The sequence below is a fragment of the Serratia sp. CY47280 genome, assembly GCF_052168655.1.
GTDB lineage: Bacteria > Pseudomonadota > Gammaproteobacteria > Enterobacterales > Enterobacteriaceae > Serratia > Serratia bockelmannii.
On record NZ_JBJNMG010000006.1, the window covers coordinates 1 to 228,756 of the forward strand.

Here is a 228,756-nt window from a genome sequence, read left to right on the forward strand (position 1 = left end):
CGCCATCGTGGGCATGACCACCTTCGGTGAGTCGGCGCCGGCGGAGCAGCTGTTCGCCGAGTTCGGCTTCACCGTGGACAACGTGGTGGCCAAGGCGCAGGCGCTGCTGAAGTAAGCGGCCGGGCGCAAGCCGATAAAAAAGCCGGTCATTATGACCGGCTTTTTTTATGGGCGGAAACCGCGATTACGACGCGGTCTTGATGCTTTCGGCGCTGCGCAACCGGTCGTAAGCCGCCGCCAGCAACAGCACCAGCAGCGTAGGCTGCAGCCAGACCAGACCCTGTTCGGCCAGCGGCAGCTTATCGAACCAGACGGGCAGCAGGCTGCTGAAGCTGGAGGCTTTCAGGCCGTCGGCGAGGCCAAACACCAGGCTGGTAGCGATCACCGGCGCGAAGACGCGCTTGGCGCTGCGCCAGCGGTTCTGGCTGAAGCTGAGCAATACCAGCGCGATGCAGGGCGGGTAGATCGCCGTCAGCACCGGCAGCGAGACGCGGATCAGATTGGCCAGCCCCATGTTGGAAACCAGCATGGCGAAGAGGGCGAGGATAACCACCAGCGTGCGGTAAGAGAGCGGCAGGTAGCGGGAGAAGAAGTCCGCGCAGGCACAGGTCATGCCGACCGCCGTCACCAGGCAAGCGATGAACATCAGCACCGCCATAAAGACGCTGCCCAGATCGCCGAAGGTGTGCTGCACATAGGCGTGCAGGATTGCCGCGCCATCCTGAGCATCGTTCCCGACCAGGCTGCCGCTGCCGGCGCCGAGCTTGAACATGCAGATATAGACCAGCGTCAGGCCGACGCCGGCGATCAGGCTGGCCCACAGGGTGTAGCGCAGCAGCAGGCCGCTGTCGCTGACGCCGCGCGAGCGGGCGGCGGTGACGATAATCGAGCCGAACATCAACGCCGACAGCGTGTCCATGGTTTGATAACCCTGAACGAAGCCGGTGGAAAACGCCGCGGCCTGATAGCTGCCGACGGCGGAGACCGGCGCACCGGCGGGCCAGACCAGGGCGGCGATGCCGAGCGCGGCCAGCGCCAGAATTTTCAGCGGCGCCAGAATATGGCCGACGTTATCGAGCAAGCGGCCAGGATACAACGACACGATCATCGCCAGGGTAAAGAACAGCAGGCTGTAGATGAACTGCGGCAGGGCGCCGTCGCCGGTGAAGGGCGCGATGCCGAGGGCGAAAGAGACATTGGCGGTTCGCGGCGTGGCGAACAGCGGGCCCAGCGCCAGATAGCAGACGGTCGCCAACAGCAGGCCGGCTGTGCGGCCGATGGGGCCAGTCAGCAGGCTGATGCTGCCGCCGACGCGCGCCAGCGCGATCACGGCAATCACCGGCAGGGCGACGGCGGTCACCATAAAACCGAGGGCGGCCGGCCACAGATGCTCACCGGACTGCAGCCCCACCAGCGGGGGGAAAATGATGTTGCCGGCGCCGACAAATAGGGCGAAGGTCATAAAGCCCAGGGCGATAATGTCTTTCGGGGATAAACTCTTGGTCATAACGGTATGGCACTGCCTGTATTCATGAAATAAACGGCCTGGCTGCGGAATGAAGCACTGCAGGAGGAGGCGCGTGGGGCAGCGTAAGCCCGCAAAAATTTTCGTCCGGCAGGATATAATAATTCGGCGACAAAAACCTGATTAATCCAGCGCTGTTTACCCCGGCGTGAACCGGCCGCACAGAGGGATCCTGGCGGCCGGCCCGGCAGCGCGTTAGCTCGCGCGCGCCACCATGTCTATCGACAGCGGGATTTCGATATGCGGTTTAAAAGAGTCATACGCGAAGGAGACGTGGCCGTCTTCGACCGGTTTACGGGTGAAAAAGATCAGCATATCACGGGTCGAATGCCGGCGTTTGTCCTGCGCTTCCACCGGTGAGAGGCTGTGTTTGCGCTCATGGTCGACAATCAGCAGGGTATCGAGGAAATGCCGATGCTGTATTTCGCCCAAAATCCATTCCGGCCGGGCGCGATCGAATTTGATCCCGCTGGTTTCGCGCATATCGTGAATAAAGGTCTTGGCGCTGTCGTCGGTCATGTTGTCGCAGCCGAGGAAGGTCGTCATGGTGTGGTCGACGCCGTCGCTGTGTACGCCTTCCAGCGCCGGTTCGCCCAACATCTGCGGCGTGGTGACGGTGCGCAGGTTGAACACCGTGCAGACGAATTTGTTGATCTCCTGATTAAGCCGGGGGCGCGGCGTCACGCTCACGCCATCGATCACGTAGGCTTTGAATTTCATCAGTGCCTGAAATGCCGTATTCAACTGCAGATCGTCGTTGATGCCGCGGAAATGGCGCACCTTTCCCGAATCGTAGCGGATGAAGTCTTCCTCGACCGAGAGCACGAAAGGCTGGAACTCCAGCCGCTCAATCTGGGCGCGATCGAAGTCGAAGCAGAAGCGGCCGTTTCTGGACTTGCGGAAAGGCAGTGTGGGATCGTCCGCCAGATTGGCGCTGACCTGCTGCAGCCTGGCGAAATCTTCCGGCCGCGCGCCCAGCGCCAGCAGGATCGCTTGCATGGTGGCGCCGGGGATAAAGGCTGAACGGTGTTCCTGGTACGCCTTCTTAACTTCATCAAGCAGGGATAACTGTCGCATTTCTCGGTGGCCTCACGAATGATGTGGCGATTATAAAATCTTGCTGCCGATCTCCACGTCGACATCGGGTTTCAGCAAGACAGTGCCTTGATCCCGGGTGACCGCGGCAAGTACCAGCACTTCAGATTTAAATCCGGCAACCCGCCTGGCGGGGAAATTAACGACGGAGATGACTTTTTTTCCAAGCAGATCATCTTCCTGATAGTTTTCGCATAATTGCGCCGAGCTGTTTTTAATGCCAATTTCTTCGCCGAAATCAATGCGCAGCTTATAGGCGGGTTTTAATGCCTTGTCGTTATATTCCACGGAAATAATTTCGCCAATACGCATATCCAGTTTCATAAAATCAGTGATTTCGGCCATGAGTCAGTCCAGTTAATTAAGTGGCTTCAGGAAGGCTAGCAAAGGGGAATTATTCCGACAATGCCGCCAGGAGGGGAATAGTTATACCGGATGTAGCAATTAATTTACATTATCGTAACGTGGTGGAATTAATTATAAGCTTGGTGAATTATATAAGATTGAAACTTCATTATTTCCCGCAATTATGTTCACCACGCCTGCTTGGTGCCAGCGTCGATACTGTTAAGCCCGTGTTAAATTGGTTAGTATGCTCTGCATTAATTCATCAACGGCATTTTTTAGGTAGTGATATGGAAATAACCCAGCGCGAAAAACGCGATCGGCGAAAGGCATTGATTGCGCCGTTTTTCCTGATATTAATTTGGTCGACCGGTTTTATTGCCGCGCGGGCGGTGGCGGATCATGCCGATCCCAACCTTTTCCTGACCTTTCGCTTTTTGATCGCCGCGGCAGTATTCGCTCTGCTGGCGCTGCATTGCGCCTGGCCCAAGGGGCGACAGTTCGTAATGCACCTGCTGACCGGCATGTTGATGAACGGTGTTTACCTTGCCGCAAGCTGGTGGGCGGTGGCGAACGGCCTGGCAGCCGGAGTGATGTCGCTGATCGGCGGATTGCAGCCGCTGTTTACCGCGCTGATTTTCGCGCTGGTGCTGCGTAAGCCGATCGGGTTACGTTCCTGGGCCGGGCTGGCGGTCGGTTTTATCGGCGTTGCGCTGGTGCTCTCCCCGCGGCTGACCGGCATCGACGTCGGCAATATGGCGCTGCTGCCGATCCTGATGGGGTTTGGCAGCATCGTTGCGCTGACGATAGGCATCATGGTGCAGAAGTCTTCGCTGGCAGCGGCCGATCTGCGGGCGGCAGGCGCCATTCAGCACCTCGGCGCGGCGATCGTGACCGGCGTACTGGCGGCCGTAATGGGCTCAGGCGCCTGGGACAATTCGCCAACGCTGTGGTTCTCGCTGCTGTGGTCGGCCGGCGTGTTGTCGCTGGGCGGCACCGCGCTGTTCATTTGGATGGTGCGCCACGGCGATTTGACTCGCATTACCGCGCTGATGCTGCTGGTGCCGCCGGCGGCGGCGCTGCAGGCTTACGCGCTGTTTGGTGAGGCGTTGTCGCTGGTGCAGCTGGCGGGATTTGTTCTGACGCTGCTGGGGGTTGCCATCGTACAGCGAATTCGCCTGCGGCGGCGCTCTCACCTGGCCGAATAGTCTGCGATAGGAAGTGCTGTAAAGCCCGTGCTGCCGGGCTTTTTATTGGCTGAAAAACGTCCAACCTCACAAAACCGAAAGATAACAAGCAACGCCGTTGCCTCGTCATAAATATTAACTGTATGTTAATTTTTGGTTTATTAAATGTGATCAGGGGATGGATGATGATGAAAAAAATCAGCGCGACCGTAGCTGCTATCACCTTACTGGGCTCCGTTTCCGCCTATGCGGCCTTCCCGGCGGGCTACCCTGCCGACTATCAGAAACTGGTCGACGGCGCGAAGAAAGAAGGCAAGGTGGTGATTTATTCAACCACCGACACCAAGGCGGCGGCGCCGCTGATCCAGGGGTTCGAGGCGTTGTATCCGGGCATCAAGGTCGAATACAACGACATGAACAGCACCGAACTGTATAACCGCTTTATCAGCGAGCAGGCGGCCGGCGGCACCAGCGGCGACCTGGTGTGGAGTTCGTCGATGGACACCATTTTGAAACTGGCGGGCGATTACGCGCAGGAGTATGCCTCTCCGGAGCGGGCTCAGTTGCCAAAATGGGCGGTATGGCAAGATAAAGTGTATGGCACCACCTATGAGCCGGTGGTGTTTATCTATAACAAACGGCTGATCCCGCAGGGCGATGTGCCGGATTCACACGCGGCGCTGGCTAAACTGATCGCCGGTCAGACGGACAAATTCAAGAAGAAAGTCACCACCTACGACATCGAAAAATCCGGCGTCGGCTTCATGCTGTCGGTGCAGGACTTCAAGGCCGATCCTAACTACTTCAAAACGCTGGCCGACGTGGCCAAGGGCGGGCTGGCGGTGCAATCTTCCACCGGCACCATGATGGAGCGCGTCTCCTCCGGTGAAAACCTGATCGGCTTCAATATCCTCGGTTCATACGCCGAGGCCCGCGCCAAGAGCGATCCGTCGCTCGGCATCGTCTATCCGAAAGACTATACCCTGGTGCTGTCGCGCGTGAGCTTCATCAGCAAAGAGGCCGGCAACCCTAACGCCGCCAAGCTGTGGTTCGACTACGTGCTGTCGGAGAAAGGGCAAAATATTCTCGCCAATCAGGCGGATATCCCCTCGATCCGCAACGACATCGAAGGCAAGAACGACATCGATGGCATGACCAAGCTGCTGGGCAACGCGCTCAAGCCGATCCCGGTCGATGACAGCCTGCTGGAATATCTGCAGCCGGCCAAACGTCTCGACTACATCAAACAATGGCGCGCCGCCGCGGCGAAATAACAGGGACTGCATTCGGACGCGCGCCTGCCGCACGGGCGCGCGCCCTTTGGTCGTCGTTTACAACCATAGGGAGCATTTATGCAAGCATGGCGCAGAAAGTGGCAGAGCCTGCCACGCGGCCTGGTGGTGTTGATAACCGCGCTGGTTATCTATGTCCCCCTGTCGTTTATCATCATTCAAAGCTTCCTCTCGGCACCGTTTTTCTCTCCCTCCAAGGTCTTCAGCCTGGAGGCCTTCGAGTTCATCTTTACCGATCCGGATTTCTACAAGGCGCTGAAAAGCGGCTTTATTCTGGCATTCGGCCTGGTAATTATCGCCATCCCGCTCGGCGGCATTTTGGCCTTTCTGATGGTGCGCACCGATCTGCCGGGGCGGCGGATCATCGAACCGCTGATTCTGGTGCCGATCTTCGTGTCGCCGATGGTGCTGGGTTTCGGTTACGTGGTGGCGGCGGGGCCGGTCGGCTTCTTCTCGCTGTGGGCGGAAGCGTTGCTGGGTTTCGTGCCGTGGAACATCTATTCGATGGCCAGCATCGTGGTGATAGCCGGATTGACGCACGTGCCCCACGCGTATCTGTACATCTCCTCGGCGCTGCGCAGCGTGGGCTCCGACGTTGAAGAAGCGGCGCGCACCGCCGGCGCTACGCCGCTGCAGGTGATGACCGCCGTCAGCCTGCCGATGGTGCGGCCGTCTATCTTGTACGCCGGGGTGCTGCTGTTCTTCCTCGGGCTGGAGGTGTTCGGCCTGATGCTGGTGCTGGGCGATCCGGAAGGCAACCTGGTGCTGGCAACCTACCTGTATCAGTTGACCAACAAGCTGGGCACGCCTTCTTACCACCTGATGGCGGCGGTAGCGGTGGTGCTGATCTGCATCACCATTCCATTGGTGATGCTGCAGCGCAGGCTGATGCGTACCGCCAACCGTTTCGTCACCGTCAAGGGCAAAGCCTCGCAGGCGCGCGCGCTGCCGCTGGGCAAATGGCGCTGGGTGGCCGGCGCGGTGGTGATGTTCTGGCTGACCGTGACCATCGGCGTGCCGCTGATCGGCGTAGTGCTGCGCGCCTTTATCTCCAACTGGGGCGTGGGCGTGTCTGTCTGGGACGAACTGTCGATCAACACCTTCCGCACCATCTGGGCGCAACCCAACCTGCTGCGCGCCATCGTCAACTCGATGGCGATCGGGGTGATCGGCGGGGCGCTGGCGGTGGCGTGCTATCTGTTTATCGGCATTGCCATGCACCGCAAGCCGGATGGCGCCACGCGCTTCCTCGACTACAGCGTGCTGGTGCCGCGCGCGGTGCCGGGGCTGTTGGCCGGCCTGGCGTTCCTGTGGGTGTTTCTGTTCCTGCCGATGTGGCTGGACAAATCGCTTAAGGAAGGCTGGCTGTCAGTGCTGCCGATGGCCGAGTGGCTGCGCGAGAACGTGATCGTCTGGTTGCGTTCGCTGCGCAGCACCATCTTCAGCGTCTGGCTGGCCTACACCGTGGTGTGGATGGCTTACGGCCTGCGGCTGATCTCTTCTACGCTGCTGCAGGTGGGACCGGAGCTGGAGGAGGCGGCGCGCAGCGCCGGCGCCAGCCGCGGTCAGATCACCCGCCACGTCACCATTCCGCTGTCGCGCTACGGCCTGATCGGCTCCTGGTTGCTGATGTTCCTGATCTTTGAACGCGAATATTCCACCGGGGTGTATCTGCTGTCTCCGGGCACGGAAACCATCGGCTCGATGCTGGTTTCCCTGTGGGCCGCGGGCGCTATCGATATCGTCGCCGCGCTGTCGTTCATCAATATCCTGCTGGTGGTGCTGGGGCTGGGGATCGCCTTGCGCTTTGGAGTGAAATTACATGATTGAACTTTCGGTAGAGAATCTGCATTTGACCTATGGCGACAACCCGGTGTTGAAAGGGGTGTCGATGGATCTGAAACGGGGCGAAGTGGTCTCGCTGCTGGGCCCGTCGGGCAGCGGAAAAACCACGCTGCTGCGGGCGGTAGCCGGGCTGGAGAAACCGAGCCAGGGGCGGATCGTCATCGGCAACAGCGCGGTGTACAACGGCAGCGCACGCAGTGAAATTCCCGCCGAAGAGCGCAATCTGGGGCTGGTGTTTCAGTCCTACGCCCTGTGGCCGCATAAAACGGTGTTTGAGAACGTCGCTTACCCGCTGAAACTGCGTAAGACTGCCTCGGCGGAAATCGCCCAGCGGGTGCAGGCGGTGCTGGATCAGCTCGGGCTGGGGCATTTGGCCAAACGCCATCCGCACCAGCTCTCCGGCGGCCAGCAGCAGCGCGTGGCGATCGGGCGCGCGCTGGTCTACAACCCGCCGGTGATCCTGCTGGATGAGCCGCTGTCCAACCTCGACGCCAAGCTGCGCGAAGAGGCGCGGGTATTCCTGCGCGAGTTGATCATCAAGCTCGGTCTGTCGGCACTGATGGTGACTCACGATCAGAACGAGGCGATGGCCATTTCCGATCGCATCCTGCTGCTCAATAACGGCAAAATCGAACAGCAGGGCACGCCGCAGGAGATGTACGGTTCGCCCACCACGCTGTTCACCGCCGAGTTCATGGGCAGCAACAACCGGTTGCCGGGCAAGGTCGTCGCGCTGGAAGGCGATCGGGCGCGCATCGAAGGTAAGGATTGGGCGCTGTGGGGCAAAGCGGGCGAAGGCGTGCAGGTCGGGCAGGAGGGCACGGCGGTGATCCGCGTCGAGCGCGTGCGGTTGGGTGAAGATCCGCAGGGCAACCAGCTTGAGCTGCCGTTGCTGACCAGCATGTATCTCGGCGATCGCTGGGAATACCTGTTCCGCACCGTGGCCGAAGATTTCGTGGTGCGTGCCTATGGCCACGAGGCGCGCGATCAAACGCTGTGCCGGCTCTCCCTGCCGGCCGAGCATTTGTGGATATTCCCGAAAGCTTAACCAGGACGCCCGCCGATGCGGGCGCTCCGTTTACAGAGTTAAACCGCTAGCAGCGATCTTTTCTGGGCGGTGTACGTTTCCCGGCTGGCAACGTCGGCGAAAGTGCGGGTGACGGTCGAATTTTTGCGCGACTATTTTCGTGAGCACTACGGCGAAACGGGGCCGGCGAGCGAAAATTCGTCGCGGTCTTGAGGCCAAAAATGTGCGCCAGATCATCTTATGCTCGTAAAACTCCCCTCCGTTACCTGAGGAACTGTTGCACCTGTTCCTTTTGCCAAAACTTTGGTTTATGCTCAGCTGAAGCGTTTCAGTTGAAGCACTCTTCAACAGAAATGCCGATGTGACGGCGGTGAAAAACCGCTGAAGCGCGGGAATAATGCAAACTCGGCGATTCACAGCGGGCGGTACGATCCACTACTCTATGCGGGTTAGTGAGACAACCAGTCAGCGCCGGGCGGCGCCGGTGAGTCACCCGGCGTGGACGGCCCTTTTTCAGGAGCAGCATGACCATCCGCATAGCGATAAACGGCTTTGGCCGCATCGGCCGCAGCGTATTGCGCGCACTGTACGAATCGGGACGACGGGCGGAAATCTCCGTGGTGGCGATCAACGAGCTGGCGAACGCCGAAGGCATGGCCCATCTGCTGAAGTACGATTCCAGCCACGGCCGCTTTGCGTGGGATGTGCGGCAAGAGTGCGACACGCTGAGCGTCGGAGACGACGCGATTCGCCTGTTGCATCAGCCGGCGGTGGAGCAGTTGCCCTGGGGCGAACTGGGCGTCGACGTGGTGCTGGACTGCAGCGGCGTGTACGGCAGCCGGGCGGATGGCGAAGCCCATCTGGCGGCGGGGGCGAAGAAAGTGCTGTTCGCCCATCCGGGCGGCAACGATCTGGACGCCACCATCGTGTTTGGCGTCAACCATCAGACGCTGCTGGCGGAACACCGCATCGTGTCCAACGCCTCGTGCACCACCAACTGCATTATTCCGGTGATCAAGCTGCTGGACGACGCCTACAGCATCGAGTCCGGCACCGTGACCACCATTCACTCGGCGATGAACGATCAGCCGGTGATCGACGCGTATCACGCGGATTTGCGGCGCACCCGCGCGGCGAGCCAGTCGATCATTCCGGTCGATACCAAGCTGGCCGCGGGCATCACTCGCATCTTCCCGCAGTTTTGCGATCGCTTCGAGGCTATCTCGGTGCGCGTGCCGACCATCAACGTGACGGCTATCGATCTTAGCGTCAGCGTGAGCGCCGCGGTGAAGGTGGCGGAGGTCAACCAGCTGTTGCAAAAGGCCGCACGGGAATCATTTCGTGGTATAGTTGACTACACGGAATTACCATTGGTCTCGATTGATTTTAACCATGACCCGCACAGCGCTATCGTCGACGGTACGCAGACCCGGGTCAGCGGGCAGCACCTGATAAAGACCTTGGTCTGGTGCGACAATGAATGGGGCTTTGCCAATCGGATGTTGGATACAACACGGGCAATGGCCGCCAGCGGTTTCTAGTACGGCGGCGCCGGCGTGATGGGCGCGCTGCTCAGGCAATTTTATAGAGATTCAATAAAGAGGGTTCACCATGTCTGTAATTAAGATGACCGATCTGGATCTGGCGGGTAAACGCGTACTGATCCGCTCCGATCTGAACGTGCCGGTAAAAGACGGTAAAGTGACTTCCGACGCGCGTATCCGCGCTTCCCTGCCGACTATCGAAGCTGCGCTGAAGCAAGGCGCCCGCGTGATGGTAACCTCCCACCTGGGTCGTCCTACCGAAGGCGAGTACAACGAAGAATTCTCCCTGCTGCCTGTGGTCAACTACCTGAAAGATCATCTGAAATCCCCAGTGCGTCTGGCGAAGGATTATCTGGATGGCGTCGACGTCGCCGAAGGCGAACTGGTGGTGCTGGAAAACGTTCGCTTCAACAAGGGCGAGAAGAAAGACGACGAAACCCTGTCCAAGAAATACGCGGCGCTGTGCGACGTGTACGTGATGGACGCGTTCGGCACCGCGCACCGCGCGCAGGCTTCCACCCACGGCGTGGGCAAGTTCGCGCCTGTCGCCTGTGCCGGCCCGCTGCTGTCCGCCGAGCTGGAAGCGCTGGGCAAGGCCCTGGGCAACCCGGCCCGTCCGATGGTCGCCATCGTGGGCGGCTCTAAAGTCTCCACCAAACTGACCGTGCTGGATTCCCTGTCCAAAATCGCCGATCAGCTGATCGTCGGCGGCGGCATCGCCAACACCTTCGTGGCGGCGCAGGGCAACAACGTGGGCCAGTCCCTGTACGAACCGGATCTGATCCCGAACGCGCAGAAACTGCTGGAAACCTGCGACATCCCGGTTCCGACCGACGTGCGCGTGGCGACCGAGTTCTCTGAAACCGCGACCGCGACCGTGAAGCAGGCCAACGAGATCCAGGACAACGAGCAAATTCTGGATATGGGCGACGTCTCTGCCGAGCGTCTGGCCGTTATCCTGAAGAACGCCAAGACCATTCTGTGGAATGGCCCGGTTGGCGTATTCGAGTTCCCTAACTTCCGTAAGGGCACCGAAATTGTCGCCCGCGCGATCGCCGATAGCGACGCTTTCTCTATCGCTGGCGGCGGCGACACTCTGGCAGCCATCGATCTGTTCGGTATCGCTGACAAAATTTCCTACATCTCCACCGGCGGTGGCGCATTCCTGGAATTCGTTGAAGGGAAACCGCTGCCTGCAGTCGTGATGCTGGAAGAGCGCGCTAAGCAGTAATTCAGACAACGGGAGGCGAAAGCCGCCCGTTTGTTTTATACCGCGCGGCTCACGCTGCGCGGCGTGAAAACATCGATTTACATCCATCTACGGCCGACGAAACAGGACAAAGTAACATGTCTAAAATTTTTGATTTCGTAAAACCGGGTGTCATCACGGGTGATGACGTTCAGAAAGTCTTCGCAGTTGCTAAAGAGAACAACTTTGCGCTGCCAGCGGTAAACTGCGTGGGTACCGACTCCATCAACGCAGTGCTGGAAGCCGCGGCTAAAGTGCGCGCGCCGGTTATCGTTCAGTTCTCCAACGGCGGCGCCGCGTTCATCGCCGGCAAAGGCGTGAAGACCGATGTGCCTCAGGGTGCAGCGATTCTGGGCGCTATCTCTGGCGCACACCACGTTCACCAGATGGCTGAACACTACGGCGTGCCGGTGATCCTGCACACCGACCACTGCGCGAAGAAACTGCTGCCATGGCTGGACGGCCTGCTGGACGCCGGCGAGAAGCACTTCGCCGCTACCGGCAAACCGCTGTTCTCTTCCCACATGATCGATCTGTCTGAAGAATCTCTGGAAGAAAACATCGAGATCTGCAGCGCCTACCTGAAGCGCATGGCCAAAATCGGCATGACGTTGGAAATCGAACTGGGCTGCACCGGCGGTGAAGAAGATGGCGTGGACAACAGCCATATGGACGCTTCCGCACTGTACACCCAGCCGGAAGACGTGGCTTACGCGTACGAAAAACTGAACGCCATCAGCCCGCGCTTCACCATCGCAGCCTCCTTCGGTAACGTGCACGGCGTGTACAAGCCAGGCAACGTTAAGCTGACTCCGACCATCCTGCGCGATTCTCAGGACTACGTGTCCAAGAAATTCAACCTGCCGCACAACAGCCTGAACTTCGTGTTCCACGGCGGTTCCGGTTCTACCGATGCAGAGATCAAAGAGTCTGTGGGCTACGGCGTGATCAAGATGAACATCGACACCGACACCCAATGGGCGACCTGGGATGGCATCCTGCAGTACTACAAAGCGAACGAAGCTTACCTGCAAGGCCAGCTGGGCAACCCGAAAGGTGCCGATCAGCCGAACAAGAAATACTACGATCCACGCGTATGGCTGCGCGCAGCGCAGACCAGCATGGTGACGCGTCTGGAGCAGGCTTTCAAAGATCTGAACGCGGTAGACGTTCTGTAATCTTCGGCACCTGTTGCACGTGCATAAGGCTCCCTGCGGGGAGCCTTTTTCGTTTTCAGCCCAGCAGGCCGGCACCGACGTTGATCGACAGGCCCAGGATCAGCATGTTGAACACGAACGAAATAACCGACTGCACGAGCGCGATTTTACGCACCTCCGCGGCGCCGACCGCCACGTCGGCCGTTTGCGACGCGACCGCGATGGTGAAGGAGAAGTAGGCGAAGTCCAGATAGGTCGGCTCGGTGAGATTGCCGGGAAACAGCAGCGGCAAAGGATCCTGCTGTGCGCCCTGACGGTAAAACTGATGGGCATAGTGCATGGTGAAGGCGGTCGGCAGCAGCAGCCAGGAGACTGCCAGCGTTGCGCCGGTTAACGCCAGATGTAGCGTTTTCAGCGAGTCGCTGGCCTGTTTGGCGCTGCTCAATTCGAACAGGATCGCCAGAATGCTCACCAGACAACCGAAACTGACCAGCGCCAACACCGTGCTGGCGCTTTCATCCTGTCGCCGAGCGATCTGGCGAATGTGCTGCGGTGTGCTGACCAGCATCAGCCGCCAAAGAAACAGCAGATAGAGCCAGGCCAGCGTATTCCAGCCGATCATCAGGCGCTGCAGCAACGAGAGCTGGGCGGGCAGCAGCAGAAAGCACAACAGCCCGGCACCGACGGAAAACAGCAGCCTGGGCCGCACTTGCCAATAGTGTTTGAGCGAAGAGCGAATGTGCATGAAGAACGGATCCCTTGTCGTGAAATAGCCAACGCGCTGTTTTCAGCATAGAAGACGCGGCGGGCGGTATCGGCTATTTTTAACGCTGACGGTTGGCATGAGCCTTTAATGTTGGTTACCCTTAGGCGGTGGTTTCCTACTGGCTGCCGAGGCCAGTGTATTTTTGCGAGTTTCTCCCGTTAGGGACTGAGTTAGGACGACACGAATGAAAGATTTGAATGTAGTAGACGGCATCAACGGTGCCGGCAACTGGTTGGTGAAGAACCAGGATCTGTTGATCCAGTACGCGGTGAATATCGTCGCCGCCATCGTTATCCTGATCATCGGTTCGATCGTGGCCCGCGTGGTCGGCAATGCGCTGAACCGCGTGATGAAGCTGCGCGGCATCGACGCCACGGTGGCAGACTTCCTGTCGGCGATCGTACGTTACGGCGTGCTGGCGTTCACCTTCATCGCCGTGCTGGGGCGCGTCGGCGTGCAGACCACCTCGGTGATCGCCGTGCTGGGTGCCGCCGGTTTGGCCGTCGGCCTGGCGCTGCAAGGCTCGCTGTCTAACTTCGCCGCCGGCGTGCTGCTGGTGATCTTCCGCCCGCTGCGCGTGGGTGAATATGTCGATCTGGGCGGCGTGGCCGGTACCGTCGATCAGGTGCAGATTTTCTCCACCACCCTGCGCACCGCAGACAACAAAACCATCGTGGTGCCGAACGGTAAAATCATCGCCGGCAACATCATCAACTACTCCCGCGAGCCGAACCGCCGTGTGGATATCGTGGTGGGCGTGGCCTACAACGCCGATATCGACGTGGTGAAGAAGGTGCTGGGCGATGTGATCGCCGCCGACAAACGCATCATGCACGCTAAAGGCGTGACTGTGCGTCTGAACGAGATGGCGCCATCTTCCCTGAACTTTGTGACCCGTTCCTGGACCACCAATGCGGAATACTGGAACGTGTACTTCGATCTGATGGAAAACTTCAAGCGCGCGCTGGATGCCCACAACATCGGCATTCCGTTCCCGCAAATGGACGTGCACCTGTATCGCACCGAAGACGCTTCCGCCAAGGCGGAATAACACAGAAGGGGGCCTTGGCCCCCTTTTTTACTGCAGGCCGAGACGCTACCGATGGCGTCTCGGCCTTTTCTTTTAGGGCGGTCAGATGTCCGCTGCCGGCTCCGTGAGCGGCACGCGGCGGCGCAGGCTGAGGCGATAAAGCAGGAAGATGGCGGCGGCGCCCAACAGCGCCGGCAGCGCCAGCCAGAGGAAGAACACCTCCGTCGAGCCGGCGGCGGTCATCATCCAGGCGCCGAGCATCGAGCCGACGATCGAACCAAAGCGGCCATTGGCCATGGCCCAACTGACGCCGGTCACGCGGGCTGCGGTCGGGTAAAGGGTGGCGGAGACCAGATTCAGGCCGTTCTGCGCGCCGGCCACGCCGAAGCCGATAAGGAACACGACGGCGGCCAGCGTGTAGACGTCGCCCATCAGATACCCGGTGGCGCCAATCACCAGCGCGGCACCCAGGTAGGAGACGGCCAGCACGCGGTAGGGCCCGACCCGATCCATCAGCAGCGCCATCAGAATGGCGCCCAGGGTGCCGCCGAGCGGCACCATCGCGCCGATGCGCGAGGCGTGGGCGATATCGAAACCGGCGTCTTTGAGGATCGTCGGCAGCCAACTGGTGAGCAGGTAAAACACGAACAGCGAACAGAAGAATGCCGCCCACAGCAGCAGGGTGCGCACGGCGCGCCCTTCGATAAACAGGTGCGAGATCGGCGACCTGGCCTGCGCCGGGCGCTCGTCATCGACGATGGTTACCCCCGTCCAACGCTGGCCGGTGATGCGCTCGACCACCCGGCGCAGCCGATCGGCATGTTTGGCGCTGGCGGCCATAAAGCGTACTGATTCGGGCATCTGCCAGGCCAACAGCGGCAGCAGCGCCAACGGCGCGATGCCACCGACCAGCAGCAGGCCGCGCCAGCCGAACGCCGGGATGATCTGCCCGGCCAGCAGGCCGCCCAGGGCTAACCCAGCGGTAAAGCCGCTCCAGCTCAAGGTGACCATCAGCATGCGGCGGCGCGCCGGTGAGTACTCCGAGCTGAGGGTGATGCAAGTTGGTATTGCGCCCCCGAGGCCAATGCCGGTGATGAAGCGCAGCAGGGTCAGGGATTCGATCGAATGCGTATAGGCCGAAGCCAGGGTGCAGCCGCCAAACACCAGCACCGCGACGAGCAGCACGCGTTTGCGGCCGAAGGCGTCGGCGATCGGCCCGAACAGCAGGCTGCCGATCAGCAGGCCGAACAGCCCCGCACCGAAGGCGGGAGAGAGCTGAGCGGGCAGCAGATCCCACTCTTCGCGCAGCGCCGGGGCGATATAGCCGATGATGGCGGTATCGAAACCGTCCAGCAGGGCAATGAGGAAACACAGAGTGAGGATCAGGATTTGGTAGGGGGAGATCCTGGCGCGATCGATGATTTCGCTGATGCGAGCGGTATTTGGGCTCATGGTTATTCCACTGTTATTCGGCTGGTGTGGGCTGGCTGAGGGCTGTTCAGGCCAGGCCTGAACCAAAACCGCTGTGGCTGGCATCGCGTAGAAATCCGAGTATACACCAGAGCGGGGACGTTGCGGGGAGGGGGAATTGATGATAATCGCCCGCCACAGGAGGTGCCTGTGGCGGGCGCTGGCAAGGTTATTTGGCTAACAGCTCTCGGCGCACGATCTCGGCACCTGCGCTTAACGCATTCAGCTTGCCGCGGGCGACCTGACGGGGCAGGGGGGCCATGCCGCAGTTGGTCGACGGATAGAGCTTGTCGGCATCGACAAACTGCAGCGCTTTGCGCAGCGTAGCGGCCACTTCTTCCGGCGTCTCAACGGCATGATTCGCTACGTCGATGGCGCCGACCATCACCTTTTTGCCGCGGATCAGTTCAAGCAGATCCATCGGCACGTGCGAGTTATGGCACTCCAGGGAGATGATATCGATGTTGGACGTTTGCAGTTTCGGAAACGCCTCTTCATATTGCCGCCATTCCGAGCCCAGCGTCTTTTTCCAGTCGGTATTGGCTTTAATCCCATATCCATAGCAGATATGTACGGCGGTTTCACACTTAAGCCCTTCAATGGCTCTTTCCAGGGCGGCAATGCCCCAGTCATTCACCTCGTCAAAGAACACGTTAAATGCGGGCTCATCAAACTGAATAATGTCGACGCCGGCGGCCTCGAGCTCTTTAGCTTCCTGATTGAGGATCTTGGCGAACTCCCAGGCCAATTTCTCGCGGCTTTTATAGTGGTTGTCATAAAGCGTGTCGATCATGGTCATCGGCCCCGGCAGGGCCCATTTAATCGGCTGCTTGGTCAGCTGGCGTAAAAATTTGGCGTCTTCAACGAAAACGGGTTTTTGGCGCGAGACCGCCCCCACAACGGTTGGCACGCTCGCCTCGTAGCGATTGCGGATTTTAACCACTTCGCGTTTCTCGAAATCGACGCCGCTGAGGTGTTCGATAAACGTCGTGACGAAGTGCTGGCGCGTTTGCTCGCCATCGCTGACGATATCGATGCCGGCCTGTTGTTGCTCTGCCAGCGACAAACGCAAGGCGTCCTGTTTCCCTTCGATTAATTCTTCATTCTGCAATTTCCAAGGCGACCACAGGGTTTCCGGTTGGGCCAGCCAGACAGGTTTGGGCAAGCTGCCGGCGGTCGACGTAGGGAGCAATATTTTCATAATAGATGACCTGTATTTGAGTGAATCAAAGCGCGTAGTGAGCAGACCATTGCTCAAGAAGAGGTTTATAGGGTTTGATAAATTGCTCTTCCGTAAATTTCCCCTGCTCAATCGCTAACTGGCTACGCTCTTCGCGATCGTAAACAATCTTGGTTAATGAATGATCCTGGTTATTCAGGCTTGGCTGATAGCATTGCCCCGCCGCCGAGTTGGCATTGTAAATTTCAGGCCGATAAATTTTCTGGAAGGTCTCCATCGTGCTGATGGTGCCGATCAGTTCCAGATCGGTGTAATCGCTCAGCAAATCCCCGGGGAAATAAAACGCCAGGGGCGCGACGCTATTTTTCGGCATGAAGTAGCGCACCTGCAGGCCCATTTTTTTAAAATACTGGTCGGTCAGCGAAGCGCCGTCTTGCCGATACTCGTCGCCCAACACCGGGTGTTGATTGCCCGTCCGATGGTAGGTGTCTTTGCTGGACACGCTGAGGCAGATCACCGGCGGTTTGCTGAAATTTTCATGGTATTCGTTTGAATTGACGAAGTGCTTAAAGATATTGCCGTGCAAATCGCCGAAATCATCCGGAATGGTAAATTCCGCCGTGTTTTTATTGTGCGCCGGCAGCAAGACGCTAAAGTCGTAGTCGCGCACGTAAGAGGAGAAATTGTTCCCAACGATGCCCTCGATACGCTTTTGCGTTTTTTTATCAATGATGTTGGTTTTCAGGATTTCGATCACCGGGAAGCTGGCACCCTGATCTTCAACGCGCATCTCAACCGAGATGATTTCAAGCTCGACCGAATAGCGATCGGCCTTGGGGTTATCCCAATGCGCCAACGTATTGAAGCGGTTGTTAATCATCACCAGCGTATTGCGCAGGTTCTCCCGGCGGTTTTCCCCTCTGGCCAAATTGGCGAAGTTGGTGGTGATACGCGTACTTTCAGAAGGGTTATAATCTTCATCGAAAGAACTGCTCTTAATCGTAAAGGTAAAGTCTCTATTCATCGTCTTATAGCATCCTGTTATATGGTATGATGGCTGGATTTATCCATTTTTTTCAATGGGTTGTTTTTCTCTTTTTTTCATTCAGCCGATTTCATATTGTCTGTCGTTAATGAGGTCTATTTTTGCCAGAGTCCCGCAGGGAGTGAAAGAGACTTAATTTCATTACCACATGAGCGCTATTCATGATCTGGCGTTCGGGTCGGTTTATCGCCGTTGCCCTGCAGCGCAAACCGCCAACGTACCGGGCCGGCAACCTGGTGCAGCCTGAAAAATTACGGGTATAATCCCCCCATGATCCCACGGCTTCAGACACGAACATGACAAAACTCACCTTACAAGAGCAGATGCTCAAAGCGGGCTTGGTAACCAGCAAGAAAATGGCCAAAGTCCAAAGAACGGCTAAAAAATCACGCGTTCAGGCCCGTGAGGCCAGAGAGGCGGTGGAAGAGAATAAAAAGGCGCAGCTTGAGCGCGATAAGCAGTTGAACGAGCAGCAAAAGCAAGCCGCGCTGTCCAAAGAATACAAGGCGCAGGTGAAGCAACTGATCGAGATGAACCGCATCGTTCTGGCGAAAGGTGATATCGGTTTCAACTTCACCGACGGCAACCTGATCAAGAAAATCCTGGTGGATAAGGCGACGCAGACTCAGCTGATCAATGGCCGCCTCGCCATTGCCCGCTTGGTGGTCGAGAACCGGGAAGAGTGTGAATACGCGATTATCCCCGCGAGCGTCGCCGATAAAATCGCGCAGCGCGATGCGGCCAGCATTGTGCTGCACAGTGCGCTGAGTCAGGAAGAGCAGGATGAAGACGATCCGTACGCCGACTTTAAAGTGCCCGACGATTTGATGTGGTAAGCCGCGTTCAGAACGGCGCGGCGTGACGAGCGGCGATCCGCTCTCCGCTGATGGGGTGCACAAAGTCCAGCTCGCTGGCGTGCAGCATCAGCCGCGGCGTCTGTTCGGTACCCGGCAGCAGGCGCCCGCCGTACAGATCGCAGCCTAAAATAGGGTGGCCCAACTGCCGGCTGTGAATACGCAGCTGGTGGGTGCGCCCGGTCTCCGGGGTGAGCTGCACCCGCGTCAGCGGTAGCGAGATCCCGCCTTCCGTTTCACGATAAAAACGCTCGACGACCCGATAGCGGGAGCGGGCGGGCTTGCCGTGGAGGGCGCAAATCGACATCAGCGGGAACAGCGCCGGATCTTTGGCGATCGCCGCGTCTATGACCCCTTCGTTATTCGCCAGATGGCCGCACAGCAGCGCGCTGTACACTTTGCTGACGGTGCGCTCGCTGAACTGCCGGCAGAGCGCGGCGTTGGCGGCCTTGTTGCGGGCCACCACCATCAACCCGGACGTGCCGAAATCCAGGCGGTGCACCAGGGCGCAGCCGGGGAAGATCTGTACCAGCCGGTGGTGTACCGAATCGAGATTCTGCGGATTCTTGCCCGAGAGGCTGAGCAGCCCGGCCGGCTTATTGATCAGCGCCAGATGATCGTCCTGATAGAGGATCTCTATTGGGTCATGGCATGGCGGGGCGATAAAGGTATCGGTGATCGTAGACATCGGGCGGCCGGCTGGTGGGTGGGGGCGGATGATAGCGAATTTCGCGTCGATGAGCGAATGCGGTTTTCGTTACACTGCGGCTCATGCCCGTTGGCACCCGATGCGGCAAAGCATCGGGTGCCACGGTTAAGTCCCCGGCGCTCTACTGCCCGTAGTAGGCGTTTTGGCCGTGTTTGCGCAGGTAGTGTTTGTCCAACAGCTCGCGCTGCATGCTGTGAATGCCCGGCGTCAGCTGGCGCGAGAAAATGCCCATGTAGGCGATCTCTTCTAGCACCACCGCATTATGTACCGCGTTGTGGGCGTCTTTGCCCCAGGCGAAGGGGCCGTGGGCATTGACCAGTACCGCCGGGATCGCGTTGGGATTGATATCGCGCTGGCGGAAGGTTTCGATAATCACGTTGCCGGTTTCCAGTTCGTAATCGTGCTCAATTTCATCCTGGGTCATCAGGCGAGTGCAGGGGATAGCGCCATAAAAATAGTCGGCGTGGGTGGTTCCCCAGGCGGGGATGTCCAGCCCGGCCTGCGCCCAGATGGTGGCGTGGCGCGAATGGGTGTGGACGATGCCGCCGATATCGGCAAATTCGCGGTACAGCGCCAGATGGGTGGCGGTGTCCGACGACGGTTTTTTTGCCCCCTCGACGGTGCGGCCGCTGGCCAGATCGACCACCACCATATCCTCCGCCGTCATATGCTCGTATTCAACGCCGGAAGGCTTGATCACCACCAGACCGCGTTCGCGATCCACCGCGCTGACGTTGCCCCAGGTAAAGGTCACCAGCTTATGGCGCGGCAGATCGAGATTGGCCTCCAGCACCTGTTGTTTTAACTGAGTCAGCATGTCATGCCCCCTTGTTGCATTTTCTGTTCGATCCAGCGGCGGGCCTGAACGATCTCGGCCACCGGCTCCTCGGCTTTTTCGGTCCACATCTCAATCAGGAATGCGCCGCGGTAATTGAGGCGCTGCAGCGTGCGAAACACCTCGACGAAGTCGACGCAGCCTTCGCCAAACGGCACGTCGCGGAATTGCCCCGGCGAAGTGGCGGTGACCGGGTAGGTGTCTTTCAGGTGAATGGCGGCGATGCGATCGATGCCCAGCTCCAGCTCGCGCGGCACGTCATTGCCCCAGGCGCTGAGGTTGCCGACGTCTGGATACACCGAGAACCACGGCGAGGCCAGCAGGGCGTCCCAGGCTTTCCATTTAGCGATCGAGTTCATAAAGGCGGTGTCCATAATTTCCACCGCCAGCATCACCTGGGCGGCGGCGGCACGGTCTACCGCCCACTGCATGCCTTCGCTAAAGCGCGCCAGCGTCCCCTCGTCCTGCTCTTCGTAATACACGTCGTAGCCGGCCAGCTGGATCGTCCGGATACCGACATCTTTGGCCAGCTGAATGGCCTGTTCCATCACGTCGAAGGCGCGCTGTCGCAGCGCCGGATCGTGGCTGCCAAACGGAAAGCGCCGGTGGCCGGAGAGGCACATCGACGGAATGCGGATGCCGGTTTCCAGCATGGCGTCCACCAGCGCCAGGCGCTGCGCCTTGCTCCAGCTCAGGCGCGCCAGACGTTCATCGCTTTCGTCCACCGACATTTCGACGAAGTCGAAGCCGCAGGCCTTGGCCAGCGCCAGGCGTTCGGGCCAGCTCAGGTGTTTCGGCAGCGCTTTCTCGTAAATTCCCAACGGGTGCTGACGCATATCATGATCTCCAGATGTCATCGATGGCGGTGCGGAACTGCCTGGCGGCGGCCGGCGGATCGCCGGCCTCGGCCAGCGCGCGGCCGGCGATAAAGGCGGTGACGGCGATTTCTTTAAACAGCGGCAGGTCGGCGGGCGTGATGCCGCCGGTCACCGACAGCTCGATGCCCAGATCGGACAGCGCCTTCATCCGATCCAGATCCTGCCGGCCCCAGGTTTGCCCGCTGGCCTGCGCGTCGCGGCCGCGGTGATAGATCGCCTGACGAATGCCGAGGCCGCGCCATTGCCGCGCGTCCTCCAATGTCCAGCGGCCGAACAGTTCGATCTGGATTTCACCGCCGTGACGCTCGGCGACCTCCCGCGCGCTGGCCATGGTGGCCAACGGCGCGGCGCAGATCACCGTCATCCAGTCCGCGCCCTGGCCGAAGGCCTGATCGGCCAGTGTCGCACCGGCGTCGGCCACCTTGAGATCGGCCACCAGCGTGTGCTGCGGACAGCGCTCACGCAGCGCGCTAACCGCCTGAATACCGGCGCTGATGCACAAAATGGTACCGGCCTCGATGATGTCCACATGGGGGCTGAGGGTCTCGGCGGTGCGCAGCGCCGTATCCAAACGGGTTTGATCGAGCGCCAGCTGCAGGCGCGGTTTCGTGCTCATGGGGCCTCCTTGTTGGCGGGCTGCAGATTTTGCAATGCAGCAATCAGCGCCTGATAACGTTGGTGTTTGTGGTCGTAAGCTTCGGCGGCGGCCGCATCAGGCAGCAGCCGCTCGATACGCGGCGCCAGCCGGTGCTGGGCGGCGGTGAAATCGTTGAAGACGCCGCTGCCGACCATGGCCGCCATCGCCGCGCCCATACAGCCGGTTTCTTCCACCTGCGGCAGCTCAACCGGCAGACCGCTGACGTCGGCGAACATTTGCATCCAGGGGCGGGATTTGGCGGGGCCGCCGGTCACGCGCAGCGCCTGCGCCTCAGGGAAACGCCGGCGCATACGGTTAAGGTGCGTCATGTGGCAGAACACCACGCCTTCGTAGATCGCCTGCACCAGGTGCTCGCGCTGGTGGAAGGCCTGCAGGCCGTAGAAGCTGGCGCTCAGCCCCAGGCCGGCGTTGGAGCCATACAGGAAAGGGGCGAACAGCAGATCGCCGGCGGCTTTCGGCAGGGCGGCGACCCAGCGGTTAAGCTGGTCGTAGTCCTGCAGCCCCCATTGGTGACAGAACCATTCCAGGTTGGCGGCGGAAGTGGGGCTGGCTTCGTGCACGATGTATTGGCCGTTTTCGGCGTGGCGGCCATAGACAAAGGGATGATCGAAACCCTCGATGATGGCGTCGGTGATGCCGCTGGTGACCGACCAGGTCCCCATCACCGCGTTGAGCCGGGTTTCGTCCTGCAGGCCGGCGCACAACGCGGTGGACACCACGTCGAACAACCCGCCGACCACCGGGGTGCCGATTTGCAGGCCGGTGATGGCCGCGGCGTTTGCCTCGACGCGGCCGGCGATATCGGCCGAACCGACGATCGTCGGCAGGGCGGGCATGATGTCGCCGATGCCCAGCAGCTGCGCCAGCGCCGGGTCATAGCGTCCGCTGCGCATCTGATACAGGTTGGATTCGGAGATATTGGTTTCTTCGCAGGCCAGCTCGCCGGTCAGGCAATAGCGCAGGTAGTCGTGCGCCATCAGCACGCTGCCGATGCGGGCGTAACGTTCCGGCTGATGCCGCTTCAGCCAGCGCAGCAGCGAGACCGGGTGCCCGGTCCACAGCGTTTGGCGCGTTTGCGGATACAGCGCCTGCGGCACGCCCTGTCGTTGCCATTCCTGCACCAGCGCCAGCGCGCGCTGATCGGAAGAGAGCATGGCGTTGCCCAGCGGCTGCCCCTGCTTATCCAGCAGAAACGCCCCCTTACCCTGCGCCGAGATGCCGATGGCCTGGATGGCGCCGGCAGCGACGCCGCTGGCGGACAGCACTTCACGGATCACGTCGGCGGCGGTGCGCCACAGCGATGCCATATCGCGCTCGGCCCAGCCGGGCTGCGGCGCGACGATCGCCAGATTGCGCCGCGCAACGCCGTGTTCATGGCCCCTGCGGTCGTATAAACCCGCCTTGATGAAGGTACCGCCGCAGTCGAGTCCCAGCCAATATTCCATCATTCGCTCCTCGCGCTGTGGTCGCATTTATTGGGCAGCATCAACGCCAGCACGGAGGCGATCGCCAACGAGGCCGCCAGGCTGTAGACACCGACATCCTTGTTGAACAGGCTGATCAGGACGCCGACCATATACGGGCCGCAAAAGCCGCCGAGGTTGCCCAGCGCATTGATCACGCCACGTGCGCCGCCGGCCACTTCGGCGTTGAACAATTTGGGCGGGATGGTCCAGAACACCCCGGCCGCCGCCTGAATGAATACGCCGCAGCCGACCAGCGCAGCGTAAGACCACCAGATGTGATCCTTCAGCAGCACCGACAGCGCCATGCAGGCGGCAAAGCAGGCCAGCGGCAGGGCGACGAAGACTTTGCGCTTACCGGTGCGATCGGAGAGGGTGGAGATGATCAGCATGCCGAAGATGGCGCCGATATAGGGCAAGATAGCCAGCAGGCCCACTTGCTCCATATCGCCGTGGGTCAGCCCTTTCAAAATGGTCGGCAGCCACAGGGTGTAACCGTAGATACCGGTCTGGTAGAAGAAATTCACCAGGATCAGCTGCCACATGATCCGGTCGCCCAGCACCCGGCGCAGCGAGGCGTTGCGCACCGTTTTTCCTTTGATCAGCAGCTGTTCGTCGTGCAGGGTCTTCACCAGATACTCTTTCTCCGCCTGCGAGATCCATTTGGCTTCCTGCGGCCGGTTGCTGATGGTGAAGTACCACAGCGCCATGACTACCAGCGACAGAGCGCCCTCCACCAGAAACAGCATGCGCCAGTCCCAGGCGGTGATGATCCAACCCGACAGCGGGGCGGTGAGAATGCCGGCGATCGGCACGAACATGATGACGATGGCGTTGGCGCGGCCGCGCTCCTTATCCGGGAACCAGTTGCTGATCATGGTCAGCACCACCGGCAGCATGCCGCCTTCGGAAACGCCGAGGGCGAAGCGCAGGAACAGCAGCTGGTACTGGTTGGTGACCAGCCCGGTCAGCACCGAGATCACCGCCCAGGCCAACAGTGACCAGCCGATGAATTTCTTGCCGTTGCCGTATACCGCCAGCTTGCCGCCGGGCACCTGCAGAAACAGGTAACCGATAAAGAAGATGCCGCCGGCCAGCCCGGCCATCGAGGCGGTGATGCCGAGTTCGTCATCCATGCCGCCGGGCATGGCGAAGGCGATGTTGACCCGATCCATGTAAGAAATGATGCAGGTGATGAGGATCGGCGGCACGATCCTCAGCCAGCGGAGCTTGGGAATAGCCTGGCTTTGGCTGACGGAAACGGAGGCTGTATTCATAAGGACCTCTTTCGATGTTCACTTTTTTGTAGGGTCGGGCGTTATTGTTTTGCTTAATTTGGGCGCAAGGGCGCCCGCACAGGCCTCATGGACCGGTGTTGTTATCGTTACGAGTGCTGCGTCTATCGGGCGCTAAACGACGCCAGCGGTATCTTCACCACCACCTTGCGTATCGCGCAGGGGCGTTGGTTAATGCAGGCCGGGCGATGCACGTCCTGCGGAAAAAATACCGCGAAGTTGCCGGGCCGCATCGTGAGCCAGGATTCGTCGGCCACGTCCTGATAAAACAGGATGTCGCGCTGCGCCAGCAGCTCCTGATGAATGACGTTGTCGCCGTTGTCCGCCGCTACGCCGATAAGCTCGGTACCGCTGACCAGAAACTGCACGTCGACGTTTTGCCGGTGGACTTCCGGGCGTAGCGCATCCGGTGGTTGGGTATGCAGATCCAGCACTTGCACCACGTAGCCGGTGGCGGGATCTTCATAGCGCCCTGCGGGCAAGACGCTGAAATCGGTGCGCTGCAAATAGGCGACGGCGTTGGCGACCGGCGTCGGGTACTGCTCGGGCGCGGTGTTGGCGATGTGGCCGAATATCATGATGATCCTCCCGTTACAGCGCCTGAATGCGCGCCCAGACTCGTTCGTCAACCGGAATGCCGTCGCGCAGGTTTTCTTCCAGAATGCGCGGGAACTTGTGGCCCGGCAGGCGAATGGCGACGTCGGGGTTGTCCCGTTCGGCGCTGGTGACGTAATCCATGATGCGCTGCAGTTTTTGATCGCGGCTGTCGCCGTCGATCAACCGGTCTATCTCAATCGCGATGAACACCTGCGAGACGCCGTATTCGTCGCGGTGATCTTCCGTCACTTCCGCCACCGAGGCGCCGCCGGACAGCAGGGTGGCGATCATGTCCAGCACGATCGACAGCGCCGATCCTTTCCAATACCCCATTGGCAAAATGCGCCGGTTCTCTTCGATGGTGGCCGGATCGCGGGTCAGGCGGCCGTCGTTGTCGAAGCCGCCGTCCACCGGCAGGGTTTTGCCCGCCAGCCGGTTCAGCTCCAGCGCGCCGTAGGAAAACATCGACATCGACATGTCCACCATGGTGATCGGGTTGCCGGGCACGGCGACGATCAGCGGGTTGGTGCCGATACGGCACGTTTTGGCGCCCCACGGTGGCATCACGGCGATCGAGTTGGTCCAGCAAATGCCGATATAGCCTTTCTCCGCCGCCTGCCAGCCGTAACCGCCGCCGCGCATCCAATGGTTGGCGTTGCGCAGCGCCACCAGGCCGATGCCATGCTCGTCGGCTAACTGCATGGCGCGATCCATCATGCGGCGGGCGGTAAGGTTGCCGATGCCCTGGTGCGCATCCCATTGCTCGATCGCCCCCAGAGACAACAGTTTGCTGGGTTCGGCGTCCGGCACGATATCGCCGGCGTCCAGCTGCTGAATAAAGCGCGGAAAGCGGTTAACGCCGTGGGAGTAAACGCCGCTGGCGGTGGTGTCGGCGAACATGCCGGCGCAGTCGTCGGCGAGATGTTCCGCCACGCCGCGCGCCAGCAGCACGCGTTTGAATTGCTGTTTTAACTCGCTGTAACTCACTCTCATGCCGGTTCTCCGCCTGTGCGAATCGTCTGTTTTTGGTTCGCTAAATTTCAATATGCGAAATTGCATTTCAAATAAATGCTATCCCGGTGATTCAGGGAAGTCAAAGCAAGGGGGAGTAAAATTATTCATGAAAAACATGACGTTAAAATTGAGTGGTGATTTTGTGATCGCCGCCACGTTTTGGTGGAGATGGCGTGCTTCAGACGTGACAAAGCAGGGCGGATCAAAACCCACCCTGCGTCTTGCGAGACCCCGGTTAACCGCGGGTGTTCAGCACCATGCGGTAGAGCGAGGTGGTGGCGGTGATATAGAGTTCATCGCCGTTCGGGCCGCCGAAGGTACAATTGGAGACGCGTTCCGGCACGCTGATTTTGTCGATCTGTCGCCCCTCTGGATCGAATACCAGCACGCCGTCGGCGCAGCTGCAAAACAGATTGCCGGCCCGATCGACGCAGAAGCCGTCCGGGAACCCGGGTTCCACGGTTGCAAAACGGCGGCCGGCTTCCAGCTCGCGACCGTTGACCGCATAGACGCGCAGCTCGCGGCGGCCCAGCGTCGGAAAATCCACGATCGACATGTCCGCCACGTACAGCCATTTTTCATCCGGTGAAAACGCCAGGCCGTTCGGGCGCTGCAGGTCGCAGGCGGCGATGGTCAGCGAACCGTCGCGCGGATCGAAGCTGTAGAGATAGCAGCCGATCACCTGGCTTTCCGATTTGTAACCCTCTTCGTCGCCGATGATGCCGTAGGGCGGATCGGTGAACCACAGGGTGCCGTCGGAACACACCGCCACGTCGTTCGGCGAGTTAAAGCGCTTGCCGTCGACGCGGTCGATCAACAGGCGCACTTCGCCATCGCTTTCGGTGCGGCTGATGCCGCGCCGCCCGTGTTCACAGCTGACCACACGCCCCTCGCCGTCGCGCGCATTGCCGTTGGCGTAGTGCGACGGCGAGCGGTATAGGCTTAGCTCACCCCGGCGCGACCAGCGGAACATGCGATTGCCTTTCACGTCGCTGAACACTACCGCATCCTCTTGCGGCAGCCAGACCGGCCCTTCGGCCCAAATCGCCGGTGAGCACAAGCGCTCGAGCTGAGCGTGCGTGCGCAATGAATGCCGAATGCCGCCGTTCACTTCACGCCCCAGATCGCTTTGTAATGGCCCTGGTAATCGTTTTGCGGGTCATACAGGTTATTGGCGCCGCCGTCGGCGGCGATATTGTCGCGGGTGACCAGATGCGCCGGGGTGACGTAGCCGGAAGGCGGCTGCTTGGCGAAGGCGCGGTTGAATTCGTCCAGCAGCTGCCAACCGTGCAGTTTCAAGGGCTCCGGCACCGTCGCCGACTGGCTGTCGCCCGACCGGATACGCTGGTAAGCGGAGATTGAACCGTCGCCGGCCGACACGTTGTAAGGCGCGTTCTTGCCGCCTTTGCCGGCGGTTTTCAGCGCCGGCGCCATAAAGTCGAAATACAGATCGTTGATCGCCAGCGCATATTGGAATTTGTCGCCGTACTTCTGCAGCAGGCTGAAGGTCATTGCCGGCATGCGGTTGGCGGTATCTGCCAGCGGCGTGTCGATGAATTCCAGCAGCGTACAGCCGCTGCATTTGGCGATCTCTTCTTTCATGACGTTGGCCTTGTCCAAGGCGATTTGGTACAGCGAGTCGGTGAAGATCAACACGCTCGCCTTGCCGCCGGACTGCACCACCGCGTATTGCGCGGCGATGCGCGCCACTTCGTTGGAATCCGACGTGACGTTATAGAACACATTGTATTTGGCGATAGGGCCCGGTTCCGGCACCGCATGCCAGGCGGTCAGCACGATGCCCTGCTGTACGGCCTTTTTCAGCGGGATCTTGGCGACGTTAGGGTTCCAGCCGCCGATCACGATACCGTCTGGTTTCTGGGCGATGGCCTGATTGAGCGATGCCAGCTGATCTTTCACCGAGCCGCCGCCGTCGAGCGTTTCCAGCTTCCAGCCGGCGGCTTTCGCCGCTTCGCTCAACCCCTGTTGCACCCCTTGCACGCCGCCGTTCTTCATGTCGGAGGCGATAAAAATGATCTTCTTGTTGGCCTGCAGCTGCGGGCCGCTGGTGGGGCCGTCCCACTGGGTGACGCTGGCGGTAGCCTTCGCCACGGCGGCGGTGGCCTGATCGAGATAGGCGTCGGCCCAGACCGGCGATGCGGCGAGCAAGAATGTGGTGAACCCCGGTAACAGCCAAATGCGTTTCATGGTGTGCTCCTGGTTTAAGGGTGGGTCGCTGTCTGATTGTTGTTGTCAGCCGGCGTCGCCTGGCTGCGTTGTACCGCTTTCTGATTGAGCAGCCGACGGCGTTGGGCATAGCCGGCCAGGGTGATCGACAGCAACAGCGTCGCGCCGTTGAACAGCGGCTCGACCCAGAATTCGCCGCCGAACTGCTGAATGCCGGCGATGCCGATAGCCAGAATGGCGATGCCGACCACGGTGCCCCAGACGTTGACGCGCCCTGGGCGAATGGTGGTGCTGCCGAGGAAGGCGCCGACCAGCGCCGGCAGCAGATAGTCCATGCCGACGCTGGCCTGGCCGACGCCCTGTTCGGCGGCGATCAACACGCCGCTGAAACCGGTGAGCACGCTGGAGGCGATGAAGGCGCCGATGGTAAAGCGGTTGACCGAGATGCCGTTCAGGCGCGCCGCCGCCGGGTTGCCGCCCACCGCATACATGCAGCGGCCGAGCGGGGTGTGTTCGGTGATGAGCCACAGCACCACCGCGACGATCAGCACGTAAAACGCCACGATCGGAATGCCGGCGATCTCGGTGTGGTGCAGCGCGATGAAGGCATCCGGCAAGTCGCCGACGATCTGCCGCCCGCCGGAGTGCCACAGGGCAATGGCGTACAGTACGGTGCCGGAGCCGAGGGTGGCGACGAAGCTGTCGATATCGGCCAGCGCCACCAGAATGCCGTTCAGCAACCCGTACAGCGCCGAGATCGCCAGCACCGTCAGCACCGCCATCTGCCAGGAGAAGCCGTATTCCACCTGCAGCGTGATCGCCAGAATGTGCCACAGCACAATGCCGAAACCGACGTTAAGATCGATCTTGCCCACGATCATCGGGATGGTCGCCGCCAGCGCCAACAGGGCGATTTTGGCCTTGCTCGACAAGATAGCCTGCAGCGTCAGCATCGATGCGAAGGAGGGGGTGAGCAGTGAGAACAGCACGACCAGCGCGATGCACAGCAGCAGCAGGCCATAGCGGGTGAGAACCTGCATCAGCCACGGGCCGGCGCCGTCCTGCGCCAGGCTGACGCGCTGCTCCAGTGCGGTTGATTTAACGGATGTTTTAGACATGGCCTACCTCGGATTCTGACGTGATTGCGACGTTTTCCCCAGTGCTGGCAGAGGCCAGCTCCAATAAATTGGCGAATGACACCTGCTGATTTTTCAGCTCGCCGACCACTTTCCCGCGGTTGAATACCAGTGCGCGGTTGCAAATATGGGCGATCTCCTCGAAATCGTTGGAGATAACCAGCACTGCCACGTCTTCCGCCAGGGATTTATTCAGCAGATGGTAGATTTCCGCGCGCGCGCCGACGTCCACGCCGGCGGTGGGATCTTCCAGGATCAGCAGCGGCGCCCCCAGATGCATCCAGCGCGCCATCACCACCTTTTGCTGGTTGCCGCCGGACAGCGCGCTGATATCGATATTGACGTCCTTGGGGCGTACGTCGAACAGCTGCACCTTCCACCAACTGGCGCCGATCTCCGCTCGCCGCCCGTAGCGGGAGAGCAGCCGGTGGCCGCTGGCGCAGGGGTTGATAAACAGGTTTTCACGCACGCTCATCGACATCACCAGGCTTTCGCCGGTGCGATCGCCCGCCACCAGCGAAACGCCGCAGGCCATCGCCTGCTGCGGGGTGCTCGCCTGATAGGGCCGATCGCGAAATCGAATCGCGCCGCCGTCGGCCTGGCGCAACCCGAACAGCAGCCGGCCAATCTCTTCTTGCCCGGCCCCGCGCAGGCCGGCCAGCGCCAGCATCTCGCCCGGCTGCAAGTCGAAGCTCACCGGGCCGATGTCGCCCACCGTGACGCTATCGAGCTGCAGCACCGGCGGACGATGTTCCGGCAGCGGTTCGCGCTGATCGTCCGCCATCGCTTCGCCGACGATGGTTTGCACCAGATCGCGCAGCGAGTAGTCGGCGGTGCGACCGCCGGCGACATAGCGCCCGTCGCGCATCACGCAGATCCGATCGGCGATTTCGATCACTTCGTCCAGACGGTGGGTGACATAAATCATGCCGACCTTTTTGGCGCGCAGCCGGTTGATCACGGCGAACAGATGACGCACGTCGTTGGCGGGCAGGGAGGCGGTCGGTTCATCCAGCACCAGCAGCTCGGCGTTGACCGCCACCGCGCGAGCGATCGCCAGCAGCGATTTTTCGGTGCGCGACAGTTCGAAGACGCGCGCATCGGGATCGAGCGCGATGCCGACGTCTTGCAGCGCCTGCGCCGCCCGGCGGCGAATGGCGCGCCAGTCGATCAGCCCAAAGCGGCGGGGAAACCCCATCACCAGCGCCATGTTTTCCGCCACCGTCATCCATTCGATCAGGCCGAGATCCTGATGAATAAAGGCGATCGGCTGGCGGCTGGTGCTTTTTATCGCGGCGGCGGAGGCGATGCTTGCGCCCTGAAAGCGAATATCGCCGCCGTCGCGCGGGTAGACGCCCGCCAGCACTTTGATCAGCGTCGATTTGCCGGCGCCATTTTCGCCCAGCAACGCCAGAACTTCGCCCGGCATCACCTGCAGGCTGACGTCGTTGACCGCCACGTTGCCGCCAAATCGTTTGACGATGTGGCTGAGGGTAAGGATGGGTTGTGCCGCATTATCCATAGTCATGTGATGCGCCCCTGGTGTCGTGCCCGTGCGAAGATGTCGGGCAAATTAGCCAAACTACTGGTGAGTATCTGGTCTTTAAATTTCAATATGCGAAATTCAATTTCAAAAATAATATGACGTTCGTTGCGCTAAATCAAAGGCGGTGAGGTTTTAATTATTGTTATTAAACAATGAGTTATTTTTTACTTTGCGGAAGTGTGACCGATGGCTCACTTCAACACGGGGGAAATATTGCGGATTTTTATCCCGCTGCGGACAATGAAACGGCGTTCCGTCTTCACCTGATGCGGGCCTTGGGGTAACATGCCCGGCAAAGAGCCTGCTGACTTTGCCGCAGCGCCGGTTGGCGGTTCGACACTGGAGAGATTTTCGCTATGAGCCTGAAAGCCGTCGACGAGAAAGATGACAAGAAAGACAAACCGCTGGGCAGCCAAAGCCTGTTCCGCGGTTTGCAGTTGATTGAGATCCTGAGTAATTTCCCCAACGGATGTCCGCTGGCGCATTTGTCCGAGCTGGCCGGCATGAACAAGAGCACGGTGCACCGCCTGCTGCAAGGGTTGCACACCAGCGGCTATGTGACCCAGGCGCCGTCGCCGGGCAGCTACCGCCTGACCACCAAGTTCATTTCCATCGGCCAGAAGGCGCTATCGTCACTCAACATCATTCACGTGGCCGCGCCGCATTTGGAACAGCTGAATCTGGAAGTGGGCGAGACGGTCAACTTCTCCAGCCGCGAAGACGACCACGTCATCCTGATCTACAAGCTGGAGCCGACCACCGGCATGATGCGCACCCGCGCCTATATCGGCCAGCATATGCCGCTGTACTGTTCGGCGATGGGTAAAATCTTCATGGCTTACGGCAACGACGATTATCCGGCTCACTACTGGCAGACTCACCAGCAAGAGATTCAGACGCTGACGCGCAATACCATTACCGAGCTGCCGAAGATGTATGAGGAACTGGCCGACATTCGCCAGCGCGGCATGGCGATGGATCGCGAGGAAAACGAGCTGGGGGTCTCCTGCGTGGCGGCACCGGTGTTCGATATTCAACAGCGCGTGCCTTATGCGGTGTCGGTTTCTCTGCCGACCGCCAAGCTGCAGCAGATCGGCGTCAAAAGCTTGATTAAACCGGTGCTGGCCACCGCGCAACGCATCTCTCAGGAGCTGGGGTTCGTCACGCCGATTTAAGTATTAGCATCTCTGATACTGGATTAGAAACATCAATTTCACCTAATGATCGCTTCCTCGTATGATGCGCGTGTTGACCGACACGCGCCCTCGTCCGGCGCCTTTTATCATTCGAGGAATCCCCATGTTAGCCGTCTTCCTGCAGGGCTTTGCCCTGAGCGCCGCCATGATCCTGCCGCTGGGCCCGCAGAACGTATTCGTGATGAACCAGGGCATTCGCCGCCAGTATCATTTGATGATTGCCTCGTTGTGCGCGTTGAGCGATATCGTGCTGATCTGCGCCGGGATTTTCGGCGGCAGCGCATTGCTGACCCGCTCGCCGTTGCTGCTGGCGCTGGTCACCTGGGGCGGGGTGGCGTTTCTGCTGTGGTACGGCTGGGGCGCGTTCCGTTCCGCCTTCAGCCCGCAACCTGCGCAGGCCGCGGCGCAGGAGCTGGCGCAGAGCCGCTGGCGCCTCGTGGTCACCATGCTGGCGGTCACCTGGCTGAACCCGCACGTCTATCTGGATACCTTTGTGGTGCTCGGCAGCCTGGGCGGGCAGCTGACGGCGGACGTGCGTTCCTGGTTCGCGCTTGGCGCGGTCAGCGCGTCGGCGGTGTGGTTCTTCGGGTTGGCGCTGCTGGCCTCCTGGCTGGCGCCGTGGCTGAACACGCAGCGGGCGCAGCGCATCATCAACGCGCTGGTCGGGCTGGTGATGTGGGGCATCGCGCTGCAGCTGGCCTGGCAGGGGGCAAATTTATAAGAATTTGTCACTAATCCGAATTCAAAACGCCGCGCGATATGCTACGTTTGATGCCAGGAAACCGGCGGTTCTCACAGGGAAAAGCCGGCGATCAGAGACAGCCTGTCATTAAGGAGACACTGTGAAGCTAAAAGCATTGGCTATGGCCGCAATGGTCGGATTAGGGACGTTACCGATGGCGCTGCAGGCGGCTGAAGTGCCTGAAGGGCCGCACGTCGTCACCTCCGGCACCGCCAGCGTGGACGCCACGCCGGATATCGCCACCCTGGCGATCGAAGTGAGCGTCTCCTCCAAAGACGCCGCCCAGGCGAAGAAGCAGGTAGACGAGCGCGTGGCGCAGTACTTTGATTTCCTGCAGAAAAACAACATCGAGAAGAAAGACATCAGCGCCGCCAACCTGCGCACCCAGCCGGAATACGATTACCTAAAAACCGGTGAGTCGGTGTTGAAGGGCTACCGGGCGGTGCGCCAGGTGCAGGTGACTCTGCGTCAGTTGGACAAGCTGAACGAGCTGCTGGACGGCGCGCTGAAATCCGGCCTGAACGAGATCCGCGCGGTGGAGCTGGGCGTCGCCAAGCCGGACGTGTATCGCGAGCAGGCGCGGCAAAAAGCGATCGAGAACGCGACTCAGCAGGCCGAATCCCTGGCCAAAGGCTTCCACGCCAAGCTGGGGCCGGTGTACAGCATTCGCTACCGGGTCGCCAACTACCAGCCGATGCCGGTGGCGCGGATGTATAAAGCGGCCGGTGCGGCGGCGGAAAGCGACGCGGCGCAAACCTATGAACAGCAAAGCATTCACTTCGACGATCAGGTGGACGTGGTGTTCGAGCTGCAGCGTAACGCCGCGCAGTAAGGTTATCGTATTGAAGAAAAGGTTCGCTGCGGCGAACCTTTTTTCGTTTTAATCCTGACGCAGCACCAGATGACCGTGTTCCAGCAGCGCGTCGGTCACTTTGCGCATCATGCGGCTTTCCGGCGCGAAACGGTGCCAGTACAGCATGCGGCGCTGGTATAGCCCGGGCGTCAGATCGATCAGTTCACCGGATGCCAGCTCCTTTTCGATCTGCAGATGCGGGATCATACAGCAGGTGGTGCCCTGACGCGCCAGCTGCACGAAGGCTTCCGATGAGTTCACGATGTGGCAGGGCACGCTGCCCGGCGACAGATCGAAGTTCTGCTGCAGGAATGCCTGATGCATGTCGTCGAGATGATCGAAGGCCACCGCCGGCGCTTTCAGCAGCGCGGAGCGGGTGACGCCGTTCGGGAAATAGCGCTCGGCGAAGCCGCGGGAGGCCACGAACAGGTAGTCCAGCGCCCCCAGCCGATCCACCAGGCAGCTCGGCAGCGGCTGCGGCTGAATACTCACCGCGCCCACCACCTCACCGCGGCGCAGCCGCTCCTGGGTGCGGGTTTCATCTTCCACCTGCAGATTCAGGCGAATGGGGGAGTCCGCCAGCACTGGCTTCAGCGCCGGCAGCAGCCAGGTTGCCAGACTGTCGGCGTTGACCGCCAGCGACAGCAGCAGCGGCGTATCGACGCCGGTGTCATTGCCGAGCCACTCTTCCTCCAGCAGCTCCACCTGATGCAGTAGCGCCAGCAGCTTTTGCCCTTGTTCGGTCGGGCGCGGCGGCACGGTACGAACCAGCAGCGGTTGGCCGAACAGGTTTTCCAGCTGTTTGATGCGTTGGGATACCGCCGATTGCGTGATACAGAGTTTTTGCGCGGCGCGCTCGAAGCCGCGCTCACGGATCACCGCGTCCAGCGCTTGCAGAGTACGATAGTCTGGGCGTTTCATCGGAAAGATATCCCTTAAATTAGAATGATACCGGCACTATGCCACATTTTGCGTGCGGCGCAGGTGGAAAAATCACGCCCCCAGCTCGCCGCCAAGCGGGTAAAAATGCGGGCTGCGGTAAATAAGTGTGATCCTGCCGGCGTGAAAAATAGCGTTTTACCCTATAATACGCACACGTTTTCGTACAGAGGCAAGGGACATATTATGACGCAGGATGAACTGAAAAAAGCGGTGGGCTGGGCGGCGCTGGAATACGTGACGCCGGGCACCATCGTCGGGGTCGGCACCGGTTCTACCGCCGCCCACTTTATTGACGCGCTGGGCTCCATCAAGCACCAGATCGAAGGCGCGGTGTCCAGCTCAGACGCCTCCACCGCCAAGCTGAAAAGCCTCGGCATCCACGTGTTCGACAGCAACGAAGTGGACTCGCTCGATATCTACGTGGACGGCGCGGACGAAATCAACGGCCATATGCAGATGATCAAGGGCGGCGGCGCGGCGCTGACGCGCGAGAAGATCATCGCCGCCATCGCCAAGAAATTTATCTGCATTGTCGACGCCAGCAAGCAGGTGGACGTGCTGGGCAAGTTCCCGCTGCCGGTGGAAGTGATCCCGATGGCTCGCTCTTACGTGGCGCGCGAGCTGGTGAAACTCGGCGGCCTGCCGGAGTATCGCCAGAACGTGGTGACCGACAACGGCAACGTGATCCTCGATGTGCATAACCTGAGCATCACCGACGCCATCGCGCTGGAGAACAAGATCAACGGCATCGCCGGCGTGGTGACCGTGGGGCTGTTCGCCAACCGCGGCGCGGACGTGGCGCTGGTCGGCACCCCGGAAGGCGTGAAAGTAGTCAAATAAGCCTCTGCCGTCTGTGGCCCGGTAGCGCCGGGCCGCATAATTCTTCGGTTAAAATATCTTTTCTGAAAAACGGCAAATTTGGTGACTTATGTCACATTGTGAAAGCTGACTCCCCAAAGCTTCTGCTGAAAACTTTCCCTATGGCATTTTCTGCCGTAAACCGCCATCAACGCTGCGCCTTGTCCTGCCGGGCAGGCAATCGTTTGTATTGCCGCCCGCGTTATTTTTGTTATGTTGGATGGGAGCTGTGTCGTCACAGCCGCTTCTGAAGTCTGAACATAGGGTCGGGTAAATGGCAAAAGTATCATTGGAGAAAGACAGGATTAAATTCCTGTTGGTGGAAGGGGTTCATCAGAGCACGGTCGATAATTTACGTGCCGCCGGTTATACCAACATCGAATACCACAAAGGTGCGTTAGACACCGAAGCGCTGAAGGCATCCATCCGCGATGCACACTTCGTCGGCATCCGATCGCGTACGCATCTGACCGAAGAGGTGTTCGCCGCCGCAGAAAAACTGGTGGCGGTGGGCTGCTTCTGCATCGGCACCAACCAGGTTGATCTGAAAGCGGCGACCAAACGCGGTATTCCGGTCTTCAACGCCCCCTTCTCCAATACCCGATCCGTGGCCGAAATGGTGCTGGGCGAGCTGCTGTTGATGCTGCGCGGCATTCCGGCCGCCAACGCCAAGGCGCACCGCGGCGTGTGGCACAAATTGGCCGTGGGCTCTTATGAGGCGCGCGGCAAAAAGCTGGGCATCATCGGCTACGGCCATATCGGCACCCAACTGGGCATTCTGGCCGAAGGGCTGGGCATGAAGGTGTTCTTCTACGATATCGAGAACAAACTGCCGTTAGGCAACGCGCAGCAGGTGCGTCATCTGTCCGATCTGCTCAATATGAGCGACGTGGTGACGCTGCACGTGCCGGAAACGCTGGCCACCAAGAACATGATGGGGGCGGAAGAGCTGGCGCTGATGAAGCCGGGCGCGATTCTGATCAACGCCTCGCGCGGCACTGTGGTGGATATTCCCGCGCTGTGCGACGCGCTGGCCTGCAATCACCTGGCGGGCGCGGCGATCGACGTCTTCCCGGAAGAGCCGGCGACCAACAGCGATCCGTTCAACTCGCCGCTGTGCGAGTTCGATAACGTGCTGCTGACGCCGCACATCGGCGGTTCCACGCAGGAAGCGCAGGAGAACATCGGCGACGAAGTGGCCGGCAAGCTGGCGAAATACTCCGACAACGGTTCGACTCTGTCCGCCGTCAACTTCCCAGAAGTGTCGCTGCCGGCGCATGGTCCGAACGCCAGCCGCCTGCTGCACATCCACGAAAACCGTCCGGGCGTGCTGACGCAGATTAACCAGATCTTCGCCGAAGAGGGAGTTAACATCGCCGCGCAGTATCTGCAAACCGGGCCGGAAATCGGCTACGTGGTGATCGACATCGAAGCGGAAACCGCGCGCGCTGACGCCGCGCTGCAGCGTATGAAGGCCATCGACGGCACCATTCGCGCCCGTCTGCTGTTCTGATTCGGCGGCTCGCCGCAACGAAAAAGGCCGGAGCGATCCGGCCTTTTCTATTTGGGCTCGTGCCACGCCCAGCTGCAGAGTGGGGTGAGGATTTCCGGCAGCGGGATATCCCAGTGCTCGGTCGGCAGGTGCTCCACCTGCTGGCAATCATGGGCCAGGCCGATGGGATAGGGGCCGCCGCTGCGCCAGTTTTGCAGGGTGCGATCGTAAAAGCCGCCGCCCATGCCCAGACGCTGTCCGGTATGATCGAATGCCACCAGCGGCGTCAGCACCACCTCCAGTTCACCCAGCGGCAACACCTGGCGCACATCGAGACGCGGCTCGAGAATATCGAAGCGATTGCGCACCAGCGGCGTTTCCGGCGCATAGCGCAGGAACAACAGGTGTCCTGAACTGAACGGATGCAGCACCGGCAGGTAAACCTGTTTGCCGAGCGTCCACAGTTGCTCGATCAGCGGCCCGGTGTCGAGTTCGCCGTCAAACGACAAAAATACCGCGATGTTGTGCGCGGCCTGAATACGTGTGTGCGCGGCGAGGCGTTCGGTTATCTTGTCTGCGGCAAAGCGTTGCTGGCCCGGCGTAAGCTCACGCCGACGTTGGCGAATGAGTTGACGAATGGCTTGGCGCTGCTGCGCGAATTGGGGTTGAAAAGACATCGTATCAGGCTTGCTCAGTGTGGCGTTCAGCACACATAAACCGCTGAGAAGGGGAATCTCCGAGATGCCGTCGCAGGCTGTAACCCTTGAACCCATGGTTCAAGGTGAACGTGCCGTCGCAATCTTAAGGCTTCTCGGCGCACCGAGCGTGCTCACCGATCGCGGAGCAACACATTCTGTTTGTACTAAATATCGGCTCAGGGGACTGGCCCGCTGGCGAACATCTCAGAGAAATTTTGTACTCGTTGCTGAAACTTTGATTTCAACAACTTAAGTTATTCGAATTGTGCATCCTGACGTTCAGAGATGCGACCTTGTTCAAGCAGCGCTTGTTCAATGGTCTGCTGCAGCATCCGTATGCGTTGTTCCATATTGGACGCATAGTCACGGGTTTTCAACCGTTCTTGAGCAAGTTCGTGACAGACGTTCAATGCCGCGATGAAAACCAGTTGCTCAGTATTGGAGACTCTAGTGCGAACTTTAAGATCTTGCAACCGTTGGTTAAGATCGTCCGCCGCCATATTCAACGCATCTTGTTGTTCTGGCGGGCAATTGACTCTTAACGAGCGGCCAAAAATTTGAATATCTACCGGTTGTGCAGACATGCCACCTTCCTGCCTAAATTTCGCGCCAGCCTTGTCCGCCCTGGCCGGGCCGTCAAAGCGGGCGCCACTATATATACCTCGGTACCAAGATACAACCCCTTTTTCAGTACCTGGTTGTAATCTACTGTGGCGCACATTGCCAGTCAAAAAAGGGTTTCAAAATGCGTATTTACCGCACTTTCGTCACCCGCCGGCGCAGTGTGAAACCTGCCACATCGCGATTATAACTAGCCACTGAGGTGTCGCGCTTATCTGGTATAGCGACGGACCTTGGTGGTAGCATAACACGAACTTATCCTGCCAACGATGACGAATGCGCATGTCTATACAGAATACATTTCCAAGTTACCAATCTTTGACCGTGGCCCTCAACCAGCAGTCGGTGGCGCTGACCGCGGCAGAAATGCACGGCCTGATCAGCGGCCTGCTGTGCGGCGGCAGCCGTGACGCCGGCTGGCAGGCGCTGGTGCACGATCTGACCAACGAAGGCGTCGCCTTCCCGCAGGCGCTTAGCCAACCGCTGCAGCAGCTGTATGAAGTGACGCGTGACACGCTGGAAGATGACGAATTCCTGTTCCAACTGATGCTGCCTGAAGGGGAGATCGTTAGCGTGTTCGATCGCGCCGACGCGCTGGGCGGTTGGGTCAACCACTTCCTGCTCGGGCTGGGCATGATGCAGCCGAAGCTGGCTCAGGTGAAAGACGAGGTCGGTGAAGCGATCGACGATCTGCGCAACATCGCGCAGCTGGGCTACGACGAAGACGAAGATCAGGAAGAATTGGAACAGTCGTTGGAAGAAGTGGCGGAGTATGTGCGGGTTGCCGCCATCATGTGCCACGGCGAATTCACCCGTCAAAAACCGACGGCGCCGGAAAATATCAAACCGACGTTGCACTAAACGTTCTATCGCCCCTCCGCCGGCGGTGCGGATGGCATGATTTCAGGAGAAGGTAATGACTCAGCAGGAATTCAACAACCGCCGCCAGGCGCTGTTGGCGAAAATGGCGCCGGCCAGCGCGGCGGTTATTTTCTCTGCGCCGGAAACGACGCGCAGTGCAGATTCAGACTATCCCTATCGGCAGAACAGCGACTTTTGGTACCTGACCGGCTTCAATGAGCCGGAAGCGGTGCTGGTGCTGATTAAAAGCGACGAAACGCACAACCACAGCGTGTTGTTCAACCGGGTGCGCGATCTGACGGCGGAAATCTGGTTTGGCCGCCGCCTGGGGCAAGACGCCGCGCCGGCGAAGCTGGGCGTGGATCGCGCGCTGCCGTTCGATGAAATCAATGACCAGCTGCACCTGCTGCTCAACGGCCTGGACGTGGTCTACCACGCGCAGGGCGAATACGCCTATGCCGATCAGATCCTGTTCGGCGCGCTGGACAAGCTGCGCAAGGGGTTCCGCCAGAGTCTGCAGGCGCCGGCCACCGTTACCGACTGGCGGCCGTGGCTGCATGACATGCGGCTGTTCAAGTCGCCGGAAGAGCTGGCGGTGATGCGCCGCGCCGGTGAGATCAGCGCGTTGGCGCATACCCGCGCGATGGAAAAATGCCGCCCGGGCATGTTCGAATACCAGCTGGAAGCGGAAATTCATCATGAATTCACCCGCCTCGGCGCCCGTTACCCGTCTTACAACACCATCGTCGGCAGCGGCGAAAACGGCTGTATCCTGCACTACACCGAGAACGAGAGCCAGATGCGCGACGGCGATCTGGTGCTGATCGACGCCGGCTGCGAGTACCAGGGGTACGCCGGCGACATCACCCGCACCTTCCCGGTCAACGGCAAGTTCAGCCGGCCGCAGCGCGCGGTGTACGACATTGTGCTGGCGTCGCTGCAGCGCGCTTTGGAACTGTTCAAACCCGGCACCAGTATTCGCGAAGTCAATGACGAAGTGGTGCGCATCATGGTGGTCGGGCTGGTGGAGCTGGGCGTATTGAAAGGTGAAGTCGACTCGCTGATCGCCGAGCAGGCGCACCGTCAGTTCTTCATGCACGGGCTGAGCCACTGGCTGGGTCTCGATGTGCACGACGTTGGCCACTACGGCACGCCGAGCCGCGATCGGCTGCTGGAGCCGGGCATGGTGCTGACCGTGGAGCCGGGGCTGTACATCGCGCCGGATGCGGACGTGCCGGCGGAGTACCGCGGCATCGGCATCCGCATCGAGGACGATATCGTGATCACCGCCGACGGCAATGAAAACCTGACCGCCACCGTGGTGAAAGACGCCGATGCCATCGAGGCCTTGATGGCGGCGGCAAGGTCGTAGCATGAGCGTTATTATCGTTGGCGGCGGTATGGCGGGCGCGACGTTGGCGCTGGCCATTTCGTCGCTCACTCAGGGAAGAATGGCGGTGGATCTGGTCGAGGCGACCCGGCCGGATGACCGCAGCCACCCAGGTTTTGACGCCCGCGCCATCGCATTGGCGCAGGGTACCTGCCAACAGCTGGCGCGCATCGGCGTTTGGCCGGCGCTGCGCGATTGCGCTACGTCGATCACTCAGGTGCACGTCAGCGATCGCGGGCACGCCGGCTTCGTGAATCTGCAGGCGCAAGATTATCAGGTCGATGCGCTCGGCCAGGTGATCGAACTGCACGACGCCGGGCAGCGGCTGTTCGCGCTGCTGGCCAAGGCGCCGGGTGTCACGCTGCACTGCCCGGCGCGGGTGGTGGACGTGATCCGCACCGCAGAGCGGGCGGAAGTGCTGCTGGACAACGGCCAGCGTCTGCGCGGGCAGTTGCTGGTGGCGGCCGACGGTTCGCGCTCTGCGCTGGCGCAGGCCTGCAACGTGCAGTGGCGGCAGGAGGACTATCCGCAGTTCGCCACCATCGCCAACGTCACCACGGCGGAAGATCCGCAGGGGCGCGCCTTTGAGCGCTTTACCCGCTATGGGCCGCTGGCGCTGTTGCCGATGTCGCAGGGGCGCAGTTCACTGGTGTGGTGCCATCCGCGTGAAGATCGCGCCCAGGTGGATGCCTGGGACGACGAGCGCTTTATCGCCGAGCTGCAACAGGCTTTCGGCTGGCGGCTGGGGCGTATCCTCAAGGCCGGTAAACGGCACAGTTATCCACTCGGGCTGCTGACCGCCGATCGCCATGTCAGCCACCGGCTGGCGCTGGTGGGCAACGCGGCGCAAACGCTGCATCCGATCGCCGGGCAGGGGTTCAACCTTGGCCTGCGCGACGTGATGTCGCTGGCGGAAACGCTGGCGGAAGCGGCAGACAGCGGCGAAGACGCCGGCGGTTACGCACTGCTGAGCCGTTATCAGCAGCGGCGGCAAAACGATCAACAGGCGACGATCGGCGTGACCGACGGGTTGATTCATCTGTTCGCCAACCGTTATGGCCCGCTGGTGATTGGGCGCAATCTGGGGCTGATGGCGATGGCGCGTTTGCCGGCGATACGCGATGCCTTCGCCAAGCGTACGCTGGGCTGGGTGGAACGTTAGAGACATGGTCGGGCGCTTTAACGCGCCCAAAGCGCGGCGCGGCAAGGCGTCGCGCGTTATTTAAGGAAATCGAGCAGCATGCAATCATTTGACGTGATTATCGCCGGTGGCGGTATGGTGGGGCTGGCGTTGGCCTGCGGCCTGCAGGGCAGCGGGCTGCGCGTGGCGGTGCTGGAGCAGCGCCAGCCGGAGATGGCGCCGCCGTCGGAACAGCCGGCCCTGCGCGTCTCCGCCATCAATGCCGCCAGCGAGCGTTTGCTGCAGCACATCGGCGTGTGGGACGACATTCTCCAGCTGCGCGCCAGCGCCTACAATGCGATGGAAGTGTGGGATCGCGACAGCTTCGGCAAGATTGCTTTCCGCGGCGACGAGTGCGGCTTCAGCCATCTCGGCCACATCATCGAAAATTCGGTGATCCAGCAGGCGCTGTGGAAACGCGCCGAAAGCCTGTCGGACATCACGCTGATTACCCCGGCCGCGCTCAAGCAGGTAGCATGGGGCGAAAATGACGCCTTCGTCACGCTGGAGGACGGGCGCATGCTGACCGCCCGGTTGGTGATCGGCGCCGACGGCGCCCAGTCGTGGCTGCGTCAGCACGCCGATATTCCGCTCACCTTCTGGGATTACCGTCACCACGCGCTGGTGGCCACCGTTCGCACCGAAGAACCGCATCAGGCGACGGCGCGGCAAATTTTCCACGGCGACGGCATTCTGGCGTTCCTGCCGTTCAGCGATCCGCATTTGAGCTCTATCGTCTGGTCGGTGACGCCGGAAGAAGCCGAACGGCTCAAACGGCTGGAACCGGAGCAATTCAACCGCGAACTGGCGATGACCTTCGACATGCGCCTGGGGGCTTGCAGCCTGGAAAGCGAACGGCTGGCGTTCCCGTTGACCGGCCGCTATGCGCGCAGCTTCGCCGCGCACCGCCTGGCGCTGGTGGGCGATGCGGCGCATACCGTGCATCCGCTTGCCGGGCAGGGCGTGAACCTGGGCTTTATGGATGCCGCCGAGCTGATTTCCGAACTGCGCCGCCTGCAGCGGCAGGGCAAGGATATCGGCCAGCACCTCTATCTGCGCCGCTATGAGCGCCGCCGCAAACATGGCGCGGCGGTGATGCTGGCCAGCATGCAGGGTTTCCGCGAACTGTTTGACGGCAACCACCCGGCCAAAAAGCTGCTGCGCGACGTGGGCCTGCGGCTGGCGGACAGCCTGCCGGGCGTCAAGCCTAAGCTGGTGCGTCAGGCGATGGGCCTGAACGATCTGCCCGAGTGGCTTGCCTGATCCCTTCCTTCTGCGGGCCCGCACCGGGCTCGCGCTTCTCGCCTTATTCCATCGCTTTTCCTTATATAACCCTTCATTTGAAATAATCTAATTTCAGCCGCTTTTTATCATTACTTTTTCTAATTCCATGTTCGGTTATCAAAAGTCGGGATCCCATGCGCGGCCATCTGTTTGTTATATAACTTCGGCGTTTTACCGCTTTAATTGTTAATTTTGTGCCTTAAGGCGCATTTTTCCAGTGAAAAACTCTGCACACTACCCCGGCATTTTACCGCCCGGGAACGGCGATGAGCCTATTTTAACTTATGGTTAATGTGGTCGTTCGGTGATAAGTTCGAGGGAAAGGTATCGTTTGCGTCACGGCGGTTACACGCAGTTTCCGCCCGTCCCGGCGCAGCATTTGTGTTGAGCAGTCAGTGCGCCATGGCGATCGGGCCGCGAGCCAGGCTCCGCCGCATTGCGTGGCAGCACCCTAACTTCTAGCGACGAGTGGAAAGAGGGAAAAGATGGCAAAGCAAACCCCACTGTACGACCAGCACGTAGCGTGCGGTGCGCGCATGGTAGACTTTCACGGCTGGATGATGCCGCTGCACTACGGCTCGCAGCTCGATGAGCACCACGCGGTGCGTCAGGATGCCGGCATGTTCGACGTGTCTCACATGACCATTGTAGATCTGCACGGCGCCCGCACCCGCGAGTTCCTGCGCTACCTGCTGGCGAACGACGTCGCCAAACTGACCCAACCCGGCAAAGCACTGTACACCGGCATGCTGAATGCCTCCGGCGGCGTGATCGACGACCTGATCGTTTATTTCCTCACTGAAGACTATTTCCGCCTGGTGGTGAACTCCGCCACCCGCGACAAAGACCTGGCCTGGATCGAAGAGCACGCCGCGCCGTATGGCGTCGCGCTGGCGGTGCGCGACGATCTGGCGCTGATCGCAGTGCAGGGCCCGCAGGCCAAAGAGCGTGCCGGCACCCTGTTCACCCCGGAACAAAAAAGCGCGGTCGAGGGCATGAAGCCATTCTTCGGCGTGCAGGCCGGCGAGCTGTTCATCGCCACTACCGGTTACACCGGCGAGGCCGGCTATGAGATCGCGCTGCCGAAAGAGCAGGCGGCGGATTTCTGGCAAAAATTGCTGGCCGCGGGTGTCAAGCCGGCCGGTCTGGGCGCGCGCGACACGCTGCGTCTGGAAGCGGGCATGAACCTCTACGGGCAAGAGATGGATGAAGGCGTTTCGCCGCTGGCCGCCAACATGGGCTGGACCATCGCCTGGCAGCCGGAAGATCGCCGTTTCATCGGCCGCGAAGCGCTGGAGCAACAGCGCGAGCAGGGCACCGAGCAACTGGTCGGCTTGATCATGACGGAAAAAGGCGTATTACGTAATGAGCTGCCGGTGCGTTTCACCGACGCGGCGGGGCAAACCCACGAAGGCGTGATCACCAGCGGCTCGTTCTCTCCGACGCTGGGCTTCAGCATCGCGCTGGCGCGCGTGCCGGCAGGCATCGGCGAGCAGGCTATCGTGCAGATCCGCAACCGTGAAATGCCGGTCAAAGTGACCAAGCCCGGTTTCGTTCGCGCCGGCAAGCCGCTGACAAATTGATTTTTTATTGATTGATTCTTTTATTTCTTCGAAGGAGTAACCGGCGATGAGCAATGTGCCAACAGAATTGAAATACGCATCCTCCCACGAGTGGGTTCGTGCAGAAGGTAACGGCGTTTACACCGTAGGCATCACCGAACACGCGCAGGAACTGCTGGGCGATATGGTGTTTGTCGATCTGCCGGAAGTGGGCCGCAGCGTCGCCGCCGGTGAAGATTGCGCCGTGGCGGAATCCGTCAAGGCGGCGTCGGACATTTACGCGCCAATCAGCGGCGAAATCGTGGCGGTGAACGGCGAGCTGGAAAGCTCCCCGGAGCTGGTGAACAGCGAACCTTACGGTGACGGCTTCCTGTTCCAGATTAAAGCCTCCGACGAAGGCGAGCTGGCGAACCTGCTGGACGCCGCGGCTTATCAGGCCTCGATCGACGAGTAATCGTGACCGCGCCCCAGGCCTCTCGGCCGGGGCGTTTTAGTTACCGTTCAAGCTATATCCCGTATCACGCAAGCATTCAGGAATTTGTAGCAATGACTCAGACACTCAGCCAACTCGAACACAGCGAAGCGTTCATCGAACGCCACATCGGCTCTTCTGCGGAACAACGCCAGGAGTTGCTGGCAGCGGTGGGCGCTCGCTCGCTCAGCGCGCTGATCCAACAGATCGTGCCGGCGGATATTCAGCTGCCGGGGCCGCCGCCGGTCGGCGACGCGGCGACCGAACACCAGGCGCTGGCTGAGCTGAAGGCGATCGCCTCGCAAAATCAGCGCTACAAATCCTATATCGGCATGGGCTACAGCGCCGTGCTGACGCCGCCGGTGATCCTGCGCAACATGCTGGAAAACCCGGGCTGGTACACCGCTTATACCCCTTATCAGCCGGAAGTGTCGCAGGGCCGCCTGGAAGCGCTGCTGAACTTCCAGACCGTGACCCTCGATCTGACCGGCCTGGATCTGGCCTCCGCGTCGCTGTTGGATGAAGCGACCGCCGCCGCCGAAGCGATGGCGTTGGCCAAACGCGCCAGCAAGCTGAAAGACGCCAACCGCTTCTTTGTGGCTGACGACGTACATCCGCAGACGCTGGACGTGGTGCGCACCCGCGCCGAAACCTTCGGCTTCGACGTCATCGTCGATAAAGCGGAAAAAGTGCTGGAGCTGGACGGCGTGTTCGGCGTGTTGCTGCAGCAGGTGGGCACCACCGGCGAGCTGCACGACTACAGCGCGCTGCTGGCCGAACTGAAATCGCGCAAAATCATCACCAGCGTGGCCGCCGACATCATGGCCCTGGTGCTGCTGACCGCGCCGGGCAAGCAGGGCGCCGACGTGGTGTTTGGCTCCGCGCAGCGCTTCGGCGTGCCGATGGGCTACGGCGGCCCGCACGCTGCCTTCTTCGCCTGCCGCGACGAGTTCAAGCGTTCGATGCCGGGCCGCATCATCGGCGTTTCCCGCGATGCCGCCGGCAACACCGCGCTGCGTATGGCGATGCAGACCCGCGAGCAGCATATCCGCCGCGAGAAGGCCAACTCGAATATCTGTACCTCGCAGGTGCTGTTGGCCAACATCGCCAGCCTGTACGCGGTGTACCATGGCCCGCAAGGGCTGCAGCGCATCGCCGGGCGTATCCACCGCCTGACCGACATTCTGGCCGCCGGGCTGCAGAAGGCCGGCCTGACGCTGCGTCATAACACCTGGTTCGACACCCTGACCGTTGAAGTGAAAGACAAGGCTGCCGTGCTGGAACGTGCGCTGAGCTTCGGCATCAACCTGCGTACCGACATTCACGGCGCCGTGGGCATCACGCTGGATGAAGCCACCTCGCGTGAAGACGTGCAAACGCTGTTTGCACTGCTGGCCGGCGACAACCACGGCCAGGACATCGACGCGCTGGACGCGGCGGTGAGCAAGAACAGCGCATCGATCCCGGCCGCCATGTTGCGCCAGGACCCGATCCTGACCCACCCGGTATTCAACCGCTATCACAGCGAAACCGAGATGATGCGCTACATGCATCGCTTGGAGCGTAAGGATCTGGCGCTGAACCAGGCAATGATCCCGCTGGGCTCTTGCACCATGAAATTGAACGCTGCGGCGGAAATGATCCCGATCACCTGGCCTGAATTCTCCGAACTGCACCCGTTCTGCCCGCCGGAGCAGGCTGCCGGCTACCAGCAGATGATCGGCCAACTGTCTCAGTGGCTGGTGCAGCTGACCGGCTATGACGCGGTGTGCATGCAGCCGAACTCCGGCGCGCAGGGCGAATACGCCGGCCTGCTGGCGATCCGTCGCTACCACGAAAGCCGCAACGAAGCGGGCCGCCACGTCTGCCTGATCCCGAGCTCGGCGCACGGCACCAACCCGGCCTCCGCCCAAATGGCGGGCATGAGCGTGGTCGTGGTCGCCTGCGACAAGAACGGCAACATCGATCTGCACGATCTGCGCGTCAAGGCGGAGCAGGCAGGTGAAGAACTCTCTTGCATCATGGTGACCTACCCGTCGACCCACGGCGTGTATGAAGAAACCATCCGTGAAGTGTGCCAGATCGTGCATCAGTTCGGCGGTCAGGTATATCTGGACGGCGCCAACATGAACGCCCAGGTGGGCATCACCACGCCAGGCTACATCGGTGCCGACGTTTCGCACCTCAACCTGCATAAAACCTTCTGCATCCCGCACGGCGGCGGCGGCCCGGGCATGGGCCCTATCGGCGTGAAAGCGCACCTGGCGCCGTTCGTACCAGGCCACAGTGTCGTGCAGATCGACGGCGTAACCACCCAGCAGGGCGCGGTCTCCGCGGCGCCGTTCGGCAGCGCCTCCATCCTGCCGATCAGCTGGATGTACATCCGCATGATGGGCGCGGAAGGCCTGAAGCAGGCCAGCCAGATGGCAATCCTGAATGCCAACTACATCGCAACCCGTCTGAAAGACGCGTATCCGATTCTGTATACCGGCCGCGATCACCGCGTGGCGCACGAATGTATCCTCGATATTCGTCCGCTGAAGGAAGAGACCGGCATCAGCGAAATGGATATCGCCAAGCGCCTGATCGACTTCGGCTTCCACGCGCCGACCATGTCGTTCCCGGTAGCGGGCACGCTGATGGTCGAGCCGACCGAGTCGGAAAGCAAAGTGGAGCTGGATCGCTTTATCGATGCGATGCTGGCGATCCGCAGCGAGATCGACCGCGTCGCCAAAGGCGAATGGCCGCTGGAAGACAACCCGCTGGTGAATGCGCCGCACGTGCAGGCGGAGCTGGTCAACGACTGGCAGCACCCGTACAGCCGCGAGCTGGCGGTGTTCCCGGTGGCCGGCGTGCGCGAGAACAAGTACTGGCCGAGCGTTAAGCGTCTGGACGACGTGTACGGCGACCGTAACCTGTTCTGCTCTTGCGTGCCGATGAGCGATTACGAATAACACGTTCGGCAAAGTTTGTGTTTGGGGGACACCGCATCATGCGGTGTCCCTTTTTATTTTATAGCGGCCTATTCTTTCCTGTACGTTCCCACGATTTAAGGAGTCACCATGCAAGCGGCAATCGTAACAGCGCTGGGGCAAGCCCCGGTTTTCGGCACTTTTGAGGAGCCCCAGGCGCAGGCGAATGAAGTGCCGATCGACGTTCTGGCGGCCGGCATCAAACAGCTGGATCGCGCCACCGTCGCCGGCACCCACTATTCCAGCCCGAAGCAATTGCCAATTGTGCCCGGTACCGACGGCGTGGGCCGTACGGCGGACGGAAAACGGGTGTACTTTGCCTCCTTCCGCCGTCCTTACGGTGCGATGGCTGAGCGCAGCGTCGCGTCATGGACGGTGCCGGTACCGGAGGCGGTGGATGACGCCACGGCGGCAGCGCTGATCAATCCGGCCTTCGCCGCCTGGCTGCCGTTGCGCTGGCGAGCGGATCTGCAGCCCGGTGAAACGGTGCTGATCATCGGCGCCACCGGCACCTCAGGCAAACTGGCGGTTGCCGCGGCGCGTCAGGCAGGGGCTGGGCGTATCGTTGCCGCCGGCCGTCGGCTGAGCGTGCTGGAGGCATTGGGCGTGGATGCCACGGTGGATCTGAGCCTGCACGGCGAGGCGCTGACGCAGGCCTTCGCGGCAGCGGCGGGGCCTGGCGGTTATCAGGTGATCGTCGATTACATCTGGGGGCCGGCGACCGAAGCGCTGCTCGCGACGCTCAATAATCACGATCTCTCGTCTTACGCCGGCGGACGCGGCATTCGCCTGGTCAACGTCGGTTCGATGGCCGCGCCGGACATCCGGCTGCCGGCGGCGGTGCTGCGCAGCAACCAGCTGCAGATCCTCGGCAGCGGCACCGGCAACTTCCCGCCGATCCCGGAGATGCAGCGCTACGCGACCGAGATTTTGGCGCTGGCGGCGACCGGAGCGCTCACTATCGAGACGCAGGAGCACGCGTTGGCGGAGATCGCCGAGGTGTGGGATCTGAACAAGAAAAGCGACGTGCGTTCGGTGATGCGCATCGCCCGTTAACCCCGGCCGCTAGCGGCAAGGGCAGACCAGATGAATGTCTTCCGGCTCACGGGCGAACAATTCGGTATCCGGTTGTTCGATGAGCCGGCAACCCTGCGCCAGATAGAAGTCTACGGTGCTTTTGTTGGGAATGGAGGAGACATACAGCCCGGCGGCGCCGTCTTGCGCCGCCTGACGCAGGCAGAGTTGGAACAGCTGCTTGCCTAACCCCTGGCCGCGTTTGTGCGCGCTGACGTAAAAGAACAGCAGCTGGCGCAGATCCCGCTGTGGGCCGCGCGGTTCGGTGTCCAGCGCCGCCGCTGCCACGATCTCCTCGCCTTCGAACAGCGCGAAGAACGCGCCGCCGCGATCGAAGCAGGCTTCGTGGATCGGCGTATAGGTTTCCCGATCGTGCGGATCCCAGCCGCGCACGTCGTAGTAGTCCGGGTAGGCTTGCAGCTTGCCGTCGTGCAGGCGATACAGAGTGTCGATAATTTCGCTGCGGTCGATATCCCATAGCCGGTCGAGTTGCTGCCGTTGCAGCAGAACAGGGGCGATCATGGTCGTTGTTAACTCTCAGTCTGTGGCCGGTAACTTTCCGGCAAATCGATGATGAAGCCGATGCCGCGATCGTCAAGGCCTTCGGTGACGCGCAGCTGCGCGCCGATTTTGTCGGCCAGGTTTCGGGCGATGGCCAAGCCGAGCCCGCTGCCGGTTTGCTGCGTGCCGGGCACGCGGTAAAAGCGCTCAAACAGGCGGGAACGGTGTTCTTCGCTCACCCCCGGGCCGTTGTCGCGCAACGTAATATAGCAGCCGAGCGGCGCCAGCGAGCGGATATTGGCTTCGATACGGCTGCCGGGGGGCGCGTACTTGAGCGCATTGTCCAGCAGGTTGGTGAAGATGGCGATCAGCGCATGGCGATCGGTACTCACCACCACGTCCTCGCTGCCGTCGAGCGAGAGTTCCACATCCTTTTCCAGCGCATAGGGGACGTGCTGCGCGATGCATTTGCCGATCTCTGCGTAGATGTCCACCGCCTCAATTTTCAGTGGAAAATCTTCCGCCTCCAGCTTGGCCAGGTTGATCAGCTGGCGCGACAGCGATGCCGCGCGATCTAGCCCTTGCTGCATGTCGCCGATGATCTCCCGGCGCTCCTGCTGCTCGCCGACCTGGGTCAGCAGGTGCAGCTGTGCCAGCACGGCGGCGATCGGCGTGCGCAGCTCGTGCGCCGCATCGGCCATAAAGCGCTTCTCGCGCTGATTGGCGGCGTCGATGCGCGCCATCAGCTTGTTGACCTCCACCACCACCGGCCGGATTTCCTGATACTGCTCGCTGACGTTGATCGGCGACAGGTTGCCAGGCTGGCGATCGGAGATGGTGCGGGCGATCTGGCGCAGCGGCCGCAGGCTGAAATAGGCGGTGAACAGCAAGGTAACGATGATGGCTGCCAGAATGCCCAGCAGCGGTACGGCGGTGCTCTCCGCCGGGTTGCCGAACAGCGTGGTGCGATCGTTGAACGATTCGCCGACGATCACCCGGTACTGGTGCTTTTCGCTCCAGCTGCCGGCGAGATGCCAGTTGGCACCGGCGTAATTGACGGAGCCGGACAGCACCGAAGGCGGCAGGCGCAGCGGTTCTCCCTGCGTTTGCGAACTGTAAAGCACCCGGCTGTCCCGATCGTAAACCACAAACAGCGGGTGATAGTCGATTTCATCCTGCATGCCGTTATTGATGGAATCAATGTACATGCCTTCAATGGTCTTGATGATGCCGCGGTAATCGATATTGTCAGTGCCGGTTTCGTCGAGAATATTGGCGATGCCTGCAGCGACGATGCGTTGCTGGTTATCGAAATATTTCTCCATGTCGGGGTAATACCAATATTTCACCCAGGCGACGAGGATCCCCCACAATAATAAAATGGCCAGCACCTGAAAAATAATGGTACGCATAAAGAAGGATTTGAAACCGATCATTCCGCTACTCTTTCTTCAGCAAATAGCCAATGCCGCGTACGGTAATCACTCTTTCTTTACCGATTTTGCGCCGTAAATTATGCATGTGCACTTCCAGCGAGTTACTTTCCACGCTGTCGCCGTGGCCGAACAGCCGCTGTTCCAACACCGCTTTGCGCACCACGGTGCCGGCGCAGCGCATCAGTTCGTGCAGCAGGTGATACTCTTTTTTCGACAGCATCAGCAGTTCGTTATCCAGCATGACCTGATGGTTGACCGGATCGAGATACAGCGCGCCGAGGCTCCAGGTTTGAGAAGCGAAGCCCGCCATGCGCCGGTTAACCGCTTTGACGCGCGAGATGAGTTCGGGCAGCGCAAAGGGTTTGGCCAGAAAGTCGTCCGCGCCGGAGTCGAGGCTGTTCACCAAGCTTTCAATGCGGTCGCGAGCGGTCAGGATGATGATCGGAATATTTTGCCCGGCGGCGCGCCAGGCGATCAGCTTCTGCAAACCGTCGCCGTCCGGCAGCGTGAGATCCAACAGCATCAAATCGAACCCGCCGGGTGAAAGTTTATTTTCCGCGTCGGTGAGCAGGCGCACCCAGCACAAATTAAAGCCGGCCAGCTCCAATGCGCGGCACAGCGCCTTGCCTAATTGCAGGTCGTCTTCCACCAACAGTATGTTCACGTTATTTCCGCTGAGAGCCTTGAGTCGCGCTTATCTAACTATAACGCTGACGGGAAGACAACGGGGAAAACCGCTCTGCCTGCGCGTTCTTAAGCAAACCTTAATCTGGCTTTAATCTCGCGTTAAGGGAGCGGGGGGGAATTTCAGTTATTTTGCTGCCATTCGAAATTATGGCTGGGGGAGCAAAACATGCAGACTGAAGGTTTCCCGAACGCGGGCGCCTCGCGGCGGCTGATGTATGTAGGCGTGGCGACGCTGCTCGTTTTGTTGCTGTTGTCTTTTCGCGGCGATGCGCAGAGCCATAGCCACGGCGGCCATCATGCTTCCGCTTTGCAGCGGGTGCATCAGGCGGCGGCGACGGATGCTTACGGCTGCGCCAAGTCGCGCATTAAAAAGCAGCTGCGCCGCCTGGCTCAGCTTTGAAGCGGTTTTTAGGGAGCCGTTCTATACTCTGACGGGCATACGGGGCGCCTGCGCGCAGGCCGCTGTGTTGATATCGCTAACCAGAGAAAAAACAGTATGACGAAAGTGGCATTGGTGACCGGCGCAAGCCGGGGGATTGGCCGCGCGACCGCCTTGCTGCTGGCCCGGCAGGGCTATGCGGTGGGTGTGAATTACCTGCGTGACGAAAATGCGGCGCGCCAGGTGGTGGCGGAGATCGAGGCGCAGGGCGGTAAGGCGCTGGCGCTGCAGGCCGATGTGGCCGATGAAGCGCAGGTGATGGCGATGTTCAGGGCGCTGGATGCCGGGCTGGGCACGCTCAGCGCGCTGGTCAACAACGCCGGCATTCTGTTCCAGCAGGCGAACATTGAACAGTTGACCGCCGAGCGCATCAATCAGGTGCTCGGCACCAACGTCACCGGTTACTTCCTGTGTTGCCGCGAGGCGGTGAAACGCATGGCGCAGCGTCATGGCGGGCAGGGCGGCGCTATCGTCAATGTGTCTTCCGCGGCGTCCCGGTTGGGGGCCGCGGGGGAATACGTCGATTACGCCGCCTCGAAAGGCGCCGTCGATACCCTGACCATCGGGTTATCGCGCGAGGTGGCGGCGCAGGGCATCCGCGTCAACGGCGTACGGCCCGGATTCATCTATACCGAGATGCACGCCAGCGGCGGCGAGCCCGGCCGGGTGGATCGCGTGAAGGACAGTTTACCGATGCAGCGCGGCGGGCAGCCGCAGGAAGTGGCGGAGGCGATAGCTTGGCTGCTGTCTGACGCTGCGTCTTACGTGACCGGTACTTTTATCGAGGCAGCAGGCGGGCGTTGAATGCATGAGGGGGTTTTGACATCCCGTCGTGCGGAGTGTATTTTGATTAAATAACAATCAAAATGTAGTTACAAAAATGTATTTTTATTTTGAATGGAATCAGGATAAAAATCACAGCAACCAGCGTAAACACCGTGTCAGTTTTGAGATAGCGCAACGGGTTTTTCTGGATCCCAACCATTTGGCTGTGCTGGAAAGGATCGAGGATGGAGAAGAACGTTGGCAAACGATCGGTATGGTCGGATCCTGTTTGCTGTTGCTGGTGGCACATACGACGATCGAAACGGATGTCGAAGGCGATACCGTCGAGATCGTGCGTATCATTTCAGCACGCAAGGCCGATGCCAAAGAGAGGGGAAGATATGAAGCGCAAAAATTCCGCCAAAAATCTGGCCCATAGCGTACTCCCGCCGTTGACGGAGGAGCAGAAAGCGCAAATTGCTTCACTGAATGCGTTGCCGGACGAGGACATCGATTATGCCGATGCGCCGGCGCTGGGGGAAGAAACGTGGCAGACTGCGGTTCAGGGGCGTTTTTATAAGCCGATGAAAGTATCAAAAACCATCCGAATCGATGCGGATGTGTTGGCTTGGCTTCAGCGGCCAGGCAAAGGCTATCAGAAACGCCTGAACGCCGTGTTGCGTGAGGCGATGTTGAAAGAGCATGAGCACGAAGAATAATGTGTGTCAGGCGGCTAACGATCCGGTGAGATTCTCACCGGATTTTTTTGCTGTTTTTTAAGGCAACGCCTACCAACGTCGGCCACCTCTCGATGGAGCTCGATCAAAACTATAAAAACGGTCATTCCGCGGAGCGTGAAATGTGACCGTTTACCGTTTATCTCCTGCTCATCGGCAGAACAGGGTCATCATAACTATTCCCGGTAATATCCTGCGCCGCGGGGTTACCCGTCGTGCAGCAGCGCAGTGCGGAATGACAGGATATGCGCCTGCGCGGCCTCGGCGGCGGCGGCGCTGTCTTGTGCGGCCAGCGCGGCGATAATTGCCCGGTGTTCGTCGATCACTTCGCGCATATGCCCTTCCCGCGACAGGGTGCTGGCCCAAAAACGCTGCGCCCTGGCGTGCAGTACACTCAGGATATCCGCCAGCATGTTATTGCCGGCGATCTGCGCCAGTTCCTGGTGAAACTCATGATCGAGTGTCATCATGCGCACCCTATCTCGCTCCTGGCTCGCGGCTTCGATTTGCCGATTGAGTTCGGTCAGCGTTGCTATCTGCCTCTCGGTAATCTTCTGGCTTGCCAGCCGCATACACAGCATCTCGTTAGCCAGCCTTACTTCGATCAATTCCAACGCATCGTCCATCGACAACGGTGAAACCATCACGCCCTTGCGCGGGATGACCTGCAATAACCCCTCGTTGGCCAAGCGGTGGATTGCCTGATTGATCGGCGTTCTCCCCATATCCAGGTCGTTCATCACCTGCGCGGTATTGAGATATTCGCCCGGCTTGTAGCTGAGTGTGACCAGCGCCTGTTTGAAACGCCGGTAGGCCAGCTCGTTCAGTGACACGCCGGCTTCTTCCGTCATCGGGCGCTGCGGGCTTTCTGCGTCAACAGTCTTCACGTTTTGCTCCTGCAAGAAGAAAGTTTTTAGACATAGTACACAAAAACATGGCATGGAAATCGCTTATTTGGTAACTAAAGATATAGTGAAATTTCACAGTGTTTTAACAAAAGGGGCGAAACTGCCATGAGACTGACCTTCACTTTACCTGAATCCTGCGGCGCGGCGACGTTGAATGTTGAGATTGATCATCTGGTGATCGCCGGTTGGACCGGACGCGATCGCGAGGCGATCTTGCACCATATTCGTGAATTGGCCGAGCTGGGCGTGCCCCAGCCCAGTGCAATCCCCCTGTTTTACCGCGTTGCCGCCAATCAGTTGAGCCAGCAAGAGACCATTGAAGTCATTGGCAACGCGACGTCCGGCGAAGTGGAACCGCTGATTTTTGCCCACCGCGGCGAACTGTTCGTGTCATTGGCGTCCGATCACACCGATCGTCAACTCGAAGCGCACAGCGTGGCGCTGTCGAAACAGATTTGCGTTAAACCGGTGGCGCGAGCCGCCTGGCCGCTCCAGGAGGTGTTGGAACATTGGGACAGTTTGATCTTGCGTTCGTGGATCAGGGAAGAGGGCGAATGGCGATTGTATCAACAGGGCTGCCTTGCCGCGTTGCGTACGCCCGGTGATTTGCTGGAACGTTACTTCACCGGTATGCAGCCGCCGGAGTGCGGGCTGGCGCAGCCGCAAACGCCCGACGGGTTGGCGATGACTTGCGGCACGGTGGCGGCGATCGGCGGCATTCGACCGGCTGGCGAGTTTCGCATGGAACTGGTGGACGACGTGCTCGGGCGAACCATCAGTCATCGCTACCGCAGCATCGAACTGCCGGTGGTGGCGTAATGAAAAAGCTGACTTTGATGCAGGCCACCGCCGGGCTTGCTAGCGGTGAGTTCACCGCAGTGCAACTCACCACCGCCGCTTTGGCGCAGATCGTCGATGAGCGGGGAGAGGGGGGGCGCGCGTTTACGCGAACATACACCGAGTGGGCGCAACGGCAAGCGCAGGCCTCCGATCGGCGACGCGCCGCCGGCTCGCCTCTGTCGGCGCTGGATGGCGTGCCGATCTCGGTCAAGGATCTGTTTGACGTGGCCGGTGAGGTGACCACGGCCGGTTCGCGCGTATTAGCGGACGCGCCAGCCGCTGAAAAACACGCTGCGGTAGTGGAACGGCTGTTGCAAGCCGGCGCGGTGGTGGTTGGCAAAACGACGATGACGGAGTTCGCCTATTCCGGTCTGGGCATCAATCCGCATTACGGGACGCCGGCCAATCCTTGGGAGCGCCAGGCGGCGCGCATTCCCGGCGGCTCCTCTTCCGGTGCGGCGGTGGCGGTGGCCGACGGCATGTGCCTGGGCGCGATTGGCAGCGATACCGGCGGGTCGGTACGCATTCCCGCCGCGCTGTGCGGGTTGACCGGTTATAAACCCACTGCACGGCGCATCAATGACGCTGGCTTACTGCCGCTGTCGCCTTCGCTGGATTCGATCGGCGTGATCGCTCATGACGTCGCCAGCTGTATTGCGCTGGATGCACTGATTGCCGGCTGTCCGCTGCGGGTGCCGCAAAAAACGTTGGCGCAGGCGCATTTTGCCGTGCCGCAAGCGGTGGTGCTGGATGAACTGCAGCCGGAAGTTGCCGGGGCGTTCCAGCGCAGCCTGCAATGCCTGAGTCAGGCAGGCGCACGTATTGAATTGATCCCCGCCACGGCGTTCGCCGAGCTGGCGGCGATCAATGCCGATGGCGGTTTCACCGCGCTGGAGTCCTGGCGCTGGCATCAAGCGTTGATCGCTGAACGGGCCGATGGCTATGACCCAAGGGTGCTGTCGCGCATTCGCCGCGGTGCATCCTTGGGCGATGCTGAGCTGCAGCTGTTGCAGCGACAACGTGCCGACTGGCAGCGGCGAGTTACGGCGGCGCTGCAGAGTTTTGACGCTTTGCTGATGCCGACCGTGCCGCTGATTGCGCCAACTATCGGCGAGCTGGCGGCGGATGATGCCTACTTCCGTTGCAACGGACTGATGCTGCGCAATCCCGCGATCATCAATTTCCTCGACGGTTGCGCGTTGTCCTTGCCTTGCCAACAGCCAGGAGAGGCGCCGGTCGGACTGATGCTGGCTGGGTTGCCGATGCGTGATGAGGTGTTGTTGGGGTGGGCGCTGGCGATCGAACGCTGCCTCGCCGACGCGTGATTTTCCGGTGGGCGCAGGCCTGCCTTTTGAGATGACCAGGAGAATATTCATGAACGATTCCCAGAACGGAATGCTGTTTGTCGCGACGGATGTCGCCACGCAGGATGATGCGGATTTTAATCGCTGGTATGACCGCGAACATGTGGAGGAGCGAGTGCGGGTGCCCGGCTTTTTATCCGGCACACGCTATCGGGCATTGCAGGGGGGGCGTCAATATTTGGGGTTGTATAAAACCGAATCGTTGGCCAGTTTTACCTCCGAAGCCTATCGCGCCGCGTTTCAACACCAAACGCCATGGTCGGTGGCGAGCCTGGAGAAAATGCGAGATCCAATGCGCAGAGTGTGTGCGGTGGAGGCGGTCACTGGCCAAGGGTGCGGCAGTCATCTCTGTATCTTCGTGCTGCCGTCGGCGGCATCGGAAGCGCTGCATGCCCGCATCTTGCAACTGGGCGCGCAGCTGGCTGAACAGCCTGGATTCGTGCGCAGCAGCCTGTTGACGCCGGATGCCGAACTCAGTTCCCCGCTGCCGAAAGAATCGCGAGAAAACCGCCGAATGTTGCCGATGCTATTGATCGAAAGCAGCGACGCCGAAGCCGGCCTGCGTTTAAGCGAGCAGGCCGCTGAAGCGCTGAACATGCCCGCCGCCGATGCCTGGCATTATGCCCTTGGCTGGCAACTGACTGCACAGGAGCTGACATCATGAATGCATACACCACTGAAACGGCACAGGTTGCCGCACCGGCCGCAGAAAGTGCCGCCGCAACGCCCAATACCGGCAAACTTGCGGCGGCCAGCTCGATCGGTACGGCGCTGGAATGGTACGATTTCACCGTCTACAACATCATGGCAGCGTTGATTTTCAACCATGTATTCTTCCCATCGTTCGATCCACTGGTGGGCACGATTCTGGCTTTCTCCACTTACGCGGTGGGCTATGTTTCCCGGCCGATCGGTGGCATCTTATTCGGCCACCTTGGCGATGTGTTGGGGCGGCGCTTTGTACTGGTCACCACGCTGGTGATCATGGGCGTGACCACGGCGTTGATGGGGTTGCTGCCCGGCTACGCCAGCTGGGGGATTTGGAGCCCACTGCTGCTGGTGACGCTGCGCTTTATTCAGGGCATTGCGCTGGGCGGAGAATGGGCGGGTGCGGTACTGTTGTCGATGGAACACGGTAAGCCGCATCAGCGCGGGCGCAACGCGTCCTTTGCTCAGGTAGGGCCGTCCTGCGGTTCGTTGATCGGCACAGGCCTCATTACGCTGGTGACGTTGGCGATGTCGGCGGACGATTTTCAGCAATGGGGCTGGCGGATTCCGTTCCTGCTGAGTCTGGTGCTGGTCATTTTCGGTTTGTGGCTGCGCCGGGGTGTGGGTGAGACGCCGGCATTTTTGCAACTGGAGGCGTCGAAAGATGTTACGCAGTCGCCGGTGCGCGAAGTCTTCACGCAGCACATGCGTCCGCTGCTGATCGCCGGCGGATCGCGTATCGGCTCTGACGTGCTCTATGCGTTGGTGGTCGTGTTCACGTTGACCTACGTCACCACCGTGCTGAATCTGCCGCGCCCGCTGGCGCTGGGTGCCACCATGCTGGGGGCGATAGGCAACGCCGTCGCAGTACCGCTGTTTGGCGCGTTGTCGGATCGCTTCGGCCGTCGTCCGGTGTATATCGGCGGTGCATTGGCGGCGATAGTGTGGGCGTTTGCGTTCTTCGTCCTGCTCGACAGCAGTCAACCGGTGTTGATCTGCATGGCTGTGGTGATTGGGCTGTTGATCCATGCGGCGATGTATGGGCCACAGGCGGCATTCATCACGGAACAGTTCCCGACACGGGTGCGTTATGCCGGCTCTTCGTTAGCCTATACCTTGGCGGGGATTATCGGTGGCGGCTTTGCCCCGCTGATCATCACTTCTCTGTTTAAATCTTACGACAGCACGCTGGCGATTTCCGCCTATGTTGCGTTGGCTCTGCTTATCACACTTTGGGCGGTATGGGCGGCGCGGGAAACGGCGCATAAGCCGCTGTAAATAGAACGCCGGGCTACTTTGGGGCCGGCGCTCGGTCAAAACCACACAAACGGTCATTAACGGTCATGCTGCGGAACGTGGAATTGTGACCGTTTACCGTTTCTCTCCTGTCTGCCTCAGGCGGTCGCGCATCATAACTGTCTGTTACTCCACACTTTCGTAATTATTCATTTCATTTCCTTCCCGATTTTTTTGACAACTATCACAGCGCGATCGTTGACCGACCGCGGGGCGATGCGCTTTGCGTCTGCGCGCAAAACGCGGCGCGGCAAATCGATATCGTAATCATCGTCGTGGAGGAGAAAAGAAACATGCTGCCTGTAGAACGTCATCGCTTTATTACCGAAGTCTTGAGCCAGCGCGGCCGCGTGATGGTGCAGGAGGTGGCGCAGCTGTGCCACATCTCTATCGAGACGGCGCGGCGTGATCTGGCCCTGCTTGAACGGCGCGGCCTGCTGCTGCGCAGCCACGGCGGCGCGGTGTTCGTCGAGCCGCCGGCGGTGGAAAAAACCTATGTGCCCGCCGAGATAGACCAGGGAGAGTCCTTCCGCCAGCGCAGCAATGAGTCGCCGGAGCAGAAGACGCGTATCGCCAAACGCGCGCTGGGGTTTATCGCGCCGGGGGATTGCCTGCTGCTGGACAGCAGCTCCACCAGTTGGTTTTTGGCGCGCCAGCTGCCGGATATTTCGCTGGTGGTGCTGACCAACTCGCTGCACATCATCCAGACGCTGGCCTGCAAGGCCAACGTGCGCACCATCGGGCTGGGGGGCGAGTATTCCGCCAAGTACGAGGATTTTATCGGCGTGCTGGCGGAGCAGATGCTGAAAGAGTTCGTGATCAACAAGCTGTTTTTCTCCTGTCACGGCATTTGCCAGGACGGCGGCATCCGCGAGAGCAATGAGCACCATGCGCGGCTGAAGCAACAGATGCTGCTGGCCTCGGAGCGCAAGTTCCTGCTGGTAGACAGCAACAAGTTCGGCCGCCGCTCGTTCGCTCGCATTTGCCATTACCGGGAAATAGATACGCTGATCACCGACAGGCTTGGCGACGACGAGTTTCGTCAGGAATTGGCCTGGAATAACGTCGACGTGATTGAAGTTTCACCCGCCGCGAAAAGGGCGGCGCGATAACAACAACGAAAACCTTTTATTACAGCCAACACTTGTGGAGAGAGAACAATGAAAAAATCCGTACTGGTCGGTCTGTTTGCCTCGCTGCTGCTGTCGGTCTCCGCGCAGGCGGCGGACAAGCTGAAAATGGGCGTGGTGGTGAAGATCGGCGGTATTCCCTGGTTCAACGCCATGGAGGCCGGTATCAAAAGCGAGAGCGCCAAACGCGGCATCGACGCCTGGATGGTCGGGCCGACGGCGGCGGATCCGGCGCTGCAGGTGCGCGCCATCGAGGATCTGATCGCGCAGAAGGTGGACATTATCGGCGTGGTGCCGAACGACGCCCGGGTGCTGGAGCCGGTGCTCAAGCGCGCGCAGGAAGCGGGCATCAAGGTGATCGTGCACGAATCCCCCGGACAGAAGTACGCCGACTGGGATTTTGAGCTGGTGGACGCCTCGCAGCACGGGGTCAACCACATGAAAGCGCTGGCCGCCTGCATGAAAGAGCAGGGCAAGTATGCGGTGTATGTCGGCAGCCTGACGGTGCCGCTGCACATCACCTGGTCGGACTCGGCCATCAACTACCAGAAGCAGCACTACCCGAACATGCAGCTGGTGGGCGACAAGTTCGGCGTGGGGGAATCGCTGGATGACAGTGTGCGCACCACCAACGATCTGATGGCCAAATATCCCGATCTGAAAGGCGTGCTGGCGTTCGGTTCGCAGGGGCCGATCGGCGCCGGGCGCGCGGTGCTCAACCGCGGCAAAAGCAACGATATCTGCGTCATTGGGCCGTTCAGCCCAGGCCAGGGCGCTTCGCTGGTCAATCGCGGCGCCATCAAGGGCGGTTATATCTGGAATCCGATGGTGGCCGGCGAAGTGTTCGTGCGCATCGCCGACATGATGCACAAAGGAGAAAAAATCACCGATGGCATGACCATCGAGGGCATGGGCAAGGTGCAGGTGGATGCGCAGCAGCACACTATTCTCGGCAACGCCACCGAAAGCCTGGATAAGCAAAACCTGCCGAAGCTGGTGAAAATGGGGCTGTAATCATGGCGATTTCCGGCAATACGGCAACGCAGGGTGCACCGCTGATCGCGTTGCAACAGCTGTCGATGACCTTCGGCGGGCAGCGAGCGCTGAACGATATCTCACTGGCGCTGATGCCGGGGGAGGTGCACTGCCTGGCCGGTACCAACGGCTGCGGCAAGAGCACGCTGATCAAGGCGATCGCCGGCGTGTATCAACCGGATGACGGCAGCCGCATTACCCTCGATGGGCAAACCTTCGGCCGGCTGTCGCCGGATCAGGCGCGCGCCTTCGGCATTCAGGTGATCTATCAGGATCTGTCGCTGTTTCCCAACCTGACGGTGGCGGAAAACATCGCCTTCGAGCACAACCTGCGCGGGCTGTTGGGGTGGCACCGGCCGGCGCGGCTGCGGCGCACCGCCGAGCGCCTGCTGCAGGAGCTGAGTTTTAATCTCGATCTCGACAAACGGGTGGCGGAGCTGCCGATTGCCCAGCGCCAGCAGGTGGCAATCTGCCGCGCGCTGGTGGCGGAAGCGCGGCTGGTGATCATGGATGAACCGACCGCCTCACTGACCCGCACCGAGGTCAATCAGCTGCTGCGCACGGTGGATTACCTGAAAGCGAAAGGCATCTGCGTGGTGTTCGTCAGCCACCGGCTGGACGAGGTGCTGGAGATCTCGGATCGCGTCACGGTGATCCGCGATGGCAACAAGATCGGCACTTGGCCGGCGGCGGAGATCACCGGCGATCGCCTGACCGAGTTGATGACCGGCTTGAAGCTGGATTATCGCCTGAAGTCACCGAGCATGAATAAGGATCGGGTGATGCTGGAGGCGGATCGTCTCAGCCGCGCCGGGCAGTATCAGGACGTGAGCTTCCGCCTGCATCAGGGCGAGGTGCTCGGGCTGTGCGGACTGCTCGGCTCCGGGCGTACCGAGCTGGCGCTGAGCCTGTTCGGCATGACCCGCCCCGACAGCGGCAAGCTTTATCTCGACAGCAAACCGGTACGCTTTCGCGGCCATGAGGACGCCATCAAGGCCGGCATCGGTTACGTCTCGGAGGATCGCCTGACGCTGGGGCTGGTGCAGCAACAGTCGGTGGCGGATAACGCGGTGCTGACCATTCTCGATAAGCTGCGCGGGCGTTTTCGCCTGATCGACGATTACCGCAAGAATCGCATCGTCGCGGAGTGGATTGCCAAACTCGGCGTGCGGGTGGCGGATCCGGATCAGGCGGTTTCGACGCTGTCCGGCGGTAATCAGCAAAAGATCGTGCTGGCCAAGTGGGTGCTGACCCAGCCGCGGATCCTGATCCTCGACTCGCCGACCGTCGGCGTCGACGTTGGCGCCAAGGCCAGCATCTACCAACTGATCCATCTGCTGGCGCAGGAGGGGATCGCGATTCTGCTGATCTCCGACGAGGTGCCCGAGGTGTATTACAACTGCGATCGGGTGCTGCACTTCAGCGGCGGCAGCGTGATCGGCGAGTACCTGCCGGGGCAGGTGAGCCAGCAGCAGCTGGCGGAGGCGGTTAATGCGTAGATTCAGTCTGAAACCGCGCGGCAACGAAGGCTACCTGGCCTGGGTGCTGCTGCTGACGGTCATCGTCTTTTCGCTGCTCAGCGATCAGTTTTTGACGGTGCAAAACCTGCTCGACCTCAGCGAAAGCTACGCGGTGAGCGGCATATTCGCCCTCGGCCTGTTCGTGGTGCTGGTGACCGGCGGCATCGACATTTCCTTCGCCGCAGTCGCCTCGGTGGTGCAGTACCTGATCGCCACGCTGGCGACGCATTACGGCCTGGCCAGCCCGGCGGGCAGTATTTTGCTGGCGTTGGCGATCGGCGCCGCGCTCGGCATGGTCAACGCGCTGTTGATCTACTGCCTGCGCATCGTCTCGATCATCGTCACCATCAGCATGCAGGCGTTGTTGTTCGGCATGTTGATGTGGTTGACCAACGGCCGCAGCCTGTACGCCTTGCCGGACTGGTGGACGCTGCCGCGCAGCGTGCTGCCGTTCCAACTGGGTGAGCAGAGCTATCAGCTCGGTTTGCCGACGCTGGTGATGCTGGCGGTGGCACTGCTGACCTGGCTGCTGCTGAACAAAACGCACCTCGGGCGCCAGCTGTTTGCCGTCGGTGGCGATGCGGAATCGGCGCGGCGCATCGGCATCCGCGTCGGCCTGCTGCATCTGTTCGCCTATGGCTATCTGGGCGCGATGGCGGCGATCGGCGGCCTGGTGCAGGTGTACCGCATGGGGGAAGTGGTGCCCAACGCGCTGGTGGGCGGCGAGCTCGACGTGCTGGCGGCGGCGGTGCTGGGCGGCGCCAGCCTGAACGGCGGCAAGGGCAGCGTTGTCGGCACGCTGATGGGCGTGTTCCTGATCGGCGTGCTGAAAAACGGCCTCAACCTGATCGGCGTGTCCAGCTACTTCATGAACGTGGTGATCGGTCTGGTGATCGTCGCGGCGATCACCGTCACTCACTACAAGAAACGCAAAGAAACCGACGTCGGTTTCGCCTGAGGAGCACCTGATGGGCAACAACCTGAAATTTCGTCCAGACGGGGCCGCCGTCGGTTTGCTGGCCTTGCTGTTGGCGGTGGTGCTGGCCTTCAGCCTGCTGATGCCGGGGCGCTTCTTCAGCGGCGCCACCTTCACCAGCGTGGCCTTCCAGTTGCCGGAGCTGGGCCTGCTGACGCTGGCGATGTTCATCCCGATCCTCAGCGGCGGCCTGAACCTGTGCATTATCGCCAGCGCCAACCTGACCAGCCTGCTGATGGCCTGGCTGTTCATCAGCTATCTGCCGGCGGACGCCGGGCTGGGCTTGCAGGCGCTGTGGCTGGTGTTGGCACTGGCGGCGGCGATGCTGTTGGCCGGGCTTATCGGCGCGGCGACCGGCGCACTGGTGGCGTACGTCGGTGCACATCCGATTCTGGTGACGCTGGCCACCATGACCACGGTCAACGGTATCGGCATCTACCTGACGCGCGGCGCGGCCCTAAGCGGCATGCCGGAGATCGTGCGGTTTATCGGCGCTGAGAGCGTGCTGGGAGTGCCGGTACCGCTGTGGATCTTCCTGGTGGTCGCCGCGTTGCTGGCGCTGTTCTTGCAGAAAACCCGGCTCGGCAAATGCATCTACATGAGCGGCAGCAACATCAACGCTACCCACTTCAGCGGCGTGAATACCCATCGAGTACTGATCGCCATTTACACCCTCTCCAGCCTGCTGTGCGTCATTGCCGGGCTGGTGATGATGGCGCGCTTCAACTCGGCGCGCATGGGCTACGGCGACTCTTACCTGCTGCTGACGGTGCTGGCGATCATTCTGGGTGGCACCGATCCATTCGGCGGTTTTGGTCGGGTCAGCGGCGTGGTATTGGCGCTGATCGTGCTGCAGGTGATCGCGACCGGTTTGAACCTGATGAACGTCAGCCCGCATTTCAGTCTGGCGATGTGGGGCGCGGTGCTGATCGCGGTGCTGGCGATGAAGTTTTTCCGGCATCGCTATCGGCAGCGGCGGGCGATGCGCCGCAGCGCGGCCCAGGCCAGAACCGCGGCGGGCCACTGATCCCTTTTCCCTTTTGCGCAGGATAACGCTAATGAAATACCAGATTTCACCTTCACTGATGTGCATGAACCTGATGGATATCCGCCAGCAATTGGCGGTGCTGAATCGCCGCGCCGATATGCTGCATATCGACATCATGGACGGGCACTACGTTAAAAACATCACGCTGTCGCCGTTCTTTATCGAACAGATCCGCCCGCACACCCCGTTGTTGCTGGATGTGCATCTGATGGTGGAGAACCCGACCGATTTCATCGACCCGATCGCCCGCGCCGGCGCGGACTTTATCTGCCCGCACGCCGAAACCATCAACCGCGACGCGTTTCGGGTGATCAATCAAATCCGCGCGCTGGGCAAAAAAGTGGGGGTGGTGCTGAACCCGGCCACGCCGGTGGAGTTTATCCGCCACTACCTTCACCTGCTGGACAAGGTCACCGTGATGACCGTCGATCCGGGCTATGCCGGGCAGCCGTTCATTCCCGAAATGCTGGAAAAGATCCGTCAGTTGCGCGATCTGAAACGCCAGCAAAATCTGCGCTATCTGATCGAGATCGACGGATCCTGCAATCAGCGGACCTACCGCGATCTGATGGGCGCCGGCGCGGAGGTGTTGATCGTCGGCAGCTCCGGGTTGTTCAACCTCGATCCGGATCTGGAGACGGCATGGGAAAAAATGCTGGATCAAATGCGGCAGGCGGCCTGAGGCGGGGGACATGATGCGGCATTTTCTTGGCGTTGACGTCGGCGGCACCAATACCCGCCTGTTGTTGATGAATGATGACGGCGAGTTCAGCGGGTACCGCAAGATAGCGACCGCCGACTGGGCGCAGCAGGCCGATCCGCTGGCGGCGTTGGGCCGCCTGATCGCCGGGCATTGCGAGGATCGTCAGGTGGCGCAGGTGATGCTGGGGCTGCCGGGGATCCTCAGTCGCGATCGCTCGCGGGTGCTGTCGCTGCCGTTTATCCCGGCGCTGGACGCCCAGCCGGTGGCGGCGCTGTTGGCCGATTTGTTGGCGTTGCCGGTGCGAATGGACAAGGACGTCAACCATCTGCTGTGGTGGGATTTGCAGCAGCTGCCGGCGCTGCCGCAGGTGGCGGTGGGGCTGTATCTGGGCACCGGCATGGGCAACAGCCTGTGGCTGAACGGCGACTTTTATCACGGGGCGCACGGCGCCGCCGGCGAGCTGGGGCACATTCCCTGGCCCGGCCATCAGGGCGAGTGCCCGTGCGGTAAACGGGGCTGCGTCGAGAGTTTGACCTCCGGCCATTGGCTGACCGGCTGGGCGCGCGCCAACGCGGCACAAACGCCGTTCGACCGGCTGTTTGAGCGCCACGGCGATCATCCGGATCTGCGGTGCTTCGTCGAACGATTGGCGCAGACCATCGCCATCGAAATGAACGTGCTCGATCCCCAGCGGCTGATCCTGGGCGGCGGCGTGATCGCCATGAGCGGTTTCCCGTTGGCGCACCTTGAGCAAGAGATCCGCCGCCATTTACGCGGGCCGCAGCCGGCGCAGGGGCTGGCGATCTCCGTCAGCCGCCTGACCGATGAAACCGGCAGCAAAGGCGCCTGCCTGGCCGCCCGGCGCCACCTCCAATTGAGCAGGGAGTACCCGCAATGAAAGGCAAAGTCTGCGTGTTCGGTTCGTTCAACCTAGATATCGTCGCCGGCATGGCGCGCTTTCCGCAGCCCGGTGAATCGCTGATCGCCCGCAACAGCATGATGGGCGCGGGCGGTAAGGGCGCCAACCAGGCCACCGCCGCGCTGCGCGCCGGGGCGCGGGTGCATTATATCGGCAAGGTGGGGCGCGACGACTTCGGCACCTTCGCCCGGCGCCACCTCGCCGCCGCCGGTTTCGATGCGGTGACGCTGTTTTCGACCGGCGATTGCCCGACCGGCAATGCGCTTATCTATGTTGCCGGCGAGGAGGCGGAGAATATGATCGCCGTCGATCCCGGCGCCAACCTGACGGTCAGCGAAGACGAGGTGCGCCAGTGCCGCCCGGCGATCGCCGCGGCGGATATTCTGTTGACCCAGTTGGAGAACAACCTGCCGGCGATTGAGCAGGTGATCGCCATCGCCCGCGAAGCGCAAACGTTCATCATACTCAACCCGGCGCCGTTTCAGCCGGTGCCGGACAGCCTGTTGGCGCAGGTCGATCTGCTGACGCCCAACGCCACCGAGTGCACGTTGCTGACCGGCGTGCCGGTGCGCGATGTGGCTTCGGCGCGCCAGGCGGCGCAGGTGTTGCACGCTAAGGGCATTCGTTTGCTGATCGTGACGTTGGGCACGCAGGGGGCGTTGTTCTCGGACGGGGAAAACAGCGAGCTGATCCCGGCGTTTCCGGCGCAGCCGAAAGACACCACCGGCGCGGGCGATGCGTTTAACGGCGCCCTGGCGGCGCAGCTGGCAAATCAGGTGCCGTTAGCCGATGCGGTGCGCTTTGCCGCCGCCTACGCATCGGTCTGCGTGGAACGGGCCGGGGCGGCGGGATCGATGCCGAGCTATGAGGAGGCGTTGGAACGCCAGCAGGCGTTCGCTTGACGAAGACGGGCTGCGGCCAAGAAGCGGCAGCCCGGTCCCTTACTTCAACCAGCCTTTGCGCTGCGCATCCCGCAGGTGTTGCTCCATATGGTGCCACAGCTCGGGGTGTACGTCGGCGATCGATGCATTGCGCGCCAGCACCTGCTCCAGGCTGATGCCGTTTTCCACCCAGCTCTGGCCTTCATTGTGCAGGTTCATCAGCATCGGCATGGTGCGATCCAGCAGCAGAGCGAAGCGTGCATCGGCGCTTTCGCCATCTTCATACTCCTGCCATAAAGCGGTGAAATACTCGCGCTGAGCCTCCGGCAACATGCCGAACAGACGACGTGCCGCCGCCACTTCCTGATCGTGGATCGCTGCGCGGGCCGCCAGATCGTAGACCAGCACGTCGCCGGCGTCGATTTCTACGATGTCATGCAGCAGCGCCATCTGGATCACGCGCTGAATGTCTACGTCATCACCGGCGTAGGGCGCCAGGCTCATGGCGGCGATGGCGAAGTGCCAACTGTGTTCGGCGGAGTTTTCCTGGCGCTGGGTGCCCAGCACTTTGGTGCGGCGTTGAACACCTTTCAACTTATCGATTTCCATCAGGAATTGGATGACTTGGGTCATTGAGCCGAAATCTAACGCGGGTACAGCGGATGACATGGTGTAAACCTCAAGGTGGGTGGGTTGAAGCCTGACGATTGTAGACCACCGGGCGGGGGATTTCGATGGTTACACGCGTTCACATTTTTATTTTAGCGTACACGTGTACACTGGAATTATTCTCAGTTAAGCTGCTTTGCGTTAATTTCGAACAAAGCAGGGCATTTTGAGGGGTTGCGCGTTATGGGGAAAACGGACGTAGTGAAAGCCGGGAGCAATAAGATTGTCGCAGCGGCTTATCCGTGGGCGGAAGAGATCGCCAACAGCATCAGCCACGGCATCGGGCTGGTGTTCGGCATCGTCGGCCTGGTGTTGCTGTTGGTGCAGGCGGTGAATACCGGCGCCGATGCGACGGCCATCACCAGTTACAGCCTGTACGGCGGTAGCATGATCCTGCTGTTTCTCGCTTCCACGCTCTACCATGCGATCCCGCATCAGAAGGCCAAGCATTGGCTGAAAAAATTTGACCACTGTGCCATTTATCTCCTGATTGCCGGCACTTATACCCCGTTTTTACTCGTGGGGCTGGATTCGCCGCTGGCGAAGGGCCTGATGGCGGTAATCTGGGGATTGGCGCTGCTCGGTGTGCTGTTCAAGCTGGCCTTCGCCCACCGTTTTGAAGCCCTGTCGCTGGTGACCTACCTGACGATGGGCTGGCTGTCGCTGATCGTAATTTATCAGTTGGTTACGCGGCTGGAGGCCGGCGGCGTCACGCTGCTGGCGATCGGCGGGGTGGTCTATACCCTGGGCGTGATTTTCTACGCCTCCAAGCGCATTCGCTTTGGCCACGCCATCTGGCACGCCTTCGTGCTCGGCGGCAGCGCCTGCCATTTCATGGCGATCTACCTCTACGTCTAAGCGTTCCCGCTACGTCTGAATGCGTATTGAACTGGCGCCTCTTTTGTTTTAAAAAAGAGGCGCTTGCTTCTTTCGGGTATCCAGCAAGCCCGTTCCTTCATTTCTGAGCCCGCATACCGTTTCTTTAACCTCTGTTCAGGACTCACCAAGATGATCGTTCGCTTATCCAAAGCGCTGCTGGTCTGCGCTATCGCCTTGTTCGCTTCGCTGGTCGCCTTCGGCAACATCACCGACTACGGTTCCAACTTCGCCTTCGTGCGCCACGTCTTTATGATGGACACGATTTTCCCCGACGCCACCATCGGATACCGCTCGATACAGACGCCGTGGCTGCATCACGCCGGTTATATTTTCATCATCGCGCTGGAAAGCCTGACCGCGCTGCTGTGCTGGATCGGCGGCCTGCGTTTGTTGGGCGGCCTGAAACTGCCTGCGCACGCCTTTAACGGTCGGAAAAAGCTGGCGGTAGTGGGGCTGACGCTGGGCTTTCTCACCTGGCAGGTCGGCTTTATGTCGATTGGGGGCGAGTGGTTTGGCATGTGGATGTCGAAGCAGTGGAACGGCGTGCCGGATGCGTTTCGCTTCTTCGTCACCATCATTCTGGTGCTGATTTATCTGGTGCAGCGCGACGGGGAATTGGACGAGTAATGAAGATGGCCGCAGGCAGGGCGCCTGCGGCCGACGGATTATTTCTCTTCGGCCAGCGAGTAGGGCAACGGTTTGATCGCCAGTTGGCTGGCGGCATCGTCGCGCACCCGCAGCTGGCTGTCGGCATCCAAATCGTTGTTCATCACCACCTGTACCCACAGCGTGCCGTCGGCCAGTTGGCTCGACGCCAATACGGTGCCGGTGCGGCGCCAGTTTTCACCCAGTTGGAGCTCCAGATCTTCCGCCGCCTGCGGGGCGCGGGCCGCTTTACCTTCCAGCCAGTAGAGCGCCCGCTTGTTGGCACCGCGGAATTTGGCGCGCGCCACCATCTCCTGACCGGTATAGCAGCCCTTGCTGAAGCTGATGCCTTCCAGCGCCTGCAGGTTGGTAGCCTGCGGGATCAGCTGTGCGCTGTTGGCAGCGTCGATAACCGGATAACCGGCTTCGATCTCCAGCGCCAGCCATTGGCTGCTGTCATTCAGCTCTGCCTGGTCATGCAGCTTGCCGATCAGCTGTTCGGCCACGGCGGCGCGGGTCACCAGCAGAAAACGTTCCGCCGGCGTAGCGAAGTGCAGAATCGTGGTCTCGCCGTCCTGCACCACCGGGTGCTCAGCGTCCGGCAACGTGGCGAACAGGCCCGTCAGCGCGGCGCGCGCCTGGAAACCGGCGACGCCCAGCAACACCGCGTCATTATCGGCGGCGATAGTGACTTTGGAGAACACCGCGTATTTTTTGATTTCAGCCAGCTGGCTGTCCAGCACGCTGCGGCGTTCCAGATAGGCGAAGCCTTCGCCACGGTGGAACAGACGCAGGTTGCTCCACATTTTGCCCTTGGCGTCACAGTGGGCGCACAGCACGTGCTGATCGGCCGCCAGCGCGTCGATGTCCGCCGTCACCTGGCCCTGAAGATATTTCACTGTGTCCGGCCCGTTCAACGTCACCAGCGCCCAATCTTCCAGCGAGATCAGCGTCAGGGGGAGATGGGTGGAAGCGGAGGGCTGACGGGGTGGGAATGGAATGTTATGCGCCATAGTAAGTTCCTGCTCAACGTTTAGCTTACCTGAAGGGTATTGAACCCATGGTAAAAGAGGCGGCGGGCTTTGCAAACTGTTATTCGCGCCGTGGGACCGGGGGGCGCTTTTTTTGGCATTTTGCGCTTTATTACGTTTTCCGCAGCAAAGCGCCTTCCCGGCGTGTATGTCAAATTGTTACTCTATAGGCTTGCGGCCAGGGCACCCTTGCAGACAGATCCCCGGCTGATGGAATTATATTGCGACGGCGTTGCCATACAGTGTGTCATTTGAACCCTGCGCTGGCGCTGCCGCGCTGAAAAGAGGTGAGTCATAACAACATGGATATTAACAACAAAGCACGTATTCACTGGGCTTGCCGTCGTGGCATGCGCGAGCTGGACATCTCCATCATGCCGTTCTTCGAATACGAATACGACAGCCTGAATGACGCGGACAAGGCGCTGTTTATCCGCCTGCTGGAGTGTGACGATCCCGATCTGTTCAACTGGCTGATGAATCATGGCGCGCCGCAGGACGGCGAGCTGCAGAGAATGGTGACCCTGATCCAAACGCGAAATAAAGACCGTGGCCCAGTGGCGATGTGATATCCGCATTTCCTGGCGCACCCAGCTTTTTTCCCTGTTGACTCATGGCGTTCTGATCTTGCTGATCCTGATTTCGCCCTGGCCGGAAGGTTATGGCCCGCTTTGGCTGGTGCTGCTGACGCTGGTGGTGTTTCAGTGCATTCGTAGCCAGAAGCGCATCGCCGCAGTGCAGGGCGAGCTGCGGCTGCTGGCGGACCGGCGTTTCAGCTGGCACGGCCGAGAATGGCGGCTGGCGAAAAAGCCCTGGATGCCGGGCTACGGCCTGCTGCTGACGCTGCAGCCGATGGAAGGCAAAAAGCGCCGCCGGCTGTGGCTGGCTTCCGACTGCATGAGCAAAGAGGAGTGGCGCCACCTGCGGCAGCTGTTGCTGTATCCGCCGGCGGGTAACGGCGAGGAACCCTGATGAAACCCGTGCTCTGGTTGGTGGAGGATGAACCCAGCATTGCCGATACGCTGGTTTACACGCTGGAGAGCGAAGGCTTCGAAGTACGCTGGTTCGAACGTGCGGAACCGGCGTTGCAGGCGTTGGCGCAAGGCGCGCCCGCGCTTGCTATCCTCGATGTCGGTTTGCCGGATATCAACGGTTTTGAATTGTGTCGCCGCCTGCTGGCTCAGGCGGCTGACCTGCCGATTCTGTTTCTTACCGCCCGCAGTGATGAAGTGGATCGCCTGATCGGGCTGGAGATCGGCGCCGACGACTATGTCGCCAAGCCGTTCTCCCCTCGCGAGGTCAGCGCCCGGGTGCGCACCATTTTGCGCCGCCTGCATAAGCAGCAGCGCCTGCAACAGAGCGCGCGCTACCATTTCGGCGCTTTCACGCTTGACGAAGACGCGGCCACCATCTCCTACCATCAGCGGCCGCTGCCGCTGACCCGTTATGAATACCTGCTGCTGAAGACGCTGTTGTTGGCGCCTGGACGGGTGTTCTCGCGGCAGCAACTGATGGAAAGCGTTTGGGCGCAGGCGGAAGAAAGCCTGGATCGCACCGTCGATACCCACATCAAGACGCTGCGCGCCAAGCTGCGTGCGGTTGAGCCCGGTGAGCCGCCCATCCACACCCACCGCGGATTGGGCTACAGCGTGAGCCGCCAGCCATGAAAATTGGCCTGCGCCTGCTGCTGGGATATTTTCTGATCGTGGCGGTGGCCGGGTACTTCGTGCTGAGCATTTTCGTCCAGGAAGTGAAGCCCGGCGTGCGGCGCGCTACCGAAGGCACGCTGGTGGACACCGCCAACCTGTTGGCGCAAATCGCCCGTCAGGACATGCAGCGCGGCGATGCGGCGCATGGCCAACTGGCGCAGGCGTTCACGCAGCTGAACCAGCGGCCGATCGGCGCCAATATCTCCGGCATCCGCAAGGATCGCAGTGAATACCACGTCTATCTTACCGATGCCCAGGGCCGGGTCATTTTCGATTCTGCCGGCCGCGCGCAGGGGCAAGACTACTCGCGCTGGAATGACGTTTATCGGACGCTGCGCGGCCAGTACGGCGCCCGCAGCACCCGTAGCGATCCTGAAGATGAAAACAGTTCGGTGATGTATGTGGCCGCGCCGGTGATAGAACAAGGGCGTATTATCGGCGTGCTCACCGTGGGCAAACCCAACAGCACCATGGCGCCGGTGATCAAACGCAGCGAACGGCGCATTCTATGGGCCGGCGCGTTGCTGCTGGGGATTGCGTTGCTGATCGGCGCGGTATTCGTCTGGTGGATCAACCGTTCGATAGGCCGGCTGGTGCGTTATGCCGACGGGGTGGCGCAAGGGGAAAACGCGCCGCTGCCCAAAGTGGGCGGGCGGGAATTGACGCAGCTGGCGCAGGCGTTGGAGAGCATGCGACTGAAGCTGGAAGGTAAAGCTTATATCGAACAGTATGCACATACCCTGACGCATGAGCTGAAAAGCCCACTGGCGGCGATCAGGGGCGCGGCGGAGCTGTTGCAGGAGCTGCCACCGCCGGATACCGCCCGGCGTTTTCTCACCAACATCGAGCAGCAAAGCGCACGCATCCAGCAGCTGGTGGACAAACTGCTGGTGCAGGCGCGGCTGGAGAGCCGGCCAGACATGGAGACCGCGCCCATCGCGATCGCGGCGCTGGTCAGCCAGACGATGGCGGGCAAAGAGGCGCAGGCGATGCAGCGCGGCGTCAGATTGCAACTGGAGGCGTTGGCGGAGGTGACGCTGAACGGCGATGCGTTGCTGATCAGCCAGGCGTTGACCAACCTGCTGGACAACGCGATCGACTTTACCCCGTCGGGCGGGTGCGTCAGCGTGCGAGGCGAACGGCGGGAACAGCATTACTGCATCAGCGTCTGTGACGACGGCAGCGGCATTCCTGACTACGCCCTCGATAAAGTGTTCGAACGTTTTTATTCGCTGCCGCGCGCCGAACGGCCGAAAAGCAGCGGGCTGGGCCTGAACTTCGTGCAGGAAGTCGCCCGTCTGCATCATGGCGGCATTCACCTGCGCAACCGCCGGCCGCACGGGGTGGAAGCGACTTTCATGTTATCGCTGTGACTTCACCTTCCCTTCACATAACCACATTCTGATTTCACCTGCGGGTTTTATCGTGGCCTTATTACCTACGAGGAGCGAGCATGATGAAATCGGTACTTTTCTGGAAAATAACCACGCTGCTGGGATTGATGGTGGTGATGTTGATCCCCATCGCCCAGCTGATGAGCGTGATCGACGAACGCAGCGGCTATCGGCAAAGCGTGGTCGGGCAGGTGAGCGAAAGCACCAGCGGGGCGCAGCGCGTGCTCGGTCCGTTGATTGTCATTCCCTATGTCGAACGCGAAGAGAAGAAAGACGAGAAAGGACAAACGGTAGTGCAGCGGGTGCAGCATTACCGCTATTTGCTGCCGGAGTCGCTTCAGGTACAGGGCGCGCCGAATGTGGAGGTGCGCAAGTTGGGCATTTATCAGACGCAGGTTTACCAGGGGCCGCTGAACTTCAAGGTGCGTTTCGGCCAGCCGGAGCTGACGGATTTGCAACGCGCCAACGTGACCGTCGGCCAGCCGTTCCTGCTGGTGGCGCTGAGCGACTCTCGCGGCATCAAGCGCATTTCCCCGCTGGCAATGCCGCAGCCGGTGGCGTTTGAACCGGGCACCGGCGTGGGATCGTTGCGCCAGGGGATCCACGCCCCGCTGACGCTGGCGATGCTGCAACAAAAAGAGGGGCTGAACGCCGACTTCACCCTGACGTTGGCGGGCACCAGCAGCCTGTCGCTGGTGCCGTTGGGGCGCAGCAGCGAGCTGCAACTGCAAAGCAACTGGCCGCATCCGAATTTCCTCGGCAACTTCCTGCCGGACGAACGCAAGGTGACGGAGCAAGGGTTTAGCGCTCGCTGGCGCAGCACCTGGTTTGCCAACAACATCAACAGTGCGTTCTATTACGACGATGCCATTATCGACGAGGACAAGCTGCCGGCCTTCAGCGCCAGCCTGGTCGAACCGGTCGATCACTATCAGCTGACCGAGCGCGCGGTCAAATACGCGCTGCTGTTTATCGGGCTGACGTTTATGGCGTTTTTCCTGTTCGAAACCCTGACCGGGCTGCGGGTGCACCCGATTCAGTACCTGCTGGTCGGCGCGGCGCTGGTGTTGTTCTACCTGATTCTGCTGGCCTTCTCCGAACACCTGGGATTCGCTTTCGCTTACCTGGCGGCCAGCATCGCCTGCAGCGGACTGATCGGCTTCTATCTGAGCGCCGTACTGCGCGGCAAGCTGCGCGGTGCGCTGTTCGCCGCGAGCCTATTGTTGTTGTACGGCGTGCTCTATTTGCTGTTGCAGTCGGAGGACAATGCGTTGGTGCTGGGAGCCGGGCTGCTGTTCGCCATTCTGGCGGGCATTATGCTGTTGACGCGCAAACTGGACTGGTATCAGGTGGCCGATCCGGCGCGTTTGACCAAGGAAACGCCGGCCGGGGAAGATGAGCCACGCTTCCGGCTGTGGAAATAAGCGAGGGGAATCGGGCGCGCTCAGCGCCCGATAGCGGCTACAGCAGCGGCTCCATCTCCAGCAGGATCTGTTCGCACCATTGCTGCAGGCGCTCTTCGCTCAGATCGTATTGGTTGACCTCATCGAGCGCCAGGCCGACGAAGTGTTTGCCGTCGGCGCTCAGCGGTTTGGGGCTGGTGAACTCGAAGCCCTCAGTTGGCCAGAAGCCGATGAACTGCACGCCCAGTGGCGCGATGTGATCGTGCAACATGCCCAGCGCGTCAAGGAACCACTCACCGTAACCGAGCTGATCGCCCATGCCGTACATGGCGACGATCTTGCCTTTCAGATCCAGCTCTGGCAACTGCGGCCAGATCGCTTCCCAGTCTTCCTGCAGTTCGCCGAAATCCCAGGTCGGGATGCCGAGGATCAGAATGGAATAGTCCTCCATCAGCTTGGGCGAGACGTCTTTCAGGTTGTGCAGGTCGACCAGGTCTTCACCCAGAATCTCACGGATTTTTTCTGCCGCCATCTCGGTGTAGCAGGTGCTGGAGCCGTAAAACAGACCAATCTTCATGTGTAAACCGTTACGTTGCTGTTTAGAGAATTGCAGCGAGTATACCTGATTTGCGTCGGCTTAAGGCATAATGGCGCGGGTGGAAATGCAACAAAGAGAGGACCGCGTGCAACAGCAAGACAATGCGCTGATTGAACAATTCCTGGATGCGCTGTGGCTTGAGCGCAATCTGGCGGAAAATACGCTGGCCTCCTACCGGCTGGATTTGCAGGCCCTGGGCGCCTGGCTTGGCCAGCAAAATACCACCTTGCTGCAGGCGCAGGCGTTGGATTTGCAGGCGTTTCTCGCCGAGCGGGTGGACGGCGGCTACAAGGCCACCAGCTCCGCGCGTTTGTTGAGCGCCATGAGGCGCCTGTTTCAATATCTGTACCGCGAGAAGCTGCGCGCCGACGATCCCACCGCGCAGCTGGCGTCTCCCAAGTTGCCGCAGCGTTTGCCGAAGGATCTGAGCGAGGCGCAGGTCGATGCGCTGTTGCAGGCGCCCTGCGTCGATCAACCGCTGGAGCTGCGCGACAAGGCGATGCTCGAAGTGTTGTACGCCACCGGGCTGCGGGTTTCCGAGCTGGTGGGGTTGAGCATCAGCGACGTCAGCCTGCGCCAGGGCGTGGTGCGGGTGATCGGCAAGGGCAACAAGGAGCGGCTGGTGCCGCTGGGCGAAGAGGCGGTCTACTGGATCGAAAATTACCTGGAGCACGGCCGCCCATGGCTGGTCAATGGCCAGACGCTGGATGTGCTGTTCCCCAGCACCCGCTGCCAGCAAATGACCCGACAGACGTTCTGGCATCGCATCAAACACTATGCCATCCTTGCGGGCATCGACAGCGAGCGTCTGTCGCCGCACGTGTTGCGGCACGCGTTCGCCACCCATTTGCTGAACCATGGGGCCGATCTCCGTGTCGTACAGATGTTGTTAGGGCACAGCGATCTCTCGACCACGCAAATTTATACACATGTAGCGACCGAACGACTGAAACAGCTACATCAACAGCATCACCCGCGCGCCTGAGCGGCGGGTTCGAAAGGATTGGAACAATGAAAAAAGGTTTAATGCTGCTCTCTCTGCTGGTGGCTTCGGTGGCCGGCGCCGCCCATGCCGATGACGCGGCGATCAAAAAAGCGCTCGCCAGCCTGGGTATCCAGCAGGCGGACGTGCAGCCTTCACCGGTCAACGGCCTGAAAACCGTGCTGACCGACAGCGGCGTGCTATACGCCTCCGAAGACGGCAAGCACATCCTGCAGGGCCCGCTGTTTGACGTCAGCGGCAAAGAGCCGGTCAACGTGACCAACCAACTGCTGGGCACCAAGATGGACGCGCTGAAAGATCAGATGATCGTTTACAAAGCGCCGAAAGAGAAACACGTGATCACCGTGTTCACCGATATCACCTGCGGTTACTGCCACAAACTGCATCAGCAGATGAAAGAGTACAACGATCTGGGCATTACCGTGCGTTACCTGGCATTCCCGCGCCAGGGGTTGGCTTCCCAGGCTGAAAAAGACATGCAGTCGATCTGGTGCACCGCCGACAAGGCCAAGGCGTTCGACGCCGCCATGAAGGGCGATGCCGTTTCTCCGGCGACCTGCAAAACCGACATCAGCAAGCATTACGAGCTGGGCGTGCAGTTCGGCATTCAGGGCACGCCGGCCATCATCCTGGAAAACGGCATGATGATCCCGGGCTATCAGGGGCCGAAAGAGATGGCCGCCATGCTGGATGCGCACCAGGCCGCCACCAAAGCCGGTGGTTAATCGCCGGTGAGTATCAAAACGCAACTACGCCGCCGCCCGGCGGCGGACGACACGCATCTGCCCGCCAGTTTGCCGCCGCTGCTGCGTCGGCTTTACGCCCTGCGCGGCGTGCAGGCTGAGCAAGAGCTGGAACGCGGCGTCAAGGGCATGCTGCCCTGGCAACAGCTGGACGGCATCGACGACGCCGTCGGCCTGCTGCAACAGGCGCTGGCCGACGGCCGCCGCATCATGGTGGTGGGCGATTTCGACGCCGACGGCGCCACCAGCACCGCGCTGACGGTGCTGGCGCTGCGCAGCATGGGCGGCGCAGCCGTCGATTATCTGGTGCCTAACCGTTTCGAAGACGGTTATGGCCTGAGCCCCGAAGTGGTGGAGCAGGCGGCGGCGCGCGGCGCAGAACTCATTGTCACCGTCGATAACGGCATCTCCTCCCACGCCGGCGTCGACGTGGCGCACGCCAAGGGTATGCAGGTGCTAGTGACCGATCATCACCTGCCGGGCGAGACCCTGCCGGCGGCCGAAGCGATCGTTAACCCCAACCTGCGCGGCTGCGCCTTCCCGTCCAAATCGCTGGCGGGGGTTGGTGTCGCGTTCTACCTGATGCTGGCGCTGCGCGCCCGCCTGCGGGACAGCGGCTGGTTCGAGCAGCGCGCGCTGGCGATGCCCAATCTGGCGGAGCTGCTGGACCTGGTGGCGCTCGGCACCGTGGCCGACGTGGTGCCGCTGGATGCCAACAACCGTATTCTGGTGTATCAGGGGTTAAACCGCATCCGCGCCGGCAAATGCCGACCGGGCATCCGCGCGCTGCTTGAAGTGGCTAATCGCGATGCCCGCCAACTGGCGGCCAACGATCTCGGTTTCGCTCTCGGTCCGCGCCTCAATGCCGCCGGCCGGCTGGACGACATGTCTATCGGCGTGGCGCTGCTGCTGAGCGACGACATTGCGCAGGCGCGTATGCTGGCCAACGATCTCGATGCGCTGAACCAGACGCGACGCGAGATAGAGCAAGGCATGCAGGTGGAAGCCCTGCAGCTGTGCGATCAGCTGGAGCGCACCAGCACCGAGCTGCCTTACGGGCTGGCGATGTATCACCCGGAATGGCACCAGGGCGTGGTGGGCATCCTCGCTTCGCGCATCAAAGAGCGTTTCCACCGCCCGGTGATCGCGTTCGCACCGGCGGGCGACGGCATACTGAAAGGCTCCGGCCGTTCGGTGCCCGGCCTGCACATGCGCGATGCGCTGGAGCGGCTGGATATGCTGAACCCCGGGCTGATGATGAAGTTCGGCGGCCACGCGATGGCGGCCGGATTGTCGCTGGAAGAGGCCAAATTCGACGAGTTCCGCCAGCGTTTCGGCGAGTTGGTGGGTGAATGGCTCGATCCGGCGATGTTGGAAGGGGTGATCTGGTCCGACGGCGAACTGGCGATGCAGGAGCTGTCGCTGACAACGGCGGAGCTGCTGCGCGAGGGCGGCCCGTGGGGCCAGGCGTTCCCGGAACCGACCTTCGACGGCAAGTTCCGCATCCTGCAGCAGCGGCTGGTGGGCGAGAAACACCTGAAGCTGATGGTGGAGCCGCTCGGCGGCGGCCCGTTGCTCGACGGCATCGCGTTCAACGTGGACACCACGCTGTGGCCTGACAGCAGCGTGCGCGAGGTGGAACTGGCCTACAAGCTCGACGTCAACGAGTTTCGCGGCAACCGCAACGTGCAGCTGCTGATCCAGCATCTTTGGCCGCGCTGAGGCGAAATTGACGTTCGTGCATCGGTAAGTGACTGGTGCACGAACGCTCATCAGTTTCGTGGTGAGATGATCAGGCTAGCGACCCCTTTCTGTTCGATAATTTCCAGCATTCTGAGCGCGGCTCCCTGGGGTTTTACCGCGTTACGTTCCCATTTTTGTACGCTGGTGGTCGACATGTTGACCACGGCCGCTAAATCGGCCTGGCTCAGGCCGAGCCGTCTGCGCAGCATTTTGATGCGTGCGCCGTCCATTTGATCATGCTGCTCACGCTGGGCATGTTGTTCCTGCGCCTGTACTCGTGTGGCGATGTTGCGTACGGTATCGTCTGACACCGCACCGATCTCATTAAAACGCTGTGCCATTTTTTGCAGTCTGAGCAGGCGATTATCAGTCATCGCATTTCACCTCTCGCAAGTAGCCGCTATCGATGGCTCGTTTGATAATTTCCGGCGGCATGGCAAGAAAATCTCTGGCGAGCTCGCGATAGGTTGCCAATTCATCATCGTTGATTTCTTTTGCACCGTTCTGTTTTACGGTGTTTTTCAGCCATCCATCAATAAAATACTGATGACGACCGCGTTTAAACGCCACGATGGATCGAGCACCACCCCGTTTACCCCGATTGAGCGAAATACGTTTCTTCTAGACGCCGCCGCCCAGATCGCCGTCATGGTTACCGTGTGCGAGTTCGTGAGCCGCGGTGCAAATCTTTTGATCGACGATGCGATTTTTCTTCATAAATTTGTCGAAATCATCCGTGACGAAAATGTCCATTTTGGCACCGCCTGTCCCTGTGAGTCATCATAGCGACTATAGTCTCAATGACCACATTGCTCAATACTTGAACAGCTTAGCGGCGTGAGGGGCACCGGTAATAAAACGCTGGTGAAATTCCTGCTCTTCCTGCCACCCGCTTTGTCGCCCGATCGCCACAAAAACTGACCAACTCGCTATAAACTGCCGCCCGGATCCGTTAGAATTAGCGGTTCCAATGGCATTCCGCCATCGACGACATCAACGTAAAAGAACGAAACCATGTTTGAAATTAACCCGGTAAAAAACCGAATTCAGGACCTGTCCGAGCGGACTGCGGTTCTTAGGGGGTATCTTTGACTATGATGCCAAGAAGGAACGCCTAGAAGAAGTCAACGCCGAGCTGGAGCAGCCGGACGTTTGGAACGAGCCGGAGCGCGCACAGGCGCTCGGCAAAGAGCGCGCCGCGCTGGAAGCCATCGTTGAAACCATCGATCAGCTGGAGCAGGGCGGCGAAGACGTCGGCGGGCTGCTGGAACTGGCGGTGGAAGCCGACGATGAAGAGACCTTCAACGAAGCGGTCGCCGAGCTGGATCAACTGATGAGCAAGCTGGATCAGTTGGAATTCCGCCGCATGTTCTCCGGCGAATACGACAGCGCCGACTGCTACCTGGATATCCAGGCCGGCTCCGGCGGCACCGAAGCGCAAGACTGGGCCAGCATGCTGCTGCGCATGTACCTGCGCTGGGCCGAAGCCAAGGGCTTCAAGACCGAAGTGATCGAAGAATCCGACGGCGACGTCGCGGGCCTGAAATCGGCCACCATCAAGATCATCGGCGACTACGCGTTCGGCTGGTTACGCACTGAAACCGGCGTGCATCGCCTGGTGCGCAAGAGCCCGTTCGATTCCGGCGGCCGTCGCCACACCTCGTTCAGCTCGGTGTTCATCTACCCGGAAGTGGACGACGATATCGATATCGAAATCAACCCGGCGGATCTGCGTATCGACGTGTACCGCGCCTCCGGTGCGGGCGGTCAGCACGTCAACAAGACCGAATCCGCCGTACGTATTACTCACCTGCCAACCAACATCGTGGTGCAGTGCCAGAACGATCGTTCTCAGCATAAGAACAAGGATCAAGCGTTTAAACAGCTGCGAGCCAAGCTGTACGAGTTTGAGATGCAAAAGAAAAATGCTGATAAGCAGACGATGGAAGACAACAAGTCCGACATCGGCTGGGGCAGCCAAATCCGTTCTTACGTGCTGGATGACTCCCGCATCAAGGATTTGCGCACCAACGTCGAAACGCGTAACACGCAGGCCGTACTGGATGGCGACCTGGATAAATTCATTGAGGCAAGTTTGAAAGCCGGGTTATGAGGAATAGAAATGTCTGAACAACAAGTACAGGGCGCCGATCAGGCGCTGGATCTCAATAACGAACTGCAGTCCCGCCGCGAGAAGCTGGCCGGCCTGCGTGAGAACGGCATTGCGTTCCCGAATGACTTCCGTCGCGATTCCACCTCCGACAAACTGCACGCCGCGTACGGTGATAAAGACAACGAAGAGCTGGAAGCGCTGGGCGTAGAAGTGACCGTCGCCGGCCGTATGATGACCCGCCGCATTATGGGCAAGGCATCCTTCGTTACGCTGCAGGACGTGGGCGGCCGCATTCAGCTGTACGTCGCGCGCGACGATCTGGCTGAAGGCGTGTACAACGAGCAGTTCAAGAAGTGGGACCTGGGCGATATCCTCGGCGCGCGCGGCAAGCTGTTCAAAACCAAGACCGGCGAACTGTCGATCCACTGCACCGAGCTGCGTCTGCTGACCAAAGCGCTGCGCCCGCTGCCGGACAAATTCCACGGCCTGGCAGATCAGGAAACCCGTTACCGCCAGCGTTACCTGGACCTGATCGCCAACGAAGAATCGCGCAACACCTTCAAAGTGCGCTCGCAGGTGATGTCGGCTATCCGCAACTTCATGGTGGAACGCGGCTTCATGGAAGTCGAAACCCCGATGATGCAGGTGATCCCGGGCGGCGCATCCGCGCGTCCGTTCATCACGCACCACAATGCGCTGGATATCGACATGTACCTGCGCATCGCGCCGGAACTGTATCTGAAGCGTCTGGTGGTCGGTGGCTTCGAACGCGTGTTCGAAATCAACCGCAACTTCCGTAACGAAGGCGTTTCTCCGCGTCACAACCCAGAGTTCACCATGATGGAACTCTACATGGCTTACGCGGATTACAAAGACCTGATCGAGCTGACCGAGACCCTGTTCCGCACCCTGACCGAGAAAGTGCTGGGCACCTCTCAGGTGCAGTACGGCGACGAAGTGTTCGACTTCGGCAAGCCGTTCGAGAAGCTGACCATGACCGAGGCGATCAAGAAATACCGTCCGGAAACCGATCTGGCTGACCTGGCCGACATGGGTAAAGCGGTGGCCATCGCCGAATCCATCGGCATCAAGGTTGAGAAGAGCTGGGGTCTGGGCCGCGTCGTGACCGAGATCTTCGAAGAAGTGGCGGAAAGCCATCTGATTCAGCCAACCTTCATCACCGAGTACCCGGCTGAAGTGTCGCCGTTGGCGCGCCGTAACGACGTGAACCCGGAAATCACCGACCGCTTCGAGTTCTTCATCGGCGGCCGTGAAATCGGCAATGGCTTCTCCGAGCTGAACGACGCCGAAGACCAGGCACAGCGTTTCGCCGATCAGGTGAACGCCAAAGACGCCGGCGACGACGAAGCGATGTTCTACGACGAAGACTACGTCACCGCGCTGGAGCACGGCCTGCCGCCGACCGCCGGTCTGGGCATCGGTATCGACCGTATGGTGATGCTGTTCACCAACAGCCACACCATCCGCGACGTGATTCTGTTCCCGGCGATGCGCCCGCAGAAATAATCGCGTTTAGCGTGAAACAACCGGTGCGGGCAACTGCGCCGGTTTTTTTTCGTCTACGGGACTTAACCGCTTAAAACATCGACAGTTACGCGCCATCTCCGCTTGCCCGCCGCCGATAACCGGTTATAATGCCTGTCGCACACCGATGCGGGTGTAGTTCAATGGTAGAACGGCAGCTTCCCAAGCTGCATACGAGGGTTCGATTCCCTTCACCCGCTCCAAAACCTCCGTAAACATCACCCCATTGAGCTATAACCGTTTTCAGAAAAGCTGATTCTCAACGATTGCATCACCGTTTGGTGTGGGTTGACGTGTGAGACGATCAAGCCGCTGGCCTGGCATCTTACCGCGATAACACAACGCGCCATCCAGTCCTGATGCGGGTGTGAGCCACCGTTGCTGCCCACACCGCGTTATTGCCGCTTAACTCCACTTCTGTTTGGCCCCGGAGGGCAGGCGGTTATCCGTTTCTTCGCAGGAGCGATCGCATTCTTTCGGCAGCAGGAAGGTGATACTTCCCGCCAGCAGCAGCGATGCCGCCAGCGCGCAAACCGCGACGTTCTGTCCGTACACATAAATCATGACGCCTACCAGATAGGGGCCGCAGAACCCACCGAGGTTGCCCAGCCCGTTGATCACCCCGCGTGCGCTGCCCGCCACTTCTGCCGTCGCAATGCGTCCGGGAATTGACCAGAAGGGGCTGGTCGCCGCTTTAAGGAAGAAGCCGCACACCACCAACGCGATATAGGCGGCCACCACGTGCTCATGCAGGATCACCGAGGCTATCAGCGCCGCCGCAAAACAGTACAGGGAGATCCTGACCCACAAACGGCGTTTACCGCTGCGATCGCTGAACATCGAAATCACATAAATCCCCGCCAGAGTGGCAACAAACGGCAGGATCGCCAATACTCCAACATTGGCCATGCTGCCACCGGTCAGGTTTTTCAAGATGGTGGGCAGCCACAACGTATATCCATAGTCTCCGGTCTGGTAAAAGAAATTCAGCACGACCAGGCGCATTAATCCCTTGTTGCGAAACACCGCTTTTAACGGTGCTTTTGCCGCCGGCACCATCCCTTCTCGCGCTTTGCGCTCCCGGGCCAGCTCGGTTAATAAATAGTCGCGTTCCTTCGCCGGCAGCCAACGCGCCTCTTCCGGGCGGTCACTGATCACCAGCCACCAAATGGCCAGCACCACGACCGACAACAAGCCTTCGATAATGAACAGCCAGCGCCAGTCGAGAGTGGCAATAATCGCGCCGGAAACTGGGGCGGTCAGCATCCCCCCTAGTGGGGCAAACATCATGACAAAGGCATTGGCCCGGCCCAGTTCTTTTTCCGGGAACCAATTGCTGACCATGGTCAGCACGACGGGCAACATTCCTCCTTCGGAGATCCCGAGAATAAAACGCAGCACGAGCAGCTGATACTGATGGGTGACAAAGCCGGTGGCGATAGAGACAATCGCCCAGGCCACGAGCGACCAGGCGATAAAACGTTTCCCGCTACCGTAAACCGCAAGTCGTCCGCCAGGGATTTGCAGAAATAAATAACCAATAAAAAATATCCCACTGGCCACGCCAGCCATTTGGCTGGTAATACCTAAATCCTGTTCCATGCCGCCCGGCAGAGCAAAGCTGATATTAACGCGATCCATAAATGAAATAATGCAGGTGACAAGGATCGGCGCGATAACCCGCAGCCAGCGAGTTCCTGGTATTTTATCGGTCATAGTAATGCCTCGATGATATCCGCCACGATAAGCGGATATTTTGTTAGGCTGAATAAAAATGATGGTGCGCCATTCAGGCGATCATTTTTATTGAATTAAGCCAGGAATATCCTGATGGGAAAAATAACCTGCGAGATTATCCAAAACGGATTGGCTCATTCCCTGGCGGGTTTCTACGGTAGCGCTGGCCACGTGGGGCTGAAGCAAAACATTCTCGAGCGCAAAGAACGCTGTCGGGACATGGGGCTCGTTTTCAAACACATCCAGAGCGGCCCCGGCGATAACATGATTTTGTAACGCCTTTATCAGCGCCGCCTCATCGACCAGGCTGCCGCGGGCGATATTGATAAGCCAGGCACGATCGGGCATGGCGTTAAATACGCTGGCATCAATAATCCCGCGGTTTTCCGCACTGCCAGATGCCGCGATCACCAGGAAATCACTCTGCGCTGCGAGCGTGTGCAGATCGGCGCACCACGGGTAATCCAGGTCGTCTTTGCGCCGGCGGTCAGTATACAGTATGGTCATATCGAAGCCTTTCGCCCGGCGGGCGATGGCTTGGCCAATATTCCCCATGCCAAAAATACCGATGCGCTTACCGCTCACTTTGGTCGCCAGCGGTGGCGGCGTCGTTTCCCAGCGGCCTTCGCGTACAAAACGGTCTCCTTGGCAGAGGCGGCGGCTGGCGGACAGCATTAGCCCCATCGCCAGATCGGCCACATCATCGGTCAGCACGCCGGCGGTGATCCCGACGCTGATATGGCGTTCCCGGGTGTAGTTGAGGTCGATAGCGTCAGTTCCCACGCCAAAAACAGCAATCATGCCCGCCTGCGGCAGCTGCTCCAGCGTCTCCCGGGTTACCCCCACGTCACCACGGGTGACCACCGCCTGAACGTCTGCGCCATGGCGAGCCAGGAAGGCTGGAATATCTGATTGTTCATAGAGACGGAATACCCGGTAACTGGCGTCCAACGCGGCCTGTAAAGCATCCATCACCGGCGCGATAAGTAAAATGGTAGGTTGAGTGTCAGTGTGCATCGTTGCGATCCTGTCTGAAAACAATAGGGGATATCCTGTATCAGACGTTTTTTTACCGCTTATTATTGCGATCTACATCACGCCAAAGAGTGTTAAAAAAGCATGTTACTGCTGGCGTGATCTCGTGTGCAATTTCGTGGCTTCTGTCGATTATTATCGGGGGCGATAGCCCGTTATGCCCGTAGGCGGAGAGTGTGAAATCGGTCGATTCTGGTGAAAAGGGTGAATAGCCAGTGATTTTCTGCCGTGGATCACAGGATAAGTAACGCTGTTTCGTAACACTTAATTAAGTGACTTTTGTCACAGTTTTAAACGGCTAAAAACCGTGAGATAGGCCATGACTTATTTCACCATACCGAATGGCCTTTCAGGTGGAGTTTACTCACAGTGGTGATAGGTTGTAAATATTAGAAACAAAGCGGTTTGCTTTGTTGTTTATTCATAGTGGCGCCCGTAGAACGATCTAATAGTGATTCTGCCGTAATTACGCCGAGATTGCGTGTTGCCATAACACTATCCAACCATTGTTTTTGTCGGTGAAATACCGAGCCGATTTTGACCAGAGAAAATATTATGATTATTGATGCTTTAACCACTGCCGTAAATAATAGGTTCTATCCGGCGGCCATCCGTAAAATGCTGGCCAGTATTATTGAAAATGAGCCGTACAATTTACCTGTCGGGCACTATCAGGTGCAGGGTAAACAGATGTTCTTTAACGTCGTTGAAGGGGAAACCAAACTATTGGCCGACCAGAAGCCAGAGTTTCATCGCCAGTATCTGGATATCCATCTTGTCCTGGAAGGGAAAGAAGTGATTGGCGCCGGGGTTCTGGGGCTACCTCTGCCCCTGAGTGAGCCGTTTAACGAGGCGCACGATCTTGGGTTTAGCCCGGCGATCCCCGGTGAGACTCTCATCCACCTGCAACCCGGTGAACTGGCTGTTATCTTCCCGGGTGAGTTGCACCGCCCGATGAGTACCTGCACGGCACCGGCAGCTCTGCGTAAAATTGTGGCGAAAATCGACTGCGCCCTGCTGACGTAGCAAGACGTTCAGCGGCGGCTGGTATCGTGACTTCAGGCTGCCCGGCGGAAAGCCTCGCTCATCCGCTGTCTGCAGCGATTCCGAAGAATACGCCTTTCCCGTCAAAGCCATAGCCCCTAATTTTTAAAGATTGAGTTGGGTTGAATAAATTTACGGCAGAGATTACGCCGTATTATTTACAGGGATATTTTCTTCAGGTTCACATTACATCCTTAAAGGCCGTGAGTTTACCTCTGTAGTCGATGTAGCCAATCTCATAACGCCTTGATCTTTTAATGCGGTTCCTCCCCATTGGCACAATTTTTTATTTTGGTTTGCCTGCGTTCTGATAGATATTAAAAAAACTATATAAAAATAAATTATTTCGGAGCTAACAATGTCGTTGCAAATCGTGCTTACCCGCAGGGAGGCGCTGGGAAAAATGGTGGGCGTCATCGTCGCCGCCAGCCTGTTGCCTTATTCAAATATAACCTATGCCGAACGGGCACAAATTGCCGCCTCGCCCGTTGAATACGCGCAATTTTTGCAAATTTCGAGAAAAATTACCGAGTTTGACGATTTGGACGTCACCCTCTCCGCCCGCTATTTTTCCGCACTGCGCGAACATTTTCCGCAGTTGAACTCGCAACTCAACGCCCTGTTCACCCTGAGCCAGCAAGCTACCGATGCGGAAACCTTGAACCGACATGCGATTGAACAGGGGCAGAGGGAGCTTATTCAGGCCATCGTGACCGCGTGGTATACCGGAACCGTAGATCCTTCAAGCGCCGAGCAGGGTCAGTTGATTACCTATAAAGAGGCACTGATGTATCGCACGGTTCAGGATGCCCTGATCGTGCCGACCTGGTGCAATTTTGGCCCGCTGTGGTGGACCGGCCTGCCGCCGGGCGTTACCCGCCAACCTTCCATTCCCGCAACAGATTTGCCTGCCGTAGCCGATAAAAAATATGAGGACCGCGTGTGAAAAGCCCAATAATTAATGCTTCCGGCGATGCAGAGGCCGATGTCGTCATTGTCGGTTCCGGTATTGTGGGCGGTCTGATGGCGGATGCTTTGGTGAGCCAGGGCTACTCGGTGCTGGTACTTGAGGCAGGCCCGCGGATTGAGCGCGCACAGGCTGTGGAAAACTGGCGCAATATGCCACTGCACAATCGTGCGGGGTCGGATTTTCAGGGGCTTTACCCGCAATCGGAGTACGCCACCGCGCCGCTCTATTTCCCGGAGAACGACTATATCAAACTGACCGGCCCCAATGGCTCTGGCTTTAAACAGGGCTATTTGCGTGTGGTGGGGGGAACCACCTGGCACTGGGCCGCTTCTTGCTGGCGCAACCATCCCAATGATTTTCGCATGAAATCTCTCTATGGCGTGGGGAGAGACTGGCCTATTTCTTACGAAGATATCGAACCGTGGTACGCGAAAGCCGAAGAGGAAATAGGCGTTGCCGGCCCGAATAATCCGGAGTGGCAGTCCCCTGCGGAACGCAGCGGGCCTTACCCGATGGACATGGTGCCCTGGGCCTACGGCGACAGACGCATTGCTGAGATTGTTAATCCTCACGGTTTTAAATCGGTGCCCATTCCGCAAGGCCGCAGCACCCGGCCCTGGAATGGACGGCCCACCTGCTGCGGCAATAACAATTGCCAGCCGATTTGCCCGATCGGGGCGATGTACAACGGTATTCACCACGTTGAACGGGCCGAACACAAGGGGGCGAAGGTGATCCCTGAAGCGGTGGTGTACAAAATTGACACCGACGACAATAACCGCGTCACCGCCGTTCACTGGTATGACACGGCGCACAACTCCCATCGGGCGATCGGTAAAACGTTCGTTCTGGCCTGCAATGGGATTGAGAACCCGCGCTTGCTGCTGCTGGCGGCCAACGAAAAGAACCCGAACGGCATCGCGAACAGCTCGGATCAGGTGGGACGCAACATGATGGATCACTCGGGCCTGCACTGCTCCTTCCTGGCGCGAGAGGCCCTGTGGGTTGGCCGCGGCCCGGCGCAGAGCAGCTGCATGGTGGGGTATCGTGACGGCGCGTTCCGCAGCGACCACTCCGCCAACAAGATCATCATCAACAACATCAACCGGGTGATCCCCTCCGCCCTTGAAGTCCTGAAAACGGGCAAGGTCGGCAAGGCGCTGCAGGATGAAGTGCGCGATCGCGCCAGCCGCTCGGTGGATCTCTCCATCAGCCTGGAACCGCTGCCGGACCCGAACAACCGTCTGACCCTGAGCCCCACTCGCAAAGACAAGCATGGCCTGGCCTGCCCGGACATCCACTACGACGTCGGCGATTACGTGCGCAAAGGGCTGGAAGTGGTCAAAACCCAGCTACGGCAGATTGGCGACTTGTTCGATGCGCAAGAGTTTGTGATTAACGACAAGCTGAATGCCAACAACCACATTATGGGCGGCACGATCATGGGCAGCGACCCCACGAACTCGGTGGTGAACGGTAATTGCCGCGCTCACGATCACGACAACCTTTGGATCCCGGGTGGAGGCGCCATGGTTTCAGCCAGCGTTGTCAACACCACGTTGACGATGGCGGCGCTTGGACTCAAGGCGGCCAATGACGTACTTCGAGCCCTGGAGAGCAAATGAATAAAATCACCCACGCGCTGGCAGCGACGCTGCTGCTGGGAAGCGGTTTTGCGGCGCATGCCCAGGACGGCGATCTGATCGCTAAAGGGCAAGCGCTAGCTATCGCCTCGGACTGCATGGCCTGCCATACGAATACGCAGCAGCAGGGTAAACCTTTTGCCGGGGGGTACGGCATCGCTTCCCCCATGGGCACTATCTACGCCACCAATATTACTCCATCGGTAAAATACGGTATCGGCGGCTATTCCGAAGCGGCGTTTGCCGACGTGCTGCGCGCCGGGATCCGGAAAGATGGGGCGTATCTCTATCCGGCCATGCCCTACACCGCCTACACCCGTCTGAGTGATGACGAGATCCACGCTCTGTATACCTATTTCATGCATGGCGTTGCCCCGGTCGATGAGCCGGCCAAGCACCAAACCGATCTGCCGTTTCCGTTCAACATCCGCCTCTCCATGGCGGTGTGGAACAGGCTTTATTTGGACAATCGGCGCTTCACCCCGGATCTGACGAAAGGTGAGGCGTGGAACGAAGGGGCCGCGCTGGTGCAGGGCCCGGCTCACTGCGGAACCTGTCATACGCCGCGTAATGTGCTGATGGCGGAAGACAATTCGCGCTTCCTGATGGGGGCATCGTTGGGCTCTTGGTACGCGCCGAATATCACCGCAGATCGCCAAGAAGGGATCGGTGGCTGGAGCGAGCAGGAGTTAGTGGCCTACCTGAAAACCGGTCGGGCGGAAGGGCGCGCGCAAGCGGCGGGGCCAATGGCTGAAGCCGTTGAGCACAGCTTCCAATACCTGACCGACCGGCAGCTGCAGGCGATAGCGACTTACCTGAAGACCGTGCCGTCACAGGGCGATGAGCGCCAGGGCAATAGCTTTAGTCAAGCGCATTACAACGTTGAGCACCATCTCCGCGGCATCAATTCGCCCAACGCCAACCACACGCTCAATAGCGGCGAGGCGCTCTACAGCGGCTACTGCGCCAGTTGCCATCAGCCGGATGGCAGCGGCAGTTTGAACCAGGCCTACCCTTCGCTGTTCAACAACTCCACCACGGCCGCGAGCAATCCGTCAAACCTGATTGCCGTCATTTTGCAGGGGGTTGATCGCCGGGTTGACGGTAAGCACGTCCTGATGCCGAGCTTTGGCGCCGGTTCCTATGTCGGAGAGCTGACGGATAAGCAGGTTGCCGATATCGCTAACTTCGTGCTGCAGAAATACGGCAACAGCACGCTGAGCGTGACTGAGGCCGACGTGAGTGAGGTGCGCGCCGGGGGCCCGAAACCGCTGTTGGCGCGCGCACAGCCGATGATTCTGCCTGGCATGGCCGTCGCGGCGGTCGTCATTATTCTGCTGGTCCTATTCTGGCTCCGCCGCCGCAAGGCACGTTAAGGGGGCGTTCGGTCAGGTGGGTGGCGCCATCTGGCCGAATCTCTGGCCGGGATAACGAGAGATGGTCTTCTGGCGAAGCGGGCAGTGATGGCCAATGATAAAGTCACTGGCAGGGGCAAGCTATATTGTCTCCCCCATTGACAGGCGGAAGTGGAGATCGACACGTTCAATGGTCGGCAGCCCTTTAATTTTTTTTATTATGATTTCTGTCGCCACTTTCCCCATCTCATACCGTGGCGTCAGTACGCTGGCTAACCGAGGAGTAATGATCTGCCCGATCTCAAGACCGTGAAATCCGGCAATGGCCATTTGCGCTGGCACGCTGATACCGTTTGCCAGACATTCCTGTAACACGCCCACGGCCAGATCGTCGTTGGTACAGAGAATACCGTCCATATCCGGATACATCTGGCTCGCAAGCGTCATCATCCCTGTTCCAATCGAAATGGAAGAGATCTTATTGGGGGAGATACGACCGGTAGGTAAATCATGGTTAGCCATTGCCTGACAGTATCCCGTATAACGCTGTTCATCGCGGATATCAGACATTGAACCAAAATAGATAATGCGTTTTTTACCGCTGGCCAGCAGCATGGTGGTCATATCGTAGCCGGCTTTCACATTATCAAAACCCACGTTAATTCGATCTGTATTGCCTGACAGCCCCATGATTTCAGCAACGGGTATTTTTGCCGTCTTCAGGAATTTTTCCGCCCGCAAACTATGGACCGACTCGGTCAGCAGCAGCCCTTTTATCTTAAAAGCCAGGATCGCGGCAATTTGCTCCTCTTCGCGTTTGCTGTTGTAGTCATAATTGACGACCAGCGTCTGATAACCCTGTATAGACGTCACGGATTCAATGCCGGCGAGGACATCAGCAAATATCAGATTGTTAAAAGAAGGAACCAGAACGCCGATGAGGGGAGGGCTATTGGAATAGAGGGCGGGATTGTCGGGATCGGCCTGATAGCCGACTTCCTCGATAACGGCGGCAATGCGCGCAGCTGTTTCCGGTTTAACCCTGTCCGGCGTGCGCAGATAGCGACTGACCGTCATTTTGGTTACACCCGCCAGTACAGCAATGTCATTTAACGTAATTCGCTGCGACTTCACCATTCATACTCATCTGACCCAGACCGTGTTTGTCATTATGCCCACTGCTGAGTCAAAAGAGAATGCGTGCAATGCGCTACCTCCGGCGTATCCGGTGACAACCGCACGATGCGCCGATCCCAGCTTCTTTTGCCGTTCCAGCATGAGTATGTTCATTATCCCCGCATTTCGTAACGGAGTGAAAGAAAGGCACGCATCAGCGTGCCGTGGACTCTCATGGAAGAAAAGGCGGGCAGTTTGATTCCTTTTCGTCCGCTCAACCCGCTCAATAAGGTGAGCGGGCGATGTGGCCGGGTTAACTGAGAATATCTTCGGCGATCACGTTGAACAGCGTATCGATCTCGCCTTGAGTGTTGTAGTGCATCATGCCGATGCGCAGCACGCCGCCGTCCTGCAACCCCAGCTGTTGCACCAAGCCCAACGCATAGAAATGCCCGCTGCCGGCGCAGATGTTGTGCTGCCCGAGGCGGCGGGCGATTGCGTCAGGCGTATGGCCGCTGAAGGTCAGGGCGAAGGTCGGTGTGCGGCGCGCGCTGTCCGCCTGGGGATTGCCATAAAGCCGCACCCCGTCGAGCTGCTGCAGCCGTTGCAGGAAGTGGCGGCACAGCGCCTCTTCATGCTGGTGGTAGGCGGCGAAGCTCTCCTGCAAACGCTGCCTTAACGGCGCGCCGGGCGAGCCCCACTGCGCCAGATACTCGATAGCGGCCGCGACGCCGGCCAGCGCTTCGAAGCTCTGAGTACCGGTCTCGAAACGGCCGGGGCCGACGTCGGTGGCCGGCTCGACTTTGTACGGACGCAGGCGCTGCAGCCACTGCGGCGCGATGTAGGCCATGCCGACGTGCGGGCCAAAGAACTTGTAGGCGGAGCACACCAGGAAATCACAGCCCAGCGCCTGTACGTCGATCAGGTTATGCGGGGCGTAATGAACGGCGTCGACATACACCTGCGCACCGACCTGATGCGCGGCTTCGACGATGGTTTTGATATCGACAATGCTGCCGGTGACGTTGGAGGCGTAGCTGACCGCCACCAGGCGGGTGTTGGCATTGATGCGCTCACACACTTTCGCGGCATCCAATGCGCAGTCGGCGCTCTCGAGCGGTATCTGATGCACCACGGCCCCTCTGTCGGCAGCGGCCTGCTGCCAGCTGGAGACGTTGGCGTAGTGATCCAGCGCGGTGACGATGACCTCATCGCCGGCCTGCCAGTCGCGGCTGATGATGCGGCTGAGATGAAAAGTCAGCGTGGTCATGTTCATGCCGAAGACGATGGTGTCGGCCGACGGGGCATTTAACAAGGCGCGCACCGATTCCCGCGCCTGGCCCATCACCTCGCCGGTGACTCGGCTGGAGAAGTAGTGGCCGCCCAGGTTGGCGTTGTATGCCCCCAGGTAATCCGTCATTTTTTCCAGCACGCCCCGTGAAACCTGCGCACCGCCGGGGCCGTCGAAAAAGATCGCCGGTTTGCCGTCGATTAGCTGGGACAGGGCGCTGAACTGGCGGCGGGCGAGCTCGGGAGTAAAGGTCATGCTTTCTCTCCCCGCGCGGTGAGGACGAAGAGGTCCAAATGGCCTTCTTCTGTTGGGCTCACGGCGTTGATCGGCGTGGCGTTGTGCCACAGTTTGCTGTCCGCCAGCAGCACGGCTTCGCCGTCCGCCAGCGCTTTTTTAAAGAAGGGATCGTGGTGACTGTCGTCATACAGCATGATTTCACCGCCGACGATGTTGTGCCGGTGAATGGCGATCATCGCGATGTGGTCGAAACCGTCCTGGTGAATGCCTTCCGGCGCCACCTGGGTGTCTTTCTCGATGGCGACCACGCGCATCTGGTGGATCTCTATCTCGGCGCCTTCCGGCAGTTCGTTGCTTTCTGCAAACAGGTTGCACATCTCTGCCATGCCGGCGCTCTGCAACACGGCGCTGTCGATAGGTTCGAAGCGGCGCACCACGTTGCCCTGAAAGTGGTTGATCTGATCCGACTGCATGAAAGTGCGCGGCCCCACTTCGGCGACGTTGGGGTTGAGGTATTTGACGACCGAGTAACGGCGCAGGCGATATTTTCCGTCGGCGTGTTGCGTGTGGGGCAAGGAGGAGAACGATGGCATCAGCTGTTGGGTGGCTTGCGGGCTTAGTACAGTCATACTTATTACGTTTTCGTGTTTCTGTAACATAATCACCTCTAATAATAATAATTTCTGATGTTGTAGGGGGTAATTCGATTGAATTGTAGACGACTCTATAACCAACGCAATTTGGCGGTGGCGAGGTGTGACGGCGGTCGTAAAGTGGGGTGAACGGTAGAGAGGGGCGGTTGCATCAACGCGTTTTTCGGTGGTAATGAGAGGCAAACGTCATTTTTACAAGAGCATCCCAATCAAGCCTGGTTTACACCTGGCTAAGGAGTGGAGGCATGATAGAACACTACCTGTCAGATGAGGGGGTAGGGATAAGAGGACATATTATCGAATGCTGTGCACAATACTATCATATCTATTGGCGATTTTCCGTCAGGGCAGAGGTCTGCTTTATTATATTGAATGTTTTAACTTTAGTGAAAAGGAGCGGTGGTCAAAGATATTCTATCCAAGATTTTTATGCATAGGTAAACCATTGTTAAGAACAAAATATCAGACGATCGTTGATTTCTTAGATTTAAATTTCAAACTAAAAGTCTATAACTAGAAAAGTGGAGGAAAAAAAGTACTGAGCTATTTTTATAAATAAGTGTCTGTGTTGTGAGCTTAGAATATGAATAATCTATTAGCTTCATTATCATTAGCGTGGATGCTTTCTGGCTGTACTAGTCCTTATCCGATCCCGGTAGAAACACCTCGGCCCGCACCGTGGCCGGTCGAGGCAGAAAAAAAACCTAAGATTGATAACATTAAAAAAATCGCTTTGGTTTATCGGAATTTATGGCGAGAAAAATACATAAGTCTTTATCAGCAAACTTATGGATATAATGAAGTGGGTTTTTTTGGTACTCTCGTTGCTGTGATTTCGGCCGCAAGTGGTTCAGTGACCACTGCGATGTACAGTGGCGGCATTGCAGCTGGCGCTAATATCTTTCCCGGTCATTATAATTATGCAACGCAAATCTATAATTACAAGACGGCTGCGGCATCGGCTAATTGCATGTATGAAGCCGTTAACCTTTTAGATCAGGATATTGCGTTAATTATTAATGCTAACAAGGCATACTATACTGATATTGGAAATTATCTCTACCAGAATCTGGAGGATTTGGCCTATGAATTGGAGATCAGGCAGGCGGGTGTTGAATTAATCACGCCTAATCTTGATGCGTTGGCGGAAGCCATTAAAAAAGAACAACAAAATAAAGAAAGATTGCTGAGTGTCACAATGAGTCAAGGGAGTAAATTTTACAGTAAAGAAGACAAAGAGTTGGTGGTCGCATCTGTTAAATCGAAGATAAAACTCTGCCGAATTAATATGGCCGACAAGCCGTCATAATGTATCACGTATATCTTTTTGCTTGTCGGTAATATATATCGGTTGGTGCCATCCTTTCACCGAGGGTAACATTATGTCAAATATCATCTCCCACCCATGGAAAAATAACCGGACTTCCCCAGATGAGCCGGTCATGCCAGATCCTGTAGTTATGATTAAAGATGATGGCCATATTTTAATTATTGCCGATGCGGATACGGATGCCGATGGCAGTCCTGATGCCGAGGAAATCGATCCGACAGGGCAAAAGGAAACCAGCTTAAGAAGAGGGAATGGTTGGCGAGGTGAGGGAGATTATGTTAATGCACGTATTATTCCATATTTTGTTATTCCAGGTAATTGGAAGAAGATCACCGGGGTCGCTGTGAATATGGGAGATATGGCTAAAATAAATTATAAAAATAATCATATCTATGCAATCTGTGCAGACGTCGGTGGAAAAGATTCTATCGGAGAGGCCTCCATTGCCGCAGTCGAAGCGCTTGGCGTTAACCCATGGAGTAAAAATAAGAAAAAAATAATCAGGGGGATCGGATATGGCGTGACCTATGAGGTCATTGCAGGTTCTGCAAGCTTGGGGGCAACGGTGAGTTTTGAAACGATCCAGGCATATGGTAGAGAGTTATTCAAGGAAAACTTGCCTTTTAGTTTGCCGATGAAAATCGAAGATATCTCCGGTGTTATGTTAGGTAGTAATGGAAAGGGAACTCCGACGGTAGTTATCTCGTCGAAATCGGGAGAAAGTCATGTTAAAGAATATAGTGATACTCAGGAGCTCGCTCTGATACTGCAACTACTGCCCAAAACAAAGGTCACGATAGATGCACCGTTTGTTGTGCAACTGGCTGATGCCATGGTGTGGAATGATCAATTTCCCAGTAATGCTGAACGGTTTGTCGGGATGTTTAAAGAAGATTACCGTTCAATCAGGGAAGCAGTAGAAGACTGGTTTGTGCCGGAATACAGCCCTACCGCGACAAGTAATGCCTGTGTTGCACACCAGGTCAGTTGCCTTAAACTTTGTGACCTACCTTATCCGCAACTTGGCAGCATGCAGTCTATCAATGTTGATTATTTCGTTGAATGGGCTCTGGAGCAGGGATGGCAGAAGATAACCCACCGTGCGAGTTTGGCGCCGGGAGATATTTGTGTCTCTGGGCCGATTGGCCACCTCAAGGAATTTGACCATGTTTATTGCTTTGTCTCGTTTTCTGCCGAGCAGGTCGGCTATGCGGCTATTTTTGATAATCAATATTTTGGTATCCACCTACGTTCTCTCGATGGTATAGGTTCAACGATTGGGGAATGGCGTTACGCAATAAGAATGCCCTAGGGTATTTTTATTGGCGTGTTATTCAAAGCCGCCGCTCAAGGGAGTGGCGGCTACCGAGTTAGCTTTTTCTAAACAGACTCGCCGCCTGGAACAGCGCAAAGGAACTGACCAGCATCTCGATGCCGACGATCGCCGTCACCAGCGTGACCGACGCCGCCGGGCCTGAACCGATCAGCATCCAGGCGATGATCAAATCGAGCACGCCGATAACGAACTGCAGCCAGTTGCCCGGCAATCCGCGGCGCATATAGCCAGCCGCCAGGCGGGCGATGCCGCCGAGCGCGAACAGCACGGCGAGGTACACTGCCAGCGCCAGAATGCCCGCCAGCGGGCTGGTGATGAACACATAGCCGATAATCAGGTAGGCCACACCCAGCAGAATGCCGCCGATCATCGGCCAAGTATTCTGCGCTCGGTTGGCGATCATGGCGATAATCAGCCCGGCGCCGCTCAACAGCAGCAGGACGCCGACCACGATGCTCAGCGCCGCGCCGGAGGCGAAAGGATTAACCAGGCACACTATACCGCCCGCCAGCAGCAGGAAGGCGATGATCAGCAGGGTGGTGCGTTGCTTTTTGAGCAGTTCTTCGCTCAGGAGGGGCAGATTATTGCGATCAAGGTTTAGCATGTTACAGCTCCATTCTCTTTGTTGCGATCCTCGGGGGCACTCTATTTTTCCGAGCGCTCTATTATAGTAGTCACTTTTTAATCACTGCGGTAAATCCGGCGTGGCGTTTATGCTTGGTAGCGGCGTGTTATTCGGCCAGTTCATCAACGATGAAATCAATCAGCGCCCTTACCGAAGGGGGGAGTCCTTGTCTGGAAGGGTAAAACGCGACAATCTTGTGTTGTTCCAATGTCCAGTCGTCGAGCAGCGTTTTCAGGCTGCCGTCGAGCAGTTCCTGGCGGGCTAATTTCAGCGGCAGGCAGCCCACACCGACGCCTTTTACGATCGATTCCTTGATCAGGCGAATGTCATCGCACACCATGCGCGACTCGTTGTTTATTTTGACTTCGCGATCGGCTTGTTGAAACGTCCAGGCGGCCTGAAGATGGGTCGATAACCACCCGACCGTTGGCAAACTGGAGAGATCTTCGGGCGTATTGATACTTTGGTACTGAATAGTTGCAGAGGGGGCGACCATAAATGCGGTGGGCACAGCGCAAATTCGACGCATCACCAAGTTGCTGTTTTTGGGCTCATCGGCGATGAGTTTTAATGAGAGGTCATACCCTTCAGAAATAATATCCACGTTGCGATTAAATATTTTTACATGCAAATTGACCTTGGGGTATTGCAGCATGAATTTCGCCAGGACTTCCGTTAGGCCAAGATCCAGGAGAATGTTTGAGCAGGTTAGTTTTATTTTTCCAGTGGGTTTTTCGCTTTTGTTAATAATGAGGCATTCCGCTTTCTCTGCGGTGCTAATCATCTGCAGGCAGTACTGATAATATTCTTTTCCTATATCGGTGACCATGAGGTTTCGCGTTGAACGCTGAATAAGTCTGACATTGAGCCTTTTTTCCAAATTGGATATTCGTCTTGATAGCGTCGATTTGGGTATACCAAACTTCTTACTGGCGGAAAGAAATCCACCGCATTCAACTACTCTGGCAAACATAACCATCTCATTGAAATCTATCATATAAAGTTGACCTTCCCAGTGGTGAGATACTCATTCCCAATAATCGTTCTATTTACCCGGCTGGTTCATTGCTAGCCTGATGTCGGAGCGTTTGAAAGCATGCTACATGCTTGGAATGCATGGGGCGATCGGAATTTGATGATTTTGATGATAAAGGAGAAGGGAATGACTTTTAAATATAACCGATTAGATAAGGCACAGGCCGCCGTGTTATTAGTCGATCATCAGACGGGGCTACTGTCCCTGGTTAGAGATCAGGATCCGGATAAATTCAAAAATAATGTTTTGGCGCTGGCCGATCTGGCTAAATACTTCAATTTACCGACGATACTGACCACGAGTTTTGAAAACGGACCGAACGGCCCTTTGGTGCCAGAGCTAAAGCAAACGTTCCCTGACGCCCCCTATATTGCTCGTCCCGGCAATATCAATGCCTGGGATAATGAAGATTTCGTCAAGGCGGTAAAGGCCACGGGCAAGAAACAACTGATCATCGCCGGCGTGGTGACCGAGGTTTGCGTGGCGTTTCCTGCGCTCTCTGCGTTGGAAGAGGGGTATGAGGTTTTCGTCATCACCGACGCATCCGGCACGTTCAATGCGATTACGCGCGATGCGGCTTGGGATCGCATGTCCCAGGCCGGCGCGCAGCTGATGAGTTGGTTTGGCGCGGCGTGCGAATTGCACCGCGATTGGCGAAATGATATCGAAGGGTTGGGGAACCTGTTCTCTCAACATATCCCTGACTATCGCAATCTGATGACCAGCTTCAGTTTGCTGACCTCAGGTAAACAGTAACCCCGGCATCGCTGCATGATTTGGCGCCTTATGGCGCCATTTTTCCTCCCGCCGATCGTGCCGCAGCGGCCTCCGTGCCAGTTGTTTTCCGATAGTTGCCTCTTTCCCGCTTTTTGACTGACCCGGCGCAAATGTTACACTGTGCGGCTGACGCGTATCAGAACCGAAAAGACGATTGGGGACAGGATTTGAGCACAGGAAGCAAGCTGGCGAGGTGGCGCCGCATCGCGGTGTGTCTGACATTGGGGCTATTGTTGGCCGGGTGTTCGGGTAAAAATACCTACAACCGTGACTACGACAAACTGCCAAAGGGCAGCTACACCGGCAAGTCTTACACCGTCAAACGGGGCGATACGCTGTACTACATCGCCTGGATCACCGACAGCGAAGTCAGCGATCTGGCCAGAATCAACAAGATACGCCCGCCTTATAGCCTGGAAGTGGGGCAAAAGCTGCGGCTGAGCGGCAGCGCGCCGACCAAAACCGCCGCCACGCGCCGTAAAACGTCTTCCTCCGCGATCGCCAAGCAAACGCCGCCGCCGGGCGCCGCACGTTGCTGGCGCTGGCCGACCAGCGGCCGGATCGTGCAGGCGTACTCCAATGCCGATGGCGGCAACAAGGGCATCGACATCGCCGGTAAGCGCGGCCAGCCGATCTATGCTTCCGCCAAGGGCAAAGTGGTGTACGTCGGCAACCAGCTGCGCGGCTACGGCAACCTGATCATGATTAAGCACGGCGAAGACTTTATTACCGCCTACGCGCACAACGACACCACGCTGGTGCGCAACGGCCAGGATGTGAAAGCGGGGCAGAAGATTGGCACCATGGGCAGCACCGGCACCGATTCGGTGTTCCTGCATTTCCAGATCCGCTACCGCGCCACCGCGCTCGATCCACAGCGCTATCTGCCGCCGCAGGGATCGTCGCCGTCCTGTTAACATTAATCCGGCTCCTTACGGGGCCGGATGTCAGCTATTTCAGTGGCAGATAAAGATCGGTCACCAGTTCATATTCCGCCACCTCGTGCACGAAGTTGTGGTAGTGGAAATAGAGCGGAAAGTCACGCAGCTCCTCGCCGCTGGCCGGCAACCACTCGCGGTACAGATAGTGGGCACTTTCCGAGAGCCCATCCAGCGAGCCGTGATGGCGCAGCACCGCGCAGCGTCCGGCCGGCAGCGTGCCGTTCACCACGCCAGAGGCGTTGTCCTCCGGGATCGGTGCAGTGACCTCGCCGCAAATGAAGAAGTGGAAGTCTTGCGCGTCGGTGGTGGCCGGATCGTGCGGTGCAATGCCGTAAGTGCGGCTGCTTCTGACCGGCGACAGGCCGCTGGTTTTGCGCCACTCGATAAAGCGTGCGGCGGTTTCGTTGACCAGCGCGGGCGGGCCGCTATGTTCGATCATCGCCACTGGCGTGGCCGGGAAATCGACAATGTCTACCTTCATGGGTTGTTTCCTTTTGTGTTTCGGCTCGGGAAAGCGCTGCTGCCAATCGATCCAGGCCGGCTGTTTGCGAAACTGGCTCGGCGTTTGGCTGAACGCCTGTTTGAAGGCGCGGCTGAAGGACTCCGGGTTTTGAAAACCGGCGTCCAGCGCGATGTCAATCACCGGCTCCAGCGGGTTATACGCCAGGCGGTAAGAGGCGCGTTTAAGCCTCATCCACTGGATATAACGCCACACCGAGATGCCGCAATACGCGCTAAACTGGCGTTGAAAGTGAAAGCGCGAAAAATGGGCCACTTCGCTCAGCGTGTCGACGGTAAGCGCCTCGTCCAGGTGGCGGTCGATATAGTCAAAGACCTGCGCAAAGCGCTTTGCATACGTCTGGGTCATGTGATTGTCTCCTCCATGCCTGAACTTTGCCCGAGTCGCTGCTGCTTCTCCTGACGGATGATGCTGAGTTGCCACCGCAGGAAAACGGAATGGCTGCGGCGTTCGCCGCCGGCCAGGCCAAACTCATAACCCCCGCGCGGCCATGCGCCGCGAGCCCGACCGAGAAGATGAATATTACATGATGGACCGTTCCCGTTTGCTGAAATTCCTACTGCCCTACCTGTGGCCGAAAGACAACCCGCGGCTGCGGGGGTATCTGGTGGTGGCCTTCGTGTTTATGGTGGCGGCCAAGGTCAGCACCACGCTGGTGCCGCTGGCCTACAAAGCGATGGTCGATGCGCTGAGCGGCGAGACGGCGAAAATGCTGGCGGTGCCGCTGGGGCTGATTATCGCCTACGGCGTGGCGCGGGTGGGCGGTGCGCTGTTTGAGGAGCTGCGCAACGTGATGTTTATCCACGTCAGCCAGAACGCCACGCGCCTGTTGGGCGTGCGGGTGTTTCGCCAGCTGCATGCGCTGAGCCTGCGCTTTCATCTGGAGCGCCAGACCGGCGGGCTGTCGCTGTCTATCGAGCGCGGCACCCAGGCGGTGTCCACGGTGCTGTCGCGGCTGCTGTTCTCCATCGTGCCGATCCTGTTCGAACTCTCGCTGGTCACGGCAATCATGTGGCATATGCTGAACGGCTGGTTTGCGCTGGCGATCCTGACCACGGTCGGCTGCTACATTCTGTTCACCGTGCTGGCGGTGAGCTGGCGCACCCGTTTTCGCCGCGAGCTCAACAAGGCCAACGCCGACGCCAACAGCAAATCCATCGACAGCCTGCTGAACTATGAGACCGTGAAGTACTTCGGCAATGAAGCGTTCGAGGCCGAGCGTTTCGATCTGTCGCGCCGGCTGTACGAATACGCCGCCATCAAGAACCAATTCAGTTTTACCGCGATCAACCTGGGGCAAACCGCCATTATCTCGATCGGGCTGATCGTGATGATGGCCATGGCGGCACAGGGCATTACCCAGGGGACGATGACGGTCGGCGACTTCGTGCTGGTCAACGCCTACCTGCTGCAGCTGTATCAGCCGCTGAACTTCTTCGGCTTTATTTATTCCGAGGTGCGCCAGGCGCTGATCGACATGGAGAATATGTTCGATCTGCTGCAGGAAAAGCGTGAGATCGTCGATAGCCCGGATGCGCAGCCGCTGCGCCTCGATCGCGGCGAAGTGCGGTTCGACGCGGTCAGCTTCGGTTACGACACGCGCCGACCAATCCTCAAGCAGGTGAGTTTTACCATTCCGGCAGGCCACACGGTGGCGGTGGTCGGCGCCTCCGGCGCGGGCAAGTCCACGCTGTCGCGCCTGCTGTTCCGCTTCTACGACGTGCAGGGCGGCGCCATTACCCTCGACGGCCAGGACATTCGCCAACTGACCCAGGCCAGCCTGCGGCAGGCGATCGGCATCGTGCCGCAGGATACGGTGCTGTTTAACGATACGCTGCGCTACAACATCGGTTACGGCAAAACCGGCTCCAGCGATGAAGACATCGAGCGGGCGGCGCGGCTGGCGCATATCCATGATTTTATCGTCGGCCTGCCTGACGGTTACGACACCCGGGTGGGTGAGCGCGGGCTGAAGCTGTCGGGCGGTGAAAAGCAGCGGGTGGCGATCGCGCGCACCATCCTGAAAAATCCGGCCATCCTGGTGTTCGACGAGGCGACCAGCGCGCTGGATACCCAGACCGAGCGCGAAATCCAGGGGCATCTGCGCGAGGTGAGCCGCAACCACACCACGCTGGTGATCGCCCACCGGCTCTCCACCGTGGTGGATGCCGATGAGATCATCGTGCTGGAGGCGGGGGAGATCGTCGAGCGCGGGGGGCATGAGGCGCTGTTGGCGGCGAACGGCCGCTACGCTGCCATGTGGCAAACCCAGTACAGCGAAGAGCAGGAACCGCGCTGACGCTGCCGTTCACTCCGCCGATGGCGCGGCCCTGAGCCGTTGTATCACGTAGTCGCAGGCGATGCGGTAATCCTGCTGCAGATCGGTGTCATCCCCGGCCAGGCTACCGCGCAGCCAAAGCCCATCGATCATCGCCGCCAGCCCGCGCGCCGCGTCGCGCGCCTGCTGCAGCGGCAGCTCGCGGCGGAACTGGCTGCAAATATTGGAATAGAGCCGCCGATCGTTGGCGCGCTGTAGGCGGCGCAGCACCGGCTGGTGCATGCTGGCGGCCCAGAAGTCGAGCCAGGCGCGCATGGAAATAGCGTTGGTTTGGCTGGGGTGGAAGTTGCCCTGAATGATGGCGCACAGCTGCGACTGGCTGTCGCTTGCCGCCTGAGCGCGGCACTCGGCCACCGCGTCGCGCAGATCGCGCAGGATCTTGCGCATGGTCGCGCTCAACAATCCTTCTTTATCGCCAAAATAGTGGCTGACGATGCCGGTCGACAGCCCGGCCTCTTTCGCCACCTGAGAGAGGGTGACTCCGGCCAGCCCCACCACGCTGATGGTTTCGAAGGCGGCATTAATCAGCTGCTCCTTGCGCTGCTCAGGAATGTCTCTGCGGTACATATTTTCCCCAACTGATAGGCAAATCACACTTTGAATTTGATTGATTGAACGGTCAATCAATACTCTATATGCTGCGAAAATGTCAAATAAATGACGATAAGATGTTAACTGAAGGTTGCATTTAAATCGTCTGTCTTTCGCATCATGGAAGCCTGCCAATGACAATGAAAACTCCCCCATCGCTTGACGAAGAACCTGTCAGATTAAATGTCCCGGTATTTTTCGGTTCAGCGGCAGTGATCCTGCTGCTGGGATCGCTGATTGTGCTGTTTCCCGCCGCCAGCAAACAGTGGTTGAATGTCGCGCAAAGCTGGGTGGCCGATGTGTTCGGCTGGTATTACATGCTGCTGATGGTCGCCTGCATGGCGTTCGTGTTCTGGCTGGCGCTGTCGCGCTTTGGCCATATTCGCCTGAGCCAGGATGACGAGCCGCCGCAGTTCAGCTACCCCTCCTGGGTGGCGATGCTGTTCTCGTCGGGCATCGGTATTGCGCTGGTGTATTACGGCGCCTATGAGCCGCTGGATCACTTCCTGTCGCCACCGGAAGGCAGCGGCGGCAGCGTGCCGGCGGCGCGGCAGGCGATGGCGCTGACCTTTTTACACTGGGGGCTGCACGGTTGGGCGCTGTATGCGTTGATCGCCACCGCGCTCGCCTATTTCGCCTATTGTCGCGGTTTGCCGCTGGCGCTGCGTTCGGCGCTGTACCCGATCTTCGGCGAGCGTATCCACGGTGGCGTCGGCCATCTGGTGGACAGCTTCGGCATTCTGGTGACGGTTATCTCGATGGTGACCAACCTGGGGATCGGCGCGCTGCTGGTGAACTCGGGGCTGTTTTACCTGTTCGACATCCCGCAAAGCACCGGCGTACTGCTGGCGCTGATCGTGGTGATGATGGTGGTGGCCACGCTGGCGGCGGTCACCGGCGTCGAGAAGGGCATTGCCATGCTGTCGAACATCAACGTCGGCTTCTTGTGCCTGCTGCTGCTGTTCGTGTTTCTGGCTGGCCCGACGCTGAACCTGCTCAACGGCATGTTGCAGAACCTCGGGGATTATCTGACCTCGCTCGTCAGCCGCAGCTTTGATATGTATCTGTACGGCAAGGCGCGCCAATGGCAGGGTGCCTGGACGCTGTTTTATTGGGCCTGGTGGGTGGCGTGGGCGCCGTTCGTCGGGCTGTTTATCGCACGCATTTCCAAAGGCCGCACCATCCGTGAACTGATCTTCGGCGTGTTGCTGATCCCGCTCGGGTTCACGCTGGCGTGGCTGTCGATCTTCGGCAATACCGCCATCAGCCTGGTGCTGGAAGGCGGGCAGGCGATCCTGGGGCAGGTAGCGCAAAGCGATCCGCCGATGGCGGTGTTCAAGCTGTTCGAATACCTGCCCTATACCCAGCTGACCGCCGGTTTCGTGGTGGTGATAAGCTTTGTGCTGTTCCTGACGCCGGTCGACTCCGGCACGCTGATGATAGCTAACCTCTCCTGCCAGGGCGGTTCCGCGCACGATGACGCGCCGGCCTGGCTGCGAGTGTTCTGGGCGGCGGTCACCACGCTGGTGTGCGCCGGGTTGCTGTACGCCGGCAGTTTCAGCGCGATGCAAACCGCGGTGGTGCTGTGCGGCCTGCCGTTCTCGGCGGTGATCGTGCTGTACATGGTCAGCCTGCGCAAGGATCTGCGCGGTTACGCCATGACGCCGGCGATCCCCTGAGGCGGTTTATTCGTCCGCGCGCGGCCGATGATGCACGTACTCGACAATCGTGCCGTCCGGCAGGCGCGCATTGAAACAGGCGCCGGTGGGCACTTCCACCGGGCCGAAGAAGATCTCGGCTCCGGCCGCCAGCAGCCGCTGGTGGTAAGGGTAAATGTCATCGACCAGCAGCGTGCCGACGGTGCTGCGAAAAGGGCGCAGGTTTTCTTCCGCGCCTTCCAGGATCAGAAACGGTCCTACCGCTGCCAGCACCAACCGATGCTCGGGAAAGTCGAAACGCATATCCGCTTCCACGCCGTGCAGCTGCTCGTAAAACGCGATGGCGCGGTCAATCTCGCCTTCGTCGACGTAGACCCGGATCAGCACGCGCGGCTCGCGCAGCGATGAAGAGTCGGCGGTTTTGCGCCAAAAGCTCGCTTCTGTCAGTTTTGCCGTCATTGCTCATTCCTCATGGTGGCTCGTTTCCCCGTCATCATGCCGCCGTTTTGCCGCAGGGATTAGACTGAGTTGTTATGAACTAGCAGCGGCGGAAATAAAAAAGCCCCGGTAACGGGGCAAAGACCAGCTCAGGTCGGAATAGCGGGCTAAAGCGGGCGTCAGGCGCGATGGAATTCCGGTAACACCAGTTGGCCGATCTCCTGCATCGTCTCTTCCAGCGGCCGCTGGTTGCGGCGGAAATGCAGGCCGATGTGGTTGACCCCGGCGTCACGCATGGCGCTCAGTTCCTGAATCAACCCATTGCGGCCGCTCTTGATGCCGAAGCGATGGCGCTGAATCGGCGCGTCGGCGTTATCTGTGAGGTCGAGATGAATAAAGCTGACGTAGGGTTTGTCACCGGCCACGTTACGCCAGAGTTTGACCCGCGAAACGTGGTCCGCAGGCGTGCCGGGATACGACAGCCAGCCATCCATATTTTTTCCCACCCACTCAGGCGTTTGTTGCGCCAGCCCGGCGACCAGCAGCGGCGGCGGCGGCGTGGCCGGTAGCAGGCGCAATCCAGGCTGGAGCGCGCTGTCGGCTTCCCCTTTGAGAATGCCGACGCTGGTGCGAAAGCGTTCACCGCGCGCGGCGTAATCGGCGCCGAACAGCGGGTATTCCACAGGGCGATCGCCGCTGGCGACGCCGAGCAGCAGACGATCGCCGCTCAGCGTTTGCAGCGTGGAAGCCGCTTTGCGTACCAGCCACGGCTGGCGCAGCGGCAGCACCACGGCCGCGGTGCCCAGCAGAATATTGCGCGTCAGGCTGGACAGGTAGCCGAGGTAGGTAAAGGTCTCAAACACCTGCGCGGCGTCGCCGAAGTCCGGATCGTACAGCGGCACGTCGCGAACCCAGGCGGCGCGAAAGCCGAGCTCATCGGCCAGCTTGATGCGCGCAGCGTGTTCGCTCATGTCCGGCACGCCGAACGGTCGCCCATCCTGCTGGCGTTTCAGCTGCCCGCTGGTGGACCAATCGTTGTCCAGCGGCAACTCGATGCCGATGGAAAGCGGCTCCCGGGTTAGTTTTTCGATGCTCATGTGTCACTCCGTCTCTGGCCTTGCGGCGCGGTGTCGAACGATGGCACGAAGTGTTGCATGGCGCTTAATTGAGATAAACAGCCCTAATCGCAATAGATAATTGCTGTTGCGAGCATAATTACTTTGCAGGATACGGCATGATTGCCGTGATTTACGTCACGCTCTGCGCTTTTGTTATTGTCCAGATTAAATGATGTAACCCTGCCAATAGCCTTTCCCTCGTAAGAGTTATTTTGTTGTGCGGTCATGAAATAAAACGAAATGATTCAATAGATAAAAACGAATCCGAATGCTGCCTATCGTTAACTGAAAGGGGATAACAAATTAATAAACCTGAAGAGTTAATGGTGAGATTATTCACAGATGGCGTGAAAATAGGCATTTTTAACCGCGGGAAAATACCCGTTATTATTTTATTGTCTGTAAAAACAAAGTGATAAAATATCTGATTGTGATAATTCTATTTTAAAATAGTACCGGATAAAAACTTCATTCGTCTCTAAGAAAGCGCCGGTTGACAGACCGCCGGCTTGCGATAATTTTATGTCATTAATATGTTAATGAGTTGTTGTCGTGACGGAGGGCCAATGTCTCTCTTGGCCGAGCGCTTAATACACTTATGCCATGGCGGGTCGCCATTCATAAGTTAACTTATGGACAAATGACGCTATGAATACATCGCCAGGGCCTCGCCGCGCATTAAGTGAAGAGAACCGGTTGCTGATTATTTTATTTTTCGTCTTCGGCTGCGTGTTCGTCGATCGTCTGACCATCTCGTTTCTGTTTCCGATGATTGCCGCCGACCTCAAGCTCAGCAACGTGCATCTCGGCACGCTGTCGGCGGTGCTGGCATTGACTTGGGCGCTGTCTGGCGCGGGGCTGGGGGCGATAGCCGATCGCTTTAATATCCGCAAACCGATGCTGATCCTGTCGATCCTGGTGTTTTCGCTGTTCTCCGCGTTGTCGGGATTGGTCAGCGGGTTTGCCATGCTATTGATCTTCCGGGCGCTCATGGGGATCGCCGAAGGGCCGGTTTTGCCGATCGCGCAATCGTTGATGGTGGAAAAATCGCAGCCGCAGCGCCGCGGTTTCAACATGGGATTGATCCAGGGCGCGGCGCCGGGGCTGCTGGGCGGCATTATCGCGCCGCCGCTGATCATCTATCTGGCGCAGAAGTGGGGCTGGAGCATGGCGTTTCACCTGACCGCCGTGCCGGGCATCATTCTGGCGTGGTTGATCTATCGCCATGTGAACGGCAAAAAAGATCCCGCCTTTATCGCCGCGCCGGCGACCGGTAAGGCGGCGGGCAAAGCCGCTTACGGCGAGCTGTTCAAAATCAAGAACGTGGCGCTGTGCATTCTGATTTCCTGCGTGTTCGTCACCTGGTTCATGATCATCATTACCTTCACCCCTAACTTTTTGGTGACCGACCGTGGCTTCGGTGAAGGCACGATGGGCGGCATCATGAGCGCCATCGGCGCCGCCTGGGTCTTCTGGGGCGTGGCGGTACCGGCGATCTCCGATCGCCTCGGGCGCAAACCGACGTTGATTTTCTTTTCGCTGCTGGCGGTGTGCTGCCCGCTGTTCCTGAGCTACGTCGACAACCCGTGGCTGCTGGGCGTGCTGGTGTTCCTGTCTTATACCGGCCTCGGCTGCTTCACGCTGTTTATGGCCACTATCCCGTCGGAAACGGTGTCGCCGGCACGCATCGCCACCGCGTTGGGGCTGGTGATGGGGATCGGCGAGGTGATTGGCGGCTGCCTGGCGCCGTTTATCGCCGGGCTGATCGCCGATCGCTATGGCCTGGTCAGCGTGATGTGGCTGGCGGCTGCCGGCGCGGTCTGCGCCGGCGTACTGAGCTGTTTTCTCGATGAAACTGCACCCGCGGTGGTGAGCCGCAGAACGGTGAAACCGGCGAGCGTTGCCGACGTGTAAGACGGTTTTATCCCATTCAATCAAGGAGAGCGAAGATGTCAGCAGAACAATCCGTACTGAATCAAAATGCCGAACCGGACTGGAAGAATTACGACGATTTCGCACGCGGCATCGACACCAACCGGTTGCCGGGCACCCAGGACTGGCGCGGCAAAACATTGCAGATCGCCTTTGAAGACGGCGGGGACTTCACGCTGCGTTTCAGCGCCGATCGGCAGCGGGTGCTCTGGGCCTGGGGCGGGGAGAGCGGCGAGGACGCTTACGAAGAGGTGCAAACCTCCGCCGCACGCTATTTCTTCAATATTCCGCTGCAGTCGCCGGGCAACGAATGCCTGACGCTGGTGCTCAACCGCGACAGCGGCCGGGCGCTGCTGGTGCGCAGCACGCTACTGCCTGAACATGCGGTAGAAAAGGGGTCTCGCCTCAAGCAAAGCTTCCACGTTGGGCTGATTGCAGGCGTCACGCCGGGCGGCATCGCACCGCATTTGACCCGCGAGCTGATCGGCTATCGCACGCTGAACGTCTACAGCCCCAACCATTACTACGAGCACTTCTACGTCAACACCGAGCGCTACGCCTGGCAAAACCTGCGCGGCGAACAGTTCGGCCACGGCGACATGGACTACGCCACTTACTACAAGTTTGAGGATGAGATGTTCCTGTTCACCTTCCGGGAAAAGATTATCCCGGTGTGCTCGGTGTTCTTCTTCGACTTTATCTCCGGACGCTGCACCGGCACCTTCCTCGGGCTGGACGCCGCCGGCCGGGTGCTGGTGTCACCGGCCGGGGCATTCATCAGCAAGATGAGCTACAACGCGTACCCGGAGGGCGTGCAGCCGCTGTGAATCAGGCGTTTCTGACCAGCGATCCGGCGTTGATCTCCGTGATGGATTTCGCGCCGGTGAGCGTCATAGCGACGCGCATTTCCTTGTCGATCAGATCCAGCAAGTTGGCCACCCCGGCTTCGCCCGCCGCCGCCAGCGCATAGACGAAGGCGCGCCCCAGCAGCACGCTGTCGGCGCCCAGCGCGATCATGCGCACCACGTCCAGGCCGCTGCGGATGCCGGAGTCGGCCAACAGGGTAATGTCGCCTTTCACTGCGTCGGCGATCGCCGGCATGGCGCGCGCGGTCGACAGCACGCCGTCCAGCTGGCGGCCGCCGTGGTTGGAGACGATGATGCCGTCGGCGCCGAAGCGCACCGCGTCTTTGGCGTCTTCCGGATCCAGAATGCCTTTGATGATCATCGGGCCGTCCCAGAATTCGCGGATCCACTCCAGATCTTTCCAGGAAATCGACGGATCGAAGTTGGCGCCCAGCCAGCCGATGTAGTCTTCCAGGCTGGTCGGTTTGCCGCGGTAGGCCGAGACGTTGCCCAGATCGTGCGGCTTGCCGAACAGGCCGACATCCCAGGCCCACTGCGGATGGGTAAACGCCTGCAGCACGCGGCGCAGGGCGGCGTTAGGGCCGCTCATTCCCGAGTGGGCGTCGCGGTAACGGGCGCCGGGCACCGGCATGTCGACGGTAAACACCAGCGTTTTCACGCCGGCGGCCTTGGCGCGCTCCAGTGCGTTGCGCATAAAGCCGCGATCTTTCAGCACGTAGAGCTGGAACCACATCGGCCGATCGATCGCCGGCGCTACCTCTTCGATCGGGCAGACCGACACGGTGGACAGCGTGAACGGAATGCCTTTTTTGGCCGCGGCACGCGCGGCCTGCACTTCGCCGCGGCGGGCGTACATGCCGGTCAGCCCCACCGGCCCCAGCGCTACCGGCATCGCCAGCTGCTCGCCGAACAGCGTGGTCTCCAGGCTGAGTTCGGACATATTGCGCAGCACGCGCTGGCGCAGGGCAATATCGGCCAGATCTGCGGTATTGCGCTTCAGCGTATGCTCCGCGTAGGCCCCGCCGTCGATGTAGTGAAACAGAAACGGCGGCAGTTTGGCCTGGGCGGCGGCCCGGTAGTCGGTTGACGCGGAGATGATCATAGTGTTTACCTTCTTGTCTTGCTTGCGATAACGAGTGTTCAGTCAGAGCGTGAGGATCGCTGCCATACCGGCCGCAATCCCGCCGTACGCCAGCATCGGCAGCACGGTCTTTCTGATGATTTTGCCTTCGGCGTTACCGATCCCGAGGATCGAACAGACCGCGATAATGTTGTTCAGGCACACCATGTTGCCCATGGCGCCGCCGACGGACTGCAGGGCCAGCGTCAGATTGACGTCAAGGCCGCTGCTCTGGGCGATCGATTGCTGAATGCCGCCGAACGTCAGGTTCGAAACGGTATTGGAACCGGAGAAGAACGAGCCCAGCGCACCGAGGAACGAAGAGAACAGCAGCCAGCTCTCGCCGGTCAGCGCCGCCAACGCTTTCCCGATCAGGATCACCGGCGCGTTGTCGCCGCCCTGCATCATCAGGTTGACCATCACCAGCGCGCCGAAAAGCGCGATAAAGGGCCGCGCGATGCGCCCGCCGGTTTCGCTGAACATTTGCCGCACCTGGCCGCCATTCAGACGGAACAGCGGAATACACAGCACCACCACCAACAGGAACGGGATCAGCGCCGGGACATACAGCGTTTTGTAGCCGGCGGCGGCGGAGGTGCCCAGTACCTGCTGCAGTTCGACGATCAGCGCCTGACTAATGCGCAGCTCCCCGAGCCAGCCGAGGTTTTCCTGCCACAGCAGCGTGGTGTTGTTGAGCAGCGCCTTCAGGCCCAACTGATGCACGCGCGTCACTATCAGAATAGCAATCAGTAGCAGGGTCGGGGTCATGGCCTTGACCACCTGCAAGAACGGCACCGCCTGCCCGGCGTTCTGCAGTTTGTCGCTGCGGGCGAGACCGATGCCGCCGCGTGCCAGCAGCACCGAGAGCGCCAGGCCGATGGCGCCGCCGACCAGCGCCGGGAACTCATAGTTCACCTGGGCCAGCAGCAGATAGGGCAGGGTGCAGCTCAGCACGCTGAGCAGGATAAACGGCAGGTTACGGCGGATATCCTGCCAGGAAACGATAAAGCGCAGCGCCAGCAGAGGAATGACGAAGCCGGCGATGAAGTGGATCAGCGCGGTTTGCCGGCCGATCTCCAGCAGGCTGGCGTCCGACAGGCCGAGATTGGCAAAGCCGAACCAGGTGGGGGTGCCCACGGCGCCGAAGGAGACCGGTACCGAGTTCATTACCAGCGTCAGCAGGGCGACGCGCAGCGGGTTGAAGCCCAGCCCGACCAGAATCGGCGCGGCGATGGCGGCCGGGGTGCCGAAGCCGCTGGCACCCTCGATCATAAAGGCGAATGCCCAGCCGATAATCATCAGCTGAGCCACGGGATTGGGGCTGATGGTTTCCAGCCAGCGCCGCACCACGTTTTCCGCGCCGCTTACCTGCATCAGTTTGTTGAGCAGGATGGCGCCGGCGATGATGGTGATCGGCGTCAGCGTCGACACCAGCGCGGTGATGATATTCGCATGCAGCAGCCGCAGCGAGGCATCGAACCACAGGAGCTGTACGGCATACACCGCGGCGGCCGTCAGCGGCAGGGCGAGATAAGAGGGCACGCCATTCCTTTTGGTCATCATCCAAATCAGTAGGACGATGGGCGCAATACTAAAAAGCAGGGGCATAAGATCCTCAGGGTTATTATTTTTATGGGCAGAGATATGTAGCTGAAAGGTTAATTACCGCAACATTTTCATTCTAATCACAACGTTGGTGACGATGCCATGCGGTAATTTTTTAACATCGGCGAACGGCGTCGGCGGTGAGAAAATCGCCGGTAGAAGGGGTTAAATTAATTGATTTAAAATCAGTGTGATAGGGATCTTTGCTGTGTGATGAGTGCGCGAGCTCACATTAATTAGGCGCTAATGTTCAATAGATTATGTCCAAAAATGCCGTAATCCCCGCGGTCTTTTGCGGCAGCGGGGAAATAATCAGAGAGGACCATTCAGAAGTAGTGGCTGATATTTTGGTAGGAACCGATGATATGTTCGATCAGCAGGCGAGTTTTTAACGGCAGATTGCGGGTGTAAGGATAGACGGCGTAAATGCCCAATACCTTGCCGCAGTGGCCGGCCAGGATCTCCGTCAGTTTGCCGTCCTGCAAATCCTCATACACCATGCAGCGCGGCACCATGGCGATGCCGTGGCCGCCGATCACCGCTTTGCGGATCGCCCGCGCATTGTTGGCCGACAGGTTGCCGTTAACCTGCAGCTCGTAGATTTCGTTGCGCCCCGGCCGTTTTATCAGCCAGTTGGCGGTGCCGCTCTCCTGGTAGGTGTAGGTCAGGCAATTGTGGCCGAGCAGGTCTTCGGCGCTGCGCGGTTCCGGGTGGCTTTTCAAATAGCCCGGCGAGCAGACGATCACCCAGCGGGAATCGAAGATCGGCCGGGCAATCAGGCTCGAATCTGGCATAGTGCCGGTACGGATCGCCAGATCGATGCCTTCTTCCACCAGATCGACGAAGCGGTTTTCCAGCCGCATTTCGACCTTTAGACTGGGATGCAGTGCGCAAAACTCCGCCACGCTCTCGCTCAGCAGCAGCTCGCCCGAAATGGTCGGCACCGACATGCGGATGGTACCGGTTAATTCTTCGCTTTTTTCGCTGACGGCGTACAGTGCCTCCTGCACTTTGGCGCCGATCTCTTTGGCCTGTTGGTAGAGCGCCTGGCCGCTTTCGGTCAGCGTCAGGCTGCGCGTGGTGCGGTACAGCAGCCGGGCGCCCAGGGATTTCTCCAGCCGCCCGATGCGTTTACTGACCACCGAACTGGTGATGCCGGCGCTCTCCGCGGCCTTGCTGAACGAGCCGTAGTCGACAATCAGGGCGAACAGAATCAGGTCGTTGGCGTATTCGTGAGTGGCGAGCATAATCGGCTGTTCCCTTCAGCGGATAGAGGCGTCAGTGTAAGTCTCTCGTTTCAATAAGCAATCATCAAAATGCCCTTGGCGTCGAAATCAGAGGCTGCGCGAGCAATGAGAATTCGTCTTGATCTCATTCTCGTGCCGCTTACAATGCCTGCCAGATCGCGACTTCAGAGGTTTTTTCATGGAACTGCTACGGGTGGTTTATCACCAGTATCGTTGGCCATTTCTGGCGGTTATGGCATTGACCATGACCAGCGCCGGCTTAGGCATCGGTATTATTGCGTTTATCAATCAATACCTGATGGACGCCGGCGGCGATGCGTTGGCCGTACTGCCAATGTTTCTCGCCCTGCTGGCATTGCTGATGGCGGTCACGCTGGGATCGCAATTGGCGCTGACGACATTGGGCCATTACTTCGTCTACCGCCTGCGCGGGCAGTTAGTGAAGCGCATCCTGGATACCGATATTGAACGCCTTGAACAGTTAGGCAGCGCCTCATTGTTGGCGAGCCTGTCCAGCGATGTCCGCAATATCACCGTCGCCTTCGTGCGCTTGCCCGAACTGGTGCAAGGGGTGATTTTAACCTTGGGGTCGGCGGCCTATCTGGGGTGGTTATCGCCGAAAATGTTGGCGGTGACGGCGGTGTGGGTCGCCGTCACCGTGGTGGGCAGCGGCTGCCTGGTCTCGCGGGTTTATCGCCATATGGCCAGTTTGCGCGAGTCGGAAGAGCGTCTCTATCATCATTACGAATCGGTGATTGACGGTCGCAAGGAACTGACGTTAAACCGCAAGCGAGCGCAGGCGCTGTACGAACAGACCTATCAACCCGATGCGCAAGCTTACCGCCACCATATCATTCGCGCCGATACCTTCCATTTGAGTGCGCTCAACTGGTCAAATATCATGATGTTAGGCGCGATTGGGCTGGTGTTCTTTATGGCTAACAGCCTGGGATGGGCGGACTCGGCGGTGGCTGCCACCTATTCCCTGACGCTGCTGTTCTTGCGCACGCCATTACTGCAGGCGGTGGGGGCGTTTCCGACGCTGGTCAGCGCCGAAGTCGCCTTCAACAAGCTGAAGACGCTGCACTTGGCCGAGTACCAACCGGCGTTCCCTGTCGCCGCCTGCCGTTCCTGGCAGACGCTGGAGCTGCGTGACGTGGTTTTTCACTATGCAGATAAGGAACAGCAGCCCGGTTTTGCCGTCGGGCCGCTTAATCTGACGCTGCGGCGTGGCGAGCTGGTCTTTTTGATCGGCGGCAACGGCAGCGGCAAGTCAACGCTGGCGATGCTGTTGACCGGATTGTACCGACCGGTGAGCGGCCACATCGTGCTGGATGGCGTCGCCCAGACCGCGGCGGATATGCCGGACTACCGCCGGCTATTTTCGGCGATTTTCACCGATTTTCATCAGTTCGATCGTTTACAAGGGCCGGAAGGCGGTGAACCCGATGCGAAGCTGGTCGCCGCCTGGCTCGAGCGGTTGAATATGAAAAGCAAACTGCAGTTCGACGGCACCAGGGTGACCAATCCGCAACTGTCGCAGGGGCAGCGCAAGCGTCTGGCTTTGCTGCTGGCGGTGGCGGAACAACGTGATATCTTGCTGTTGGATGAATGGGCCGCGGATCAGGATCCGCAATTCCGGCGCATTTTCTATCGTGAACTATTGCCAGAACTGCGTGCGCTGGGCAAAACGGTGTTTGCCATCAGCCATGACGATCACTATTTCGAATACGCCGATCGGTTGCTTGAGATGCGCTCGGGTCATTTACGTGAGCTGACCGGCAGCGAGCGTGAACATGCCAGCCGGGATTCCGTCAGCAGAATCGGTTAACTCACGCCGGCCCGGGCGAGACCAAAGCGGGCCGGTGCTTCTCTTCGTATGACCCCAGTATGTCGTTTCATTTTATCCCCCGCCTTTAGCGCTGTCTGTTGTCGATTTGGCTTACGGCCAGTCAAATAATTGATAGTTGAATTATTTACCAGTGGTTTAATTTTGACCTTTCAAGGTATGACACACTGCACGTTCGTTCGCCTATCAATTCAAGTTATCGCCTGCCGATAACAGTGATATCCACGGTGCCGTTCTTACCAGGGCGGTAATGCAGATCTATGGCTAGCAGCTGTTTTTTAAATTTCCATAGGAAAAAACGACTTTATCGATCGTTAAAACAGATCGATAATTAATGTTTGAATGGTTTAATCTATTGGTTGAGGGCGCTGTGGTGAGCAAGGATGGATCTGATATCAAACGTAGAGCATGGCTGTGTGTGTTTATCGGTAGCGGGCTATTCTGGCTGTTAACCGCCGCCGTGATTTACTGGTTACTGAGTTAGCAGGTTAAGCAGGAAGGCGATTCGTGAACAAAAAGCAGGCTAAAAACCGTGAGGGCGCTGAGCGTCGCGCACCGTCCAAAATTCCGCCGTCATGGGTGCTGAGCGATGAGCAGCGCGCCTTTATTGAAGATTTATGGCAGGACACCGACTCTGAGGCGGCGCGGCCCCCATCGCGCCGCAGCGTTAGCTGATCACGCGGCTGCGGCCGGCCAACGCGCCGAACAGCATTTGCAAGACGGTCAGGCACAGCAGGGCGATCAACGGCCAGCGCCAGCCTTCCGTCAGATCGTGCAGTAAGCCAAATAGGGTGGGCCCCAGCGCCGCTAACAGATAACCGACGGATTGCGCCATACCCGACAGCAGCGTCGCCTGATGATGATGCTGACTGCGCAATCCAAAGAACGACAGCGCCAGCACCAGCGAACTCCCCGCCCCCAACCCGGCAAACGTCAGCCACACCAGTGAACTGGCGGGTTGCACCAATAATCCCCCGACGCCGATGAAGATCAGCAGCGAGCTGCCCAACGCTATTGCCCGCTGATCGCGCGCACGCGGCAAAATCACCACCATGACAAAGTTGGCGACGATTGCCACCACCTGGTAAACGAACAGTTCGAAACCCGCCTGCTGAGCGGAGGTGCCGTGGCTGGCGGCAAAGGCGCTGAACCAGCCGATGATGGTGTAGAAGGCGATCGATTGCAGCCCCATGAACATCGCTACTTGCCAACCCAGTGCGCTGCCCCAGGGAGAGCGATAGCGTTGCAGCTCTGTTGGCTGCGGCTCTTTGGGGACGGGGGTGGCGGAGCGCCGCAGCTGCGGCAGCCACACCAACAGCGCCAGCAGCGCGGGCAAACCCCAACACAGCAAAGAGAACCGCCAGCCGAGGTTGGCCAGGGAGGCCAGTGGCACGGCCAGGCCGGAAGCGATGGCGGCAACCAGTGACATCACCGCCGCATAGGCAGCGATCATCGCGGCGGCGCGATGTGGGAAATCTCTTTTCACCAGCGTTGGCAGCACCACGTTGGCGAAGGCGATGGCGGCGCCGATCAGGACGCTGCCCGGCCAGAGCATGGCGTCTTGCGGCAGGGAACGTAGCACGATACCGCAGACCAGCAGCGCGAGGGCCAGGCCCAGGGTGCGCTCGATGCCGATGCGTTTCGCCAGCGCTGGGGTCAGCGGCGAGAGAACGGCGAACAGGATCAGCGGCAGTGAGTTGATCAGGCCGGCGGCGGTGGCGGACAACGCCAGCTGTTGCTGGATCTGCTCCAGCAGCGGGCCGACGCTGGTCAGGGCGGCGCGCAGGTTGGCCGCGATCAGCATAATGCCGACGATCAGCAAAATAGGGCGGTGTAACCGGCGACGCGGGGTCGCGGTGGACGCTGGGGATGAAGCGGGTTGCGGCATGGGTTCCTCGCACCAGGGCATGCAGTCAATCAGCGCTGCATGGCGTGATGCGTTGATTGACGTTAACGCTTACGTACCGACAAGGGGCCGATATCTGATCGCAAGTGTAGGGAAGATGGCTCGTACTGACAAGGGGATGGCCCGGCGGGATGGTGGCGGTTAATCCCCACCGGCCGCAGGATAATTATCATTATGTGATCCTGGTCACTGAGTGAACTAAAAGTCATGGCGTGGGGCGCACCATGCGCCGCTTTCGCTTTCCGTGCAGCCCACGTCTCAGCGCTCCGGGGGGTAGCGCTCGTCATGGCATTTCATTTTTCTCCCATTCCACTTTTTGCTTTTCGATTCGTTTCGATTCGAAAGGTTTTTTGGCGGTTTTTTTGCTAAAACGGGGCTGTAAGCCCGATCACAATTTCATTGCTTTCGCTTTGCTGTAATGCCAGCGCAGTAGAGCGAAAGCCATCTTCTCCCCGGCGTTGCCGGAAACCTGAGGACCGCTGCTCATGCCAGTGAATACCGCAAAGCGACGTGAACACATCATCGATCTGTTATGCGAGCACGGTAGCGTGCGCGTGGAGCAGCTCAGTAAGCAGTTTGCGGTATCCACGGTGACGATCCGCAACGATCTGCGCTTTCTGGAACGAAAAGGGTGTGCGCTGCGCGCTTACGGCGGAGCAATGCTCAATCAGCAATTCGCTTTCGATCGGCCGTTACGGGACAAAGGGCGGTTGAATCGCGACGTCAAAACGCTGATCGCCAACGCGGCGGCCGGCTATGTGCGCGATGGCGATGCGTTGATCCTCGATTCCGGTTCCACCACCGCGCAGATCGTGCCGTTCCTGAAGGGGCGGCGCGATCTGGTGGTGATGACCAATGCGCTGAACATTGCCTACGAGCTTTCGGGAAACGACGGGGTGGAAGTCATGGTGCTGGGGGGCAGCGTGCGCCGCAACTCTTACTCGCTCTACGGTCCGGCTGCCGAGCAGCAATTGCGTCAGTACCGCTTCGACAAACTGTTTTTGGGCGTCGACGGGTTCGATCTGAGCGCCGGCATCACCACGCCTCACCCCGGTGAGGCGCACCTCAATCGCGTGATGTGCGAGGTGGCACGCGAGATTATCGCGGTGGCGGATGCCAGCAAATTCGGTCGCAAGAGCTTTTGCATGATTCGCGAAGCCGGACAAATCCATCGGCTGATCACCGACAGCCGTCTTCCGGACGATTACGAGCGGGCGTTAACCGAGCTGGGCGTGGAGGTCATCATCGCCGATCGGTAGCAGGGCGCCTGCATGGGGGCTTCATGCAGCAGTTGTTACAGCTTGTCGAGCAGCACAAGGCCGGTATGCCGGTCGGGATCTTTTCCGTCTGTTCCGCCCATCCCTGGGTTCTGAAGGCCGCGCTGCGGCAGGCCAAAGCGCGCGGCACGCCGGTATTGGTGGAGGCGACGTCCAACCAGGTTAATCAATTCGGCGGCTATACCGGCCAAACGGCGGCCCAGTTCCGCGATGCGCTGTGGCGCCTGGCGGATGAAGTGGGCCTGGCGCGCGAGCGCGTGTGGCTGGGTGGCGATCACCTGGGGCCCAACGCTTGGCAAGATCGCCCGGCTCAGGAGGCGATGGCGCTGGCGGAAACCTTGATCGACGATTACGTTCGCGCCGGATTTCGCAAAATTCACCTCGATTGTTCCATGTCGTGCGCCGGCGATCCCTCGCCCCTGGGGGATGCCACGGTCGCCGAGCGTGCGGCGCGCCTGTGCGCGGTGGCGGAGCGGGCCTGGGCGCAGAGCGGCGGCGAAGCGCCGGTCTATGTAATCGGCACCGAAGTGCCGGTCCCGGGCGGCGCGCAGGAGGCGCTGGCGGGTCTGCAGGTCACCACGCCGCAGGCGGTGGCGCAAACGCTGGAAACGCACCGCATCGCCTGGCAAAAAGCCGAGCTGAACGATGCCTGGCAGCGAACTATCGCGCTGGTGGTACAGCCGGGCGTCGAGTTCGATCACTACAGCGTTGAGCATTACCAACCGCAGCGCGCCGACGCATTGAGCCACTTCATCGAAAGGCAGCCGGGCATGATCTATGAAGCGCACTCTACGGACTACCAACCACCGCAGGCCTACCGCCAACTGGTGCGCGATCACTTCGCCATCCTGAAGGTGGGGCCGGCGCTGACCTTCGCGCTGCGCGAAGCGCTGTTCGCCCTCGATCGCATCGAGCGTGAATGGCTGGGGGAACGCCAGTCGGCGCAGCTGTGCGCCACGCTGGAGCAGGTGATGCGCGAGCAGCCGCAGCAGTGGAGCCGCTATTACCACGGCACGCCGCACCAGCAGTATCTCGATCGCCACTACAGCCTGAGCGATCGGGTGCGTTACTACTGGCCACAGCCGCAGGTGCAGCAGGCCGTCGACGGGTTGCTGGACAACCTGCGCCGCAGCCCGGCACCGCTGGCGCTGCTCAGCCAGTACCTGCCGGATCAGGCGCGGGCGCTGAACGCCGGCGAATTAAGCGCCGATCCGCAGGAGTGGGTGCTGCATAAAGTGACGCAGGTGCTCGACGATTACCACGCCGCCTGTTACCCGGAGGGCCGCTGACATGCCGAACATTTTAATGACCCGCATCGACAATCGCCTGGTGCACGGCCAGGTGGGTGTGACCTGGACCAATACCCTCGGCGCCAACCTGGTGGTGGTGGCCAACGACGAGGCCGCCGCCGATCCGGTGCAGCAGAACCTGATGGACATGGTGGTGGCGGAAGGGGTGCAGACCCGCTACTTCACGCTGCAGAAAACCATCGACGTGATCCACAAGGCGGCGGACAGGCAGAAGATTTTTCTGGTGTGCAAAACACCGCAGGACGTGTTGACGCTGGTGCGCGGCGGGGTGCCGATCCGTTTCGTCAACGTCGGCAATATGCACTTCGCCGAGGGGAAGCGGCAGGTGCACAAAACGGTGTCGCTGGACGACGGCGACGTGGCCGCGTTCCGCGCGCTGGCGGCGCTGGGCGTGGAGTGCGAAGTGCGCCGGGTGCCGGATGAGGCGGGTGAGGCGATCGGCAAATTGCTCTTTTGAGCCTGGGGGGAAACATGTTGACGGATGCGTTATTGATTGCGCTGTTGGCCGGATTGGCGGGGGTTGACCTGTTCGACGGTCTAACCCACTTCCACCGGCCGGTGGTGATGGGGCCGCTGGTGGGGCTGATTTTGGGTGACGTCTACACCGGCTTGCTGGTGGGCGGGACGCTGGAGCTGGTGTGGATGGGGATGGTGCCGCTGGCGGGCGCCCAACCGCCGAACGTGGTGATCGGCGGGGTGATCGGCACCGCGTTCGCCATTCTGACCAAGGCCGATCCTAAAGTGGCGATCGGCGTGGCAGTGCCGTTCTCGATTGCGGTGCAGGGCTGCATCACGCTGCTGTTTACGCTGTTCTCACCGATGATGCACCGCTGCGATCGTATGGTGAAAGAGCTGAACTGGCGCGGCATAGAACGGGTGAACTATCTCGGCATCAGCATTCTGTTCATCTTCTATTTCGTGGTGGCGTTCCTACCGATTTACTTCGGCGCCGACGCGGCCAGCGCCATGGTGCAGAAAGCGCCGGGCTGGCTGCTGGACGGGCTGGCGGTGGCGGGCGGCATGATGCCGGCGATCGGTTTCTCGCTGCTGATGAAGGTGATGATGAAAAAAACCTACGTGGCTTATTTTATCCTCGGTTTCATCTCGGTCACGTTCCTCAAGCTGCCGATCCTGGCAGTGGCGCTGGGCGCCCTGGCGATCGCTTTGATTGATTTCTTCAACACGCAACGCGGCGCGGCAGAGGCGACCGCCCGGCCCGCTCCGCAGGAGGACGCCGAAGATGGCATTTAACGATTCCGACGATCTGCTGGCGCAAAAGGCCGAGCAGCGCATGGCGCAGGCGCTGGCCACCAGCCAGGTGGAGCAGGACGACTATCTGGACAGCCAGCCCGCCGAGGCGCTGACGCGCGGCGACATCAACCGCATGGCCTGGCGTTCGCTGCTGCTGCAGGCGTCGTTCAACTATGAACGCATGCAGGCGGGCGGCTGGCTGTATCAGCTGATCCCTGGGCTGCGCAAGATCCACCGCAACCCGCAGGATCTGGCCAACTCGATGAAGATGCACATGGAATTTATCAACGTGCACCCGTTCGACGTCACCTTCCTGTCCGGCCTGGTGCTGGCGATGGAGCAGAACAAGGAGAAAATCTCCACCATTCGCGCGGTGAAAGTGGCGCTGATGGGGCCGCTCGGCGGTATCGGCGACGCGCTATTTTGGCTGACGCTGCTGCCGATCTGTGCCGGGATAGGCGCTTCGCTGGCGTTGGAAGGGAGCTTGTTCGGGCCTATCGTCTTCCTGCTGCTGTTCAACCTGTTTCATTTCGGCCTGCGTTTTGGGCTGGCGCACTACGGCTATCAGGCCGGCACCAGCGTGCTGGCGCTGCTGAAGACCCACACCCGGCGCATTTCTCACGCCGCGTCGATCGTTGGCATGACGGTGATCGGCGCGTTGGTGGCGTCGTATGTGCACCTGTCCACGCCGCTGGTAATGCATGCCGGCAAGGCCAGTGTGGCCTTGCAGACCGACGTGCTGGACAAGTTGATGCCCAATTTATTGCCGCTGTGTTTCACGCTGCTTATTTTCTTCCTGATGAAGCGCGGATTCTCACCGGTGAAGCTGATAGGCGTCACCGTAGCGATTGGCGTAGTGGGCAAATTTATCGGCATTTTGTGAGGAGCGAGCGATGCCAGGCATTGTGATTACCGGCCACGGCGGTTTTGCCACCGGGCTGTTGCAGGCGGTGGAACAGGTGGTGGGGCCGCAGCGGCACTGCGCGGCGGTTGATTTCCCCGAACAGATGAGTACCGCGCAGCTCAGGGACGCCCTACGCTCGGCGCTGGCTGCGGTGATGCAGCCGGACGGCGTGGTGTTCCTGACCGATATGCTCGGCGGTTCGCCGTTTCGCAGCGCCTGCGAACTGGCGGATGAGCAGGGCGATTGCGAAGTGCTCACCGGCGTCAATATGCAGCTGGCGGCGGAAATGATGCTGGAGCGCGACGGGTTGAGCCTGGATGAGTTTCGCGAGGTGGCGCTGGCGTGCGGCAAACGGGGCCTGACCAGCCTGTGGCATGAGCGCCGCCGAGTGAAGTGCGAAGACGTGCAGACCGACGGCATCTGAACGAACGCCGGGCGCGGTAGCGCCCGGCTCTGCGGGTTATACCGGCAGCGGGCTCAGCGCCAGGCGCGCCGGTTGATCTTCGCTGCGGCTGAAGCGCCAGCAGGTCTGGTGGTACTTCGCCACGCTGTTGCGGTGCGCCACGCTGATCAGCGTCACGTCCGGCAGTTCATCCACCAGCAGGCAGTACATCAGCTGCTCGGTTTCGTCGTCCAGCGCGCTGGTAGCCTCGTCGAGGAACAGGATGTTCGGGCGGATCAACAGGGCGCGGGCGAACGCCAGCCGCTGTTGCTCACCCGGCGACAGGCGATGGCTCCAGTTGGCGGCGGTATCCAGCCAGCGCTGCAGGTGCTTCAGGCGGCAGTTTTCCAGCACCCGCATCAGCTGTTCGTCGCTGTATTCTGACGCCAGGCTCGGGTAGCTCAGCGCCTCGCGCAGCGTGCCGATCGGAATGTAGCTGCGCTGGGGCAGGAACAGCGTGTTGGCGTTGGCCGCCACCCCGATGGCGCCCGCGCCGTAAGGCCAGATACCGGCGATGGCCCGCAGCAGCGTCGACTTGCCGCAGCCGGAAGGGCCGACGATCAGCAGGCGATCGCCGCGTTGCAGCGTCATCTCGGCGCCGGCCAGCAGCGGCTGACCATCGGGCAAGTTCAGGCTGAGGTTATCCAGTGTTAACGGGTGGGCGGTCTCTTTCCGCAGCTGAATGCCGCGCGGCTGATGGTGAACCTGATCGACGGCGGCGTTGAAGCCGGCCAAACGGTTAACGCAGGCTTTCCAAGTCGCCAAATCGTTAAACGCGTCGATAAACCACGACAGCGCCCCCTGTACCTGGCCGAAGGCCGAGGCGATCTGCATCAGGCCGCCCATCTGAATGGCGCCGGAGAAGTAGCGCGGCGCGGCCACCAGCAGGGGAAACACGATGGCGAACTGGCTGTAGAAGTTGGTGGCAATGTTCAGCCGCCGGGTGATGCGCATAATTGCCCACCAGTTGCTGCGAATGGTGTCAAAACGATCGCCTAGCTGCTGTGCCTCGCGCGGTTCGCCGTGGTACAGCGCGATGGCGTCGTTGTTTTCGCGGATGCGGATCAGGCCGAAACGGAAGTTCGCCTCGTACCGTTCCTGGTTGAAGCCCAGCATGACCAGCGGTTTGCCGACCCACCAGATCAGCAGCGATCCCAGCACCGCATACAGCAGCGCGAACCACACCATATAGCCGGACAGCGTGATGGCGTGCTGACCGAGCGCGAAGGTCATCGGCCCGCTGACGTGCCATAAAATGTCGATAAAGGAAAACAGCGTCACCAGGCTGGAGAGCAGCCCGAGTGACAGCGACAGGGTATATTGGGTCAATACGTTGAGATCTTCCGCGATACGCTGATCGGGGTTATCGACGATCTGTTGCTGCTCGGTGTGATAATACGCCTGGTGCGCCAACCACTTCCCCATGAACTTTTCCGTCATCCAGCGCCGCCAGCGCATCTGTAGCCCCTGGGTGAGGTAGATCTTGTAGACCGCCAACACGATAAAAATCAGCGCCAGATAGGTAAAGCGCCACAGCTGCGCCTTGAATACCGGGTAATTTTTGTTCTGCAACGCATCGTAGAACACCTGGTTCCACTGGTTGATCAGCACGCTGATATAGACCAGGCCGAGTGACAGGATGACGATGGCGATCAGCATCATCCAGGCGCGCCATCGTTCCTCCGACACCCAAAAGGGTTTGATCAGCTGCCACACGGCGTGTTTCTGCAAGGGGGTTGCGTTCATAACGGCTCGATAATTGCGGTATTTCGTTCAGCATGGGCTGCGGGCCGGTAACAAACAAACCGCGACTGTAAGCAGTTTTAACTCCGCTAACCGTTTGAAATAAAGCGGCTGAATCGCCGGCAGCGTGCAGCTGGGCGCAATTGCGGCATACACTCCGGCGCCGGGCGGTTATACTGGCGCCGAATTTTTGCAGAAAGGATAAACGATGAAGGCTTGGTTTCCTCTGTTGCTGACCTGCGGCGTCTTCGCCAGCGCCCGGGCCTGGGCGCACATTGACGAGCCGGACATCGCCGCCGACTGCCAAAAGGTGGCGAGCTACGCCGAACTGGGAAAAAAGGCCTATCAGCGGCAGGATTACGCTAAAGCCGCCGACATCTTTCGCGATCAGGCGGCTTGGAGCGAGTTTTGCGGCCTGAGCGAGCAGGCTGTCGCCACGGCTTACAACAACGTGGCGTTGTCGCTGATGCACGCCGGCGAATTGCTCAAGGCGCAGGCCTATCTGGCGCTGGCGCCGCACGATGACAAATCGCAGCACAACATGAGCCTGTTGCGCCAACGCCTGGCGCAGTGGCCACAGCCGCAGGGGCCGGCCGGCGTGTATTGGCAATACGCCGGGCGCGGCGTGTGGAGCGAAGTGACGGTGAAGCCGCAGGGCGAGCGGTGGCTGATTGATTTTTCCGGCTACGCCATGCCGCAGATGGGGTTGTATTACGGGCCGAACATGGGCGATTTCACCGCCGAGCTGCCCATTGAGCACGGCAAGGCCGTCTACCATCAGCATGACTCGGAAAGCGCGCAGGTCTGCGACGTCATGCTGGAGTTTGGCGAGCAAGCGCTGGAGATGCATACGCGGGGGGATTGCGGGTTCGGTCACAACGTGCGGGCGGAAGGGCGGTTCGTGCGGGTCGAATGACCCGCCCCGGCGATCGGGGCGAGAAGGGTTACGCCAGCGCGGCGGCGCCCAGCAGGTTTTTCCAGGCTTCCACATTGCCCAGATAGTTGCCGGCCGGCAGCAGATGCAGGCGGCCTTCGCTATCCTGCAGCGCAAAGGTCGGGAAGCCCTGGCCTTGCACTTTGGCGAGCAGCGCCCGGCTTTCCGCGATGTGTTGCGCGGTCGGCGCGCCGCTGCTAAAGCGCATTTCGGCGATAAACGCCGCCGAAGGCAACCCCAGCTCTTTCGCCAACGCTTCCAGCACCGGCGTGTCGGCGATGCGCCGGCCTTCCTGGTAGTGCGCCCGCTGAATGCGGTGCAGCATGTCCAGCCCGCGTCCCGCCAGTTTCTCCGCCGCCAGGATTGCGGTGATCGGCGGCTCGGAATCCATCACTGCCGTGGTGTCGCGCAGCAGGCCGTTGAAATAGGCTTCGCCAAAAGGCTGGCCCGTCATCTCGGCGATACGTTTGTCGTGCGGAATGACGTAGTTGCGCCATTCGTCGGTGATTTGGCGGCGGTTGTTGCCGGTCATCATGCCGCCGGCGTGCGGCACGACCTTCAGCCCGGGGAGGCTCTGAGCCGCTTTCACCAGCGGCGTGGCGCCGTAGCACCAGCCGCACAGCGGATCGAAAATGTAATGCAGAGTGGTTTCGGTCATTTTTACTCCTCGCTTGGCGCGCGGCAGTTCACCGCGGCGCCAGGGCTGGTTCAATCACGCAGGGGCGCTTATTGCGGCCACTTCATCTCGCCTTTCAGCACTTTTGCGCTCAGTTCCAGGCTCGATTCGTCTTTCAGCGTCGGGTAGTGCTTTTTCATCGCTTCAATCAGCGCGGCGGAATCTTTGGCCTTCGGCAGTTCGGCTTCCAGCGTGGTCAGGTATTTTTGGGTAAAGTGCACCGATGCCAGCGTTTGCGCGGCGCCCGGCAGGAAGTGACCCGGTACGACGACCTGCGGCTTCAGCGCTTCGATATTTTTCAGCGTCTGCTGCCAGTGCTGGCGCGATTCCACGCTCTGGTTGTCGGCGATCCACGGATGGATATTGTCACCGGCGACCGCGACGCCGCCCACGACCGCTTTCAGCGCCGGGATCCACACGAAGGTGCGATCGGGGGTCGGGCCGTTCAAGCCTTTCACTTCCACTTTCTGGCCGTCGATGGTGAAGCTATCGCCTTGCAGCGGCTGCGGCACGATCACGGTTTTTGGCGCGTTGTCTTTCAGGATCGGGCCCCAGTAGGCAACTTTACCGTCTTTGGTCGCATTGATGTCTTTGATGGTGCCAGGCGAAGCGATGATTTTCGCCTCCGGGAAGGCCGCCTTGATCACGTCCAGACCGAAATAGAAATCCGGGTCTGAGTGGCTGATATAAACGGTGGTCAGCTTCTTGCCGGTCGCCTTGATCTTTTTCACCAGCTCTTCAGCATCATTACGCTGGAACTGAGCGTCGATCAGCGCCACTTCGTGTTTGCCGCTGACGATTTCGGAAGACACCGGGAACACGCTTTTTTCGCCCGGGTTATACACTTCCATGGTCAGGGTATCGGCAGCGGTGGCGTAAGTGCTCAGGGTGGCGACGCCGGTGAAGGCCAGAGTTAACAGTGATTTCTTAAACATGGGCAGAGGTCCTTAGGTATCGGTTAATGTTGTAATGATGTTAGGTTGCATAAAGCGATAGAAAAACCGGATAATAAGCAATTATTCGTTGCATAAATCGGACTAATCATGGATCGCATTACCGCCGCTGAGGTTTTTGTCACCATCGTCGATCGCGGCAGCATGATCGCCGCCGCAGAAACGCTGGAGATGTCGCGCGCGATGGTCACGCGCTATCTGGCGCAGATGGAGCAATGGGCCGGGGCGCGTTTACTGCATCGCACTACCCGTAAGCTTAGTCTGACCGACGCCGGGGAGCGTACTTTGGAGCGCTGCCGACAAATGTTGGCGCTGGCGGGGGAAATCGATCTGGTGGAGGAAGGGCAGAGCGACGAACTGCGCGGCCTGCTGCGCATCACCTGTTCGCAATCGCTCGGACAAACGGCGCTGGTGGGGGCCGTCGCTCAGTATCTGAAGCGCCACCCGCAGGTGGCGGTCGATCTGCAGATGAACAACCGGGCGGTGAACCTGGTGGAAGAGCGCATCGATCTGGCGCTGCGCATCACCAACGAGCTGGATCCCAACCTGATCGCCCGGCCGCTGTCCACCTGCGCATCGGTGGTGTGTGCCGCGCCGGCGTATCTGGCGGCGCACGGCACGCCGCGCCAGCCGCAGGATCTGGCGTTGCACAACTGCCTGACTTATTCCTATTTCGGCAAAAGCCTGTGGCACTTTGACGCTCAGGGGGTGAAATCGGCGGTGGCGGTCAGCGGCAACCTGAGCGCCAACGAGTCGGTGGTGCTGATGGCCGGCACGGTGCAGGGCGCGGGCATTTCCATGCAGCCCTACTATTCGGCGGCGCCGCTGCTGGCCAGCGGCGAATTGGTGGAGCTGCTGCCGGGTTATCGGCCGCAGTCGATGGGCATCTACGGCATCTACACCTCGCGCCGCCAGATGCCTGCCACCTTGCGTACCATGCTGGACTTTCTGGTGGAGTGGTTCGCCAGCGATCCGCAGTGGCAGGTGACGCTGCGCTGAGGCTTCGGCAACATTCCCACGCCGTTTTCACCGCTTGACGGCAGCGGCTAGGCGAGCGGTGAACAGTGCGGCCTGTTGATGCAAATGGTCGATAAAGGCCGTCACCAGCGCCGACGAAGGGCGGTGTAGCGGCCGGATCAGGCTGACGGTGAACGGTACGTCGATGCTGAAGGATCGCACGTGCACGCCGTTGCCGGCATAGTCGAGCGCCGTCAGCGGGTTAACGATTGACACCCCCACGCCGGCCCTCACCATGGCGCACACCGACGCCGCGCTGTGCGTTTCCATCACCATGCGGCGCTCGACGCCCTGCTCGGCGAACAGCGCATCGAGCAAGTGGCGATAGCTGTCGGTGCTCGACAGGCTGATAAAGTTCTGCCCGGCGAAATCCTGCGGCGTCAGTGGGTCTTTCGCCAGCAAAGGATGGCCCGCCGGCAGCACGCAGACTTCATTCAACGTCATCAGCGTTACCCGCTCGGTGCCCGCCGGCGTCAGGGTGGTTTCCGTCAGCCCGAGATCGTGGCGCTGGGCCGACAACCACTCTTCCAGCAGCGGCGACTCTTGCGGGATCACGCTGAAGCTGACTTCCGGGTAACGTTCGATAAAGGGCCGGCACACCGCCGGCAGCAGCGATTGGGAAAATACCGGCAGGCACACGATCGACAGCTGCGCCTGCTGAAACTGGCGGATGCCGGCGGCGGCGTTGACGATGCGATCGAGGCCGTAATAGGAGCGTTGCACCTCTTCGAACAGCCGTAGGCCCTGCACCGTGGGGGACAAGCGCCCGCGCACCCGGTCGAACAGCTGCAGCCGGATCAGCTTCTCAAAGCGCGCCAGCTCGCGGCTGACGGTCGGTTGCGAGGTTTGCAGCAGGGCCGCCGCCTCGGTCAGGTTGCCGGTGGTCATCACCGCCCGAAAGATTTCTATCTGCCGCAAAGAGATGCTGTGCATGGCAAGGCCGCTCGACTGTAGAGAAAGCCATATCATAAATGAATAGACTGCGGCTAAATAGATATTTTCCACCCAGTTCAGCGTGCGGCACTATGACTCTATCTGCCGTCATTTTCGAATTGGGAATATCGCCATGCCTCGCTCGTTGCACGACACCTCCACCGCGTTGAATGCCGCTAACCTGCTGGCCTTGCCGCAGCGTTTCGGTTGCCCGGTCTGGGCCTATGATGCGGACATCATCAGCCAGCGCATCGCTCAACTGCGCCACTTCGACACCATTCGTTTCGCACAGAAGGCCTGTTCGAACATTCATATTTTGCGTTTGATGCGCGAGCAGGGCGTGAAGGTGGATTCGGTGTCGCTGGGCGAGATCGAACGGGCGCTGCAGGCTGGTTTTCAGCCGGGCGGCGAACCGAGTGAGATCGTGTTTACCGCGGACGTGTTGGATCATGCCACGCTGGCGCGCGTCAGCGAATTGAAGATCCCGGTTAACGCCGGTTCCATCGACATGCTGGATCAGCTCGGCCAGGTTTCCGCAGGGCATCCGGTGTGGCTGCGCATTAACCCGGGATTTGGCCACGGCCATAGCCAGAAAACCAACACCGGCGGCGAAAACAGCAAGCACGGCATCTGGTATGCCGATCTGCCGCAGGCGGTGGAGAAAATCCGCCGCTACGGCCTGAAACTGATCGGCGTGCATATGCACATCGGTTCCGGCGTCGATTACCAGCATCTGGAGCGCGTCTGCGATGCGATGGTGCAGCAGGTGATCGATCTCGGTCATGACATCAGCGCCATTTCCGCCGGCGGCGGCCTGTCTATCCCGTATCAGTACGGCGAAGAGGCGATCGATACCGAACACTATTTCGGTTTGTGGAACCGGGCGCGTGAGCGCATCGCCGCGCATCTGGGGCACCCGGTGCAGCTGGAGATTGAACCCGGGCGTTTCCTGATGGCGGAAGCGGGCGTCTTGGTGGCCGAGGTGCGGGCGGTGAAAAACATGGGCAGCCGCCACTTTGTGCTGGTGGATGCCGGTTTTAACGATCTGATGCGCCCGGCGATGTACGGCAGCTATCACCATATTTCGCTGTTGCCGGCCGATGGGCGTGACACCTCGGGGCAACCGCTGCGCGACACGGTGATCGCCGGGCCGCTGTGCGAATCCGGCGACGTCTTCACCCAGCAGGCGGGCGGCGGCGTGGAAACCCGTGAGCTGCCGCCGGTGCAGATCGGCGATTATCTGGTGTTCCACGATACCGGCGCCTACGGCGCATCGATGTCCTCCAACTACAACAGCCGTCCGCTGTTGCCTGAAGTGCTGTTCGAAAACGGCGAGCCGCGCTTGATCCGCCGCCGCCAAACCATCGAAGAACTGATCGCGCTGGAGCTTATCTGATCAGCGGGCGGGCGCCTGGCGCCCGCTTTACAGCGTCATGCGGCGGTGCTGGCCATTGGGCAATTGCACATCCAGCGATAGCGTGCCGCCCATCGCCTCGATATAGCGTTTGAGCGACGACAGCTTTATTTCGCTGCCGCGCTTTTCCAAATTGGCGACGGAGGGTTGGCTGATGCCGAGCCGCTTCGCCAATTCAACCTGAGAGACCGCCAGCTCTTCCCTCAGCATTGCCAGCCGCAGTTCGAAAATTTCCTTGTCCGCTTTTTGCCTGGCTGCGGCAACGACGGCGGGATCGAGTTTATCGATCAGTTGGGATAAAGGTTTGGCCATCTGTACTACCTCCGGGTTGCCAGATAATGTGAAAACTCCATGGCGGCGATGGGCAACATGCGCTGGTAAAAGCGTTTGTCGCCAGTTTTATCGCCGCCGCACAGCAATACCGCTTGCCGCTGTGGGTCAAAAGCGAAAAACCCTCTGAAAGGGCGCCCGCGATGTTGAACGCGCAGCTCCTTCAACTGCCGGGCCGCGTCGGAAAAATGCAGCGTATCGGCGTGCGGCCGCGCCAACTGCGGGCCGAACGTCTGTAATTTGAAGATCGCCGCCAGGATGCTGGTTTGCTGGGCGTTGTTCAGCGCTAAAAACCAGTCGTCGAACCGTTCGACGGTCACCACTTGCCACATGACACGCTCAGAATATAGCGTTTAGGCTATATAGCGTAAAGGTTATTGTTCGATCAATATGCACGAACGCAGGGAGCGGAAAAAATCCAAAAGCGGGAAATGCGGCGGGCTACGCAATATGAACGCATGGGTGACTGCTCACCCATGCAGCGATGTCATTACGGCTGTTCGTGCGCGTTGTTGAGGGTGGCGACCGAGTGGCGGCGCACCAGCGTCGGGCTGAACATGTTGGTGATTTCCGGCAGCGGTTGCCGGTTGGCCAGCGCCAGGGCCAGCTCTGCCGCCTGGGTGGCCATCGCGACGATAGGGTAGCGAATGGTGGTCAGGCGTGGGCGCAGGTAGCGCGAAATCAACACGTCGTCGAAACCGATCAGCGAAATTTCCCCCGGTACGTCGACGCTGTTATCGCTCAGCACCGACAGCGCGCCGGCGGCCATCGGATCGTTATAGCAGGTAATGGCGGAGAACGAACGGCCGCGGCCGAGCAACTCGGTCATCGCCTGTTCGCCGCCGATCTCGTCCGGTTCGCCATAGGCGATCAGCTTTTCATCCACCGCGATACCGTGTTCCCGCAGCGCGTCGAGATAGCCCTGCAGCCGGTCGGTAGCGTCGGAAATCTGGTGGGTGGAGCAGATGATGGCAATGCGCTGATGCCCTTGCTGGATCAGATGACGGGTCGCCAGCCAGGCGCCGTAGCGATCGTCGAGCGCCACGCAGCGTGTTTCGAAGCCCGGCAGCGTGCGGTTGATCAGCACCATGCCCGGGATCTGTTGCATCCAGCCGCAAAGTTCCTGATCGCTCAGCCTTTTGGCGTGCACCACCAGCGCTTCGCAGCGGTGCCGCACCAGCTGTTCAATCGCCTGGCGCTCTTTTTCGGCGTCGTGGTAACCGTTGCCAATCAGCAGAAAATTATGGGTGGCGTAGGCCACCTGCTCGACCGCTTTGACCATTGCGCCGAAGAAGGGATCGGAAACGTCGGAGACGATCAGGCCCAGCGTCTCGGTGGATTGCTGCGCCAGCGCTCGTGCGTTGGCGTTAGGGTGATACTGCAGTTGTTCCATGGCGGCCAGCACCGCGGTGCGCGACCCTTCGCTGGCCTTGGGGGAATTGTTTATCACGCGGGATACCGTGGCCACGGAAACACCCGCCAGCCTGGCAACATCCTTTATCGTAGCCATATCAGTCAACACATCCTGGGTAATCGCTTACATCCCCCAGTTTTGCGGAAAAAAACCGGGGCCGCAAGCGGTCTCGTGCGCAACTTGTGGCGGCCGTTGCAGAATCTCTTCGAGTCTGTACGCATAACCATCGACGACCGAACGATAGCGCAATTTGTACGTTGGCACTGGCGCCGGGCTGAGGTAACGTCTGTGCATTCCGATTTGCGCCGAGAATGCCATGTCCATTAAACGCTATCCGCAGCTCGCCCATTGGGGCGCTTATACCGCCGTGGTTGAAGACGGTCGGCTTATCCGTTGTGAACCCTTCGTCGACGATCCCGACCCTTCGCCGCTGCTCGATTCCATCGTCCCGATGGTCTACTCCGACAAACGCATTCGCAAACCGGCGGTGCGCCGCTCGTGGCTGCAAAAGCGCGAGGGCAGCGACCGTAAGCTGCGCGGCAGGGAAGATTTCGTCGAGGTGGGCTGGGAGTTAGCGCTCGATTTGGTGGCGGAAGAGAATCGCCGGGTGCGCGATCGCTACGGCGCCTCCGGGCTGTTCACCGGTTCTTATGGCTGGTCGTCGGCCGGGCGGCTGCACCATGCACGCTCGCTGGTGCGGCGGTTCTACTTCGGCGGCGGCGGCGGGGTCGATCAGCAGGGCAACTACAGCTGGGGCGCGGCGCAGTTCTTTCTGCCGTATGTGATCGGCACTTTCTCGCCCTTGACCGGGCGCGTCACCAGTTGGCCGAGCGTGGTGGAGCATTGTGAGTTGTTTGTGGCGTTTGGCGGGCTGGCGCTGAAAAACGCTCAGGTTTCTTCCGGCGGCGCGGCGGAACATGCGCTCAAACCCTGGCTGCAAAAGCTGGCGCATAAGGGCACGCCGGTGATCAACATTAGCCCGATGCGCGACGACTGCCCCGCGTTCGTCAACGCGGAATGGATCCCGATCCGGCCGAATACCGACGTGGCGCTGATGCTGGCGCTGGCTTATGAAATCCAGCGGCTGGGCGCGCAGGATGAAGCCTTCCTGCACAGCCACTGCGTAGGCTATCAACAGCTGGCGGATTACCTGAACGGCGCCGGTGACGGCGTGGCGAAAACCCCCGACTGGGCCAGCGCCATTACCGGCATTCCGGCGGTGCGTATTGCGCTGCTGGCGCGGCAACTGATCGGCGTGCGCAGTTTCATCACCTGCTCCTACTCCGTGCAACGCGCACATCGGGGGGAACAACCGTACTGGATGATGATCGCGCTGTCGGCGATGCTGGGCCAGGTGGGGCTGCCGGGCGGCGGCTTCTCGTTCGGCCACGGCTCGATGAACGGCGTCGGCAACCCGCGCGTCGATACCCCCGCGCCGACCATGCCGGTAGGCGAAAACCCGGCCGGGCTGGCGATCCCGGTGGCGCGCATCTGCGACATGCTGTTGCACCCCGGCGAAGCCTATCAATTTTGCGGCGAGACGCGGCATTATCCGGATATCCATTTGGTGCACTGGGCCGGCGGCAACCCGTTCCATCATCATCAGCAGTTGAATCGGCTGGTGGAGGGGTGGCAGAAGCCGGACACGGTGATCGTTCAAGATATCTGGTGGACGGCGGCGGCCAAAATGGCGGACATCGTGCTGCCGGTCACCAGTTCGCTGGAGCGTAACGACATCGGCGGCTCGTCGCGCGATCGCTACGTGTTGGCGATGCATCAGGCCATTGCGCCGCAGCATCAGGCGCGCAACGATTTCGATATTTTCGCCGATCTGGCGGAGCGTCTCGGCTATCGTGAGCGCTTTACCGAGAATCGCGACGAGCGGGCTTGGATCGAAGCTATCTACCGGCAATGCGGCGCAGCGCAGCAGCGCGCCGGCGTCGCCTGGCCCGAGTTTGAGGATTTCTGGCGCCGGGGCTATGTCGAACTGCCCGCGCCGGCCAAAGAGTTCGTCTTTTTTGAGGCGTTCCGCGCCGATCCGCAGGCTAACCCGCTGCAAACGTCCAGCGGCAAGATAGAGCTGTTCAGCGAGCGGATCGCCGGCTATCGCTACGAAGATTTCGCGCCGCATCCGCAGTGGCGGCCGCCGGTGGAGTGGCTGGGCGCGCCGCAGGCCAAAAACTGGCCGCTGCACCTGATCTCCATTCAACCGAGCGATCGCCTGCATAGCCAGATGGATCCGGCGCCGCTGGCGCAGGGCAACAAGACTGCCGGGCGCGAAACCTTGTACATGCATCCGGACGATGCGGCGCCGCGCGGCGTGGCGGACGGCGCCGAAGTGCTGGTTAGCAACGCACGCGGCAGCTGTCTGGCGGGGGTATCGCTCACCGATGGCGTGACGCGCGGCGTGGTGCTGATGGCGACCGGTGCCTGGTTCGAGCCGGGTTACGACGCGCAGCGCCGACCGGTCGAGCAGGCGGGCAACCCGAACGTGCTGACGCTCGATATCGGCACCTCGCCGCTGACGCAGGGGCCGAACGCCATGAGCTGTCTGGTGGAGGTCAGCGCGCGATGAGTGAAGATTTCACGTCTGGGTCACCGGCTCATCGTTGTTATATTTATTTTATCGTCGCTGCGGGAAGGTTTAAGTTTCATTGAGTTATTACAGCAGATCGCGGGAAATTTACAGCTGGTTGCACTTGGAGCAGAACTCTTGCGATTCGGCGGTAGTTTCCTGCACGCCATCTCTCTAGAGTAGGTGATCCCAGAGGTATTGATTGGTGAGAAATCAGCATACTCTGTATGTTGAAGCCATTTTCAATTGCACCAACCTACGCGGATGCGTAGGTTTTTTTTTGCCTGCCATATAGTATTCTTTTCCCTACAACGATTTACGCCTCCATGGTCAAGGGAGAAGGGCATGATCTTTTCACTGCTGCGCGCGCTGTTTCGCCTGTTGTTTCGGGTTCGGGTCGAAGGGGACGTCCAGCACTTCGAGCGGCAAAAATTACTGATTACGCCGAACCACGTCTCTTTCCTCGACGGCGTGCTGTTAGCGCTGTTCCTGCCGATAAAACCGGTGTTTGCGGTCTATGCCAGCATCGGCGAGAGCTGGTTTATGTGCTGGCTGCGGCCTTACATCGATTTTGTCTCGCTCGATCCTACCAAGCCGATGGCCATCAAGCAGCTGGTGCGGATGGTCGAACAGGGACGGCCGATCGTGGTGTTCCCTGAAGGGCGCATCACCGTGACCGGCGCACTGATGAAAATTTACGACGGCGCGGCGTTTATTGCCGCCAAATCGGGCGCCACCGTGGTGCCGGTGCGGATCGACGGCCCCGAATTCAGCCCGTTCGGCCGTATGGCTGGGGTGTTCAAGATCCGCTGGTTCCCGCAAATCAACATTCGCATCTTGCCGCCAACCACGCTGCCGATGCCGGAGGCGCCGCGTGCGCGCGATCGCCGGGCGTTGGCGGGCGATCGGCTGATGCAGATTATGATGCGGGCGCGGATGGACACGCGCGAACCGCAGACGCTGTTCCATGCCTTGCTGGCAGCGCAGCACCGCTATGGGCGCCGAAAACCGTGTATCGAAGACATCGCTTTCAAAGAAGACAGCTACCAGACGCTGATCAAAAAATCGCTGGGTGTCAGCCGCATTCTGCAACGCTTTACCGCCGAAGGGGAACTCGTCGGGCTGCTGTTGCCGAACGCCACTATCACCGCGGCGGCGATCTTCGGCGCTTCGCTGCGCAATCGCATTCCGGCGATGCTCAACTACACCGCCGGCGCCAAGGGCCTGAACAGCGCGATGACGGCCGCCGGCATCAAGACCATCGTCACCTCGCGCCAGTTTCTGGAGAAGGGCAAGCTGACCCACCTGCCGGAACAGGTGCCGCAGGCTAACTGGATGTATCTGGAAGATCTGAAAGACACCGTCACGCTGGCGGATAAGCTGTGGATCCTGCGTCACTTGCTGCAGCCGCAACGCGCGGCGTTGCCGCAACGCCCGGAGGACGCGGCGCTGATCCTGTTCACGTCTGGATCTGAAGGCCACCCCAAGGGCGTGGTGCATTCGCACGCCAGTCTGCTGGCCAACGTAGAACAAATCCGCACCATCGCCGATTTCACGCCGCGCGACCGCTTCATGTCGTCGCTGCCGCTGTTCCACTCGTTCGGCCTGACGGTGGGGCTGCTTACGCCGCTGATCACCGGCAGCCGCATTTTCCTCTACCCCAGCCCGCTGCACTATCGCGTGGTGCCGGAGCTGGTGTATGACCGTAACTGCACGGTGCTGTTCGGCACGGCGACCTTCCTTAACAACTATGCGCGCTTCGCGCATCCGTATGATTTTGCCCGCCTGCGCTATGTCGTGGCCGGTGCGGAGAAACTGGCGGACAGCACCAAACAGATCTATCAGGACAAATACGGCATCCGCATTCTGGAAGGCTATGGCGTGACCGAGTGCGCGCCGGTGGTCTCGATCAATGTGCCGCTGGCGACCAAGGTGGGCACCGTCGGCCGCATCATGCCGCAGATGGAGGCGCGCCTGATCGCGGTGCCGGGTATTGATAACGGCGGCCGTCTGCAGCTGAGGGGGCCGAATATCATGAAAGGCTATCTGCGGGTTGAGCGCCCCGGCGAACTGGAGCCGCCGGCGGCGGAAGATGCGAATGGTGTACTGCAGCCGGGCTGGTATGACACCGGTGATATCGTCAGCCTGGATGAGCAGGGTTACTGCACCATTCGCGGCCGCGTGAAACGCTTCGCCAAGCTGGCGGGTGAGATGGTGTCGCTGGAGAGCGTCGAACTGCTGGCGCAACGGCTGTCGCCGGAAAAACTGCATGCCGCCACGGTCAAAGGCGACAGCAGCAAGGGGGAGGCGTTGGTGCTGTTCACCACCGATCCCGCTATTACCCGCGAGGCATTGCTGCGGGTGGCGCGTGAACTGGGTAGCCCGGAGCTGGCGGTGCCGCGCGATATTCGCCTGCTGAAAACGCTGCCGGTGCTCGGCAGCGGCAAACCCGATTTCGTCACCCTGCGTCATATGGCCGAACAGCCGGAGAGTGCCTGATGAATCCTTCGACCGAGTCCCCTTTGTTGTCACGCGGCATGATCGCGGTGATCAGCGCACAGTTCCTCTCGGCGTTCGGCGACAATGCGTTGCTGTTCGCCACGCTGGCGTTGATCAAGCAGCAGCTGTATCCAGACTGGAGCCAGCCGATCCTGCAGATGGCCTTTGTCGCCACCTATATCATTCTGGCTCCATTCGTCGGGCAGATCGCCGACAGCTTTGCCAAAGGGCGGGTGATGATGTTCGCCAACGCCCTAAAATTGGCGGGAGCGTTGGTGATCTGTTTTGGGGGGAACCCGTTCCTGGGTTACAGCCTGGTCGGCGTGGGGGCCGCCGCATATTCACCGGCCAAATACGGCATTCTGGGCGAGATCACCAGCGGCGAGAAACTGGTCAAGGCTAACGGCCTGATCGAGGCCTCGACCATCGCGGCCATTCTGACCGGTTCGGTGGCCGGCGGTATTCTGGCGGACTGGCATGTGGTCGCGGCGCTGGCGGCCTGCGCCTTGGTTTACGCGGGGGCAGTGGTCGCCAACCTGTATATTCCGCGTCTGGCGGCGGCGCGCCCGGGGGCTTCATGGCGGCCGCGGGCCATGACGAACAGTTTCTTTACCGCCTGCGTTACGCTGTGGCGCGATGGGCAGACGCGTTTCTCCCTGATCGGCACCAGCCTGTTTTGGGGGGCCGGCGTGACGCTGCGTTTTCTGCTGGTGCTGTGGGTGCCGGTGGCGCTGGGTATTGCCGATAATGCCACGCCGACGCTGCTGAACGCCATGGTGGCCGTCGGCATCGTGGTGGGCGCCGGCACCGCCGCGCGCTTCGTCACGCTGGAGACGGTGAAACGCTGTATGCCGGCCGGGATCCTGATCGGCGTCGCGGTCGCGGTGTTTGCGCTGCAAACGACCATGCTCAATGCCTACGTCTTGCTGGCGATCATCGGCATGCTGGGAGGCTTCTTCGTCGTACCGCTCAACGCGTTGCTGCAGGAGCGGGGCAAACATTCGGTCGGCGCCGGCAATGCGATCGCGGTGCAAAACCTGGGTGAAAACGCCGCCATGTTGCTGATGCTGGGCCTGTATTCTTTGGTCGTGAAGCTGGGCGTGCCGGTAGTGGGCGTCGGCGTAGGGTTTGGCGTGGTGTTTGCGCTGGCGATTTGCGCGTTGTGGTGGTCGCAGCGGCGGTGAAACGGGGCGCAGCCAGGCTGCGCCCTCAGGGTATTAAGGTGCCGGAATGGTAAACCGGGTGTGGATTTCTTCGAGCGCCTGCAGCACGTCCTCATCCAGAATCACGTCGAGGCTGTCGAGGTTGATTTTCAACTGCTCCACCGAGGTGGCGCCCAACAGGGTGCTGGCGACGAACGGCTGCTGACGCACGAAGGCCAGCGCCATCTGCGAAGGGTCCAGCCCGTGTTTTTTGGCCAGCGCCACGTATTCGGCGATCGCCAGCTGGGTTTGCTGCCCTGAATAACGATTGAAGCGGGTGAACAGCGTATTGCGCGCACCGGCCGGTTTAGCGCCGTTGAGGTATTTACCGCTCAGGGTGCCGAACGCCAGGCTGGAATAGGCCAGCAGTTCTACCCCTTCGTGCTGGCTGATCTCGGCCAGGCCAATCTCAAAGCTGCGGTTCAGCAGGCTGTACGGGTTTTGGATCGACACGATGCGCGGCAGTTCGTGTTTCTCCGCCAGCTGCAGATAGCGCATCACGCCCCAGGGCGTTTCATTGGAGACCCCGATATAGCGGATCTTGCCGGCGCGCACCTGCTCGGTCAGCGCCTCCAGCGTTTCCAACAGCGTGACCGTGGCTTTGTCATCGGTATATTGATAGTTGAGTTTGCCAAAGCAGTTGGTGGCGCGCTGCGGCCAGTGCAATTGGTAAAGATCGAGATAATCGGTATTCAGCCGCTTGAGGCTGGCGTCCAGCGCGGCGCGGATGTTTTTGCGATCCAGCGCCTGCTGCGGACGGATGCTGCTGTCGGTACCGCGCACCGGGCCCGAGACTTTGCTGGCCAGGACGATTTTTTCGCGATTGCCGCGCGCTTTGATCCAACTGCCGATATAGCTCTCGGTCAGGCCCTGGGTTTCCGGGCGGGGCGGTACCGGGTACAGTTCGGCGGTGTCTATCAGGTTCACGCCTGCGGCCAATGCATAGTCCAGTTGCGCATGGGCGTCGGCTTCGCTGTTCTGTTCGCCAAAGGTCATGGTGCCCAGTCCCAGCACGCTCACTTCTAAAGAACTGTGGGGAATACGGTGGTATTGCATTAACGGCCTTCCTTTCTTGTTAGCGCTGACGGGCCGTGCGGCCCGGTGAAACAGGAGCCCAATTCAGAAGACGGCGCAAAGTCCGTCGGGCGGCGATGTCGCCTTTCCTGACTATAACCAAGCGGTGAAGATGGGGGAAGCGGATTCCGTGCGGACACGAATGAGGGCTACCGCGCTCGAGCGGGCGATAGCCGGCGTGCGGTGATTAGCGTTCGATAACCTGGGAAACCTGATCGCCGTTGATCTGGCGGTGGTTGCCTTTCTCATCTTTATAACTGATGAGTCCGGTGTCTGTGTCGATCTCTGGTTTGCCTTGCGTCAGGATCATGTTGCCGTCTTTGGTCGCCATGACGTAGTCGCTGGAACATCCCGCCAAACCGGCGGCCATCACCAGCGCAGACACTGCCATTACCCACTTTTTCATCCTGCGGATCCTCGATTATGCAGAAAACAATGTTCTTTCAAGATTAGCAAACTCTTGGCCGGGGGCGTCTCAGATAAGTCTTTATCTGATAAGAAAAAGTGAAATGAGGGGGCAACGAAACGGCGGAAGCCGCCTATGGCGGCCTCCGCGTAGGGTTATTCCGGCGAACGGTTTTTCTTGCTGCGCATCAGATTGAGCGCCTCTACCGACATGGAGAAGAACATGGCGAAGTAGATGTAGCCTTTCGGCACGTGCACCTGGAAGCTTTCCAGCATCAGCGTGAAGCCCACCAGGATCAGGAACGCCAGCGCCAGCATTTTTACCGACGGATGGCGATTGACGAATTCGCCGATCGGCCGGGCGGCGAACATCATCACGCCGACGGCGATCACCACCGCCGCCATCATGATGAACAGATGGTCGGAGAGGCCCACGGCGGTAATCACCGAGTCCAGACTGAAGATGATATCCAACAGCATGATTTGCACGATCGCGCCGAAGAAGCTGTGCACCTTGGTGTGGTGCTCTTCTTCCGACCCTTCGATGGTTTCGTGGATCTCTTTGCTGGCTTTCCAGATCAGGAACAATCCCCCCAGCAGCAGGATCAAATCGCGGGCGGAAATAGAGTGATCCAGCACGGTGAACAGCGGGTGCGTCAAGCGGATCACCCAGGCTATGGAGGCCAACAGCGCCAGACGCATAATCATGGCGGCGGCCAGCCCGAGCCGGCGAGCTTTGTTCTGTTGCGCTTTGGGCAGCTTGGCCACCACCAGCGACAGAAAAATGATGTTATCAATACCCAGTACGATCTCAAGAATGGTTAGCGTACCTAACGCTAACCAGGCATTGGGATCCATAATCCATTCGAACATTGCCCGACACACCTTAATACTAAATAAATGCAAAGTGTGAATTATACGCGTTTATCGCGGCGCTGACAGGGTTAGCTAAACCAGAGTTAAACGAAATCGCCTAGATTGAGAAATGTCTTGCCAGCAGCGCGCCGGTAAAACCCTTTTTCAGATAGAAACCGCGCGGCAGCGTCATGATAGGTTGCCCCTGTTCGCCGATGGCTTCGGTGAGCGCCTTGTTGTTGGCCGCTTTGGGGCGCAGTTGCAGCACTTCGCCGTGGCGCGCGGTGATGCGTTCTACGTGACCGAGCACGATCAGATCCATCAGTTCTTCCCAATCGCGGCGCAACCTCTCTTCTTCTGCCGCGCTCGGGCTCCACAGCAGCGGCGAACCGACGCGGCGCTGGGCTAGCGGGATCTGCCGTTCGCCTTCTACCGGTATCCATAACACGCGCGCCAGCTTGTGGCGAACGTGGCTGCTGGCCCAGGTGACGCCGCTGTTGCCGGTGAGCGGGGCGACGCAGACAAACGTGGTTTCCAGCGGTTTGCCGGCGGCGTCGACAGGAATGGTTTTCAGCTCAATGCCCAGCTCGGGAAAATCCTGTTCCGGTTTGCTGCCGGCCATGGCGCCGAGATACAGCTCCAGCAGCATGCCCACCCAACCCTTATCGCGTTTCAGATCCTTGGGGATCGGCAATTGCGCACGGGCGGCCAGTTCACCAAAGCTGAAGCCGGCCAGCGCCTGAGCGCGCTCGAACAGCTGCCGTTCATTTTCCGGCGGGGGCGGCAAAGGGGATAAAAATGCCATAAATCAAGCCTGTCGAATTTGGTTGAAAAATGTACTGCAATTATACGCGGCGAGCGATAACCGCTGTCGCCTGGGGAAAAGAATAATAGTAGCATGATTTTACATGACTTTTTTTCTTTCCTTACGTGGCCGACAATACACTCACGGGGCTTGTTCACCTGAAGCCACCGACAATAAACAGGATCTTACACCTATTTATCCACAGATTTATGGGATAACCCAAATTTTTGCCGATCACTGGTTCAATTTACAGCCTTGACTCAGGCGGTTTTTTACGAATTTGTCCGTTTTGTGCGTAACTTGCCCGCATAATCTGTGGATAAAAACGGCGTTGGTGGATCTTTCGCCAGGGTAAGATCCTTACCGTGCATAGATCACATTTTTGACCTGTTCACCAGTGCGTGTTGTTGGTTAATTATATGTTTTTAAAGTAAATGTGTATTTTTCGGTATGAGGGGATATTTGAGGGTGTGAGAGTTTTACCGGCTTATCCCTCGAGTTCTGCACACACCTATCCACAGAAAAAGTGAATAAAACCGGCTTAAAAGGCTGGGGTATGTTTATAACTTTGCCTATATCTGTGAGTTATCCCAATGTTATCCGGCCCGCAGCACCGTAAAGCAGTGGTTTACCGCCTGTAGCTTGTGTGAAACAATCAGGACATCTATGCGAATTTAAGCTTATCGAGGTAGTCCGGTGATCGATGATGATGGCTACCGCCCGAATGTTGGTATCGTAATCTGTAATCGTCAGGGGCAGGTCTTATGGGCCCGCCGTTACGGTCAGCACTCCTGGCAGTTTCCCCAAGGTGGGATTAACCCTGGCGAAACTGCGGAGCAGGCGATGTACCGTGAGCTGTTCGAAGAAGTGGGGCTGAGTAAAAAGGATGTGCGCATCCTGGCTTCGACCCGCAACTGGTTGCGCTATAAATTGCCGAAACGTTTGGTGCGTTGGGACACAAAGCCGGTTTGTATCGGCCAAAAGCAAAAATGGTTTTTGTTGCAGCTACTGTGCAATGACGCTGATATCAATATGCAGCGCAGCAGCACGCCGGAGTTCGACGGTTGGCGCTGGGTGAGCTTCTGGTATCCGGTGCGCCAGGTGGTGTCGTTCAAACGCGACGTTTACCGCCGGGTGATGAAAGAATTCGCCGTGACCGTGATGCCGATGCAAGAGCAGGCGGCGCCGCGGCAGGCCCCCGCTTATCGCCGAAAGAGAGGTTAAGTTAAGCCGACTATGCTCACGCGCTTGCGAGAAATTGTAGAGAAGGTGGCCGCGGCGGCCAGTCTGACGGATGCGCTGGATCTGCTGGTCAATGAAACCTGTCTGGCGATGGACACCGAAGTGTGTTCCATCTACCTGGCGGACAACGATCGCCGCTGCTACTACCTGATGGCCACGCGCGGTCTGAAAAAGCCGCGCGGGCGCACTATCGCATTGGCGTTTGACGAGGGCGTCGTCGGGTTGGTCGGCCGCCGGGCCGAGCCTATCAACCTGGCCGATGCTCAAAGCCATCCCAGTTTCAAATATGTCCCTCAGGTGAAAGAGGATCGTTTCCGATCCTTCCTCGGGGTGCCAATCATTCACCGGCGCCAGCTGTTGGGCGTGCTGGTGGTGCAGCAGCGTGAGCTGCGCCAGTTCGACGAAAGCGAAGAGTCTTTCATGGTCACCCTGGCCACGCAGATGGCCGGGATCCTGTCACAGTCGCAGCTTAACGCCATTTTCGGCCAGTATCGCCAAACGCGCGTGCGCGCGCTGGCGGCCTCGCCCGGCGTGGCGGTGGCGGAAGGGTGGCAGGACAGCAGCCAGCCTTCGCTCGATCAGGTTTACCGCGCGTCGACGCTGGACACCGCCAGCGAGCGCGAGCGCCTGACGTTGGCGCTGGAAGAGGCCGGCGCGGAATTTCGTCGCTTCAGCAAGCGTTTTGCCGCCAGCTCGCAAAAAGAGAGCGCGGCGATCTTCGATCTTTATTCTCACCTGCTAAACGATGCCCGCCTCAAGCGCGAATTGTTCGCCGAAATTGATAACGGCTCGGTGGCGGAATGGGCGGTGAAGCAGGTGATAGAAGCCTTTGCCGAACAGTTCGCCAAACTGCAGGACACCTATATGCGCGAGCGCGGCAGCGACCTGCGCGCGCTGGGCCAGCGCCTGCTGTTCCACCTCGACGACACCACTCAGGGCGCCACCCAGTGGCCGGCGCGTTTTGTGCTGGTGGCGGATGAACTGACCGCGACATTGCTGGCAGAAGTGCCGCAGGATCGCCTGGTCGGCGTGGTGGTGCGCGACGGCGCCGCCAACTCGCATGCGGCGATTTTGGTGCGGGCGATGGGCGTGCCGACGGTGATGGGCGCCGACATCCAGCCTTCTCTGCTCAGCCAGCGGCTGCTGATCGTTGATGGGTATCGCGGCGAACTGCTGGTCGATCCTGAGCCGGTGCTGGTGCAGGAATACCAACGGCTGATCAGCGAAGAACAGGAACTGAGCAAGCTGGCGGAAGACGACGTCGAACAGCCGGCGCAGTTGAAAAGCGGCGAACGCGTTCAGGTGATGTTGAACGCCGGCCTCAGCCCGGAACATGAACAGCTGTTGGGCGGCCGGGTGGACGGCGTGGGATTGTACCGCACTGAAATTCCGTTCATGTTGCAAAGCGGTTTCCCTTCCGAAGAAGAACAGGTCGCGCAGTATCAAGGTATGTTGCAGCTTTACCCCAACAAACCAGTCACGTTGCGCACGCTAGACATCGGCGCCGACAAGCAACTGCCCTACATGCCGATCAGCGAAGAAAATCCCTGCCTGGGCTGGCGCGGCATTCGCATCACTCTGGACCAGCCGGAGATCTTTTTGATACAGGTGCGCGCCATGCTGCGCGCCAATGCCGGCACCGGCAACCTGGGCATTTTGCTGCCGATGGTCACCAGCCTGGAAGAGGTCGATGAGGCCAAGCGCCTGATTGACCGCGCCGGGCGCGAGGTGGAAGAGGTGCTTGGCTACGCGATCCCGAAACCGAAAATCGGCGTGATGTTGGAAGTGCCGTCGATGATTTTCCTGATCCCGCATTTGGCCGGGCGCGTCGACTTCATCTCGGTAGGCACCAACGATTTGACCCAGTACCTGCTGGCGGTGGATCGCAACAACACGCGGGTAGCCTCGCTGTACGACAGTCTGCATCCCGCGATGCTGCAGGTGCTGAAGCTGATCGCCGAACAGGGGAAAGCGGCCGGGCTGCAGCTTAGCCTGTGCGGTGAACTGGCCGGCGATCCGATGGGCGCGCTGTTGCTGGTGGGCATGGGCTATCGCAATCTGAGCATGAACGGCCGCAGCGTGGCGCGCATCAAATACCTGCTGCGACATATCGACCTTGCCGACGCGGAAGTGTTGGCGCTCCGGGTGTTGAACACCCAAATGACCACGGAAGTGCGCCATTTGGTGGCGGCGTTTATGGAGCGACGCGGCATGGGCGGATTGATTCGCGGCGGCAGATAATCGCCGCGCGATGTGATTTTTTTACAGAACTTTTCCCGCGCTGCCGGCCCGGACCGCGCCAAGCCTATGTTATGATGCGCAACCTCAGCGCGACGCATGTTCGTCGTCTTGCAAACCGCAGCGGCCAATGCTGCCGTTTGCAAGGCGCGAGGTAATGTCCGTCGCCGTTTGGCACCTGCCGCCCCCGCATGGGGAAAAATAACAGACATGTTGTGGTGATAGATGAGCAATAGCTATCTGGCGTTTCCTAAATTTGATCCGGTCATTTTCTCCATTGGCCCGGTTTCTTTGCATTGGTACGGCCTGATGTATCTGGTCGGCTTCGTTTTTGCCATGTGGCTGGCGGTGCGCCGCGCCAACAAGCCGGGCAGCGGCTGGACCAAAGACGAAGTGGAAAACCTGCTCTATGCCGGTTTCCTGGGCGTATTCGTCGGCGGCCGCGTGGGCTATGTGCTGTTCTACAACCTGCCGTTGTTCCTGGATAACCCGCTCTATCTGTTCAAGGTCTGGGATGGCGGCATGTCGTTCCACGGCGGTTTGATGGGGGTGATTCTGGTGATGTTCTGGTTCGCTCGTCGTACCAAACGCACCTTCTTCCAGGTTTCCGATTTTATCGCGCCATTGATCCCGTTCGGTTTGGGCGCCGGCCGCCTCGGCAACTTCATCAACGGTGAACTGTGGGGCCGCGTGACTACCGACACCCCTTGGGCGATGCTTTTCCCAAGCTCGCGCAGCGAAGACGTGGCCCTCGCCGCCGCCGATCCTTCTCTGCTGCCGCTGCTGAACCAGTACGGCGTGCTGCCGCGTCACCCGTCCCAGCTGTATGAACTGCTGCTGGAAGGCGTGGTGCTGTTTATCATTCTGAACCTGTTCATCCGCAAGCCGCGGCCGATGGGTGCCGTATCGGGCCTGTTCCTGAGCGGTTATGGCGCATTCCGCATTATCGTCGAAGCGTTCCGCCAGCCGGATGCCCAGCTTGGCCTGTTCGACGGCGTGATCAGCATGGGGCAGATCCTGTCCATCCCGATGGTGGTGGCCGGTATTATTATGATGATTTGGGCGTACCGTCGTCGCCCGCAGCAACAACTGTCGTGAGGGACAAATGAAACAGTATCTGGATTTGATGAACAAGGTGCTCGCCGAGGGCACTCCTAAAGCCGACCGTACCGGCACTGGCACGTTGTCGATTTTCGGCCACCAGATGCGTTTCAATTTGCAGGATGGCTTTCCGTTGGTGACCACGAAAAAATGTCACCTGCGTTCGATCATTCATGAGCTGTTGTGGTTCCTGAACGGCGATACCAACACCGCCTACCTGCGTGACAACAAGGTCACCATTTGGGACGAGTGGGCCGATGAAAACGGCGATCTCGGCCCGGTGTACGGCAAGCAGTGGCGCGCCTGGGGGGCGGCGGATGGTCGTCAGATCGATCAGCTGAGCAATGTGCTCCAACAGCTGAAGCAGGATCCGGATTCGCGCCGCATCATCGTTTCCGCCTGGAACGTCGGTGAGCTGGACCAGATGGCGCTGGCGCCGTGCCACGCGTTCTTCCAGTTCTACGTGGCGGACGGCAAGCTCTCTTGCCAGCTGTACCAGCGTTCCTGCGACGTGTTCCTGGGCCTGCCGTTCAACATCGCCAGCTATGCGCTGTTGGTGCACATGATGGCGCAGCAGTGCGATCTGGAAGTGGGTGATTTCGTCTGGACCGGTGGTGATACCCACCTGTACAGCAACCACATGGAACAGACGCGGCTGCAGCTGACGCGTGAACCACGTCCGTTGCCGAAACTGGTGATCAAACGCAAGCCGGCTTCGCTGTTCGATTACCGTTTCGAAGACTTCGAGATCGAAGGTTACGATCCGCATCCGGCCATCAAGGCGCCGGTCGCGATCTGACCTTAACCGCATCACACCAGGGGCGCAGCGATTGCGCCCCTTTTTTTATCCGCATTGCGCGCCGCGCCGCATTTTATTGTCGCCATTTGTCACTATAGGGAAAACATTGCGCAGCTTGCCGCAAGGCTTGCGCATGCGGCTTTACCGCTTTGTTACGGCCCTTACACTGGCCGCATGAACGAAAATACGCTATCGAACATCGATGACCGCCAGCGTGGTATGACGCTGATTGAGCTGTTGGCGGCGCTCCTGATCGCCGGCATGCTCACCGGCTGGGGCGTCGGGCAATGGCGCTATCATCAGCAAGCGCTGCGGCTGGAACACACGGCCCAACAGCTGCTGGCGTTTTTGCTGCGACTGCAGGCGGACGCCAACTGGCGTAACCGCCCGGCGCTGCTGTGGTTCAAGAACGGCACGCCCTGGTGTCTGGGCGGTGGCGTGCCGCCGCCGGATTGCGGTTCAGCCGAAGGCTCCGTTTTTTTGCCGTTTTATCGTGACGTTGCGCTGAGCGGTTATACCGACAAAGAAATCGGGTTTTACGGTTTGCGCAATACTGCGCAGGCGGGGCATATCCAGCTCAGCAATGAGGCAGGCGGCCTGCGGCTAGTGCTGTCTGCCCGAGGGCGGCTGCGTTTATGCAGCGAAGGGCTCCGGATAAGGGGGATCGCGCCATGCTGACTGTCGAACGCGGTTTTACTCTGCCGGAGGTCATGTTGGCGCTGGTGTTCGGCAGCGTGATCGCGCTTGGCGCGGCAAAAACTTACCCGCTGTTACGCCAGCAGAACGTGGCCGTTGGTCAGCACTTTCGGCTGGAGTCAACGCTGCGACAGCTGGCGTTCGGCATTGAGAAAGATCTGCGCCGCGCCGGTTTTTGCGCCGGGCAGTGCGCAGGCCGTCCGTTGCTGATCGGCCAGGCATCGGGAGAAGCGGCGGGCAGCTGCGTTATCGTCGCTTACGACATCACCCGCAGCGGGCAATGGCTCACCTCGGGCGAGGATGTAGGCTATTTCGGTTATCGGCTGCGCAATGGCGGCTTGGAAGGGCAGCGCGGCGTAAGCCAATGCGACGGCGGCGGCTGGGAGCGGCTACTCGATCATGACGAAGTGCGCATTGAGCGGTTTCATGTGGCGATAGAGCGGGGCGATCACGGCGCAGCGTTGGCTCGTCTGACGCTGACGGGGCGCTCCGCCAGCGATACGCGTATCAGGCGCAGTCTGAGCGGGAGCGTCGAAATGGCGGCGCTGCCATGAAGCGGCGCACCCAGCGAGGCGGTAGCACCCTGGCGGCGGTGATGTTGCTGCTGGCGCTGGGGCTGATGTTGCTCAATGCTCAGCATCGGCAATTGGATAACGCGCTGTTACTGGCCGCCGATCAGCAGCGTTACCTTCAGGCTTACAATCAGGCCGCTTCGGCGCTGAGTTGGGGGATGAGCCAGCGCTGGCCGCGCGCCGAGCTGAGTGCAGCGGCCTGGCTATGCAGGCAGCGCGTGGAATTGACGGCCTGCGCCCGGCTGTCTACCAGAGCGGGGGTGGTGACGGTACGCGGCCTTGGTGAGATGCACGGGGGGGAGCCGCTTTGGCTGTATCAATGGGGCGTGTTTGACGATGCAGAGGCTGCTGGCAAGGTGCAAGCGCAGCCAGGGGGGCGGCTGGATTTTTGCCCCGAGAAAAGGCTGGCTGACTGCGATGGCTAACGCTCGCGCAGGGCGGCTATCCCGCAACGGCTTCAGCCTACCGGAGGTATTGGTGGCAGCCTTGCTGTTCTCGGTGTCGCTGCTTGGCTTGTTACAGTATCATCAGGTGCTGTTGCAGTCGTTTCAGCGCCAGTGGCACTACCGGCAAGCCTGGGCGCTGGCGCACCAGCAGTTGGAAACGTTCGCCGTCACCGGGCGGCTCGATGCCGAACCACCGCCGGAAGGCTGGCGACGTGAGGCGGCGCTTGACGATGCGGAGAGTGATTGCCGTCGATTGACGGTCAGGGTTCAAACGCCGCAGCGGCAGTGGGCAACGCTGAGCCGTTGGTATTGCACCCGTTTTTGAGCCGGTATGTTTTTTGTTTTAAAGGAGCGTTCATGTTCACGGTTTATCATTCCAATCAGCTGGATTTATTGAAGACGCTGACCAGCGCGCTGATAGCCAGAGATCCGTTGGCCGATCCTTTTCAACAGGAAGTGGTGCTGGTGCAGAGCCCCGGGATGGCGCAATGGCTGCAGATGCAGCTGGCGGAACAGTTCGGCATCGCCGCCAATGTCGCGTTTCCGCTGCCGGCGACCTTTATTTGGGACATGTTCACCCGGGTGCTGCCGGATATCCCGAAAGAGAGCGCCTTCAGCAAGGACGCCATGACCTGGAAGCTGATGTGGTTGCTGCCAGAGATGCTGACCCAACCGGCGTTTGCGCCGCTACAGCACTATCTGACCGATGACGGCGACAAGCGCAAAATTCATCAGCTGGCCGGCCGGGTCGCCGACCTGTTCGACCAATATTTGGTTTATCGCCCGCAGTGGCTGGAGAGTTGGCAGCGCGGTGAGCGCATCGACGGTCTGGCGGAGGCTCAGCAATGGCAGGCGCCGCTCTGGGCGCGGCTGGTAGAGTACACACGCGAACTGGGGCAGCCGGAATGGCACCGCGCCAATCTGTACAGCCGCTTTATCCACGCGCTGGAGCAGGCAAAAACGTGCCCACCCGGTTTGCCGCCGCGGGTGTTTATCTGCGGCATCTCGGCGTTGCCGCCGGTCTATTTGGAGGCGCTGCAGGCGCTGGGGCGGCATATCGATATCCACCTGATGTTCACCAACCCCTGTCGTTATTACTGGGGCGACATTCAGGATTACGCTTTCCTGGCCCGCTTGCAGAGCCGTAAACGCCGTCACTACCACCAGGCTCGTGAGCAGGGGCTGTTCCGCGAGCCGGATGACGCGGCGCGCCTGTTTGACGCCGAAGGCCAGCAGCAGCTCAGCAACCCGCTGTTGGCCTCCTGGGGCAAGCTGGGGCGCGATCATCTCTATCTGCTGTCGCAGATGGAAGGGGCGCAAGAGGTCGACGCCTTTGTCGATATCCCGGCGGATACCATGCTGCACGCCGTTCAGCGCGACATGCTGGAGTTGGAAGATCATGCGGTGATCGGTATTACCGCGGAAACGCTGGAAAGCAGCGTCAGCAAACGCCCGCTTGATGAGAATGACCGCTCCCTCAGCCTGCACGCCTGCCACAGCCCACAGCGGGAAGTGGAGGTGCTGCACGATCAACTGCTGACCATGCTGGCGCAGGATCCGTCGTTGACACCGCGCGACATCATCGTGATGGTAGCGGATATCGACAGCTACACGCCTTATATTCAGGCAGTGTTCGGCAACGCGCCCGCCGAGCGCTACCTGCCGTTCGCCATTTCTGACCGTAAAGCGCGGCAGGCGCATCCGGCGCTGCAGGCGTTCATTTCACTGCTCGATTTGCCGCAAAGCCGCTTTACCTCGGAACAGGTGCTGGCGCTGCTGGAGGTGCCTGCCCTGGCTACCCGTTTCGCCATCGGCGAAGAGGGGCTGCGCCTGCTGCGTCACTGGGTTGGTGAATCCGGCGTTCGCTGGGGCCTGGACGACGATAACGTGCGCGAACTGGATCTGCCCGCCACTGGCCAGCATACCTGGCGCTTCGGCATTACGCGCATGCTGCTCGGCTACGCGATGGACAGCAATGCCGGCGATTGGCAGGGCATTTTACCTTACGACGAATCGAGCGGGTTGGCCGCCGAGTTGGCGGGGCAGTTGGCAGACCTGCTGGCGCAGCTCAGCCACTGGCGGCAAGTCTTGAGCGAAGCGCGCCCGCTCGAGGCGTGGCTGCCGTTGTGCCGGCAACTGCTGGATGCCTTCTTCGCCGCGGACAGTGACACTGAAGTCGTGCTGGCGCTGATCGAACAGCAGTGGCAGCAGGCCATCAATTTTGGCCTGGCGGCGCGCTATCCCGACGAGGTGCCGTTGACCATTCTGCGTGACGATCTGGCGGCGCGCCTCGATCAGGAACGCATCAGTCAGCGCTTCCTCGCCGGGCAAATCAACTTCTGTACGCTGATGCCGATGCGTTCCATTCCGTTCAAGGTGGTGTGCCTGCTGGGCATGAACGACGGCGTGTATCCGCGCACGCTGCCGCCGCTGGGGTTCGATCTGATGGCGCAGCAGGTCAAACGTGGCGACCGTAGCCGGCGGGATGACGACCGCTATCTGTTCCTGGAAGCGATTTTGTCCGCTCAGCAGCGGCTGTATATCAGCTTCATCGGCCGTTCCATTCAGGACAACAGCCCGCGCTATCCTTCGGTGCTGGTCACCGAGCTGCTGGAGTACCTGGAGCAAAGCTATTGTCTGCCGGGAGACGAGGAACTTAGTGCAGACGACAGCGCCCGCCGAGTGGGCGAGCACTTGCTGAAGTGGCATGCGCGCATGCCGTTCGCCGCCGAGAATTTCTTGCCGGGCTCGGAGGCGCAAAGCTATGCCGCCGAGTGGCTGCCCGCCGCCGATGGTCGCGGTGCGGCGCATCCGGCGTTCAACCAGCCGCTGCCCGCCGAAGCGCTGCAGCAAATAGCGTTGGATGAGCTGCTGCGGTTTTATCGCCATCCGATTCGTGCCTTCTTCCAGCTGCGCTTGGGCGTCAGTTTTATCCTGGAAGAGACCGAGTTGCCGGACGAAGAACCCTTCACGCTGGATAACCTCAGCCGTTACCAGTTCAACAGTCAACTGCTGAATACGCTTATCGACGGCGACGATCCCGAGCGGCTATTCCAGCGGGTGCGCGCCGCCGGTGGGTTGCCCTATGGCGCCTTCGGCGAAATTTATTGGCAAAAGCAGCAGGAAGAAATGAGCGAACTGGCCGAGCAGGTGCGTGCGGAACGGGCGCAGAGCCATAGCCTGGAGCTGGATATCGATATCGCCGGCGTGCGCCTCAGTGGCTGGCTGCACCAGGTGCAGGATGACGGCCTGTTGCGCTGGCGGCCCGCTACGCTGTCGGCGGTGGACGGCATATTGTTGTGGCTGGAGCACCTGGTGTATTGCTGTGCCGGCGGCACCGGCGAGAGCCGCATGTATGGCCGCAAGAACTCCGCCTGGCGCTTTGCCGCGCTGGCGCCAGAAGAGGCGCAGGCGCAGTTGGCGGAACTGCTGGCGGGCTATCAACGCGGTCTGTGTGAGCCGCTGCTGTTGCTGAACAAGAGCGGCTGGGCGTGGCTGAGCCAGTGCTATCTGCCGGAAACGCAGCAAATCGACTGGGAGGAAGACGCGCAAATTAAGGCCCGCGCCAAATTGCTGCAGGCTTGGCAGGGCGATCAGCGCATTCCCGGAGAAGGGGAAGATCCCTACGTGCAGCGAGTATTCCGCCAATTGGATAATGAATACTTGGCGCAAATTCTGGCCGAAACAGAGCGTTATCTGCTGCCGGTGGCGCGGCATAACCTGGGGTAACAATCCCTCGGTGGTGCTGTGCAGCGGGAGGTGGTAAAAATAACGAAGGTTATATTCAACCATTGGGGTAATTCCCGGTCTGACATAACGTACAGGCATATACCCGCCGTGTTTCGGACCGCCACATTGGCGAAGAACCCGGCGAGTACCGATTTGGTTATGTGGTTTTGATGCACGTCGCCAACGTCAGGGAGTGGGCGTAGCGACGTCAGAATAGGGGTTTATTTTGGATATGCGCAGACAGTTGGCCCGTATCGCCGGGCTGGTATTATTGGCTATGTGTTGGGCACCGTTGAGTTGGGCCGCGCAAGGATGGCAACCGCTGGCGGAGAAGATCAACAAGAGCGAACACGATCCGCGTCAGTACGAGGCGATCAAGTTGGCTAACGGCATGACGGTGTTGCTGGTGTCCGATGCCCAGGCGCCGAAATCGCTGGCGGCGCTGGCATTGCCGGTCGGGTCGCTCGAAGATCCGAACAGCCAACTGGGCTTGGCGCACTATCTGGAACATATGGTGCTGATGGGCTCCAAACGCTATCCAGAGCCGGAAAACCTGTCCGAATTCCTGAAAAAGCACGGCGGCAGCCATAACGCCAGCACGGCCTCTTATCGCACCGCCTTCTATCTGGAAGTGGAGAATGACGCGCTGGAGCCGGCGGTCGATCGCATGGCCGACGCCATTGCCGAGCCGCTGCTGGATCCGGGCAATGCCGATCGTGAGCGCAACGCGGTGAACGCCGAATTGACGATGGCGCGCTCGCGCGACGGCATGCGCATGGCGCAGGTCGGCGCGGAAACCCTTAACCCGGCGCACCCGAGCGCGCGCTTCTCCGGCGGCAATCTCGATACGCTGAAAGACAAGCCGGACAGCAAGTTGCATGATGAACTGACCGGCTTCTATAAACGCTACTACTCCGCCAACCTGATGATGGGCGTTTTGTACGGTAATCAGCCGCTGCCGCAGTTGGCGGATATTGCGGCGAAAACCTTTGGCCGCGTGCCGAATCACGACGCCAGCGTGCCGCCGATCACCGTGCCGGCCGTGACGCCGGAACAGCAGGGTATCATCATTCACTATGTGCCGGCGCAGCCGCGCAAGCAGCTGAAGGTCGAGTTCCGCATCGATAACAACAGCGCCGCGTTTCGCAGCAAAACCGATACCTACATCAGCTACCTGATCGGCAACCGCAGCAAAAACACCCTGTCTGACTGGTTGCAGAAGCAGGGGCTGGCGGACGCCATCAATGCCGGCGCGGATCCGATGGTCGATCGCAACGGCGGCGTCTTCGCCATCAGCGTTTCACTGACCGACAAAGGTCTGGCCAAACGCGACGAGGTCGTCGCCGCCATTTTCAACTACCTGAAAATGCTGCGCAGCGAAGGCATCAAGCAGAGTTATTTCGACGAAATCTCGCACGTTCTGAATCTGGACTTCCGTTATCCGTCGATCACGCGCGACATGGACTACATCGAATGGCTGGTGGACACCATGCTGCGTGTGCCGGTTGAGCATGCGCTGGACGCACCCTACCTGGCCGATCGTTATGATCCCAAGGCGATCGCTGAACGTCTGGATGCCATGACGCCGCAAAATGCGCGCATCTGGTTCGTCAGCCCCGATGAGCCGCACAACAAGACGGCCTATTTCGTCAACGCGCCTTACCAGGTCGACAAAATCACGCCACAGCGCTTTACGCAGTGGCAGCAGCTGGGCAGCGGCATTTCTCTGTCGTTGCCGGCGCTCAACCCGTACATTCCGGATGATTTCACCCTGACCAAACCGTCGCACGAGTTCAAAAAGCCGGAAATGGTGGTGGATAAACCCGGCCTGCGCGTGCTGTATATGCCGAGCCGTTATTTCGCCGACGAGCCGAAGGCCGACGTCACCGTCGCTTTCCGCAACGCCAAGACCATGGATTCCGCGCGCAACCAGGTGCTGTTCTCGCTGACGGATTATCTGGCCGGCCTCGCGCTGGATCAACTGAGCTATCAGGCGTCGGTCGGCGGGTTGAGTTTCTCGACGTCGCCGAACAACGGCCTGATGTTTAACGCCAACGGCTTTACCCAGCGTTTGCCGCAGTTGTTGACGGCGCTGATCGAGGGCTATTCCAGCTTCACGCCGACGGAAGATCAGCTGGCGCAGGCCAAATCCTGGTACCTGGAGCAGTTGGACGCCGCCGAGAAGGGCAAAGCGTTTGAGCTGGCCATTCAGCCGGTGCAGATGGTTTCCCGCGTGCCGTATTCCGAACGCAGTGAGCGCCGCGAAGTGCTGAAGACGCTGACGCTGAAAGACGTGCTGGCCTATCGCGACAGCCTGCTGGCCGAGGCCACGCCGGAGCTGTTGGTGGTGGGCAACATGAGCAAGCAGCAGGTCGACACGTTGGCGTCGACGTTGAAACATCGTCTGGGCTGTACCGGCATCGAATGGTGGCACGGCGAAGACGTGGTGGTGGACAAGAATCAGCTAGCCAACCTGCAACAGGTGGGCAGCAGCACCGACTCGGCGCTGGCGGCGGTCTATGTGCCGACCGGCTACGACGAAGTGACCGGCATGGCCTACAGCTCGCTGCTGGGGCAGATCATTCAGCCGTGGTTCTACAGCCAGCTGCGCACTCAGGAGCAATTGGGGTATGCGGTCTTCGCCTTCCCGATGTCGGTGGGCCGCCAGTGGGGCGTGGGCTTCCTGCTGCAGAGCAACAGCAAGCAGCCGGCCTACCTGTACCAGCGCTATCAGGATTTCTACCCGAAAACCGAGAAGCGCTTGCGCGACATGAGCGAGGCCGATTTTGAGCAGTACAAACAGGCGCTCATTAATGAGCTGAAGCAGCGGCCGCAAACCCTCAGCGAAGAAGCCAGCCGGTTCGCCAACGATTTCGATCGCGGCAATTTCGCCTTCGATACCCGTCAGAAGCTGATTGCGCAGGTGCAACAGCTGACGCCGGCCAAGCTGGCGGATTATTTCCACCAGGCGGTGATCCAACCGCAGGGGCTGGCGGTGCTGTCGCAGGTGAGCGGCAGCGGGCAAGACAAGGCGGATTACGCGGCGCCTAAGGATTGGGTTACCTATCCGAACGCGTCTGCATTGCAGCAGATCCTGCCGCGCAAAGTGGCGACGCCATGACGGAAGTTGCCCCGCAAAGGCTGGAGCCGCTGACGTTACCGTTGTTCGGCGAACGCCTGATCGAGGCGTCAGCGGGCACCGGCAAAACCTTTACCATCGGCGCGCTGTACCTGCGTTTGCTGCTGGGGTTGGGCGGTGAAGCAGCGTTTCCCCGGCCGCTGACGGTCGAAGAAATCCTGGTGGTGACCTTTACCGAGGCCGCCACCGAGGAGCTGCGCGGGCGCATCCGCGACAATATCCACGGGCTGCGCATCGCCTGCGTGCGCGGTATCAGCGCCAACCCGCTGTTTTCGGCGCTGATGGAAGAAATTGACGATTTGACCGACGCCGCCTCGCAGCTGCTGGCGGCGGAGCGGCAGATGGACGAAGCGGCGATTTACACCATCCACGGCTTTTGCCAACGAATGTTGACGCACAACGCCTTTGAGTCCGGCATGCTGTTTGAACAAACGCTGGTGCAGGATGAACTGCCGCTGCGGCGGCAGGCCTGCGCCGATTTCTGGCGTCGCCACTGCTATCCGTTGCCACTGGGCGTGGCGCGTGCGGTCAGCCAGGAGTGGAGCGGCCCGGAAGCGTTGCTGGCCGACCTTTCCGGTTATCTGCACGGTGAAGCGCCGGCGCTGCGTCGGCCGCCGAAGGACGAAGAAACCGTCCTGATGCGCCACGAGCAGATCGTCGCGCGCATCGACGCCATCAAGGCGCAATGGCGGGCGGCGGCGGGCGATCTGGAGGCGTTAATCGCCCAGTCCGGTGTCGATAAGCGCAGCTACAGCAGCAAACACCTGCCGAACTGGCTGAACAAGGTCGGCGAATGGAGCGGGCAGGAGACTCAGGACTACCAGCTGCCGAAGGAACTGGATAAATTTCGCCAGTCGGTGCTGCTGGAGAAGACCAAGAAAGGCGAGCCGCCGCGGCATGCGCTGTTCACGGCGATCGACGAGCTGTTTGATGAACCCTTGACGCTGCGCGACCTGATCATGGCGCGCGCGCTCAGCGAGATCCGCACTTCCATTCAGCAAGAAAAGCGCCAGCGCGCCGAGCTGGGGTTTGACGACCTGCTCAGCCGGCTGGACGGCGCCTTGCAAAGCGGTGGCGGCGAACAGCTGGCACAGGCGATCCGCCAGCGTTACCCGGTGGCGATGATCGATGAATTCCAGGATACCGATCCGCAGCAATACCGCATTTTCCAAAAACTTTACGTCGGCCGGCCCGATTGCGGCCTGCTGCTGATCGGCGATCCCAAGCAGGCGATTTACGCCTTTCGCGGTGCCGACATCTTTACCTACATGCGGGCGCGCTCAGAGGTGAGCGCCCACTATACGCTGGAGACCAACTGGCGCTCGTCGCCGTCGATGGTCGCCAGCGTTAATCACCTGTTTTCTCAGGTAGAAAAGCCTTTCCTGTTCGGCCAAATCCCCTTTATCGAGGTCAGCGCGGCGGAAAAGAACCAAGGGCTGGCGTTTGAATTGCACGGCAAGCCGCAACCGGCGATGCAGTTCTGGCTGCAGCAGGGGGAAGGCGCCGGTGTAAGTGATTACCAACAGCTGATGGCGCGCCTGTGCGCCACGCAAATTCGCGACTGGCTCAGCGCCGGGCAGCAGGGCCAGGCGTGGCTGCAGGGCGGCAAGATGCCAAGGCCGGTACAAGCCTCCGATATCACGGTGCTGGTGCGCAGCCGCAATGAGGCGGCGTTGGTGCGCGATGCGCTGAGTGCGCTTTCTATTCCTTCGGTGTATCTGTCCAACCGCGATAGCGTGTTCGACACCCCGGAGGCCAAAGACCTGCTGTGGTTGTTGCAGGCGGTGTTGGCGCCGGAGCAAGAGCGCACGCTGCGCAGCGCCATGGCCACCGGGCTGATGGGGCTGGACGCGCCGACGTTGGACGGCCTGAGCCGCGATGAGCGCGCCTGGGACTCGCTGGTTAATGAATTCGACAGTTACCGCACGCTCTGGCTGCGCCGCGGCGTGTTGCCGATGCTGAGCGAGGTGATGAAAGCGCGCCAGCTGGCGGAGAACCTGCTGGCCAGCGCCGGCGGCGAGCGTCGCTTGACCGACGTGCTGCATCTGGGGGAGCTGTTGCAAGAGGCGGCGGCGCAGCTCGACAGCGAGCATGCGCTGGTGCGCTGGCTGGCGCAGCAGATCTCCCAGCCTAATCGTCAGTCCGATAATCAGCAGCTGCGGCTGGAGAGCGACCGGCATCTGGTGCAGGTGATCACGATTCACAAGTCTAAGGGGTTGGAGTTCGATCTGGTGTGGCTGCCGTTCGTCGGCAACTTCCGCCAGCAGCAACAGGCGCTGTATCACGATCGCCACAGTTTCCAGGCGTTGCTGGATCTCGACGCCAATGAAGAGAGCCAGGCCTGGGCGGAGGAGGAGCGATTAGCGGAAGACCTGCGTCTGCTGTATGTGGCGCTGACCCGCTCGGTGTACCACTGCAGCATCGGCATCGCACCGTTGTTCCAGGTCACGCGCAAGAAACAGGGCGATACCGATCTGCACCGCAGCGCATTGGGTTATCTGGTGCAGGGCGGGCAAGCCGGTGACGCCGTGTATCTGCAGGAGCGGCTGCAGCAATTAGCGGGCGGCGGTATCGCGCTGTCGCTGGTTGAACCGCCGGATGAAGAACCCTGGCACCCCCAGGCTTCGCTAACCGAGGCGTTGGAGGCGAAAAGCTTTACCCGGCGGATCCAGGATTTTTGGCGGGTGACCAGCTATACCGGTTTGCAACAGCACGGCGCGAGCCTGATGCAGGATCTGCTGCCGCGTCTGGATGTCGACGCGGCCGGTGAGCGCGGGGAAGAAAGTGAGCCAGCGCTTACACCGCATACCTTCCCGCGCGGCGCAACGCCCGGCACCTTCCTGCACAGCCTGTTTGAAACGCTGGACTTCACCCAGCCGCTCGACGAACAGTGGCTGCTGGAACAGCTACAGCAGCAAGGGTTCGCCGAACACTGGCAACCGATTCTGCTGGCGTGGATGCAGGTGCTGCTCAATACGCCGCTCGATGACAGCGGCGTGACGCTGGCGGCGCTGACGCCGCAGCATAAGCAGGCAGAGCTGCAGTTCTATTTACCGATTAATCGGCTGTTGCAGGCGAAGGAGCTCGATTCCCTGGTGAAGCGTTACGATCCGCTTTCCGCCCGCTGTCCGGCGCTGGATTTTCACCAGGTGCAGGGCATGCTGAAAGGCTTTATCGACCTGGTGTTCTGCTGGCAGGGCAAATACTACCTGCTGGACTACAAGTCCAACTGGCTAGGAGAGGACAGCAGCGCCTATACCCGGCCGGCGATGGAGCAGGCGATGGCGGAGCATCGTTACGATCTGCAATACCAGCTGTACACGCTGGCGTTGCATCGTTATCTGCGCCATCGGTTGCCGGATTATGATTACCGACGCCATTTTGGCGGGGTGATTTATCTGTTCCTGCGCGGCGTGGATGCGGCGCACCCGGGCAATGGCATTTTCACCTGTCTCCCCGAGTTTGAGTTGGTGGAGGGGATGGATCGCTTGTTCAGCGGCGAGGCTGCGGCGGCGGAGGAAGGATCATGATCGCACTGCTGGAGCAGGCGGTGGCGCTTGGCGCGCTGCGCCCGCTGGACGTGCAGTTCGCCCGCGTGGTGGCGAACGAAGACGAGCCTGATATTTTGCTGGCCGCCGCCTGCCTGAGCGCAGAGGCGGGGGCCGGTCATGTCTGCCTGATGCTGGAGCAACTGCAGGCGGACACGCTGTTTGAAGGGCGCCAACCAGCGCTGGCGTTGGCGGTGTGGGAGGCGGTCGGACGACCGGATAGCGCGCGTTGGCAGCAGCGTTTGGCGGCCAGTGCGGCGGTCGGGGATGGCAGCGGCGCAACGCCGCTGGTACTGCGCGGGCCGCGTTTATACCTGCAGCGCATGTGGCAAAACGAAGGTGAAGTGGCGGCGTTTATCGGCGGCGAAGGTGAATCGCTGGCGGTGCCGGAGGAGGCGTTGCGCGCCATTCTCGACCGCTTGTTCGGCACGGCGAGTGACGAACCCGACTGGCAGAAGATCGCCGCCGCGGTGGCGGCTACGCGGCGTATCGCGGTTATTTCCGGCGGACCGGGTACCGGTAAAACCACCACCGTCGCCAAGCTGTTGGCGGCGCTGGTGCAGCTGGATGAAGGCGAACGCTTGCGCATCCAGCTGGCGGCGCCGACCGGCAAGGCAGCGGCGCGCCTGACGGAGTCGCTTGGCAGCGCCAGCCGTCAGTTGGCGTTGACCCCGGCGCAGCAGGCGTTGTTCCCGACGGAGGCGGCGACGTTGCACCGTCTGTTGGGAGCGCAACCTAACAGTCAGCGCATGCGCTATCACCGTGGCAACCGGCTGCATTTGGATGTGCTGGTGGTGGATGAGGCTTCGATGGTCGATCTGCCGATGATGGCGCGCCTGATTGCCGCGCTGCCCGATCGGGCGCGGGTGATTTTCCTTGGCGACCGCGATCAGTTGGCTTCGGTAGAGGCCGGCGCGGTGCTGGGGGATATTTGCCGTTTTGCCGAGCAGGGATACAGCGATGCGCGTGCCGCAGAGCTGAGCCGCCTGACCGGCTGTTCGATCGAAGGGCGGCAGGCCGACGCGGAAGCGGCGGTGCGCGATAGCCTGTGTCTGCTGCGCAAGAGCTATCGCTTCGATGCACGTTCCGGCATCGGCCAGCTGGCGTTGGCGGTCAACGCCGGCGCGGGGGATCGCGCACTGGCGGCACTAAACGGCAGTTTCGGCGATGTCGCGGGCTATGCGCTGGCGACGAGCGAAGAGTATCAGGCGCTGTTGGATGCCTGCGTGGCGGGCTACCGCGACTATCTGCGGCTGACGGCCGAAGGGGCGGACGCGGCGACGGTGCTGGCGGCTTTTGGCCGTTTCCAGGTGCTGTGTGCGCTGCGTGAAGGGCCGTTCGGCGTCGCCGGCCTGAACGAGCGCATTGAGCTCGGGCTGCAGCGTGCGGGCCTGATCGACCGCAAACCGGGCGTGCTTGGCCGCTGGTACCGGGGGCGGCCGGTGATGATCGGCCGCAACGACAGCGCACTGGGGCTGTTCAATGGGGATATCGGCATTACATTGCCGGATGAGCACGGCGATCTGCGCGTGCATTTCCAACTGCCCGACGGCAGTATCAAGTCGGTACAGCCAAGCCGTTTGCCGGCGCATGAAACCGCTTATGCCATGACGGTGCACAAATCACAGGGATCGGAGTTTGACCATACGGTTCTGGTGTTGCCGAACCATTTCCTGCCGGTGCTGACGCGTGAGCTGGTCTATACCGCGATCACTCGTGCGCGTAAGCAGCTCTCACTGTACGCTACGGAGACGGTACTGCTGCGGGCTATTCGCACGCCGACCCAGCGCCGCAGCGGATTGGCTGAACGGTTGCAGGCAACGGAATAAGCGATGAACGGGCGCGGCAACGGCCGCGCCCACTGTGATTACAGATCCGCCAGCAGAATTTTGGAGCGGCGCTGGTAGTTGTACAACGCCTGTTTTTGCATCGGCAGCACGTCGACTTCCGCCGGGGTGAATCCACGCTCCTGGAACCAGTGGATGCTGCGGGTGGTCAGCACGAACAGCTTCTTTAGCCCCATCTGTCGCGCCTGATTTTCCACCCGTTGCAGCAGCATCTCGCCGCGCGATGAGCTGCGGTAATCGGGATGCACCGCGACACAGGCCATCTCACCGATTTTTTCCTCCAGGAACGGGTACAGCGCCGCACAGGCGATGGTCAGGTTGTCGCGTTCGATAATGGTGAACTTGTCGATCTCCATCTCCAGCTGTTCACGCGAACGGCGCACCAGAATACCCTGTTGTTCGAGCGGCCGGATCAGTTCCAGGATGCCGCCGATGTCGTTGATCGTCGCCCGGCGCACCTGCTCGGCGCTTTCCATCACGATTTGGGTGCCGATGCCGTCGCGCGAGAACAGCTCCTGCACCAGCGCACCGTCCTCCTGGTAGCTGATCAGATGGCTGCGGCGCACGCCGCTGCGGCAGCCTTTCACCGCGCCGCGCAGGAAGCGCACGGTGCCGGAATGGTAGTCGCCGCCTTCCTCCAGCTCTTCAAGGCGCTTTTGCGCGTCGTTGGGGAACAGCTCGGAAAGGATGTTGCCTTCCGCGTCGGTCACGCCTTGTGAGGAGCAGAAACCGATCATTTTTTCCGCTTTCAGTTTGATCGCCAGCTGGGTAGCCACTTCTTCCGAAGTCAGGTTGAAGCTCTCGCCGGTGACCGAAACTGCGACCGGGCCGATCAGCACGATGGCGTTGCTGTCGAGCTGGCGGTGGATCGCTTCTTCATCGATACGGCGAATACGGCCGCTGTGGCAGTAGTCGATGCCGTCATCGATGCCCAGCGGCTGTGCGATGATGAAGTTGCCGCTGACCACGTTAATGTGTGCGCCCTGCAGCGGCGTGTTGTTGAGGCTCATCGACAGCCGGGCGGTGATGTCGAGCTGCAATAAACCGGCGGCCTGCTTGACCAGTTCGAGCGTATGGGCGTCGGTCACGCGGATGTGCTTGTGGTAGATCGGCTCATGGTTATGTTGCGCCAGATTGGCGTCGATCTGCGGCCGTGCGCCGTAAACCACCACCAGGCGAATGCCCAGACTATGCAGCAGCCCGATATCGTTGACGATATTGGAGAAATTCTCGTGTTCGATGGCTTCCCCGCCGAGCATGATGACAAACGTTTTGCCGCGGTGGGCGTTGATATAGGGGACTGAGTGACGGAATCCTTGCACCAGCTCTGTACTACGTTCCTTCACGGCTAAACCTCTTTTGCATATTTATACGATATTTTTGTATTTTTATTCTTTTATGGCGCCAATGGCAAGTGGGAAATCGTCATGAAGAGTGCGCTAAGGGTGCTAAATCGTTAATAAATTGAAAAACCATAAAAAGATTTTCTGATGACAGGGCTGGAATGATTGGTTAAAGTTTTCGGCATCCCCATTCTATTGGTGTTTTTTTCATCTGTTGTAAACAGCTATTACTGCCGGAGCCGCATGCCAAACTCTAATCACAATCTGGGCCGCCGTCGTTTATTACAGGGCGTTGCCGCCAGCTGGTTGCTGAGTGTGAGTCGCACGGGCTTCGCCGCGTCATCGCACGTGATCGCCGTGCGCGTCTGGCCATCCTCGACTTATACCCGCGTCACGCTCGAATCCAACGTCGAACTGAAATACAAGCAGTTTGCCCTGACCAATCCCGATCGCGTGGTGGTGGATATCGAAGGCGTACACCTCAACAGCGTGCTGAAAGGCATTGCCGGGCAGGTGCGCGCCGACGATCCGTATCTCAAGCAGGCGCGCGTCGGCCAGTTCGATCAGAATACCGTGCGGCTGGTGCTGGAGCTCAAGCAGAGCGTCAGCCCGCATATTTTCACGCTGGCGCCGGTGCCGGAGTATCGCAACCGTCTGGTGATGGATCTCTACCCGACCAAGGGCGGCAGCGGCGGTGAGGAGTATGATCCGCTACTGGCGTTACTGGAAGATTACAACAAGGGCGATCTGGAGCGCACGCTGCCGCCGGAAGCGCCGCAGGCCGGCAAGGCGGGGCGCGATCGGCCGATCGTCATCATGCTGGATCCTGGCCACGGCGGCGAAGATCCCGGCGCGATCGGCAAGTACAAGACGCGCGAGAAAGATATCGTGCTGCAGATTGCCCGCAAGCTAAGCGCCATGATCAAGCGCGAGCCGAACATGAAAGTGTTCATGACGCGCAACGAAGATGTGTTTATCCCGCTCAAGGTGCGTGTCGCCAAGGCGCGCAAGCAGCGCGCCGATCTGTTCGTTTCGATTCACGCTGACGCCTTTACCAGCCGCGCCGCGCGCGGTTCATCGGTGTTCGCGTTGTCCACCAAGGGCGCCACCAGCTCGGCGGCCAAGTTCCTGGCGCAGACGCAGAACGCGTCGGACCAAATCGGCGGCGTTAGCAAGAGCGGCGACCGCTATCTCGACCATACCATGTTCGATCTGATCCAGACCGCGACCATCAACGACAGCCTGAAGTTCGGCAAGGAAGTGTTGAATAGGATGGGGAAAATCAACCGGTTGCACAAGAATCGCGTCGATCAGGCCGGTTTTGCGGTGTTGAAGGCGCCGGATATCCCGTCGATCCTGGTAGAGACGGCATTTATCAGCAACATCGAAGAGGAGCGCAAGCTGCGCACCAGCCATTTCCAGCAGCAGGTGGCGGAGTCGATTCTGGCGGGGATCAAGGCTTATTTCGCCAACGGCGGCGCGCTGGCGAGCCGATAAAAGCAGGGCCGGGCGAGAGTCCGGCTATTTTTGCGGATTGCAGATACAAAAAAACACCCGGAAGGGTGCTTATCTGTTGTCATCAAGAGTTGGTTGCGGAGGCCGGATTTGAACCGACGACCTTCGGGTTATGAGCCCGACGAGCTACCAGGCTGCTCCACCCCGCGTCCGTCTTGATGCTGTATTACTACGAAACCACCGTTCATGTTATGCCGCTGGTACGACATTCGGTTGGTTGCGGGGGCCGGATTTGAACCGACGACCTTCGGGTTATGAGCCCGACGAGCTACCAGGCTGCTCCACCCCGCGTCCGTATAATACTTTGTTATCGAAGCCAAACGCAAATACCGCCAATGCGGCATCGGTTGGTTGCGGGGGCCGGATTTGAACCGACGACCTTCGGGTTATGAGCCCGACGAGCTACCAGGCTGCTCCACCCCGCGTCCGATGGATGCGCACTATACTCTCCGTGCGTTTTGTTGCAAACCCTTTTTGCATTTTATTGGCCTAAACCCGTTTTTCTGCTGGATTTGCCCGCAATTTGCCTTCTTTTTCATCACCATCCTCCGTGCGGCTTTTTTTATTTGCAGCGATTCCTTTATCAATGAGCGTTTGTTATCGTTCAGCCGGTAGATCATATCAGTTTGAGAGTGTGCGCGATGAAAGGACGTTGGGGCAAATACCTGCTGGGCGGGTTGTTGGTGGCGGTGTTGGCGGGCTGTTCGTCCAAGCCGACCGATCGGGGTCAGCAATATAAAGACGGCCGTCTGGATCAATCGCTGGAGCTGGTCAATCAGCCCAACGCCAAAGGTTCGCCGGTCAACGCCAAGGATTATTCGGATCAGCTGATGGAGATCAAGTACGCGTCGCCTTCGCTGTTTAACCGCAACAACAGCACCTATCAGGCGGTGCAAAGCTGGATGGCGTCCGGCGCCGACACGCGCATGCTGAGCCAGTACGGCCTCAGCGCTTACCAGATGGAAGGTGTCGACAATTACGGCAACGTGCAGTTTACCGGCTACTATACGCCGGTGGTGCAGGCGCGCTATACCCAACAGGGCGAGTTCCGCTATCCGCTGTACCGCATGCCGCCGAAGGGCAGAGGCCGCTTGCCGGATCGCGCGGGCATCTATTCTGGCGCGCTTGACGATCGCTATATCATCGCTTACACCAACTCGCTGATGGACAACTTCATGATGGAAGTCCAGGGCAGTGGCTATGTCGACTACGGCAACGGCCAGCCGCTGGTGTTCTTCGGCTACGGCGGTAAGAACGGCCACGCCTATCGCAGCATCGGCAAGGTGCTGATCGATCGCGGTGAAGTGGCCAAGGCGGACATGTCGATGCAGGCGATCCGTCAGTGGGCGGATACCCACAGCGCCGCAGAGGTGCGTGAGCTGCTGGAGCAGAACCCGTCGTTCGTGTTTTTCCGTCCGGAAGCTTTTGCGCCGGTGAAGGGCGCCAGTGCGGTGCCGCTGATCGCCAAAGCCTCGGTGGCCTCCGACCGTTCGCTGATCCCGGCGGGCACTACGCTGCTGGCCGAAGTGCCGCTGCTGGACAACAAGGGTAAATTCACGGGAAAATACGAGATGCGTCTGATGGTCGCACTCGACGTGGGCGGGGCTATCAAGGGCCAGCATTTTGACATGTATCAGGGCATCGGGCCGGATGCCGGCCACTCGGCGGGATACTACAACCACTATGGCCGCGTCTGGGTGCTGAAGAACAACGGTGGCGGTCAGTTGTTCAGCGCCAATCAGTCAAACGGCGGCGGTTCGTTGCTGGCCACTCGGTAAACGCATACGACGTGAAAAGATTGACCCGCAAGGGCCGGATTTTCCGGCCCTTATCATTTGCATTACGAAGGTAATTAAAGCGTTATGAGCACAGCTTATTCGGAAGCCTATCTGCAGCGTTTCGGCGGCACGGCGCGATTGTACGGCCAGCAGGCGCTGGCGGTGTTCGCGCAGGCGCACGTCTGCGTGATCGGTATCGGCGGCGTGGGTTCCTGGGCGGCTGAGGCGCTGGCGCGCACCGGCATCGGCGCCATCACCCTGATCGACATGGATGATGTCTGCGTTACCAATACCAACCGCCAGATCCACGCGTTGCGCCAGCATGTCGGGCAATCGAAAACCGAGGTGATGGCGGAGCGTATCCTGGCGATCAACCCGGAATGCCGGGTGACCTGCATCGACGATTTCATCACCCCGGACAACGTCGCCGAGCTGCTGGACCATAACTTCAGCTACGTCATCGACGCGATCGACAGCGTGCGGCCGAAGGCGGCGTTGCTGTCATACTGCCGCCGCTTCAAGATCCCGGTGGTGACCACCGGCGGCGCCGGCGGTCAGGTCGACCCGACCAAAATCGAAGTGGCCGATCTGGCCAAAACCATCCAGGATCCGCTGGCCGCCAAGCTGCGCGAGCGGTTGAAGCACGATTTCAACGTGGTGAAAAACGGTAAGGGTAAGCTGGGCATCGACTGCGTCTTCTCCAGCGAACCGCTGGTTTACCCGCAGCCGGACGGTTCGGTGTGCGCTTCGCGCAGCACGGCGGAAGGGCCAAAAAGAATGGATTGCAGCGCGGGGTTCGGTGCGGCGACCATGGTTACCGCCACCTTCGGTTTCGTCGCCGTATCGCACGCGCTGAAAAAGATGGTGGCGAAGGCGGCGCGTCAGGCGTAACGGGCGGCGATCGCCTTGACGGCGGAGCCCAAGGCCGCCAGGCCGCTGGCGCGGGTGGCGCTCAGCTGCGCGCGCAATGCCAGACGGTCGAACAGCGCCAGCGGATCCAATGCGGCGATCTGCTGCGGCGTTTTTCCTTCCACTTCGGTCAGCAGCACCGCCAGCAGGCCGCGCACGATGCGGCCCTCGCTGTCGCCATAGAAGTGCAGCGTGCCGTCTTCCAGCAATTGGTGCCCTAACCAGACACGGTTTTCACACCCGCTCAACGCCATTTCTTCACTGCGCAAGGCCTCCGGCAGCGGCGGTAGCCGTTTCGCGAGCATGATCAGCTGGCGGTAGCGGTCTTCCCACTGTTTCAGCGCGCTGAAGGTAGCGATCAAGGCTTCGGCGGTGATCTCTCGGCCAAAAGGATGGGGGGCGAGCATAGTGTCTCCGGAAATCACGTCAGTCGGCCAGCAGATCGAGGGCGTGAGTCAACGCGCTGACCAGCGTATCGACATCCTGTTGTGTATTGTAGGGGGCGAACGACGCGCGCAGCGTGCCGCTGACGCCTAATGCCGCCATCAGCGGCTGCGCGCAGTGCTGGCCGGCGCGCAGCGCAATGCCTTGCTCCGCCAGCAGCGTGACGATGTCGCTGTGGTGTACGCCGGCGATATCGAACGCCAGCAGGCTGGAACCGGAACTGCGGAAGCTGCGAAAGCCCGGCAGCTGCGCCAACTGCTGTTCCGCCCGGTCAGCCAGCTCGCGGCTGTAGCGCTCCGCCGCCGCCATGTCCTGTTCGCTGAGCCAGGTGAGTGCGGCGGCCAACCCCAGCACGCCGGCGATGTTTGGCGTGCCGGCTTCGAAACAGTGCGGTGGCTTTTGTGGGGTAAAACCGTCGAACGACGCCTGGGTCAGCATCTTGCCGCCGCCTTGCCAGGGTGCCATCTGCGCCAGCAGCTCGGCTTTGCCGTACAGCGCGCCGATGCCGGTCGGGCCATACAGCTTGTGGCCGGAGAAGGCGTAAAAATCGATGTCGAGCCGCTGTACGTCGGCCGGGCCGTGAACCACGCCCTGAGCGCCGTCGATCATCACGTGCGCGCCGGCGGCATGCGCCATGGCGATTGCCAGTGCCAGGTCCGGGCAGCCGCCGGTGACGTTGGACATTTGCCCCAGCGCCAAAAGGCGGGTTTTGTCGTTGAGCAGGGCGGGTAGCTGCGTCAAATCCGGCAACCGGTCGGCGCCGATGGGCAGTTTCACCACCCGCGCGCCGGTTTGTTCCGCCACCATCAGCCAGGGGATCAGGTTAGCGTGGTGTTCCGCTTCGCTCACCAGGATTTCATCGCCCGGCAGCAGACGCGGGCGCAGGTAGCTCTGCGCCACCAGGTTGATCGCCTCGGTGGTGCCGCGCGTCCAGACGATGTCGTCGGCCGACGGCGCATTGATCAATTTCGCCACCTGGCCGCGTGCCTGCTCGAAGCGGGCAGTCAGATCCTGCGCCGCCCGATGCTGGCTGCGGTGCACGGTGGCGGCGTCATCGCGATAAAATTGCTGCGTGGCGTCGATGACCGCCTGCGGTTTCAACGCGGTGGCGGCGCTGTCCAGATAGATACCATCCTGCGCGAGCGCGGGAAACTGTTGGCGAAAAAGGCTGGGGTTAAAAGGCGTCATACCCTGATTGTCACTGGCTTGAGTCGATGGGTGATCCTGTCCTATTTTGCCGCCGGAGACAAGCGATCCTGCCTATTAGGACTTATCGCCTGGCAAAATTGGAAAAGTTTGTTATGCTATTAAATGTGCGCTTATTAATCGCATCTATACACATAAAAGGTATTTATCAGCATTTAAAACTAAAAAGGAGTCCTCAATGAAGAAAACAGCCGCAGTTCTCTCTGCCCTGATGCTTACGTTCACCCTGGCCGCCTGTTCCAGCAACTACGTGATGCATACCAATGACGGACGCACCATTGTCGCTGACGGCAAGCCAAAAGTGGACAACGATACCGGCATGATCAGCTATAAAGACGCTAACGGCGTCGAGCAGCAGATCAACCGCGCCGATGTGAAAGAGATGGTTGAAAGCAACCAGTAACCGTCAGGCAAAAAAAAGCACCGCAAGTTTTGCGGTGCTGCATAAAATCACTATGGACAGACAGGGTAAATGTACAGGAAGTGAAAAAACAGTAGCCTAGCTACCATGTCCGGAATCGCCGGACAATTTGCAAACACAACATCACAACCACAAGCCAAAAGTTCATCGGCGTCCTCGACACCCACTCCCTTTTCGTTCCGGCCCGGGAAGTGCCGCCACTATAGGTATTTGCTGGCGCATCCTCAACGGACAAATTATAATGGCTCGGATTAAAAAAACTAATGGCAATACGCCGTTAGCGTTTACCGATGGCTTGCCACACAAAGCCGCCCGATTTTCAGCGCCGAATCATTCGGATTAATGTTACACAAAAGTAGCTAATTTAATGTCTAAACGCTTACCTCCCCTCAATGCGCTGCGCGTGTTCGATGCGGCCGCTCGCCACCTGAGTTTCACCAAGGCGGCGGAAGAGTTGTTCGTGACCCAGGCCGCGGTGAGCCACCAGATCAAGTCGCTGGAGGACTTCCTCGGACTGAAGCTGTTTCGCCGGCGCAATCGCTCGCTGCTGCTGACCGAAGAGGGCCAAAGTTACTACCTCGATATCAAGGAGATTTTCTCTTCGATCAACGAGGCGACGCGCAAGCTGCAGGCGCGTAGCGCCAAGGGGGCATTGACCGTCAGTCTGCCGCCGAGCTTCGCCATTCAGTGGCTGGTGCCACGGCTGTCCGGCTTTAACTCAGCTTATCCGGGCATCGACGTGCGCATCCAGGCGGTGGACCGCGAAGAGGACAAGCTGGCGGACGACGTCGACGTGGCGATTTTCTACGGCCGCGGCAACTGGCCGGGGCTGCGCGCCGAGCGCCTGTATGCGGAATATTTGCTGCCGGTGTGTTCGCCGAGCCTGCTGACCGGCGATCATCCGCTGAAAACCGCAGAGGATCTGGCTTATCATACGTTGCTGCATGACGTTTCACGCCGCGACTGGCTGGCTTATACGCGCCAACTGGGGTTGCAGCACATCAACGTGCAGCAGGGGCCGATCTTCAGCCACAGCGCCATGGTGGTGCAGGCGGCAGTGCACGGTCAGGGCGTGGCGCTGGTGAACAACGTGATGGCGCAAACCGAGATTGAAGCCGGTCGCCTGGTGTGCCCGTTCAACGATGTGCTGGTCAGTAAAAACGCTTTTTATCTGGTATGTCATGACAGCCAGGCAGAACTGGGTAAAATAGCCGCCTTCCGGCAGTGGATCCTGGCGCGCGCCGCCAGCGAACAAGAGAAGTTCCGCTTCCGCTACGAACAATAAGGCCGGCCGCCGCCTTGCCGCGGCCGGTAATTTTTAATGGGATAGATCACGATGAGCAGCCGTTCCATGCTGGTTTTCGCCGCTATCAGCGGCTTTGTGTTTGTCGCGTTGGGCGCATTCGGCGCGCATGTGTTAAGCGGTACGCTCGGCGCCAATGAAATGGCCTGGATCCGTACCGGGCTGGAGTATCAGGGGTTCCACACCCTGGCCATCCTGGCGCTGGCGGTCGCGATGCAGCGCCGCGTGAGCCTGTGGTTTTACTGGAGCGGAGCGCTGTTGGCGTTCGGCACCGTGTTGTTCAGCGGCAGCCTCTATTGCCTGGCGCTGTCGCACCTGAAGGTCTGGGTATATATCACGCCGGTTGGCGGCGTGTGCTTCCTGATCGGCTGGATATTGATGTTGATTGGCGCTTTGCGTCTGAGGAAAAAGGCCGAGCGCCATGAATAAGATTGCGTTGTACTGCCGCCCAGGCTTTGAAAAAGAGTGTGCGGCAGAGATCACCGACAAAGCCGCCCAGCTGGAGATTTACGGCTTTGCACGAGTAAAAGAGCACAGCGGTTACGTGCTGTTCGAATGCTATCAGCCGGACGATGCCGATCGCCTGGCGCGGGAGATTCCGTTCCGCGAACTGATTTTCGCCCGCCAGATGATCGTGGTAGGTGAGCTGCTGCGCGATCTGCCACCGGAAGATCGGGTATCGCCGATCGTTGGCATGCTGATCGGCGTGGTTGACCGCGGCGGCGAGCTGCGGGTGGAAGTGCCGGACACCAACGAAAGCAAAGAGCTGATGAAATTCTGCCGCAAATTGACGGTGCCGCTGCGCGCCGCGATGCGCGAGCAGAAGGTGCTGATGGCGCGCGAGAACCCGACTCGCCCGGTGGTGCACGTGTTCTTCATCGCGCCGGGCTGCTGCTACGTCGGTTACTCCTACAGCAACAACAACTCGCCGTTCTACATGGGCATTCCGCGTCTGCGCTTCCCAGCCGATGCGCCGAGCCGTTCGACGCTGAAGCTGGAAGAAGCGTTCCACGTGTTCATCCCCGTCGACGAGTGGGACGAACGCCTGGCCAGCGGCATGCACGCGGTCGATCTGGGCGCCTGCCCGGGCGGCTGGACCTATCAGCTGGTGAAACGCAGCATGATGGTGCATTCGGTGGATAACGGCCCGATGGCGCCGAGCCTGATGGAAACCGGCCAGGTGACGCACCACCGCGCCGACGGCTTCAAGTTCGAGCCGAACAGCAGCAAAATCTACTGGCTGGTGTGCGACATGGTGGAGAAACCGGCGAAAGTGACCAGCCTGATGATTCAGTGGCTGGTGAAAGGTTGGTGCCGCGAAGCGATCTTTAACCTCAAGCTGCCGATGAAAAAGCGCTATGAGGAAGTGTCGCAAAACCTGATGAGCATCCGCGAAGCGCTGGGCGCTGCCGGCATCAGCGTCGAAGTGCACGCCAAACAGCTGTATCACGACCGCGAAGAGATCACCGTACACGTGCGCCGCATGTGGTCGGCGGTGCCGGGTCGCCGCGACGAGCGCGATTAATCGCGTTAAACCTGATGAAGGGCGCTGCTTGCAGCGCCCTTATTGTATCGGCAGTCGCAGCTGCTGCAGGTTGCCGTCCAGCGACAGATCGGTGCGCAGCGTGGCGACTTGTTTGCTGACGTAGGCCAGCTCGCGGTGCTGCTCCAGCTTGCCGCGCCATTTCTCCGGCACCTGCTCCAGGTGCTGATAGATCCCGTCCAGACTGCCCGACTGCTGCAACAGCAGCACGGCGGTTTTCGGCCCGATGCCGGCCACGCCGGGGATCTTGCTGCTGCCGATCCCCGCTAACCCCCAGTAGTCCGGCAGTTGCTGCGGCTGCACGCCGAATTCCTGCTGCACGAAAGGCATATCCAACCAGCGTTTCTGGAAGTAATCGCGGATCTGTACGTTCGGCGCCAGCAGCTGGCAATAGCCTTTGTCGGTGGAGACGATGGTCACCTGGTGGCCGCCGCCGGCGACCTTCGCCGCCAGCGTGGCCGCCAGATCGTCTGCCTCGTTGCCGGGTGAATGCCAGCTGGCGACGCCCAGTTCGGCGAAGGCCTCACGCAACTGCGGCATCTCCTGCTGCAGGTTTTCCGGCATCGGCGAACGCCCGGCCTTGTAGTCCGGCAGAATTTGGTGACGCCAGCTATCGCTGCGATCGTCCTCGTCGAATACCGCTACCGCGTGGGTCGGGCGGCTGTGCTGGAGAAGCTGCTGCAGCGCGTGGCGGCAGGCGTTGACGCAAGGAGAGCCCTGTACGGCGTGAATGCGGCGGATGAGGTTCAGGGCGTCGACAATCAGTAGGTGTATCATCATGGGCGGCAAGGTCAGAAAAAACAGGGCGGCCGTTACGCCGCCCAGGATTGAGGATCAGGCGACGATTTCGTAGCAGGGCACATAGGCGCTGCCCGGCAGCTTCATGCGGTGCTGGGCGACAAAGCCCTGCAGCAGGCTGTCCATCTGCTTCATCATCTGCGGTTCGCCGTGCAGCTTGTACGGGCCGAACTGTTCAATGGCGTGGATGCCGTTTTCCTTCACGTTACCGGCCACGATGCCGGAGAAGGCGCGGCGCAGCGCGGCGGCCAATTGCTCCGGCGGCTGGTTCGGATACAGATTGAGGTTCGCCATGTTCTCGTGGGTCGGCTCGAACGGCAGCTGCAGATCCGGTGCGATGCGGATCGACCAGTTGAAGCTGTAGGCGTCGCCGGTGTTGCGGCGGTTTTCCTTCACCAGCGGCATGGCTTTTTTCATCTGCCGTGCCACTTCCGCCGGATCGTCGATGATGATGGTGTAGTGACGGCGCGCGGCGTCGCCCAGCGTGTTCATGATGAACTCGTCCAGCACGCGGAAGTAATCGGCGCTCTCTTTTGGCCCGGTCAGGATCAGCGGCAGCACCTGCTCGCTGTTCTCCGGGTTCATCAGGATACCCAGCAGGTACAGCAGCTCTTCGGCGGTGCCGACGCCGCCAGGGAAGATGATGATGCCGTGCGCGATGCGCACGAAGGCTTCCAGGCGTTTTTCGATGTCCGGCATGATCACCAGCTCGTTCACCAGCGGGTTAGGCGGCTCGGCGGCGATGATCGACGGTTCGGTCATGCCGATGAAGCGGCTGTTGCGGTAACGCTGCTGCGCGTGACCGACCGCCGCGCCTTTCATCGGCGCTTCCATGGCGCCCGGCCCGCAGCCGGTGCAGATGTTCAGCTCGCGCAGGCCCAGTTGGCTGCCGACCTTGCGCGCGTACAGGTATTCGTTCTCGTTGATCGAGTGGCCGCCCCAGCACACCACCATGTTGGGATCTTCATCCAGATGCAGCGTGCGTGCATTGCGCAGGATCGAGAACACCAGGTTGGTGATGTGGGCCGAGTTTTCCAGGTTCAGATGCTGGAAACGGCCGGCGCTGGCGATTTGGCCGTGCACGAACAGGATGTCGCGCAACACGGCGAACAGGTTGGCCTGCAATGAACGGATGATGCGGCCGTCGACGAACGCCTCTTCCGGCGGGTTGACCAGCTCCAGTTTCACGCCACGCTCGCGGCGCAGCACGTTGATATCGAAGGTTTCATAGCGCGACAGCAGCTGTTTGCTGTTGTCGGTTTGGCTGCCGGAGTTCAACACGGCCAGCGAACAGTTGCGGAACAGGCGGTACAGGTCGCTGCTGGCAGTGCGTTTCAGCATGTCTACTTCCAGCTGCGACAATAAATCCATAGAGCCAAGCGGGCTGATGTGTGTAATCAAGGTAACTCCTTTGCACCCGGTGCGGGGCGGTAGTAATCCATACGCAGCAAAACAGCATCTCGTTATGGTTGGCGTGCTGCGGTGCAACGGGCGTTCTGCCCGGCTGCAGCCTCGTTTTAACCTTACCGCCGTCCCTGCGCTTTTACCAACACAAACCGCTCGTTAGCTCAGTTGTTGAGCAATGTTTCGCACTTATTGGCGCGCCAGGCGGCCGTGCTCGGGAGTGAACGCGACGTTGCTGCGCCACGGGTTGATGTCCAGCCCGCCGCGACGGGTGTAGCGAGCGTAAACCGTCAGGCTCTGCGGCCGGCAGTAGCGCATCAAATCATTGAAGATGCGCTCGACGCACTGTTCGTGGAATTCGTTGTGGTGGCGGAAGGAGACCAGGTAGCGCAGGAGCGCTTCGCGATCGATCTTGGCGCCGCGATAGCTTATCTGCACCGAGCCCCAGTCCGGTTGATGGGTGATCAGGCAGTTGGACTTCAGCAGGTGGCTGACCAATTGCTCTTCCACTACCTCTTCACCGGCGGCGTTTAACAGGTAGTCGGCGTTGAACTCATAATTGTCGATGCGGATATCCTGCTGGTCGATGCAGTCGCCGGCCAGACGGGCGATCGGCAAGCCTTCCAACTGCTCGACGCTGAACAGGGTGACGCTGACTTCGCCCTGGGCGCAGGCGGACAGATCGCGTTGCAGGGTGCTGCGCACCGTTTCCCCATCGGCGAACGGCGTTTGGTTGAAGCTGTTGAGATACAGCTTGAAGCTTTTCGATTCGATCAGGTTCAGGCTGTCGGCATTGAGGCTGATCTCGCCGACCGCCACCTGCGGCAGCCCGTTGGCGTTCAGCCAGGAGAGTTCGTACAGCGTCCAGATGTCCGCGCCGTGGAAGGGCAGGTTGTCGGGATACAACCCCAGCGGCTCGCGGTTCATGCTGCGCGGCACCGCCTGCAGCAGCGTGGCGTCGTAGCGATCGCGGTAGGCGGTGGGTTTGCCCAGCGTCAGCCCTGACAGGGCCTGGTGGTCTTGATATGAGGACATCTGCTGTCACCTCGGTCAGAGATAGGTACAATGGCCGTCAGTTTAACGTATGCGAGAAAGAATATGGACCATGATGTATCGCACGCTCTGCGTGAATTCACTCAACGCTATGTCGAGTTGTGGCAGCAAGAGCGCGGCCACGCGCCGGCCAGCGAGGCGCTGTACGGCGTGCCGTCGCCCTGCATCGTGGAGAATCGCGAGGACGACGTGCTGTGGTTGCCGCAGCCTTTCGAACCGGCGGCGACGCTGGAAAAGGTAGAGACCGCGCTGGAGCTGCGTTTGCAGCCGGATGCGCATCGCTTCTACACGCAGCAATACGCCGGCGACATGAGCGCGCAGTTCGGCGAGCATCGCCTGAGCCTGCTGCAGGTCTGGAGCGAAGAGGATTTTATCCGCCTGCAGGAAAACCTCATCGGCCATTTAGTGACGCAAAAGCGCCTCAAATTGTCGCCGACCCTCTTCCTGGCGACCACCGAATCCGAGATGACGATGGTGTCGCTGTGCAACGTCAGCGGCAACGTGGTACTGGAGCAGTTCGGCAGCGATAAGCGCACCTTGTTGGCGGCGACGCTCGGGAATTTCCTCGATGCGCTGCGCCCGGTGTTGGACTGAATCGCGACGGATTCGCCGTCGCCCGTGTGAGAGATCTCTCACACGGGCTGTGAGATATCGCTCTTAATTTTTCCCACCTTTTTCCAGGCTATGAGATTATTGTTATCCAGATCAATTGGTTAGAATTTCTTTAGGATAACTCTTAGTCTTAATTTAGTGTGAGACACCTCCCAAACCCTTGTGATTCCGGGGAATTTAAGCGATCTTATCGTTACCGGAACGGAACCGGCGGAGCAGGAAAGCATCAGGATGATGCAGCTTCAGGAAGAAGAAAGGGATGCGCTCAGGCAGAGCGAAGGATGGCGTCAGGAGATGCCCAGGATGTTTCAGGATAGAAACCAGGGACACCTCCAGGACGGAGATTGAGAGCCGACACAGGACTGTCGGCGGGTCAGGAAGGCTGAGGAACCGCGTCAGGACGATGCTGCAGGATGATGCAAGGATCACTTGGTCAGGATGGCCGCAGGAAAAGTTTTCAAGGATTGAGCAGGGAGCACACTGTGTAGCGGGATAGCTATAAAACGAACCGGGGGCACTGTTAACGCAGTGCCCCCAACTTTTTGTTCTCTCCCGCCGTGCGTGCTCCTCTGCTTAATCCATCGCCAGCGTTAACCAATCGCGCCCAGCGTATCGCCTGCGCCCTGTTTTTTCGGCAGCAGGAACAGCGTGGCGTAGATATCCAGCAGGTAAATCGCCGCCAGCAGGCTGATGGCGGCGGTAAACGACACCTGCGTCACCAGCGCACCGATCACCAATGGCCCCAGGCCGCCGACGCCGCGCCCCAGATTGAACAGGATGTTTTGCGCGGTGGCGCGCGCCTGTACCGGGTAGGTATCGGAAATCAATGCGCCGTAGCCGCCGATCATGCCGTTGACGAACATGCCCATCACGGCGCCGGCGAACAGCATCAGCATCGGATCGCTCAACTGGGCGTAGCCGATCACCATCACTACCGCGCCTACCTGATACAACACGAAAATCTTCCAGCGGGCGAAGCGATCGGCCAGCATGCCAAACAGCCAGATACCGAACGTCATGCCGACCACCGTCACCGCCGTCCACAGGCCGGACTTGGTGAGTGAGAAGCCGAAGTTTTTCGCCAGGTAAGTCGGCATCCAGATCATCAGCCCGTAGTAACCGAAGTTCTGCACCGAACAGAGAATGAAGATGCCGATGCTGGCCTTGCTGGTAGCGCGATCCTTAAACAGCAGGCGCAAACGCTGCAGGAAGGAGAGCGGCTGCCCGGCGTCTTTCTGCCGCACGAACGCCTCCGGCTCGCCCAGCGTGCGGCGGATCAGGAATGACGCCAGCGCCGGCAGCAGACCGACCAGGAACATACCGCGCCAGCCGATGTGTTCCAGCAGCAGCGGCGTCAGGAAGGCGGCTGCCAGCACGCCCAATTGCCAGCCCATGCCGACGTAAGCCGAAGCGCGGTTGCGTTTCTCCGCCGGCCAGGCTTCGGCGATCAGCGCCATGCCGATGCCGAATTCGCCGCCCAGCCCGATGCCTGCCAGGGTGCGATAGGCCAGCAGATCCCAATACCCTTGCGCCACGGCGCACAGGCCGGTGAACAGGGAAAACATCAGAATGGTGATGGTCAGCACCCGGATTCGGCCGAAACGATCGCTAAGGTGGCCGAAGATCACGCCGCCCAGCACCGCGCCGATCAGCGTCCAGGTGACCAGCGAACCGGCGGCCGATGAGGTTAATCCTAATTCGATGCTGATGGCCGGCAGCATAAAGCCGAGGATCAGCAGGTCAAACCCGTCCATGGCATAACCGGTGACCGAGGCCAGCATGGCTTTACCGGGCGTCGCGTGGTTTTTTTTCTCTGTTATTACGGACATGAATCTTTATCTGTGTGGTGTATTCGATGGGCCTATTGTGCCGCGTGGCGGCGATCGCCACCAGATAAAAACGGCAGCCGGTCTCGGGCGCGCCAAATTTGGGCTATAAAAATGCTATGCTTTGCCGCCTTTCAGCCAGCGAGCTGAATACCATAATGAAAAGAGATCGGGAATGCAGATGAGTATACATAACCAGGTGCGCCGCAGTTTGCAGGCGATTGAACAATCCATGCGCGATCTGGCGCTGTGGCAGGCCGCGCCGCCTGAGCATGAGGCTTTTTCCAGCACCGAGCCGTTCTGTATCGACAGCATGTCGGCCGAAGCCTGGCTGCAGTGGGTGTTTCTGCCGCGCATGTATGCGCTGCTGGATGCCCAAGCGCCGCTGCCGACGCGCTTCGCCATCACGCCTTATTTCGAAGAGGCGCTGAAAGATCGTGAGCCGAGCAGCCTGCCGCTGCTGGTGCTGCTGCAACAGCTGGATTTGATGTTGAATAAAGAGCCGTAATCCGCCGGCGGCGCGCAGATTTTTGCCGTCCGGCAGTGTAGAGTACTCGCGCGGATGCCGGGCAGGAGAGCCGACGGTGTCTTTCGGCTCGGTTGAACCGCGACGGTTGACCGGGGGCTGCATTAGGATGATGAGGTGCTGCAATAATGGATTTATTAAGGTTTATCCTGCGTTTGCCTTTTACCCTGGTTAAGGGCGTTTGTCGCCTGCTGGGTGGGGCGTTGTCGCTGTTGGGACGGTTGCTGAGACCGCTGGTCGGCAACCTCAGCTGGCGCGCGCCGGCCTGGTGGGCTGCGCTGCCGCGCGGTTTTTTGCGGCTCGAAAGCGGCGTGGATAAACACCCGAAAGCGATCGGTCTGGGCCTGCTGCTGCTGGCGGGGGCCGCGGGCGGCGCGTTTTACGGTTGGCACTGGTGGCAAAATCGGCCCCAGCCCATCGAGCCGGCGCCGTTGGTGGTTCAGGAGATCAGCGCCGAGGTGGCCAACCCCGAGCCGATAGATTACGCCGCCGCCCGGCAGGCGCCGCAAACGGTGAGCCTGACCTTCAGCGGCTCGGTCGCGCCGATCGCCGTGGTGGGTAAAACCGTGAGCGCCGGTATCACCCTCAAACCGACGGCGGAAGGGCAGTGGGCGTGGAGCAATGAATCAACGCTGGTGTTCTCGCCGAAAAAACCGCTGCCGATGGGAGCGAAATATGAGGTGGCCCTGGAGCCCGCCACCTTGCTGGCGCCGCAGGTCAAGCTCGCCAAAACCCGCTATGCCTTCACCGTGCCCGCGTTCGATTACCGTCTGGGGCAGGCCGAGTATTACCGCGATCCACAGAATGCGCAGAAACGCAGCGCGATTTTCAATCTGCAGTTCAACGCGCCGGTCGACGTCGCCAGCTTTGAAAAACAGATTTCGCTGGGATTGAAGGAAGGCAGCACGTCCTCCGAGAAAAAGCTGAACTTCTCTCTGGTCTATGACGAGAAAAAACTGAACGCCTGGGTGCATTCCGAGCCGCTTCAGGCGCTGGATCAGGGCGGCGCGGTGCATCTGACCGTCGGTAAGGGCGTTAAATCGACGGCGGCCGGCAACGCTGTCGAAGAGGCGAAAAGCAACTGGGTCAAGGTACCCACCCTCTACAGCCTGGCGCTGAGTGACGCCAGCGCTCAGGTCGTGGACACCGACGGCGGCCAAGGGCAGCGTGCGCTGGTGGTCGGTTTCAGCGATGCGGTGAAGGATAAAGAGTTGGTGCGGGCCACCAAAGCCTGGCTGCTGCCGCAGCACGATCCGAGCGATGCCGAGGCCGCCAACGATGCCGAAGACTTCTATCAATGGACGGTCGACAGCGTCGGCAAAAACGTGCTGGCGCAGGCGACGCCACTGCCGTTGACGCTTAACGAGGCGGAAGAGGCCTATCAACCGCAGTTCAGCTTCCGTTTCGACGCTCCGGCGCACCGCTTTGTGTTGCTCGAGATAGACAACCAGCTGGTCTCTGTCGGCGGTTACAAGATGCCGAAGAAGGTTTATCGGGTGGTCGAAGTGCCGGAGTTCCCGAAATCGCTGCAGTTCATGTCGCAGGGCTCGCTGCTGTCGGTTAACGGCGACAAGCAGATCAGCGTGGCGGCGCGTAACGTGGCGGGCCTGCGGCTGGACATCAAACGGGTGATCCCGAGCCAGCTGCAGCACATTGTCTCCTTCAAAAGTCGGGACTACTCGTCCACGGAATTCAACCGTCTCAACGACGAATATTTCACCGAGCATTTCAAATACCAAACGGCGCTCAACAACGAGCGGCCGGGGGAAGTGAACTATCAGGGCATCGATCTCTCCCGTTATCTCTCCACCAACGCCAGCTCCCATCGCGGGGTATTCCTGCTGACGCTGTCCGAATGGCAGCCGAACCGAAAACCGGCGGCGGAAGAGGCGGGCGCCGAGCAGGATCAGGAACAAGATGAAAGCGAAGGGGAAGAGCAGCCCGACGTCGGCGATTCGCGCTTTGTGGTGGTGACCGATCTGGGCATCGTCGCCAAGAGCTCGCAGGATAAGACGCGCGATGTCTTTGTGCAGTCGATCCAAAGCGGCGCACCGGTCAGCGGCGCCACCGTGTCGGTAGTGGCCAAAAACGGCGTGACGCTGCTCAGCCAAACCACCGGTGCCGACGGCCACGTGCGTTTCCCGGCGCTCGATGTATACACCAACGAGCGCCAGCCGGTGATGTTCCTGGTGGAAAAGGAAGGGGATGTCTCCTTCCTGCCGACCGGTAGCTATAACGATCGCGGGCTGGACTTCTCGCGCTTCGACGTCGCCGGTGAACAAACGCCGACCGATCCGCGCACCCTCAGCAGTTATCTATTCTCCGATCGCGGCGTTTATCGGCCGGGGGATACTTTCAATATTGGCCTGATCACCCGCGCCGCCGACTGGGGCGTTGGCCTGGCCGGCGTGCCGGTGCGTGCCGAAATTCGCGATCCGCGCGACAAGCTGATGTCCACCGTACCGCTGACGCTGGGCGCCAGCGGTTTCAACGAGCTGAGCTATACCACCGATGAAAACTCACCGACCGGCGAGTGGAACGTCTATCTGTATCTGATCGGCAAAAACAACGATACCTCCACGCTGCTCGGCCATACCGCGGTCAATGTGAAGGAGTTCGAACCGGATCAGCTGAAAGTGAAGCTGGCGTTGACGCCGGACCGCCAGCAAGGCTGGGTAAAACCGTCTGAGCTGAAGGCCAGCATCGACGTGCAGAACCTGTTCGGCACCCCGGCGCAAGATCGCCGCGTGACCACCAGGCTGACGCTGCGGCCGATGTATCCGAGCTTCGATCGCTTCCCGGATTATGCGTTCTACGAAAACCGGCAAAACAGCGACGGGTTCGAAACCGAGCTGGAAGATCGCACCACCGATGAGCATGGCGCGGCCGATATTCCGCTCGATCTGAAATCCTACGCCGACGCGACCTATCAGCTGCAGCTGTTGTCGGAGGCGTTCGTCGCCGGCGGCGGGCGTTCGGTGGCGGCTACCGCCCGTACGCTGGTTTCGCCTTACGATTATCTGATTGGGGTGAAGGCCGACGGCGATCTGGGCTACATCAATCGCGACGCGGAGCGGCATCTGAATGTGATCGCCATCGATCCGGCCCTGAAACAGATCGCCATGCCGAATCTGAAGCAGGTGCTGATCGAACAGAAATACATTTCGGTGCTGACCAAACAGGATTCGGGCGTTTACAAATACCAGTCGAAGATGAAGGAAGTGCAGCTGTCGGAACAGCCGCTGGCGCTGAGTGAGCAGGGCGCGGATCTGCGGCTGACGACTGATAAGCCGGGCGACTTCGTGCTGGTGATTGAAGATGCGCAGGGCAAGACGCTCAACCGCGTCGCCTACAGCGTGGCCGGCAACGCCAACCTGAGCCGTTCGCTGGATCGCAACGCCGAACTGAAGCTGAAACTGAACCAGGCGGAATACCAGCCGGGCGAGGAGATCGAGGTGGCGATTAACGCGCCCTATACCGGCAGCGGTTTGATCACCATCGAGAAGGACAAGGTTTACGCCTGGCAGTGGTTCCACAGCGATACCACCAGCTCGGTGCAGACGATCCGCGTGCCGGCCGGCATGGAGGGCAACGGCTACATCAACGTGCAGTTCGTGCGCGACATCAACTCCAGCGAGATCTTCATGAGCCCGCTGAGCTACGGCGTGATGCCGTTCAAGATCAGCACCAAGGCGCGCCAAAACAGCCTCGAGGTGACGGCGCCGGCGGTCATCAAGCCGGGTGAAAACCTGACGATGACGGTCAAGACCGATGCGCCGCAGCAGGTGGCGCTGTTCGCCGTCGATGAGGGCATTCTGCAGGTGGCGCGTTACCGCCTGAAGGATCCGCTGGAGTTCTTCTTCAGCAAGCGCGAACTGAACGTGAGCAGCTCGCAGATCCTGGATCTGATCCTGCCGGAGTTCAGCAAGCTGATGGCGCTGACCGCGGCGCCGGGCGGCGATGCGGGCGAAGGGTTGGATCTCAACCTCAACCCGTTCAAACGCAAGCGTGACAAGCCGGTGGCCTACTGGTCCGGCATTACCGAAGTCAGCGGCGAGAAGCAGTTCGTCTACCCGGTGCCGGACTACTTCAACGGCAAGATCCGCGTCATGGCGATTTCGGTGACGCCGGAGAAAATCGGCAAGGCGCAAACCGCCGCCACGGTGCGTGACAGCTTCATCATGACGCCGAACGTGCCGGCGATGGTGGCGCCGGGCGATGAGTTCGACGTCAGCGTGGGCATCAGCAACAACCTCGAAGGGCTGAACGGCCAGTCGGCAGCCATCAACGTCCTGCTGACGCCGCCGCCGCAATTGGAGGTGGTGGGCAACGCGACGCAAAGCCTGACGCTGGCGGAAAAACGCGAGGGCGTGATCGCTTTCCGCCTGCGCGCCAAAGCCGTTTTGGGCGATGCGCCGCTGGTGTTCGACGCCCGTTACGGCGACCAGGCCAGCCGCCGCACCGTCAGCACCTCGGTGCGGCCGGCGGCGCCGTACCGCACCCAGTCGGTGATGGGGCGCATGAGTGGCAGCAGCCAGAACGTCGATGGCCTGCGCCAGATGTTCGATGCTTTCGCGCAGCGCCGGGCTGCGGTGTCGAATTCACCGCTGGTGCTGACCAATGGGCTGGCGCAATACCTGGCGGATTACCCATATTACTGTTCCGAGCAGATCGTCAGCCGTTCCATTCCGCTGATGCTGCAGAGCCGTCACCCAGAGATGAAAAGCAGCCTGAGCCAGGCGGAAGTCAGCAAGCAGCTGCGCAATCTGCTTGGCGTGCTGCGCGCCCGCCAGAACGACAGCGGGGCGATCGGCGCCTGGCGTTCATCGCCGGATGCCGATCCTTTCGTCACGCCTTATGTGGTGCAATATCTGCTCGAAGCCAAAGCGGCGGGCTACGCCCTGCCGGAAGGCATGCTGGATGAAGCCAACGGCGCGTTGCGCGAGCTGGCGGCCAGCGGGTTCGACGATCTGTATCTGCTGCGCCTGCGCAGCTGGGCGGTTTACCTGCTGACGCTGCAGGGCGAAGTGACCACCAACTCGCTGGCGGCGGTGCAGGATACGCTGCAAAAACGCTATGGCGAGGAGTGGAAAACCGACCTGAGCGCGCTGTATCTGGCCTCTTCCTATCGCCTGTTGAAGATGGACGACGAAGCCGTCGCGTTGCTGCAACCGAGCTGGCAGCAACTGAGCAAAGCCTATGACAGCGCCTGGTGGACGCAGAACTATTTCGATCCGCTGGTGCAGGATGCGACGCGGCTGTATTTGATTACCCGTCACTTCCCTGAGAAGGTGGCGTCGATTCCGCCGCAGGTGCTGGAGAATATGGTCAAGGCACTGAAAGAAGAGCGTTACACCACGTACTCCTCTGCAATGAGCATCCTGGCGCTGGAAAGCTATTCGACTGAGGTGGCGGCGCAATCCGCCAATGCGGACGCGTTAGGCATCGTGCAGGTGGGCAAAAGCGGCAGCGAGCCGCAGCGCATCAGTGAGCTGCAGGGGCTGTTCGTTCAGGGGCAGTTTAACGCCGATGCCACCGCCGTGCGCTTCACCAACGGCGGCAATGCGCCGGCCTGGTATGTGGTGACGCAGGCCGGTTACGATCTGAATGCGCCGCAAAAAGCGCTGTCGCGCGGCATTGAGATTGTCCGCGATTACACCGACGAGCAAGGCAAAGCGGTGACGCAGGTGACGCTGGGGCAGAAGATCAACGTCCATCTGAAGGTGCGCGCCAACTCGAAAGAGGGGCAGAGCAACCTGGCGATCGTCGATCTGCTGCCGGGCGGGTTCGAAGTGGTGCAGCAGACGCCGCCGGAACCGGCCGATACCGGCGAGGAGAGCGACGATCGCGGCGGCTGGCAGTCGCCGCTGGCCGCCACCGGCTCTACCTGGGCGCCGGATTACAGCGATATCCGCGAAGATCGGGTGATTATCTACGGCAACGCCGGCACCGAGGTGCAGGAGTTCGTCTATCAGATCAAGGCCACCAATACCGGCAGCTTTATTGTTCCACCGGCCTACGGCGAAGCCATGTACGACCGTGAAGTGCAGGCCATGTCGGCCGGCGGCGGCAAGCTGGTGGTGGTGCCGGCGGGCAACGACTAGGCCGTATCCGGCGCCAGGCCAGCGTCTGGCGCCGATATGTTGAGAACGTATGAAGATCCTGACCGGGCGCGTGCTGCAAAACGGCTTGATGGCGGTGTTTTTACTGGCGCTGCTGCTGGCCGCGATTCGGCTGTGGCCGCATCCGCCCCTGTGGCAGGGGCTGCCGCAGTCTTCCGTTTATTATGACAGGCACGGCGCGCTGCTGCGCATCACGCTGGCCAACGACGATCGCTACCGGCTGTGGACCCCGCTGGAGCAGGTGTCCCCGCTGGCGGTGCGCGGGCTGCTGCTGCACGAGGATCGCTGGTTCTACTACAACCCCGGCTTTAACCCCGTCAGCCTGATGCGCGGCTTCTGGCGCAGCTATGTCGCCGGCGGCAAAATGCAGGGCGGATCGACCATCAGCATGCAGCTGGCGCGGATGCGCTGGCATCTCAATACCCGCACGCCGGGCGGCAAGCTGCTGCAGGTGCTGCGCGCGGTGCAGCTGGAACTGAGCTACTCCAAGCGCGATATCCTGGAAGCCTATTTGAATTACGCGCCCTACGGTCGCAACATTGAAAGCATCGGCGCCGCCAGCCTGATCTACTTCGCCAAGTCGCCGAAGGCGTTGACCCTGCCGGAGGCGCTGACGCTGGCGGTGCTGCCGCAGTCGCCCAGCTACCGTCTGGAGCCAAAAACCGGCGTGCTCGGTGCCGCATTGACGCAGGCGCGCAACCGTCTGTTCCAGCGCTGGCAGCAGGTTTACCCGACCGACGCCAGCCAGCAAACGCTGTTCCGCCTGCCGCTGGCGCTGCGGCAGCCTGAGCAAGTACCCTATATCGCGCCGCACTTTATCGAACAGCTGCGCCTGCAGACGCAGCAACTGGTGCAGCGTGATACGCGCGTCGACACTACGCTGGACGCCGGGTTGCAGCGGCTGGTCGAGCGGCAGGTCAACGCCTTTATCGCCCGCAACCGCAGCCGCGGCATTCAAAACGCCGCGGTGCTGCTGGTGGACAGTCGCGATATGGGGGTGCGTGCGCTGGTGGGATCGGCGGACTATTACAATCGGCCGATCCAGGGGCAGGTGAACGGCACCAACGCCAAACGTTCGCCGGGCTCGACGCTGAAGCCGTTCATCTACGCGCTGGGCATGGAGCAAGGCGTGTTGCATCCGATGACTATCCTGAAAGACGTGCCTTCGTCGTTCGGCGCCTATGCGCCGGAAAACTTCGACCGGCGCTTTCTCGGCCCGGTGACCGCCACCGACGCGCTGAACTTCAGCCGTAACATCCCGGCGGTATATGTCGCCTCGCAGCTGCGCCAGCCGACTTTTTATCAGTTCTTACGCCTGACCGGCGTCGCCAATATGGCCAATGAGAGCCACTACGGGCTGTCGCTGGTATTGGGCGGCGGTGAGGTGACGGCGCAGGAATTGGCGAAGCTGTATGCGCTGCTGGCGAACCGCGGCGAGCTGCGGCCGCTTCGCATGCGATTGAACGAGGCCGAATCGACGCCGGTGCGGCTGCTGAGTGAGGAGGCCAGTTTCATCACGCTGGATATGCTGCGCCAGCACCGGCGGCCGGGCGATACGCTGGCACAGCGTTCTTCTTCGCTGCCGGCGTATTGGAAGACCGGGACTTCATGGGGCTTTCGCGACGCCTGGAGCGTCGGAATTTTCGGCCCTTACGTGCTGGTGGTGTGGGAAGGCAACTTCGACGGGCGCGGCAACAATGCGTTGGTCGGCGCCGAGGCGGCCGCGCCGCTGTTTTTCAATATCATCGACAGCGTCAACGCCAGCTACCCTGGCCTGCGGGAACCGAAACATCCGTTCCCCCAACGGCTGCGGCGGGTGGAGATTTGTCTCGCCAGCGGCGATCTGCCGACGCCGTGGTGCCAGCAAAAGGGCAAGACCTGGTTCATTCCCGGCAAGTCGCCGATCAAGGTGGACAGCGTCTATCGGCCTGTGGTGCTGGATATTCACAGCGGCGAGGTCGTTTGCCCGCCGTATGACGCGGCGCAGACTCGTACCGAAATCTTTGAATTCTGGCCTTCCGATTTGGCCAACGTGTTCGCCCAGGCCGGGCTGCCGAAACGGACGCCGCCGGTTAACCGCTGCAAGGATAACGGCATCGCCGTCGGCGGCAACGCACCGCGCATCACTTCGCCGCTGAAAAATACCACCTATACCCTGCGCCAGTCGCAGCAGGGGCGGGACAAAATCGCCTTCAATGCGGTGACGGATGCCGACAGCAAGACGGTGTACTGGTTTGTCGACGATATCTATCTCGGTAGCAGCGCCAGCAAAAAGCCGATCGACTGGCGGCCGATCAACAACGGGCGTTATCGCATTCGGGCGGTGGACGATCGCGGCCGCGCCGATACGCGCCTGGTGACCATCGAATGGGTAAACTAGCGCTGAGCCGCACGCCTGTTATACTCGCGCCCGAAACGGCTATTGACCTGGGAAAGCGATGTGATTGAGATTTTGTATCAGGATGAACACCTGGTGGCGGTGAACAAACCGTCGGGCTGGTTGGTACACCGCAGTTGGCTGGATCGTCATGAAACACGTTTTATGATGCAAACGGTGCGCGATCAGCTCGGGCAGCACGTCTTTACCGTGCACCGTCTCGATCGCCCGACCTCCGGCGTGCTGCTGATGGCGCTTTCCAGCGAGGTGGCGCGCCTGCTGTCGCAGCAGTTCGAGCAGCATCAGGTGCAGAAAACCTACCATGCGGTGGTGCGCGGTTACGTGCAGGAGGGGGCGACCCTCGACTACCCGCTGACGGCGGAGCTGGACAAAATCGCCGATAAACATGCCGATGCCGACAAGGGGCCGCAGCCGGCCGTCACGCACTACCGGCCGTTGGCGCAGGTAGAGATGCCGGTGGCCGTCGGCCGCTACGACAGCGCGCGTTACAGTCTGGTGGAACTGCAGCCGGAAACCGGCCGCAAGCACCAATTGCGGCGCCACATGGCGCATCTTCGCCATCCGATCATCGGTGACAGCAAGCACGGCGATCTGCGGCAGAACCGTGGGATGGCGCAGCATTTCGGCTGCCCGCGCCTGATGCTGCACGCCAGCCATCTGCAGCTGACGCACCCGGTGAGCGGCGAGCCGCTACAGGTGACGGCGCGCTGGGACGAAGACTGGCAAGGGGTGATGGCGCAGTTCGGCTGGGCGGGGGTATTCCCTGAACTTGCCGGGGTTGAGTTTAGCGCGGCTAACGGTCAGGATAGCTGACAATTTTTAAAGGTAATGAAGGGAGTAGGAGCCATGGCTCAGGTTGGTATCTTCGTGGGAACGGTCTACGGCAATTCGCTGCTGGTGGCGGAAGAGGCGCAAAACATCCTCAGCGAGCAGGGCCATGAGGTCAAACTGTTCGAAGAGGGCACGCTGGAGGCCTGGCAGTTTTATCGTCAGCATTACGCGCTGGTGATCACCTCCACTACCGGGCAGGGCGATTTGCCGGACAGCATCGCGCCGCTGTTCCACGCCATTCGCGATCAGGTTGGCTATCAGCCGGAACTGCGCTACGGGCTGATTGCCCTCGGCGACAGCAGCTATGACCACTTCTGTGGCGCGGGGCGCACGTTTGATGCGTTGCTGCAAGAGCAGGGCGCCACCCGCGTTGGTGAAGTGCTGGAAATCGATGCGATGGAACAGCCGGAGCCGGAAGTGGCCGCCTGCCCGTGGGTCGAGCAGTGGGGCACGCTGCTGCAGTCATAACGTAAAAAGGCGCCGTAAAAGGGCGCCTTAACGATGATGCGGGTCAACCGATCCGCATTATTTGCCGCGGGTGAGTTTTTCCAGATCGGCTTCGATCTCGGCAATCTTGTGCGACACCACGCCCTCGAGATGGCGCAGGTCGTCGAGGATTTTACGCTTCAGATCCACTTCCACCTGATCGCGCTGGCACAGCTGATCCAGCTCGTCGATCACGTAACGCAGGTTCGGGTTGATCTCGTGAATTTCCTTGTAGCCCTGGCCGGCGTTGTCCGCCACCACGGTTTTACGCTGGCGCGGATACTTGAACTTCACGCTCTTGGCGAAGAACTCGCCCTTGTCCTTGCGGAAATAGATCTTGAGGATGTCGTTGTTGGCCTCTTGACGCAGGCTATAGCGATCGACGTCTTCCGGTTGATTGATGCCCAAACTCTTCAAGTTATCGTACATACTGCGCCCTCTTTAGATGTGATCGTTATATTCCACGACTGCGATTATGGCGGAAAGCGAGATCTGCGACTGTGACTGCCAGCGAAACGCAGACAAAAAAATAGCGGGTGAATCACCCGCTATTTCAATTTAGTCGATAGTACGCAATAACTCATTAATGCCGACTTTACCGCGCGTTTTGGCGTCGACTTTCTTGACGATCACCGCGCAGTACAGGCTGTAAGAACCGTCTTTCGACGGCAGGTTACCGGAAACCACCACCGAACCCGCCGGCACGCGGCCGTAATGGATTTCGCCGGTCTCGCGGTCATAGATGCGGGTGCTCTGGCCGAGGTAGACGCCCATCGAAATCACCGAGCCTTCTTCCACGATCACGCCTTCCACCACTTCGGAGCGTGCGCCGATGAAGCAGTTGTCTTCGATGATGGTCGGGTTGGCCTGCAGCGGCTCCAGCACGCCGCCGATGCCGACGCCGCCGGACAGGTGAACGTTCTTGCCGATCTGCGCGCAAGAACCGACGGTGGCCCAGGTGTCGACCATGGTGCCTTCGTCGACGTAGGCGCCGATGTTAACGTAAGACGGCATCAGCACGGTGTTGCGAGCGATGAACGCGCCCTGGCGCACGGTGGCCGGCGGCACGACGCGGAAACCTTCCTTCTGGAAGCGCGCTTCGTCGTAGTCGGCGAATTTCATCGGCACCTTGTCGTAGTAGCGGGTTTCCGCGCCGTCCATTACCTTGTTGTCGTTGATGCGGAAAGAGAGCAGCACGGCTTTCTTCAGCCACTGATGGGTGACCCATTGACCGTCGATCTTCTCGGCAACGCGCAGGGCGCCGCTGTCCAACAGGCCGATCACCTGGTTTACCGCTTCGCGCGTTACGGTGTCTACGTTCACCGGGGTGATGTCCGCACGGCGTTCGAAGGCGCTTTCAATAACGTTCTGTAATTGCTGCATGCTGTTCTCTTTCCTGATGTTGTCGGTAAAAAGTTACTTGTATCACATTTTATCGTTCGGGGTGAGGGCCTCTGTCAACCGTTGCTCCAACTTTCTGCGCGTTTCTTGGTCGAGCGCGCGCCGCTCGCCGTCGGCCAGAATAAACAAATCCTCGACCCGCTCGCCGATGGTGGAAATGCGCGCGCCGTGCAGCGACAGCCCCAGATCGGCGAACACTTCGCCCACCCGCGCCAGCAGGCCGGGTTGGTCGAGCGCCGTCAGCTCCAGGTAGCTGCGGCGATCGGTGTGGGTCGGCAGGAAGGTGACCTCGGTCGGCACGCTGAAGTGGCGCAGCTTGGAAGAGGGGCGGCGCACACGCGGCGGCTGATACTCTCGTTGGGTGATGGCCTGTAGCAGTGCCTGACGGATCGCCGCGTGGCGATCCTGCGCCAGCGGGCTGCCGTCCGGTTCCAGCACGATAAAGGTGTCCATCGCCATACCGTCGCGGTTAGTGAAGATCTGTGCGTCGTGCACGCTCAGGTTGCGGCGATCCATCTCCCCGGCGACGGCGGCGAACAGATAAGGACGATCCGGGCTCCAGATGAAGATCTCGGTGCCGCCGCGCGTCGCCTGGCGGCTGACCAGCACCAGCGGCTGGGTGGAATCGTGGGCAAGCAGATGGCGGGCGTGCCAGGCCAGCTGATTCGGCGAGTGGCGCAGGAAATAGTCGGCGCGGCAGCGGCTCCAGATGCGGTGCAGCGCCTCTTCGTCGATGTTGTCCATGCGCAGCAGCGCCAGCGCCTGCAGCCGATGGTGGCGCACGCGTTCGCGCAGATCCGGGCTGTTTTGCATGCCGCGGCGCAGCTGTTTCTCGGTGGCGAAATACAGCTCGCGCAACAGGCTCTGCTTCCAGCTGTTCCACAGGGTTTCGTTGGTGGCGCAGATATCCGCCACCGTCAGGCATACCAGGTAGCGCAGGCGAGTTTCGCTCTGCACTTCGCTGCTGAACTGCTGGATCACCGTCGGATCCTGGATATCGCGGCGCTGCGCGGTGACCGACATCAGCAGGTGGCAGCGCACCAGCCAGGCCACCAGTTGGGTTTCTCGCGAGTTGAGACCGTGCAGCTCGGCGAACTCGACCACGTCCTCCGCGCCGAGGATCGAGTGATCGCCGCCGCGCCCTTTGGCGATATCGTGGAACAAGGCCGCCAGCAGCAGCAGTTCCGGGTGCGGCAGGCGTGGATACAGCTCCACGCACAGCGGATGGCGCGGCCGGGTTTGCGCATCGGCGAAGCTCTCCAGCTTCTGCAGTACCCGGATAGTGTGCTCGTCGACGGTATAGGCGTGGAACAGATCGAACTGCATCTGCCCGACGATCTTGCCCCACTGCGGCATATAAGCCCACAGCACACTGTGACGGTGCATCGGCACCAGCGCGCGCGACACCGCGCCGGGGTGGCGCAGGATGGCCATAAACAGATCGCGCGCTTCCGGGATGGTGCACAGCGGCTGTTTCAGGTGACGGCGCGCGTGGCGCAGCTGGCGCACGGTGGTTGAGTAAATGCCTTTGATCTCGCGGTTGCGCACCATCAGGTAGAACATGCGCATGATGGCTTGCGGCTCGCGGATGAACAGCGTTTCGTCACGCAGATCGATCAGATCGCCGCGCAGCTGGAAATCGTCGTTCAGCGGACGCGGTTTTTCGGTGGCGTCCAGCGCCAGGATGGCCTCGTCGAACAGCTGCAGCAGCATGTGGTTCAGCTCGCTGACGCGCCGCGTCATGCGGTAGAAGTCTTTCATCATGCGCTCGACCGGCTCGTTGCCTTCACCTTCATAGCGCAGCAGCTGCGCCACGTTGAGCTGACGATCGAACAGCAGACGGTTGTCGTAACGCGGCAGCACCAGATGCAGCGCAAAGCGGATGCGCCACAGGAAGCTCTGACATTCGTTCAGTTCGTTGCGCTCGGCCTGGGTGAGGAAACCGAAGCCGACCATTTCGTCCAGCGAGGTGGCGCCGAAGTGGCGGCGCGCCACCCACAGCAGCGTGTGGATGTCGCGCAGGCCGCCGGGGCTGCTTTTGATATCCGGTTCCAGGTTATAGCTGGTGCCATGGTAGCGCTGGTGGCGTTCCTGCTGCTCGTTGATCTTGGCGTGGAAAAACTGCGGCGAAGGCCAAAAGCCGTCGCTGAAGATGTGTTTTTGCATCTGCAGGAACAGCGCGACGTCGCCGCAGATCATGCGCGATTCGATCAGGTTGGTGGCCACGGTCAGATCCGCCAGGCCTTCCAGCAGGCACTCTTCCAGGGTGCGCACGCTGTGGCCCACCTCCAGCTTGAGATCCCACAGCAGGGTGATGAATTCGCCGACTCGCTGCGACTGCTGTTCCGTCAGCCGGCGCTGGCTGAGCACCAGCACGTCGATGTCCGACAGCGGATGCAGTTCGCCGCGGCCGTAGCCGCCGACCGCCACCAGCGCGGTTTCCGGGATATCTTCGAAGCCGTAGAAGGTCCACAGCCGGCGCAGCAGGCGATCGATGAAGTCGCTGCGCGCCGCCACTAGGCTTTCGGCGCTGGAGCCGGCGTCGAACGCCGCCGCCAGCCACAGCTGAAACTGCTCCAGCCGCTGTTTCAGCACCAGGCAGGTGAGGTCGTCGTCGCCGTAGGCGCTGGGAGAGACGGGTGGCATCGGCACGGCCGGGGCCGCCTGTTGAAGAAGATTGTCAGACATAGTGCGCAGCCCATAAAAAAGGCCGGCATAAGCCGGCCTGGTGATATTCTGCACGCGGCGTTCGTCGCGGTGCTTACATCTCGTGCGTAATGATGTTGGGGATGGTGTCATCCTTGCGCAACGTCATTATTTCGCAGCCGTTATCAGTGACCACAATAGTATGCTCATACTGCGCCGACAAGCTGCGATCTTTGGTTTTTACCGTCCAGCCGTCTTTCATGGTGCGGATGCGGTAGTCGCCGGCGTTGACCATCGGTTCGATGGTGAAAGCCATGCCCGCCTGCAGCACTACACCACCGTCGTCCGCGTCATAGTGCAGCACCTGCGGCTCTTCGTGGAACACTTCGCCGATGCCGTGGCCGCAGTACTCGCGCACCACGGAGAACTTCTCGGCTTCGACGAATTGCTGAATAGCCTTGCCCAGGGTGCGCAGACGGATGCCCGGTTTGACCATCTTCAGCGCCAGATACAGGCTTTCCTGAGTGACGCGGCACAGGCGCTCGCCCAGAATGGTCGGTTTGCCGACGATGAACATCTTAGAGGTGTCGCCATGGAAACCGTCTTTAATCACGGTCACGTCGATATTGACGATGTCGCCGTCTTTCAGCGTTTTGTCGTCGCTCGGGATGCCGTGGCACACCACTTCGTTCACCGATATACACACGGATTTCGGGAAGCCGTGATAGCCGAGGCAGGCGGAAATGGCCTGCTGCTCGTTGGTGATGTACTCGTGACAGATACGGTCCAGCTCGCCGGTGGTCACGCCAGGTTTGACGTGCGGCTCGATGATCTCCAGCACTTCGGCGGCCAGGCGGCCGGCCACGCGCATTTTTTGGATGTCATCAGGTGTTTTAATTGAGATTGCCATGAAATTTGTCCGCAGGTGTCGTTATCGTCGACAATAAGAAGCAGTGACTTATGGTATCAGCCCGGCCGGAGGCTGCCAAATTTCATTTCCCGACGCCCGGCGAAAAGCAACAAAAGTTGGTGTCGGCAGCGGGTTTATGGTATAAAGCGCGCCGGCGATCCGCGACTTGGTTCTTGTGACCTGGCAGGAATTGGCCGAAAATACTTTAACTGCACTCATTTTGTGTAAATAACACACACGTATCGGCACATCCGCCGGGGTGCCCTGAGGTGACTTGTCGCCGCCAGGGTCGGCGTTATGGGATACGTGGAGGCATAACCCCAATTAATCTATAGAGGTTTAATCATGGCAACTGTTTCCATGCGCGACATGCTCAAGGCTGGTGTTCACTTTGGTCACCAGACCCGTTACTGGAACCCGAAAATGAAGCCTTTCATCTTCGGCGCTCGTAACAAGGTTCACATCATCAACCTGGAGCAGACCGTACCAATGTTCAACGCCGCTCTGGCTGAACTGAGCAAGATCTCTTCCCGTAAAGGCAAGATCCTGTTCGTTGGTACCAAACGCGCAGCAAGCGAAGCGGTAAAAGACGCTGCGAACAGCTGTGACCAGTTCTTCGTGAACCACCGCTGGTTGGGTGGCATGCTGACTAACTGGAAAACCGTTCGTCAGTCCATCAAGCGTTTGAAAGATCTGGAAATCCAGTCTCAAGACGGCACCCTGGACAAGCTGACCAAGAAAGAAGCGCTGATGCGCACTCGTGAACTGGCCAAGCTGGAAAACTCCCTGGGCGGTATCAAGGATATGGGCGGTCTGCCAGACGCACTGTTCGTTATCGATGCCGATCACGAGCACATCGCGATCAAAGAAGCCAACAACCTGGGTATCCCGGTATTCTCTATCGTTGATACCAACTCCAACCCAGACGGCGTTGACTTCATCATCCCTGGTAACGACGACGCAATCCGTGCAGTAAACCTGTACCTGACTGCTGTTGCTGCCGCTGTGCGTGAAGGTCGTTCTCAAGATCTGGCCGTTCAGGCGGAAGAAGGCTTCGTAGAAGCTGAATAATAAGGCAAGCTCGTCACTGAGCCCTTATTAACCAGGTATTGACATATGTTGGTTAGGGGGGCCTGTAAAGGCCCCCTTTGCTTATCTGAATGAGAACTGTCTCCACGCGAGATAACCGAGGAAAAATAAATGGCTGATATTACCGCTGCCCTGGTAAAAGAACTGCGCGAGCGTACCGGCGCTGGCATGATGGATTGCAAGAAGGCGCTGGTTGAATCCAACGGCGACATCGAACTGGCAATCGAAAACATGCGTAAGTCCGGTGCGATCAAAGCCGCTAAAAAAGCAGGCAACGTAGCTGCTGACGGCGTGATCAAAACCAAGATCGAAGGCAACTACGGCATCATTCTGGAAGTTAACTGCCAGACTGACTTCGTCGCGAAAGACGCCGGTTTCCAGGCGTTCGCCGACAAAGTGCTGGATGCCGCTATGGCCGGCAAAATCACTGACGTTGACGTGCTGAAAGCACAGTTCGAAGAAGAGCGCGTAGCGCTGGTGGCAAAAATCGGTGAAAACATCAACATTCGCCGCGTTGCTTCCCTGGAAGGCGACGTGCTGGGCAGCTACCTGCACGGCGCGCGTATCGGCGTTCTGGTTGCGGCTAAAGGCGCTGACGACGAGCTGGTCAAGCAAATCGCAATGCACATTGCGGCGAGCAAGCCAGAGTTCGTGAAGCCAGAAGACGTGTCTGCTGAAGTGGTAGAAAAAGAGTACCAGGTTCAGCTGGACATCGCCATGCAGTCAGGCAAGCCGAAAGAAATCGCAGAGAAAATGGTTGAAGGCCGCATGAAGAAATTCACCGGCGAAGTTTCTCTGACCGGTCAGCCTTTCGTTATGGATCCGAGCAAATCTGTTGCTCAGGTGCTGAAAGAGCACAACGCTGACGTGACCAACTTCATTCGCTTCGAAGTGGGCGAAGGCATCGAGAAAGTCGAAACCGACTTCGCTGCTGAAGTTGCCGCGATGAGCAAACAGTCTTAATGACTGTCGATGGAACCGCCGTCTGGCGGTTCCATACTATCCAGCCAGAATTACACCGGTGGCAGGCCCTGCAGCGTGATACTCACCTCAGGCGCGTTTCATCGGCTGAAATCCCCAATACTAATACTGCTTCTTAGGACAGAACACCATGGCAACCAATGCAAAACCCGTATATCAGCGTATTCTGCTTAAACTGAGTGGCGAAGCCCTGCAAGGTGCAGAAGGTTTTGGTATCGACGCCAGCGTTTTGGATCGCATGGCTCAGGAAGTGAAAGAGCTGGTCGAACTGGGAATTCAGGTCGGTGTAGTTATTGGCGGCGGGAACTTGTTCCGCGGCGCGGGCCTGGCGCAAGCCGGCATGAACCGCGTAGTGGGCGACCACATGGGAATGCTGGCTACCGTGATGAACGGCCTGGCTATGCGTGATGCACTGCACCGTGCCTATGTGAACGCCCGCCTGATGTCGGCGATCCCGCTGAACGGCGTGTGTGATAATTACAGCTGGGCAGAGGCGATCAGCCTGCTGCGCAACAACCGCGTGGTGATCTTCTCCGCCGGTACCGGCAACCCGTTCTTCACCACCGATTCCGCCGCTTGCCTGCGCGGTATCGAGATCGAAGCCGACGTGGTGCTGAAAGCCACCAAAGTGGATGGCGTATACTCCGCCGATCCGGTGAAAAACCCGGATGCGACGCTGTATGAACAATTAACCTATCAGGACGTGCTGGAGCGCGAGCTGAAAGTGATGGATCTGGCGGCGTTTACGCTGGCCCGCGATCACGGTCTGCCGATCCGCGTGTTCAACATGAACAAGCCTGGCGCACTGCGCCGCGTGGTGATGGGTGAGAACGAAGGTACGCTGATCAGCAAATAAGGCTGTTCGCCCCCCTTTTTCGGAGCGCGTGACGCCAGGCGCCGCGCGCTCTTCGAGTACGATTACGGGCTATACTTGAGTATCGCCTGCCAAGTAACCAGCTTCCAAGGGTTTGCAACGTGACTAATGAAATCAGAAAAGATGCTGATTCACGCATGGAAAAAAGCGTAGAAGCATTCAAAAACCAAATCAGCAAGATCCGCACCGGCCGCGCTTCTCCAAGCATTCTGGACGGCATCATGGTGGAATACTACGGCGCCGCTACGCCGCTGCGTCAGCTGGCCAACGTAACCGTAGAAGACTCCCGCACGCTGAAAATCAACGTGTTCGACCGCAGCCTGAGCCAGGCCGTTGAGAAAGCGATCATGAGCTCTGATCTGGGCCTCAACCCGTCTTCCGCCGGTTCTGACATTCGCGTTCCGCTGCCTCCGCTGACCGAAGAGCGTCGTAAGGATCTGATCAAGATCGTGCGCGGCGAAGCCGAGCAGGGTCGCGTAGCGGTGCGTAACGTGCGTCGTGACGCCAACGACAAGGTCAAGGCGCTGCTGAAAGACAAAGAGATCAGCGAAGACGAAGAACGTCGCTCACAAGACGAGATTCAGAAAATGACCGACGCTTACATCAAGCTGGTCGACGCCGCGCTGGCGGAGAAAGAAAAAGAGCTGATGGATTTCTAATCAGCATCGCGCAGAAAGAAAGCGTCGCCTGGGCGGCGCTTTGTTTTTTGTGGCGCAGATCCCGTTTCATCGTACTGAAAGATCATGGACAAGCGGTGTCCAAGGTTCCACACTGGAACACCTCCGATCTCATCAGACAGTTATTCAGAGTGAACTCATGAAGCAACTGACCATTCTTGGCTCGACCGGCTCGGTAGGGACCAGTACCCTGGCCGTGGTCAGGGCGAATCCCGACCGTTTTGCGATCAAAGCGCTGGTGGCCGGCCGTAACGTCGCGGTCATGGCGCAGCAATGCATGGAATTCCGGCCCGCCTTCGCCGCGATGGCGGATGAAAACGCTGCGCGCGAGCTGCGCGCTGTCCTGGCGGAAAACGGTGTCGTTACCGAAGTCTTGGCCGGAGAACAAGCGGCCTGCGAGCTGGCAGCGTTGGATGACGTCGATCAAGTGACGGCGGCCATCGTCGGCGCTGCGGGGCTGTTGCCGACGCTGGCGGCGATCCGCGCCGGCAAACAGGTACTGCTGGCCAACAAAGAATCGCTGGTCACCTGCGGCCGTCTGTTTATGGACGCGGTGCGGCAAAGCCAGGCGCAACTGCTGCCGCTCGACAGCGAGCACAACGCAATTTTTCAGAGTTTGCCTGAGAACATTCAGCGTCAGTTGGGATACTCTTCACTGGACAGTCATGGTGTTTCGCGCATCGTGCTTACCGGTTCCGGCGGCCCGTTCCGCACCACGCCGTTGGAACAGTTCGCCGCGATGACGCCGGATCAAGCCTGCGCCCACCCGAACTGGTCGATGGGCCGCAAGATCTCGGTGGATTCCGCCACCATGATGAACAAAGGTCTGGAATACATTGAGGCCCGCTGGCTGTTTAACGCCTCGGCCGAGCAAATGGAAGTGATCCTGCACCCGCAGTCGGTGATTCACTCGATGGTGCGCTATGCCGACGGCAGCGTGCTGGCGCAGTTGGGGACGCCGGATATGCGCACGCCGATCGCCCACGCGATGGCGTATCCGCAGCGCGTGAACTCCGGCGTGGAAGCGCTGGACTTCTGCCGCATCGGTTCGCTGACCTTCGCCGAACCGGAACGCGAACGTTATCCTTGCCTGTACTTGGCGATCGAGGCGTTCGAGGCCGGTCAGGCGGCGACCACCGCGCTGAACGCGGCCAACGAAATCGCCGTGGCGGCATTTTTGCAGCAGCAGATCCGCTTTACCGACATTGCCGCGGTCAACCGCCAGGTGGTGGAACGTCTCGCGCTGCAGGAACCGACCTGCATCGACGCGGTCTTAGACATTGACCGTCAGGCGCGCGCCGCTGCCGAGGAGCGCGTTCGCGCGTTGTGCGGCTGATCACGGCGATTATCCGATTTTGCTCGTAATTCGCGCGTGCCGCAGCGGGGCCGTTTGTTCATGCCCCGCTGAGGTGGTATAGTCTGCGCCACCTGTCAGCGGTTATACCGTTGAATTATGGCCCGATTGGCGCTCTGTGCGCCAATGGCGGCCCGGCTGTGCCGGGTATCGCGAGGGCAGGCTGAAAGCCGTGTCGGGCACACGGCTTTTTTTGCGCGTAAGGGCCTGATGTTCCGGAAAGGCAGTTATATTTCTACTGAGGAAATAAGTACGAGTTATGTCGTCCGCAAACCAACAAGAGGCTAATCCATCTTCCCAGGGGCCGCGCCATGTCGCCATTATCATGGACGGTAACGGACGCTGGGCCAAACGTCAGGGCAAGTTACGTGTCTTCGGTCATAAAGCAGGGGTGAAATCGGTTCGCCGCGCGGTCAGTTTTGCCGCCAGCCACCATTTAGATGCACTCACGCTTTATGCCTTCAGCAGCGAAAACTGGAACCGTCCGGTGCAGGAAGTCTCCGCCCTGATGGAGCTTTTTGTCCGCGCTCTGGATAGTGAAGTAAAAAGCCTGCATAAACATAACGTCAGGCTGCGGGTGATCGGCGATATCAGCCGATTCAGCGCGCGTTTGCAGGAGCGGATCCGCCGCTCTGAAGCACTGACGGAAAATAACGATGGCCTGACGCTCAATATCGCTGCCAACTACGGTGGCCGTTGGGATATCATTCAGGGAGTAAGGGAACTGGCCGAACAGGTACGGGTAGGGGAGTTGCACCCGGATCAGATCAGCGAGGAATTATTGAGCGAGCGGGTTTGCATGAGCGACCTGGCGCCGGTGGATCTGGTTATCCGCACCGGTGGCGAGCATCGCATCAGTAACTTCCTGCTGTGGCAAATCGCCTATGCTGAACTTTACTTTACTGATGTGCTCTGGCCTGATTTCGATGAACTTGTCTTTGAAGGTGCGCTGAATGCATTTGCACAACGTGAGCGCCGCTTCGGGGGAACAACACCTATCGGCGCCGATGCGTCCTAGGGAGAACTTTTGCTGAAGTATCGCCTCATAACTGCTCTGATTTTAATCCCGATCGTTATCGCGGCGCTGTTCCTGTTGCCGCCGCTGGCCTTTGCTCTGGTAACGCTCGTCGTGTGCATGTTAGCAGCCTGGGAGTGGGGCCAATTGGCCGGTTTTACCTCCCGTTCGCAGCGCATCTGGTTGGCGATACTGTGCGGTTTTCTGCTGGCGTTGATGATGCTCAGCGTCCCCGCTTACCATCAATCCGTGCCGCAGATAAGCGGCTCGCTGTGGCTGTCGCTGGCCTGGTGGCTGGCGGCGTTGCTGCTGGTGTTGTTCTATCCCGGCTCGGCCTCTATCTGGCGCAATTCGCGCCCGCTGCGCCTGCTGTTCGGCTTGCTGACCATCGTGCCGTTCTTTTGGGGCATGCTGGCGCTGCGCCAGTTCGGCTACGAGCAAAATCCGTTTACCGGCGCCTGGTGGCTGCTGTACGTGATGCTGCTGGTGTGGGGCGCGGATTCCGGCGCCTACATGTTCGGCAAGCTGTTCGGCAAGCATAAACTGGCGCCGAAGGTCTCGCCGGGTAAAACCTGGGAAGGGTTGATCGGCGGGCTGCTGACGTCGGCGGTCATTTCCTGGCTGTTCGGCCGCTACGCGCCACTGAACGTGGTGCCGACCACGCTGTTGGCCTGTTCGGTGCTAGCCGCGCTGGCTTCGGTGCTGGGCGATTTGACCGAAAGCATGTTCAAACGCGAAGCGGGCATCAAGGACAGCGGGCATTTGATTCCCGGTCACGGCGGCATACTGGATCGTATCGACAGCCTGACCGCGGCGGTGCCGGTGTTTGCCTGCCTGATGCTGTTGGTGTTTTAATCCGTCGATGACGGAAAGTGAGGGATGATGGTCAGCGTGCTTTGGAACCTGGTGGCGTTTCTGATTGCGCTCGGTATCTTGATTACCGTGCATGAGTTCGGACACTTTTGGGTTGCCCGTCGTTGCGGCGTGCGCGTTGAACGCTTTTCCATCGGCTTCGGCCGGGCGCTGTGGCGCCGTACCGATCGCCAGGGCACCGAGTACGTCATCGCTCTGATCCCGCTTGGCGGTTACGTGAAGATGCTGGACGAGCGCGTGGAGTCGGTGGCGCCGGAAATGCGCCATCAGGCCTTTAACAACAAAACCGTCTGGCAGCGCGCGGCCATCATCAGCGCCGGCCCCATCGCCAACTTCCTGTTTGCTATCCTTGCCTATTGGCTGGTGTTCATCATCGGCGTGCCGAGTTTCCGCCCGGTGATCGGCGAAATCGCGCCGCAATCCATCGCCGCCAAGGCCGAAATTTCGTCTGGCATGGAACTAAAGTCGGTTGACGGCATCGAAACGCCTGATTGGGAATCAGTTCGTCTGGCGCTGGTGGCGAAGATTGGCGATGCGCAAACCGAAGTCGGCGTCGCGCCGTTCGGCTCTTCGCAGGTGGTGACCAAAACCCTGGATTTGCGCCAGTGGAACTTTGAACCGGACAAGCAGGATCCCGTTGTCGCGCTGGGCATTATGCCGCGCGGCCCGCAGATCGAATCCGTGTTGGCGGAAGTGCAGCCTAACTCGGCGGCGCAAAAGGCGGGTTTACAAGCGGGGGACAGGATCGTTAAAGTCGATGGTCAGCCGTTGGGTCGTTGGCAGACGCTGGTGAAGCGTATCCACGATGGCCCGGGGCAACCGCTGGCTTTGGAGATTGAAAGAAACGGCGCCCCCTTGTCTTTGACGCTGATACCGGATACAAAGCCGGTGGGAAAAGACAAATCGGTGGGGTTTGCAGGCATCATTCCAAAGGTGCTGCCGCTGCCGGAAGAGTATAAGACGATTCGCCAGTATGGACCGTTCCCGGCGCTGTATCAGGCCGGCGACAAGACCTGGCAGCTGATGCGGCTGACGGTCAACATGCTGGGCAAATTAATAACCGGTGATGTAAAGCTGAACAACCTGAGTGGCCCGATCTCGATTGCACAGGGAGCTGGGGCGTCAGCCGGAGTCGGATTCGTGTATTATCTGATGTTCCTGGCGTTGATTAGCGTCAACCTGGGGATCATCAACCTGTTCCCATTACCGGTGTTAGATGGTGGGCATCTCCTCTTCCTGGCGATAGAAAAGCTGAAGGGTGGGCCGGTTTCCGAGCGAGTACAGGACTACAGCTACCGCATAGGTTCGATCGTGCTGGTGTTGTTGATGGGTCTTGCACTTTTCAATGATTTTTCCCGCCTCTAGGGGCGGGGATAGGTTAGGAAGAACGCATAACAACGATGGCGATGAAAAAGTTGCTCATAGCGTCGCTGCTGTTTGGCAGCGCCACCGTATACGGTGCAGACGGGTTCGTAGTGAAAGACATTCATTTCGAAGGCCTGCAGCGAGTTGCCGTCGGTGCGGCGTTACTCAACATGCCGGTTCGCGTCGGCGATACCGTCACTGACGATGACATCAGTAATACCATTCGTGCCTTGTTTGCCACCGGCAACTTCGAGGACGTGCGCGTACTGCGCGATGGTAATACCTTGATCGTGCAGGTGAAGGAACGTCCTACCATCGCCAGCATCACTTTCTCCGGCAACAAGTCGGTGAAAGATGACATGCTCAAGCAGAACCTGGAAGCCTCCGGCGTCCGGGTGGGCGAGGCGCTCGACCGCACCACGATCTCCAGCATTGAAAAAGGGCTGGAAGACTTCTACTACAGCGTCGGTAAATACAGCGCCTCGGTGAAAGCCGTAGTCACGCCGTTGCCGCGCAACCGTGTCGACCTGAAACTGGTGTTCACGGAAGGGGTCTCCGCCAAGATTCAACAAATCAACATCGTCGGCAACCATGCTTTCACCAACGACGAACTGATCTCACGCTTCCAACTGCGTGACGAAGTGCCGTGGTGGAACCTGGTCGGCGACCGCAAATACCAGAAGCAGAAACTGGCGGGCGATCTCGAAACCCTGCGCAGCTTCTATCTGGATCGCGGCTATGCCCGCTTCAACATCGATTCTACCCAGGTGAGCCTGACGCCGGATAAAAAAGGCATCTACATCACCATCAACATCACCGAAGGCGAGCAGTACAAGCTTTCCGATGTTGTCGTGAACGGCAACCTGGCCGGCCACTCGGCGGAAGTCGCTCAGATCACCAAAATTGAGCCAGGCGAGCTGTACAACGGCAGCAAGGTGACCAAAATGGAAGACAACATCAAAACGATGTTGGGCCGTTATGGTTACGCCTACCCGCGCGTCGGCACTCAGCCTGAGATCAACGACGCGGATAAAACCGTCAAGCTGCACGTCAACGTTGACGCGGGCAACCGCTTCTACGTGCGTCGCATCAAGTTCGAAGGTAACGACACCAGCAAGGATTCCGTACTGCGTCGCGAAATGCGCCAGATGGAAGGCGCCTGGCTCGGCAACGAGCAGGTCGAGCAGGGTAAAGAGCGTCTGAACCGTCTGGGCTATTTCGAAACGGTTGACGTGGAAACCCAGCGCGTGCCGGGCACCGCCGATCAGGTCGACGTGACCTATAAGGTGAAAGAACGCAACACCGGTACCTTTAACTTCGGCGTCGGTTACGGCACCGAGAGCGGCGTCAGCTTCCAGGCCGGCGTGCAGCAGGATAACTGGTTGGGTACCGGCTACTCGGTCGGCATCAGCGGCACCAAGAACGACTACCAGACTTATACCGAACTGTCGGTCACCAACCCGTACTTCACCGTTGACGGTGTGAGCCTGGGCGGCCGCATCTTCTACAACGACTTTAAGGCGGATGACGCGGATCTGTCGGACTATACCAACAAGAGTTACGGTATCGACGGCACGCTGGGCTTCCCGATCAACGAAAACAACTCGTTGCGCACCGGCCTGGGCTACGTCCACAACGGTCTGTCGAACATGCAGCCGCAGATCGCCATGTGGCGTTACCTCGACTCGATGGGCGTGGATGCGAACAAGACCGACCGCGCCAGCTACTCGACGGACGACTTTACGCTGAACCTGGGCTGGACCTATAACAACCTGGACCGCGGCTACTTCCCGACCTCGGGTAACCGTACCACGTTGAACGGCAAGGTCACCATTCCGGGCTCGGACAACGAATACTACAAGGTGACGCTGGACAGCGTACAGTACGTGCCGATCAACGACGACCGCACCTGGGTGCTGTTGGGTCGCGGCCGTCTGGGTTACGCGGATGGGCTGGGCGGCAAGGAAATGCCGTTCTATGAGAACTTCTATGCCGGTGGTTCGAGCACCGTGCGCGGCTTCCAGTCCAACACCATTGGTCCGAAGGCGGTGTACTACAACTCCAACTCGTACCAGTGTCAGTTCAACGCCGGCAGCACGACCGATCGTCAGAGCATCTGTAGCTCGGATGACGCGGTAGGCGGTAACGCCATGGCGGTCGCCAGCCTGGAGCTGATCACCCCGACGCCGTTCATCAGCGAGAAATACGCCAACTCGGTGCGGACGTCGCTGTTCATCGATGCCGGTACCGTGTGGGACACCAAGTGGAAGAATACCAACGAAACGCTGATGTACGGCGTGCCGGACTACAGCAAAGCCAGTAATATTCGTTCTTCCGCCGGTATCGCGCTGCAGTGGATGTCGCCACTGGGGCCGTTGGTGTTCTCTTACGCCAACCCGATCAAGAAATACGAAGGCGACAAGTCCGAACAGTTCCAGTTTAACATCGGTAAGACCTGGTAACGGGTCTCGCCTCTGGGCATAACAGTTATTAAGAATCGCAATGGCCAGGCGCCCGCCGGCAGAGGGAGATGATTCTCATTGTTTGGTGGGACAAGTCTGGCAAATTGTGTACTTCAGTGTCATATGACACAAATGGGTGATGGTAAGGAGTTTATAGTGAAAAAGTGGTTGTGTGCCGCAGGCCTCGGTTTAGCAATGGCTGCTTCAGCTGGCGTTCAGGCAGCAGATAAGATCGCTGTCGTTAACGTCTCCAGCATTTTCCAACAGCTGCCGGCCCGCGAAACGGTCGCTAAACAGCTGGAAAACGAGTTTAAAGGCCGTGCAAGCGAACTCCAGAACATGGAACGTAGCCTGCAGACCAAAATGCAGCGTCTGCAGCGTGACGGCGCTACCATGAAAGCCAGCGATCGCAGCAAGTTGGAAAAAGACGTGATGGCGCAGCGCGAGCAGTTCTCTCAGAAAGCGCAGGCTTTCGAGCAGGACAACCGTCGTCGCCAGATGGAAGAGCGTAACAAGATCCTGAGCCGCATTCAGGACGCGGTGAAATCTGTCGCCAGCAAAGGCGGTTATGACGTGGTGATCGACGCCAACGCCGTTGCCTATGCAGACTCTTCCAAAGATATCACTGCTGACGTGCTGAAACAGGTTAAATAACACATGCTTTCAATTCGACTGGCTGATTTAGCGCAGCAGTTGGATGCACAATTGCACGGTGATGGCGATCTCGTCATCACCGGCATTGCTTCTATGCATTCGGCACAGCCTGGCCAAATCACGTTTTTGTCAAACAGCCGCTATCAAGAGCAGCTGTCTTCCTGCCAGGCAAGCGCCGTGGTGCTTACCGAAGCGGATTTACCACACTGCCGTGCTGCGGCGCTGGTGGTTAAGAACCCTTACCTGACCTATGCGCGCATGGCGCAGCTGATGGACACCACGCCGTCGCCGGCCCAGGATATCGCGCCAAGCTCGGTGATCTCACCTGAAGCGCAGCTGGGGCAGAACGTCGCCATTGGGGCGAACGCGGTGATCGAGTCGGGTGCGGTGCTTGGCGATAACGTGGTTATCGGCCCGGGCTGCTTCATCGGCAAACACGCACGCATCGGCGCGGGAACGCGTCTGTGGGCGAACGTCACGATTTATCATGCGGTCGAAATCGGCCAGCGTTGCCTGATCCAGTCGGGCACCGTGATCGGCGCAGACGGTTTCGGCTATGCGAATGAGCGCGGCGAGTGGATCAAAATCCCTCAGTTGGGCACGGTGATTATCGGCGATCGCGTCGAAATCGGCGCTTGCACCACCATTGACCGCGGCGCTTTGGATAACACCCAAATCGGGAATGGTGTTATCATCGACAACCAATGCCAGATTGCACATAACGTTGTGATTGGCGACAATACCGCCGTCGCCGGCGGTGTGATCATGGCCGGCAGCCTGAAAATCGGCCGCTACTGCCAGATTGGCGGTGCCAGCGTGATCAACGGTCACATGGAAATTGCCGACAAGGTGGTTGTCACCGGAATGGGAATGGTTATGCGACCAATCACCGAACCTGGGGTATACTCTTCGGGCATTCCGTTGCAGCCTAACAAGGTTTGGCGTAAAACCGCTGCGTTGGTGATGAATATCGATGAGATCAGCAAACGCTTGAAAGCTGTCGAACGTAAAGTCGGAAAAGACTAATCATTGCCGCCCGCCCTGGCGGGTACAAAACGAAACGCGTTGGTCGTGAGACCAAAAGCGCAAAGAGATGTTAATTTGCGGCCTGCATGATGATCTCCTTTTGGGGTCAGCGCAGGCCGTGTTGTTGATGCCATCAGTTTTTAGAGACAGGAAGAGTATTTTGACTACTGACACTCATACTCTGGATATTGCAGAAATTTTGGATCTGCTTCCTCACCGTTACCCGTTCTTGTTGGTCGACCGCGTCCTCGAGTTTGAAGAGCACAAATATCTGCGTGCGGTGAAGAACGTATCGGTGAACGAACCGTTTTTCCAGGGCCACTTCCCTGGCAAACCGATTTTCCCAGGCGTATTGATCCTGGAAGCCATGGCGCAGGCCACCGGTATCCTGGCGTTTAAAAGCGTCGGTAAACTGGAGCCGGGCGAGCTGTATTACTTCGCCGGTATCGACGAAGCACGCTTCAAGCGCCCTGTGGTGCCAGGCGATCAGATGGTCATGGAAGTCACCTTCGAGAAAACTCGCCGCGGTCTGACTCGCTTCAAAGGCGTGGCGACCGTTGACGGTAAAATTGTCTGCGAAGCAACCATGATGTGTGCCCGCAGCCGGGAGGCTTAATCCGTGATTGACCAAACCGCCTTTATCCATCCTAGCGCGATAGTCGAAGAGGGCGCCGTGATCGGCGCCAACGTGCATATCGGCCCTTTCTGCTACGTCGGCTCCCAGGTGGAAATCGGCGCCGGCACGGTGCTGAAATCCCACGTGGTGGTGAACGGCATTACCAAGATTGGCTGCGATAACCAGATTTATCAGTTCGCTTCCATCGGTGAAGTGAACCAGGATCTGAAATACGCAGGCGAACCGACGCGCGTTGAAGTGGGCGATCGCAACCGCATCCGCGAAAGCGTCACCATTCACCGCGGCACCGCGCAGGGCACCGGCCTGACCAAAGTGGGCAACGATAACCTGCTGATGGTCAACGTGCACGTTGCTCACGACTGTGTGGTCGGCAATTCTTGCGTGTTGGCCAACAATGCCACGCTGGCGGGGCATGTGGAAATCGACGATCACGCCATCATTGGCGGCATGACGGCGATCCATCAGTTCTGCATTATCGGCGCGCATGTGATGGTAGGCGGTTGTTCCGGCGTCGCTCAGGACGTGCCTCCTTTCGTCATCGCGCAGGGCAACCACGCGACGCCGTTCGGCGTCAACGCGGTCGGCCTGAAGCGTCGCGGTTTTGACAAGGATGAAATGCAGGCGATCCGCAACGCCTACAAAATCCTGTATCGCAGTGAAAAAACGCTGGATGAAGCGAAGGCGGAAATCGAAGCCCTGGCCAAAGAGCAGCCGGTGGTGCAGCAGTACCTCGATTTCTTCACCCGTTCCACCCGCGGCATCATTCGCTGAGCTATGTCGAATCGTCCATTGACTATCGGACTGGTCGCCGGAGAAACCTCCGGTGACATTCTCGGCGCCGGTTTGATCCGCGCGCTCAAGGCGCAGATCCCCGACGCGCGTTTCGTTGGCGTCGCCGGCCCGCTGATGCAGGCCGAAGGCTGCGAAGCCTGGTACGAAATGGAAGAGCTGGCGGTCATGGGCGTGGTGGAAGTGCTCGAGCGCTTGCCACGCCTGTTGAAGATCCGCAAGGATCTCACTCGCCGCTTCGGTGAGCTGCGGCCGGACGTGTTTGTCGGCATCGACGCGCCGGACTTCAACATCACGCTGGAAGGCCGCCTCAAGCAGCGCGGCATTCGCACCATCCACTACGTCAGCCCGTCCGTGTGGGCCTGGCGGCAAAAGCGCGTTTTCAAAATTGGCAAAGCCACCGATTTGGTGCTGGCCTTTCTCCCTTTCGAAAAAGCGTTTTACGATCGTTTCAACGTCCCTTGCCGGTTTATCGGCCACACCATGGCGGACGCCATGCCGCTGCAGCCCGATCGGTTGGCGGCGCGCGCTCAGCTTGGCATCGCTCCGCAGGCGCGCTGTTTGGCTTTGCTGCCGGGCAGCCGCGGCGCCGAAGTCGAGATGCTGAGCGCCGACTTTCTCAAAACCGCGCAGCTGCTGCGCACGCGTTATCCCGAGCTGGAAGTGGTGGTGCCGCTGGTTAACGCCAAACGGCGCGAGCAGTTTGAGCGCATCAAGGCCGAGGTTGCGCCGGATCTGACGGTACATCTGCTGAACGGCCAGGGGCGCGAGGCGATGATCGCCAGCGACGCGGCGCTGCTGGCGTCCGGCACGGCGGCGCTGGAATGCATGCTGGCCAAGTGCCCGATGGTGGTGGGCTATCGCATGAAGCCGTTCACTTTCTGGTTGGCGCAGAAGCTGGTGAAAACGCCTTATGTCTCGCTGCCGAATCTGCTGGCGGGGCGGGAGATCGTCACCGAACTGCTGCAGCATGACTGCGTCCCGGACAAACTGGCCGCCGCCGTGATGCCGCTGCTGGAAGAGAGCCCGGAAACCGACGCGTTGAAACAGACTTTCCTTACCTTGCACCAAAGCATCCGTTGCGGTGCGGACGAACAGGCCGCTCAGGCTGTGTTGGAGCTGGCGAAAGCATGATTGAACCCTTTATCTATCCCGCTGCCACGCTGATTGCCGGTGTGGACGAAGTGGGTCGCGGCCCGTTGGTCGGCGCAGTGGTCACCGCCGCCGTGATCCTCGATCCGGCGCAGCCGATCGTCGGGCTGGCAGACTCCAAGAAACTCAGTGAAAAACGCCGGCTGGCGCTGTATGACGAAATCGTCGCCAAAGCGCTCTCCTGGAGCCTGGGGCGCGCCGAACCGGCGGAAATCGACCAGCTGAACATTTTGCACGCCACCATGTTGGCGATGCAGCGCGCGGTGGCCGGGTTGCATATCGCGCCGGACATGGTTTTAATCGACGGTAACCGTTGCCCGAACCTGCCGATGCGTTCGCAGGCGGTGGTGAAGGGCGACAGCCGTGTGGCGGAGATCAGCGCGGCGTCCATTCTGGCGAAGGTCACGCGCGATCGCGAAATGGCCGAGCTGGACAGCGAGTTCCCGGACTACGGTTTCGCGCAGCATAAAGGCTACCCGACCGCCCTCCACCTGGAGCGGCTGGCTGCGTTGGGCGCCACCGAGCATCATCGCCGCAGCTTCGCGCCGGTGAAAAGAGCGCTGGCGCTGTAGTCTGCGGGCCTGACCGGGCTCGACGATAGCATTAACCCGGGCTCAGCCTGCTGAGCCCCTTCAATCAGGTATCTGGAGATGGCCGAACCTCGTTTTATTCACCTGCGCGTCCACAGTGACTACTCCATGATTGATGGATTGGCCAAGACGGCGCCGCTGGTGAAAAGAGCCGCCGCGTTAGCCATGCCTGCTCTGGCAATCACTGATTTCACCAACCTGTGCGGGCTGGTGAAGTTCTACGGCAGCGCGCACGGCGCCGGGATCAAACCGATCATCGGCGCGGATTTCCATGTGCAAAGCGATGAGCTGGGCGACGAACTGGCTCAGCTGACGGTGCTGGCCAGCAACAACGAAGGCTACCAGAACCTGACGCTGCTGATTTCCCGCGCCTATCAGCGTGGCTACGGCGCCGCCGGCCCGACCATTGATCGCGACTGGCTGATTGAACATCGCGAAGGGCTGATCCTGCTTTCCGGCGCGCGTCAGGGCGACGTCGGCAAGTTCCTGCTGCGCGGTAACCAGGCGCAGGTGGATCAATTCCTGGACTTCTACCAACAGTATTTCCCGGACTGTTACTACCTGGAACTGATCCGCACCGGCCGCCCGGACGAAGAGAACTATCTGCATGCGGCGGTGGCGCTGGCCACCGAGCGCGGTTTGCCGGTGGTGGCCACCAACGACGTGCGCTTCCTGGTGGAAGACGATTTTGACGCTCATGAAATTCGCGTCGCCATTCACGACGGTTTTACGCTGGACGATCCCAAGCGGCCACGCAACTACAGCCCGCAGCAATACATGCGCAGCGAAGACGAGATGTGCGAGCTGTTCGCCGACATCCCGGAAGCGCTGCTGAACAGCGTCGAGATCGCCAAGCGCTGTAACGTCACCATTCGCCTCGGCGAATACTTCCTGCCGCAGTTCCCAACCGGCGATATGAGCACCGAGGACTTCCTGGTGCTCAAATCTAAAGAAGGGCTGGAAGAGCGTCTCGAGTTCCTGTTCCCCGATCCTGAAGTGCGCGCGCAGCGCCGCCCGGAATACGACGAGCGTCTGGACGTCGAGCTGAAGGTGATCAACCAGATGGGGTTCCCCGGCTACTTCCTGATCGTGATGGAGTTTATCCAGTGGTCGAAGGACAACAACGTGCCGGTGGGCCCAGGGCGCGGCTCCGGCGCCGGTTCTCTGGTGGCCTATGCGTTGAAAATCACCGACCTCGATCCGCTGGAATTCGACCTGCTGTTCGAACGCTTCCTGAACCCGGAACGTGTTTCGATGCCCGACTTCGACGTCGACTTCTGCATGGAGAAGCGCGACCAGGTGATCGAGCACGTGGCGGAGATGTACGGCCGCGAAGCGGTATCGCAGATCATCACCTTCGGGACCATGGCGGCGAAAGCGGTTATCCGCGACGTAGGCCGGGTGCTGGGGCACCCGTACGGCTTCGTCGATCGCATCTCCAAACTGGTGCCGCCGGATCCGGGCATGACGCTGGAGAAAGCCTTTGCCGCCGAACCGCAGCTGCCGGAGATTTACGAGGCCGATGAAGAGGTCAAGGCGCTGATCGACATGGCGCGCAAGCTGGAAGGGGTAACGCGCAACGCCGGTAAACACGCCGGGGGCGTGGTGATCGCGCCGACCAAGATCACCGACTTCGCGCCGCTGTACTGCGACGCCGAAGGGCACCATCCGGTGACCCAGTTCGACAAGAACGACGTGGAATATGCCGGGCTGGTGAAGTTCGACTTCCTCGGCCTGCGCACCCTGACCATCATCGACTGGGCGCTGGAAATGATCAACGCCCGGCGCGCCAAGACCGGGCTGGAACCGATCGACATCGCCGCCATTCCGCTCGACGACAAGAAAAGCTTCGACATGCTGCAGCGCTCGGAAACCACGGCGGTGTTCCAGCTTGAATCGCGCGGCATGAAAGATTTGATCAAACGCCTGAAGCCCGACTGCTTCGAAGACATGATCGCACTGGTGGCGCTGTTCCGTCCGGGGCCGCTGCAGTCAGGGATGGTGGATAACTTCATCGACCGCAAGCATGGCCGCGAAGAGATCTCCTACCCGGACATTCAGTGGCAGCACGAGTCGCTCAAGCCGGTGCTGGAACCGACCTACGGCATCATCCTGTATCAGGAACAGGTGATGCAGATTGCCCAGGTGTTGGCCGGCTACACCTTGGGTGGCGCGGATATGCTGCGTCGTGCGATGGGTAAAAAGAACCCGGTCGAAATGGCCAAGCAGCGCGGCGGCTTTGAAGACGGCGCGAAATCGCGCGGCATCGACGGTGAACTGTCGGTGAAAATCTTCGACCTGGTGGAGAAATTCGCCGGTTACGGCTTCAACAAATCGCACTCCGCCGCCTATGCGCTGGTGTCGTATCAGACGTTGTGGCTGAAGGCGCACTATCCGGCCGAGTTTATGGCGGCGGTCATGACCGCCGATATGGACAACACCGACAAAGTGGTGGGGCTGGTGGACGAATGTTGGCGCATGGGGCTGAAGATCCTGCCGCCGGACATCAACAGTGGCCTGTATCACTTCCACGTCAACGACGACGGCGAGATCGTTTATGGCATCGGCGCGATCAAGGGCGTGGGGGAAGGGCCGATCGAGGCCATTATCGAGGCGCGCAACAGCGGCGAACAAGGTTACTTCAAAGACCTGTTCGACCTGTGCGCGCGCTCTGACATCAAGAAACTGAACCGCCGCATTCTGGAAAAACTGATCATGTCCGGGGCGTTCGATCGCCTTGGGCCGCACCGCGCTGCGCTGATGAATTCGCTCGGCGACGCGTTGAAAGCGGCGGATCAGCATGCGAAAGCCGAAGCTATTGGCCAGGTGGATATGTTTGGCGTGCTGGCGGAAGCGCCGGAGCAGGTGGAGCAATCCTACGCCAATATCGCGCCCTGGCCGGAGCAGGTGGTGCTGGACGGTGAACGGGAGACGCTGGGGCTGTACCTGACTGGTCACCCGATCACCCAGTACCTGAAGGAAATCGAACGTTACGCCGGTGGCCAGCGTTTGAAAGACATGCACCCGACGGATCGGGGCAAAATGACTACCGCCGTCGGGTTGGTGGTCGCCGCGCGGGTCATGGTGACCAAGCGCGGCAACCGTATCGGCATCTGCACGCTGGATGACCGTTCGGGCCGTCTGGAAGTGATGCTATTCACCGAAGCGCTAGAAAAATACCAGCATTTGTTGGAAAAAGACCGTATCCTTATCGCCAGTGGACAGGTCAGCTTTGATGACTTTAGCGGCGGGCTTAAAATGATGGCCCGCGAGGTAATGGACATCAGTGAAGCCCGGGAAAAATACGCTCGCGGGCTTGCTATCTCGCTGACTGACAGGCAAATTGATGACCAGCTTTTGAACCGTCTCCGTCAGTCGTTGGAACCCCATCGCTCGGGGACGATTCCAGTGCATCTCTACTATCAACGGGAAGATGCACGAGCCAAGCTGCGTTTTGGCGCAACCTGGCGCGTGACGCCCACCGACCGCTTGTTGATCGACTTGCGGACGTTGGTAGGCAATGAGCAGGTGGACTTGGAATTTGACTAAAATAGGAATGCTATGAGTCTGAATTTTCTTGATTTTGAACAGCCGATTGCAGAGCTGGAAGCGAAAATTGACTCGCTGACTGCAGTCAGCCGTCAAGACGAAAAATTAGATATTAATCTGGACGAAGAGGTTCAGCGCCTGCGTGAAAAGAGCGTTGAGCTGACGCGCAAGATTTTTGCCGATCTTGGGGCTTGGCAAATTGCCCAATTGGCACGCCACCCGCGCCGTCCTTATACCCTGGATTATATCAAACACATCTTTACCGACTTCGAAGAGTTGGCGGGCGATCGCGCTTACGCTGACGACAAAGCGATCGTCGGTGGCATTGCGCGCCTGGATGGCCGCCCGGTGATGATCATCGGGCACCAGAAAGGCCGTGAAACCAAAGAGAAGATCCGCCGCAACTTCGGCATGCCGGCGCCGGAAGGTTACCGTAAGGCGCTGCGCCTGATGGAAATGGCCGCACGCTTCAAGATGCCGCTCATCACCTTTATCGATACTCCGGGCGCTTATCCGGGCGTGGGTGCGGAAGAACGCGGCCAGTCAGAAGCCATCGCGCGCAACCTGCGTGAGATGTCGCGTCTGAACATCCCGGTCATCTGCACCGTCATCGGCGAAGGTGGCTCCGGCGGCGCGCTGGCGATCGGCGTGGGCGATAAGGTGAACATGCTGCAGTACAGCACCTACTCGGTGATTTCGCCGGAAGGCTGTGCCTCCATCCTGTGGAAGAGTGCCGACAAGGCGCCGCTGGCCGCAGAAGCGATGGGCATTACCGCACCGCGTCTGAAAGAGTTGAAGCTGATCGATTCGGTGATCCCGGAGCCGCTGGGTTCCGCGCACCGCGACGTGCCGGCGATGGCTGCCGCGCTGAAAGCGCAGCTGCTGGCCGATCTGAAAGATCTGGATGGTCTGAACGACGAAGAGTTGCTCAACCGTCGCTACCAGCGTCTGATGAACTACGGCTACTGCTGAGTTCTGTTCTTCGCTGCAAGAAACCGCCTCCGGGCGGTTTTTTTTTGGGCTACACACCGCCGGATTTTCGTGGTGTTATAGAGACTTGGCCGTTAACTGACAGGAGCTGCCGATGAATATCATCGCCATCATGGGCCCGACGGGCGTCTACTACAAAGATGAGCCGATCCGCGAGCTCCACGCTGCGCTGGCCACCATGGGATTCCAACTGGTGTACCCCAAAAACAGCGGTGACCTGCTGAAGCTGATCGAAGCCAATGCCCGCATCTGTGGGGTGATCTTCGACTGGGACGACTACAGCCTGGAGCTGTGCAGCGAGATCAACGAGCTGAACGAATACCTACCGCTGTACGCCTTTATCAATACCCACTCCACCTTCGACGTCAGCCTGCATGAAATGCGCATGGTGCTCTATTTCTTCGAGTATGGCCTGAATGCGGCGGACGATATCGCGCAGCGCATCCAGCAGTACACCGCAGAATATATTGATACCATTACGCCGCCGCTGACCAAGGCGCTGTTCAACTACGTGCGCGAAGGGAAGTACACCTTCTGCACGCCGGGCCACATGGCCGGCACCGCGTTCCAAAAAAGCCCGGTGGGCTGCCTGTTCTATGACTTTTTCGGCGCCAATACCCTGAAGGCCGACATTTCGATTTCAGTCACCGAGCTCGGCTCGCTGTTGGATCACACCGGGCCGCACCTCGAGGCCGAAGAGTATATTGCGCGTACTTTCAACGCCGAGCAGAGCTATCTGGTTACCAACGGCACCTCCACCGCCAACAAGATCGTCGGCATGTATTCGGCGCCGGCGGGCAGCACGGTGCTGATCGACCGCAACTGCCACAAATCGCTGTGCCACTTGCTGATGATGAGCGATATTGTGCCGATCTATCTGCGCCCGCTGCGCAACGCCTACGGCATCCTTGGCGGCATTCCGCAGCGCGAGTTCACCCGCGCCAGCATCGCCGCTCGGGTGCAGGAGACCCCGAACGCCACCTGGCCGGTGCATGCGGTGATCACCAATTCCACCTATGACGGCTTGCTGTATAACACCGACTACATCAAGCAGACGCTGGCAGTGCCGTCGATCCACTTCGACTCCGCCTGGGTGCCTTACACCAACTTCCATCCGATTTACGACGGCAAGAGCGGCATGAGCGGCGATCGGGTGCCCGGAAAGGTCATCTACGAAACCCAGTCTACACATAAACTGCTGGCGGCCTTCTCTCAGGCCTCGATGATTCATATCAAGGGCGACTACGACGAGAGCACCTTCAACGAAGCCTACATGATGCACACCACCACCTCGCCGCACTATGGCATTGTGGCATCGATGGAGACCGCCGCCGCCATGCTGCGCGGCAACCCGGGGCGCCGCTTGATCAATCGATCGGTGGAGCGCGCGCTGCATTTTCGCCGTGAAGTGCAGCGGCTGCGCGAGGAGAGCGACAGTTGGTTCTTTGACATTTGGCAGCCGGAGGAGATCGATGAGGCGCAGTGTTGGCCATTGGATCCTGACGATAACTGGCACGGCTTCGGCCAGACCGATCGCGATCATATGTACCTCGATCCGATCAAGGTGACGATCCTGACGCCGGGCATGAACGAGCTGGGTGCGCTGGAGGAAGAGGGGATCCCGGCGGCGCTGGTGGCGAAGTATCTCGACGAGCGCGGCATCGTGGTGGAGAAGACCGGGCCGTACAACCTGCTGTTCCTGTTCAGCATCGGCATCGACAAAACCAAGGCGATGAGCCTGTTGCGCGGCCTGACTGATTTCAAGCGCGCCTACGATCTCAACCTGCGGGTGAAGAATATGCTGCCGGATCTGTACGCCGAGGATCCGGATTTTTATCGCCATATGCGTATCCAGGATCTGGCTGCCGGCATTCATCGGCTGATCCGCCAACACGATCTGCCGCGCCTGATGCAGCGGGCGTTCGACGTGCTGCCTGAAATGAAGCTGACGCCGCACCAGATGTTCCAGGAGCAGGTGCGCGGCAATGTGGAAACCTGCGAGCTGGATCAGTTGGTGGGCAAGGTGGCGGCCAATATGATCCTGCCTTATCCGCCGGGCGTGCCGCTGGTGATGCCGGGAGAAATGATCACCGAAGAGAGCCGGGCGGTGCTCGATTTCCTGCTGATGCTGTGCTCTATCGGTGAGCGCTATCCCGGTTTTGAAACCGACATCCACGGCGCCAAACTGACGGAGGACGGGCGCTATCTGGTGAAGGTGTTGAAAGCGCCAGCATAATCGTTTAGGCGAATTCTCGGCAGATCAGGTTCACGCTGTCGAGCGGCAGCGGTTCCTGTGTCAGGCCGCAAAACGGTTGGCCATTGCGCTGCTGGTGATAGCGGCAGCGGTGGCATTCGCCGAACAGCGCCGCATTTTCCTGCCGCTGCAGTTGGCGCAGCAGCTGGGTTAACAGCGCCTGCAACTGTTCGCCGTCCTGCTGCATGGCGTCTTGCGCCTGCTGCAGATAGGCAGGAGGAAACAGAGTCTCCATTAAACTTCGCGATTTTTCTGTCAGCCGCAGCCGCACGCTGCGGCGATCCTTTGCGTCCGCCGTGCGGGCGATCATGCCGTTCAGCTCCAGCTTTTTCAGCGATTGGGACACCGTTCCCTTGGTCAGGCCAAGGTATTCCGCCACGGCCATCGGCGTGTTGGAGTAATGATTACAGCGTGCCAGATAGTAGAGCGCGCTCAGCTGCACCGGCGGCAGGCTTTCCAATTCTTCGTGGCTGCGCAGCCAGCTGCGTTGCAGGCTATTCAGGCGTTCAAGCAGATCAAACAGTTTTAGCATCGTATCCTCATCAGGCTGCGTAAATAGTATCGATTAAAAACTATATTGACAAGTCATTGATGCTGGCATACTGTTCATATTGTTTCGATTCGAAACAATATGGGTAAGTAAACGTGCCCGAAACCGTCAATACCAAGGAGAATGAGGATGACTAAGGCCGTGTTTTATCATGCCGGCTGCCCGGTATGCGTGAGTGCCGAACAGCAGCTGTTGGGACTGTTGAGCGATAACGTGCAGGTGGAAGTGGTGCACCTGGGGGAACGCCCAACGCGCGTGGCGGAAGCTGAGCGCCTCGGCGTGCAGAGTGTACCGGCGCTGGTGGTCGATGGGCAGGTGCTGCACATCAACTTCGGCGCGGCGTTGGCGGATCTGAAGGCCTGAGACGCCGTGTGCTGAATCATGCCCCGCGGCAATCCGCGGGGTTTTTGCCGTTGACGTCATCGCCGCCGCCGGATACCGTGCCCCATCAGAATGAACAGGAGAGGGTTTCTATGCTGGGATTACGTCAGGTGCATCACATTGCGATCATTGGCGCGAACTACGCTGCCAGTAAGCATTTCTATTGCGATATTCTCGGTTTTACCCTGCTGAGTGAAGTTTACCGCGAGGAGCGCGACTCCTGGAAAGCGGATCTCGCGCTCAACGGACAATACACTATCGAACTGTTTTCTTTCCCTTCGCCGCCGGCCCGCGTCAGCCGCCCGGAGGCCTGCGGCCTGCGCCATCTGGCGTTCAGCGTTGACGACATCGATCGGGCCATCGCCCATCTGCAGGCGGCCGGCGTTGCCTGCGAACCGGTGCGCGTCGATCCCTACACCCAATCCCGCTTTACCTTTTTCAGCGATCCTGATGGTTTACCGTTAGAATTATACGAGAGTTAACGGCTTAATCGCCTCCCGGCGGCCACAGCCGGGGGCGGTTATGCTATGATCGCGCCCTTGCCCTACATGCCTACAGAGTTATTTCCGCCATGCAAGAGCCTGCTTTTCGCGTCGGGGAGTGGCTGGTTACCCCTGCCGACAACACCATCAGCCGAGACGGCCGCCAGAAAACGCTGGAACCGCGCCTGATCGACATGCTGTGCTATTTCGCCCGGCACCCCGATGTGGTGCTGAGCCGCGACGAGCTGATCGACAACGTCTGGAAGCGCAATATCGTCACCAACCACGTGGTGACCCAATGTATTTCAGAGCTGCGCAAATACCTGAAAGACGGCGACAGCGACAGCCCGGAATACATTATCACCGTGCCCAAGCGTGGGTATAAGCTGGCGACGTCGGTGATATGGTGTGAAGAGGGCGAGACGCAACCCGCTCCCGCACAGGCGCCGCAGATCGCGGTGATCATGCATGAGCCGGAAGACGGCAGCGATGACGACGACGAGACGCCGTACGTGCCGCCGAGCCGGCCCCGAGCGCCGGTCGCCGCGCCTGACGAAAAGCTGCCGCGCTTTTATCTCCGCTCGACGTTCTGGGTGTGGCTGGCGTTTCTGGCGGCGCTCAGCGTCTGCGTGGCGTTTGTCGGCATCGCCACGCTGTCGCAGCGCGTGCCGGTTTCGACCATGCCGGTGCTGCTCAACCCGCGCGATATCGATATTCGCATTCAGGGCGGCGAGAGCTGCAGCAACTGGATGCCGCAGCTCTCTTATGTGGTGGGCGTCAGCGAGCTGATCACCGATTCGCTCAACACCTACTCGACCTTCCTGGTGCACGACCAGACCAACTATAACTATTCCGGCCCCAGCAACTCGGGCAAGTCGCTGTATATCGAGTTCGTCAATCAGCGCCACTACCGCGCCCAGCAGTGTTTCCTGTCCGTGCGGCTGGTGGATAACGCCGACAGCTCAATCATGTTGGACAAGCGTTACTTCATTACCGCCGATAACCAGCTGAAGATCCAAAGCGATTTCCTCGCCAGCCTGTCCACGGCGCTGAAGCAACCCTGGCCGCCGCAGCTGGAGCAGCGTCTGGCGCAGCTGCTGCCCGACAACGGACCGCTGCTGCAGCGCTTCTACCAGGCACATCAATTGTTGATCCACGGTGATGCCGATTCGTTGACTCGCGCCAGCGCTCAGCTGAGCGAGCTGATTAAAAGCGCGCCGAATTTCCACTACCTCCTGGCGGAAAAGGCGCTGGTGGATGTGCTGCGCAATTCTTACCAACCGTTCGACAGCCAGGCCTTGGCACAATTGCGCGCCGATATCAGCCATCTGACGACGATCCCCGAATTGAAAAACACGCCGATCATGCAGCAAGTTCTGGCGGTCGATGCGTTGGCGCAGGGGCGCATTGACGAGGCGCACCGGGCGATCGATCTGGGGATTGAGTTGCAAATGTCGTGGCTGAATTATGTGTTGCTGGGCAAAGTGTATGAAATGCAGGGGCAGAATCATTTGGCGGCGGATTCTTATATTACCGCGTTCAATTTGCGCCCCGGTGAGGATACCTTGCATTGGATCACCAATGGCGTATTCCAGACGTCATTGACCAACGTGGTGCCTTATTTAAATAACTACCAGCACCAATAATTAACCGATACTACGCCGCCATTATTCTCCGGGAATGCTGTCGGCGTTATTTATTGGTGAAGACATGTTGCGCCATTGTGTTATTTTGCTGCGTAATATTGTTCCTTTTCTGTCGTTTGTTATTCATTATTAACCTAGGTATCATTCTGTTTTTAAAAGATGTTTATCTTTTCTTTAGCTTACCTTTTTATCTTGATGTGTTAATCAAAAACCTCAGGTTATCATTTGTATGATCATGAGCGTAATCTCACTTTATCTTTAGGACTTTATTCCCCCCGATGGTTAGCATCCTGACTATCAAGCCGGCTCATTAAAATCTTTTATTTATGGGTGTGGCTTATAAGAAACGTAAATCAGGAGAAACTGACCATGGCTTCACCCAAGAAAATAGGGCTTATTGCCTGCACCGGCGTCGTCGCCGGCAATATGATGGGGAGCGGGATTGCCTTATTGCCCGCCAACCTGGCGAGTCTCGGATCCATCGCCATTTGGGGGTGGGTGATCTCGATTATCGGGGCGATGTCGCTGGCCTATGTGTATGCCCGTCTCGCCACCAAAAACCCGCAGCAGGGCGGCCCTATCGCCTACGCCGGTGAAATTTCCCCGGCCTTCGGTTTCCAGACCGGCGTGCTTTATTACCATGCCAACTGGATCGGTAACCTGGCCATCGGCATTACCGCCGTTTCTTATCTCTCCACCTTCTTCCCGGCGCTGAACAACCCGATACCTGCCGGTATCGCCTGTATCGCCATCGTGTGGGTCTTCACCTTCGTCAACATGCTGGGCGGAACCTGGGTCAGCCGTTTGACTACCCTGGGCCTGGTATTGGTGTTGATCCCGGTGATCGTGACCGCCACCCTCGGCTGGCACTGGTTTGACGCCGCCACCTACCAGGCTAACTGGAATACCTCCGGCACCACCGACAGCCATGCGGTCATCAAAAGTATTCTGCTGTGCCTGTGGGCGTTCATCGGCGTGGAATCCGCAGCGGTCAGCACAGGCATGGTGAAAAACCCGAAACGCACCGTGCCGCTGGCGACCATGCTCGGCACCGGTTTGGCGGGCATCATCTACATCGCCGCCACCCAGGTGATCAGCGGCATGTTCCCGGCGTCTGAAATGGCCGCCAGCGGCGCGCCGTTCGCCATCAGCGCCTCGGCGATTATGGGCAACTGGGCCGCACCGATGGTTTCCGCGTTCACCGCCTTTGCCTGCCTGACCTCGCTCGGGTCATGGATGATGCTGGTCGGCCAGGCCGGGGTGCGCGCCGCCAACGACGGCAACTTCCCGAAAGTGTACGGCGAGCTGGATAAAAACGGCATTCCGAAAAAAGGCCTGCTGCTGGCCGGCTGCAAAATGACCGCGCTGATGGTGCTGATCACCCTGATGAGCTCCGCCGGCGGCAAGGCTTCCGACCTGTTCGGCGAGCTGACCGGCATCGCGGTGCTGCTGACCATGCTGCCTTACTTCTATTCCTGCGTAGATCTGATCCGCTTCGAAGGGGTCAACGTGCGCAACCTGCTGAGCCTGATCGCTTCGGTGTGCGGCTGCGGCTTCTGCTTCATCGCGCTGATGGGCGCCAACTCATTCGAACTGTCCGGCACCTTTATCATCAGCCTGATTATCCTGATGTTCTACGCCCGGAAAATGAATACCCGCCAGGCTGCCAACGCAGCGGCGGTCGATGAAAACACCACGGCCAAAGCGCACTGATTCGCGTCCGCTGACCGACTGAATTTACCCAGCCCCTTTCTTTCCGACCTGTCAGCCGCGACGGGAAGGGGCTTGCTTTGCCAGGAGAAATGCATATGAACGTTATCGCCATCATGAATCACATGGGTGTCTACTTCAAAGAAGAGCCTATCCGTGAACTGCATCAGGCGCTGGAAAGTCTGGATTTCCGCATCGTTTACCCTAACGATCGCGAAGACCTGCTGAAACTGATCGAGAACAACGCCCGCCTGTGCGGGGTGATCTTCGACTGGGACAAATACAACCTGGAGCTGTGCGAAGAGATCAGTCAGCTGAACGAGTACATGCCGCTGTACGCGTTCGCCAACACCTATTCCACGCTGGACGTCAGCCTGAACGATCTGCGCATGCAGGTGCGCTTCTTCGAATATGCGCTCGGCGCGGCAACCGACATCGCCGCCAAGATCAAACAGAACACCGACGAGTATATCGACACCATCCTGCCGCCGTTGACCAAGGCGCTGTTTAAATACGTGCGCGAAGGCAAATACACTTTCTGTACGCCGGGCCACATGGGCGGCACCGCGTTCCAGAAGAGCCCGGTGGGCAGCCTGTTCTACGATTTCTTCGGCCCGAACACCATGAAGTCGGATATTTCGATTTCGGTGTCCGAACTGGGGTCGCTGCTGGATCACTCCGGCCCGCACAAAGAGGCGGAGGAGTACATTTCCCGCGTGTTCAACGCCGAACGCAGCTACATGGTCACCAACGGCACCTCCACCGCCAACAAGATCGTCGGCATGTATTCGGCGCCGGCGGGCAGCACGGTGCTGATTGACCGTAACTGCCACAAGTCGCTGACTCACCTGATGATGATGAGCGACATCACGCCGATCTACTTCCGCCCGACCCGCAACGCCTACGGCATCCTCGGCGGCATTCCGCAGAGCGAGTTCCAGCGCGCCACCATCGCCAAGCGCGTGAAGGAGACCCCGAACGCCACCTGGCCGGTGCACGCGGTGATCACCAACTCCACCTATGACGGGCTGCTGTACAACACCGACTTTATCAAGAACACCCTGGACGTGAAGTCGATCCACTTCGATTCCGCCTGGGTGCCTTACACCAACTTCCACCCGATCTATAAAGGCAAGTGCGGCATGAGCGGCGGCCGCGTGGAGGGCAAGGTGATCTACGAAACCCAGTCCACCCACAAACTGCTGGCGGCCTTCTCGCAGGCTTCGATGATTCATGTGAAGGGTGACATCAACGAAGAAACCTTCAACGAAGCCTACATGATGCACACCACCACCTCGCCGCACTACGGCATCGTGGCGTCGACCGAAACCGCCGCGGCGATGATGAAAGGCAACGCCGGCAAGCGCCTGATCCACGGCTCTATCGAGCGCGCGATCAAGTTCCGCAAAGAGATTAAACGCCTGAAAGTCGAGTCCGACGGCTGGTTCTTCGACGTCTGGCAGCCGGAGCATATCGATGAGCCGGAATGCTGGCCGCTGCGCTCCGACAGCGCCTGGCACGGTTTCAAGAACATCGACAACGAACACATGTATCTGGACCCGATCAAGGTCACCATTCTGACGCCGGGGATGAGCAAGGAAGGCGAGATGCAGCCGTTCGGTATCCCGGCCAGCATCGTGGCGAAATACCTCGACGAACGCGGCATCATCGTCGAGAAAACCGGGCCGTACAACCTGCTGTTCCTGTTCAGCATTGGCATCGACAAAACCAAGGCGCTCAGCCTGCTGCGCGCGATGACCGACTTCAAACGCTCGTTCGATCTGAACCTGCGGGTGAAAAACATGCTGCCTTCGCTGTATCACGAAGCGCCTGATTTCTATGAAAACATGCGCATTCAGGATCTGGCGCAGAACATTCACCGCCTAGTGGAGCAGCACAACCTGCCGGACCTGATGTACCGCGCGTTCGAAGTGCTGCCAACCATGGTGATGAATCCGTACCAGGCGTTCCAGAAAGAGCTGCACGGCGAAGTGGAAGAGGTCTATCTGGAAGAGATGGTCGGCAAGGTCAACGCCAACATGATCCTCCCATACCCACCGGGCGTGCCGCTGGTGATGCCGGGCGAAATGCTGACCGAAGAGAGCCGGCCGGTGCTGGAGTTCCTGCAGATGCTGTGCGAAATCGGCGCGCATTATCCGGGCTTTGAAACCGACATTCACGGCGCCTATCGTCAGGCGGACGGACGTTATCGGGTGAAAGTGCTGAAGGCGAAATAACCGCAGCCAATAAGAGGGGAGGCGCTCGCGCTTCCCCTTTGCCGTTCACCGACTGATGGGAGACCTCCATGAAAACACCCTCACAGCCGCGCGCAATCTACTATGTCGTAGCGATACAAATTTGGGAATATTTCAGCTTTTACGGCATGCGTGCGTTACTGATCCTCTATCTGACCCACCAACTCGGCTATACCGACAGCCACGCCATCGATCTCTACAGCGCTTACGCTTCGTTAGTTTACGTCACTCCTATTCTTGGCGGCTGGCTCGCCGACCGCCTGCTGGGCAACCGCGTCGCGGTGATCGCCGGCGCGGCGCTGATGACCCTGGGGCATATCGTGCTTGGCCTGAGCGCGGTCTCCGCCCAGTCGCTCTATCTGGCGCTGGCCATCATCATCTGCGGCTACGGCCTGTTCAAATCCAATATCAGCTGCCTGCTGGGCGAGCTGTATCCGGCGCAGGACTCGCGCCGCGAAGGGGGCTTCTCGCTGCTGTACGCCGCCGGCAACGTCGGATCTATTCTGGCGCCGATCGCCTGCGGGTTGGCGGCCGAACGCTATGGTTGGCACGTCGGCTTTGCGTTGGCCGGGATCGGCATGTTCGCCGGTCTGGTGATTTTTCTGCTGGGCGGACGCCATTTCCGCCACACGCGCGGCGTGAATGCACCGCTGATGCGCGCCAGGAGTCTGGGCTTGCCGCACTGGGGATGGCTGCTGGCGGCGCTGCTGGCGTCGCCGCTGTTCTTCACGCTGCTGTTTGAACGTGGCTGGGCCGGCTATTTGCTCGGGTTGGTGTGCGTGGCGGCGGTGGTGCTGGTGGCGCGCATTATGCTGCGCGCGGACGCCGGCCAGCGCAGGGGGCTGTGGCAGATCATCGTGCTGATGCTGCTAGGCACGCTGTTCTGGGCCTTTGCCCAGCAGGGCGGCAGCTCCATCAGCCTGTTTATCGATCATTTCGTTGACCGGCGCTGGTTCGGCTGGACGGTGCCGACCGCCTTGTTCCAGTCGGTTAACGCCTGTGCGGTGATGCTGGGCGGCGTGGCGCTGGCCTGGCTGGCGAGTGGCGATGGCGATCGCACGCTGCGCATCTGGTGCAAGTTCGCCTTCGGTCTGCTGTTGATCGGCGTCGGCTTTACGCTGATGGCGCTCAATACCCGGCTACACGGGCCGGGCTCGATGGGGCTGATGATCGCCGGTTTGGCGGTGATGGGCTTTGCCGAACTGTTTATCGATCCGGTGGCGATGGCGCAGATCACCCGGCTGAATATCCCCGGCGCCACCGGCGTGTTGACCGGCATCTATATGTTGGCGACCGGTTCGATCGCCAACTATCTGGCGGGCATCATCGCCAATCAGACCGCCGAAGATCACATAGAGGGGGCGGCGATGCAGGCGTATGGCCGCATTTTCGCCCAGATCGGCTGGGGAGCGGCCGGATGTGCGCTGGCGGTGATCGCGGTGCTGGGCGGCTGGTGGCTGCTGACGCGACGCCAGGCCCGGACGGTTAATGCTTGATTGATGGCGGTAGGCGGGGTTAACGTGCAGCTATGTAGAAGTGACAAAGCCTACCGATGGATACTGATCAATTAACGACGCAGGTGGCGGACCAACTGGGCGCGCAGCAGCGGCTGCTGGTGGCGTTCAGCGGCGGCCTGGATTCCAGCGTGCTGCTGCATCTGCTGGCGGCGTTGGGCCGCCAACGTCCGGCGCTGCAGCTGCGTGCGCTGCACGTGCATCATGGCCTGAGCGCCTTTGCCGACCGTTGGGTTGAGCATTGCCGCAGCCGGTGTGCCGACTGGCAGATCCCGTTGACGGTGACGCATGTGCAGGTGGACGCCCGCCAGGGCGGCATCGAAGCGGCGGCGCGTGCGGCGCGCTATGCCGCCTTCAGCGCCGCCCTCACGGAGGGCGAAGCGCTGCTCACCGCGCAACACCTCGACGATCAAAGCGAAACCTTCCTGCTGGCGCTCAAGCGCGGCAGCGGGCCGGCGGGGCTGTCGGCGATGGCGGCGCGCGGCGCGCTGGGCGAGCACCTGCTGTTGCGGCCGCTGTTGGGCTGTTCGCGTCAGACGCTGGAAAGCTACGCGCAACGCCACGCCTTAACCTGGATAGATGACGACAGCAATCAGGACACGCGCTTCGATCGCAATTTCCTGCGGTTGCAGGTGTTGCCGCAGCTCAACCAGCGCTGGCCGCACTTCGCCTCGGCGGTAGCGCGCAGCGCCGGCCTGTGCGCCGAGCAGGAGCAACTGCTGGACGAACTGTTGGCAGAACCGCTGCAAAGCCTGTTGGCGGCGGATCGCTCATTGGCGATTGACGGCCTGACCGACTGTTCGCCGGTGCGGCGCTTCGCCTTGCTGCGGCGCTGGATCGCATTGTTTAACGTCACCATGCCGGCGCGTGAGCAGCTTCAGCGCCTGTGGGATGAGGTGGCGCTCAGCCGGGAGGATGCCGAACCGCAGCTGCAGCTCGGCGCCTATCAGATCCGCCGTTTCCGCGGCCGATTGCACCTGTTGCCGCCGCTGGCGGCGCTGCTCGATGTGCATCTGCCCTGGCAGCCTGACCAGCCGCTGACGTTGCCGGACGGGCTGGGGCAGTTGATTGCCGGTGAGGGCGAGCTGGTGCTGCGCGCACCGCAGCCATCGCAACAGGTCAGCGTTCGGTTCGGCGGCGTGCAGGGTGCGGTGCGCATCGTGGGGCGCGTCCATTCGCGGCCGATAAAAAAACTGTGGCAGGAGCTGGGTATTCCTCCCTGGCAGCGTGAACGCATCCCGTTGATTTATTATGATGAGCAGCTGATCGCCGCGCTGGGCGTATTCGTCTGTGAGGCGGGGCAGGTGCCGGAAGGCGAACGCCCGTGGCGGCTGCGCTGGGAAAAAAATCATAATCGTGAGGAGCAATGATGAAGTTTGTGGAAATCGCGCTGTTGGCTGCCGGCCTGTTCAGCCTGCCGGCGTTGGCGGCGGGAGATGCGGCGGCCGGCCAGGCCAAAGCCGCCGCCTGTGCGGCCTGCCACGGCGCGCAGGGCAAGGTGACGGTGCCGATGTACCCGAATCTGGCCGGGCAGAATGCCATGTACCTGCAGCACGCATTGCAGGCGTACAAGAAAGGGGAACGCAACGGCGGCCAGGCCGAGGTGATGAAGGCCTACGTGTCGGGGCTGTCGGATGACGATATCGCCGATCTGGCGGCCTATTACGCCAGCCTGAAGCCCTAAATGACGAGGGCAGCCGTTGGGCTGCCCTGTTGGGATGGGGTTACCGCTGCTCAGTCCGACAGGCTGACGACCACGGTACCGATTTCCGGATGACTGAAACTGCTGATATGGTCCAGACGCAGGTCGCGCTGCTGGCCGTTCTGTTCGATGGTCAGATACTCAACGCGTTTCTTTTGCAGCAGGTCGATCGCCTTGGCCTCGATCACTTCTCCGTCGCGTAACTCCAGCTTCAGAATAAGTTTATGCTGACAGGCGAGTTCCAGGTTGTCGTAGTCATCGCAATTGATGGGTTGGTACTCATCATTCATCAACATAGTCGCTCACCAATAAGTTAGCGGCGGCAAAGGCCGCCTGTTCCCTAACGGAGGACGGTAGCGCATCGTTCGCTGCGACATCGTCCAATGCCTTTAACGCACAAGCCAGCGCATCAGGCACGTAGCCAAGATCTCCACTGCCAATCTCGGCGTAAGTACGGCGTACTAACTCACAGTATTGTTGCACAGTTTCCTCCCTTAAGAACCTCTGCATCATCAAGACTACTATCGCGATGAGGCGCAGGCTCTCGGAGTTTTATCCTATCCTAGACGACTATAGCACAGCTGTTATGGAGTTATCAGCACCCCGGCACGCCTTTCGCACTGCCGTGGCCTGGCCGCGCTGGCGGGGTTTGGCCCTGATCAAGTACACTGTCGCCGGATAATAACGAGGTCACCCATGGCGCTGAAAGCAACCATTTATAAAGCCGCGGTCAATATTGCTGATATGGATCGTCACTTCTACCACGACGCCACGCTGACGTTGGCGCAACACCCGTCCGAAAACGAGCAGCGCATGATGCTGCGCCTGTTGGCCTGGATCTGTCATGCCGACGAGCGGTTGGTGTTCACCAAAGGGCTGAGCGCCGACGACGAGCCGGAGATCTGGCAGCGCAACGACCACAACGGGCTGGAAATGTGGATCGAGATGGGATTACCCGACGAAAAACGCATCCGCAAGGCCTGCAACCAGTCGCCGCGCGTGGTGTTGTACGCTTACGGCGAGCGCGCTGCGCACGTGTGGTGGCAGGGAATGCAGGGTAAGGTGGCCGGCTACAAGAACCTGAGCGTGCGTTTCCTTGACGACGAGCAGTTGGCGCGCCTGACGGCATTGGCCAGCCGCACCATGACGCTGCAGGCAACGCTGCAGGAGGGAACTATTTGGCTGTCCGATGCTCAGAATAGTCTGGAAATCCAGTTTGCCGAGTGGCAGCAGGCACAGGTGTAACCGGTGCTGGAACTGTCAAGAAACGTAGCCATACCGGATAATGAACTGGAATTGACGGCGATCCGCGCGCAGGGCGCGGGCGGCCAGCACGTGAACAAAACCTCAACGGCGATCCATTTGCGCTTTGACATCCGGGCATCCAGCCTGCCAGAGTATTATAAGGAAAGGCTGCTGGCGCTGAATCATCATCTCATTACCGCTGATGGCGTAGTGATTATCAAGGCGCAAGAGTATCGCAGTCAGGAATTGAATCGCGAAGCGGCGTTGGCCAGGTTGGTCGCGCTGATTCAGCAGGCGATGGTGGTGGAAAAAACGCGCAAGGCGACCAAGCCGACGAAAGGGGCGAAACTGCGTCGCCTGGAAGGCAAGACGCGTAAAGGCGCCACCAAGGCGCTGCGTGGCAAGGTTCGCACTTAGGAATACATGAACACAGTAGGAGAATAACTGTGAAGAAAATTACGGTAGCCCTGTTCTTGGCGGCAGGCGCACTCTCGTTGTTGGGATGCAACAATCATTATCAGCCTAAGGAACAACCGCTGCAGGCGATGCCGCAGAGTTATCAAGGATTGTTGCCTTGCGCCGATTGCGGCGGGCTGGATACGGCGCTGTTCCTGGATGAGGACGGCACCTTTGTTCTGCAGGAAACCTATCGCGGCACCAAAGACGGCGATCAGACCTTTGCCGACTACGGCAAATGGGCGCGCACTGCGGATAAGCTGGTGCTGACCGACAGCACCGGTGAAAAACGTTACTTCCGTCCGGTGGGCAAGAGCCTGGAGATGCTGGATCGCAGCGGCGCGCCGATCGCCTCCAAGCTGAACTATCGCCTGGAGCCGATTGAAAAACCGTTGCCTAAAACGCCGATGGTGATGAAAGGCAGTTACACCTATATGGCGGATGCGGCAGTCTTCAAGGACTGCGCTACCGGCATCACGTTCCCGGTGGATAACAGCATCGCGCTGGAGCAAGGTTACGCCAAAGCCAACAAAAATGCCGGCGAGCCGGTGTTCCTGACCTTCAATGCGCATTTCAGCGTGCAGCCATCGATGGAAGAAGGGCTGATAGAGAAGGCGGTGGTACCGGACGGCAAAATCGCGTTCGACCGCAGCAAAAACTGCAGCAGCAAGTAAGCGTTTTCGGATATAAAAAAACCCGCCTAGGCGGGTTTTTTATTTTCTGGCGTTCGTCGCTCAGCGTTTGATCTGGCCCAGCAGGAAATCAACGATTTCGCCGGTTTTGATCATTTGCTTCTCGCCGACGCGGCGGTTCTTGTACTCGATCTCTTCGTTGTCGAGGTTACGGTCACCGATAACGATAGAGTGCGGCACGCCGATCAGTTCCATATCCGCGAACATCACGCCCGGACGCTCTTTGCGGTCATCGAGGATCACGTCGATGCCATGGGAGCGCAGAGTGTTGTACAGCTCTTCGGCGAGCGCCTGCACGCGGAACGACTTGTGCATGTTCATCGGCAGAATAGCGACCTGGAACGGCGCGATAGCGTCCGGCCAGATGATGCCGCGTTCGTCGTGGTTCTGCTCGATGGCGGCGGCCACAACGCGCGTGACCCCGATGCCGTAGCAACCCATGGTCAGTACCTGGTTACGGCCATCTTCGCCTTGCACGGTCGCTTTCATCGCTTCCGAATACTTGGTGCCGAGCTGGAAGATATGGCCCACTTCGATGCCACGTTTGATCAGCAGCGTACCCTGACCGTCCGGGCTGGCGTCGCCTTCCACCACGTTACGGATATCGGCCACCTGCGGCAGCGGCAGATCGCGCTCCCAGTTGATGCCGAAGTAGTGTTTGCCGTCAACGTTGGCGCCGGCGCCAAAGTCGCTCATCGCCGCCACGCTGCGGTCAGCTACCACCGGCATCGGCAGGTTGACCGGGCCGAGTGAACCCGGGCCGGCACCGACGATGGCGCGAATTTCTTCTTCGGTGGCGAAGGTCAGCGGCGTGGCAACCTGCGCCAGCTTCTCTGCCTTGACTTCGTTCAGCTCGTGATCGCCGCGCACCAGCAGAGCGACCAGCTTGTGGCCGCTCTCTTCGGTGGCGCGTACCATCAGCGTCTTCACGGTTTTTTCCACTGGCAGCGCGAATTGCTCGACCAGCTCGGCGATGGTTTTTGCGTTCGGGGTATCTACCAGGCGCAGCGCTTCGCTGGCCGCCGCGCGCGGAGCCGCCGGCGCGACCGCTTCCGCCAGCTCGATGTTGGCGGCGAAGTCGGAACCGGTGGAGAACACGATATCGTCTTCACCGCTGTCTGCCAGCACCTGGAATTCGTGCGACGCACTGCCGCCGATCGAGCCGGTATCGGCCTGCACCGGGCGGAAATCCAGGCCCATGCGGCTGAAGATTTTGCTGTACGCTTCGTACATCGCGTCGTAAGTCTCCTGCAGAGACTCCTGCGAGGTATGGAAGGAGTAGGCATCCTTCATCAGGAACTCACGGGAACGCATCACGCCGAAACGTGGGCGCACTTCATCACGGAACTTGGTCTGGATCTGGAAGAAGTTCAGCGGCAGTTGCTTGTACGAGCTGATCTCGTTGCGGATCAGATCGGTAATCACTTCTTCATGCGTCGGGCCCAGCACGAAAGGACGGTCACCGCGGTCGACGAAGCGCAGCAGCTCGGGGCCGTATTGCTCCCAACGGCCGCTTTCCTGCCACAGGTCGGCAGGCTGAACCACCGGCATGGACACTTCGATCGCGTTAGCATTGTTCATTTCTTCGCGAACGATGTTTTCAACCTTCTTCAGAACGCGCAGGCCGGTCGGCAGCCAGGTGTAAAGACCGGAGGCCAGCTTGCGGATCATCCCGGCGCGCAGCATCAGCTGGTGGCTGATCACTTCGGCGTCGGCAGGTGTCTCCTTCAGAGTGGAGAGCAGATATTGGCTAGTACGCATGGTGTTTTGGTTCCGTTAGAACTGCAAATTGCATCGGGCTGCCAGAGTGGCGGCCAAAAAGTGATTTAGTTTACCAGCGCGAGCGGGTCGCCAAAAGAGAGGCGGCGGAATTTTAACGCGGGTCGAGCGCCAGCACTTCGGTGTGGCCGTCTACGACGCGCCAGCGCACGTTGAAATCCAGCAGCCAGACGGCGTAATCCCGTTCGACGTCCTCTCCTTTACGATAGGCGGGACGGGGGTCCTGTGCCAGCACCTGGCTGATAAAACGCCTTAATTGCGGGTAGCGCGCCTGATGTTGCTGCAGCTGCTGTTCCGCCTGCGGCGCGAAACGCACCGGCATATCGCCGGCGGGCGCGGCCTGGGCAAAGCCGGCGCGGG

The 228,756-nt window shown here is 59.8% G+C and carries 202 protein-coding genes, 4 tRNA genes, 1 other RNA gene and 3 pseudogenes (1 of these 210 only partly in view); 133 read left to right on the forward strand and 77 right to left on the reverse strand.

All coding sequences use genetic code 11. The features are described from left to right. Nucleotides 1-115, forward strand: a pseudogene (locus tag ACJ8J4_RS19785) (transketolase-like TK C-terminal-containing protein); the annotation flags it as partial. Between the two features lie 69 nt (nt 116-184). Here ACJ8J4_RS19785 and brnQ read toward each other — a convergent pair. The 3 genes from brnQ to ACJ8J4_RS19800 form a co-directional block, all read right to left on the reverse strand. Then, nucleotides 185-1,507, reverse strand: a complete 1,323-nt coding sequence (gene brnQ / locus ACJ8J4_RS19790; protein ID WP_043142696.1) for a branched-chain amino acid transport system II carrier protein — start codon at nt 1,505-1,507, stop codon at nt 185-187. Between the two features lie 213 nt (nt 1,508-1,720). Beyond that, nucleotides 1,721-2,602, reverse strand: coding sequence for a 2OG-Fe dioxygenase family protein (locus tag ACJ8J4_RS19795; protein WP_025304191.1), 882 nt, complete (start codon nt 2,600-2,602; stop codon nt 1,721-1,723). Between the two features lie 30 nt (nt 2,603-2,632). After that, nucleotides 2,633-2,965 (reverse strand): tRNA-binding protein, encoded by a 333-nt coding sequence (locus ACJ8J4_RS19800; RefSeq protein ID WP_025304190.1) that lies wholly within the window; start codon nt 2,963-2,965, stop codon nt 2,633-2,635. Between the two features lie 290 nt (nt 2,966-3,255). Between ACJ8J4_RS19800 and ACJ8J4_RS19805 the strand changes: the two genes are divergently transcribed. From ACJ8J4_RS19805 to fbaA, 8 genes and pseudogenes are all read left to right on the forward strand, one after another. Continuing rightward, nucleotides 3,256-4,173 carry a DMT family transporter gene (locus ACJ8J4_RS19805; RefSeq protein ID WP_043142693.1) on the forward strand — a complete coding sequence of 306 codons (918 nt, stop codon included), beginning with the start codon at nt 3,256-3,258 and terminating at the stop codon, nt 4,171-4,173. Nucleotides 4,174-4,337: 164 nt separating this feature from the next. Beyond that, a complete protein-coding gene (locus tag ACJ8J4_RS19810) occupies nt 4,338-5,426 on the forward strand; it encodes an ABC transporter substrate-binding protein (RefSeq protein ID WP_043142713.1) in 1,089 nt (362 codons plus the stop codon). 78 nt (nt 5,427-5,504) lie between these two features. Beyond that, nucleotides 5,505-7,274 carry an ABC transporter permease gene (locus ACJ8J4_RS19815; protein WP_025304187.1) on the forward strand — a complete coding sequence of 590 codons (1,770 nt, stop codon included), beginning with the start codon at nt 5,505-5,507 and terminating at the stop codon, nt 7,272-7,274. Then, nucleotides 7,267-8,337, forward strand: a complete 1,071-nt coding sequence (locus ACJ8J4_RS19820; protein WP_043142690.1) for an ABC transporter ATP-binding protein — start codon at nt 7,267-7,269, stop codon at nt 8,335-8,337. Before ACJ8J4_RS19815 ends, ACJ8J4_RS19820 begins: the two co-directional genes overlap by 8 nt. Nucleotides 8,338-8,400: 63 nt before the next feature. Next, nucleotides 8,401-8,529, forward strand: a pseudogene (locus ACJ8J4_RS19825) (LysR family transcriptional regulator); the annotation flags it as partial. Nucleotides 8,530-8,840: 311 nt separating this feature from the next. Continuing rightward, a complete protein-coding gene (epd, locus tag ACJ8J4_RS19830; protein ID WP_004931582.1) occupies nt 8,841-9,857 on the forward strand; it encodes an erythrose-4-phosphate dehydrogenase in 1,017 nt (338 codons plus the stop codon). A gap of 70 nt (nt 9,858-9,927) precedes the next feature. Continuing rightward, nucleotides 9,928-11,091, forward strand: coding sequence for a phosphoglycerate kinase (pgk, locus tag ACJ8J4_RS19835; protein ID WP_025160206.1), 1,164 nt, complete (start codon nt 9,928-9,930; stop codon nt 11,089-11,091). A 116-nt stretch (nt 11,092-11,207) separates the two neighbouring features. Then, nucleotides 11,208-12,287 carry a class II fructose-bisphosphate aldolase gene (fbaA, locus tag ACJ8J4_RS19840; RefSeq protein WP_025304179.1) on the forward strand — a complete coding sequence of 360 codons (1,080 nt, stop codon included), beginning with the start codon at nt 11,208-11,210 and terminating at the stop codon, nt 12,285-12,287. 55 nt (nt 12,288-12,342) lie between these two features. On the opposite strand, the gene ACJ8J4_RS19845 is transcribed toward fbaA, so the two are convergent. Then, a complete protein-coding gene (locus tag ACJ8J4_RS19845; protein ID WP_025304178.1) occupies nt 12,343-13,011 on the reverse strand; it encodes a DUF1345 domain-containing protein in 669 nt (222 codons plus the stop codon). A gap of 205 nt (nt 13,012-13,216) precedes the next feature. On the opposite strand from ACJ8J4_RS19845, the gene mscS reads away from it, so the two are divergent. After that, nucleotides 13,217-14,083: a small-conductance mechanosensitive channel MscS gene (gene mscS, locus ACJ8J4_RS19850; RefSeq protein WP_025304177.1), complete on the forward strand. Its 867-nt coding sequence runs from the start codon at nt 13,217-13,219 to the stop codon at nt 14,081-14,083. An 81-nt stretch (nt 14,084-14,164) separates the two neighbouring features. Here the strand turns inward: mscS and ACJ8J4_RS19855 are convergent, their stop codons facing one another. The 3 genes from ACJ8J4_RS19855 to ACJ8J4_RS19865 all read right to left on the reverse strand — a co-directional run bounded on the left by ACJ8J4_RS19855 (nt 14,165) and on the right by ACJ8J4_RS19865 (nt 17,736). Beyond that, nucleotides 14,165-15,514, reverse strand: a complete 1,350-nt coding sequence (locus ACJ8J4_RS19855; protein WP_197836366.1) for an MFS transporter — start codon at nt 15,512-15,514, stop codon at nt 14,165-14,167. Nucleotides 15,515-15,701: 187 nt separating this feature from the next. After that, a complete protein-coding gene (locus ACJ8J4_RS19860) occupies nt 15,702-16,733 on the reverse strand; it encodes a methionine synthase (protein WP_025304175.1) in 1,032 nt (343 codons plus the stop codon). A 25-nt stretch (nt 16,734-16,758) separates the two neighbouring features. Beyond that, complete coding sequence (locus ACJ8J4_RS19865; RefSeq protein ID WP_099817438.1) at nt 16,759-17,736, reverse strand: DUF1852 domain-containing protein; 978 nt, start codon at nt 17,734-17,736, stop codon at nt 16,759-16,761. A 317-nt stretch (nt 17,737-18,053) separates the two neighbouring features. Between ACJ8J4_RS19865 and ACJ8J4_RS19870 the strand changes: the two genes are divergently transcribed. Next, nucleotides 18,054-18,593, forward strand: coding sequence for a DUF2058 domain-containing protein (locus ACJ8J4_RS19870; protein ID WP_033635867.1), 540 nt, complete (start codon nt 18,054-18,056; stop codon nt 18,591-18,593). A gap of 7 nt (nt 18,594-18,600) precedes the next feature. On the opposite strand, the gene ACJ8J4_RS19875 is transcribed toward ACJ8J4_RS19870, so the two are convergent. From ACJ8J4_RS19875 to ACJ8J4_RS19930, 12 genes are all read right to left on the reverse strand, one after another. Beyond that, nucleotides 18,601-19,299 carry an RluA family pseudouridine synthase gene (locus ACJ8J4_RS19875; RefSeq protein ID WP_025304172.1) on the reverse strand — a complete coding sequence of 233 codons (699 nt, stop codon included), beginning with the start codon at nt 19,297-19,299 and terminating at the stop codon, nt 18,601-18,603. Between the two features lie 142 nt (nt 19,300-19,441). After that, nucleotides 19,442-20,137, reverse strand: coding sequence for an L-ribulose-5-phosphate 4-epimerase (gene araD, locus ACJ8J4_RS19880; RefSeq protein WP_025304171.1), 696 nt, complete (start codon nt 20,135-20,137; stop codon nt 19,442-19,444). Continuing rightward, nucleotides 20,131-20,991 carry an L-ribulose-5-phosphate 3-epimerase gene (locus ACJ8J4_RS19885; RefSeq protein WP_043142677.1) on the reverse strand — a complete coding sequence of 287 codons (861 nt, stop codon included), beginning with the start codon at nt 20,989-20,991 and terminating at the stop codon, nt 20,131-20,133. Before ACJ8J4_RS19885 ends, araD begins: the two co-directional genes overlap by 7 nt. A gap of 1 nt (nt 20,992) precedes the next feature. Continuing rightward, nucleotides 20,993-21,649, reverse strand: coding sequence for a 3-keto-L-gulonate-6-phosphate decarboxylase UlaD (gene ulaD, locus ACJ8J4_RS19890; RefSeq protein ID WP_025304169.1), 657 nt, complete (start codon nt 21,647-21,649; stop codon nt 20,993-20,995). Continuing rightward, nucleotides 21,646-23,136: an FGGY-family carbohydrate kinase gene (locus ACJ8J4_RS19895; protein ID WP_319637003.1), complete on the reverse strand. Its 1,491-nt coding sequence runs from the start codon at nt 23,134-23,136 to the stop codon at nt 21,646-21,648. Before ACJ8J4_RS19895 ends, ulaD begins: the two co-directional genes overlap by 4 nt. Next, nucleotides 23,136-24,431, reverse strand: coding sequence for an MFS transporter (locus ACJ8J4_RS19900; RefSeq protein ID WP_025304167.1), 1,296 nt, complete (start codon nt 24,429-24,431; stop codon nt 23,136-23,138). Before ACJ8J4_RS19900 ends, ACJ8J4_RS19895 begins: the two co-directional genes overlap by 1 nt. Nucleotides 24,432-24,553: 122 nt before the next feature. Beyond that, nucleotides 24,554-25,027 carry a YhcH/YjgK/YiaL family protein gene (locus tag ACJ8J4_RS19905; RefSeq protein WP_025304166.1) on the reverse strand — a complete coding sequence of 158 codons (474 nt, stop codon included), beginning with the start codon at nt 25,025-25,027 and terminating at the stop codon, nt 24,554-24,556. Nucleotides 25,028-25,040: 13 nt separating this feature from the next. Beyond that, complete coding sequence (gene yiaK, locus ACJ8J4_RS19910; RefSeq protein ID WP_025304165.1) at nt 25,041-26,039, reverse strand: 3-dehydro-L-gulonate 2-dehydrogenase; 999 nt, start codon at nt 26,037-26,039, stop codon at nt 25,041-25,043. A 256-nt stretch (nt 26,040-26,295) separates the two neighbouring features. Continuing rightward, the gene (locus ACJ8J4_RS19915) at nt 26,296-27,171 is read right to left on the reverse strand and encodes an SMP-30/gluconolactonase/LRE family protein (RefSeq protein WP_170311444.1); all 876 of its coding nucleotides are present in this window, start codon (nt 27,169-27,171) and stop codon (nt 26,296-26,298) included. Continuing rightward, complete coding sequence (locus ACJ8J4_RS19920) at nt 27,168-28,268, reverse strand: ABC transporter substrate-binding protein (protein ID WP_049296199.1); 1,101 nt, start codon at nt 28,266-28,268, stop codon at nt 27,168-27,170. The genes ACJ8J4_RS19915 and ACJ8J4_RS19920 overlap by 4 nt, the downstream gene beginning before the upstream one ends. A 14-nt stretch (nt 28,269-28,282) precedes the next feature. Continuing rightward, on the reverse strand, nt 28,283-29,365 hold the full coding sequence (locus ACJ8J4_RS19925) for an ABC transporter permease (protein ID WP_016930014.1): 1,083 nt from the start codon (nt 29,363-29,365) through the stop codon (nt 28,283-28,285). Then, entirely contained in the window at nt 29,358-30,911 is a 1,554-nt protein-coding gene (locus ACJ8J4_RS19930) for a sugar ABC transporter ATP-binding protein (RefSeq protein WP_164099987.1), read from the reverse strand. The genes ACJ8J4_RS19925 and ACJ8J4_RS19930 overlap by 8 nt, the downstream gene beginning before the upstream one ends. Before the next feature lie 374 nt (nt 30,912-31,285). Between ACJ8J4_RS19930 and ACJ8J4_RS19935 the strand changes: the two genes are divergently transcribed. The 3 genes from ACJ8J4_RS19935 to ACJ8J4_RS19945 all read left to right on the forward strand — a co-directional run bounded on the left by ACJ8J4_RS19935 (nt 31,286) and on the right by ACJ8J4_RS19945 (nt 33,699). Beyond that, nucleotides 31,286-32,104 (forward strand): IclR family transcriptional regulator, encoded by an 819-nt coding sequence (locus ACJ8J4_RS19935; protein ID WP_025304160.1) that lies wholly within the window; start codon nt 31,286-31,288, stop codon nt 32,102-32,104. Nucleotides 32,105-32,228: 124 nt separating this feature from the next. Next, the gene (gene argO, locus ACJ8J4_RS19940) at nt 32,229-32,846 is read left to right on the forward strand and encodes an arginine exporter ArgO (RefSeq protein WP_025304159.1); all 618 of its coding nucleotides are present in this window, start codon (nt 32,229-32,231) and stop codon (nt 32,844-32,846) included. Between the two features lie 121 nt (nt 32,847-32,967). Next, nucleotides 32,968-33,699, forward strand: coding sequence for an oxidative stress defense protein (locus tag ACJ8J4_RS19945; RefSeq protein WP_025160209.1), 732 nt, complete (start codon nt 32,968-32,970; stop codon nt 33,697-33,699). 48 nt (nt 33,700-33,747) lie between these two features. Here the strand turns inward: ACJ8J4_RS19945 and ACJ8J4_RS19950 are convergent, their stop codons facing one another. Beyond that, entirely contained in the window at nt 33,748-34,641 is an 894-nt protein-coding gene (locus tag ACJ8J4_RS19950) for a LysR family transcriptional regulator ArgP (protein WP_025304158.1), read from the reverse strand. A gap of 204 nt (nt 34,642-34,845) precedes the next feature. Here ACJ8J4_RS19950 and rpiA point away from each other — a divergent pair, with 204 nt between their 5' ends. After that, nucleotides 34,846-35,502, forward strand: coding sequence for a ribose-5-phosphate isomerase RpiA (gene rpiA, locus ACJ8J4_RS19955; RefSeq protein WP_025304157.1), 657 nt, complete (start codon nt 34,846-34,848; stop codon nt 35,500-35,502). Between the two features lie 292 nt (nt 35,503-35,794). After that, complete coding sequence (gene serA / locus ACJ8J4_RS19960) at nt 35,795-37,033, forward strand: phosphoglycerate dehydrogenase (protein WP_197836363.1); 1,239 nt, start codon at nt 35,795-35,797, stop codon at nt 37,031-37,033. Nucleotides 37,034-37,080: 47 nt separating this feature from the next. On the opposite strand, the gene ACJ8J4_RS19965 is transcribed toward serA, so the two are convergent. From ACJ8J4_RS19965 to zapA, 3 genes are all read right to left on the reverse strand, one after another. Then, nucleotides 37,081-37,689 (reverse strand): 5-formyltetrahydrofolate cyclo-ligase, encoded by a 609-nt coding sequence (locus ACJ8J4_RS19965; protein WP_169540601.1) that lies wholly within the window; start codon nt 37,687-37,689, stop codon nt 37,081-37,083. 52 nt (nt 37,690-37,741) lie between these two features. After that, nucleotides 37,742-37,924, reverse strand: a non-coding RNA gene (gene ssrS / locus ACJ8J4_RS19970) — 6S RNA. Nucleotides 37,925-37,964: 40 nt separating this feature from the next. Next, complete coding sequence (zapA, locus tag ACJ8J4_RS19975; RefSeq protein WP_004931621.1) at nt 37,965-38,294, reverse strand: cell division protein ZapA; 330 nt, start codon at nt 38,292-38,294, stop codon at nt 37,965-37,967. Nucleotides 38,295-38,613: 319 nt separating this feature from the next. Here zapA and ACJ8J4_RS19980 point away from each other — a divergent pair, with 319 nt between their 5' ends. From ACJ8J4_RS19980 to ACJ8J4_RS20015, 8 genes are all read left to right on the forward strand, one after another. Beyond that, complete coding sequence (locus ACJ8J4_RS19980) at nt 38,614-39,192, forward strand: YecA/YgfB family protein (RefSeq protein ID WP_025304154.1); 579 nt, start codon at nt 38,614-38,616, stop codon at nt 39,190-39,192. Between the two features lie 55 nt (nt 39,193-39,247). After that, the gene (pepP, locus tag ACJ8J4_RS19985) at nt 39,248-40,564 is read left to right on the forward strand and encodes a Xaa-Pro aminopeptidase (RefSeq protein WP_025304153.1); all 1,317 of its coding nucleotides are present in this window, start codon (nt 39,248-39,250) and stop codon (nt 40,562-40,564) included. A gap of 1 nt (nt 40,565) precedes the next feature. Next, on the forward strand, nt 40,566-41,744 hold the full coding sequence (ubiH, locus tag ACJ8J4_RS19990; protein ID WP_197836360.1) for a 2-octaprenyl-6-methoxyphenyl hydroxylase: 1,179 nt from the start codon (nt 40,566-40,568) through the stop codon (nt 41,742-41,744). A 78-nt stretch (nt 41,745-41,822) separates the two neighbouring features. Continuing rightward, on the forward strand, nt 41,823-43,025 hold the full coding sequence (gene ubiI / locus ACJ8J4_RS19995; protein WP_025304151.1) for an FAD-dependent 2-octaprenylphenol hydroxylase: 1,203 nt from the start codon (nt 41,823-41,825) through the stop codon (nt 43,023-43,025). A gap of 506 nt (nt 43,026-43,531) precedes the next feature. Further along, the gene (gene gcvT, locus ACJ8J4_RS20000) at nt 43,532-44,629 is read left to right on the forward strand and encodes a glycine cleavage system aminomethyltransferase GcvT (protein ID WP_264383744.1); all 1,098 of its coding nucleotides are present in this window, start codon (nt 43,532-43,534) and stop codon (nt 44,627-44,629) included. Nucleotides 44,630-44,675: 46 nt separating this feature from the next. Then, nucleotides 44,676-45,062: a glycine cleavage system protein GcvH gene (gcvH, locus tag ACJ8J4_RS20005; RefSeq protein ID WP_025304150.1), complete on the forward strand. Its 387-nt coding sequence runs from the start codon at nt 44,676-44,678 to the stop codon at nt 45,060-45,062. Between the two features lie 92 nt (nt 45,063-45,154). After that, a complete protein-coding gene (gene gcvP, locus ACJ8J4_RS20010) occupies nt 45,155-48,034 on the forward strand; it encodes an aminomethyl-transferring glycine dehydrogenase (protein ID WP_043142647.1) in 2,880 nt (959 codons plus the stop codon). A gap of 108 nt (nt 48,035-48,142) precedes the next feature. Next, nucleotides 48,143-49,108: a quinone oxidoreductase family protein gene (locus tag ACJ8J4_RS20015; protein ID WP_043142642.1), complete on the forward strand. Its 966-nt coding sequence runs from the start codon at nt 48,143-48,145 to the stop codon at nt 49,106-49,108. A gap of 9 nt (nt 49,109-49,117) precedes the next feature. On the opposite strand, the gene ACJ8J4_RS20020 is transcribed toward ACJ8J4_RS20015, so the two are convergent. The 3 genes from ACJ8J4_RS20020 to ACJ8J4_RS20030 are packed head-to-tail and all read right to left on the reverse strand — an operon-like array spanning nt 49,118 to nt 51,727. After that, a complete protein-coding gene (locus tag ACJ8J4_RS20020; RefSeq protein WP_244590490.1) occupies nt 49,118-49,645 on the reverse strand; it encodes a GNAT family N-acetyltransferase in 528 nt (175 codons plus the stop codon). Between the two features lie 11 nt (nt 49,646-49,656). After that, nucleotides 49,657-51,063 carry an ATP-binding protein gene (locus ACJ8J4_RS20025; RefSeq protein WP_043142639.1) on the reverse strand — a complete coding sequence of 469 codons (1,407 nt, stop codon included), beginning with the start codon at nt 51,061-51,063 and terminating at the stop codon, nt 49,657-49,659. 4 nt (nt 51,064-51,067) lie between these two features. Beyond that, nucleotides 51,068-51,727, reverse strand: a complete 660-nt coding sequence (locus ACJ8J4_RS20030) for a response regulator (protein ID WP_025304145.1) — start codon at nt 51,725-51,727, stop codon at nt 51,068-51,070. A gap of 189 nt (nt 51,728-51,916) precedes the next feature. On the opposite strand from ACJ8J4_RS20030, the gene ACJ8J4_RS20035 reads away from it, so the two are divergent. The 4 genes from ACJ8J4_RS20035 (at nt 51,917) to ACJ8J4_RS20050 (ending at nt 53,673) form a co-directional block, all read left to right on the forward strand. Beyond that, nucleotides 51,917-52,150, forward strand: coding sequence for a hypothetical protein (locus tag ACJ8J4_RS20035; protein ID WP_025304144.1), 234 nt, complete (start codon nt 51,917-51,919; stop codon nt 52,148-52,150). A 96-nt stretch (nt 52,151-52,246) separates the two neighbouring features. Beyond that, complete coding sequence (locus ACJ8J4_RS20040; protein ID WP_025304143.1) at nt 52,247-52,993, forward strand: SDR family oxidoreductase; 747 nt, start codon at nt 52,247-52,249, stop codon at nt 52,991-52,993. 76 nt (nt 52,994-53,069) lie between these two features. Then, entirely contained in the window at nt 53,070-53,393 is a 324-nt protein-coding gene (locus tag ACJ8J4_RS20045; RefSeq protein ID WP_071883578.1) for a BrnT family toxin, read from the forward strand. Next, complete coding sequence (locus ACJ8J4_RS20050; RefSeq protein WP_033639455.1) at nt 53,356-53,673, forward strand: BrnA antitoxin family protein; 318 nt, start codon at nt 53,356-53,358, stop codon at nt 53,671-53,673. Before ACJ8J4_RS20045 ends, ACJ8J4_RS20050 begins: the two co-directional genes overlap by 38 nt. A gap of 224 nt (nt 53,674-53,897) precedes the next feature. On the opposite strand, the gene ACJ8J4_RS20055 is transcribed toward ACJ8J4_RS20050, so the two are convergent. Beyond that, the gene (locus ACJ8J4_RS20055) at nt 53,898-54,542 is read right to left on the reverse strand and encodes a GntR family transcriptional regulator (protein ID WP_169540627.1); all 645 of its coding nucleotides are present in this window, start codon (nt 54,540-54,542) and stop codon (nt 53,898-53,900) included. A gap of 162 nt (nt 54,543-54,704) precedes the next feature. Between ACJ8J4_RS20055 and ACJ8J4_RS20060 the strand changes: the two genes are divergently transcribed. From ACJ8J4_RS20060 to rbsK, 12 genes are all read left to right on the forward strand, one after another. After that, nucleotides 54,705-55,418 carry a DUF2848 domain-containing protein gene (locus ACJ8J4_RS20060; protein WP_025304139.1) on the forward strand — a complete coding sequence of 238 codons (714 nt, stop codon included), beginning with the start codon at nt 54,705-54,707 and terminating at the stop codon, nt 55,416-55,418. Continuing rightward, nucleotides 55,418-56,764 (forward strand): amidase, encoded by a 1,347-nt coding sequence (locus ACJ8J4_RS20065; protein WP_197770960.1) that lies wholly within the window; start codon nt 55,418-55,420, stop codon nt 56,762-56,764. Before ACJ8J4_RS20060 ends, ACJ8J4_RS20065 begins: the two co-directional genes overlap by 1 nt. Before the next feature lie 49 nt (nt 56,765-56,813). Continuing rightward, nucleotides 56,814-57,467: a DUF4286 family protein gene (locus ACJ8J4_RS20070; protein ID WP_043142626.1), complete on the forward strand. Its 654-nt coding sequence runs from the start codon at nt 56,814-56,816 to the stop codon at nt 57,465-57,467. After that, complete coding sequence (locus tag ACJ8J4_RS20075) at nt 57,464-58,789, forward strand: MFS transporter (protein ID WP_043142622.1); 1,326 nt, start codon at nt 57,464-57,466, stop codon at nt 58,787-58,789. The genes ACJ8J4_RS20070 and ACJ8J4_RS20075 overlap by 4 nt, the downstream gene beginning before the upstream one ends. A 311-nt stretch (nt 58,790-59,100) precedes the next feature. Beyond that, a complete protein-coding gene (locus ACJ8J4_RS20080) occupies nt 59,101-59,919 on the forward strand; it encodes a DeoR/GlpR family DNA-binding transcription regulator (protein ID WP_264383743.1) in 819 nt (272 codons plus the stop codon). 48 nt (nt 59,920-59,967) lie between these two features. Then, nucleotides 59,968-60,951: a substrate-binding domain-containing protein gene (locus ACJ8J4_RS20085; protein ID WP_025304134.1), complete on the forward strand. Its 984-nt coding sequence runs from the start codon at nt 59,968-59,970 to the stop codon at nt 60,949-60,951. A 2-nt stretch (nt 60,952-60,953) separates the two neighbouring features. Further along, nucleotides 60,954-62,471 (forward strand): sugar ABC transporter ATP-binding protein, encoded by a 1,518-nt coding sequence (locus ACJ8J4_RS20090; protein ID WP_043142616.1) that lies wholly within the window; start codon nt 60,954-60,956, stop codon nt 62,469-62,471. Beyond that, the gene (locus ACJ8J4_RS20095) at nt 62,464-63,450 is read left to right on the forward strand and encodes an ABC transporter permease (RefSeq protein ID WP_025304132.1); all 987 of its coding nucleotides are present in this window, start codon (nt 62,464-62,466) and stop codon (nt 63,448-63,450) included. The genes ACJ8J4_RS20090 and ACJ8J4_RS20095 overlap by 8 nt, the downstream gene beginning before the upstream one ends. A 10-nt stretch (nt 63,451-63,460) precedes the next feature. Continuing rightward, complete coding sequence (locus ACJ8J4_RS20100; RefSeq protein ID WP_025304131.1) at nt 63,461-64,495, forward strand: ABC transporter permease; 1,035 nt, start codon at nt 63,461-63,463, stop codon at nt 64,493-64,495. 31 nt (nt 64,496-64,526) lie between these two features. Continuing rightward, nucleotides 64,527-65,198, forward strand: coding sequence for a D-allulose 6-phosphate 3-epimerase (gene alsE / locus ACJ8J4_RS20105; protein WP_025304130.1), 672 nt, complete (start codon nt 64,527-64,529; stop codon nt 65,196-65,198). A gap of 10 nt (nt 65,199-65,208) precedes the next feature. Beyond that, the gene (alsK, locus tag ACJ8J4_RS20110; RefSeq protein ID WP_099817448.1) at nt 65,209-66,117 is read left to right on the forward strand and encodes an allose kinase; all 909 of its coding nucleotides are present in this window, start codon (nt 65,209-65,211) and stop codon (nt 66,115-66,117) included. Beyond that, nucleotides 66,114-67,040, forward strand: a complete 927-nt coding sequence (gene rbsK / locus ACJ8J4_RS20115) for a ribokinase (protein WP_025304128.1) — start codon at nt 66,114-66,116, stop codon at nt 67,038-67,040. The genes alsK and rbsK overlap by 4 nt, the downstream gene beginning before the upstream one ends. A gap of 39 nt (nt 67,041-67,079) precedes the next feature. Here the strand turns inward: rbsK and ACJ8J4_RS20120 are convergent, their stop codons facing one another. Continuing rightward, nucleotides 67,080-67,688 carry an HD domain-containing protein gene (locus tag ACJ8J4_RS20120; protein WP_025304127.1) on the reverse strand — a complete coding sequence of 203 codons (609 nt, stop codon included), beginning with the start codon at nt 67,686-67,688 and terminating at the stop codon, nt 67,080-67,082. A 183-nt stretch (nt 67,689-67,871) separates the two neighbouring features. Between ACJ8J4_RS20120 and trhA the strand changes: the two genes are divergently transcribed. Both trhA and ACJ8J4_RS20130 read left to right on the forward strand, forming a co-directional pair. Next, nucleotides 67,872-68,546, forward strand: coding sequence for a PAQR family membrane homeostasis protein TrhA (trhA, locus tag ACJ8J4_RS20125; protein WP_033639467.1), 675 nt, complete (start codon nt 67,872-67,874; stop codon nt 68,544-68,546). 150 nt (nt 68,547-68,696) lie between these two features. Continuing rightward, nucleotides 68,697-69,194: a DUF2165 family protein gene (locus tag ACJ8J4_RS20130; protein ID WP_025304125.1), complete on the forward strand. Its 498-nt coding sequence runs from the start codon at nt 68,697-68,699 to the stop codon at nt 69,192-69,194. Nucleotides 69,195-69,232: 38 nt separating this feature from the next. Here the strand turns inward: ACJ8J4_RS20130 and ygfZ are convergent, their stop codons facing one another. Then, on the reverse strand, nt 69,233-70,225 hold the full coding sequence (gene ygfZ / locus ACJ8J4_RS20135) for a tRNA-modifying protein YgfZ (RefSeq protein WP_025304124.1): 993 nt from the start codon (nt 70,223-70,225) through the stop codon (nt 69,233-69,235). A gap of 320 nt (nt 70,226-70,545) precedes the next feature. Between ygfZ and sdhE the strand changes: the two genes are divergently transcribed. The 5 genes from sdhE (at nt 70,546) to creD (ending at nt 74,770) form a co-directional block, all read left to right on the forward strand. Beyond that, nucleotides 70,546-70,812 carry an FAD assembly factor SdhE gene (gene sdhE, locus ACJ8J4_RS20140; RefSeq protein WP_004931679.1) on the forward strand — a complete coding sequence of 89 codons (267 nt, stop codon included), beginning with the start codon at nt 70,546-70,548 and terminating at the stop codon, nt 70,810-70,812. Continuing rightward, nucleotides 70,793-71,215, forward strand: coding sequence for a protein YgfX (locus tag ACJ8J4_RS20145; RefSeq protein ID WP_025304123.1), 423 nt, complete (start codon nt 70,793-70,795; stop codon nt 71,213-71,215). Before sdhE ends, ACJ8J4_RS20145 begins: the two co-directional genes overlap by 20 nt. Further along, nucleotides 71,215-71,910 (forward strand): two-component system response regulator CreB, encoded by a 696-nt coding sequence (gene creB / locus ACJ8J4_RS20150; RefSeq protein WP_025304122.1) that lies wholly within the window; start codon nt 71,215-71,217, stop codon nt 71,908-71,910. Before ACJ8J4_RS20145 ends, creB begins: the two co-directional genes overlap by 1 nt. Beyond that, nucleotides 71,907-73,325: a two-component system sensor histidine kinase CreC gene (gene creC, locus ACJ8J4_RS20155; RefSeq protein WP_169540605.1), complete on the forward strand. Its 1,419-nt coding sequence runs from the start codon at nt 71,907-71,909 to the stop codon at nt 73,323-73,325. Before creB ends, creC begins: the two co-directional genes overlap by 4 nt. 80 nt (nt 73,326-73,405) lie before the next feature. Then, the gene (creD, locus tag ACJ8J4_RS20160) at nt 73,406-74,770 is read left to right on the forward strand and encodes a cell envelope integrity protein CreD (protein WP_197837477.1); all 1,365 of its coding nucleotides are present in this window, start codon (nt 73,406-73,408) and stop codon (nt 74,768-74,770) included. A gap of 37 nt (nt 74,771-74,807) precedes the next feature. On the opposite strand, the gene fldB is transcribed toward creD, so the two are convergent. Continuing rightward, on the reverse strand, nt 74,808-75,326 hold the full coding sequence (gene fldB / locus ACJ8J4_RS20165; protein WP_025304119.1) for a flavodoxin FldB: 519 nt from the start codon (nt 75,324-75,326) through the stop codon (nt 74,808-74,810). Nucleotides 75,327-75,411: 85 nt separating this feature from the next. Between fldB and xerD the strand changes: the two genes are divergently transcribed. Genes xerD through recJ form a run of 3 tightly spaced genes read left to right on the forward strand, consistent with a single transcriptional unit; the run spans nt 75,412 to nt 78,815 of the window. Next, nucleotides 75,412-76,332 (forward strand): site-specific tyrosine recombinase XerD, encoded by a 921-nt coding sequence (gene xerD / locus ACJ8J4_RS20170; RefSeq protein WP_154747450.1) that lies wholly within the window; start codon nt 75,412-75,414, stop codon nt 76,330-76,332. A gap of 26 nt (nt 76,333-76,358) precedes the next feature. Further along, a complete protein-coding gene (gene dsbC / locus ACJ8J4_RS20175) occupies nt 76,359-77,075 on the forward strand; it encodes a bifunctional protein-disulfide isomerase/oxidoreductase DsbC (RefSeq protein WP_025304118.1) in 717 nt (238 codons plus the stop codon). Nucleotides 77,076-77,081: 6 nt separating this feature from the next. Then, nucleotides 77,082-78,815 (forward strand): single-stranded-DNA-specific exonuclease RecJ, encoded by a 1,734-nt coding sequence (recJ, locus tag ACJ8J4_RS20180; RefSeq protein ID WP_016929971.1) that lies wholly within the window; start codon nt 77,082-77,084, stop codon nt 78,813-78,815. Nucleotides 78,816-78,865: 50 nt separating this feature from the next. Here recJ and ACJ8J4_RS20185 read toward each other — a convergent pair whose 3' ends face one another. Further along, entirely contained in the window at nt 78,866-79,210 is a 345-nt protein-coding gene (locus ACJ8J4_RS20185) for a helix-turn-helix domain-containing protein (RefSeq protein WP_025304117.1), read from the reverse strand. Continuing rightward, a pseudogene (locus tag ACJ8J4_RS20190) lies at nt 79,203-79,589 on the reverse strand (type II toxin-antitoxin system RelE/ParE family toxin). Before ACJ8J4_RS20190 ends, ACJ8J4_RS20185 begins: the two are co-directional and overlap by 8 nt. A 261-nt stretch (nt 79,590-79,850) precedes the next feature. Here ACJ8J4_RS20190 and prfB point away from each other — a divergent pair. The 3 genes from prfB to ACJ8J4_RS20205 all read left to right on the forward strand — a co-directional run bounded on the left by prfB (nt 79,851) and on the right by ACJ8J4_RS20205 (nt 82,697). After that, nucleotides 79,851-80,949 (forward strand): peptide chain release factor 2 gene (gene prfB / locus ACJ8J4_RS20195; RefSeq protein WP_096242572.1). Its coding sequence is split into 2 segments (ribosomal slippage): nt 79,851-79,925 and nt 79,927-80,949, totalling 1,098 coding nucleotides; the frame shifts between segments, so codons are not numbered across the junction. A gap of 9 nt (nt 80,950-80,958) precedes the next feature. After that, a complete protein-coding gene (gene lysS / locus ACJ8J4_RS20200) occupies nt 80,959-82,476 on the forward strand; it encodes a lysine--tRNA ligase (protein ID WP_004931697.1) in 1,518 nt (505 codons plus the stop codon). Between the two features lie 147 nt (nt 82,477-82,623). Then, nucleotides 82,624-82,697: transfer RNA gene (locus ACJ8J4_RS20205), tRNA-Gly, on the forward strand. 202 nt (nt 82,698-82,899) lie between these two features. On the opposite strand, the gene ACJ8J4_RS20210 is transcribed toward ACJ8J4_RS20205, so the two are convergent. Further along, complete coding sequence (locus ACJ8J4_RS20210) at nt 82,900-84,210, reverse strand: MFS transporter (RefSeq protein WP_060448423.1); 1,311 nt, start codon at nt 84,208-84,210, stop codon at nt 82,900-82,902. Nucleotides 84,211-84,297: 87 nt separating this feature from the next. Further along, nucleotides 84,298-85,248: a 2-hydroxyacid dehydrogenase gene (locus ACJ8J4_RS20215; RefSeq protein WP_049206133.1), complete on the reverse strand. Its 951-nt coding sequence runs from the start codon at nt 85,246-85,248 to the stop codon at nt 84,298-84,300. A 573-nt stretch (nt 85,249-85,821) separates the two neighbouring features. Between ACJ8J4_RS20215 and ACJ8J4_RS20220 the strand changes: the two genes are divergently transcribed. The 4 genes from ACJ8J4_RS20220 (at nt 85,822) to ACJ8J4_RS20235 (ending at nt 90,299) form a co-directional block, all read left to right on the forward strand. Then, nucleotides 85,822-86,292, forward strand: a complete 471-nt coding sequence (locus tag ACJ8J4_RS20220) for a YhcH/YjgK/YiaL family protein (RefSeq protein ID WP_025304114.1) — start codon at nt 85,822-85,824, stop codon at nt 86,290-86,292. Between the two features lie 376 nt (nt 86,293-86,668). Continuing rightward, nucleotides 86,669-87,256, forward strand: coding sequence for a sugar dehydrogenase complex small subunit (locus ACJ8J4_RS20225; protein ID WP_049206132.1), 588 nt, complete (start codon nt 86,669-86,671; stop codon nt 87,254-87,256). Continuing rightward, nucleotides 87,253-88,905: a GMC family oxidoreductase gene (locus ACJ8J4_RS20230; RefSeq protein WP_025304112.1), complete on the forward strand. Its 1,653-nt coding sequence runs from the start codon at nt 87,253-87,255 to the stop codon at nt 88,903-88,905. Before ACJ8J4_RS20225 ends, ACJ8J4_RS20230 begins: the two co-directional genes overlap by 4 nt. Continuing rightward, nucleotides 88,902-90,299, forward strand: coding sequence for a c-type cytochrome (locus tag ACJ8J4_RS20235; RefSeq protein ID WP_060435014.1), 1,398 nt, complete (start codon nt 88,902-88,904; stop codon nt 90,297-90,299). Before ACJ8J4_RS20230 ends, ACJ8J4_RS20235 begins: the two co-directional genes overlap by 4 nt. A 120-nt stretch (nt 90,300-90,419) precedes the next feature. On the opposite strand, the gene ACJ8J4_RS20240 is transcribed toward ACJ8J4_RS20235, so the two are convergent. From ACJ8J4_RS20240 to ACJ8J4_RS20250, 3 genes are all read right to left on the reverse strand, one after another. Next, complete coding sequence (locus tag ACJ8J4_RS20240; protein WP_025304110.1) at nt 90,420-91,412, reverse strand: LacI family DNA-binding transcriptional regulator; 993 nt, start codon at nt 91,410-91,412, stop codon at nt 90,420-90,422. A 295-nt stretch (nt 91,413-91,707) separates the two neighbouring features. Beyond that, a complete protein-coding gene (locus ACJ8J4_RS20245; RefSeq protein WP_164068556.1) occupies nt 91,708-92,940 on the reverse strand; it encodes a cysteine desulfurase-like protein in 1,233 nt (410 codons plus the stop codon). Further along, the gene (locus ACJ8J4_RS20250) at nt 92,937-93,551 is read right to left on the reverse strand and encodes a 2OG-Fe dioxygenase family protein (protein ID WP_225735536.1); all 615 of its coding nucleotides are present in this window, start codon (nt 93,549-93,551) and stop codon (nt 92,937-92,939) included. The genes ACJ8J4_RS20245 and ACJ8J4_RS20250 overlap by 4 nt, the downstream gene beginning before the upstream one ends. Before the next feature lie 607 nt (nt 93,552-94,158). On the opposite strand from ACJ8J4_RS20250, the gene ACJ8J4_RS20255 reads away from it, so the two are divergent. Both ACJ8J4_RS20255 and ACJ8J4_RS20260 read left to right on the forward strand, forming a co-directional pair. Continuing rightward, on the forward strand, nt 94,159-94,884 hold the full coding sequence (locus ACJ8J4_RS20255) for a hypothetical protein (protein WP_141998895.1): 726 nt from the start codon (nt 94,159-94,161) through the stop codon (nt 94,882-94,884). A 73-nt stretch (nt 94,885-94,957) separates the two neighbouring features. Beyond that, nucleotides 94,958-96,217 carry a glycoside hydrolase family 75 protein gene (locus ACJ8J4_RS20260; RefSeq protein WP_141998893.1) on the forward strand — a complete coding sequence of 420 codons (1,260 nt, stop codon included), beginning with the start codon at nt 94,958-94,960 and terminating at the stop codon, nt 96,215-96,217. A 58-nt stretch (nt 96,218-96,275) separates the two neighbouring features. On the opposite strand, the gene ACJ8J4_RS20265 is transcribed toward ACJ8J4_RS20260, so the two are convergent. Both ACJ8J4_RS20265 and ACJ8J4_RS20270 read right to left on the reverse strand, forming a co-directional pair. After that, nucleotides 96,276-96,845 carry an HdeD family acid-resistance protein gene (locus ACJ8J4_RS20265; protein WP_164068559.1) on the reverse strand — a complete coding sequence of 190 codons (570 nt, stop codon included), beginning with the start codon at nt 96,843-96,845 and terminating at the stop codon, nt 96,276-96,278. Nucleotides 96,846-96,972: 127 nt separating this feature from the next. After that, complete coding sequence (locus ACJ8J4_RS20270) at nt 96,973-97,839, reverse strand: LysR substrate-binding domain-containing protein (protein ID WP_158523427.1); 867 nt, start codon at nt 97,837-97,839, stop codon at nt 96,973-96,975. A 189-nt stretch (nt 97,840-98,028) separates the two neighbouring features. Between ACJ8J4_RS20270 and ycaC the strand changes: the two genes are divergently transcribed. Both ycaC and actS read left to right on the forward strand, forming a co-directional pair. Continuing rightward, nucleotides 98,029-98,658 carry an isochorismate family cysteine hydrolase YcaC gene (gene ycaC, locus ACJ8J4_RS20275; RefSeq protein ID WP_025304103.1) on the forward strand — a complete coding sequence of 210 codons (630 nt, stop codon included), beginning with the start codon at nt 98,029-98,031 and terminating at the stop codon, nt 98,656-98,658. A 188-nt stretch (nt 98,659-98,846) separates the two neighbouring features. Beyond that, complete coding sequence (actS, locus tag ACJ8J4_RS20280) at nt 98,847-99,596, forward strand: amidase activator ActS (protein WP_025304102.1); 750 nt, start codon at nt 98,847-98,849, stop codon at nt 99,594-99,596. A 34-nt stretch (nt 99,597-99,630) separates the two neighbouring features. Here the strand turns inward: actS and ACJ8J4_RS20285 are convergent, their stop codons facing one another. After that, a complete protein-coding gene (locus ACJ8J4_RS20285) occupies nt 99,631-100,488 on the reverse strand; it encodes an AraC family transcriptional regulator (protein ID WP_043142553.1) in 858 nt (285 codons plus the stop codon). A 181-nt stretch (nt 100,489-100,669) separates the two neighbouring features. Between ACJ8J4_RS20285 and ACJ8J4_RS20290 the strand changes: the two genes are divergently transcribed. Continuing rightward, nucleotides 100,670-102,439 (forward strand): ABCB family ABC transporter ATP-binding protein/permease, encoded by a 1,770-nt coding sequence (locus tag ACJ8J4_RS20290; RefSeq protein WP_060448450.1) that lies wholly within the window; start codon nt 100,670-100,672, stop codon nt 102,437-102,439. Between the two features lie 9 nt (nt 102,440-102,448). Here the strand turns inward: ACJ8J4_RS20290 and betI are convergent, their stop codons facing one another. Further along, nucleotides 102,449-103,045 (reverse strand): transcriptional regulator BetI, encoded by a 597-nt coding sequence (gene betI, locus ACJ8J4_RS20295; RefSeq protein WP_025304099.1) that lies wholly within the window; start codon nt 103,043-103,045, stop codon nt 102,449-102,451. A 158-nt stretch (nt 103,046-103,203) separates the two neighbouring features. Between betI and ACJ8J4_RS20300 the strand changes: the two genes are divergently transcribed. Beyond that, nucleotides 103,204-104,748, forward strand: coding sequence for a BCCT family transporter (locus ACJ8J4_RS20300; RefSeq protein ID WP_049296183.1), 1,545 nt, complete (start codon nt 103,204-103,206; stop codon nt 104,746-104,748). A 6-nt stretch (nt 104,749-104,754) separates the two neighbouring features. On the opposite strand, the gene ACJ8J4_RS20305 is transcribed toward ACJ8J4_RS20300, so the two are convergent. Further along, entirely contained in the window at nt 104,755-105,186 is a 432-nt protein-coding gene (locus tag ACJ8J4_RS20305) for a VOC family protein (protein WP_038629881.1), read from the reverse strand. Nucleotides 105,187-105,344: 158 nt separating this feature from the next. Next, nucleotides 105,345-106,262 (reverse strand): TIGR03571 family LLM class oxidoreductase, encoded by a 918-nt coding sequence (locus ACJ8J4_RS20310; RefSeq protein ID WP_025304096.1) that lies wholly within the window; start codon nt 106,260-106,262, stop codon nt 105,345-105,347. A gap of 717 nt (nt 106,263-106,979) precedes the next feature. On the opposite strand from ACJ8J4_RS20310, the gene ACJ8J4_RS20315 reads away from it, so the two are divergent. Further along, on the forward strand, nt 106,980-108,197 hold the full coding sequence (locus ACJ8J4_RS20315) for an MFS transporter (RefSeq protein ID WP_043139766.1): 1,218 nt from the start codon (nt 106,980-106,982) through the stop codon (nt 108,195-108,197). A 35-nt stretch (nt 108,198-108,232) separates the two neighbouring features. Next, nucleotides 108,233-109,042, forward strand: a complete 810-nt coding sequence (locus ACJ8J4_RS20320) for a MoaF C-terminal domain-containing protein (protein WP_038629879.1) — start codon at nt 108,233-108,235, stop codon at nt 109,040-109,042. Nucleotide 109,043: 1 nt separating this feature from the next. On the opposite strand, the gene lldD is transcribed toward ACJ8J4_RS20320, so the two are convergent. From lldD to ACJ8J4_RS20335, 3 genes are all read right to left on the reverse strand, one after another. Continuing rightward, on the reverse strand, nt 109,044-110,183 hold the full coding sequence (lldD, locus tag ACJ8J4_RS20325; RefSeq protein WP_025304093.1) for an FMN-dependent L-lactate dehydrogenase LldD: 1,140 nt from the start codon (nt 110,181-110,183) through the stop codon (nt 109,044-109,046). Nucleotides 110,184-110,225: 42 nt separating this feature from the next. Next, on the reverse strand, nt 110,226-111,809 hold the full coding sequence (locus ACJ8J4_RS20330; RefSeq protein WP_043139775.1) for an L-lactate permease: 1,584 nt from the start codon (nt 111,807-111,809) through the stop codon (nt 110,226-110,228). Nucleotides 111,810-112,132: 323 nt separating this feature from the next. Then, nucleotides 112,133-113,053: a LysR family transcriptional regulator gene (locus tag ACJ8J4_RS20335; protein WP_442516102.1), complete on the reverse strand. Its 921-nt coding sequence runs from the start codon at nt 113,051-113,053 to the stop codon at nt 112,133-112,135. 178 nt (nt 113,054-113,231) lie between these two features. Between ACJ8J4_RS20335 and ACJ8J4_RS20340 the strand changes: the two genes are divergently transcribed. After that, on the forward strand, nt 113,232-114,884 hold the full coding sequence (locus ACJ8J4_RS20340; RefSeq protein WP_025304090.1) for a multidrug ABC transporter permease/ATP-binding protein: 1,653 nt from the start codon (nt 113,232-113,234) through the stop codon (nt 114,882-114,884). Between the two features lie 388 nt (nt 114,885-115,272). Then, nucleotides 115,273-115,386 (forward strand): YmiA family putative membrane protein, encoded by a 114-nt coding sequence (locus ACJ8J4_RS20345; RefSeq protein ID WP_049232362.1) that lies wholly within the window; start codon nt 115,273-115,275, stop codon nt 115,384-115,386. 183 nt (nt 115,387-115,569) lie between these two features. On the opposite strand, the gene ACJ8J4_RS20350 is transcribed toward ACJ8J4_RS20345, so the two are convergent. After that, nucleotides 115,570-116,790 (reverse strand): CynX/NimT family MFS transporter, encoded by a 1,221-nt coding sequence (locus ACJ8J4_RS20350; RefSeq protein ID WP_264383742.1) that lies wholly within the window; start codon nt 116,788-116,790, stop codon nt 115,570-115,572. A gap of 503 nt (nt 116,791-117,293) precedes the next feature. Between ACJ8J4_RS20350 and agaR the strand changes: the two genes are divergently transcribed. The 6 genes from agaR to agaF are packed head-to-tail and all read left to right on the forward strand — an operon-like array spanning nt 117,294 to nt 121,974. Next, the gene (gene agaR, locus ACJ8J4_RS20355) at nt 117,294-118,067 is read left to right on the forward strand and encodes a transcriptional repressor AgaR (protein ID WP_004931804.1); all 774 of its coding nucleotides are present in this window, start codon (nt 117,294-117,296) and stop codon (nt 118,065-118,067) included. Between the two features lie 23 nt (nt 118,068-118,090). Next, nucleotides 118,091-119,374: a D-tagatose-bisphosphate aldolase, class II, non-catalytic subunit gene (locus tag ACJ8J4_RS20360; RefSeq protein WP_264383741.1), complete on the forward strand. Its 1,284-nt coding sequence runs from the start codon at nt 118,091-118,093 to the stop codon at nt 119,372-119,374. Nucleotide 119,375: 1 nt separating this feature from the next. After that, nucleotides 119,376-119,852 carry a PTS N-acetylgalactosamine transporter subunit IIB gene (agaV, locus tag ACJ8J4_RS20365; protein WP_019455696.1) on the forward strand — a complete coding sequence of 159 codons (477 nt, stop codon included), beginning with the start codon at nt 119,376-119,378 and terminating at the stop codon, nt 119,850-119,852. Between the two features lie 14 nt (nt 119,853-119,866). Next, complete coding sequence (agaW, locus tag ACJ8J4_RS20370; RefSeq protein WP_019455697.1) at nt 119,867-120,646, forward strand: PTS N-acetylgalactosamine transporter subunit IIC; 780 nt, start codon at nt 119,867-119,869, stop codon at nt 120,644-120,646. Continuing rightward, nucleotides 120,636-121,529 carry a PTS system mannose/fructose/sorbose family transporter subunit IID gene (locus tag ACJ8J4_RS20375; RefSeq protein ID WP_442516103.1) on the forward strand — a complete coding sequence of 298 codons (894 nt, stop codon included), beginning with the start codon at nt 120,636-120,638 and terminating at the stop codon, nt 121,527-121,529. Before agaW ends, ACJ8J4_RS20375 begins: the two co-directional genes overlap by 11 nt. Before the next feature lie 10 nt (nt 121,530-121,539). After that, nucleotides 121,540-121,974: a PTS galactosamine/N-acetylgalactosamine transporter subunit IIA gene (gene agaF / locus ACJ8J4_RS20380; RefSeq protein WP_025304086.1), complete on the forward strand. Its 435-nt coding sequence runs from the start codon at nt 121,540-121,542 to the stop codon at nt 121,972-121,974. Between the two features lie 36 nt (nt 121,975-122,010). On the opposite strand, the gene ACJ8J4_RS20385 is transcribed toward agaF, so the two are convergent. After that, entirely contained in the window at nt 122,011-123,738 is a 1,728-nt protein-coding gene (locus tag ACJ8J4_RS20385; protein WP_147823274.1) for an ABC transporter ATP-binding protein/permease, read from the reverse strand. Nucleotides 123,739-123,943: 205 nt separating this feature from the next. Between ACJ8J4_RS20385 and ACJ8J4_RS20390 the strand changes: the two genes are divergently transcribed. Beyond that, complete coding sequence (locus ACJ8J4_RS20390) at nt 123,944-124,651, forward strand: tetratricopeptide repeat protein (RefSeq protein WP_261456824.1); 708 nt, start codon at nt 123,944-123,946, stop codon at nt 124,649-124,651. A 28-nt stretch (nt 124,652-124,679) separates the two neighbouring features. On the opposite strand, the gene ACJ8J4_RS20395 is transcribed toward ACJ8J4_RS20390, so the two are convergent. Both ACJ8J4_RS20395 and ACJ8J4_RS20400 read right to left on the reverse strand, forming a co-directional pair. Next, entirely contained in the window at nt 124,680-125,327 is a 648-nt protein-coding gene (locus ACJ8J4_RS20395) for a DsbA family protein (protein WP_043139796.1), read from the reverse strand. Nucleotides 125,328-125,395: 68 nt separating this feature from the next. Further along, the gene (locus tag ACJ8J4_RS20400; RefSeq protein WP_025304082.1) at nt 125,396-126,280 is read right to left on the reverse strand and encodes an MBL fold metallo-hydrolase; all 885 of its coding nucleotides are present in this window, start codon (nt 126,278-126,280) and stop codon (nt 125,396-125,398) included. A gap of 108 nt (nt 126,281-126,388) precedes the next feature. Between ACJ8J4_RS20400 and ACJ8J4_RS20405 the strand changes: the two genes are divergently transcribed. Continuing rightward, on the forward strand, nt 126,389-127,297 hold the full coding sequence (locus tag ACJ8J4_RS20405) for a LysR family transcriptional regulator (RefSeq protein WP_049296173.1): 909 nt from the start codon (nt 126,389-126,391) through the stop codon (nt 127,295-127,297). A gap of 27 nt (nt 127,298-127,324) precedes the next feature. Here ACJ8J4_RS20405 and ACJ8J4_RS20410 read toward each other — a convergent pair whose 3' ends face one another. Beyond that, nucleotides 127,325-128,248 (reverse strand): LysR family transcriptional regulator, encoded by a 924-nt coding sequence (locus tag ACJ8J4_RS20410; protein WP_043139803.1) that lies wholly within the window; start codon nt 128,246-128,248, stop codon nt 127,325-127,327. 133 nt (nt 128,249-128,381) lie between these two features. Here ACJ8J4_RS20410 and lysA point away from each other — a divergent pair, with 133 nt between their 5' ends. Next, entirely contained in the window at nt 128,382-129,644 is a 1,263-nt protein-coding gene (gene lysA, locus ACJ8J4_RS20415) for a diaminopimelate decarboxylase (RefSeq protein ID WP_089196221.1), read from the forward strand. 27 nt (nt 129,645-129,671) lie between these two features. Here the strand turns inward: lysA and ACJ8J4_RS20420 are convergent, their stop codons facing one another. The 3 genes from ACJ8J4_RS20420 to galR all read right to left on the reverse strand — a co-directional run bounded on the left by ACJ8J4_RS20420 (nt 129,672) and on the right by galR (nt 131,502). Further along, on the reverse strand, nt 129,672-129,974 hold the full coding sequence (locus ACJ8J4_RS20420) for a helix-turn-helix domain-containing protein (protein WP_025304078.1): 303 nt from the start codon (nt 129,972-129,974) through the stop codon (nt 129,672-129,674). Nucleotides 129,975-129,979: 5 nt separating this feature from the next. Next, nucleotides 129,980-130,324, reverse strand: coding sequence for a type II toxin-antitoxin system RelE/ParE family toxin (locus ACJ8J4_RS20425; protein WP_049206122.1), 345 nt, complete (start codon nt 130,322-130,324; stop codon nt 129,980-129,982). Nucleotides 130,325-130,482: 158 nt separating this feature from the next. Further along, nucleotides 130,483-131,502: an HTH-type transcriptional regulator GalR gene (gene galR / locus ACJ8J4_RS20430; protein ID WP_028127674.1), complete on the reverse strand. Its 1,020-nt coding sequence runs from the start codon at nt 131,500-131,502 to the stop codon at nt 130,483-130,485. Between the two features lie 220 nt (nt 131,503-131,722). Between galR and ACJ8J4_RS20435 the strand changes: the two genes are divergently transcribed. From ACJ8J4_RS20435 to lplT, 3 genes are all read left to right on the forward strand, one after another. Then, entirely contained in the window at nt 131,723-133,981 is a 2,259-nt protein-coding gene (locus ACJ8J4_RS20435) for a molybdopterin guanine dinucleotide-containing S/N-oxide reductase (RefSeq protein ID WP_261456825.1), read from the forward strand. 345 nt (nt 133,982-134,326) lie between these two features. Further along, on the forward strand, nt 134,327-136,480 hold the full coding sequence (aas, locus tag ACJ8J4_RS20440; protein WP_261456826.1) for a bifunctional acyl-ACP--phospholipid O-acyltransferase/long-chain-fatty-acid--ACP ligase: 2,154 nt from the start codon (nt 134,327-134,329) through the stop codon (nt 136,478-136,480). Continuing rightward, nucleotides 136,480-137,664 (forward strand): lysophospholipid transporter LplT, encoded by a 1,185-nt coding sequence (lplT, locus tag ACJ8J4_RS20445; RefSeq protein ID WP_261456827.1) that lies wholly within the window; start codon nt 136,480-136,482, stop codon nt 137,662-137,664. The genes aas and lplT overlap by 1 nt, the downstream gene beginning before the upstream one ends. Nucleotides 137,665-137,697: 33 nt before the next feature. Here lplT and ACJ8J4_RS20450 read toward each other — a convergent pair whose 3' ends face one another. The 4 genes from ACJ8J4_RS20450 to mutH all read right to left on the reverse strand — a co-directional run bounded on the left by ACJ8J4_RS20450 (nt 137,698) and on the right by mutH (nt 140,821). Beyond that, complete coding sequence (locus ACJ8J4_RS20450; protein ID WP_060435062.1) at nt 137,698-138,738, reverse strand: NADP(H)-dependent aldo-keto reductase; 1,041 nt, start codon at nt 138,736-138,738, stop codon at nt 137,698-137,700. Nucleotides 138,739-138,943: 205 nt separating this feature from the next. Continuing rightward, nucleotides 138,944-139,162: a YgdI/YgdR family lipoprotein gene (locus tag ACJ8J4_RS20455; protein WP_016929923.1), complete on the reverse strand. Its 219-nt coding sequence runs from the start codon at nt 139,160-139,162 to the stop codon at nt 138,944-138,946. A 155-nt stretch (nt 139,163-139,317) separates the two neighbouring features. Next, the gene (locus ACJ8J4_RS20460; protein ID WP_025304068.1) at nt 139,318-140,034 is read right to left on the reverse strand and encodes a TerC family protein; all 717 of its coding nucleotides are present in this window, start codon (nt 140,032-140,034) and stop codon (nt 139,318-139,320) included. A gap of 100 nt (nt 140,035-140,134) precedes the next feature. Next, entirely contained in the window at nt 140,135-140,821 is a 687-nt protein-coding gene (gene mutH / locus ACJ8J4_RS20465) for a DNA mismatch repair endonuclease MutH (protein WP_025304067.1), read from the reverse strand. 696 nt (nt 140,822-141,517) lie between these two features. On the opposite strand from mutH, the gene rppH reads away from it, so the two are divergent. The 12 genes from rppH (at nt 141,518) to recD (ending at nt 160,160) form a co-directional block, all read left to right on the forward strand. After that, nucleotides 141,518-142,045: an RNA pyrophosphohydrolase gene (gene rppH / locus ACJ8J4_RS20470; RefSeq protein WP_004931849.1), complete on the forward strand. Its 528-nt coding sequence runs from the start codon at nt 141,518-141,520 to the stop codon at nt 142,043-142,045. Nucleotides 142,046-142,057: 12 nt separating this feature from the next. Next, the gene (gene ptsP, locus ACJ8J4_RS20475) at nt 142,058-144,304 is read left to right on the forward strand and encodes a phosphoenolpyruvate--protein phosphotransferase (protein WP_043139841.1); all 2,247 of its coding nucleotides are present in this window, start codon (nt 142,058-142,060) and stop codon (nt 144,302-144,304) included. Nucleotides 144,305-144,526: 222 nt separating this feature from the next. Next, on the forward strand, nt 144,527-145,399 hold the full coding sequence (lgt, locus tag ACJ8J4_RS20480) for a prolipoprotein diacylglyceryl transferase (protein ID WP_261456828.1): 873 nt from the start codon (nt 144,527-144,529) through the stop codon (nt 145,397-145,399). 7 nt (nt 145,400-145,406) lie between these two features. Continuing rightward, nucleotides 145,407-146,201 carry a thymidylate synthase gene (gene thyA / locus ACJ8J4_RS20485; protein ID WP_025304065.1) on the forward strand — a complete coding sequence of 265 codons (795 nt, stop codon included), beginning with the start codon at nt 145,407-145,409 and terminating at the stop codon, nt 146,199-146,201. Nucleotides 146,202-146,375: 174 nt separating this feature from the next. Then, on the forward strand, nt 146,376-146,879 hold the full coding sequence (locus tag ACJ8J4_RS20490; protein WP_147823282.1) for a prepilin peptidase-dependent protein: 504 nt from the start codon (nt 146,376-146,378) through the stop codon (nt 146,877-146,879). Further along, nucleotides 146,873-147,451: a prepilin peptidase-dependent protein gene (locus ACJ8J4_RS20495; protein ID WP_147823283.1), complete on the forward strand. Its 579-nt coding sequence runs from the start codon at nt 146,873-146,875 to the stop codon at nt 147,449-147,451. Before ACJ8J4_RS20490 ends, ACJ8J4_RS20495 begins: the two co-directional genes overlap by 7 nt. Next, complete coding sequence (locus ACJ8J4_RS20500) at nt 147,448-147,894, forward strand: YgdB family protein (protein WP_043139853.1); 447 nt, start codon at nt 147,448-147,450, stop codon at nt 147,892-147,894. The genes ACJ8J4_RS20495 and ACJ8J4_RS20500 overlap by 4 nt, the downstream gene beginning before the upstream one ends. After that, nucleotides 147,887-148,240 carry a prepilin-type N-terminal cleavage/methylation domain-containing protein gene (locus tag ACJ8J4_RS20505; protein ID WP_060435075.1) on the forward strand — a complete coding sequence of 118 codons (354 nt, stop codon included), beginning with the start codon at nt 147,887-147,889 and terminating at the stop codon, nt 148,238-148,240. Before ACJ8J4_RS20500 ends, ACJ8J4_RS20505 begins: the two co-directional genes overlap by 8 nt. A 32-nt stretch (nt 148,241-148,272) precedes the next feature. Beyond that, nucleotides 148,273-151,644, forward strand: coding sequence for an exodeoxyribonuclease V subunit gamma (gene recC / locus ACJ8J4_RS20510; RefSeq protein ID WP_264383740.1), 3,372 nt, complete (start codon nt 148,273-148,275; stop codon nt 151,642-151,644). Nucleotides 151,645-151,876: 232 nt separating this feature from the next. Next, on the forward strand, nt 151,877-154,765 hold the full coding sequence (ptrA, locus tag ACJ8J4_RS20515) for a pitrilysin (RefSeq protein WP_049206156.1): 2,889 nt from the start codon (nt 151,877-151,879) through the stop codon (nt 154,763-154,765). Then, entirely contained in the window at nt 154,762-158,313 is a 3,552-nt protein-coding gene (gene recB, locus ACJ8J4_RS20520) for an exodeoxyribonuclease V subunit beta (RefSeq protein WP_264383739.1), read from the forward strand. Before ptrA ends, recB begins: the two co-directional genes overlap by 4 nt. Further along, nucleotides 158,310-160,160 (forward strand): exodeoxyribonuclease V subunit alpha, encoded by a 1,851-nt coding sequence (gene recD / locus ACJ8J4_RS20525; protein ID WP_261127898.1) that lies wholly within the window; start codon nt 158,310-158,312, stop codon nt 160,158-160,160. The genes recB and recD overlap by 4 nt, the downstream gene beginning before the upstream one ends. 38 nt (nt 160,161-160,198) lie before the next feature. Here recD and argA read toward each other — a convergent pair whose 3' ends face one another. Beyond that, entirely contained in the window at nt 160,199-161,524 is a 1,326-nt protein-coding gene (argA, locus tag ACJ8J4_RS20530) for an amino-acid N-acetyltransferase (RefSeq protein WP_049296158.1), read from the reverse strand. A 240-nt stretch (nt 161,525-161,764) separates the two neighbouring features. Here argA and amiC point away from each other — a divergent pair, with 240 nt between their 5' ends. After that, nucleotides 161,765-163,018 (forward strand): N-acetylmuramoyl-L-alanine amidase AmiC, encoded by a 1,254-nt coding sequence (gene amiC, locus ACJ8J4_RS20535; protein WP_099817548.1) that lies wholly within the window; start codon nt 161,765-161,767, stop codon nt 163,016-163,018. A gap of 90 nt (nt 163,019-163,108) precedes the next feature. Here the strand turns inward: amiC and ACJ8J4_RS20540 are convergent. From ACJ8J4_RS20540 to ACJ8J4_RS20550, 3 genes are all read right to left on the reverse strand, one after another. Then, nucleotides 163,109-163,185 (reverse strand) — tRNA-Met (locus tag ACJ8J4_RS20540). 65 nt (nt 163,186-163,250) lie between these two features. Next, nucleotides 163,251-163,327, reverse strand: a tRNA-Met gene (locus ACJ8J4_RS20545). 57 nt (nt 163,328-163,384) lie between these two features. After that, a tRNA-Met gene (locus ACJ8J4_RS20550) sits at nt 163,385-163,461 on the reverse strand. A gap of 216 nt (nt 163,462-163,677) precedes the next feature. Between ACJ8J4_RS20550 and mltA the strand changes: the two genes are divergently transcribed. Together mltA and tcdA are read left to right on the forward strand one after the other, a co-directional pair. Further along, on the forward strand, nt 163,678-164,814 hold the full coding sequence (gene mltA, locus ACJ8J4_RS20555; protein ID WP_025304054.1) for a murein transglycosylase A: 1,137 nt from the start codon (nt 163,678-163,680) through the stop codon (nt 164,812-164,814). An 84-nt stretch (nt 164,815-164,898) separates the two neighbouring features. Next, on the forward strand, nt 164,899-165,705 hold the full coding sequence (tcdA, locus tag ACJ8J4_RS20560) for a tRNA cyclic N6-threonylcarbamoyladenosine(37) synthase TcdA (RefSeq protein WP_025304053.1): 807 nt from the start codon (nt 164,899-164,901) through the stop codon (nt 165,703-165,705). Here tcdA and csdE read toward each other — a convergent pair. Both csdE and csdA read right to left on the reverse strand, forming a co-directional pair. Next, a complete protein-coding gene (csdE, locus tag ACJ8J4_RS20565; RefSeq protein WP_049206161.1) occupies nt 165,696-166,130 on the reverse strand; it encodes a cysteine desulfurase sulfur acceptor subunit CsdE in 435 nt (144 codons plus the stop codon). The genes tcdA and csdE overlap by 10 nt on opposite strands. 19 nt (nt 166,131-166,149) lie before the next feature. After that, nucleotides 166,150-167,355: a cysteine desulfurase CsdA gene (gene csdA / locus ACJ8J4_RS20570; protein WP_049296157.1), complete on the reverse strand. Its 1,206-nt coding sequence runs from the start codon at nt 167,353-167,355 to the stop codon at nt 166,150-166,152. A 196-nt stretch (nt 167,356-167,551) separates the two neighbouring features. On the opposite strand from csdA, the gene ACJ8J4_RS20575 reads away from it, so the two are divergent. From ACJ8J4_RS20575 to rlmM, 4 genes are all read left to right on the forward strand, one after another. Continuing rightward, entirely contained in the window at nt 167,552-167,776 is a 225-nt protein-coding gene (locus ACJ8J4_RS20575; RefSeq protein WP_025304050.1) for a YgdI/YgdR family lipoprotein, read from the forward strand. Between the two features lie 385 nt (nt 167,777-168,161). Beyond that, a complete protein-coding gene (locus ACJ8J4_RS20580) occupies nt 168,162-169,079 on the forward strand; it encodes a transcriptional regulator GcvA (RefSeq protein ID WP_025304049.1) in 918 nt (305 codons plus the stop codon). A 51-nt stretch (nt 169,080-169,130) separates the two neighbouring features. Continuing rightward, nucleotides 169,131-169,526 (forward strand): DUF423 domain-containing protein, encoded by a 396-nt coding sequence (locus tag ACJ8J4_RS20585; RefSeq protein WP_004931896.1) that lies wholly within the window; start codon nt 169,131-169,133, stop codon nt 169,524-169,526. Further along, nucleotides 169,519-170,622, forward strand: a complete 1,104-nt coding sequence (gene rlmM, locus ACJ8J4_RS20590) for a 23S rRNA (cytidine(2498)-2'-O)-methyltransferase RlmM (protein ID WP_049206163.1) — start codon at nt 169,519-169,521, stop codon at nt 170,620-170,622. The genes ACJ8J4_RS20585 and rlmM overlap by 8 nt, the downstream gene beginning before the upstream one ends. Nucleotides 170,623-170,661: 39 nt before the next feature. On the opposite strand, the gene xni is transcribed toward rlmM, so the two are convergent. The 3 genes from xni to queF all read right to left on the reverse strand — a co-directional run bounded on the left by xni (nt 170,662) and on the right by queF (nt 173,877). After that, nucleotides 170,662-171,420: a flap endonuclease Xni gene (gene xni / locus ACJ8J4_RS20595; RefSeq protein ID WP_015378904.1), complete on the reverse strand. Its 759-nt coding sequence runs from the start codon at nt 171,418-171,420 to the stop codon at nt 170,662-170,664. Between the two features lie 54 nt (nt 171,421-171,474). Next, complete coding sequence (gene ppnN / locus ACJ8J4_RS20600) at nt 171,475-172,839, reverse strand: nucleotide 5'-monophosphate nucleosidase PpnN (protein ID WP_019455737.1); 1,365 nt, start codon at nt 172,837-172,839, stop codon at nt 171,475-171,477. 192 nt (nt 172,840-173,031) lie between these two features. Continuing rightward, the gene (gene queF, locus ACJ8J4_RS20605; RefSeq protein ID WP_049206165.1) at nt 173,032-173,877 is read right to left on the reverse strand and encodes an NADPH-dependent 7-cyano-7-deazaguanine reductase QueF; all 846 of its coding nucleotides are present in this window, start codon (nt 173,875-173,877) and stop codon (nt 173,032-173,034) included. Between the two features lie 63 nt (nt 173,878-173,940). Here queF and syd point away from each other — a divergent pair, with 63 nt between their 5' ends. Further along, on the forward strand, nt 173,941-174,489 hold the full coding sequence (syd, locus tag ACJ8J4_RS20610; protein ID WP_025304045.1) for a SecY-interacting protein: 549 nt from the start codon (nt 173,941-173,943) through the stop codon (nt 174,487-174,489). A 608-nt stretch (nt 174,490-175,097) separates the two neighbouring features. Here syd and ACJ8J4_RS20615 read toward each other — a convergent pair. Beyond that, complete coding sequence (locus tag ACJ8J4_RS20615) at nt 175,098-176,336, reverse strand: MFS transporter (protein WP_049206166.1); 1,239 nt, start codon at nt 176,334-176,336, stop codon at nt 175,098-175,100. 178 nt (nt 176,337-176,514) lie between these two features. Here ACJ8J4_RS20615 and ACJ8J4_RS20620 point away from each other — a divergent pair, with 178 nt between their 5' ends. The 5 genes from ACJ8J4_RS20620 to ACJ8J4_RS20640 all read left to right on the forward strand — a co-directional run bounded on the left by ACJ8J4_RS20620 (nt 176,515) and on the right by ACJ8J4_RS20640 (nt 186,678). Next, entirely contained in the window at nt 176,515-176,841 is a 327-nt protein-coding gene (locus ACJ8J4_RS20620) for a YqcC family protein (protein WP_025304043.1), read from the forward strand. Nucleotides 176,842-176,987: 146 nt separating this feature from the next. Beyond that, nucleotides 176,988-182,963, forward strand: coding sequence for an alpha-2-macroglobulin family protein (locus tag ACJ8J4_RS20625; RefSeq protein ID WP_264383738.1), 5,976 nt, complete (start codon nt 176,988-176,990; stop codon nt 182,961-182,963). A gap of 49 nt (nt 182,964-183,012) precedes the next feature. Then, complete coding sequence (gene pbpC / locus ACJ8J4_RS20630; protein ID WP_025304041.1) at nt 183,013-185,361, forward strand: penicillin-binding protein 1C; 2,349 nt, start codon at nt 183,013-183,015, stop codon at nt 185,359-185,361. A gap of 60 nt (nt 185,362-185,421) precedes the next feature. Next, nucleotides 185,422-186,192, forward strand: coding sequence for a tRNA pseudouridine(65) synthase TruC (gene truC, locus ACJ8J4_RS20635; RefSeq protein WP_025304040.1), 771 nt, complete (start codon nt 185,422-185,424; stop codon nt 186,190-186,192). A 33-nt stretch (nt 186,193-186,225) separates the two neighbouring features. Then, nucleotides 186,226-186,678 carry a flavodoxin gene (locus tag ACJ8J4_RS20640; protein ID WP_033644870.1) on the forward strand — a complete coding sequence of 151 codons (453 nt, stop codon included), beginning with the start codon at nt 186,226-186,228 and terminating at the stop codon, nt 186,676-186,678. A 57-nt stretch (nt 186,679-186,735) separates the two neighbouring features. On the opposite strand, the gene ACJ8J4_RS20645 is transcribed toward ACJ8J4_RS20640, so the two are convergent. The 4 genes from ACJ8J4_RS20645 to map form a co-directional block, all read right to left on the reverse strand. Continuing rightward, nucleotides 186,736-187,125, reverse strand: coding sequence for a DUF3461 family protein (locus tag ACJ8J4_RS20645; RefSeq protein ID WP_004931929.1), 390 nt, complete (start codon nt 187,123-187,125; stop codon nt 186,736-186,738). A 129-nt stretch (nt 187,126-187,254) separates the two neighbouring features. Continuing rightward, entirely contained in the window at nt 187,255-188,079 is an 825-nt protein-coding gene (gene dapD, locus ACJ8J4_RS20650) for a 2,3,4,5-tetrahydropyridine-2,6-dicarboxylate N-succinyltransferase (protein ID WP_025304039.1), read from the reverse strand. Nucleotides 188,080-188,121: 42 nt separating this feature from the next. Beyond that, nucleotides 188,122-190,785, reverse strand: coding sequence for a bifunctional uridylyltransferase/uridylyl-removing protein GlnD (gene glnD, locus ACJ8J4_RS20655; RefSeq protein WP_043139899.1), 2,664 nt, complete (start codon nt 190,783-190,785; stop codon nt 188,122-188,124). Between the two features lie 73 nt (nt 190,786-190,858). Further along, complete coding sequence (gene map, locus ACJ8J4_RS20660) at nt 190,859-191,653, reverse strand: type I methionyl aminopeptidase (RefSeq protein ID WP_004931936.1); 795 nt, start codon at nt 191,651-191,653, stop codon at nt 190,859-190,861. Between the two features lie 345 nt (nt 191,654-191,998). Here map and rpsB point away from each other — a divergent pair, with 345 nt between their 5' ends. The 18 genes from rpsB to ACJ8J4_RS20750 all read left to right on the forward strand — a co-directional run bounded on the left by rpsB (nt 191,999) and on the right by ACJ8J4_RS20750 (nt 213,966). Further along, nucleotides 191,999-192,724, forward strand: a complete 726-nt coding sequence (rpsB, locus tag ACJ8J4_RS20665) for a 30S ribosomal protein S2 (RefSeq protein WP_016929891.1) — start codon at nt 191,999-192,001, stop codon at nt 192,722-192,724. A 129-nt stretch (nt 192,725-192,853) separates the two neighbouring features. Then, nucleotides 192,854-193,705: a translation elongation factor Ts gene (gene tsf, locus ACJ8J4_RS20670; protein ID WP_025304037.1), complete on the forward strand. Its 852-nt coding sequence runs from the start codon at nt 192,854-192,856 to the stop codon at nt 193,703-193,705. Nucleotides 193,706-193,853: 148 nt separating this feature from the next. Beyond that, a complete protein-coding gene (gene pyrH / locus ACJ8J4_RS20675) occupies nt 193,854-194,579 on the forward strand; it encodes a UMP kinase (RefSeq protein ID WP_004931940.1) in 726 nt (241 codons plus the stop codon). 119 nt (nt 194,580-194,698) lie between these two features. Continuing rightward, the gene (gene frr, locus ACJ8J4_RS20680) at nt 194,699-195,256 is read left to right on the forward strand and encodes a ribosome recycling factor (protein ID WP_004931943.1); all 558 of its coding nucleotides are present in this window, start codon (nt 194,699-194,701) and stop codon (nt 195,254-195,256) included. Nucleotides 195,257-195,413: 157 nt separating this feature from the next. After that, complete coding sequence (ispC, locus tag ACJ8J4_RS20685) at nt 195,414-196,610, forward strand: 1-deoxy-D-xylulose-5-phosphate reductoisomerase (RefSeq protein ID WP_049206171.1); 1,197 nt, start codon at nt 195,414-195,416, stop codon at nt 196,608-196,610. Nucleotides 196,611-196,887: 277 nt separating this feature from the next. Beyond that, nucleotides 196,888-197,646, forward strand: a complete 759-nt coding sequence (ispU, locus tag ACJ8J4_RS20690) for a (2E,6E)-farnesyl-diphosphate-specific ditrans,polycis-undecaprenyl-diphosphate synthase (RefSeq protein WP_025304035.1) — start codon at nt 196,888-196,890, stop codon at nt 197,644-197,646. A 9-nt stretch (nt 197,647-197,655) separates the two neighbouring features. After that, nucleotides 197,656-198,498, forward strand: a complete 843-nt coding sequence (cdsA, locus tag ACJ8J4_RS20695; protein ID WP_043139905.1) for a phosphatidate cytidylyltransferase — start codon at nt 197,656-197,658, stop codon at nt 198,496-198,498. A gap of 27 nt (nt 198,499-198,525) precedes the next feature. Further along, a complete protein-coding gene (rseP, locus tag ACJ8J4_RS20700) occupies nt 198,526-199,881 on the forward strand; it encodes a sigma E protease regulator RseP (RefSeq protein WP_025304033.1) in 1,356 nt (451 codons plus the stop codon). A gap of 35 nt (nt 199,882-199,916) precedes the next feature. Beyond that, nucleotides 199,917-202,343, forward strand: a complete 2,427-nt coding sequence (gene bamA, locus ACJ8J4_RS20705; protein ID WP_033639522.1) for an outer membrane protein assembly factor BamA — start codon at nt 199,917-199,919, stop codon at nt 202,341-202,343. 156 nt (nt 202,344-202,499) lie between these two features. Then, nucleotides 202,500-202,997 carry a molecular chaperone Skp gene (gene skp / locus ACJ8J4_RS20710; protein WP_025304031.1) on the forward strand — a complete coding sequence of 166 codons (498 nt, stop codon included), beginning with the start codon at nt 202,500-202,502 and terminating at the stop codon, nt 202,995-202,997. A 3-nt stretch (nt 202,998-203,000) separates the two neighbouring features. Further along, on the forward strand, nt 203,001-204,023 hold the full coding sequence (gene lpxD / locus ACJ8J4_RS20715; RefSeq protein WP_049207283.1) for a UDP-3-O-(3-hydroxymyristoyl)glucosamine N-acyltransferase: 1,023 nt from the start codon (nt 203,001-203,003) through the stop codon (nt 204,021-204,023). A gap of 160 nt (nt 204,024-204,183) precedes the next feature. Then, complete coding sequence (gene fabZ, locus ACJ8J4_RS20720) at nt 204,184-204,639, forward strand: 3-hydroxyacyl-ACP dehydratase FabZ (protein WP_004931962.1); 456 nt, start codon at nt 204,184-204,186, stop codon at nt 204,637-204,639. Between the two features lie 3 nt (nt 204,640-204,642). Beyond that, the gene (lpxA, locus tag ACJ8J4_RS20725) at nt 204,643-205,431 is read left to right on the forward strand and encodes an acyl-ACP--UDP-N-acetylglucosamine O-acyltransferase (RefSeq protein WP_025304029.1); all 789 of its coding nucleotides are present in this window, start codon (nt 204,643-204,645) and stop codon (nt 205,429-205,431) included. Nucleotides 205,432-205,434: 3 nt separating this feature from the next. Continuing rightward, a complete protein-coding gene (lpxB, locus tag ACJ8J4_RS20730; protein ID WP_004931967.1) occupies nt 205,435-206,583 on the forward strand; it encodes a lipid-A-disaccharide synthase in 1,149 nt (382 codons plus the stop codon). After that, nucleotides 206,580-207,173 (forward strand): ribonuclease HII, encoded by a 594-nt coding sequence (gene rnhB / locus ACJ8J4_RS20735; protein ID WP_025304028.1) that lies wholly within the window; start codon nt 206,580-206,582, stop codon nt 207,171-207,173. The genes lpxB and rnhB overlap by 4 nt, the downstream gene beginning before the upstream one ends. Before the next feature lie 78 nt (nt 207,174-207,251). Next, nucleotides 207,252-210,740 (forward strand): DNA polymerase III subunit alpha, encoded by a 3,489-nt coding sequence (gene dnaE / locus ACJ8J4_RS20740; protein WP_442516104.1) that lies wholly within the window; start codon nt 207,252-207,254, stop codon nt 210,738-210,740. A gap of 12 nt (nt 210,741-210,752) precedes the next feature. Further along, on the forward strand, nt 210,753-211,712 hold the full coding sequence (gene accA, locus ACJ8J4_RS20745; protein ID WP_019455765.1) for an acetyl-CoA carboxylase carboxyl transferase subunit alpha: 960 nt from the start codon (nt 210,753-210,755) through the stop codon (nt 211,710-211,712). A 112-nt stretch (nt 211,713-211,824) separates the two neighbouring features. Next, on the forward strand, nt 211,825-213,966 hold the full coding sequence (locus ACJ8J4_RS20750) for a lysine decarboxylase LdcC (protein WP_025304026.1): 2,142 nt from the start codon (nt 211,825-211,827) through the stop codon (nt 213,964-213,966). A 4-nt stretch (nt 213,967-213,970) separates the two neighbouring features. On the opposite strand, the gene ACJ8J4_RS20755 is transcribed toward ACJ8J4_RS20750, so the two are convergent. Beyond that, nucleotides 213,971-214,516: a MarR family winged helix-turn-helix transcriptional regulator gene (locus tag ACJ8J4_RS20755; RefSeq protein WP_025304025.1), complete on the reverse strand. Its 546-nt coding sequence runs from the start codon at nt 214,514-214,516 to the stop codon at nt 213,971-213,973. Between the two features lie 147 nt (nt 214,517-214,663). Here ACJ8J4_RS20755 and ACJ8J4_RS20760 point away from each other — a divergent pair, with 147 nt between their 5' ends. From ACJ8J4_RS20760 to ACJ8J4_RS20795, 8 genes are all read left to right on the forward strand, one after another. Further along, nucleotides 214,664-214,897, forward strand: coding sequence for a glutaredoxin domain-containing protein (locus tag ACJ8J4_RS20760; RefSeq protein ID WP_025304024.1), 234 nt, complete (start codon nt 214,664-214,666; stop codon nt 214,895-214,897). 110 nt (nt 214,898-215,007) lie between these two features. Further along, nucleotides 215,008-215,397 carry a VOC family protein gene (locus ACJ8J4_RS20765; RefSeq protein WP_025304023.1) on the forward strand — a complete coding sequence of 130 codons (390 nt, stop codon included), beginning with the start codon at nt 215,008-215,010 and terminating at the stop codon, nt 215,395-215,397. A gap of 89 nt (nt 215,398-215,486) precedes the next feature. Continuing rightward, a complete protein-coding gene (cadC, locus tag ACJ8J4_RS20770; protein WP_049203373.1) occupies nt 215,487-217,043 on the forward strand; it encodes a lysine decarboxylation/transport transcriptional activator CadC in 1,557 nt (518 codons plus the stop codon). 369 nt (nt 217,044-217,412) lie between these two features. Continuing rightward, on the forward strand, nt 217,413-218,756 hold the full coding sequence (gene cadB / locus ACJ8J4_RS20775) for a cadaverine/lysine antiporter (protein ID WP_025304021.1): 1,344 nt from the start codon (nt 217,413-217,415) through the stop codon (nt 218,754-218,756). A 95-nt stretch (nt 218,757-218,851) separates the two neighbouring features. Further along, nucleotides 218,852-220,990 (forward strand): lysine decarboxylase CadA, encoded by a 2,139-nt coding sequence (cadA, locus tag ACJ8J4_RS20780; protein WP_025304020.1) that lies wholly within the window; start codon nt 218,852-218,854, stop codon nt 220,988-220,990. 68 nt (nt 220,991-221,058) lie between these two features. Then, nucleotides 221,059-222,504: a dipeptide permease DtpD gene (gene dtpD / locus ACJ8J4_RS20785; protein ID WP_264383737.1), complete on the forward strand. Its 1,446-nt coding sequence runs from the start codon at nt 221,059-221,061 to the stop codon at nt 222,502-222,504. 56 nt (nt 222,505-222,560) lie between these two features. Further along, nucleotides 222,561-223,892 carry a tRNA lysidine(34) synthetase TilS gene (gene tilS, locus ACJ8J4_RS20790; protein ID WP_197836314.1) on the forward strand — a complete coding sequence of 444 codons (1,332 nt, stop codon included), beginning with the start codon at nt 222,561-222,563 and terminating at the stop codon, nt 223,890-223,892. Then, nucleotides 223,892-224,206, forward strand: a complete 315-nt coding sequence (locus tag ACJ8J4_RS20795) for a c-type cytochrome (protein ID WP_025304017.1) — start codon at nt 223,892-223,894, stop codon at nt 224,204-224,206. Before tilS ends, ACJ8J4_RS20795 begins: the two co-directional genes overlap by 1 nt. A gap of 50 nt (nt 224,207-224,256) precedes the next feature. Here the strand turns inward: ACJ8J4_RS20795 and rof are convergent, their stop codons facing one another. Together rof and ACJ8J4_RS20805 are read right to left on the reverse strand one after the other, a co-directional pair. Continuing rightward, nucleotides 224,257-224,520: a Rho-binding antiterminator gene (gene rof / locus ACJ8J4_RS20800; RefSeq protein ID WP_004931991.1), complete on the reverse strand. Its 264-nt coding sequence runs from the start codon at nt 224,518-224,520 to the stop codon at nt 224,257-224,259. Beyond that, entirely contained in the window at nt 224,507-224,707 is a 201-nt protein-coding gene (locus ACJ8J4_RS20805) for a YaeP family protein (RefSeq protein ID WP_004931993.1), read from the reverse strand. Before ACJ8J4_RS20805 ends, rof begins: the two co-directional genes overlap by 14 nt. 213 nt (nt 224,708-224,920) lie before the next feature. On the opposite strand from ACJ8J4_RS20805, the gene ACJ8J4_RS20810 reads away from it, so the two are divergent. From ACJ8J4_RS20810 to nlpE, 3 genes are read left to right on the forward strand one after another with little or no spacing between them, the layout of a single operon-like run. Next, a complete protein-coding gene (locus ACJ8J4_RS20810; RefSeq protein ID WP_025304016.1) occupies nt 224,921-225,469 on the forward strand; it encodes a YaeQ family protein in 549 nt (182 codons plus the stop codon). Nucleotides 225,470-225,472: 3 nt separating this feature from the next. After that, nucleotides 225,473-225,886: an alternative ribosome rescue aminoacyl-tRNA hydrolase ArfB gene (gene arfB / locus ACJ8J4_RS20815; protein WP_004931997.1), complete on the forward strand. Its 414-nt coding sequence runs from the start codon at nt 225,473-225,475 to the stop codon at nt 225,884-225,886. Between the two features lie 29 nt (nt 225,887-225,915). Further along, nucleotides 225,916-226,599 (forward strand): envelope stress response activation lipoprotein NlpE, encoded by a 684-nt coding sequence (gene nlpE / locus ACJ8J4_RS20820; protein WP_043139936.1) that lies wholly within the window; start codon nt 225,916-225,918, stop codon nt 226,597-226,599. A gap of 60 nt (nt 226,600-226,659) precedes the next feature. On the opposite strand, the gene proS is transcribed toward nlpE, so the two are convergent. Together proS and tsaA are read right to left on the reverse strand one after the other, a co-directional pair. Further along, the gene (gene proS / locus ACJ8J4_RS20825) at nt 226,660-228,378 is read right to left on the reverse strand and encodes a proline--tRNA ligase (protein WP_025304013.1); all 1,719 of its coding nucleotides are present in this window, start codon (nt 228,376-228,378) and stop codon (nt 226,660-226,662) included. A gap of 112 nt (nt 228,379-228,490) precedes the next feature. Beyond that, on the reverse strand, nt 228,491-228,756 hold the end of the coding sequence (gene tsaA / locus ACJ8J4_RS20830; protein ID WP_016929866.1) for a tRNA (N6-threonylcarbamoyladenosine(37)-N6)-methyltransferase TrmO. 442 nt of this gene lie beyond the right edge of the window; only the last 266 of its 708 coding nucleotides appear in the window; its start codon lies off the right edge, out of view — the gene reads right to left on this strand; it ends in the stop codon at nt 228,491-228,493.

Bases quoted from the DNA above. Each gene is read 5' to 3' on its own strand.
- brnQ (WP_043142696.1), bottom strand. From the start codon at position 1,507: ATGACCAAGAGTTTATCCCCGAAAGACATTATCGCCCTGGGCTTTATG.
- ACJ8J4_RS19795 (WP_025304191.1), bottom strand. From the start codon at position 2,602: ATGCGACAGTTATCCCTGCTTGATGAAGTTAAGAAGGCGTACCAGGAA.
- ACJ8J4_RS19800 (WP_025304190.1), bottom strand. From the start codon at position 2,965: ATGGCCGAAATCACTGATTTTATGAAACTGGATATGCGTATTGGCGAA.
- ACJ8J4_RS19805 (WP_043142693.1), top strand. From the start codon at position 3,256: ATGGAAATAACCCAGCGCGAAAAACGCGATCGGCGAAAGGCATTGATT.
- ACJ8J4_RS19810 (WP_043142713.1), top strand. From the start codon at position 4,338: ATGATGAAAAAAATCAGCGCGACCGTAGCTGCTATCACCTTACTGGGC.
- ACJ8J4_RS19815 (WP_025304187.1), top strand. From the start codon at position 5,505: ATGCAAGCATGGCGCAGAAAGTGGCAGAGCCTGCCACGCGGCCTGGTG.
- ACJ8J4_RS19820 (WP_043142690.1), top strand. From the start codon at position 7,267: ATGATTGAACTTTCGGTAGAGAATCTGCATTTGACCTATGGCGACAAC.
- epd (WP_004931582.1), top strand. From the start codon at position 8,841: ATGACCATCCGCATAGCGATAAACGGCTTTGGCCGCATCGGCCGCAGC.
- pgk (WP_025160206.1), top strand. From the start codon at position 9,928: ATGTCTGTAATTAAGATGACCGATCTGGATCTGGCGGGTAAACGCGTA.
- fbaA (WP_025304179.1), top strand. From the start codon at position 11,208: ATGTCTAAAATTTTTGATTTCGTAAAACCGGGTGTCATCACGGGTGAT.
- ACJ8J4_RS19845 (WP_025304178.1), bottom strand. From the start codon at position 13,011: ATGCACATTCGCTCTTCGCTCAAACACTATTGGCAAGTGCGGCCCAGG.
- mscS (WP_025304177.1), top strand. From the start codon at position 13,217: ATGAAAGATTTGAATGTAGTAGACGGCATCAACGGTGCCGGCAACTGG.
- ACJ8J4_RS19855 (WP_197836366.1), bottom strand. From the start codon at position 15,514: ATGAGCCCAAATACCGCTCGCATCAGCGAAATCATCGATCGCGCCAGG.
- ACJ8J4_RS19860 (WP_025304175.1), bottom strand. From the start codon at position 16,733: ATGAAAATATTGCTCCCTACGTCGACCGCCGGCAGCTTGCCCAAACCT.
- ACJ8J4_RS19865 (WP_099817438.1), bottom strand. From the start codon at position 17,736: ATGAATAGAGACTTTACCTTTACGATTAAGAGCAGTTCTTTCGATGAA.
- ACJ8J4_RS19870 (WP_033635867.1), top strand. From the start codon at position 18,054: ATGACAAAACTCACCTTACAAGAGCAGATGCTCAAAGCGGGCTTGGTA.
- ACJ8J4_RS19875 (WP_025304172.1), bottom strand. From the start codon at position 19,299: ATGTCTACGATCACCGATACCTTTATCGCCCCGCCATGCCATGACCCA.
- araD (WP_025304171.1), bottom strand. From the start codon at position 20,137: ATGCTGACTCAGTTAAAACAACAGGTGCTGGAGGCCAATCTCGATCTG.
- ACJ8J4_RS19885 (WP_043142677.1), bottom strand. From the start codon at position 20,991: ATGCGTCAGCACCCGTTGGGAATTTACGAGAAAGCGCTGCCGAAACAC.
- ulaD (WP_025304169.1), bottom strand. From the start codon at position 21,649: ATGAGCACGAAACCGCGCCTGCAGCTGGCGCTCGATCAAACCCGTTTG.
- ACJ8J4_RS19895 (WP_319637003.1), bottom strand. From the start codon at position 23,136: ATGGAATATTGGCTGGGACTCGACTGCGGCGGTACCTTCATCAAGGCG.
- ACJ8J4_RS19900 (WP_025304167.1), bottom strand. From the start codon at position 24,431: ATGAATACAGCCTCCGTTTCCGTCAGCCAAAGCCAGGCTATTCCCAAG.
- ACJ8J4_RS19905 (WP_025304166.1), bottom strand. From the start codon at position 25,027: ATGATATTCGGCCACATCGCCAACACCGCGCCCGAGCAGTACCCGACG.
- yiaK (WP_025304165.1), bottom strand. From the start codon at position 26,039: ATGAGAGTGAGTTACAGCGAGTTAAAACAGCAATTCAAACGCGTGCTG.
- ACJ8J4_RS19920 (WP_049296199.1), bottom strand. From the start codon at position 28,268: ATGAAACGCATTTGGCTGTTACCGGGGTTCACCACATTCTTGCTCGCC.
- ACJ8J4_RS19925 (WP_016930014.1), bottom strand. From the start codon at position 29,365: ATGTCTAAAACATCCGTTAAATCAACCGCACTGGAGCAGCGCGTCAGC.
- ACJ8J4_RS19930 (WP_164099987.1), bottom strand. From the start codon at position 30,911: ATGACTATGGATAATGCGGCACAACCCATCCTTACCCTCAGCCACATC.
- ACJ8J4_RS19935 (WP_025304160.1), top strand. From the start codon at position 31,286: ATGAGCCTGAAAGCCGTCGACGAGAAAGATGACAAGAAAGACAAACCG.
- argO (WP_025304159.1), top strand. From the start codon at position 32,229: ATGTTAGCCGTCTTCCTGCAGGGCTTTGCCCTGAGCGCCGCCATGATC.
- ACJ8J4_RS19950 (WP_025304158.1), bottom strand. From the start codon at position 34,641: ATGAAACGCCCAGACTATCGTACTCTGCAAGCGCTGGACGCGGTGATC.
- rpiA (WP_025304157.1), top strand. From the start codon at position 34,846: ATGACGCAGGATGAACTGAAAAAAGCGGTGGGCTGGGCGGCGCTGGAA.
- serA (WP_197836363.1), top strand. From the start codon at position 35,795: ATGGCAAAAGTATCATTGGAGAAAGACAGGATTAAATTCCTGTTGGTG.
- ACJ8J4_RS19965 (WP_169540601.1), bottom strand. From the start codon at position 37,689: ATGTCTTTTCAACCCCAATTCGCGCAGCAGCGCCAAGCCATTCGTCAA.
- zapA (WP_004931621.1), bottom strand. From the start codon at position 38,294: ATGTCTGCACAACCGGTAGATATTCAAATTTTTGGCCGCTCGTTAAGA.
- ACJ8J4_RS19980 (WP_025304154.1), top strand. From the start codon at position 38,614: ATGTCTATACAGAATACATTTCCAAGTTACCAATCTTTGACCGTGGCC.
- pepP (WP_025304153.1), top strand. From the start codon at position 39,248: ATGACTCAGCAGGAATTCAACAACCGCCGCCAGGCGCTGTTGGCGAAA.
- ubiH (WP_197836360.1), top strand. From the start codon at position 40,566: ATGAGCGTTATTATCGTTGGCGGCGGTATGGCGGGCGCGACGTTGGCG.
- ubiI (WP_025304151.1), top strand. From the start codon at position 41,823: ATGCAATCATTTGACGTGATTATCGCCGGTGGCGGTATGGTGGGGCTG.
- gcvT (WP_264383744.1), top strand. From the start codon at position 43,532: ATGGCAAAGCAAACCCCACTGTACGACCAGCACGTAGCGTGCGGTGCG.
- gcvH (WP_025304150.1), top strand. From the start codon at position 44,676: ATGAGCAATGTGCCAACAGAATTGAAATACGCATCCTCCCACGAGTGG.
- gcvP (WP_043142647.1), top strand. From the start codon at position 45,155: ATGACTCAGACACTCAGCCAACTCGAACACAGCGAAGCGTTCATCGAA.
- ACJ8J4_RS20015 (WP_043142642.1), top strand. From the start codon at position 48,143: ATGCAAGCGGCAATCGTAACAGCGCTGGGGCAAGCCCCGGTTTTCGGC.
- ACJ8J4_RS20025 (WP_043142639.1), bottom strand. From the start codon at position 51,063: ATGATCGGTTTCAAATCCTTCTTTATGCGTACCATTATTTTTCAGGTG.
- ACJ8J4_RS20035 (WP_025304144.1), top strand. From the start codon at position 51,917: ATGCAGACTGAAGGTTTCCCGAACGCGGGCGCCTCGCGGCGGCTGATG.
- ACJ8J4_RS20040 (WP_025304143.1), top strand. From the start codon at position 52,247: ATGACGAAAGTGGCATTGGTGACCGGCGCAAGCCGGGGGATTGGCCGC.
- ACJ8J4_RS20045 (WP_071883578.1), top strand. From the start codon at position 53,070: ATGTATTTTTATTTTGAATGGAATCAGGATAAAAATCACAGCAACCAG.
- ACJ8J4_RS20050 (WP_033639455.1), top strand. From the start codon at position 53,356: ATGAAGCGCAAAAATTCCGCCAAAAATCTGGCCCATAGCGTACTCCCG.
- ACJ8J4_RS20055 (WP_169540627.1), bottom strand. From the start codon at position 54,542: ATGACGGAAGAAGCCGGCGTGTCACTGAACGAGCTGGCCTACCGGCGT.
- ACJ8J4_RS20060 (WP_025304139.1), top strand. From the start codon at position 54,705: ATGAGACTGACCTTCACTTTACCTGAATCCTGCGGCGCGGCGACGTTG.
- ACJ8J4_RS20065 (WP_197770960.1), top strand. From the start codon at position 55,418: ATGAAAAAGCTGACTTTGATGCAGGCCACCGCCGGGCTTGCTAGCGGT.
- ACJ8J4_RS20070 (WP_043142626.1), top strand. From the start codon at position 56,814: ATGAACGATTCCCAGAACGGAATGCTGTTTGTCGCGACGGATGTCGCC.
- ACJ8J4_RS20075 (WP_043142622.1), top strand. From the start codon at position 57,464: ATGAATGCATACACCACTGAAACGGCACAGGTTGCCGCACCGGCCGCA.
- ACJ8J4_RS20080 (WP_264383743.1), top strand. From the start codon at position 59,101: ATGCTGCCTGTAGAACGTCATCGCTTTATTACCGAAGTCTTGAGCCAG.
- ACJ8J4_RS20085 (WP_025304134.1), top strand. From the start codon at position 59,968: ATGAAAAAATCCGTACTGGTCGGTCTGTTTGCCTCGCTGCTGCTGTCG.
- ACJ8J4_RS20090 (WP_043142616.1), top strand. From the start codon at position 60,954: ATGGCGATTTCCGGCAATACGGCAACGCAGGGTGCACCGCTGATCGCG.
- ACJ8J4_RS20095 (WP_025304132.1), top strand. From the start codon at position 62,464: ATGCGTAGATTCAGTCTGAAACCGCGCGGCAACGAAGGCTACCTGGCC.
- ACJ8J4_RS20100 (WP_025304131.1), top strand. From the start codon at position 63,461: ATGGGCAACAACCTGAAATTTCGTCCAGACGGGGCCGCCGTCGGTTTG.
- alsE (WP_025304130.1), top strand. From the start codon at position 64,527: ATGAAATACCAGATTTCACCTTCACTGATGTGCATGAACCTGATGGAT.
- alsK (WP_099817448.1), top strand. From the start codon at position 65,209: ATGATGCGGCATTTTCTTGGCGTTGACGTCGGCGGCACCAATACCCGC.
- rbsK (WP_025304128.1), top strand. From the start codon at position 66,114: ATGAAAGGCAAAGTCTGCGTGTTCGGTTCGTTCAACCTAGATATCGTC.
- ACJ8J4_RS20120 (WP_025304127.1), bottom strand. From the start codon at position 67,688: ATGTCATCCGCTGTACCCGCGTTAGATTTCGGCTCAATGACCCAAGTC.
- trhA (WP_033639467.1), top strand. From the start codon at position 67,872: ATGGGGAAAACGGACGTAGTGAAAGCCGGGAGCAATAAGATTGTCGCA.
- ACJ8J4_RS20130 (WP_025304125.1), top strand. From the start codon at position 68,697: ATGATCGTTCGCTTATCCAAAGCGCTGCTGGTCTGCGCTATCGCCTTG.
- ygfZ (WP_025304124.1), bottom strand. From the start codon at position 70,225: ATGGCGCATAACATTCCATTCCCACCCCGTCAGCCCTCCGCTTCCACC.
- sdhE (WP_004931679.1), top strand. From the start codon at position 70,546: ATGGATATTAACAACAAAGCACGTATTCACTGGGCTTGCCGTCGTGGC.
- creB (WP_025304122.1), top strand. From the start codon at position 71,215: ATGAAACCCGTGCTCTGGTTGGTGGAGGATGAACCCAGCATTGCCGAT.
- creC (WP_169540605.1), top strand. From the start codon at position 71,907: ATGAAAATTGGCCTGCGCCTGCTGCTGGGATATTTTCTGATCGTGGCG.
- creD (WP_197837477.1), top strand. From the start codon at position 73,406: ATGATGAAATCGGTACTTTTCTGGAAAATAACCACGCTGCTGGGATTG.
- fldB (WP_025304119.1), bottom strand. From the start codon at position 75,326: ATGAAGATTGGTCTGTTTTACGGCTCCAGCACCTGCTACACCGAGATG.
- xerD (WP_154747450.1), top strand. From the start codon at position 75,412: ATGCAACAAAGAGAGGACCGCGTGCAACAGCAAGACAATGCGCTGATT.
- dsbC (WP_025304118.1), top strand. From the start codon at position 76,359: ATGAAAAAAGGTTTAATGCTGCTCTCTCTGCTGGTGGCTTCGGTGGCC.
- ACJ8J4_RS20185 (WP_025304117.1), bottom strand. From the start codon at position 79,210: ATGACTGATAATCGCCTGCTCAGACTGCAAAAAATGGCACAGCGTTTT.
- lysS (WP_004931697.1), top strand. From the start codon at position 80,959: ATGTCTGAACAACAAGTACAGGGCGCCGATCAGGCGCTGGATCTCAAT.
- ACJ8J4_RS20210 (WP_060448423.1), bottom strand. From the start codon at position 84,210: ATGACCGATAAAATACCAGGAACTCGCTGGCTGCGGGTTATCGCGCCG.
- ACJ8J4_RS20215 (WP_049206133.1), bottom strand. From the start codon at position 85,248: ATGCACACTGACACTCAACCTACCATTTTACTTATCGCGCCGGTGATG.
- ACJ8J4_RS20220 (WP_025304114.1), top strand. From the start codon at position 85,822: ATGATTATTGATGCTTTAACCACTGCCGTAAATAATAGGTTCTATCCG.
- ACJ8J4_RS20225 (WP_049206132.1), top strand. From the start codon at position 86,669: ATGTCGTTGCAAATCGTGCTTACCCGCAGGGAGGCGCTGGGAAAAATG.
- ACJ8J4_RS20235 (WP_060435014.1), top strand. From the start codon at position 88,902: ATGAATAAAATCACCCACGCGCTGGCAGCGACGCTGCTGCTGGGAAGC.
- ACJ8J4_RS20245 (WP_164068556.1), bottom strand. From the start codon at position 92,940: ATGACCTTTACTCCCGAGCTCGCCCGCCGCCAGTTCAGCGCCCTGTCC.
- ACJ8J4_RS20250 (WP_225735536.1), bottom strand. From the start codon at position 93,551: ATGACTGTACTAAGCCCGCAAGCCACCCAACAGCTGATGCCATCGTTC.
- ACJ8J4_RS20255 (WP_141998895.1), top strand. From the start codon at position 94,159: ATGAATAATCTATTAGCTTCATTATCATTAGCGTGGATGCTTTCTGGC.
- ACJ8J4_RS20260 (WP_141998893.1), top strand. From the start codon at position 94,958: ATGTCAAATATCATCTCCCACCCATGGAAAAATAACCGGACTTCCCCA.
- ACJ8J4_RS20265 (WP_164068559.1), bottom strand. From the start codon at position 96,845: ATGCTAAACCTTGATCGCAATAATCTGCCCCTCCTGAGCGAAGAACTG.
- ACJ8J4_RS20270 (WP_158523427.1), bottom strand. From the start codon at position 97,839: ATGTTTGCCAGAGTAGTTGAATGCGGTGGATTTCTTTCCGCCAGTAAG.
- ycaC (WP_025304103.1), top strand. From the start codon at position 98,029: ATGACTTTTAAATATAACCGATTAGATAAGGCACAGGCCGCCGTGTTA.
- ACJ8J4_RS20285 (WP_043142553.1), bottom strand. From the start codon at position 100,488: ATGACCCAGACGTATGCAAAGCGCTTTGCGCAGGTCTTTGACTATATC.
- ACJ8J4_RS20290 (WP_060448450.1), top strand. From the start codon at position 100,670: ATGGACCGTTCCCGTTTGCTGAAATTCCTACTGCCCTACCTGTGGCCG.
- betI (WP_025304099.1), bottom strand. From the start codon at position 103,045: ATGTACCGCAGAGACATTCCTGAGCAGCGCAAGGAGCAGCTGATTAAT.
- ACJ8J4_RS20300 (WP_049296183.1), top strand. From the start codon at position 103,204: ATGACAATGAAAACTCCCCCATCGCTTGACGAAGAACCTGTCAGATTA.
- ACJ8J4_RS20305 (WP_038629881.1), bottom strand. From the start codon at position 105,186: ATGACGGCAAAACTGACAGAAGCGAGCTTTTGGCGCAAAACCGCCGAC.
- ACJ8J4_RS20310 (WP_025304096.1), bottom strand. From the start codon at position 106,262: ATGAGCATCGAAAAACTAACCCGGGAGCCGCTTTCCATCGGCATCGAG.
- ACJ8J4_RS20320 (WP_038629879.1), top strand. From the start codon at position 108,233: ATGTCAGCAGAACAATCCGTACTGAATCAAAATGCCGAACCGGACTGG.
- lldD (WP_025304093.1), bottom strand. From the start codon at position 110,183: ATGATCATCTCCGCGTCAACCGACTACCGGGCCGCCGCCCAGGCCAAA.
- ACJ8J4_RS20330 (WP_043139775.1), bottom strand. From the start codon at position 111,809: ATGCCCCTGCTTTTTAGTATTGCGCCCATCGTCCTACTGATTTGGATG.
- ACJ8J4_RS20335 (WP_442516102.1), bottom strand. From the start codon at position 113,053: ATGCTCGCCACTCACGAATACGCCAACGACCTGATTCTGTTCGCCCTG.
- ACJ8J4_RS20340 (WP_025304090.1), top strand. From the start codon at position 113,232: ATGGAACTGCTACGGGTGGTTTATCACCAGTATCGTTGGCCATTTCTG.
- ACJ8J4_RS20350 (WP_264383742.1), bottom strand. From the start codon at position 116,790: ATGCCGCAACCCGCTTCATCCCCAGCGTCCACCGCGACCCCGCGTCGC.
- agaR (WP_004931804.1), top strand. From the start codon at position 117,294: ATGCCAGTGAATACCGCAAAGCGACGTGAACACATCATCGATCTGTTA.
- ACJ8J4_RS20360 (WP_264383741.1), top strand. From the start codon at position 118,091: ATGCAGCAGTTGTTACAGCTTGTCGAGCAGCACAAGGCCGGTATGCCG.
- agaV (WP_019455696.1), top strand. From the start codon at position 119,376: ATGCCGAACATTTTAATGACCCGCATCGACAATCGCCTGGTGCACGGC.
- agaW (WP_019455697.1), top strand. From the start codon at position 119,867: ATGTTGACGGATGCGTTATTGATTGCGCTGTTGGCCGGATTGGCGGGG.
- ACJ8J4_RS20375 (WP_442516103.1), top strand. From the start codon at position 120,636: ATGGCATTTAACGATTCCGACGATCTGCTGGCGCAAAAGGCCGAGCAG.
- agaF (WP_025304086.1), top strand. From the start codon at position 121,540: ATGCCAGGCATTGTGATTACCGGCCACGGCGGTTTTGCCACCGGGCTG.
- ACJ8J4_RS20385 (WP_147823274.1), bottom strand. From the start codon at position 123,738: ATGAACGCAACCCCCTTGCAGAAACACGCCGTGTGGCAGCTGATCAAA.
- ACJ8J4_RS20390 (WP_261456824.1), top strand. From the start codon at position 123,944: ATGAAGGCTTGGTTTCCTCTGTTGCTGACCTGCGGCGTCTTCGCCAGC.
- ACJ8J4_RS20395 (WP_043139796.1), bottom strand. From the start codon at position 125,327: ATGACCGAAACCACTCTGCATTACATTTTCGATCCGCTGTGCGGCTGG.
- ACJ8J4_RS20400 (WP_025304082.1), bottom strand. From the start codon at position 126,280: ATGTTTAAGAAATCACTGTTAACTCTGGCCTTCACCGGCGTCGCCACC.
- ACJ8J4_RS20405 (WP_049296173.1), top strand. From the start codon at position 126,389: ATGGATCGCATTACCGCCGCTGAGGTTTTTGTCACCATCGTCGATCGC.
- ACJ8J4_RS20410 (WP_043139803.1), bottom strand. From the start codon at position 128,248: ATGCACAGCATCTCTTTGCGGCAGATAGAAATCTTTCGGGCGGTGATG.
- lysA (WP_089196221.1), top strand. From the start codon at position 128,382: ATGCCTCGCTCGTTGCACGACACCTCCACCGCGTTGAATGCCGCTAAC.
- ACJ8J4_RS20420 (WP_025304078.1), bottom strand. From the start codon at position 129,974: ATGGCCAAACCTTTATCCCAACTGATCGATAAACTCGATCCCGCCGTC.
- ACJ8J4_RS20425 (WP_049206122.1), bottom strand. From the start codon at position 130,324: ATGTGGCAAGTGGTGACCGTCGAACGGTTCGACGACTGGTTTTTAGCG.
- galR (WP_028127674.1), bottom strand. From the start codon at position 131,502: ATGGCTACGATAAAGGATGTTGCCAGGCTGGCGGGTGTTTCCGTGGCC.
- ACJ8J4_RS20435 (WP_261456825.1), top strand. From the start codon at position 131,723: ATGTCCATTAAACGCTATCCGCAGCTCGCCCATTGGGGCGCTTATACC.
- aas (WP_261456826.1), top strand. From the start codon at position 134,327: ATGATCTTTTCACTGCTGCGCGCGCTGTTTCGCCTGTTGTTTCGGGTT.
- lplT (WP_261456827.1), top strand. From the start codon at position 136,480: ATGAATCCTTCGACCGAGTCCCCTTTGTTGTCACGCGGCATGATCGCG.
- ACJ8J4_RS20450 (WP_060435062.1), bottom strand. From the start codon at position 138,738: ATGCAATACCACCGTATTCCCCACAGTTCTTTAGAAGTGAGCGTGCTG.
- ACJ8J4_RS20455 (WP_016929923.1), bottom strand. From the start codon at position 139,162: ATGAAAAAGTGGGTAATGGCAGTGTCTGCGCTGGTGATGGCCGCCGGT.
- ACJ8J4_RS20460 (WP_025304068.1), bottom strand. From the start codon at position 140,034: ATGTTCGAATGGATTATGGATCCCAATGCCTGGTTAGCGTTAGGTACG.
- mutH (WP_025304067.1), bottom strand. From the start codon at position 140,821: ATGGCATTTTTATCCCCTTTGCCGCCCCCGCCGGAAAATGAACGGCAG.
- ptsP (WP_043139841.1), top strand. From the start codon at position 142,058: ATGCTCACGCGCTTGCGAGAAATTGTAGAGAAGGTGGCCGCGGCGGCC.
- lgt (WP_261456828.1), top strand. From the start codon at position 144,527: ATGAGCAATAGCTATCTGGCGTTTCCTAAATTTGATCCGGTCATTTTC.
- thyA (WP_025304065.1), top strand. From the start codon at position 145,407: ATGAAACAGTATCTGGATTTGATGAACAAGGTGCTCGCCGAGGGCACT.
- ACJ8J4_RS20490 (WP_147823282.1), top strand. From the start codon at position 146,376: ATGAACGAAAATACGCTATCGAACATCGATGACCGCCAGCGTGGTATG.
- ACJ8J4_RS20495 (WP_147823283.1), top strand. From the start codon at position 146,873: ATGCTGACTGTCGAACGCGGTTTTACTCTGCCGGAGGTCATGTTGGCG.
- ACJ8J4_RS20500 (WP_043139853.1), top strand. From the start codon at position 147,448: ATGAAGCGGCGCACCCAGCGAGGCGGTAGCACCCTGGCGGCGGTGATG.
- ACJ8J4_RS20505 (WP_060435075.1), top strand. From the start codon at position 147,887: ATGGCTAACGCTCGCGCAGGGCGGCTATCCCGCAACGGCTTCAGCCTA.
- recC (WP_264383740.1), top strand. From the start codon at position 148,273: ATGTTCACGGTTTATCATTCCAATCAGCTGGATTTATTGAAGACGCTG.
- ptrA (WP_049206156.1), top strand. From the start codon at position 151,877: ATGCGCAGACAGTTGGCCCGTATCGCCGGGCTGGTATTATTGGCTATG.
- recB (WP_264383739.1), top strand. From the start codon at position 154,762: ATGACGGAAGTTGCCCCGCAAAGGCTGGAGCCGCTGACGTTACCGTTG.
- recD (WP_261127898.1), top strand. From the start codon at position 158,310: ATGATCGCACTGCTGGAGCAGGCGGTGGCGCTTGGCGCGCTGCGCCCG.
- amiC (WP_099817548.1), top strand. From the start codon at position 161,765: ATGCCAAACTCTAATCACAATCTGGGCCGCCGTCGTTTATTACAGGGC.
- mltA (WP_025304054.1), top strand. From the start codon at position 163,678: ATGAAAGGACGTTGGGGCAAATACCTGCTGGGCGGGTTGTTGGTGGCG.
- tcdA (WP_025304053.1), top strand. From the start codon at position 164,899: ATGAGCACAGCTTATTCGGAAGCCTATCTGCAGCGTTTCGGCGGCACG.
- csdE (WP_049206161.1), bottom strand. From the start codon at position 166,130: ATGCTCGCCCCCCATCCTTTTGGCCGAGAGATCACCGCCGAAGCCTTG.
- csdA (WP_049296157.1), bottom strand. From the start codon at position 167,355: ATGACGCCTTTTAACCCCAGCCTTTTTCGCCAACAGTTTCCCGCGCTC.
- ACJ8J4_RS20575 (WP_025304050.1), top strand. From the start codon at position 167,552: ATGAAGAAAACAGCCGCAGTTCTCTCTGCCCTGATGCTTACGTTCACC.
- ACJ8J4_RS20580 (WP_025304049.1), top strand. From the start codon at position 168,162: ATGTCTAAACGCTTACCTCCCCTCAATGCGCTGCGCGTGTTCGATGCG.
- ACJ8J4_RS20585 (WP_004931896.1), top strand. From the start codon at position 169,131: ATGAGCAGCCGTTCCATGCTGGTTTTCGCCGCTATCAGCGGCTTTGTG.
- rlmM (WP_049206163.1), top strand. From the start codon at position 169,519: ATGAATAAGATTGCGTTGTACTGCCGCCCAGGCTTTGAAAAAGAGTGT.
- xni (WP_015378904.1), bottom strand. From the start codon at position 171,420: ATGATGATACACCTACTGATTGTCGACGCCCTGAACCTCATCCGCCGC.
- queF (WP_049206165.1), bottom strand. From the start codon at position 173,877: ATGTCCTCATATCAAGACCACCAGGCCCTGTCAGGGCTGACGCTGGGC.
- syd (WP_025304045.1), top strand. From the start codon at position 173,941: ATGGACCATGATGTATCGCACGCTCTGCGTGAATTCACTCAACGCTAT.
- ACJ8J4_RS20615 (WP_049206166.1), bottom strand. From the start codon at position 176,336: ATGTCCGTAATAACAGAGAAAAAAAACCACGCGACGCCCGGTAAAGCC.
- ACJ8J4_RS20620 (WP_025304043.1), top strand. From the start codon at position 176,515: ATGAGTATACATAACCAGGTGCGCCGCAGTTTGCAGGCGATTGAACAA.
- ACJ8J4_RS20625 (WP_264383738.1), top strand. From the start codon at position 176,988: ATGGATTTATTAAGGTTTATCCTGCGTTTGCCTTTTACCCTGGTTAAG.
- pbpC (WP_025304041.1), top strand. From the start codon at position 183,013: ATGAAGATCCTGACCGGGCGCGTGCTGCAAAACGGCTTGATGGCGGTG.
- ACJ8J4_RS20640 (WP_033644870.1), top strand. From the start codon at position 186,226: ATGGCTCAGGTTGGTATCTTCGTGGGAACGGTCTACGGCAATTCGCTG.
- ACJ8J4_RS20645 (WP_004931929.1), bottom strand. From the start codon at position 187,125: ATGTACGATAACTTGAAGAGTTTGGGCATCAATCAACCGGAAGACGTC.
- dapD (WP_025304039.1), bottom strand. From the start codon at position 188,079: ATGCAGCAATTACAGAACGTTATTGAAAGCGCCTTCGAACGCCGTGCG.
- glnD (WP_043139899.1), bottom strand. From the start codon at position 190,785: ATGTCTGACAATCTTCTTCAACAGGCGGCCCCGGCCGTGCCGATGCCA.
- map (WP_004931936.1), bottom strand. From the start codon at position 191,653: ATGGCAATCTCAATTAAAACACCTGATGACATCCAAAAAATGCGCGTG.
- rpsB (WP_016929891.1), top strand. From the start codon at position 191,999: ATGGCAACTGTTTCCATGCGCGACATGCTCAAGGCTGGTGTTCACTTT.
- tsf (WP_025304037.1), top strand. From the start codon at position 192,854: ATGGCTGATATTACCGCTGCCCTGGTAAAAGAACTGCGCGAGCGTACC.
- pyrH (WP_004931940.1), top strand. From the start codon at position 193,854: ATGGCAACCAATGCAAAACCCGTATATCAGCGTATTCTGCTTAAACTG.
- ispC (WP_049206171.1), top strand. From the start codon at position 195,414: ATGAAGCAACTGACCATTCTTGGCTCGACCGGCTCGGTAGGGACCAGT.
- ispU (WP_025304035.1), top strand. From the start codon at position 196,888: ATGTCGTCCGCAAACCAACAAGAGGCTAATCCATCTTCCCAGGGGCCG.
- rseP (WP_025304033.1), top strand. From the start codon at position 198,526: ATGGTCAGCGTGCTTTGGAACCTGGTGGCGTTTCTGATTGCGCTCGGT.
- bamA (WP_033639522.1), top strand. From the start codon at position 199,917: ATGGCGATGAAAAAGTTGCTCATAGCGTCGCTGCTGTTTGGCAGCGCC.
- lpxD (WP_049207283.1), top strand. From the start codon at position 203,001: ATGCTTTCAATTCGACTGGCTGATTTAGCGCAGCAGTTGGATGCACAA.
- lpxB (WP_004931967.1), top strand. From the start codon at position 205,435: ATGTCGAATCGTCCATTGACTATCGGACTGGTCGCCGGAGAAACCTCC.
- rnhB (WP_025304028.1), top strand. From the start codon at position 206,580: ATGATTGAACCCTTTATCTATCCCGCTGCCACGCTGATTGCCGGTGTG.
- dnaE (WP_442516104.1), top strand. From the start codon at position 207,252: ATGGCCGAACCTCGTTTTATTCACCTGCGCGTCCACAGTGACTACTCC.
- accA (WP_019455765.1), top strand. From the start codon at position 210,753: ATGAGTCTGAATTTTCTTGATTTTGAACAGCCGATTGCAGAGCTGGAA.
- ACJ8J4_RS20750 (WP_025304026.1), top strand. From the start codon at position 211,825: ATGAATATCATCGCCATCATGGGCCCGACGGGCGTCTACTACAAAGAT.
- ACJ8J4_RS20755 (WP_025304025.1), bottom strand. From the start codon at position 214,516: ATGCTAAAACTGTTTGATCTGCTTGAACGCCTGAATAGCCTGCAACGC.
- ACJ8J4_RS20760 (WP_025304024.1), top strand. From the start codon at position 214,664: ATGACTAAGGCCGTGTTTTATCATGCCGGCTGCCCGGTATGCGTGAGT.
- ACJ8J4_RS20765 (WP_025304023.1), top strand. From the start codon at position 215,008: ATGCTGGGATTACGTCAGGTGCATCACATTGCGATCATTGGCGCGAAC.
- cadC (WP_049203373.1), top strand. From the start codon at position 215,487: ATGCAAGAGCCTGCTTTTCGCGTCGGGGAGTGGCTGGTTACCCCTGCC.
- cadB (WP_025304021.1), top strand. From the start codon at position 217,413: ATGGCTTCACCCAAGAAAATAGGGCTTATTGCCTGCACCGGCGTCGTC.
- cadA (WP_025304020.1), top strand. From the start codon at position 218,852: ATGAACGTTATCGCCATCATGAATCACATGGGTGTCTACTTCAAAGAA.
- dtpD (WP_264383737.1), top strand. From the start codon at position 221,059: ATGAAAACACCCTCACAGCCGCGCGCAATCTACTATGTCGTAGCGATA.
- tilS (WP_197836314.1), top strand. From the start codon at position 222,561: ATGGATACTGATCAATTAACGACGCAGGTGGCGGACCAACTGGGCGCG.
- ACJ8J4_RS20795 (WP_025304017.1), top strand. From the start codon at position 223,892: ATGAAGTTTGTGGAAATCGCGCTGTTGGCTGCCGGCCTGTTCAGCCTG.
- rof (WP_004931991.1), bottom strand. From the start codon at position 224,520: ATGTTGATGAATGATGAGTACCAACCCATCAATTGCGATGACTACGAC.
- ACJ8J4_RS20810 (WP_025304016.1), top strand. From the start codon at position 224,921: ATGGCGCTGAAAGCAACCATTTATAAAGCCGCGGTCAATATTGCTGAT.
- proS (WP_025304013.1), bottom strand. From the start codon at position 228,378: ATGCGTACTAGCCAATATCTGCTCTCCACTCTGAAGGAGACACCTGCC.